This is a genomic window from Alistipes sp. DJF_B185, from assembly GCF_964250025.1.
GTDB lineage: Bacteria > Bacteroidota > Bacteroidia > Bacteroidales > Rikenellaceae > Alistipes > Alistipes finegoldii.
This window is the reverse complement of record NZ_CAXUDY010000001.1, coordinates 115,344-340,742: the sequence shown is the minus strand read 5'-3', so window position 1 is coordinate 340,742 and position 225,399 is coordinate 115,344. Positions and strand designations below refer to the sequence as shown.

At 53.7% G+C, this 225,399-nt stretch carries 245 protein-coding genes, 1 tRNA gene and 1 riboswitch (2 of these 247 running past the window's edge); of the genes, 129 read left to right on the top strand and 117 right to left on the bottom strand.

From position 1 onward, the window contains the following. From ACESTR_RS01700 to ACESTR_RS01405, 60 genes are all read right to left on the bottom strand, one after another. Nucleotides 1–35, bottom strand: the 5' portion of a protein-coding gene (locus tag ACESTR_RS01700; RefSeq protein ID WP_004293517.1) for an AAA family ATPase. It extends 1,090 nt beyond the left edge of the window; the window shows 35 of its 1,125 coding nt (coding positions 1–35); its start codon is at nt 33–35; its stop codon lies beyond the left edge, outside the window. Between the two features lie 330 nt (nt 36–365). Then, the gene (locus tag ACESTR_RS01695) at nt 366–731 is read right to left on the bottom strand and encodes a hypothetical protein (RefSeq protein ID WP_004293518.1); all 366 of its coding nucleotides are present in this window, start codon (nt 729–731) and stop codon (nt 366–368) included. Nucleotides 732–767: 36 nt separating this feature from the next. Then, nucleotides 768–1,928 carry a non-hydrolyzing UDP-N-acetylglucosamine 2-epimerase gene (wecB, locus tag ACESTR_RS01690; RefSeq protein WP_004293519.1) on the bottom strand — a complete coding sequence of 387 codons (1,161 nt, stop codon included), beginning with the start codon at nt 1,926–1,928 and terminating at the stop codon, nt 768–770. 4 nt (nt 1,929–1,932) lie between these two features. Further along, complete coding sequence (locus tag ACESTR_RS01685; protein ID WP_004293520.1) at nt 1,933–2,631, bottom strand: WecB/TagA/CpsF family glycosyltransferase; 699 nt, start codon at nt 2,629–2,631, stop codon at nt 1,933–1,935. A 14-nt stretch (nt 2,632–2,645) separates the two neighbouring features. Further along, complete coding sequence (locus ACESTR_RS01680) at nt 2,646–3,839, bottom strand: glycoside hydrolase family 88 protein (RefSeq protein ID WP_004293521.1); 1,194 nt, start codon at nt 3,837–3,839, stop codon at nt 2,646–2,648. Nucleotides 3,840–3,848: 9 nt separating this feature from the next. Next, complete coding sequence (locus ACESTR_RS01675; protein WP_004293522.1) at nt 3,849–4,337, bottom strand: serine O-acetyltransferase; 489 nt, start codon at nt 4,335–4,337, stop codon at nt 3,849–3,851. Nucleotides 4,338–4,348: 11 nt separating this feature from the next. Further along, a complete protein-coding gene (locus ACESTR_RS01670) occupies nt 4,349–4,777 on the bottom strand; it encodes an acyltransferase (protein WP_004303995.1) in 429 nt (142 codons plus the stop codon). Further along, nucleotides 4,774–5,856: a glycosyltransferase family 4 protein gene (locus ACESTR_RS01665; protein WP_004293524.1), complete on the bottom strand. Its 1,083-nt coding sequence runs from the start codon at nt 5,854–5,856 to the stop codon at nt 4,774–4,776. The genes ACESTR_RS01670 and ACESTR_RS01665 overlap by 4 nt, the downstream gene beginning before the upstream one ends. A gap of 122 nt (nt 5,857–5,978) precedes the next feature. After that, nucleotides 5,979–7,130 carry an EpsG family protein gene (locus ACESTR_RS01660; RefSeq protein WP_227043624.1) on the bottom strand — a complete coding sequence of 384 codons (1,152 nt, stop codon included), beginning with the start codon at nt 7,128–7,130 and terminating at the stop codon, nt 5,979–5,981. 73 nt (nt 7,131–7,203) lie between these two features. Continuing rightward, nucleotides 7,204–8,460: an oligosaccharide flippase family protein gene (locus ACESTR_RS01655; protein ID WP_004303994.1), complete on the bottom strand. Its 1,257-nt coding sequence runs from the start codon at nt 8,458–8,460 to the stop codon at nt 7,204–7,206. A gap of 96 nt (nt 8,461–8,556) precedes the next feature. Beyond that, entirely contained in the window at nt 8,557–9,762 is a 1,206-nt protein-coding gene (wecC, locus tag ACESTR_RS01650) for a UDP-N-acetyl-D-mannosamine dehydrogenase (protein WP_004293527.1), read from the bottom strand. Then, nucleotides 9,759–9,920 carry a hypothetical protein gene (locus tag ACESTR_RS01645; RefSeq protein WP_004293528.1) on the bottom strand — a complete coding sequence of 54 codons (162 nt, stop codon included), beginning with the start codon at nt 9,918–9,920 and terminating at the stop codon, nt 9,759–9,761. Before ACESTR_RS01645 ends, wecC begins: the two co-directional genes overlap by 4 nt. A 63-nt stretch (nt 9,921–9,983) precedes the next feature. Further along, on the bottom strand, nt 9,984–10,679 hold the full coding sequence (locus ACESTR_RS01640) for a tyrosine-protein phosphatase (protein ID WP_004293529.1): 696 nt from the start codon (nt 10,677–10,679) through the stop codon (nt 9,984–9,986). Between the two features lie 89 nt (nt 10,680–10,768). Beyond that, nucleotides 10,769–11,002 (bottom strand): hypothetical protein, encoded by a 234-nt coding sequence (locus ACESTR_RS01635; RefSeq protein WP_004293530.1) that lies wholly within the window; start codon nt 11,000–11,002, stop codon nt 10,769–10,771. A gap of 79 nt (nt 11,003–11,081) precedes the next feature. Further along, entirely contained in the window at nt 11,082–13,499 is a 2,418-nt protein-coding gene (locus tag ACESTR_RS01630; RefSeq protein WP_004293531.1) for a GumC family protein, read from the bottom strand. Nucleotides 13,500–13,513: 14 nt separating this feature from the next. Beyond that, a complete protein-coding gene (locus ACESTR_RS01625) occupies nt 13,514–14,305 on the bottom strand; it encodes a polysaccharide biosynthesis/export family protein (protein ID WP_004293532.1) in 792 nt (263 codons plus the stop codon). A 13-nt stretch (nt 14,306–14,318) separates the two neighbouring features. Then, nucleotides 14,319–15,440 (bottom strand): MraY family glycosyltransferase, encoded by a 1,122-nt coding sequence (locus ACESTR_RS01620; protein WP_004293533.1) that lies wholly within the window; start codon nt 15,438–15,440, stop codon nt 14,319–14,321. A 34-nt stretch (nt 15,441–15,474) separates the two neighbouring features. Continuing rightward, nucleotides 15,475–15,870 carry a hypothetical protein gene (locus ACESTR_RS01615; protein WP_004293534.1) on the bottom strand — a complete coding sequence of 132 codons (396 nt, stop codon included), beginning with the start codon at nt 15,868–15,870 and terminating at the stop codon, nt 15,475–15,477. Nucleotides 15,871–16,142: 272 nt separating this feature from the next. Next, a complete protein-coding gene (locus ACESTR_RS01610) occupies nt 16,143–16,691 on the bottom strand; it encodes a UpxY family transcription antiterminator (protein WP_004293535.1) in 549 nt (182 codons plus the stop codon). A gap of 1,234 nt (nt 16,692–17,925) precedes the next feature. Then, nucleotides 17,926–18,678: a hypothetical protein gene (locus tag ACESTR_RS01605; protein WP_004303991.1), complete on the bottom strand. Its 753-nt coding sequence runs from the start codon at nt 18,676–18,678 to the stop codon at nt 17,926–17,928. Nucleotides 18,679–18,806: 128 nt separating this feature from the next. Next, entirely contained in the window at nt 18,807–19,208 is a 402-nt protein-coding gene (locus ACESTR_RS01600) for a hypothetical protein (protein WP_004293537.1), read from the bottom strand. A gap of 20 nt (nt 19,209–19,228) precedes the next feature. Further along, the gene (locus ACESTR_RS01595) at nt 19,229–20,119 is read right to left on the bottom strand and encodes a DUF5106 domain-containing protein (protein ID WP_004293538.1); all 891 of its coding nucleotides are present in this window, start codon (nt 20,117–20,119) and stop codon (nt 19,229–19,231) included. A gap of 71 nt (nt 20,120–20,190) precedes the next feature. Continuing rightward, nucleotides 20,191–23,379, bottom strand: a complete 3,189-nt coding sequence (locus ACESTR_RS01590; RefSeq protein ID WP_178285253.1) for a hypothetical protein — start codon at nt 23,377–23,379, stop codon at nt 20,191–20,193. Between the two features lie 30 nt (nt 23,380–23,409). Then, complete coding sequence (locus tag ACESTR_RS01585; protein ID WP_004303990.1) at nt 23,410–25,692, bottom strand: fimbrial protein; 2,283 nt, start codon at nt 25,690–25,692, stop codon at nt 23,410–23,412. 6 nt (nt 25,693–25,698) lie between these two features. Beyond that, the gene (locus ACESTR_RS01580) at nt 25,699–27,252 is read right to left on the bottom strand and encodes a fimbrial protein (RefSeq protein WP_004303989.1); all 1,554 of its coding nucleotides are present in this window, start codon (nt 27,250–27,252) and stop codon (nt 25,699–25,701) included. A 17-nt stretch (nt 27,253–27,269) separates the two neighbouring features. Continuing rightward, nucleotides 27,270–28,175: a FimB/Mfa2 family fimbrial subunit gene (locus ACESTR_RS01575; RefSeq protein WP_004293542.1), complete on the bottom strand. Its 906-nt coding sequence runs from the start codon at nt 28,173–28,175 to the stop codon at nt 27,270–27,272. 67 nt (nt 28,176–28,242) lie between these two features. Beyond that, nucleotides 28,243–29,370, bottom strand: coding sequence for a hypothetical protein (locus ACESTR_RS01570; RefSeq protein WP_004293543.1), 1,128 nt, complete (start codon nt 29,368–29,370; stop codon nt 28,243–28,245). A 60-nt stretch (nt 29,371–29,430) separates the two neighbouring features. Beyond that, nucleotides 29,431–30,912: a DUF3868 domain-containing protein gene (locus tag ACESTR_RS01565; protein ID WP_004293544.1), complete on the bottom strand. Its 1,482-nt coding sequence runs from the start codon at nt 30,910–30,912 to the stop codon at nt 29,431–29,433. Nucleotides 30,913–30,925: 13 nt separating this feature from the next. Then, nucleotides 30,926–31,501: a DUF3575 domain-containing protein gene (locus ACESTR_RS01560; RefSeq protein WP_004293545.1), complete on the bottom strand. Its 576-nt coding sequence runs from the start codon at nt 31,499–31,501 to the stop codon at nt 30,926–30,928. A gap of 743 nt (nt 31,502–32,244) precedes the next feature. Then, nucleotides 32,245–33,453 (bottom strand): site-specific integrase, encoded by a 1,209-nt coding sequence (locus tag ACESTR_RS01555; RefSeq protein WP_004303986.1) that lies wholly within the window; start codon nt 33,451–33,453, stop codon nt 32,245–32,247. 630 nt (nt 33,454–34,083) lie between these two features. After that, complete coding sequence (locus ACESTR_RS01550) at nt 34,084–34,683, bottom strand: DUF6549 family protein (RefSeq protein WP_004293548.1); 600 nt, start codon at nt 34,681–34,683, stop codon at nt 34,084–34,086. Further along, complete coding sequence (locus ACESTR_RS01545) at nt 34,676–34,882, bottom strand: hypothetical protein (RefSeq protein ID WP_004293549.1); 207 nt, start codon at nt 34,880–34,882, stop codon at nt 34,676–34,678. The genes ACESTR_RS01550 and ACESTR_RS01545 overlap by 8 nt, the downstream gene beginning before the upstream one ends. Before the next feature lie 22 nt (nt 34,883–34,904). Then, nucleotides 34,905–35,204, bottom strand: coding sequence for a hypothetical protein (locus ACESTR_RS01540; RefSeq protein WP_004293550.1), 300 nt, complete (start codon nt 35,202–35,204; stop codon nt 34,905–34,907). A gap of 4 nt (nt 35,205–35,208) precedes the next feature. Continuing rightward, entirely contained in the window at nt 35,209–35,367 is a 159-nt protein-coding gene (locus tag ACESTR_RS01535; RefSeq protein ID WP_008672755.1) for a hypothetical protein, read from the bottom strand. Next, nucleotides 35,348–35,869, bottom strand: a complete 522-nt coding sequence (locus tag ACESTR_RS01530; protein ID WP_004293551.1) for a hypothetical protein — start codon at nt 35,867–35,869, stop codon at nt 35,348–35,350. Before ACESTR_RS01530 ends, ACESTR_RS01535 begins: the two co-directional genes overlap by 20 nt. After that, the gene (locus tag ACESTR_RS01525) at nt 35,838–36,200 is read right to left on the bottom strand and encodes a hypothetical protein (protein WP_004293552.1); all 363 of its coding nucleotides are present in this window, start codon (nt 36,198–36,200) and stop codon (nt 35,838–35,840) included. The genes ACESTR_RS01530 and ACESTR_RS01525 overlap by 32 nt, the downstream gene beginning before the upstream one ends. Beyond that, nucleotides 36,197–36,964: a PolC-type DNA polymerase III gene (locus tag ACESTR_RS01520; protein ID WP_004293553.1), complete on the bottom strand. Its 768-nt coding sequence runs from the start codon at nt 36,962–36,964 to the stop codon at nt 36,197–36,199. The genes ACESTR_RS01525 and ACESTR_RS01520 overlap by 4 nt, the downstream gene beginning before the upstream one ends. Nucleotides 36,965–36,970: 6 nt before the next feature. Further along, nucleotides 36,971–39,079: a DNA polymerase III subunit alpha gene (locus tag ACESTR_RS01515; protein ID WP_373178704.1), complete on the bottom strand. Its 2,109-nt coding sequence runs from the start codon at nt 39,077–39,079 to the stop codon at nt 36,971–36,973. Nucleotides 39,080–39,151: 72 nt separating this feature from the next. Beyond that, a complete protein-coding gene (locus ACESTR_RS01510) occupies nt 39,152–39,688 on the bottom strand; it encodes an HNH endonuclease (RefSeq protein ID WP_004293555.1) in 537 nt (178 codons plus the stop codon). Continuing rightward, on the bottom strand, nt 39,688–40,230 hold the full coding sequence (locus ACESTR_RS01505) for an HNH endonuclease (protein ID WP_004293556.1): 543 nt from the start codon (nt 40,228–40,230) through the stop codon (nt 39,688–39,690). Before ACESTR_RS01505 ends, ACESTR_RS01510 begins: the two co-directional genes overlap by 1 nt. Then, nucleotides 40,223–40,990: a DNA-methyltransferase gene (locus tag ACESTR_RS01500; protein ID WP_004293557.1), complete on the bottom strand. Its 768-nt coding sequence runs from the start codon at nt 40,988–40,990 to the stop codon at nt 40,223–40,225. Before ACESTR_RS01500 ends, ACESTR_RS01505 begins: the two co-directional genes overlap by 8 nt. Next, nucleotides 40,956–42,713: a PHP domain-containing protein gene (locus ACESTR_RS01495; protein WP_004293558.1), complete on the bottom strand. Its 1,758-nt coding sequence runs from the start codon at nt 42,711–42,713 to the stop codon at nt 40,956–40,958. Before ACESTR_RS01495 ends, ACESTR_RS01500 begins: the two co-directional genes overlap by 35 nt. Continuing rightward, complete coding sequence (locus ACESTR_RS01490) at nt 42,710–43,750, bottom strand: toprim domain-containing protein (RefSeq protein WP_004293559.1); 1,041 nt, start codon at nt 43,748–43,750, stop codon at nt 42,710–42,712. Before ACESTR_RS01490 ends, ACESTR_RS01495 begins: the two co-directional genes overlap by 4 nt. A 634-nt stretch (nt 43,751–44,384) precedes the next feature. Next, a complete protein-coding gene (locus tag ACESTR_RS01485) occupies nt 44,385–45,740 on the bottom strand; it encodes a DnaB-like helicase C-terminal domain-containing protein (RefSeq protein ID WP_004293560.1) in 1,356 nt (451 codons plus the stop codon). Then, nucleotides 45,737–46,354: a hypothetical protein gene (locus tag ACESTR_RS01480; protein ID WP_008672745.1), complete on the bottom strand. Its 618-nt coding sequence runs from the start codon at nt 46,352–46,354 to the stop codon at nt 45,737–45,739. The genes ACESTR_RS01485 and ACESTR_RS01480 overlap by 4 nt, the downstream gene beginning before the upstream one ends. Further along, on the bottom strand, nt 46,332–46,934 hold the full coding sequence (locus ACESTR_RS01475; protein ID WP_004322848.1) for an RNA polymerase sigma factor: 603 nt from the start codon (nt 46,932–46,934) through the stop codon (nt 46,332–46,334). Before ACESTR_RS01475 ends, ACESTR_RS01480 begins: the two co-directional genes overlap by 23 nt. A gap of 144 nt (nt 46,935–47,078) precedes the next feature. Beyond that, nucleotides 47,079–47,564 carry a crossover junction endodeoxyribonuclease RuvC gene (locus ACESTR_RS01470; protein WP_004293563.1) on the bottom strand — a complete coding sequence of 162 codons (486 nt, stop codon included), beginning with the start codon at nt 47,562–47,564 and terminating at the stop codon, nt 47,079–47,081. Continuing rightward, a complete protein-coding gene (locus ACESTR_RS01465; protein WP_373178702.1) occupies nt 47,539–49,863 on the bottom strand; it encodes an SMC family ATPase in 2,325 nt (774 codons plus the stop codon). Before ACESTR_RS01465 ends, ACESTR_RS01470 begins: the two co-directional genes overlap by 26 nt. Then, nucleotides 49,851–50,918, bottom strand: coding sequence for an exonuclease SbcCD subunit D (locus ACESTR_RS01460; RefSeq protein WP_004293565.1), 1,068 nt, complete (start codon nt 50,916–50,918; stop codon nt 49,851–49,853). Before ACESTR_RS01460 ends, ACESTR_RS01465 begins: the two co-directional genes overlap by 13 nt. Nucleotides 50,919–50,992: 74 nt before the next feature. Continuing rightward, nucleotides 50,993–52,252, bottom strand: a complete 1,260-nt coding sequence (locus ACESTR_RS01455) for a hypothetical protein (RefSeq protein ID WP_004293566.1) — start codon at nt 52,250–52,252, stop codon at nt 50,993–50,995. A 281-nt stretch (nt 52,253–52,533) separates the two neighbouring features. Continuing rightward, nucleotides 52,534–52,893 carry a hypothetical protein gene (locus ACESTR_RS01450; protein WP_224241394.1) on the bottom strand — a complete coding sequence of 120 codons (360 nt, stop codon included), beginning with the start codon at nt 52,891–52,893 and terminating at the stop codon, nt 52,534–52,536. Between the two features lie 34 nt (nt 52,894–52,927). Then, on the bottom strand, nt 52,928–53,140 hold the full coding sequence (locus tag ACESTR_RS01445; RefSeq protein ID WP_191835317.1) for a hypothetical protein: 213 nt from the start codon (nt 53,138–53,140) through the stop codon (nt 52,928–52,930). A 2-nt stretch (nt 53,141–53,142) separates the two neighbouring features. Then, the gene (locus tag ACESTR_RS01440) at nt 53,143–55,725 is read right to left on the bottom strand and encodes a hypothetical protein (protein WP_004293569.1); all 2,583 of its coding nucleotides are present in this window, start codon (nt 55,723–55,725) and stop codon (nt 53,143–53,145) included. After that, nucleotides 55,722–56,288 (bottom strand): hypothetical protein, encoded by a 567-nt coding sequence (locus ACESTR_RS01435; RefSeq protein WP_004293571.1) that lies wholly within the window; start codon nt 56,286–56,288, stop codon nt 55,722–55,724. The genes ACESTR_RS01440 and ACESTR_RS01435 overlap by 4 nt, the downstream gene beginning before the upstream one ends. Continuing rightward, the gene (locus ACESTR_RS01430; protein WP_004293574.1) at nt 56,278–57,171 is read right to left on the bottom strand and encodes a hypothetical protein; all 894 of its coding nucleotides are present in this window, start codon (nt 57,169–57,171) and stop codon (nt 56,278–56,280) included. Before ACESTR_RS01430 ends, ACESTR_RS01435 begins: the two co-directional genes overlap by 11 nt. After that, nucleotides 57,168–58,100 carry a hypothetical protein gene (locus ACESTR_RS01425; RefSeq protein ID WP_004293575.1) on the bottom strand — a complete coding sequence of 311 codons (933 nt, stop codon included), beginning with the start codon at nt 58,098–58,100 and terminating at the stop codon, nt 57,168–57,170. Before ACESTR_RS01425 ends, ACESTR_RS01430 begins: the two co-directional genes overlap by 4 nt. After that, nucleotides 58,093–58,770 (bottom strand): hypothetical protein, encoded by a 678-nt coding sequence (locus ACESTR_RS01420; RefSeq protein ID WP_004293576.1) that lies wholly within the window; start codon nt 58,768–58,770, stop codon nt 58,093–58,095. The genes ACESTR_RS01425 and ACESTR_RS01420 overlap by 8 nt, the downstream gene beginning before the upstream one ends. Before the next feature lie 110 nt (nt 58,771–58,880). Further along, complete coding sequence (locus ACESTR_RS01415; protein WP_004293577.1) at nt 58,881–59,204, bottom strand: hypothetical protein; 324 nt, start codon at nt 59,202–59,204, stop codon at nt 58,881–58,883. Between the two features lie 5 nt (nt 59,205–59,209). Then, nucleotides 59,210–59,497 carry a hypothetical protein gene (locus ACESTR_RS01410; RefSeq protein WP_004293578.1) on the bottom strand — a complete coding sequence of 96 codons (288 nt, stop codon included), beginning with the start codon at nt 59,495–59,497 and terminating at the stop codon, nt 59,210–59,212. Nucleotides 59,498–59,548: 51 nt separating this feature from the next. Then, nucleotides 59,549–64,318, bottom strand: a complete 4,770-nt coding sequence (locus ACESTR_RS01405) for a hypothetical protein (RefSeq protein WP_004293579.1) — start codon at nt 64,316–64,318, stop codon at nt 59,549–59,551. A gap of 91 nt (nt 64,319–64,409) precedes the next feature. Then, nucleotides 64,410–64,598, top strand: a riboswitch (cobalamin riboswitch). Between the two features lie 156 nt (nt 64,599–64,754). On the opposite strand from ACESTR_RS01405, the gene ACESTR_RS01400 reads away from it, so the two are divergent. From ACESTR_RS01400 to ACESTR_RS01360, 9 genes are all read left to right on the top strand, one after another. Further along, nucleotides 64,755–65,714 (top strand): DUF4465 domain-containing protein, encoded by a 960-nt coding sequence (locus ACESTR_RS01400; protein ID WP_004293580.1) that lies wholly within the window; start codon nt 64,755–64,757, stop codon nt 65,712–65,714. A 53-nt stretch (nt 65,715–65,767) separates the two neighbouring features. Further along, on the top strand, nt 65,768–67,576 hold the full coding sequence (locus ACESTR_RS01395) for a PKD-like domain-containing protein (protein ID WP_004293581.1): 1,809 nt from the start codon (nt 65,768–65,770) through the stop codon (nt 67,574–67,576). A gap of 1 nt (nt 67,577) precedes the next feature. Beyond that, entirely contained in the window at nt 67,578–69,704 is a 2,127-nt protein-coding gene (locus ACESTR_RS01390; RefSeq protein ID WP_004303979.1) for a hypothetical protein, read from the top strand. Between the two features lie 71 nt (nt 69,705–69,775). Next, nucleotides 69,776–70,846 (top strand): glutaminyl-peptide cyclotransferase, encoded by a 1,071-nt coding sequence (locus tag ACESTR_RS01385; RefSeq protein ID WP_004293583.1) that lies wholly within the window; start codon nt 69,776–69,778, stop codon nt 70,844–70,846. After that, nucleotides 70,846–71,343 carry a transposase gene (locus ACESTR_RS01380; RefSeq protein WP_004303978.1) on the top strand — a complete coding sequence of 166 codons (498 nt, stop codon included), beginning with the start codon at nt 70,846–70,848 and terminating at the stop codon, nt 71,341–71,343. The genes ACESTR_RS01385 and ACESTR_RS01380 overlap by 1 nt, the downstream gene beginning before the upstream one ends. Next, nucleotides 71,340–73,397, top strand: coding sequence for a TonB-dependent receptor (locus ACESTR_RS01375; protein WP_004293585.1), 2,058 nt, complete (start codon nt 71,340–71,342; stop codon nt 73,395–73,397). The genes ACESTR_RS01380 and ACESTR_RS01375 overlap by 4 nt, the downstream gene beginning before the upstream one ends. 24 nt (nt 73,398–73,421) lie before the next feature. Continuing rightward, nucleotides 73,422–74,561: an ABC transporter substrate-binding protein gene (locus ACESTR_RS01370; RefSeq protein ID WP_004293586.1), complete on the top strand. Its 1,140-nt coding sequence runs from the start codon at nt 73,422–73,424 to the stop codon at nt 74,559–74,561. Continuing rightward, the gene (locus tag ACESTR_RS01365; RefSeq protein ID WP_004293587.1) at nt 74,562–75,542 is read left to right on the top strand and encodes a FecCD family ABC transporter permease; all 981 of its coding nucleotides are present in this window, start codon (nt 74,562–74,564) and stop codon (nt 75,540–75,542) included. Beyond that, on the top strand, nt 75,539–76,303 hold the full coding sequence (locus tag ACESTR_RS01360; RefSeq protein ID WP_004293588.1) for an ABC transporter ATP-binding protein: 765 nt from the start codon (nt 75,539–75,541) through the stop codon (nt 76,301–76,303). The genes ACESTR_RS01365 and ACESTR_RS01360 overlap by 4 nt, the downstream gene beginning before the upstream one ends. 85 nt (nt 76,304–76,388) lie before the next feature. Here ACESTR_RS01360 and ACESTR_RS01355 read toward each other — a convergent pair whose 3' ends face one another. The 4 genes from ACESTR_RS01355 to ACESTR_RS01340 are packed head-to-tail and all read right to left on the bottom strand — an operon-like array spanning nt 76,389 to nt 82,552. After that, entirely contained in the window at nt 76,389–77,699 is a 1,311-nt protein-coding gene (locus ACESTR_RS01355; protein ID WP_004293589.1) for a hypothetical protein, read from the bottom strand. A 6-nt stretch (nt 77,700–77,705) separates the two neighbouring features. Next, nucleotides 77,706–79,973: a hypothetical protein gene (locus tag ACESTR_RS01350; protein ID WP_004293590.1), complete on the bottom strand. Its 2,268-nt coding sequence runs from the start codon at nt 79,971–79,973 to the stop codon at nt 77,706–77,708. Nucleotides 79,974–79,976: 3 nt separating this feature from the next. Then, nucleotides 79,977–81,665 (bottom strand): hypothetical protein, encoded by a 1,689-nt coding sequence (locus tag ACESTR_RS01345; RefSeq protein WP_004293591.1) that lies wholly within the window; start codon nt 81,663–81,665, stop codon nt 79,977–79,979. Beyond that, a complete protein-coding gene (locus tag ACESTR_RS01340) occupies nt 81,662–82,552 on the bottom strand; it encodes a hypothetical protein (RefSeq protein ID WP_004293592.1) in 891 nt (296 codons plus the stop codon). The genes ACESTR_RS01345 and ACESTR_RS01340 overlap by 4 nt, the downstream gene beginning before the upstream one ends. A gap of 81 nt (nt 82,553–82,633) precedes the next feature. Between ACESTR_RS01340 and ACESTR_RS01335 the strand changes: the two genes are divergently transcribed. Next, on the top strand, nt 82,634–83,824 hold the full coding sequence (locus ACESTR_RS01335; protein WP_224200102.1) for a toll/interleukin-1 receptor domain-containing protein: 1,191 nt from the start codon (nt 82,634–82,636) through the stop codon (nt 83,822–83,824). Nucleotides 83,825–83,833: 9 nt separating this feature from the next. Here ACESTR_RS01335 and ACESTR_RS01330 read toward each other — a convergent pair whose 3' ends face one another. From ACESTR_RS01330 to ACESTR_RS01310, 5 genes are all read right to left on the bottom strand, one after another. Beyond that, a complete protein-coding gene (locus tag ACESTR_RS01330; protein ID WP_004293594.1) occupies nt 83,834–85,159 on the bottom strand; it encodes a hypothetical protein in 1,326 nt (441 codons plus the stop codon). Then, nucleotides 85,150–86,127 (bottom strand): DUF6046 domain-containing protein, encoded by a 978-nt coding sequence (locus tag ACESTR_RS01325; RefSeq protein WP_004293595.1) that lies wholly within the window; start codon nt 86,125–86,127, stop codon nt 85,150–85,152. The genes ACESTR_RS01330 and ACESTR_RS01325 overlap by 10 nt, the downstream gene beginning before the upstream one ends. Nucleotides 86,128–86,139: 12 nt before the next feature. Next, entirely contained in the window at nt 86,140–89,982 is a 3,843-nt protein-coding gene (locus tag ACESTR_RS01320) for a phage tail tape measure protein (protein WP_004293596.1), read from the bottom strand. A gap of 93 nt (nt 89,983–90,075) precedes the next feature. Next, the gene (locus tag ACESTR_RS01315; protein ID WP_004293597.1) at nt 90,076–90,261 is read right to left on the bottom strand and encodes a hypothetical protein; all 186 of its coding nucleotides are present in this window, start codon (nt 90,259–90,261) and stop codon (nt 90,076–90,078) included. Between the two features lie 11 nt (nt 90,262–90,272). Further along, nucleotides 90,273–90,629, bottom strand: coding sequence for a hypothetical protein (locus ACESTR_RS01310; RefSeq protein ID WP_008860783.1), 357 nt, complete (start codon nt 90,627–90,629; stop codon nt 90,273–90,275). Nucleotides 90,630–90,853: 224 nt separating this feature from the next. Here ACESTR_RS01310 and ACESTR_RS01305 point away from each other — a divergent pair, with 224 nt between their 5' ends. From ACESTR_RS01305 to ACESTR_RS01295, 3 genes are read left to right on the top strand one after another with little or no spacing between them, the layout of a single operon-like run. Then, the gene (locus ACESTR_RS01305; protein ID WP_004303975.1) at nt 90,854–91,831 is read left to right on the top strand and encodes a hypothetical protein; all 978 of its coding nucleotides are present in this window, start codon (nt 90,854–90,856) and stop codon (nt 91,829–91,831) included. Then, on the top strand, nt 91,825–92,607 hold the full coding sequence (locus tag ACESTR_RS01300; protein WP_004303974.1) for a hypothetical protein: 783 nt from the start codon (nt 91,825–91,827) through the stop codon (nt 92,605–92,607). The genes ACESTR_RS01305 and ACESTR_RS01300 overlap by 7 nt, the downstream gene beginning before the upstream one ends. Next, nucleotides 92,604–93,368, top strand: coding sequence for a metallophosphoesterase (locus ACESTR_RS01295; RefSeq protein WP_004293601.1), 765 nt, complete (start codon nt 92,604–92,606; stop codon nt 93,366–93,368). Before ACESTR_RS01300 ends, ACESTR_RS01295 begins: the two co-directional genes overlap by 4 nt. A gap of 84 nt (nt 93,369–93,452) precedes the next feature. Here the strand turns inward: ACESTR_RS01295 and ACESTR_RS01290 are convergent, their stop codons facing one another. From ACESTR_RS01290 to ACESTR_RS01245, 10 genes are all read right to left on the bottom strand, one after another. Continuing rightward, complete coding sequence (locus ACESTR_RS01290; RefSeq protein ID WP_004293602.1) at nt 93,453–93,944, bottom strand: DNA N-6-adenine-methyltransferase; 492 nt, start codon at nt 93,942–93,944, stop codon at nt 93,453–93,455. Between the two features lie 6 nt (nt 93,945–93,950). Next, nucleotides 93,951–94,406: a hypothetical protein gene (locus ACESTR_RS01285; RefSeq protein WP_004293603.1), complete on the bottom strand. Its 456-nt coding sequence runs from the start codon at nt 94,404–94,406 to the stop codon at nt 93,951–93,953. 3 nt (nt 94,407–94,409) lie between these two features. Next, the gene (locus ACESTR_RS01280) at nt 94,410–95,762 is read right to left on the bottom strand and encodes a DUF2586 family protein (protein ID WP_004303973.1); all 1,353 of its coding nucleotides are present in this window, start codon (nt 95,760–95,762) and stop codon (nt 94,410–94,412) included. Next, entirely contained in the window at nt 95,762–96,109 is a 348-nt protein-coding gene (locus tag ACESTR_RS01275) for a hypothetical protein (RefSeq protein WP_004293605.1), read from the bottom strand. The genes ACESTR_RS01280 and ACESTR_RS01275 overlap by 1 nt, the downstream gene beginning before the upstream one ends. Nucleotides 96,110–96,184: 75 nt before the next feature. Then, nucleotides 96,185–97,234: a hypothetical protein gene (locus ACESTR_RS01270; RefSeq protein ID WP_004293606.1), complete on the bottom strand. Its 1,050-nt coding sequence runs from the start codon at nt 97,232–97,234 to the stop codon at nt 96,185–96,187. A 126-nt stretch (nt 97,235–97,360) separates the two neighbouring features. Further along, nucleotides 97,361–98,599 carry a Clp protease ClpP gene (locus tag ACESTR_RS01265; protein ID WP_004293607.1) on the bottom strand — a complete coding sequence of 413 codons (1,239 nt, stop codon included), beginning with the start codon at nt 98,597–98,599 and terminating at the stop codon, nt 97,361–97,363. 283 nt (nt 98,600–98,882) lie between these two features. Further along, complete coding sequence (locus ACESTR_RS01260) at nt 98,883–99,587, bottom strand: hypothetical protein (protein WP_004303972.1); 705 nt, start codon at nt 99,585–99,587, stop codon at nt 98,883–98,885. Next, nucleotides 99,584–100,162, bottom strand: coding sequence for a hypothetical protein (locus ACESTR_RS01255; protein WP_004303971.1), 579 nt, complete (start codon nt 100,160–100,162; stop codon nt 99,584–99,586). The genes ACESTR_RS01260 and ACESTR_RS01255 overlap by 4 nt, the downstream gene beginning before the upstream one ends. Further along, complete coding sequence (locus ACESTR_RS01250) at nt 100,143–100,778, bottom strand: phage minor head protein (protein WP_004303970.1); 636 nt, start codon at nt 100,776–100,778, stop codon at nt 100,143–100,145. Before ACESTR_RS01250 ends, ACESTR_RS01255 begins: the two co-directional genes overlap by 20 nt. Nucleotides 100,779–101,002: 224 nt before the next feature. Next, nucleotides 101,003–102,325: a DUF935 family protein gene (locus ACESTR_RS01245; protein WP_004303969.1), complete on the bottom strand. Its 1,323-nt coding sequence runs from the start codon at nt 102,323–102,325 to the stop codon at nt 101,003–101,005. Nucleotides 102,326–102,613: 288 nt separating this feature from the next. Here ACESTR_RS01245 and ACESTR_RS01240 point away from each other — a divergent pair, with 288 nt between their 5' ends. The 6 genes from ACESTR_RS01240 to ACESTR_RS01215 all read left to right on the top strand — a co-directional run bounded on the left by ACESTR_RS01240 (nt 102,614) and on the right by ACESTR_RS01215 (nt 105,801). Next, nucleotides 102,614–103,066 (top strand): hypothetical protein, encoded by a 453-nt coding sequence (locus ACESTR_RS01240; RefSeq protein WP_004293612.1) that lies wholly within the window; start codon nt 102,614–102,616, stop codon nt 103,064–103,066. Between the two features lie 10 nt (nt 103,067–103,076). Further along, nucleotides 103,077–103,415 (top strand): hypothetical protein, encoded by a 339-nt coding sequence (locus ACESTR_RS01235; RefSeq protein ID WP_004303967.1) that lies wholly within the window; start codon nt 103,077–103,079, stop codon nt 103,413–103,415. After that, a complete protein-coding gene (locus tag ACESTR_RS01230) occupies nt 103,402–104,535 on the top strand; it encodes a phage antirepressor KilAC domain-containing protein (RefSeq protein WP_004303966.1) in 1,134 nt (377 codons plus the stop codon). Before ACESTR_RS01235 ends, ACESTR_RS01230 begins: the two co-directional genes overlap by 14 nt. Before the next feature lie 2 nt (nt 104,536–104,537). Beyond that, on the top strand, nt 104,538–104,975 hold the full coding sequence (locus tag ACESTR_RS01225; RefSeq protein ID WP_004293615.1) for a hypothetical protein: 438 nt from the start codon (nt 104,538–104,540) through the stop codon (nt 104,973–104,975). A gap of 156 nt (nt 104,976–105,131) precedes the next feature. Continuing rightward, nucleotides 105,132–105,371 carry a hypothetical protein gene (locus tag ACESTR_RS01220; RefSeq protein ID WP_004293616.1) on the top strand — a complete coding sequence of 80 codons (240 nt, stop codon included), beginning with the start codon at nt 105,132–105,134 and terminating at the stop codon, nt 105,369–105,371. 28 nt (nt 105,372–105,399) lie between these two features. After that, a complete protein-coding gene (locus ACESTR_RS01215) occupies nt 105,400–105,801 on the top strand; it encodes a hypothetical protein (RefSeq protein ID WP_229034950.1) in 402 nt (133 codons plus the stop codon). Between the two features lie 151 nt (nt 105,802–105,952). Here ACESTR_RS01215 and ACESTR_RS01210 read toward each other — a convergent pair whose 3' ends face one another. The 3 genes from ACESTR_RS01210 to ACESTR_RS01200 form a co-directional block, all read right to left on the bottom strand. After that, nucleotides 105,953–106,585 carry an RloB family protein gene (locus tag ACESTR_RS01210; protein ID WP_004293618.1) on the bottom strand — a complete coding sequence of 211 codons (633 nt, stop codon included), beginning with the start codon at nt 106,583–106,585 and terminating at the stop codon, nt 105,953–105,955. Further along, nucleotides 106,560–107,807 carry an AAA family ATPase gene (locus ACESTR_RS01205; RefSeq protein ID WP_004293619.1) on the bottom strand — a complete coding sequence of 416 codons (1,248 nt, stop codon included), beginning with the start codon at nt 107,805–107,807 and terminating at the stop codon, nt 106,560–106,562. The genes ACESTR_RS01210 and ACESTR_RS01205 overlap by 26 nt, the downstream gene beginning before the upstream one ends. A gap of 534 nt (nt 107,808–108,341) precedes the next feature. Next, nucleotides 108,342–109,133 (bottom strand): hypothetical protein, encoded by a 792-nt coding sequence (locus ACESTR_RS01200; protein ID WP_004303962.1) that lies wholly within the window; start codon nt 109,131–109,133, stop codon nt 108,342–108,344. Between the two features lie 1,923 nt (nt 109,134–111,056). Between ACESTR_RS01200 and ACESTR_RS01195 the strand changes: the two genes are divergently transcribed. From ACESTR_RS01195 to ACESTR_RS00890, 62 genes are all read left to right on the top strand, one after another. Beyond that, nucleotides 111,057–111,629: a hypothetical protein gene (locus ACESTR_RS01195; RefSeq protein ID WP_004293623.1), complete on the top strand. Its 573-nt coding sequence runs from the start codon at nt 111,057–111,059 to the stop codon at nt 111,627–111,629. 167 nt (nt 111,630–111,796) lie between these two features. Next, nucleotides 111,797–112,066 carry a hypothetical protein gene (locus tag ACESTR_RS01190; RefSeq protein ID WP_008143004.1) on the top strand — a complete coding sequence of 90 codons (270 nt, stop codon included), beginning with the start codon at nt 111,797–111,799 and terminating at the stop codon, nt 112,064–112,066. Nucleotides 112,067–112,336: 270 nt separating this feature from the next. Further along, nucleotides 112,337–112,729: a hypothetical protein gene (locus ACESTR_RS01185; protein WP_004303960.1), complete on the top strand. Its 393-nt coding sequence runs from the start codon at nt 112,337–112,339 to the stop codon at nt 112,727–112,729. 16 nt (nt 112,730–112,745) lie between these two features. Continuing rightward, entirely contained in the window at nt 112,746–113,003 is a 258-nt protein-coding gene (locus ACESTR_RS01180) for a hypothetical protein (protein ID WP_004303959.1), read from the top strand. A gap of 149 nt (nt 113,004–113,152) precedes the next feature. Continuing rightward, the gene (locus tag ACESTR_RS01175) at nt 113,153–113,365 is read left to right on the top strand and encodes a hypothetical protein (RefSeq protein ID WP_004293628.1); all 213 of its coding nucleotides are present in this window, start codon (nt 113,153–113,155) and stop codon (nt 113,363–113,365) included. 4 nt (nt 113,366–113,369) lie between these two features. Next, nucleotides 113,370–113,609, top strand: a complete 240-nt coding sequence (locus ACESTR_RS01170; RefSeq protein WP_004293629.1) for a hypothetical protein — start codon at nt 113,370–113,372, stop codon at nt 113,607–113,609. A gap of 5 nt (nt 113,610–113,614) precedes the next feature. Beyond that, on the top strand, nt 113,615–114,142 hold the full coding sequence (locus ACESTR_RS01165; protein WP_004293630.1) for a hypothetical protein: 528 nt from the start codon (nt 113,615–113,617) through the stop codon (nt 114,140–114,142). Nucleotides 114,143–114,182: 40 nt separating this feature from the next. Next, nucleotides 114,183–115,280, top strand: a complete 1,098-nt coding sequence (locus ACESTR_RS01160) for a hypothetical protein (protein WP_004293631.1) — start codon at nt 114,183–114,185, stop codon at nt 115,278–115,280. 10 nt (nt 115,281–115,290) lie between these two features. Beyond that, nucleotides 115,291–116,181 (top strand): hypothetical protein, encoded by an 891-nt coding sequence (locus ACESTR_RS01155; protein WP_004293632.1) that lies wholly within the window; start codon nt 115,291–115,293, stop codon nt 116,179–116,181. Then, nucleotides 116,178–116,636, top strand: a complete 459-nt coding sequence (locus tag ACESTR_RS01150) for a hypothetical protein (RefSeq protein WP_004293633.1) — start codon at nt 116,178–116,180, stop codon at nt 116,634–116,636. Before ACESTR_RS01155 ends, ACESTR_RS01150 begins: the two co-directional genes overlap by 4 nt. A gap of 15 nt (nt 116,637–116,651) precedes the next feature. After that, nucleotides 116,652–116,927 carry a DUF3846 domain-containing protein gene (locus ACESTR_RS01145; protein ID WP_309457115.1) on the top strand — a complete coding sequence of 92 codons (276 nt, stop codon included), beginning with the start codon at nt 116,652–116,654 and terminating at the stop codon, nt 116,925–116,927. A 4-nt stretch (nt 116,928–116,931) separates the two neighbouring features. Next, entirely contained in the window at nt 116,932–117,411 is a 480-nt protein-coding gene (locus ACESTR_RS01140; protein ID WP_004293635.1) for a hypothetical protein, read from the top strand. A gap of 5 nt (nt 117,412–117,416) precedes the next feature. Next, nucleotides 117,417–117,737 carry a hypothetical protein gene (locus ACESTR_RS01135; RefSeq protein WP_004303957.1) on the top strand — a complete coding sequence of 107 codons (321 nt, stop codon included), beginning with the start codon at nt 117,417–117,419 and terminating at the stop codon, nt 117,735–117,737. Between the two features lie 202 nt (nt 117,738–117,939). After that, nucleotides 117,940–118,185, top strand: a complete 246-nt coding sequence (locus tag ACESTR_RS01130; RefSeq protein WP_004293638.1) for a hypothetical protein — start codon at nt 117,940–117,942, stop codon at nt 118,183–118,185. A gap of 28 nt (nt 118,186–118,213) precedes the next feature. Beyond that, complete coding sequence (locus tag ACESTR_RS01125) at nt 118,214–118,861, top strand: hypothetical protein (RefSeq protein WP_004293639.1); 648 nt, start codon at nt 118,214–118,216, stop codon at nt 118,859–118,861. A 13-nt stretch (nt 118,862–118,874) separates the two neighbouring features. After that, nucleotides 118,875–119,543: a hypothetical protein gene (locus ACESTR_RS01120; RefSeq protein ID WP_008143024.1), complete on the top strand. Its 669-nt coding sequence runs from the start codon at nt 118,875–118,877 to the stop codon at nt 119,541–119,543. Continuing rightward, nucleotides 119,536–120,798: an RNA-directed DNA polymerase gene (locus ACESTR_RS01115; RefSeq protein ID WP_298108969.1), complete on the top strand. Its 1,263-nt coding sequence runs from the start codon at nt 119,536–119,538 to the stop codon at nt 120,796–120,798. The genes ACESTR_RS01120 and ACESTR_RS01115 overlap by 8 nt, the downstream gene beginning before the upstream one ends. Before the next feature lie 869 nt (nt 120,799–121,667). Further along, a complete protein-coding gene (locus ACESTR_RS01110) occupies nt 121,668–122,147 on the top strand; it encodes a hypothetical protein (RefSeq protein ID WP_004293642.1) in 480 nt (159 codons plus the stop codon). Continuing rightward, entirely contained in the window at nt 122,144–123,232 is a 1,089-nt protein-coding gene (locus tag ACESTR_RS01105) for a hypothetical protein (RefSeq protein WP_004293643.1), read from the top strand. Before ACESTR_RS01110 ends, ACESTR_RS01105 begins: the two co-directional genes overlap by 4 nt. Before the next feature lie 362 nt (nt 123,233–123,594). Further along, on the top strand, nt 123,595–123,774 hold the full coding sequence (locus ACESTR_RS01100; protein ID WP_004293644.1) for a hypothetical protein: 180 nt from the start codon (nt 123,595–123,597) through the stop codon (nt 123,772–123,774). A gap of 12 nt (nt 123,775–123,786) precedes the next feature. Further along, the gene (locus tag ACESTR_RS01095; protein ID WP_004293645.1) at nt 123,787–124,074 is read left to right on the top strand and encodes a hypothetical protein; all 288 of its coding nucleotides are present in this window, start codon (nt 123,787–123,789) and stop codon (nt 124,072–124,074) included. A 13-nt stretch (nt 124,075–124,087) separates the two neighbouring features. Next, entirely contained in the window at nt 124,088–124,813 is a 726-nt protein-coding gene (locus ACESTR_RS01090) for a hypothetical protein (RefSeq protein WP_004293646.1), read from the top strand. 11 nt (nt 124,814–124,824) lie between these two features. Continuing rightward, the gene (locus ACESTR_RS01085) at nt 124,825–125,409 is read left to right on the top strand and encodes a hypothetical protein (RefSeq protein ID WP_004303947.1); all 585 of its coding nucleotides are present in this window, start codon (nt 124,825–124,827) and stop codon (nt 125,407–125,409) included. Between the two features lie 33 nt (nt 125,410–125,442). Beyond that, nucleotides 125,443–125,679 carry a hypothetical protein gene (locus tag ACESTR_RS01080; protein ID WP_004293648.1) on the top strand — a complete coding sequence of 79 codons (237 nt, stop codon included), beginning with the start codon at nt 125,443–125,445 and terminating at the stop codon, nt 125,677–125,679. Then, entirely contained in the window at nt 125,660–126,592 is a 933-nt protein-coding gene (locus tag ACESTR_RS01075; RefSeq protein ID WP_004293649.1) for a hypothetical protein, read from the top strand. The genes ACESTR_RS01080 and ACESTR_RS01075 overlap by 20 nt, the downstream gene beginning before the upstream one ends. 55 nt (nt 126,593–126,647) lie before the next feature. Continuing rightward, a complete protein-coding gene (locus ACESTR_RS01070) occupies nt 126,648–126,938 on the top strand; it encodes a hypothetical protein (RefSeq protein WP_004293650.1) in 291 nt (96 codons plus the stop codon). A gap of 51 nt (nt 126,939–126,989) precedes the next feature. Next, nucleotides 126,990–127,208: a hypothetical protein gene (locus tag ACESTR_RS01065; protein ID WP_004293651.1), complete on the top strand. Its 219-nt coding sequence runs from the start codon at nt 126,990–126,992 to the stop codon at nt 127,206–127,208. A gap of 1 nt (nt 127,209) precedes the next feature. Next, nucleotides 127,210–127,419, top strand: coding sequence for a hypothetical protein (locus tag ACESTR_RS01060; RefSeq protein ID WP_004293652.1), 210 nt, complete (start codon nt 127,210–127,212; stop codon nt 127,417–127,419). Between the two features lie 59 nt (nt 127,420–127,478). Further along, nucleotides 127,479–128,501: a hypothetical protein gene (locus ACESTR_RS01055; RefSeq protein ID WP_004293653.1), complete on the top strand. Its 1,023-nt coding sequence runs from the start codon at nt 127,479–127,481 to the stop codon at nt 128,499–128,501. A 2-nt stretch (nt 128,502–128,503) separates the two neighbouring features. Then, nucleotides 128,504–129,040, top strand: coding sequence for a hypothetical protein (locus ACESTR_RS01050; RefSeq protein WP_004293654.1), 537 nt, complete (start codon nt 128,504–128,506; stop codon nt 129,038–129,040). 15 nt (nt 129,041–129,055) lie between these two features. Next, entirely contained in the window at nt 129,056–129,271 is a 216-nt protein-coding gene (locus tag ACESTR_RS01045; protein WP_004303944.1) for a hypothetical protein, read from the top strand. Nucleotides 129,272–129,292: 21 nt separating this feature from the next. Further along, nucleotides 129,293–130,105, top strand: a complete 813-nt coding sequence (locus ACESTR_RS01040) for a hypothetical protein (protein ID WP_004293656.1) — start codon at nt 129,293–129,295, stop codon at nt 130,103–130,105. Continuing rightward, a complete protein-coding gene (locus ACESTR_RS01035; protein WP_004293657.1) occupies nt 130,084–130,869 on the top strand; it encodes a hypothetical protein in 786 nt (261 codons plus the stop codon). The genes ACESTR_RS01040 and ACESTR_RS01035 overlap by 22 nt, the downstream gene beginning before the upstream one ends. Nucleotides 130,870–130,938: 69 nt before the next feature. Beyond that, nucleotides 130,939–131,838: a DUF932 domain-containing protein gene (locus ACESTR_RS01030; protein WP_004293658.1), complete on the top strand. Its 900-nt coding sequence runs from the start codon at nt 130,939–130,941 to the stop codon at nt 131,836–131,838. An 11-nt stretch (nt 131,839–131,849) separates the two neighbouring features. Further along, nucleotides 131,850–132,440: a tyrosine-type recombinase/integrase gene (locus ACESTR_RS01025; protein ID WP_004293659.1), complete on the top strand. Its 591-nt coding sequence runs from the start codon at nt 131,850–131,852 to the stop codon at nt 132,438–132,440. An 81-nt stretch (nt 132,441–132,521) separates the two neighbouring features. Then, the gene (locus ACESTR_RS01020) at nt 132,522–133,190 is read left to right on the top strand and encodes a hypothetical protein (protein ID WP_004293660.1); all 669 of its coding nucleotides are present in this window, start codon (nt 132,522–132,524) and stop codon (nt 133,188–133,190) included. A 130-nt stretch (nt 133,191–133,320) separates the two neighbouring features. Then, the gene (locus ACESTR_RS01015) at nt 133,321–133,911 is read left to right on the top strand and encodes a hypothetical protein (RefSeq protein ID WP_004293661.1); all 591 of its coding nucleotides are present in this window, start codon (nt 133,321–133,323) and stop codon (nt 133,909–133,911) included. Beyond that, on the top strand, nt 133,898–135,802 hold the full coding sequence (locus tag ACESTR_RS01010) for a hypothetical protein (RefSeq protein WP_004293662.1): 1,905 nt from the start codon (nt 133,898–133,900) through the stop codon (nt 135,800–135,802). The genes ACESTR_RS01015 and ACESTR_RS01010 overlap by 14 nt, the downstream gene beginning before the upstream one ends. Beyond that, nucleotides 135,799–136,671, top strand: coding sequence for a DpnD/PcfM family protein (locus ACESTR_RS01005; protein WP_004293663.1), 873 nt, complete (start codon nt 135,799–135,801; stop codon nt 136,669–136,671). The genes ACESTR_RS01010 and ACESTR_RS01005 overlap by 4 nt, the downstream gene beginning before the upstream one ends. A gap of 140 nt (nt 136,672–136,811) precedes the next feature. Continuing rightward, complete coding sequence (locus tag ACESTR_RS01000) at nt 136,812–137,483, top strand: hypothetical protein (RefSeq protein WP_004293664.1); 672 nt, start codon at nt 136,812–136,814, stop codon at nt 137,481–137,483. Further along, a complete protein-coding gene (locus ACESTR_RS00995; RefSeq protein WP_004293665.1) occupies nt 137,480–137,830 on the top strand; it encodes a hypothetical protein in 351 nt (116 codons plus the stop codon). The genes ACESTR_RS01000 and ACESTR_RS00995 overlap by 4 nt, the downstream gene beginning before the upstream one ends. Next, entirely contained in the window at nt 137,831–138,151 is a 321-nt protein-coding gene (locus ACESTR_RS00990) for a hypothetical protein (RefSeq protein WP_004293666.1), read from the top strand. 19 nt (nt 138,152–138,170) lie between these two features. Beyond that, nucleotides 138,171–138,590 (top strand): hypothetical protein, encoded by a 420-nt coding sequence (locus ACESTR_RS00985; protein ID WP_004303935.1) that lies wholly within the window; start codon nt 138,171–138,173, stop codon nt 138,588–138,590. Nucleotides 138,591–138,622: 32 nt separating this feature from the next. Further along, nucleotides 138,623–139,141 carry a hypothetical protein gene (locus ACESTR_RS00980; protein ID WP_004293668.1) on the top strand — a complete coding sequence of 173 codons (519 nt, stop codon included), beginning with the start codon at nt 138,623–138,625 and terminating at the stop codon, nt 139,139–139,141. A gap of 34 nt (nt 139,142–139,175) precedes the next feature. Beyond that, complete coding sequence (locus ACESTR_RS00975; protein WP_004293669.1) at nt 139,176–139,355, top strand: hypothetical protein; 180 nt, start codon at nt 139,176–139,178, stop codon at nt 139,353–139,355. Then, nucleotides 139,336–139,599, top strand: coding sequence for a hypothetical protein (locus tag ACESTR_RS00970; RefSeq protein WP_004293670.1), 264 nt, complete (start codon nt 139,336–139,338; stop codon nt 139,597–139,599). The genes ACESTR_RS00975 and ACESTR_RS00970 overlap by 20 nt, the downstream gene beginning before the upstream one ends. An 11-nt stretch (nt 139,600–139,610) precedes the next feature. After that, the gene (locus ACESTR_RS00965) at nt 139,611–140,114 is read left to right on the top strand and encodes a hypothetical protein (RefSeq protein WP_004293671.1); all 504 of its coding nucleotides are present in this window, start codon (nt 139,611–139,613) and stop codon (nt 140,112–140,114) included. A 17-nt stretch (nt 140,115–140,131) separates the two neighbouring features. Then, on the top strand, nt 140,132–140,836 hold the full coding sequence (locus ACESTR_RS00960) for a radical SAM protein (RefSeq protein ID WP_008672671.1): 705 nt from the start codon (nt 140,132–140,134) through the stop codon (nt 140,834–140,836). Between the two features lie 20 nt (nt 140,837–140,856). Further along, nucleotides 140,857–141,759 (top strand): hypothetical protein, encoded by a 903-nt coding sequence (locus ACESTR_RS00955; protein WP_004293673.1) that lies wholly within the window; start codon nt 140,857–140,859, stop codon nt 141,757–141,759. Between the two features lie 101 nt (nt 141,760–141,860). Beyond that, a complete protein-coding gene (locus tag ACESTR_RS00950) occupies nt 141,861–142,337 on the top strand; it encodes a hypothetical protein (protein ID WP_008143055.1) in 477 nt (158 codons plus the stop codon). A 38-nt stretch (nt 142,338–142,375) separates the two neighbouring features. Further along, nucleotides 142,376–142,822, top strand: coding sequence for a hypothetical protein (locus tag ACESTR_RS00945; protein WP_004293675.1), 447 nt, complete (start codon nt 142,376–142,378; stop codon nt 142,820–142,822). A 22-nt stretch (nt 142,823–142,844) separates the two neighbouring features. After that, nucleotides 142,845–143,351, top strand: coding sequence for a hypothetical protein (locus tag ACESTR_RS00940; RefSeq protein WP_004293676.1), 507 nt, complete (start codon nt 142,845–142,847; stop codon nt 143,349–143,351). 15 nt (nt 143,352–143,366) lie between these two features. After that, nucleotides 143,367–143,957 carry a hypothetical protein gene (locus tag ACESTR_RS00935; RefSeq protein WP_229053208.1) on the top strand — a complete coding sequence of 197 codons (591 nt, stop codon included), beginning with the start codon at nt 143,367–143,369 and terminating at the stop codon, nt 143,955–143,957. Beyond that, nucleotides 143,933–144,268 (top strand): hypothetical protein, encoded by a 336-nt coding sequence (locus tag ACESTR_RS00930; RefSeq protein ID WP_004293678.1) that lies wholly within the window; start codon nt 143,933–143,935, stop codon nt 144,266–144,268. Before ACESTR_RS00935 ends, ACESTR_RS00930 begins: the two co-directional genes overlap by 25 nt. Before the next feature lie 3 nt (nt 144,269–144,271). Then, nucleotides 144,272–144,928: a hypothetical protein gene (locus ACESTR_RS00925; RefSeq protein WP_004293679.1), complete on the top strand. Its 657-nt coding sequence runs from the start codon at nt 144,272–144,274 to the stop codon at nt 144,926–144,928. Nucleotides 144,929–144,950: 22 nt separating this feature from the next. Next, nucleotides 144,951–145,259, top strand: a complete 309-nt coding sequence (locus tag ACESTR_RS00920; protein ID WP_004293680.1) for an LPD28 domain-containing protein — start codon at nt 144,951–144,953, stop codon at nt 145,257–145,259. A gap of 13 nt (nt 145,260–145,272) precedes the next feature. Then, complete coding sequence (locus tag ACESTR_RS00915) at nt 145,273–145,683, top strand: hypothetical protein (RefSeq protein WP_004293681.1); 411 nt, start codon at nt 145,273–145,275, stop codon at nt 145,681–145,683. A gap of 154 nt (nt 145,684–145,837) precedes the next feature. Then, the gene (locus ACESTR_RS00910) at nt 145,838–146,161 is read left to right on the top strand and encodes a hypothetical protein (RefSeq protein WP_004293682.1); all 324 of its coding nucleotides are present in this window, start codon (nt 145,838–145,840) and stop codon (nt 146,159–146,161) included. Continuing rightward, a complete protein-coding gene (locus ACESTR_RS00905; protein WP_004303923.1) occupies nt 146,133–146,789 on the top strand; it encodes a hypothetical protein in 657 nt (218 codons plus the stop codon). Before ACESTR_RS00910 ends, ACESTR_RS00905 begins: the two co-directional genes overlap by 29 nt. 162 nt (nt 146,790–146,951) lie before the next feature. After that, a complete protein-coding gene (locus ACESTR_RS00900) occupies nt 146,952–147,482 on the top strand; it encodes a hypothetical protein (protein ID WP_004293684.1) in 531 nt (176 codons plus the stop codon). Then, nucleotides 147,479–147,877: a hypothetical protein gene (locus ACESTR_RS00895; RefSeq protein WP_004293685.1), complete on the top strand. Its 399-nt coding sequence runs from the start codon at nt 147,479–147,481 to the stop codon at nt 147,875–147,877. Before ACESTR_RS00900 ends, ACESTR_RS00895 begins: the two co-directional genes overlap by 4 nt. Before the next feature lie 10 nt (nt 147,878–147,887). Beyond that, entirely contained in the window at nt 147,888–148,091 is a 204-nt protein-coding gene (locus ACESTR_RS00890; protein ID WP_004303920.1) for a hypothetical protein, read from the top strand. Between the two features lie 397 nt (nt 148,092–148,488). Here ACESTR_RS00890 and argH read toward each other — a convergent pair whose 3' ends face one another. The 9 genes from argH to ACESTR_RS00845 form a co-directional block, all read right to left on the bottom strand. Further along, the gene (argH, locus tag ACESTR_RS00885; protein ID WP_373178696.1) at nt 148,489–149,787 is read right to left on the bottom strand and encodes an argininosuccinate lyase; all 1,299 of its coding nucleotides are present in this window, start codon (nt 149,785–149,787) and stop codon (nt 148,489–148,491) included. Between the two features lie 152 nt (nt 149,788–149,939). Continuing rightward, nucleotides 149,940–151,001 (bottom strand): M20 family metallo-hydrolase, encoded by a 1,062-nt coding sequence (locus ACESTR_RS00880; protein WP_022043779.1) that lies wholly within the window; start codon nt 150,999–151,001, stop codon nt 149,940–149,942. 53 nt (nt 151,002–151,054) lie between these two features. Further along, nucleotides 151,055–151,822, bottom strand: coding sequence for an acetylglutamate kinase (gene argB, locus ACESTR_RS00875; protein ID WP_022043778.1), 768 nt, complete (start codon nt 151,820–151,822; stop codon nt 151,055–151,057). After that, nucleotides 151,822–152,778 (bottom strand): acetylornithine carbamoyltransferase, encoded by a 957-nt coding sequence (locus tag ACESTR_RS00870; protein WP_009597650.1) that lies wholly within the window; start codon nt 152,776–152,778, stop codon nt 151,822–151,824. The genes argB and ACESTR_RS00870 overlap by 1 nt, the downstream gene beginning before the upstream one ends. Before the next feature lie 135 nt (nt 152,779–152,913). Continuing rightward, nucleotides 152,914–154,044 (bottom strand): aspartate aminotransferase family protein, encoded by a 1,131-nt coding sequence (locus ACESTR_RS00865; RefSeq protein ID WP_009597639.1) that lies wholly within the window; start codon nt 154,042–154,044, stop codon nt 152,914–152,916. A gap of 159 nt (nt 154,045–154,203) precedes the next feature. Then, nucleotides 154,204–155,166 carry an N-acetyl-gamma-glutamyl-phosphate reductase gene (gene argC, locus ACESTR_RS00860; protein ID WP_009597672.1) on the bottom strand — a complete coding sequence of 321 codons (963 nt, stop codon included), beginning with the start codon at nt 155,164–155,166 and terminating at the stop codon, nt 154,204–154,206. Next, nucleotides 155,163–156,365: an argininosuccinate synthase gene (gene argG, locus ACESTR_RS00855; protein WP_014775479.1), complete on the bottom strand. Its 1,203-nt coding sequence runs from the start codon at nt 156,363–156,365 to the stop codon at nt 155,163–155,165. The genes argC and argG overlap by 4 nt, the downstream gene beginning before the upstream one ends. Nucleotides 156,366–156,381: 16 nt before the next feature. Then, entirely contained in the window at nt 156,382–157,002 is a 621-nt protein-coding gene (locus ACESTR_RS00850) for a GNAT family N-acetyltransferase (RefSeq protein ID WP_009597629.1), read from the bottom strand. Between the two features lie 33 nt (nt 157,003–157,035). Then, nucleotides 157,036–159,234: a RelA/SpoT family protein gene (locus ACESTR_RS00845; protein ID WP_014775480.1), complete on the bottom strand. Its 2,199-nt coding sequence runs from the start codon at nt 159,232–159,234 to the stop codon at nt 157,036–157,038. An 81-nt stretch (nt 159,235–159,315) separates the two neighbouring features. Here ACESTR_RS00845 and trhA point away from each other — a divergent pair, with 81 nt between their 5' ends. Then, a complete protein-coding gene (trhA, locus tag ACESTR_RS00840; RefSeq protein WP_130063160.1) occupies nt 159,316–159,972 on the top strand; it encodes a PAQR family membrane homeostasis protein TrhA in 657 nt (218 codons plus the stop codon). Nucleotides 159,973–160,062: 90 nt separating this feature from the next. On the opposite strand, the gene ACESTR_RS00835 is transcribed toward trhA, so the two are convergent. The 8 genes from ACESTR_RS00835 to ACESTR_RS00800 form a co-directional block, all read right to left on the bottom strand. Continuing rightward, nucleotides 160,063–160,836, bottom strand: a complete 774-nt coding sequence (locus ACESTR_RS00835) for a class I SAM-dependent methyltransferase (RefSeq protein WP_022043775.1) — start codon at nt 160,834–160,836, stop codon at nt 160,063–160,065. Nucleotides 160,837–160,849: 13 nt separating this feature from the next. Further along, the gene (locus ACESTR_RS00830; RefSeq protein ID WP_022043774.1) at nt 160,850–161,404 is read right to left on the bottom strand and encodes a GNAT family N-acetyltransferase; all 555 of its coding nucleotides are present in this window, start codon (nt 161,402–161,404) and stop codon (nt 160,850–160,852) included. Then, complete coding sequence (xseB, locus tag ACESTR_RS00825) at nt 161,404–161,595, bottom strand: exodeoxyribonuclease VII small subunit (protein WP_009597696.1); 192 nt, start codon at nt 161,593–161,595, stop codon at nt 161,404–161,406. The genes ACESTR_RS00830 and xseB overlap by 1 nt, the downstream gene beginning before the upstream one ends. Before the next feature lie 71 nt (nt 161,596–161,666). Continuing rightward, nucleotides 161,667–162,914 (bottom strand): exodeoxyribonuclease VII large subunit, encoded by a 1,248-nt coding sequence (gene xseA, locus ACESTR_RS00820; protein WP_373178691.1) that lies wholly within the window; start codon nt 162,912–162,914, stop codon nt 161,667–161,669. A gap of 3 nt (nt 162,915–162,917) precedes the next feature. Then, on the bottom strand, nt 162,918–163,457 hold the full coding sequence (locus tag ACESTR_RS00815) for an energy transducer TonB (protein WP_014775487.1): 540 nt from the start codon (nt 163,455–163,457) through the stop codon (nt 162,918–162,920). Nucleotides 163,458–164,010: 553 nt separating this feature from the next. Then, nucleotides 164,011–164,313, bottom strand: coding sequence for an MGMT family protein (locus ACESTR_RS00810; protein WP_270390137.1), 303 nt, complete (start codon nt 164,311–164,313; stop codon nt 164,011–164,013). Nucleotides 164,314–164,333: 20 nt separating this feature from the next. Beyond that, on the bottom strand, nt 164,334–165,419 hold the full coding sequence (gene prfA, locus ACESTR_RS00805; protein WP_009597679.1) for a peptide chain release factor 1: 1,086 nt from the start codon (nt 165,417–165,419) through the stop codon (nt 164,334–164,336). Nucleotides 165,420–165,642: 223 nt separating this feature from the next. Further along, nucleotides 165,643–166,527 (bottom strand): AraC family transcriptional regulator, encoded by an 885-nt coding sequence (locus tag ACESTR_RS00800; protein WP_279063052.1) that lies wholly within the window; start codon nt 166,525–166,527, stop codon nt 165,643–165,645. Between the two features lie 125 nt (nt 166,528–166,652). On the opposite strand from ACESTR_RS00800, the gene ACESTR_RS00795 reads away from it, so the two are divergent. After that, nucleotides 166,653–167,282 carry a nitroreductase family protein gene (locus tag ACESTR_RS00795; protein ID WP_195291277.1) on the top strand — a complete coding sequence of 210 codons (630 nt, stop codon included), beginning with the start codon at nt 166,653–166,655 and terminating at the stop codon, nt 167,280–167,282. A gap of 121 nt (nt 167,283–167,403) precedes the next feature. Here the strand turns inward: ACESTR_RS00795 and ACESTR_RS00790 are convergent, their stop codons facing one another. From ACESTR_RS00790 to ACESTR_RS00780, 3 genes are all read right to left on the bottom strand, one after another. Beyond that, the gene (locus tag ACESTR_RS00790; protein WP_014775489.1) at nt 167,404–168,279 is read right to left on the bottom strand and encodes an alpha/beta hydrolase; all 876 of its coding nucleotides are present in this window, start codon (nt 168,277–168,279) and stop codon (nt 167,404–167,406) included. A gap of 22 nt (nt 168,280–168,301) precedes the next feature. Beyond that, a complete protein-coding gene (leuS, locus tag ACESTR_RS00785) occupies nt 168,302–171,058 on the bottom strand; it encodes a leucine--tRNA ligase (protein WP_337764452.1) in 2,757 nt (918 codons plus the stop codon). A gap of 324 nt (nt 171,059–171,382) precedes the next feature. Then, a complete protein-coding gene (locus ACESTR_RS00780) occupies nt 171,383–171,925 on the bottom strand; it encodes a hypothetical protein (RefSeq protein WP_009597638.1) in 543 nt (180 codons plus the stop codon). A 308-nt stretch (nt 171,926–172,233) separates the two neighbouring features. Between ACESTR_RS00780 and rpsL the strand changes: the two genes are divergently transcribed. The 33 genes from rpsL to rplQ all read left to right on the top strand — a co-directional run bounded on the left by rpsL (nt 172,234) and on the right by rplQ (nt 191,261). Continuing rightward, nucleotides 172,234–172,614, top strand: a complete 381-nt coding sequence (gene rpsL, locus ACESTR_RS00775) for a 30S ribosomal protein S12 (RefSeq protein WP_009597595.1) — start codon at nt 172,234–172,236, stop codon at nt 172,612–172,614. A 40-nt stretch (nt 172,615–172,654) separates the two neighbouring features. Next, a complete protein-coding gene (gene rpsG / locus ACESTR_RS00770; RefSeq protein ID WP_009597682.1) occupies nt 172,655–173,131 on the top strand; it encodes a 30S ribosomal protein S7 in 477 nt (158 codons plus the stop codon). A gap of 16 nt (nt 173,132–173,147) precedes the next feature. After that, complete coding sequence (gene fusA, locus ACESTR_RS00765) at nt 173,148–175,262, top strand: elongation factor G (protein ID WP_009597621.1); 2,115 nt, start codon at nt 173,148–173,150, stop codon at nt 175,260–175,262. A gap of 8 nt (nt 175,263–175,270) precedes the next feature. Further along, nucleotides 175,271–175,576, top strand: coding sequence for a 30S ribosomal protein S10 (gene rpsJ / locus ACESTR_RS00760; protein WP_004329464.1), 306 nt, complete (start codon nt 175,271–175,273; stop codon nt 175,574–175,576). A 72-nt stretch (nt 175,577–175,648) separates the two neighbouring features. Further along, nucleotides 175,649–176,263, top strand: coding sequence for a 50S ribosomal protein L3 (rplC, locus tag ACESTR_RS00755; protein WP_009597589.1), 615 nt, complete (start codon nt 175,649–175,651; stop codon nt 176,261–176,263). A 1-nt stretch (nt 176,264) separates the two neighbouring features. After that, complete coding sequence (gene rplD, locus ACESTR_RS00750; RefSeq protein WP_009597617.1) at nt 176,265–176,891, top strand: 50S ribosomal protein L4; 627 nt, start codon at nt 176,265–176,267, stop codon at nt 176,889–176,891. Nucleotides 176,892–176,907: 16 nt separating this feature from the next. After that, on the top strand, nt 176,908–177,198 hold the full coding sequence (rplW, locus tag ACESTR_RS00745) for a 50S ribosomal protein L23 (RefSeq protein WP_009597698.1): 291 nt from the start codon (nt 176,908–176,910) through the stop codon (nt 177,196–177,198). A gap of 5 nt (nt 177,199–177,203) precedes the next feature. Further along, nucleotides 177,204–178,028: a 50S ribosomal protein L2 gene (gene rplB / locus ACESTR_RS00740; protein WP_009597703.1), complete on the top strand. Its 825-nt coding sequence runs from the start codon at nt 177,204–177,206 to the stop codon at nt 178,026–178,028. Between the two features lie 17 nt (nt 178,029–178,045). Next, nucleotides 178,046–178,315 (top strand): 30S ribosomal protein S19, encoded by a 270-nt coding sequence (gene rpsS, locus ACESTR_RS00735; protein WP_009597568.1) that lies wholly within the window; start codon nt 178,046–178,048, stop codon nt 178,313–178,315. A gap of 7 nt (nt 178,316–178,322) precedes the next feature. Continuing rightward, on the top strand, nt 178,323–178,733 hold the full coding sequence (gene rplV, locus ACESTR_RS00730) for a 50S ribosomal protein L22 (RefSeq protein WP_009597606.1): 411 nt from the start codon (nt 178,323–178,325) through the stop codon (nt 178,731–178,733). A gap of 4 nt (nt 178,734–178,737) precedes the next feature. After that, the gene (rpsC, locus tag ACESTR_RS00725; protein WP_009597687.1) at nt 178,738–179,529 is read left to right on the top strand and encodes a 30S ribosomal protein S3; all 792 of its coding nucleotides are present in this window, start codon (nt 178,738–178,740) and stop codon (nt 179,527–179,529) included. 27 nt (nt 179,530–179,556) lie between these two features. Beyond that, nucleotides 179,557–179,985, top strand: a complete 429-nt coding sequence (gene rplP / locus ACESTR_RS00720) for a 50S ribosomal protein L16 (protein WP_009597694.1) — start codon at nt 179,557–179,559, stop codon at nt 179,983–179,985. Nucleotides 179,986–179,997: 12 nt separating this feature from the next. Beyond that, nucleotides 179,998–180,186, top strand: coding sequence for a 50S ribosomal protein L29 (rpmC, locus tag ACESTR_RS00715; protein WP_009597619.1), 189 nt, complete (start codon nt 179,998–180,000; stop codon nt 180,184–180,186). Between the two features lie 12 nt (nt 180,187–180,198). Beyond that, on the top strand, nt 180,199–180,453 hold the full coding sequence (rpsQ, locus tag ACESTR_RS00710; RefSeq protein WP_009597655.1) for a 30S ribosomal protein S17: 255 nt from the start codon (nt 180,199–180,201) through the stop codon (nt 180,451–180,453). A gap of 2 nt (nt 180,454–180,455) precedes the next feature. Continuing rightward, complete coding sequence (gene rplN / locus ACESTR_RS00705; RefSeq protein WP_009597702.1) at nt 180,456–180,821, top strand: 50S ribosomal protein L14; 366 nt, start codon at nt 180,456–180,458, stop codon at nt 180,819–180,821. A 20-nt stretch (nt 180,822–180,841) separates the two neighbouring features. After that, complete coding sequence (rplX, locus tag ACESTR_RS00700; protein WP_009597581.1) at nt 180,842–181,165, top strand: 50S ribosomal protein L24; 324 nt, start codon at nt 180,842–180,844, stop codon at nt 181,163–181,165. Then, nucleotides 181,165–181,725, top strand: coding sequence for a 50S ribosomal protein L5 (rplE, locus tag ACESTR_RS00695; RefSeq protein ID WP_009597608.1), 561 nt, complete (start codon nt 181,165–181,167; stop codon nt 181,723–181,725). Before rplX ends, rplE begins: the two co-directional genes overlap by 1 nt. A 3-nt stretch (nt 181,726–181,728) precedes the next feature. Further along, a complete protein-coding gene (gene rpsN / locus ACESTR_RS00690) occupies nt 181,729–182,025 on the top strand; it encodes a 30S ribosomal protein S14 (RefSeq protein WP_009597626.1) in 297 nt (98 codons plus the stop codon). Between the two features lie 919 nt (nt 182,026–182,944). Next, complete coding sequence (gene rpsH, locus ACESTR_RS00685) at nt 182,945–183,343, top strand: 30S ribosomal protein S8 (protein ID WP_009597633.1); 399 nt, start codon at nt 182,945–182,947, stop codon at nt 183,341–183,343. A 25-nt stretch (nt 183,344–183,368) separates the two neighbouring features. Continuing rightward, a complete protein-coding gene (gene rplF / locus ACESTR_RS00680; protein WP_009597676.1) occupies nt 183,369–183,956 on the top strand; it encodes a 50S ribosomal protein L6 in 588 nt (195 codons plus the stop codon). A 16-nt stretch (nt 183,957–183,972) separates the two neighbouring features. After that, complete coding sequence (rplR, locus tag ACESTR_RS00675; RefSeq protein ID WP_009597644.1) at nt 183,973–184,335, top strand: 50S ribosomal protein L18; 363 nt, start codon at nt 183,973–183,975, stop codon at nt 184,333–184,335. A gap of 6 nt (nt 184,336–184,341) precedes the next feature. Beyond that, a complete protein-coding gene (gene rpsE, locus ACESTR_RS00670) occupies nt 184,342–184,860 on the top strand; it encodes a 30S ribosomal protein S5 (protein WP_009597688.1) in 519 nt (172 codons plus the stop codon). 14 nt (nt 184,861–184,874) lie between these two features. Further along, complete coding sequence (gene rpmD, locus ACESTR_RS00665; protein WP_009597624.1) at nt 184,875–185,117, top strand: 50S ribosomal protein L30; 243 nt, start codon at nt 184,875–184,877, stop codon at nt 185,115–185,117. Nucleotides 185,118–185,144: 27 nt separating this feature from the next. After that, nucleotides 185,145–185,591, top strand: coding sequence for a 50S ribosomal protein L15 (gene rplO / locus ACESTR_RS00660; RefSeq protein WP_009597699.1), 447 nt, complete (start codon nt 185,145–185,147; stop codon nt 185,589–185,591). A 22-nt stretch (nt 185,592–185,613) separates the two neighbouring features. Then, entirely contained in the window at nt 185,614–186,990 is a 1,377-nt protein-coding gene (gene secY / locus ACESTR_RS00655) for a preprotein translocase subunit SecY (RefSeq protein WP_009597575.1), read from the top strand. Between the two features lie 28 nt (nt 186,991–187,018). Next, a complete protein-coding gene (gene map / locus ACESTR_RS00650; protein WP_009597701.1) occupies nt 187,019–187,795 on the top strand; it encodes a type I methionyl aminopeptidase in 777 nt (258 codons plus the stop codon). Nucleotides 187,796–187,801: 6 nt separating this feature from the next. Next, the gene (gene infA / locus ACESTR_RS00645) at nt 187,802–188,020 is read left to right on the top strand and encodes a translation initiation factor IF-1 (RefSeq protein WP_009597667.1); all 219 of its coding nucleotides are present in this window, start codon (nt 187,802–187,804) and stop codon (nt 188,018–188,020) included. Between the two features lie 20 nt (nt 188,021–188,040). Then, nucleotides 188,041–188,157: a type B 50S ribosomal protein L36 gene (ykgO, locus tag ACESTR_RS00640; RefSeq protein ID WP_010262443.1), complete on the top strand. Its 117-nt coding sequence runs from the start codon at nt 188,041–188,043 to the stop codon at nt 188,155–188,157. A 37-nt stretch (nt 188,158–188,194) separates the two neighbouring features. Beyond that, entirely contained in the window at nt 188,195–188,575 is a 381-nt protein-coding gene (rpsM, locus tag ACESTR_RS00635) for a 30S ribosomal protein S13 (protein WP_014775495.1), read from the top strand. Between the two features lie 13 nt (nt 188,576–188,588). Continuing rightward, entirely contained in the window at nt 188,589–188,978 is a 390-nt protein-coding gene (gene rpsK / locus ACESTR_RS00630; RefSeq protein WP_009597689.1) for a 30S ribosomal protein S11, read from the top strand. Between the two features lie 49 nt (nt 188,979–189,027). Then, a complete protein-coding gene (rpsD, locus tag ACESTR_RS00625) occupies nt 189,028–189,636 on the top strand; it encodes a 30S ribosomal protein S4 (protein WP_009597605.1) in 609 nt (202 codons plus the stop codon). A gap of 24 nt (nt 189,637–189,660) precedes the next feature. After that, nucleotides 189,661–190,653 carry a DNA-directed RNA polymerase subunit alpha gene (locus tag ACESTR_RS00620; RefSeq protein ID WP_009597697.1) on the top strand — a complete coding sequence of 331 codons (993 nt, stop codon included), beginning with the start codon at nt 189,661–189,663 and terminating at the stop codon, nt 190,651–190,653. Nucleotides 190,654–190,655: 2 nt separating this feature from the next. After that, complete coding sequence (gene rplQ, locus ACESTR_RS00615; protein WP_009597587.1) at nt 190,656–191,261, top strand: 50S ribosomal protein L17; 606 nt, start codon at nt 190,656–190,658, stop codon at nt 191,259–191,261. 265 nt (nt 191,262–191,526) lie between these two features. On the opposite strand, the gene ACESTR_RS00610 is transcribed toward rplQ, so the two are convergent. The 6 genes from ACESTR_RS00610 to ACESTR_RS00585 form a co-directional block, all read right to left on the bottom strand. Further along, nucleotides 191,527–192,609: a sugar phosphate isomerase/epimerase family protein gene (locus ACESTR_RS00610; protein ID WP_130063020.1), complete on the bottom strand. Its 1,083-nt coding sequence runs from the start codon at nt 192,607–192,609 to the stop codon at nt 191,527–191,529. Nucleotides 192,610–192,687: 78 nt separating this feature from the next. Then, nucleotides 192,688–194,391, bottom strand: a complete 1,704-nt coding sequence (locus ACESTR_RS00605; RefSeq protein ID WP_373178679.1) for a hypothetical protein — start codon at nt 194,389–194,391, stop codon at nt 192,688–192,690. A 24-nt stretch (nt 194,392–194,415) separates the two neighbouring features. Next, on the bottom strand, nt 194,416–195,960 hold the full coding sequence (locus tag ACESTR_RS00600; protein WP_279182937.1) for a calcineurin-like phosphoesterase family protein: 1,545 nt from the start codon (nt 195,958–195,960) through the stop codon (nt 194,416–194,418). A 19-nt stretch (nt 195,961–195,979) separates the two neighbouring features. Beyond that, nucleotides 195,980–197,791, bottom strand: coding sequence for a RagB/SusD family nutrient uptake outer membrane protein (locus ACESTR_RS00595; protein ID WP_302267016.1), 1,812 nt, complete (start codon nt 197,789–197,791; stop codon nt 195,980–195,982). 12 nt (nt 197,792–197,803) lie between these two features. Beyond that, nucleotides 197,804–200,917, bottom strand: a complete 3,114-nt coding sequence (locus tag ACESTR_RS00590) for a SusC/RagA family TonB-linked outer membrane protein (protein WP_039939965.1) — start codon at nt 200,915–200,917, stop codon at nt 197,804–197,806. Nucleotides 200,918–201,190: 273 nt separating this feature from the next. After that, entirely contained in the window at nt 201,191–201,529 is a 339-nt protein-coding gene (locus ACESTR_RS00585; protein WP_281809562.1) for a hypothetical protein, read from the bottom strand. Nucleotides 201,530–201,617: 88 nt separating this feature from the next. Here ACESTR_RS00585 and ACESTR_RS00580 point away from each other — a divergent pair, with 88 nt between their 5' ends. From ACESTR_RS00580 to ACESTR_RS00560, 5 genes are all read left to right on the top strand, one after another. Next, a complete protein-coding gene (locus ACESTR_RS00580; protein ID WP_195559182.1) occupies nt 201,618–203,285 on the top strand; it encodes a ribulokinase in 1,668 nt (555 codons plus the stop codon). Between the two features lie 16 nt (nt 203,286–203,301). Continuing rightward, the gene (locus ACESTR_RS00575) at nt 203,302–204,609 is read left to right on the top strand and encodes an MFS transporter (RefSeq protein WP_278974436.1); all 1,308 of its coding nucleotides are present in this window, start codon (nt 203,302–203,304) and stop codon (nt 204,607–204,609) included. A gap of 18 nt (nt 204,610–204,627) precedes the next feature. Then, nucleotides 204,628–206,001, top strand: coding sequence for an FAD-dependent oxidoreductase (locus ACESTR_RS00570; protein ID WP_014775501.1), 1,374 nt, complete (start codon nt 204,628–204,630; stop codon nt 205,999–206,001). Between the two features lie 90 nt (nt 206,002–206,091). Continuing rightward, on the top strand, nt 206,092–206,997 hold the full coding sequence (locus tag ACESTR_RS00565) for an endonuclease/exonuclease/phosphatase family protein (protein ID WP_227042328.1): 906 nt from the start codon (nt 206,092–206,094) through the stop codon (nt 206,995–206,997). Between the two features lie 15 nt (nt 206,998–207,012). Continuing rightward, a complete protein-coding gene (locus ACESTR_RS00560; protein WP_014775503.1) occupies nt 207,013–208,323 on the top strand; it encodes a histidine phosphatase family protein in 1,311 nt (436 codons plus the stop codon). A gap of 90 nt (nt 208,324–208,413) precedes the next feature. Here the strand turns inward: ACESTR_RS00560 and tpiA are convergent, their stop codons facing one another. From tpiA to ACESTR_RS00525, 7 genes are all read right to left on the bottom strand, one after another. Beyond that, nucleotides 208,414–209,172 (bottom strand): triose-phosphate isomerase, encoded by a 759-nt coding sequence (gene tpiA, locus ACESTR_RS00555; RefSeq protein ID WP_014775504.1) that lies wholly within the window; start codon nt 209,170–209,172, stop codon nt 208,414–208,416. Nucleotides 209,173–209,215: 43 nt separating this feature from the next. Continuing rightward, entirely contained in the window at nt 209,216–210,937 is a 1,722-nt protein-coding gene (lysS, locus tag ACESTR_RS00550; protein WP_014775505.1) for a lysine--tRNA ligase, read from the bottom strand. 212 nt (nt 210,938–211,149) lie between these two features. Beyond that, a complete protein-coding gene (locus ACESTR_RS00545) occupies nt 211,150–211,797 on the bottom strand; it encodes a phosphatase PAP2 family protein (protein WP_302576529.1) in 648 nt (215 codons plus the stop codon). Between the two features lie 145 nt (nt 211,798–211,942). Then, nucleotides 211,943–213,448, bottom strand: a complete 1,506-nt coding sequence (locus ACESTR_RS00540) for an MBOAT family O-acyltransferase (RefSeq protein WP_014775507.1) — start codon at nt 213,446–213,448, stop codon at nt 211,943–211,945. Next, nucleotides 213,445–215,052, bottom strand: a complete 1,608-nt coding sequence (locus ACESTR_RS00535; protein ID WP_373178674.1) for a hypothetical protein — start codon at nt 215,050–215,052, stop codon at nt 213,445–213,447. Before ACESTR_RS00535 ends, ACESTR_RS00540 begins: the two co-directional genes overlap by 4 nt. Before the next feature lie 7 nt (nt 215,053–215,059). Next, the gene (locus ACESTR_RS00530; protein WP_009597197.1) at nt 215,060–215,827 is read right to left on the bottom strand and encodes a zinc metallopeptidase; all 768 of its coding nucleotides are present in this window, start codon (nt 215,825–215,827) and stop codon (nt 215,060–215,062) included. A gap of 3 nt (nt 215,828–215,830) precedes the next feature. After that, nucleotides 215,831–216,580 carry an SDR family NAD(P)-dependent oxidoreductase gene (locus ACESTR_RS00525; RefSeq protein WP_009597204.1) on the bottom strand — a complete coding sequence of 250 codons (750 nt, stop codon included), beginning with the start codon at nt 216,578–216,580 and terminating at the stop codon, nt 215,831–215,833. A 76-nt stretch (nt 216,581–216,656) separates the two neighbouring features. On the opposite strand from ACESTR_RS00525, the gene ACESTR_RS00520 reads away from it, so the two are divergent. The 8 genes from ACESTR_RS00520 (at nt 216,657) to ACESTR_RS00485 (ending at nt 223,125) form a co-directional block, all read left to right on the top strand. Further along, on the top strand, nt 216,657–217,901 hold the full coding sequence (locus ACESTR_RS00520; RefSeq protein WP_014775509.1) for an ABC transporter permease: 1,245 nt from the start codon (nt 216,657–216,659) through the stop codon (nt 217,899–217,901). After that, on the top strand, nt 217,898–218,614 hold the full coding sequence (gene ubiE / locus ACESTR_RS00515; protein ID WP_009597205.1) for a bifunctional demethylmenaquinone methyltransferase/2-methoxy-6-polyprenyl-1,4-benzoquinol methylase UbiE: 717 nt from the start codon (nt 217,898–217,900) through the stop codon (nt 218,612–218,614). Before ACESTR_RS00520 ends, ubiE begins: the two co-directional genes overlap by 4 nt. Nucleotides 218,615–218,616: 2 nt before the next feature. Next, entirely contained in the window at nt 218,617–219,321 is a 705-nt protein-coding gene (locus ACESTR_RS00510) for a hypothetical protein (RefSeq protein WP_130063026.1), read from the top strand. Continuing rightward, complete coding sequence (locus ACESTR_RS00505; RefSeq protein ID WP_022044145.1) at nt 219,321–219,791, top strand: hypothetical protein; 471 nt, start codon at nt 219,321–219,323, stop codon at nt 219,789–219,791. The genes ACESTR_RS00510 and ACESTR_RS00505 overlap by 1 nt, the downstream gene beginning before the upstream one ends. A 105-nt stretch (nt 219,792–219,896) precedes the next feature. Beyond that, nucleotides 219,897–220,136 (top strand): hypothetical protein, encoded by a 240-nt coding sequence (locus ACESTR_RS00500; protein ID WP_009597244.1) that lies wholly within the window; start codon nt 219,897–219,899, stop codon nt 220,134–220,136. A gap of 149 nt (nt 220,137–220,285) precedes the next feature. Further along, nucleotides 220,286–220,897 carry a flavodoxin family protein gene (locus tag ACESTR_RS00495; protein ID WP_195291310.1) on the top strand — a complete coding sequence of 204 codons (612 nt, stop codon included), beginning with the start codon at nt 220,286–220,288 and terminating at the stop codon, nt 220,895–220,897. Between the two features lie 201 nt (nt 220,898–221,098). After that, nucleotides 221,099–222,358, top strand: coding sequence for a putative DNA modification/repair radical SAM protein (locus ACESTR_RS00490; protein WP_022044143.1), 1,260 nt, complete (start codon nt 221,099–221,101; stop codon nt 222,356–222,358). 5 nt (nt 222,359–222,363) lie between these two features. Then, nucleotides 222,364–223,125, top strand: coding sequence for a TIGR03915 family putative DNA repair protein (locus ACESTR_RS00485; protein WP_014775514.1), 762 nt, complete (start codon nt 222,364–222,366; stop codon nt 223,123–223,125). 87 nt (nt 223,126–223,212) lie between these two features. Here the strand turns inward: ACESTR_RS00485 and ACESTR_RS00480 are convergent. Then, nucleotides 223,213–223,303 (bottom strand) — tRNA-Ser (locus tag ACESTR_RS00480). A gap of 157 nt (nt 223,304–223,460) precedes the next feature. Then, nucleotides 223,461–225,399, bottom strand: partial view of a BamA/TamA family outer membrane protein gene (locus tag ACESTR_RS00475; RefSeq protein WP_217729544.1) — the 3' portion only. It continues 365 nt past the right edge of the window; the window shows 1,939 of its 2,304 coding nt (coding positions 366–2,304); its start codon lies beyond the right edge, outside the window; it ends in the stop codon at nt 223,461–223,463.

Genomic DNA, 225,399 nt, shown 5'->3' with positions numbered 1-225,399 from the left:
TCTTGTAATTTAGTCCTTTGGTATGTCTTTGCCATTATCGTCATATTATTGATTGAATTACAAAAATAACCATAAATCCCAATACGAACGAAGGAATGCTCAAAAAACTATAGAGTTAATTTGTCCGGAGTCTGAAGGCATAAATAAGAAATCTGTTTTTCTTTTTAGCTAGGTCGGATTTTCAGTTCTGCTATGTGTTTCTTCTTCTCCAAGCCCTTTGTGGTAAATCCTTCACATCGAAATGGGAAAAAGACGTGCAGAACAAGCGGAACACTCGGTAAATGCCGGGATTCCTGAATGAGGGATAAAAAGTGAAACGCCTGCCAATGATAACAAAACCAGCAGGCGTCATTTATTATATTTTGTCATTTTACGAATGTGACATCTCCTTCCACAACTTCCCAGTCGTCGATTTCAGCTCCTATTCCCGGTGTGCGAAGCCCGTCCGTACCGAGTATAAGCGAGATTTGACATTCCTGTCCCGCTTTGAAATTCGGAATGGACAGGTAATCATAGACCATTTCATTCAAGTGAACTTGGATGAAAGGCTCTACCGGGCTGTAGTCTAACGGCAAGGTGGCAATGTAATGTCCGTCGCCGGTATGGTCTTCCGCAGCCACAGACAAGAAGTTACCGTTGCCGTCCATACAATTGAGCCAAATGTCTGCCTCTGTTATGCTGCCGATGTCTTTGTCCGCCTGCAATACGACATTCACCTTCGGTACTAACATATTTCTTCTGGTGAATGTGTCAAGAAAATACAAAAGTTACAACCGAACATTAAGTGTTTGCGTTATACGCATACACGCTTTTCCGTCACCGTAAGGATTAATGGCTTTACTCATTTGCTCATAAGCAGATGCATCATCCAATAAAATCGATACCTCGGAGACAATTTTGTTATAATCGGTTCCTACCAATTTTACCGTTCCTGCATCCAACGCCTCCGGACGTTCGGTGGTGTCACGCATCACCAGTACCGGTTTGCCTAACCCCGGAGCCTCTTCCTGAATACCACCGCTGTCGGTAAGGACAAGGGTCACTTTTTCCATCAGGAACACGAAACTCAGATATTCCAATGGTTCGATAAAGAACATATTTCCCAAACTATTCAAATTCTCCCCGAATACTTCATGGATAGGTTTGCGGACATTGGGGTTCAAGTGCATCGGATAGACAAAGTCCACATATGGATATTTTGCCGTCAGATCCTTAATGGCTGTGCACATGCTGATGAATCCGTCTCCGAAATTTTCACGTCGGTGTCCGGTTATCAAAACGAGTTTCTTGCCATCAGCAAGCCGTGAGGTATCGTAACCCGCTTTTTCCAGCACCCCGGCAAGTTCTTGTTGTAGAGCTCCGTCAGTCTTTATTTTATCAACAACGATATGAAGGGCATCGATGACCGTATTCCCTGTTACGGTTATCTTGTCCTCCTGCACACCTTCCGTCAACAGATTTTTCTTGCTTAAAGCGGTCGGAGAAAAGTGATAGGTGGCAATGCGCCCTGTTATTTGTCTGTTCATCTCCTCCGGCCAAGGGCTGTATATGTTGTGGGTACGCAGGCCCGCTTCTACATGACCTACAGGGATCTGCTGATAGAAAGCTGCGAGTGCGGCGGCAGTAGAAGTGGTTGTGTCACCGTGCACCAATACCACATCAGGTTTCGCCTTGTTCAACACATCACGCATCCCGGTCAGCACACGGGCGGTTACATCATACAGATCTTGCCCCTGCTTCATGATGTTCAAGTCATAATTCGGCTTGATATCGAATATCTGCAACACCTGATCGAGCATTTCACGATGCTGCCCCGTCACGCAGACGATTGTTTCAAAGTCTGCTGATTTTTTTTGGAACTCCTTCACCAACGGAGCCATCTTAATGGCCTCCGGACGAGTCCCGAAGACCAGCATTACCTTCTTCATTGTTCTATAATTTTTTAGTTATCAGCCACCAGGCATACTTTATCAAGTGAATTTGCCGTTTTATTCTTTTCGGTTCTTTGAGCAACCGATAGGCAAATTCAAGATTGTGGTTCACCCACCATTTAGGAGCCCTTTCCACATGGCCAGTATATACATCGAAGCTGCCGCCTAATCCTTGAAAGATGGCTTTGTGTCTATGCTGTATTTCTTCCATCAGTAATTCCTGTTTAGGAGACCCCATAGCCACAAATACCACATCAGGTCTTTTTTCGGTTATGTCTTTTATAAGTCTTTCCCGTTCCTCGTTTGCCTTGATATATCCATCCCGATAACCGATAATGTGAATCCCTGCATATTCTTTACGCAGTTTAGACACAGTTTCTTCTATGATTTGAGGTTTACCACCTATCAAATAAAAAGTCTTTTCTCTATAAAATTGAGCTACAATTTTGAGCCACAACTCACAACCGGGAATTTTACACGCATTTTCAAAACCTTTTTGTTTGAGAGCCATTTGTGCGCCGGCTCCATCGCAATACCCTATGTTCCGATTGATAATTCCTCGTGTCTGATCTGTAGCATGTAAAATTTTCTCAGCATTTATGGCTACTAATATGCCCTTATTATCGTTTACAAAAGACAACAAAGACTGTTCGGAATCGAACGGATATATTTCGACTCCGTTTAAAGAAACTTTATTCATTTATGTTGGAAATTTTATATTGCGAGTAAATAATGCGACATTGCATTAAACATAAATGCATTACTCCATCGCATATACGAGATTTTAGAACTGATGCCAGGTTTTAATTGGTAGTAGAAATACCCCTTTTTATCTTGCATATTTCGGATTGTCCATTGCAATACTTTTTTGGCAAGTTCCTCATATTTTTTCATCTTATGTAGGCGGGTCAATGTTATCAATAGCTGCCCTGGACAATGGATGTCAATAGGATACATTCGGTTATCATAATATTTAGGAGTTCCGTCCGCTTCGAAAAAATGATTGACATAGTAGTCGAAACCTTTTTCGATGTAACCATTGAAAGCATGATCCTCTGTCAACTCTTGATAAGCGATCAGCGCATCTAAATTATATCCTGTATGAAAGCTGTCTACCCAATTCTGTACGGGGAGCATTCCATATACCCAAGCCCCGTCTTCCCGTTGCCCGGAACAACAGGCTTTAATGGATAGCTCCGCTAGTCTTTTGTATTCCTCCTGTTGTGTATAATAAAAACAATAACTCAACAATCGAGAACCGAGCAGCGAAGCATTGAACACAGTGTCATTACCCTCTAACGGACTATAAGAAAAGAGAAAGCCACCATTATACGGCGTGCGATGCAAATCTTTTATTACAAAATCCGCTGCACTTAATGCAATCTCCAAATAGTGTTTGTTCCTAGTTATTTCATATGCCTGCATCAGTGCCGTGGCACAGAAATTTGTAGCAACTACTGTGGGCGTGAATTTGGGAAAAAGAAACAGACGGCGTGCCTGCCAATCGAAGTTATACCCCCAGCAAGCACCGCTGTAGCCTTTAGATTGTAAGGATATAAGCAACTCTGCCAATTCTTCAATCCGAGCCTTTATCATCTCCAACGTTCCCATTTTTTCGGATAATTGCGGATGATTTTCCACAACTTTATACAGATTGCAATATCCGGACAAGAACAGCCCGATACCTTTTGCGTTATACTCTTTCGGAACGAAAGCCATCCGTCTCATATTGAAAGGGCAACGCTTGAAACCTTGTATGACCATCAATCTGCACAATACAGACTTTTTCAGCAGCGGAATTGCCTGAAAAATTTTAGAGTTGAGACCATCATACGGATCCCAACCCTTGAAATGTTCAGTCTCACAATAAATTTTTAGCTTATAAAAAGCATCTGCAATATCATTCATTGGTGTTATTCATTTTGTCAAGAATGGCATACGGCCATCTTTATACTTTGGGTTTGTCTCAATCGCATAATCAAGATTCTTTCTCCAGCCAATAATCTTTGCCGGACATCCTGCTACAATAGCACCTTTGGGAACACTTCGGTTGACAAATGAATTTCCAGCGATTACCACATCATCTTCTATTACAACAGGGCCAGCAATAATAACATTAGGTCCCACCCAAACATTATTCTTTAGACAAGGAACTTCTTTATATGGAAACTGCCGTACAGTAGAAAATCGCAATCCTAATACGCAATTTTCTCCGATTTCTGTTCCCGGTATTAAGACAGTGCTAATCCCTTTGCACACACAGTATGACCCTTTTCCTATTTTTGAATCAGCGGTTATTTTTGAATTGAAAATGAGAAAAATCAATAGTTGTACGATTTTGGGCAAAACCGGAATATGGCGTTCAAATAGCCAACGTTCTACCCTATAGAATGATATAATGTCCATATGAATTAATCCTACCGTTTTCTTATAAATTTTGCGGGATTTCCTGCCCAAACTTCATTGGCTGGTATATCTTTGGTCACAACAGAACCTGCTCCAATTATAGCTCGCTCTCCAATTGTTACAGGTTTTACCACCAAAGTATTCATTCCGAGATAGGCGCCTTTGCAGATATGAACCTTCCCCCTGTCGTAACTTCCAGTATTAGGATTCATGAAATGTGTTACTATTTTCACCCCCGATGTCAAACGAACACCTTCTTCGATAAAAATATCTTGTGGATAATTTGTGTCAAATATGACGCCCTCACCGATAAACGTTCTTTTGGGGCTGATTATCTGCACTCCACCCCATTTGCAAACTAATGGTCTCCATGCCCTTGATTTCATGGGTAGATGTTGGAGGTGTAAAAATATTAGCTTCTTGATTCTCAGAATATTCATAGCTCAATATATTTCTTTAGTGTATTTTCAAATTTTCGGACAACAACGGATGCAACAAAATGGGTTTTCGCATATTCGGAATTATATATTGATACACTCCTCATTTTAGCAGGATTCTCGATATATGGTTTCATTGCTTCTGCAAAAACTGCCGGATCTAACGAACTTGATATATATCCCATCTTTCCATTTTCAAAGAAATCTATTAGGCCACCCACTTTTCTGGTAAAAATAGGGAGTCCGAAAATCATTGCTTCCAAAACCACAGTTGGCATACCTTCCGTATAACTTAGAAACAAATACATATCGGCGTTAATGTATTCCTTTTTAAAATCTTCCCCACGTAACTCTCCAGTAAAACGGACATCCTTTATTTTCTTATTCTCAACATATTGTTTCAACATAGGAAGTTCTGAGCCATCACCGACAAAGGTCAATGTCAGATCCTTGTATTGTGACTTAAGTATTGAAAATGTATCGACTGTTTCATATACACCCTTGGCCTTTTCTATTCGCCCGCTATACATAATGTTTTCGGCTTTTCCTTGTCTCATCGAAAGGTCAAAACCTGAAATAAAATAATCGGGTACTTTTGTCGAAGTTAGATGTATATCAGATTTTATCCCCCTCCTTATCAATTCATTCTTGAAATCTTGGGATAACACAAAAATACACAAGGCCTTATTCAAATTGGCACTTATCCATTTCCAATCTGCATTTTTAGCATACTCGAAATTGAAACCATGAATAAATACGGATGTTTTCTTTCTGAAAAATCGGCAAATGTTTAAATATATAAAATCTCGTTTTAAGGCTTTATCTCCAAGCGATGGGTTAAGTAGTACTATATCAGGTTTAAAGCAAATCAATCGGATTATAAAACGGATAATTAAAAATGGATAAAATATATTACGCCAAGGCTTACGACCGAAATAAAAATATTCAATATTTTCTTTCCAATACTCTTTAATCCCTAAATAATAATTAGTTACTCCTCCATATCCGGATTTAGTGGGAACAGTTATTAATACCCTCATTGTTAGTGTTTCAATTGATATGATTAAAATAATTAAGAACATTGAACATCAACGGTTAATCTATTTTCGTTTTCTGATGTTATGCCTTTTTGGTTGTTCGTATTGGTAGCTATCCATAGACCATACATCAGCACGATGAGAAATTCAGATTACAAAATTTTTCATCATGAACATAGATTACTAAACCATAAGTTTAGTTGGAACAACATGTGCCTCTGTTCAACTAATGGTGTAACAATGAAATACAATACCGGTATAATTGTAACCATAGTTATTAGTAGCTGGGACTTAAAACTCAATTTGGATTGAATATCCATAACCCACATATATGTAAAAACATATAAGAATAGCACGGCAAGTTTGAAGAATCTATCATAAAAAGTCAAACTGACATATCCGAAATTGGCAAAAGACAATAGGAGAATACAGAACCCCCAGAATTTGACATTCTGCTCCCAAAATTCTTTCCCTATTTTTTTATATAGTATATAGATCACAGCCAAGACACCGAAAACGGCAATTGTTTCACGAAGCAAATAGAACTGATTACCATACTCGCGTATTTCCTCTGCATACTTTCCAACAGACTGTATGATATTTTGATTCCTAACGCTCTCTTTGACGTAGTTTTCAAATATGCCAAATTGTGCGATATTAGTGACAAACGCGATTTTCGCAAAGCGAACGATGAATGATACGATAAGAATTAAATAGTACACTTTAAACCTATATCGCAAGAGTAGGTTTAATACAGCCGCGACACATAAGGCGAGTAGTGAATAGTGAAAACAAATACATAACGCAGATAACCAAAGGTACTTAACGGCTCCTGAATTAAGGTATCTCAAATAGAAGCCAGTAAAAACAAATGCTCCGCTCCAAAAGCGAAAACCGAGAAACCAATAGTATTCTACAGTAAAAATCACTCCCAGGAAGAGTAGCCATGCAGGAATTGACATTTTCTGCATATATAATGGCTGGAGTGGTTTTACGACTCCAAATATAAATAGAGAAGTATATACCACACACGCACAAGCAGAGAAAAAATTCCGGTTATCAGCAATTAAACCAATGAAATATTTAAATAATACAGGATATATTTCTTTGCCATATTTTGATGTTCCAGAGTCCATCCATTGCTCAACCAATGATTTGTCGGCAATACGATGAAAATGCTCATAATGAACCAACAAATCCATTTGTGGCTCATAAAACCAACCAAAATAGAAAGAAAAGATAATAAATAGAATGGGGGCAAACCTTTGTCTGAAAAACATTAATGACAAACACAGTCCTACAAAAGGAATAAATGTCATTATTACAGACAAGATTACAATTAAGGCTAAAGAAATAGCCCAATGTCGAGAATTAGTATCTATATTGTATATCCTATTGTTTATCAACATTACCAACTCTTACTTTATTGGCTAAATATAGGCGCAAAACCAAACATCCCACGTTCGCTATAATCAAAGCCCAAATAACACTTCCTATGCTAATACTGTGAGTAAGAATCAAGACAAGGACAACAATGATGTATATGATTGCAGAATAAATGGTTGTCATATTTACCTCATTGATTTTTCCAAGTACGCCCAAATAAGGGAAACCGAACATGTCAGCTGGCACACTAATCGCCAATAAAAGCAAGAATAGGTTGAAATACGTGGTTATACTTGCTGTTTCAGTCTTAATAAAAATCGGTATAAGATACGGTGATAAGAAATATATACAAGCTAAAGCGATTGTATTGGCAATACATAAAAGCAATACCATCTTAGTCGCTCTACCCATATTTTTTATCCTTGTGAAATATGGGTAAAATATCTGAGATAAAAGCGGAGAAACAAATGATGAATACGCATTATGAAGTTTTTCCGCAGCTGTATATAATCCGACTGCAAAATCTCCAAGAATAAAGCCAAGCACTAAGGTATTCATTGTTTTATAGGCTCTCATCAAAAAAGTTGATGAGAAAAACGGAATACTATCCTTAAGATAAAATTTCACTTCTTGTGCCGAGACTATTTGAAGTTTGATCCCGTATCTTTTTTGGGCAATGAATAAAGCGACAATACCTGAAACAAATGTTTCAAGAGCATAGCACAACATCACCAATGCATAATCATCAGTAGACTTAACGATTAAAAAAATAGGCAATATACATAATAGCTTTATTGGCACGCTGATACGTGTTATATATTTAATGTCCTCCATTGAACGGAAAAGCCAATAGGGAGCAATGACAACCCCTATCAAACGAATAAAGGCTAATATATAAAGCGTGAGTTCATTCCTTAGTGAAGGAATCAACCCTACAACTAAAATATAAACAAATAGAGAACAGAGTATGAGAAAAAACTTACATTGCAGAATAGAAGAAACTATCCTTCCCAATTTTTCTTGATTGTCTCTATTATTGACGACATGCCTGACATTAGATAAATCGAAACCGAACTCATTGAATATCTGAAAGTAAAAGCTAAATATAATGGCAAAATTTACAAGACCGTATTTTTCTACTCCTATAACGTTCAACAAATATGGAATTAGTAGAATTGGTATAATGCTACTGAAACCATAAAGGAGAAACTGATTCCAAATATTTGACAACAATCTTGATTTGAAAACTTGGCTTAATGTCATCTTCTTAAAGCAATAGATTTTCTGTAAATCTGCAATCAGTATATGTGTACGTTTATTGGGAGGGTAAGTCTTGGTAAACTTAATGATTGTCTACCTCTATTGCTTAAATATTCCACAGAAATCAAGTATCACTTTATCATCTTTCCACGGTAGTTCTTTGAAAGGTGTATGGGCTGTAAGGAACACAACAATATCGGCTTTGTCATAAGCCTCTTTATAGTCTGTCAACTTGAACACGTTATGTTCTTTCACATTTGGCTCTACCACTAAAATGTTGGCATTATTACATCCTTGCATTACTTTAGTTGTGATATATTTTGCTGGAGATTCACGCAAATCGTCAATGTCCGGTTTGAATGCCAACCCCATCATTGCTACCACAGGCTTACAGTGATTTTTCAGTTCAAATTCAAACATGGCGTTCTTTACTTTTTCAGCACAATAGAACGATTTATAATTGTTGATTTCGCGTGCTGTAGAAATTATGCGACTTTCAACCGGAAAATCCGCTGTAATGAAATATGGATCGATAGCAATACAATGACCTCCGACTCCACAGCCAGGTTGCAGGATATTTACGCGCGGATGTTTGTTGGCAAGCCTGATAAGTTCCCAAACATTAATCCCTGCCTTGTCGCAAATCAATGAAAGTTCATTGGCAAAAGCTATCTGCACGTCACGACTGCTGTTCTCAGTCAGTTTGCACATTTCAGCGGTCTTGCAATTAGTCCGATGCAGCGTCCCCTGTACGAACTGCGAGTAGAACTCGATTGCTTTTGTTGTACTTTCTTCGTTCATACCGCCAATGACACGGTCGTTATGTACCAACTCATAAATCACATTGCCCGGAAGTACACGCTCGGGGCAATAGGCGATATAAATTTTACCTTCCAATTCAGGACGCTCAGCGAAAATTAAGTCACGCATTTTATCAGTCGTACCAACGGGTGATGTGCTTTCAATTACATATAAGTCACCTTCCTTGAGAAAAGGAAGTACAGCACGAGTTGCCGCCTCTACATACGAAATATCAGGCTCATGATTACCTTTGAACGGGGTGGGAACAACCATAAAGTAAGCGTCACTTGTCTCCGGCTTCGTGCTTGCGTGCAATGTCCCGTTTTTCACAACTTCTTGCAGCATTTCTTCCATCCCCGGTTCAATGATGTGGAGCTTACCTTGATTGGTCAGCTCTACAACTTTGGGGTTGATGTCAACACCCGTTACCTGTACTCCGTGCTTTGCTGCGATAATGGCTGTAGGCAATCCGATATAGCCCAAGCCCATAAAACATGCTTTCATAAAATTGAGTTTAATTGAAATTCTTTTGATTGGTCATTCATACTTTTGAACAGTTCATCCAGCTTTTTCACAAAATTGTCTTTTTGGCTATCGGAAAGTTCCTTATCTTTTAACTGCTCTATAATGGAATGATAAAGAGCCTTTTCTCCGCTTGTCATCTTGTTGTTTATTAATAGGAATTTTTGTTATAGCTTGGCTATCCATAGCCGCAATAATCTTGACTATAAATCAAGCAGTTTTTGTACGTTTCTTGTAACGCTTGTACAAATGAACTTTTGAAATATACTGTAACTGTGAATATCTGTCCCTATATAAGCAATAGCCTGTTCTCTCATAAGAAACATGGCCTTTTTCTTAATCCGGTTGCCATACATACCCGCTATTGATGGAAGATTAATCTGGAATTTCACACCCATGTCTTTTAGCTGTCGGTAATCCGATTCATCCATATAAGCATAACGCTCCGGATGGGCGAGAACAGGGTGGTATCCTTTAGATTTGATGCGAAGCAGGATATTTTTCAAGCCCATCGGAGGACTGAAATAAGAGGTTTCCACCAGCAGGTGGTCGCCATTCTCGCCTAAAGGTAGCAGGTCATTCTTTCCCAGCCGTTCCTCAAAGAGATTGTCAAGCATGTTTTCCGCTGCAAGGTGCAGTTGTACGCCACCTGTGTAAGCAGCCTGCAATTCTGCAAAACGGTCGCGAAGATGGGCAGTCGTATTGGGAATGTCTTCCATGATGTGCGGTGTGAGCCATACGGATTTGATCCCTTGCTCCTCATACAAACGTAGAATTTCCAAAGATTCGTCCATCGTTTGTACACCGTCATCCACGCCCGGAAGAATATGCGAATGATAGTCTGTAAAACCGATTAGCTTTATTATATTTTGTTTTTCCCTTTTTTTAAAAAACCACATATAATGACATAAAACTTTTTAATCATTCCCGATTCCACATGACATATATGCGGAATCCGGGAATGAATTGATTGTCCCGGTGATAAACTTCACCACCAGTTTCGCTTGCCGAAATGATTTATCAACCCGGCCCCAACACAAGCTAAACCGATACAGATAGCCGCAGGAGGACAGATAAATCCACCAGCCAATACTCCGGCTTTTGTTGCGGCAACCACTCCGACTCCTTTGGTAATCAATGCTGTTTTACCAAATACACCTACAGTAACCATACCCGCACCGAATAAGGTCGCTTTGTCTTCTGTAAAATCGTTCTGTGCCATAGTTGTGATTTTTAGTGAAACAATAGGGAAATCAAATTTACATTCTTACTCCGTATTTAATTGCTTGATAATCAACGATTTACTCTATATATTTTTCATCGGAACCATAGTGATATTCCGAACCGTAACCATAGTGATAACCATACCGATAGCCATAACGGTATCCGTAGCGACCACCGCTTCCCTCGGTTCCATTCAGGATCAGGGACATGTTCTTGTATTTTTTCTCCCCGTAGATTTTCTCCAGTTCAGCAAGCATACTCAGTTCAAGCAATCCTGCACGAACCACGAAAATAGTACGGTCAGCCAGCTTCTCGATTATCTGCGTGTCGGCCACCAGTTCGATGGGCGGACAGTCAATCAGCACATATTCGTATTGTTCCCTTACGGTATCTATTACCTGTTTCAGCCGGTCGTCGAACAACAGTTCGGTGGGGTTGGGAGGTATGGTGCCGACAGGAAGGATGTCCAGATATTTCTGTTTCGGATTGGTGACAATTATTTCATTGAGATTGTCAATCCTGCCGCCAAGATAGTCGCTCAACCCCTTGGTAGGAGAGTCGATATAGGATGACGCAGAGCCGTGACGCAGGTCACCGTCGATTACCAACACTTTCTTCCCTTTAATGGCAAAGCTCACGGCGATATTCATGGTCAGGAACGACTTGCCGCTGCCCGGATTGAACGAGGTCACGATGATGACATTCGATGCCTTATCCTTGCCAGTCATGAACTCCAAGTTGGTACGCAATACACGGAATGCCTCGTTGATGATGTCACGGCTGCCCTCCTTGACAACAATGGCCCTGACTTCCTGTGGTTTCTTTCTGAATATTCCTTTCTTCTTTCTTGTGAACAGCGGAATTTCACCGATGAACGGTACGGTTACGCTTTCCAGATCTTTTCTTCCCCGTACACGGGTATTCATGTTCTCACATATAAAGATAATGACTACCGGAATAAGCAGTCCCAAAGCACACGCGACCATTAAGATGTTTTTGCGCACGGGTGACATCGGCAACATGCTACCGTGGGGCGGGGCAACAATACGGGTATTGTAGGCCGTAAATGCCTGTGAGAGTTCGTTCTCCTCACGCTTTTGCAGTAAGAACAAATAAAGAGCCTCCTTTACCTTCTGCTGGCGTTCCACCGAGAGCAGGTATTTGGCTTGTGTAGGGTTAGCTGCTATACGTGATGTTGTCTGTTGCTCCGTCTGCCGCAAACTTTTTATCTGCGAATTCAAGGTTACTATCTGATTGTCGATAGACCTGATTATCGCCCCACGCATGGATGCCAGGGCCTGATCCATATCAACGACCAGCGGATTTTCCGTACTACTGTTCGCAACCAGGCTGTTGCGCTGCAACAGTTGTTTGTTGTATTCGGCAATCTGCGATTCAATATTGGCGCTTTCAATGCCGGAATTGGCCGGAAGCAGTTGGGTACGGTTGGCGTCATTGGACAAATAGTTCCGGATGTAGCGGGTCATGTAGAGCTGGTTGTTCAAAGCCAGAATCTGCGCATTCGTCTGGCTGCTCTGCGCCATATACATGCTCGAAGCCGCCTGCACGTCGGGTAACAGATGTTCGGACTTGTAGGATGAAATGTCCTCGTCCACGTTGCCCAGTTCCTGTTCGATTACGCCCAAACGCTCGTTGATGAACATCGAGGTGCTGATAGCGATCTGGTTCTTGTCCTTCACCCAGTTCTCATTATAAACGGAAATCAACATGCTCAATACATCCTCCGCCCGTTGTACAGAATTATCCCTGAATGACAGGTCGATAACTGACGCTTTCTCATTATTCAATGAAACGGACAGATTGGACGAGCAGGAGTTTACAGCATCATACAAACTGGATTTACCTACATACAATGTGTATGTCTCGCCTTTCACATAATTGGGGGTTGCATGGATAATGATTTTCCCTAATGGCGTAGTGATGGAGTCGAGCAAGCGGCCCTTTATATCCTTTCCGTCGAGCTCCGTCCCGTTACGTGTAAAGTCGGATAAGAGTAATGTGCTGTCTGGCTGTACTTCCAATGTAAACCCAGCCGATTCGTTTTCAGGAAAGTCACTTATCGTTACATCCACTGGTAATGTCAGTCCATAGGCCACCTGACGGTGGAATTTCCCCGGAACGAAGTAATTCATATCCAAACGAAATCGTTTAACTACCTCGGTCATTAAAGCCGGCGACTGAAAGGTGATGAGTTCGTTATTTACATTGGTGCTGGACTGGAACAACCCAAACTCCGAAAAGGATTCCAGATCCGGGGAAACCGACTTGCCTTTGGAATCCTCCTTGATCAACACCGAAGCAGTGCGTGTATATACGGCAGGGGTACACAGCAGATAGACAGCAGCAACACCTGTCGTTATCGCCAAAGACAGGACGAACCACTTCCACCTCGCGAGGCACAGGTACAACAGATCCTGTATCCGCAGGAAATCATCCGGCTGTCCCGGTTTTGTATTCTTTTGATTTACGGCCATATCAGATTCTATATTTATTTCACGATCAACACGGTAATGGTGGTCAGCAGCGAGGCCAACGATAACCAAAAAGAGGTAGACCGCACGTTGTTCCCATTGACTGTCGATTGTCTTGCCCTGACCGAGTTAGGTTCGACATAAACAATATCGTTCTGTTGCAGGTAGTACACGGGAGAAGCATAAAGGTCATATCCCGAATTCAGATTGACCCGGTACAGGGTCTTTTTGCCGTTTTCCTCCCGCTGTACCAGCACGTTCTCCCGTTTCCCGTAGACGGTAAGGTCCCCGGCCATGCTTAAAGCGTCCAGGAGCGTCAGCCTGTCCTTGTCGATATTGAAACGTCCGGGGTTGGCGACCTCACCCAACACGGAAACGGTCAGGTTCATGAATTCCACTGTTACTACCGGATCTTTTACGAGGTTTTTCGAGATCAACTCTTCTTTTATGCACAAGGCAATCTCCTCGCGTGTCATTCCCGCCACATGGATATGCCCCAGCACGGGAAAATCGATATTTCCATCCTTGTTTATCGTGTATCCTGACATTCCTTGATTGTTGGATGCTTCTGATCTTATACCGATTTGTCGGGATATAATCGGAAGGTTGAAAAGGTCCATCAACAAAGGGTCTTTGCTGTTGACCAATATGGAAATCTTGTCTTCGGGACGTACCCTGATTTCCAATGGATTAAGAACCTGCTCTGCCATACCCGGTTTCAGGTCCGTAAAATAAGCGACTTTCGGCGCGGCACATGATCCTAGCAGGGAAGCCACGGTCAATAAGAGTAAAATGTATCTGATTTTCATATTTCATTGATTTTTATTTGTTGGTTGCCTGTCTCGACTGAAGCTGTCCGATACGTTTCGTCAGTCGGATATTGGTGAAAGTCCATATCAGGATATCGACTAGTACGATCCAGTTTACATTCAGATAAAGGGAGAGAAGAATATTAAACAGTATGAATACGGTCGATACGGATATGACGATAATCATGACACTTCGCTGCTGCATTCCGACAGCAAGTAGTTTATGGTGGATATGGTTCTTATCCGGCAAGAACGGGTTCTTTCCGTTGCGTACCCGATGCAGATAAACCCGGACCACATCACAGCAAGGAATCAGCAGCGGGGAGAATGCCAGCACCATCGGATTTATATGTACCGTATTATCATCTGTCCCACACATAGTCAACTTGAGACTGAGAAGACAGAGCATCATGCCAACGGTCAGGCTGCCTGTGTCACCCATGAAAATCTTTTTTCCGTGCTCGGCATTCCCGAAAACATTGTAATAAAAGAACGGCACTAACACCCCTAATGTGGCGAACGCCAGCATGGCATATATATACTGGTGAAACATAAGAAAAGTCAACCCATAAAGCAAACAGGCAATACTGCATAGCCCGGAAGCCAGTCCGTCAATGCCATCGATCAGGTTGATGGCATTGATGATGAAGACCACGAACAGAATGGTCAGAGGATACCCCAGCCATAATGGAACCGAATGAATGCCTAGAATGCCGTACAGGTTATCGATATATATACCACCGGCGATAAGCATCATGCCGCACAGAATCTGGATAACGAACTTGGCTCGATAACGGATGCCGATCAAGTCATCGGCCATGCCAACCAGATACAGAACCATGATGGAGCAGAAGGCGAAAGCCAAGGGCCGAACATCGTTCTCGATTTCGGACAACATCTCCGAATGCCCCATAACCATATTGATCCCCAGCAACAAGGCTACGGTGAAAAACACTACCGGCTTGAATGCGATGCCGCCCAACCGGGGCACGGCACAATGATGAATCTTCCGTTCGTCGGGAAGGTCGAATAACCGCTTGCGGAAAGCGATCAACAAAATCTGGGGAATGATGATACCCGCACAGAACACACAGATCAGGAATGCAATACTGCAATTAACTATCCAAAAAATCATATTATGTCAGAATTTGTTCTTTACTTGTGCAAAGTCATGGAAGAGAAGAGAATTTCATCACCTCTTTTTTGTGCCATTCCTTGTACCGCTTCATCGAGATTCCTATCCCAACAAGTTCCCTGTACCCTGATACTTTCTTTCTGAAGATGTGATTTTTGCCGTAAGCCTGGAGTTCGTCATCCGAGATGCTGACCATTAAAACGGGAAATGGGTAAACTTTATGCCTGAGTACAGTTACATCGTGTGTCACGAACAGCTGACTCAATTGGTAGGCGGATTCTTCGAATGCGTGCCAATAGTCACCTGCTCCATACAGACGAATGAATCGTCCGGTTGTATCTTCTGTGTGAATGATGTCGAACAGGCATGTTTCGATGAGTTCCATCAATGGCATCCAGCAAGGCTCAGTTCCGGAATTGTAACCATTCATTACTTTCAAAAATGTTTCATCCGTTGTCGGGAATTAGCGTATATTCAATTTTACAAAGCCAGAAATGCAGGTTTTATCCTCATTGTAACATGCGCCGGGCTGTTCTGTACAGATGCATTTGTCAAAACAGATAACAGAAACCAGTACTCATCTTGTTCCGGAGCATAACCTTTAATATCCGCAGCTCGTCCGGCAGGTCATAATCAATGCACACCGCTTTAACTTTGGACCATATATCATCCAAAATAGAGTCGGGCTTACATATCATTATTTTATAATAGCCTGATATATTCGGGATTGACTTCCACCCCTACGGAAAAGAACTCGGGCAGCTCCACTAACAGACGTTTCGTTTTCGACCCGCGTACAGTCAGCAATTTTCCTTCATAACCGTCCAAAGGACCGCCTACAATACGGATGTGCCGTCCGCACATAGAGGGTGTCAATTCGCCAGGAAGATAATATTTCGGATTTTTCGACACACTTACAGCATGTATGAACCGCTCCATGTCCGCATCAGCGACAGTCATCGGATTTTTGTAACCACCTCCCTTCTGGAAACGATACTGTATCGTGGGATACTTTTCCACAAACGGATCAATAGCTTCCTGGGTATCATGAACAAAAAGCAAATCCTGGATAAAGGGAACTTCTTCCCGAGTCCGTTTGCCGCCATGAACACTCAACTGCTCTTTCATGGGAGTGAACACCTCGAAATGCTCGTTCAACAGTTGCTTGTATGCGGGCAACTTGGCATTGGCCCGTTTAAGGTCGCGCATCACGTACCAGCATGTCTGTTTTTCACCTTCCGAAGTAGCCATATTTTGGATTTAGGACAATTCTTCTAATCCTGCAAGATTGTAAATTATACTACATATCAAGCAGTTACAAACATTCTTTTCAAAAGCTGGAGAATAACTTCCCATGTCAGTATATCTGTTCATGTTTACACCATAAAAGATTCCGTTATCTCACACATGCACAAAATCTCTGAAGCCGTTTCCGGCTCCATCTTCTGCTACTTCTCTCCATAAGAGAAGTATTTGAATATAAAATTGGTTGTAATCAGCTAGTAAACAATATTTGTTTTATTTGCTTGGAAGACGATTCACTTAACAACTGTTGAGTAAAACCTATAACATCTGTTTGAAATGAGGCACTCGGTTGAAAATTATATCATTTTTATATTGTTATTTTCAGTGAATTGTATAATTTTGTATCCCAAATACTTCTCTTATGGAGAGAACGGAATTTTTGTCGAACAATCTCTCTATAACTTACACTCAGACTTATTTGTAACAAAACCTTTTTTGCTTCATTATTGTTAGTCTGAACTTATCGGTCATACACTTCCCAATAATTAGACGTTTTCATACTATATATTATGTACCACTTTACAGCGCATGACGAGGATACTTGTTTTCATGCCAAATTTTTGTCACTTCATGCTAAGTAAGTCTAAACGGGTTTCAAATGGGCTACGTTCTGTAGATAAGGAGCAAGTTTTCTTTTACCCGCATTTAATTGCTTATTTCCTCTATAAACAGAGAAAAAATTTTTGTTTTCCCCAACAGATAGTAAGTAACTTAACTCTATCTGTTTATAGAGAAAGTATGGCGAAGTTGGAAGAAAGTTGGTTGACAGTAAATTGGTATATAGATTCCTTGTTTTTATAAATCAAGGTATAATGCTGGGTCCCCAATAACAGTATTTTGAGAGAAGATGTAGTATTTATCTGTATTTATCGCAACCGGATATTAAAAAATGTCCATGATGCTTGGGGGTTCCCCAAAAGTTGATAGTCGATTGAATAAGATTGTCAGCTGCGTTGAACCTAAATCGTTATCCGATATTATGCAACACTTAGGATTAAAAGACAGAAAAAAAATGCGATGAATGTCCATCTAACCTTGATGATTATTAGAGAGAGTGTATTGAAAAATGACAGAATCGGATAATCCTGCAAATCATTTTGATAGTAGGTATCCTAATTGAATTTTGTCAGACTGTCTATGACAGCTTATCTTCCGCAACGGAGCGGCATACGAAAGCCGGTTATTTATTTTGTTTTCCTTTTTTCTGGACGATTTCGTTGTGCTTTTCGACCAGTTCGGGGAAATTCCTTCTGATGAACTGCCCGAACGAGCAGTCGTTGAACCCGAACCGCCTGGCCAACGACTTCACGCTTTCGGTTGTCGTGCCGTACAGGTGCATGGCCTCGCTGTATTTCTCCATGCTGCGGCGGGACACCGCGCCGCCCGTATCCGTCCTGACCATTCCCTTCCGGGCATACAGTTCCGGCTCGTGTTCCTTCAGGTAGCTGCGGAACGCTTCGGGTTGCAGCCCGAACTCGGCGGCGACCTGTGCCGTCGGCAGCCCGCTTTCTTTCAGCCGGCGGATGGCTTCGGCATATTTGGCCTTTGTCGCGGGGTTGTATTTCCGGACTTTAGACCAGTCCACTAGCCGCCCTTCCTCGTAGGGGATATTCTTCCGCCTGCATACCAGGTCCAGATGCCACCTTTGCAGGTGCTCGTAGAATCCCTTCTTCGACACTCCCGTCTTCCCGGCTATCCGTGCGGCCGACATGGGTGTCGTGGCATACAGATGCACCGCTTCGGCATACTTCTCCACCAACTCCGGAGAGGGGGCGTGCACGGTACCCCGACCGGTGATTTCCCCTTTCCGCTGCCGTCGGAGAGCCTTCTTGCGTATCCTGATGCGCCGCTTCACCAGATCCTTATGGTAGAACAACAGGTGCTGTTCCAGTCCGGTATAGGAAAGCCCGCAGGAGTCGGCAACCTCCGGCACCGTGACATACGAGTTACCCTGCAAGAGCCTGACGGCCTCAGCATACTATTCCTTGCAGGAGCGGCGCGTGCCGCGCGGCAGCCCGTCACCGATACCCAGCCAATCGCGCACCTTCTCGCGCCATTCGATTATCTCGGGGTAGTGCGTACACGGCTGCCTGCCCAGATTCGTGCCTTCCAACCCGAATTTACGTGCAATCCGATATGCTCCATGCTCCCGCACGCCTCGATGGTATCCTTGTATTTGACACGGGTAGCGGGCAACTGTCCCCGGAGCTGTCCCAACTTAATCTGCCCGGCCTCTTCTTTGCTGCACAGTATAGCGTAACGGGCCAGCACGAGTTCACGGTGGTACTTGGTCAGGTAACACCGGAAACCCGATTCTGTCACTTCGCAGATACGGCATATCTCACAGCCGGAAAGCTCCGTGGAAGCGTACATCTCGATCGCTCGGCGGTATTTCTCCTCCGTCTCCGGCCTGATGCCCCTGAAACGGTTGCTCTCCTTACTGTCTTTTCCGGATGTCTTCATAGGCTTTCATGAGGCATCTTTCAGGACAACCGTTCTTCCACCTGCTCGAACGAAGCGTCCTTGAGTATCACCCGTTTTTCCGCATCGAGCAGGTAAAGGGTGGGCATCGCCTTGAGGTCGTACACCTGTTCGCGGGTAAGCCGCTGATCGGCATCATAACCATCTATCCAACCGGCGGGAAATTCCGCCTTTTCCCACGCGGGGGTCTTGCCCTCCACACACACGGAGAGGAGTTTCAGACGGCCGGACTCCAACAGGTCGTTCACAACCGGGGACAGGGTGAGCAATTCCTTCACCCGGCGGCAGTCCTCGCAATCGGGGTCGTTGAAGTAAACCAGCACGTAGTCGGCCTTTATGCCGGAGAGCTGCCTGCGCCTGCCGTCCCGGCAAGTGACGGTGAAATCCGCCGCCACGTCTCCCGGACGGTTCTTCATGGCTATTTCCAACAGGTAGCGGGGACGTATCTTGTCCGTATCGGACAGGCAGGGGTTGTCCAGCAGTGCCCGCAATACGAGGATATGCAGTTCCTCGTCATGCATGGGCGAATTGGGCTCGTAGAGGTACTTGTCACTCAGCCCGATGAAGTGATACAGCATCTCCTGTCCGGTTGCGGCGCGGCGGAAAAGAGTATCGATGGCAGCCTGTGCCCGGTCGGTATAGGGCAGGATGCCGAGGAAATCGACAAAGGCCTGCTCGGTGATTTCAGGACGGGAGATGAGCGACGTATCGGCAAAATCGAAGTGGTCCCAGTAATGCAGGGACAAGTACGCCGCCCTGTCTTCAGGCGCCGTCAGCGTGACAGGCACGTCGGGCAGACGGAATTCCTTGGTTTTCTGCTGTTGGGCATGTGAACAGGAAACGAGACTCATGCCCAAAAGACAGGCGAAAAAAGTATGATTCAGCATCTTCATATCTTATGTTGTTAAAAAGGCGCCGGATGTGGAAACGTCCGGTGCCGTTGCATATACCGGTTCGGAAAATCTCATTCGCCGGCAGACGGTTCAAGTACGATGTGCGGACTGGCAAACAGGCTGGACAGGCTCGGGTATGTCGCATGATAAACCATGCCTCCGTCACCTGTGTAATGCAGTTCCACCTCGTCCGTGTACCAGTTAAACTCATATTCCTTGCGAAGCCGAAGTTCGTACTGGCCGTCGGCTGTTACGCTTACCGACCCGATACGGCTTCCGTTGCGGGTACGCTCGAAGGATACGAAAGCATCCTTCGGTATGTTTTGCACCACGCCGGCGGTATTTTTATATTGAAGCGTCCCGGCAATCGATTGGTTCGACACACGGAAAGTCTTGGAATAATACACTACCCGGCTTTCATCGGACGAAATCACGATGTCCCCGGCACTTACGACGCTATTCACAAGGAACGGCAGGGTCTTGCGTTCCCCACGCTGACTGGAGGCAATATTGTCCGTGTTAGCAATATCATCCGTACCATATCGCCGTTCCGTCTCCCGCTTGGCATCCACGGTATAGACAAAACGCCCGGGAATCGTGGGATGCGCTTTCAGTTTGGTTCCGTCCAGTCTGTTTTCCGCAAGACGGCCGGCATCGATTTTCAGCATAGGCGCGTCGATATAGATTTCGAACGCTTGGCCGAAAGGATCCACCGACTTGTTGTCAAAACCGGCAAAGCTCGTCACATCGATGCCGATATCCACCCGCTGGTCGGGTTGATATGTCCATTCCAACGGGGTGACTTTTTCCGGTATGTCTGCCGGTATGGCACCGGATGCTACCGTGCGGTCAGGCTCGTCGGCCTCTCCCTGCCAGTCGTTGTTGCCGTACTTCACGCGGGCTCCGAACCGGAACGGGGTGTAGTTGACCAGCTCGAAAGTCGTACTGCGGTATGATCGGCCGCCATATATACCGGGATTATCCTCGTTTGCATCTTCCGGCAATACCGGTCCGAGCCGGTTGTCGTTGGAGGCGATGTGGATCACCTCGGCGCTCCGGGCACGGTTGGTCTTCATGTAGATGGAATATCTTCCGGTACCTTGCGACGGGCTGCTCAAAACTTCAGTTCTCGGTTTGAACATCAGCATACGGCCACCTTGGGGATTGTTGGTCTGCCACCAATTGTTCGATTCATCGGGATAGAATTTGCAATCGAATGCAGTCACTCCGGCATCGGGTTCCTCACCGTCCTCGTAATAATCCAGGTATTGCGAGTAGAGCAGGAATTCGTCTTTGCCTTGCGCATTGGCAGGATTGTCGTTCCCTGTCCCTTGATCATTGTCGGACCTCTCTGCCAGCAGCATGTCAAACTGCACGTTGGCTCCTTTTTTCTGTGGAACCAGACGATAGTATATCACTTCATCTTGTACGCCCGAGCCTACGGCATCGTATTTGTTCAGTCCCTGCACCGTGATGGATACGAGATTGGTGGAGTATTTGAACTTGCGCCGCATCGTTTCGAAATATTCGGCTTCGATATAGAGCGTGCCCTCGTAGCCGTTTTCCTGATTCAATATGTTCTCGAAATAGACACGCTGGACGCCGGGACCATCGGCCGTGTAGACAAATTTGTAATCCGGCTCTTTGCCTTGATAGACGGAAGAGATTTCACCGCTGCTGTACCAGTCATTGTCCGCCTCGCGCACCACGGGCAGTTCCATGCCCGAAGCGTTGCGGATATCCAGATCGCCAACGGAAAGGTACACATTCATCGGGAACAGCTCCTTGGGACAGCTTTCGGGTATGGTGAACATGGCCGTAACATGGGCACGGTTGTTCTTGTTGGCACCGTTCCCTAAATTACCGTATATTTCCGTCCCGACCCATGCAGGCACGAAAGACTGCTTCCTGATCGTGATGACCTTGATTTTGCGTTGCAGCCGTCCCTTCTTGACAAGCAGCGTACCTTCCAGTTTCTCGTTATTTTCCAAACGAAGCAGGTGTATCTGGATATGTCCCTGTCCGACACCGTTCACGACCTCGAATTTCGTCTCGAATGTCTGCGTCGCCACCCCGTTGTCTATCCAGGAGACCGTTGCGGCATCGGCTTCGGTGATGGCTTTGTCATTTTTTCCTTTAATGGTATAATTGAGCGTGTAGCTGCCTCCGTTTTCCGTAAAGCTCTCGTCCAGTACGACAAAAGTCTTCTCTACTGTCAGGATATAGTCCGTATCTTCCACCTCGTTCACTTCATCGGAAATGGAAATCCATACGTTGTTCGTGGCTGCCGCTTCCAACGCCTCGGCAAAGGAGGCCTGACCGAAAGATAGCGCGCCCTCGATGTGAAGCTTGTAATGGTGGTTCCGGCGCACGAGGAGCTGCTCGCCCTTGTCGTCAACCAGCAGGACACGGTAGTATTTCTCTTCGTCCTGATCCGGAAGATGTCCCCGAAGAATTACGCTGACAGGGGCATCGGCACTGTTCTCGCACTCGAAGACATACTGGTTCATGCTGGATGTCACGTCCGTAATATCGCTCATCTTGGCATCGTTCACGGGAAGCGTGACGAAGGGGTCGTCGCTGGAAGGCCACGTGAAATCAAAGCCTTTCTTCGGGTGGTGCGGGGCCACCGTTCCGAAAGCGTTGGTGTTGCAGACCGCAAAGCCCGTAATCACGATATGCCCGTTATTGTCCGGGTTGTCGACGGAGATTCTCGCGTGGTTGCGGATCAGTTTGACGGAATTGCCCGAGGTGGCCATCTGTTCGGCTATATTGCTGTCGTTTCCTGCATCGCAGGCGAAACGGCCCCAATAGATCATGCGTCCGGACGAGCCCTCCAACACTGCCATGACCTCGGACTCCGACTTGTTGCGGAAACTGTCCTCCTTGAATTCATCCATATTCTGGTTGGCCAGGAAATGGATGGTCCGGGTATTTTCGGGCACCTCAGCCTTGAATGTGCCCTCCATCTCCCCCGGGCCGGGCTTCTGCACCGTGACACCGGCCTTGACGGTAGAGATGAAAAGCCCGTAACTGTCAAAGCAGAAAAGTGTCATATCTTGCACTCCGCCACCGTCAGGGTCTACCGCACGGGTGACGACTTCCTGCATCGCAGGAATTTCCGTCTTGAAATTCAGCATGATGTAGCCGTCGCGTGCCTCGGTCTGCGGATTCTGCCACAACTCGCTTTCGCTGCACGAAGCGAGCAGGGCCGATACCGCAAGCAGGGCGACAAGCTTGTCTATTATTTCCTTTATCATATTTCGTTTCTTTTTGACAGGTTTCTACGTTTATTCCTTTTTACCGTAGGCATCGCGTACACAGGCCACTCCGGTACCGCTAACGGTGTATTTCTCATTATAAAATCTTCCGCTTGCGCTGTAATAGTACTGTCCGTTCAAGCGGTAGTCTATGGCGTCTGCATCCTGGTCTTTCGAGCCCTGGAATTTAAAAATGATTTTAAGTTCGGCTTCTGTGGGCAGGCGCCAGTCATCCAAGGTAACCGTCCTATCGGTTTTCGGGTCTTTATACGTTTCTACATAATGCGCGCAGTGCTCGCGTGCAACGCGGACACTGTTGTCACTCCCGTCCAGCTTCAGGTTTCCTCCTCCAACTTGGAATTCGCCTACACAGGAACCTATCATGAATGACGGCGAGACCAATTGGGCATTGTCCTGTCCCGGATCCGTAACCATAAGTTCCGGATGGTATGTATCCTGGACCATACGTGGACGGCCAAGAGTATATTCACTGGATGTCCCTGTCAATACAATGGTGTACATTCTGCCGTTAATTTCGCTATAGCGGGATTCCCGAAGTCTGTTTGAGTTTGATGTGTAATAGTATTCATATAAATCAGACTGTCCGCTTCCATCATTCCTCAATTTTGCTACTTTTGAAACGAAGAATCCGTCCGGAGGACCTCCAAATAAACCATCTGTCCCCGTTAGGTATCTATATTCTCCGTTCCAACTGGAGATATTTCTGGTGGCAAGGGCGATTCCGGTAATTTTATCACCTACATATTCATAGGTAGTCGGGTTAGGATCTGAATTCTTGAAATCATCGCGGTACGAGTACCACCCCTGGATATTCGTGATATATTCCAACGGATACTGCTCAATGGTTACGGTACGTTCGTTGCCGTCCTCATTTGTTACCCGGACTTCGATATAACGTATCGTATTGTTCCTGGGGAGGTCGCTGTGTACATCCAGCTTGCCGTTGAGCCCCTTGTCGGGAGTAATGAGGATGTTGCCATGGCTGCGCCATCTGTATCCGGTACTCACTCCCCATTCGTTATCGTTTGGATTATCGGGGTATCTTTTCTCCAAGTTCTGTTCCCTTCCGAACTTGTCTATATAGTAAACCCGGGTAATCTGTGCCGTCACTTCCGACGAGGAGGTGAAGATCAGGCTGGTGCGGTCGTCCTCCTTGTTGTGCATTTCCAGGTCGTACCGGTTGAGCACAAGGAAAGTCGGGCGGTCCCCGCCTCCGACATTTACCGTCTCGTCTATCCAATTCTCCACGGTATATTTCAAATCCGTCAACTGCACCGGTGTGGAGGGATTTTCCGCTCCGGGGGCATTGACCGTTGCCGTTACCCTGTAGCAGGTGTTGCGGTTCAGGGCCTTGCCGTTACAGACAGGAATCTGGTAGTAGTTATCGGGACGCAGTTGCGGGTCGGTATCCTTCTGGTAAGTCAGGGGAATGTTCATCACCAGGCGCACTTCCTGCTCCATGGAACTTCCATTGTCCCAAGCATGGGCATACATGTAAGCCGTTACGGTAATTTTGTTCGCCGTCCACTCAAGATAGCCGCCGGAGGTCTGGGCGGTATTCCTCAGCTTTGCCGCACCGTCCGCACCCGCCACTACCGATGTGGTATAGGGCATATTGCGCAGGTAGTAACCTATGCCTTTGGAATCAAAAGTCACGTCTTGGCCTTTGTTGATGGTCACCACGACTTTTGCCGCTGCCCTGCGCAGCGTGACCGCCAGCCGCGTGTCATTCCCTTGCGAGCCGTCGTAGAGGACGACCGGAGCAGCAACCGCCGGTTCATCGTTCCCTTCGGGATAGGCTATGCCGTCCATGAGGAATGTTCCCGGGACACCTTCAATGTCTTTCCCTGTCAGGTGAATGTTCTCGTCCTCCTGCGTCATCGCCTTCAAGGCGTTCAGGTTCGCGAGGTTTTCAAAATCCTTTTCCGGGTGGGTGCTGTTGGCGATCAGATACACCCAATACCTCTCATTTTCCGTAAAAGACGACCGTTTTACGGGCAGTGTAATCCGTCCCGTTTCATTGGCTGACGCGTTCACCCGGTCGCTCCACACCTTCGTTTTCTCGTCGGTATCGTTGAAAATCAGCACGTCGATATGGCTCACTGCGACCTCCGCCCCTTCGGCCGGTACGGTAGCACGACTCACCGGCAACGCTCCCGACGAGATGTCGAGGATAATGCTGTTGCCGTTACCTCCTGTCTGCCCGCCGGGGAGATCGTCATCTTTGCTGCAAGCGGCAAGAAGCCATGCCGCCGCACAACAAATCATCATATTGTATATAATCCGTCTCATCGCTTGTTAGTTTGTAGGTATGTCAACCTGTTTGATTACAATCTTCTCGGTGCTCTCGCTTCCTGTCCAGTTCGTGGCTCCGCTCTGCATGTTGATCAGCAGGAGCGAGCTTCCCGAAGGATCCCACTTCGGGGTATAGGCGATGCCCAACGAGAACTGCTTGTCCACGTTCTCGCCTTTCAGTGCCCTTACCCGGATTTCGTACGCTGTATCGGAAGCCACATAAGGCGGTGTCACGAGTGTGTTGACACCATCCACGTTTTGATATACCGTCAGTTCATAGTCTGCGGCTGTGGCATCAAACAGCGTGGGCTGCCATTCCTGTCTCACAGGACCTGTGATGGTGAACCTAAAAGAGTAGGTTCCCGCTGTCGATGATGCGCCGCCATTGTAGTAAACCGTCGGCTGCGCGTAGGGGGCGGTCCCTCCACCGAAAGGTTGCAGCAGTTCATAGGAAGGGTAATCGAACTCCAACTGATAATCTCCACCGTCCTCCCAGTCGGCCACATCGTATGCGACAGTTATCTTGCCGCTGTTGTGCATCAGGCAGCATACCGCATAATACTTGTTCCTTTCAATGCGTGGCATATAGACCAGACCTTCGCGCGGCTCGCTGTCGAACGTGTAGCCGATTTTGAGGATGTTTCCATGCTCATCACCCGGTGTGTTCCACGAATCGCTGCCCCAAGGGTTCTCGAAAGGATAAAAAGGAGCCCCCAGTACAGGCGTGTAGTTTTCGGGGTTCTGCCTCTCTTCGGGCGTGATATTCGTGGCCAGCGTCTTCGTTACCGGTGCTGAAGAGGGGACGAGTGAAAACTCGCCGGTACCAGTGGCGCCTGCCAGTTTCAGCGTTTCGTCGGTCTGTGGCATCAGGTAATTATACGCACGCGTTCCGGCTTCCAGCAAGGTCAGGTCCGTTACACACAGCTCTCCTGCCTCACCTGCTTCTTTGGCCGCGAACACGCCCAACTTGCCTATGGGACGCTTCAGTTGGAACGTCAAGACATCTTCCAGCGGTGTATGCCCCGAATGGCCGGGGTCGATCGGCTGACGGTTAGAAAGTTTCGAGAAGTCGATTGTTTTGGATTCCTTGCCGAACATTGGAAGTCCGTAGGCTTGGACATCTCGTGTCAGCGTGGTAAACGTGAAATCATTTAGTTCCGCTTCCGTAGTATTTTCCGTAAAGGTTTTCTCGGCACCTGGGGTACTCATGGCCTTCTCGTTCGCGATGATGTAGAAGTCTACCGTTTCGGTAGTCAGGGAAGTCATCGTCAGATCCATCCAGAATGTAGCCGGAGTCTCCATGTCTCCGCTCCGGAACTCGTGGCCCGCCAGTTGTCCTTTTACAAAGGCATAGACACGAAGCGAGTGAATGGCCGATTCTTCGCCGGTCGGTGTGCCGTCGGTTTCGCCGACAGCGCATGTCCCTACGTTGAGCCGCACTGCCACATCGTGCCGTTCCCCGAGCGATGCGGCATCTTCCTTGACGCACCCGCACGGCAACAGGCCACAGCACACTGCTGTAACTGCCCAGTATAATATTTTTCTTGTATTCAGCATATTCTTTTCGGTTCGGTCTAAAACTCAGGTTTCACTTGTTCGATGTACCATTCGGGTACGCTTACCGTGATTTCTCCCGACTTGAACTCGATGCGTATCGGGATGAGCACTTCATGTTTGGAACAGTCTATAATAGGATTGTCGGCAAGGAACCTGGCGAGGTTGACTTCGGCCAGCGGTTCCCCGTTCGGGGCGGCGCTCAGGCGGATGTTCACGTTCTCGTGGTTCTTGTGACGCATTATGTTGGTACGGGCCGTGAGCAACGCTTTTCCGGCTTCGTATTCGGTTTCAAGCAAATAGTCGGTTGCCTCCCCACAGGCCCGATTCTCAAAATCGGTACAGGGCGAGACTCCGCATATCTCAAGCACAGGCAGCGAGCCTGCGCGGGTTCCCGGGGCGGGAACTCCGGCCACTTCCACCGACAGATCGTAGTGAGAGCTGGCGAACTCTATGGTTTTGGTCTGGTTTGCCTCTTCATCACCGCTGTAAGGCAGTACGGTATAAGAGGTCGTAGCATAGTAAAGTGAATCGTTGCCGGCAACCTGTTTCTCGTCGAAATAATCCCCGGCGGCAAAGAGCATCCGGCCGAAATCGCCCGTGGCGATGCCATCGACCTTCGTGTGGTGGGTGTTCCCCAGGCAGACAATCCGGTAGTCTCCGGCAGCGAGCGGGGGAAGCGTAGCCGTGCGGTCCTTGACCTGTTCCTCTGGTAAGATACTCGAATTGACGCATCGATTTTCTGCATCGAATACGAACATCTCCACCCGGCAGATCTTGTCGGGGAATATTTCCGTGGTGCCGTCGCCCTTGTAGCTGAGCAACAGCGTGTTCGTGCTCAGACAGTCGTCCAGATCCTCACGGATGCAGGATGTGGCGGCTCCGGCGAGCAACGTCAGGCAGAAAACAATATTCGTCAATTTCATATATATGTGATTGAAGTGTTAAAGGATAGACAGGGCGGAACTTTCGCCCTGCCTATCGGGTTATCAATTAAAATTCAGGTGTGACAGGAACTACATCCCAGCTCATGACGTCAACAGTTACCTCCACACATTTTTGAGGATTATCCAAATCCTCATCGCTAAATGCAAAGTTCATGACGTAAATCTTGGCGAAATCTGCTGTAACAGCAGGAGTGAATGTACTGGTAGCCAAGTAAAGAGGAACCTTAGTTCCTTCATTTGTTGTACCAATCAATTTTACAAGAACTTGAGGATGGTTAGTATTTCCAATATTATTATCTTTAGGAAAGAAGTGGTATGCAGGACGGACATTGCCTTTCTCGTAGGAATGCTTATACTGTGTATTTTCATCCAATGTAACCAAAGGCAAGGTGGTTGCAGGACTCTCTGTTGAGGTAAATTCATCGTTATACCACGCATCAGCAGCTGTCTCGAAAAGGCCGAATATAGAACCGGGGTTAATATCGGAGTTCTGTATGTCACTGGCTGTTCCTCCCTGACGGTCTGCTTTCCCGAAATAGTTGTTCAACATGACCTGCTGAACTTCAATACTCTTGTACTTACGCTGACCTTGAGTAGGAGCTGTATACTCAAATTTACCGATTTCAATTCTGGATACACGCGGTTCAAGCACTACCTTCGCTTTGTAAAGCGGGTGTCCTGCCTCGTCTTGACCGGACACAGAAGTCAACTCGACTTCTTTATAAAGGTCTAGATCAGTCGGATTTTGCTGTTCGGCGATTATCAGGTCTTTTTTCAAATCTACATAAGTAGATGCATTTATTTGACTACCGTTGTTACCTACAACGATTACCTTGTTCACCTCAGCAGGTAAAAAATGGAATACCTTATCTGCGCGGTCGTCAAAATTACTTTTATTGCTGAAGTAGTGGGTTGCCTCAGTTCCTTCGATTGTTTTTCCTTTATACAGGGTAGTTCCGTCTGTAAAGAATACCTGTAAATCTGTCAAAGAAACCTTTGAGTTGTCTTCTACCTCTTGACCGGCGCCTCTGGTTACTGGAATCACATTAGACAGGTCAATGCTTACACTCTTTGGGGTGTTGTCCAACTGTCCCATTTCATCGTCTTTGTTGTCACATGCAACAAACGTCATTGAAGCAGCTAAAGCTGTCAATAAAAAACTCTTGACTTTCATCTTTTTGTTATTTAAAAATTAGTAAAAAGGTTTTTATAACTTCTCGCTTATGGATTTTGTCTACAACTGGTCGATGACCTGCCGCACCTCTTCGAGGTTATGCCGGGCAGTCGCGGAGCCTGCCTCCGAAGCACGGCGGAACACATCCTCCGCCTTGTCGTATTGTCCGGCCCCGGCGTATGCCACACCGAGGGTGGAGAGCAGTTCTGCCGACCGCGCGGTGACTTCCGATTTCTCGAGCAGCTCCACCGCCTTGGCATACTCCTCACGGGAGATGGCGTTCACGGCATTCTCATTGAGTGCGGAGGGCGAAGCGGGGAAATAGCGTAAGGCGGTGGCCATCACCTTGTCGTACCCGGGCGTGCCTTTCCCGTAGGAATCGGCCACCTTGTACATTTCCGACAGGCTCAGGAGGTCGGGACGCTCATCGACCATGCGGCGAGCCTCTTCGAGGTTAAAGTTGCGCACGTTGTACTCGATGCGGTACTCGTTGCGGCGCAACGCGGGGTATATCTCGGTGAGCAGCCTGTGGTAAATGGTCGGCGGCACGAGTTTCTGGAGTTGCAGCTCGCAGAAATCCCGTTCGTCGGGGTAACGTTCGATGATTTCATATACCTCGTCGCGTTTCAGCAGGTTCGGGAAGTCGCCGAGCACACGGACGAAACCTTCCCAGTCCTCACCCTTCCAGTCCACGTGGAGCATCTCGGGAGCGATAGCGTCGTAACGGCGGATATAGTCGGCCAGCGCCTTGGCGCGGTTCTCGGACAAGGCCATATTGTGCGCCATGCTGCCTTCGGGAGAAGCGTAACCGGTGATGTAGATACCGATAATCCTGACGTCGGTATTTTTCTTTACCAGCTCGATGGAGTTGGAAACGGTGTCCAGTTCGGCACGGTTGTTCTTGAATCCGGGCAATATATTATAACTGTCCTGCCGGAACTGCAGCCGGGCGGTGCGGGTTTCGGCACGCACTTTCACGGGTTCAGGTTCAGGGGCTATGCTGTCGAGCTTGTAATCGGGGACATAGGCAGGAAGTATGCCCGCCCACAAGGACTGCTCCGCCTTGCCCTTGTCGCAGTTCACGCAGCCGTGTACCTCTTCGCGGATTTTGATCCGCCCGTCGAGCATCCAACGCTCGTAGGGCACGGTGGCCGCATAATCGTAATGCTGCCCCTTGCTGCTGTGGCGTATGATTACCTGTGCGGAATCATTGTGGAAAGGGGGAAGCTCCACGCTTTCGAGCCGCTGCGCCCGCAAGTAAACCTTGTGGCGGGTCTTGCCATCGATGACTATCGGGGGAAAGGTCACCTCGCGGCTACTGTCCGCCGACATGAGTACGGGTGTCAGTGCTACGGTGTGCTGCGTACGGATTTTCGCCTTGCTCAAATCGACGGACATCGTCAGCTCTACCGTGCGGCCCTGCTTGACGACCCCTCCCTGACGAATCCCGATCAGAGGCAAGTAACTGGTTTCGTTCTCGGCATGCAACATCATGGGACAACATGCCAATATCAGCAATAATAGGATGTATATGCGTCTCATAGTCATTTTCTTGTTATTTGATTATATATATCAGGGAGATGCCCGCCTTGGTCGGGCCGAAATAATGCTTGTCCTTGTTGCCCTTGAACTTGCCGCAAGTGGCACACTCGTACTTATCGTATTGCGTGTAGATGTAACCCAGACCGATCGTGGCTTCGAGGTTCCAGCGTTTGCCTAAAATCCATGAGTAGCCATACGACAATCCGAGACCCGTAGCCCAGCCCTGATAACGGTGATCCTTCGTGGACTTGCTTTGGAACGGGATTCTCACGCCACTGATGTTGTAGAACGCGTAACCGCTGTGCAGGCCGAAGAAATGGCCGTTATAGCGTTCGCAGAGCCAGTAACGGAACTCCGGCATTACCATCCAGTGTTTGATTTTCTTGTTCTTGTCCTTATTCAGCGTCCACGGGTTGTAGGCACCCGTGAGGTCGAGGGTCGTGCGTTTGCCCAGCCCAAATTCCAGACTCAAGTTGGGCGTGGTACTTGACCAATACAATAGATTGGTCTTTACTGCGATATCCTGCGCTTTGACAGTGCCCGTGCACCAACAAACCGCAAGAAAAACACCGAAGATCAATTTTTTCATATTTTCCTTATTCTTGTTATCTCATTCGGGCCGGAAAACCGGCACGTCAACTCCCAAACCAATACTTCTCTCCGAAAGAGAAGTGGTAGCGTATAACATTGATGATAAGTGGCTGAAAAACAGATTATGTTCGGTTCGAGCGACTGGGAATGCTTAACATTCATTGAAGTAGAACCGGTTTAGAACTCGGATTGAGACTTAAAAAACAAGCTGTTTATGCCGTTATAATCAATAAAATACGTATATTTGCACCGTCAAATACTTCTCTTTCGGAGAGAAACGGGCAAATACTCAACAGTTTATCGCCTTGGCGGGATTTTCCCGCACTATTTCAACGACTTGTTTTTTAAACTCCAATGGTTGCTCTCTGAAGTTTGGCAAAACATTTTTTCGGTTGCATGATTCCTGTCAAATCATTCCGTCTCCTGTCTGTCTCTTTTTAAGAAAAATACCGTTCAGGAAAAGACCTGGTTTTCTACTGTTTATTTTTTGAACGGTAATTTTTACTAAACAAATCGCAAATGCCCGCTTAACGGCTCATCTGTTTTTTCATTCTGACGGACAATAAATTTCGTTAATCGTGAAGCGCTTATTTGATTTTTGCGTATCTTTGCACTTGCAAAATACTTCTCTTAAAAAGAGATGTTTTAAATTGCACAACTTTTCAGTTTCTATAGCCATTTTCCGAATGGCTTTTTTGCTGTCCGTACGGTGTGCGGGTATTATGCAAATCTTTCTCCCGATTACAGTGATTTTAGAATAAGGCTGTTGGCCTTGTCCACGACCGATGTGTCTAATGAGGCAAGGTAGATACGCGTGGTATTCTCCGAATCGTGTCCCATCGCTTCGCTGATGGTGGAAATCGGAATGTTCTTGCTCTTTGCGATGGAAGCCCAGGCGTGGCGCGCGACATAGCTTGTCAGCGGTATGGCAAGCCCTAACTGCCGGCCTATTTTTTTCAGTTTGTCATTGACAAGATGGGCGGCGTTCTTGTATTGCTTTCGGGCATCCGTATCCATATCCCGGATGATCGGCAGCAGATAAGGAGTCGCGGACGTATCGTACTTGCCGACAATCTCCTGCATGGGTTTCTCCCACTTGATAAAAAGCTGCTGTCCCGTCTTCTGGCGGCGATAGACCAGAACTCCGTTCTGCAAATCCTTCTTTTTCAGGTAAGCCATATCCACAAATGCCATTCCCCGGGTGTAGAATGAAAACATGAACAGATCTCTCGCATAATCCAGCACAGGACTGAGCGTCAGGTCCAGATCCCGTATCCGGCGGATTACTTTCAGCGGGACGGCACGTTTCACTGTTTTGTCCACGCCCGTATAGACATGTTTGAAGGGATAGCGCTGCACGGTCAGTTCCCTTTCCACCGCACGGTTATAGATGGCGCGCAGGTTGCGCATGTAAAAAGAGGAGGAGTTCGGGCAGACATTGATGCCTTTCAGAAAGGTCTCGTATTCCACCATCAGGTTGGAGTCCACTTCCTCGAACAGCAGGTCCCGTTCGCCCCGGAAACGCAAAAAACTGTTCAAGGCGGTCGTATATGTTTCGGCCGTGCGCCTTTTGCCTATCTTTTTCAGTTCCTGTATGAGTTGTCGTGCAAAGGAAAGGAAACCGCCACAGTCGGCCGGAGAGGAGAACACTTCCACCACCTTGTCGGCGGTATATCCCGTGTCGGAACGTTCGAGCCGTGCGATGACGCTCCGGAGCCGGGACAGGTCGTCTGCTATGGCGGTCTTCATGGAGAGCAGGTAATTCCTGCGTCCCTCTTCTGTGCCGGAAGCCACCACGACCTCGGAAATGCCGGCATCCCATTCCGAAGGAAAAAGCCTGTAGCCGGTATGCAATTGTCTTACCAGACGGTTGTGAATCACTTGATAGTAGAGCGAGCCTTCCTTCATCTCGACGGAAGAGGCCCGGAATTTAACTTTTACTGTTGCCATATTACTTAATTTTCAATGATTGATATTCTGTCATTAAAGAATATGGCAAACAGTCTGGCAAGGATGTAGTCCGGAAAAATATTACTATAATAATGTTTCTCAATCGTAAAATGAGAGAAAATCCACCTTGCTTAACATTTCTTTACTTCGATATGGCGGAGACATGAAAGAATGTCATTATTGCACGGAACGGAAGAGGTGCGCGCACTGCATGCCTCTACCTGTTATGGAATGGAAAGATATAGAAATGGTGCGCTTGATGAAACGGAAAGCCGGTCCCGCCAATCTTCATTTAATATCCGGACATGGCCGGATAAGTCATCGGTAATGCAGAATTGTTGCAATGTTTCCTGTTCGGCGCAGGCTGCCGGAAACAACCGTATAGCTGTACAGATGGCAGGATTTACCGGCACAATGGGTCTGGCGGATGTCAAATCTGTGGATTGGATGGTTTTCCAAACTACTGTTCTGGACCAGGCCCACTCGTGCCCGTTATAAATGGCCATATCAGGCAACGGGCTAAAATATTCCGGACCGGGATGTATCTGAAACCATCATTTGAGATACATCCCGGTCCGGAGTAAATGTCGCTTCAATCAACACACCCTATCCAACGCTTGCAGTCCACCATCATTTTTTGTCTATCTTTATATATTCCGAATACCTGATTTCCACATACGGGTTGTTGCTGGATATGGTCTGACGGATAGCTTTGACCCTCTTCCAGAACCACCATCCCTTGTATTCCACCCATACAGCCTGGTTAAGCGTCACGGGTATCTTTATGTCACCTTTGAGACGGTTCTCTTCAATCAGTCCGCTAAAATGTATATGCGGCGTGACCATCTCCACTTTCTGCCGCAGTAGCGGGACGGTATCACGGACAATGAGCGTGTCGCGGACGGCGGCGTCTATCGGTGCTTTCACCTCGACCTCATGCCGGGCCGCCGCTTCGAGATTCCTGATTTTCACGCCGAGCCGCCTGATGGTTTCGGCATCCTCGGCACGGAACTCCTCATACTCGTCTATGGTCAGCCGCAGTGCCTTGGCATCGAGGGCCATCGTCGCTGAATCGGTCCGCATCCGCTTCACATCGGAAAGCAGGGCTGTGCTGTTCATGCGGAAACGGTCGCGTTCTTCCGTGAGGCGTATTGTCCACCGGTGCTGCAACCAGAGGATGCCGCCGAGCAGCAGCACGGTTATCAGAAGTGTTTTGTCCAGCCTATTCATATGTCACGGATTTTTCGGGAATGAACCAGACAAACTCATCCATGTAGGCCTCTTCCAACAGAACCAGCCCGCCCTTGTTTTTCCTGTCTTCACCGGACAGGTCCTCCACGACCAGCCCTCTCCGGCCGGCCAGTCCGCCAAGCTTCATGCGGGAAAGTTCCGGAGAAGCGATGATTTTCACATAAGTATTCTTTGTCATAACCGGCAGTTTAAAAATCGGGTTATTTATGCAGGTTCTGGCATTTCAGCAGCTCCCGGATGTCGGCCCGGATCTCGTGCAGGTCATTCTGCACCGTGTTGAGCTGCATCATGGTCGCCTCGAACACGGACTTGTCCAGCTTCATGGCGTTGATGCGGTCATACTGGTTCTTGATTTCCACTTCCAAACCGATACATTTGGTCTCCAGTTCTGCAATCTGGGCCGTGTTGTTCACATGCTGTATGTACAGTGTCAGCGAGAACGAAAGTACCACGACGATAATCTTGAAGTACTTCACTACAAATTCCTTGAATTGTTCCATATCATTATTCCATTAAAAGTGAGAATGCCTCCCTGATGGCCCTTATCAGAACCTCAGCCGCCGCGCTGTCCCGGAATCCGTAGATGACCAGCGCGACCATTATCACCAGATATATCCACCAGGCAATTTCTTCCCTGGTGACTTTATGTTTCCTTTTCACCATCTGTCATAGGGTTTTGGGGTACGATCACATTGAAGATGACATTGCCGTCACTGCCCTCGATGCGCAGGCGGTTCTCCTCCTTGTGCCTGATGGGGAAGATATCCATCAGCGCCTTGGCGGCATTGACCGACACGGCCCTGAGCGGCGCAGGGGAAAGCGGCACTCCGAAACGGTCGGTATAGTCCGAAGTGGCCGTCTCGTCCATGACGGCCTTGAGGGTCTCGGCCACCTGCAGCTTCACGGCCATCGTCTCCATCTCGAACCGTTCCGAGGAGAGCAGCGCCTTGATATGCGCCAGCACATGCGGTTTGTTCATCAGGTAATTGGCCGAAGCGTACGGATTCTTCACCGTATCCTCACCGAATACCTCCACAAAGCATTTTTTCGGCCGTCCGGCATACTCCAGCCCGCCGTTCACATAGAGGTTGCAGAATTGCAGCTCCTGCTCCGTGAGCGGTTTCTCTTCCGGCCTATCCTGCGTGTTCGCTATCTTGTCTGACATCGTTTCTTCCTTCCTTTTCTGAAAGAGTAGCGGGTTTGTGTCCCGGAGGTTTTACAAAACCCGCCTTTTCGTTGCATAACAATTGTTCCATTAATGCGTCATAGAATACCTGGGCCAACGCATCGGCACACGCCTCCGCGTCCGCCAGCGAGTTGATGAGCCGCAGGTTGAACTTGATTTCCAGGTCGTAGCCCGATATGAACGCCATCAGTTCGTTCCCGTCATAGCCCAGCGCCCCGTAGGTCATCCGGTCCGCCGTGCGGAATGTGATGGTCTCGGGAATCCGTTCCCGGTCAATGCCTGGGGCTTCCTTATTCGTGTCCATACTCATATCTTGAAATATTTACGGGTTTTCTCTTTCTTCTGCATGGCGGTTGCCGTCCCTTCCGTCTGGCGCAGACGGGAGGTATAGACCCCCAGGATGTCGAGCGTGGCCGTCACGTCGGCAGCCGCATCGTGGGCATCGTCCAGTTCCACGCCCAACCTTGAGGCTACCAGTTCCAGTTTGTACGAGGTGACCTCCGGATCGGCGGCAAAAGCCAGCCGCCCCAAGGCAAGCGTGTCGATGTAGTGCGGCTGGAAGTTGCCGTAATAGTCCCTGCTCCCGGAAAAGGTCTTTTCAAACTCGGCGGCCAGTCCGGCATAGTTCACCAGCTGTTGCAGGAATCCGATGTCGAAGGCGATGTTCTGTCCGACCAGCACGGGCTTGCACTGGTTGCCCTTCGAGAGGGTGGCGCGTTTGGCGAAGGCGATGACTTCTCCGGCCACCTTCTTCATGTCCATACCCTGCGTGCGCAGCATCTCCATGGTAATGGCGGAATAGTCCAATGCCGCCTGTTCGTACTTCATCGGGACATATTCCTGTCCTTTCGCCTGCTCATGGCGGGTACGCAACACCTTGCGCCGGGGAAGTCCCGCGTCCTGTTTCCCGTAGGGGGCGATATACGCCTGGTAGCGGTCGAATACCTGCCATGTGTCGAAACGGACGGCCTGCAGGGCGATCTGCGTGCAGGCGCATTCACGGCAGTCCAGCCCTCCGGTCTCGAAATCCAGCCCGATGCCTACATATATTTTCTGTTCAGTCTGTGGTGCCATATCTTCTCAGGATTGGATGAATAACAATGAGTTCTTATAGGTCTGCAATGTATTGCAGCCGTTGTAGTCGCTGTAACGGATGACGGCCGTGAGGATGACCACCCGGTCCTTAAGCGACTGGATCTCGGTGCGGTGCTCCATGTAATAGTCGTTCCAGCACACGCACTCCGCCAGGCGGTTGTTCTGGGAGAGTGTCAGCCTGGCGAAACGCTTCCGGCTTCCCGTCTCCCTGTCCTTGTAGGTATGCTCGGCTACATCCACCACCGTGGCGCAGACAGCCGCACGCCTGCCGTCATTCTCGTCCCGTGCCACCTCGTCCAGGGTCAGGTAGGAGGCTTTTCCCTTGACCTGCCCGCTGGCTTCCGAATTGTCGAAGATGCGGCGGTAGTCGATGCTGCCGATACCCGACACGGCAATCTGCTGCTGCGACCAGAAGAAATGCCGCCCGCGCATGTCCTGCGGGAAGTCCTTTTCGGAAAGGGAGAATCCCAGTTCACGTGCGGCGCGTTCGAGCAGCGCGCAGCGTTCGGTAACCGCCCCGACTTTTTCGATGCGGTCGAAGCATCCGGCAAGGATCATGTGCTTGACATGCCGGGCGTTCACGGGGACTTTCACGGCCTCTTCCGCGTTGTCGGGATCGTCCCAGTAACTGTATTTCTTGAGCTTGTAACGGAATATGCGGTGGATGAAGTTCTCGATACCCGTATATGCCCCGCCCCGGTCGCGTTCCGTGACGATGTATTCCACTGTCCTGAGGCCGACCTGCTTGATTCGGGTAAGCGACCAGAAGATTTCATCGGTGGCATAGTCGGTGAAGAACTCCGTCCCGGAGCGGTTGATGTCCGGCGGCACGATCTTGGCCGGCGAGCAGCGTTCCATCTCCGCCATCAGCGAAGGAATCTCCTTGTCGTCCGCCCATTGCAATGCCACGGTATAGAACGCCGACGGGTAATTGGCCTTGAGCCATGCCCCGCAATAGGCTGTAAGGGCGTATGCCGCGGCATGGGAGCGGTTGAACGAATATTTCCCGGCCACCTCTATCTTGTGCCAGATTTCCTCCGCCTCATAGTCCGGGCATCCGTTCCCGACGGCTCCGGCAATGAAATCCGCCTTCAGCGTGGACATCAGGTCGGCTTTCTTCTTTCCTATGGCCTTGCGCAGGAGGTCGGTCTTCCCGAGGTCGAATCCCCCGAGCGTATGGGCGACGGACATGAACTGCTCCTGGTAGACCATGATTCCGAAAGTGTTCTTCGTCGCTTCATAACAGCCGTAGTTATAGACCGGGGCCACCTCGCCACGCCTGAAACGGACATAATCATCGGTGGCGCCGATGTCGAGCGTGGCGGGGCGGTACAGGGCATTGACGGCGATCAGGTCCTCGATACACTCCGGCTGTACATCCTGGATAAACCGGGTAATGCCCGGTGAAGAGAACTGGAACACATTCTGCGTGTTACCGTCCGAGAGCAGCCGGTAGGTCTTCCCGTCTTCCAGCATATCCTGCGTGATACGCCCGATGGTGAGTTCCTGCCCGAAATTCCGGTTGACCAACGCGATGACGGCACTCAGTTTGGCAAGTTCCTTTGTCGCCAGCACATCCTCCTTCAACAATCCGATCTCATCGACCGAATAGCCGTCGAACTCCGATACCAGTGCCCCGTCCATCTTGCGGACCGGCAGGAAATCGAAGCATTCGGCGGGCCTGCCGTCCCGCGTGTCCGGTGTGACAACGATGGCCGAGGCGTGTATGGAGGCCGCTTTGGGCTGTCCGAGCAATCCTTGCACGTCCTCGATGACCAGCGGATAGGTCTGGATAAAGTCCCGAAGTTTTCTGTTGGAGGCAGCCTGTCTGAACAGTCCTGTCCAGTCCGTGCCGTCATCTATCATGGCGGTAATATAGTTCACGATGGAGTGAGGCACGCGGTGTACGCGTGCCACGTCCTTCAAGGCGGCTTTCAGTTTCATCGTGGTAAAGGTGCCGGCGGAAAAGACACGCTGGCGGCCGTCCGCGTTGTACCGTTCTTCCAGGTAATCCTTGATCTCCTGCCGCCGGTCGGAGGCATAGTCGACATCTATATCCGCCTTACGGGAGGGCGGAATGTCCGCCCTCCACAAGTCCTTTCCCCACGAACGAATCCATTACGGTGAATGCTTCATTCGCTTTTTTAATTGTTACGTTTGTCACTTTCATTTTTTATACTTTTTATAGTGGACGATATCGCATATCGTCTGTTTGCAAACCTTGAATTGTTCAGCCAGTTCATTTTGCATGACTCCCGACCGGTGTAACCGCCTGATATGATCCGCTTGTTCATTTGTCAGTTTGGCGTTCACACTGTTCTCTCCATAATCATCCCTGAGTTTATGCACCATAGAATGCATGACGTTTTCTTGCCTGGTACACATTTCCAGGTTGTCACTTCGATTATTGTGCTTATTGCCATCCTTATGATTAACCTCCTTTGCCGCATTCCAATCATCAAGAAAATGTTCTGCGACAAGTCTATGGATTAATTTTTTACATATTTTTCCGTCAGAGGCCAAAGAAACATTGTAATACGGGGATGTACCCCCGACCCACGGTTTGATGATTTGTCCGTTCCTCCAATATTGGGATGTGGCATTACGGACATATCTTCCGACACTTCTAATTCTACCGCAGGAGCTTACTTGATAAATTCCCTCGTAATGATGAATATCTTTCCAAATTTCTTCCTCGTCCATTATCGTATATATTTCTTGTATCGTATTATCGCGCTTACCGTCTGGCGGCTGACGCCGTACTGTTTTGCCAGGCTGTTCTGGGAAGCCTGGCCGGAAGAATATCTCACCCGTATCTCTTCCGCCTGCCCGTTGGTCAGTTTGGCATTCACGCTTTTTTCGCCGTAATCCCGTTTGAGGCCACCCGCTATGGCATGTTCCATATTCCGCTGGTGCGTACACATCTCCAGGTTATCCGCACGGTTGTTGTCGCGGTTCCCGTCGATATGGTTCACCTCCAGTCCCGGATTCCAGTCGGGCAGGAAATGCTGTGCTACCAGACGGTGCACGGAGAACTTCTTCCCGACACCGCCCTTGTAGAGCCGGACACAGTCATAGAGCGAAGTCGTCCCGCACCAATGGCACATAATGCGTTCGGGTTGTATCCAGGTAATGCCGTCATGCGAAACCTGCCGTTCCAGACTCTTGACACGCCCGAGGTTGCTGATCCTGTACTTTCCTTCATAGTTCTTGATATCCACCCAGATTTCCCGGGTGTCAGCCATGGGTTATACGGTTTAGTGCTGTCTGAAAAATTTCCCGGTCTATCTCCACGCCGACGAACCGGCGTCCCGTATTCCGGCAGGCCACGGCCGTGCTGCCGCTGCCCATCGCAAAGTCGAGGACGATGTCCCCTTCATCGGTGTAGGTGCGTATCAGGTATTCCAGCAGGGCGACAGGTTTCTGTGTCGCGTGCAGGCAGGAGCGTTGCTTGTCGGTCTTGAACTTCAGCACGCTGCGCGGATAGCGTTCCGTGGATATGTAATCCCGGAAATTGTCGTGCTTCCGGTATATCTCGCCGGCATCGCATTTCCGCTGGTGTTCGGCCATCACGACCTTGCGCCTGTGCCCGTCCGTCTTGATCGGATGATACTTCGGCAACCTGTCGTAGAAGACCAGAATGTCCTCGTGCGCCTTCATCGGCATACGCCCGGCATTCAGGAAGCCTGTCGCCTGCGTCTTCTCCCATACCCAGGCATACCGCAGCCTGCGGAGATTGGAACTGCCCAGCAGGCTCGTAAAAGGATGCTGGCAGAACAGCAGTACGGGAGTGTCGGGCCTGGATATGCCCTGTACGGCATTCCACATCCCGGGGATGTCTATCACGGCATCCCACCGGCAGTGTGTCGTACCGTATGGAGGGTCTGACAATACCATGTCGGCGGTGATGCCTTCTTCAGCCAGCAGGGGCAGCACATCGAGTGCATCGCCCCGGTAAAGGTCGCAACCGTCATAGGGACGGTGGTGTTCGTAGGTCGGATTCATGGGTTTCGAGTTCCTTTAGGTTCCACAAGCAATCTCGGCGGTCAAAAAGGATTTCGTCGCCACACATCAATTCATCTGCGTATATCGTCCGCTCTTCTCCGTTACGGATTACCCGCATCCGGGCATCCGTGCACAGACGGTAAGTCTTGCCTTCAGATTCCATCTCCACATAGCGTTCGCCCTTGCCGAGTGTGATGTCCGGGGCAAGCACCGTCAGTTCGTCTTTCCAGCTGAGCCCGCAGCGTTCCGGCACGAGGAAGCGCGAGAAGATAAGGTCGTATTTCAGCGGGTCGATGGAGGTTATGCCAAGCAAGTAGGAAACCAGCGAGCCCCCGGCGGAACCGCGACCTATACCAGTTGCGATGCCTCTCCGGTGCGCCTCCCGCACCATATCCCACTGCACCAGGAAATAGTCCACATTGTCGGTCGATTCAATGATATAGACTTCCTCGTCCAGCCGTTCCCGATAGCGTTCCCGCTCCGGTTCCGGCACTTTCCGGTCCAGCCCGTCGTCAAGCAGTCGGAGGAACATCGTACGGCGGTCACCATACCGTTCCCGCTCTTCCGGTCGCATACGGTATTCCGGCATGAACATTCGCCCGGTCTCGAATGAGGCGTCCGCACGTCCGGCAATCTCCACCGTGGGACGGCACATGCGCCTAAACAGGGAATCGAAGTCCCATTGCCCGGAGAACAGAGGACGGAGCGTGTCATACAATTCATCCGCTGTCTTGAAATACTGGTCATCGCTCTGTTCATGGGCGGCTCCCGTGGCAATCTTGTTCACCACGATTCTGTACCCTGCATCGTCCTTGTCCATGTAGTAGCAGTCCGGAATCAGGACTGGTTCTACTGTAAATGAATCCGTGTCGGCATCATAACAGTTGCCGAAATAATATTTCAGGGCTTCTAGTTGCTCCCTGTCGATGCGGTCCGCCTTGTATTCGTTGGCGTCGACCTGGTAATAGACCGCTTCGGCACCTTTCCGGATACGCTTCACCTGTTTGGGGTGTCCGGCCATCCAGTAGACGGAACGGATGGCGAAAACCACCACACAACCTGCGGCATACATCAGCAGCTGTTCATAGCGGAGGGTGTTGTCTTCCGAATCGACCATGACGGCCCGTTGGATGCGCAGCAGATTATGCAGCCCCTCGTTATCCAAGGCATAAATCTTCAGCCCGACACGTTCTTCTTCGTGCATCATTGTCAGCGAGTAGCCGAATATATGTTTCAGCCCGGTATTGGCGCACTCCTTCTGAAGGTTCAGCGTGGCGGCCATTGTATTGCGGTCGCAGATGCCGACAGCCGTATGCCCGAGCCATTTCGCCTTGCGGCACAAATCTTCCGGCGAGCAGCAGGCGTTCAGCAGCTCGTAGGAGGTATGGATGCCGAGGTTCACGAAAGGTACATCATGTACCGGAGGCTTGGGCCGGCCGATATATTTCAGCAGGTTGAAACGGAATTCTTCCCGCAGGTCATAGTAGTACCAGTTCCTGCCGAACGGGAAGGCCACATGGAAGATTCCTTCTTCCATCAGCACATCCGGACTTTCCATCAGGTTGAACACGAGCTTGTCCCCGTCGCCGCGGAAGATGGATTCCACTCCCGACAGGTCGGCCGTGAAAAGCCGCCCGAAGCCGGGAATATCCACCACTTCCGTATCGACCGGGATATAGGTTATCCGTTGTGCATCGAGCCATGAGAAAAGTTCCTGTATCATCTTTCCTGTACTTTTTTGAGTTTGTATTCAAGGACGGACAGCAGGCGGCAGGCGAAAATCCCGTAGATTTCCGCTTCCGTGAGTTCGTCCCAGTCTTTGGCGGCATCAGCAATGTCCGCGATGAAAACCTCGAAATAGGGTTTCAGCCGTTCAGCCGTCCGCTTTACCGACTCGACGGCATCACCATCGTAACCGATGACTACGGTTCTGACGCCTTTCGATTGCAGCTTGTAGATCTGTACATCGGATATTTTCTTTCCGAAAGTGGCCACGGCTGCGACATGGGAATTGTCATAGAGTTCGAGTCTGCGGGTCAGGGCGATGACATCGAAAATACCTTCCGCGAGGATGACCGTATCGGTTTCATCCATACGGACGGCATCGTAGTTATAAAGGAGTCTGGAAAAGTCGTTTTCCGTGGAGTTCCGGTAACGCAGGATCTTGTACCCGCCGCTATGTCTGGTCTTGCGGTTGTGGGCGTCTATATCCTCTTTCGGCCAGGTATGGCGGGAGACATAGCCGACAACCGTACAGTCATCGATGACCGGAAAGACGACATAGTCCGCGTAGCGCGGATTGAGCCTGCCGGTTATCCCGACCGGGAAATACTCGTAATCGTCGAAACAGAAGCCGCGCCGCTGCAAATACGGATGCCGGAAAGTGCGCTTGTAAAAGTCCGGCAATTCGACCGGCACCAGTTCGTCGTCTATTTCTTCCGCCTCGTCCTTCTCCAGCAGGTGCAGGTTCAACGGTGCGGCAATGTCAGCTGTCTGCAAAACCATCAGGTCCATGCGACCGATAGCCGCCAGAAGTTGCTCCAATGTACGGGTGGATGCCCCGCAGGAGAAGCAGTGGGCCATGAAAGGCCGGCGGTGGGCAGTCGCCTTGCCGATGTAGATACCGAACTTACCGCCCGACTTTCCGCAGAACGGGCAGCGCGGAACGATAAGGTTCTTACCGCTCCCGTCCCGTTTGGCACCCGTCTCGCGGGTTATCTCCGAAACCAGATATTGATATTCCTGTACCGACAGTTCCATATTAAGGTATAGTCGTGACCGCTACAGGTTGGTTTGAAATGTTTGGAAAAAGAATCCGGATTAGCCCAATAAAAATAGACCGGCAGAATCATGGAAGGTCTTTCCACCCAAAGGAAAAGAGAAATTGTCTTCCCGGCTGGACAAAAAATGACTGCTTTTGTCTAATCGATAAAACAATATATAAATAAGGAGATTGATAATCAGCATTGGCTGATTATCAGGTGTAGAGATGTACTTTTCTAAAATGATCACTCTCTACATAAAAAAAGCGTATTTTTTGTGCAGTACAATAAACATACTGAATGAAAAGTATCGTTTTCCAATTACTACAAATAACGGATTTGTATTTGCGAGGTCATTCGAACTTTCCTCGAACAAAGGTCGTATGATATCTCGAACGCCAAGACCCGTGAGCGGAAACTGAAAGCCTTGGAGGCGGCAGAGGAATTGAAATGTGAAAACCTGCTGTTGATAACATGGGGAACGGACGATATGGCGGAATACAAAGGGCATACAATAAAAATCGTATCTGTCCGGAATTGGTTTTACGCATGTAAGCTGCCATATATTCTCAACATTCCAGTCGTTACAAGTCAAAAAGCCACCGACACGCCGCATCCGGATCGATGGCTTTTTATTCCCTGTTCAGATTCAGTGTCCTCTGCCCGTCATAGAACACCTCATTGTCGTAGTCGGTGGCAATCCTGATAGTGTCTCCTTTCTTGAAGAACCGGCTTTTGGCCACGTGCAGGCGCATAACGTTCTCCTTTCTTTCAGCCGATGACTGGTTGAGCGAAACAAGGTGCGTGCACGGGCGGGCCAGACCTTTGGCCTCCGAACAGTTGTACTCGGTCAGCACGTTCCGCTCGTCATTCAGCCACTCCCGGTCTTCGATGGTAGACTGGTAAGTCACCACCATCCATACCTTTTCGTCCGCCGCCAGGTCCTTCAGGTCATTAGCCACCGCGATACGCTTCGCCCGTTCATGGTCGGCTCCCCATGAACGGCGGTTGGCATCCGTCAGCAAGTCCATCGAATCCACAATCACGATGTCCGGATTATATCCTTTGAGCTTCCTGTATTCCGAAATGCCGTTCTTGATGTCGAGTGTCGAGACCTGGGCATTGAAACGCGGGTAACTGCGCACCGTGATGCTTCCGGCATACGAGGCGACCAGTTTTTCCAGATGTCTCATCTCCGTATCCGAAATCTTTCCCCGCTCGTAATAGTAGGCGTTCCTGGAAATCAGTCCGCCGGAATAGGCGTTCAACGCCTCTTCTTCCGAACCTTCCAGCTGGAAATGCAGCACATGCAGCCCGTCATCGATGTCCGCCCTGACACCGATCCATTTGGCGATGTGCGACTTTCCCACGCCTGTGCTGGCCAGGAAACAGGTCAGCTGACCTCGCAGGTTACGTCCGGCATTGAGCGCATCCAGATACGGGATGTAGAAGCGGGACACACGAGGGGCGGCCGAGCGTTCCTCTTCCTCCTCGCGCCGGCGGTTCCTCTCGAAACGCTCCTTGAAAGTCGCGGCCACATCGACGAACGAGGAACTCTTCAGCGTGAACCCTGCCAGCCACTCGGCATATTCCCGAAGAGTCTTCTCCGCCTTGTCCTGTTTGTTCTCGTTATACAGTTTTCCGACCTCCGCATAGACCGACTGCAACCGGACCCCCTTGATGTAGGACTCCAGCATGTCGGTCATCACCTCGGCACTCTGTCCCTCGTCATACTCCCGGAAAGTGTCTATCAGCTCGATGGCGTCGTAATCCTCATGGAAGGTCTGTGCCAGCACGGCATACGACGGCGGTGTCTTGTATGTCTTGAAGTGTACGGCTATCGCCTCCTGTACCTGCTGGAACGAACGGTCCGGCAGGTATTCCTTACGCATATGCCGGGCTAGGACAGCACACAACGGTTCCTGTCTGAGCGCCGTGGCATAGAGTTCATACAGGAACTCGGCACTGAGCGGATTGACGGCACTCATGGCTTCGCCTCCTTTTTCCGCCACGCCTCACAGCGGATACGGTACAGTTCCGGATAGCGCGCCTGTGTCCTTCTGCGGCATGGCTCCGCTTTCGCACATTTTGAGCATGACGGGGAGAAAGGCGTCCACATCAGCGTGGAGAGCGCACAGACGAGATATCCCGCTTCGGTGGAGAGCAGTCGCCGCTTGGTCGTCTCCTCGTATTCCGGATAAATAAAACGCCCGAACGGATGGCTGCGGCGGTCTTCCACTGCCCGCGCCAAATCATGCCGTGACAGCCCGAAACTCTTCAGCCACCGGTCCTCCCGGTAGCGGCGTTCCTTTCCCGAGCGGAGATAGCGGCCGATGGCTTTCTTTCCGAATGAATGGGAGACGTTCCATTTCCTGCGATACGCGGTATCATATCCGGAAATGGCATATGTCTGGCAGATACAGAAGTCGGACAGGCGTTCCGCACTGACGGAGACGACCTCCCGGCACAAGCCGTCGAAACACATCCCGAGTTGCCTGTCCGACTTGCCGCCGGTAGGGAACACAAAATCCGCCCACACCGTGGTGCGGACCAGCCGTGTAAAGAGCCTCCGGCATCCGTCAATCCATTCTTTTCTCTCCATCGCGTGTCAATAGTTTGCGCAGCTGCGTCTTGGCTAGGAAGATGCGGCTTTTTACCGTTTCTACGTTCCTGGTCTGCAAAGTACCGTTGTTATAGGTGATTTCCATGATTTCCCCGAGTTTGTAACCAGCCTGCTGCAAGAGCAGGGCTTCCCGGTAAATCGGTTTGAGCCGGTCCAGTGCCCAGAGGATGTCATCGTTATAGAACTCGCGGTAGTTGTCCATCCCCATGCTGTTTCCCGACGGTTCGTCCTCATCCGACAGCGAAGAGGATATTTCCGAAATGTCGATATTGTCGTCCGGGGGCATGCGGTTCCTGTTGCGGTTGTTCAGGTCCGCCACAAGCCGTTTGGTCACGGCATAGATCCAGGTCTTTACCGGACGGGCCGGGTCATAACTGTCCATATACTTGAAGAAGTTGGCCAACGCCTCGAGGTAGTTGTCCTCGATGTCCTCCTGGTTATAGGTATATTTGATACAAATGCTGTATATCAGATTCTTGTGCGGCATCACATATTTTCTGAGAAGTTCCGCCCTCTGTCTCGCGGATTCGTCTTCAGGCTGGAGAACCGCAATAAACACATCTTTCTTTTCCACGTTTCCACTGACTGAAAAGGTTGATAATGAATCTCATGTCCTAATCTGTCAGCTACCGTGAGCGTCAATTGAAAAAACGGGCGGCAGCATTACCGCCGCCCGGAAAAAATCCAAACCGTTGTCGGCTTGTCACAGCCTGTGCCTGCGGATGTAATAGTAGAAGAGGTGGCAGGCATCCGCCGCATTGTCATCCACCGGGACAATACCGTATCTGTCCTTGCAGGCCGCGACCATCTGCGTCTTGGTGGCGTGTCCGTCTCCCGTCGCCCATTTCTTGAGGACAGCCGGGTTGACGAACTCCGGTTCCGGGATATCCAGTTCATCGCACACTTCGAGCAGGATACCCCTGAGTTCCGAGAGCCGCCGCATGTCGTAGAAATGGCGGTTCACGCTCACATCCTCGGCCACGACGCGGCGGATGCCGTAACGACGGAGCAGCGAGAGCAGCGTAGTCCTGAAAGCGCCGTGCATCTTGTTGCCGTTGCGCCGTTTGCTTTCGGTGAAGTTCCATGTCCCGGCCTCATGCAGGGAGAAGTATCCGGTATGCGTGGCGATGTCCAGCGCCAGTACCTGCTCCCGGGTCAGTACGCTATTCTCCGAGTCTCGATTCGCCATTCTCTTTCACGATTACCAGTTTATGCGGATAGCCTTCAGCCACATTCCCGTGCGAGACTACCAGCACGGTACCGCCGAGCGAGTTCAGCGCCTCGAACATGGAGGCCAGCCCCGCTTCATCGACCGCCTCGAGTATCTCGTCCAGCACGAGCAGATCCAGTCCCTTGTCCCCGTCGCAGTTGCTGTTCACGAGTTTCTGCATGGCAAGGATGGTCGCCAAATTCACACGGGCGGCTTCGCCTGCCGAAAACTTGCCGAACGAGCCGCAGTCCATGCCGTCGCGCAGCAGTGAGATGGAGATTTTCTCCCTTACCTTACCACTCTTGAGGACGGTATACCCGTCGAAGCGGATACGGATGTCGCTGCCGATGTCTTGCAGGAACTCGTTGGTGATACGGCTGAGCGCCTCGATTTTCGTGTTGGCCAGATAGGTCTTGAACTGCACGAACCGTTCCCGCTGTATCTCCAGGGCACGGACCCGGGCATCGACGGCCGTCTTGCGCCCTGCCGCCTCGTTGGACTTCCCGCGCGTTTCACGGAGAGTGTCCTTGAGCGATTGTATGAGGTCGGGTGAAGCCGCCTCATCCAGCTCCCGGATCGTGGCCTGCAAAGTGTCGATGGCGCAGGCCGCAGCCTGTATATCTTCCTTGCCTACCCGTATGCCGCGGTTCAGTGCGGCATTGCGCTCGTCTATGAATCCGAACACCTCGTCGAATACCTTGCGGCGGACACCTTCGATTTCACTTTGCAGGGCGGTAATTTCGGAAGCGATGCGTTTATGCCCGCTTTCCACCTCTTCCACGTGGCGGGTGGCATTCCTGATGGCCCGTTCGTGCCCGGCCAGCTGCTCCTCCCATCCGGTGCGTCTGCCTTCCAATATCCGGCGCTCATGGTTCAGCCGGTTCTGCTGCAACTCCACGGCATCCGTCTCCTCCTGCTTCTCATCGATACGGCCGTTGATTTCCGTGAGCTGCCGTTGACGGAGCTTCAGTTCCTTCATGCCGGCCTCGATGTCGAACTGTGGTTCTGCCACCAGAAACTCATGCCCGCAGAAAGGACAGGTGATGGAGCCGGCCAGTTTGTTCGAGAGGCCGTCAATACCGGCAGAAACGATACGCCGTTTATGACGCAGTTCCTCGATGCTGCCGGACAGGTCGCGCAGACGGATGTCGATTTCCCGCAGTCTCTCCGCAGTCGTATCGGACTGATCCCTGTATGCCTCACAGAATGCGGCATACTCCTTCTTGAACTGTTCCCAGCCGTCAGTCCTGTTTTTCAGTTCCTGTTCCGCCTGCTTCAAGACGGCATCGCAATCCTTCAGCCGCTCTGTGGCGGTCTGTAACCGTCCTTTCTTTTCGGCAATGACCTTGTCCCAGTCCGTCTGCCGGGCATCGGGAAAGAGGGACATCATTTCCGCTATCTTTTCCAGACATGCTTCCAATGCGGTATCTCCGGCTTCCAGTTCCTGCAAAGCCTCGTCCGCCCGCTGCACTCCGGCAAGCTGTTCCTCAAGCCTGTCCACGTTCTCGTGCCCGGTACGGATCTGCTCCCTCTTGGCCGCTATGGCCGTTTCCAGTCCCATGATACGTTCCACACGGGTACGCCCCCGCTCGGCTCCGGCTTCCTCCTCCTTGCGTATCTGCTCCTGTAACATCCCGATACGCCCGTCCAACCCGGCCAGTTCCAGTTCCACCTGCCGTTTCTTTTCAGAGAGCGGCACGATGTCTTCCTCCACTTTGGCGATGGCTTCATCCACCAGGATACCGTTGGAAAAGCGGTTGATGACCTCTTTCTTCTCCTTGTCCGATGACGAGAGGAAATCCTCATACCGGTATTTGGAAAGGATGAAATTGTTGAGCAGCTCGTCGCGTGTGATACCCAGTTTGTCAAGAATATACCGGTTATAGGCATCCACCGAAGGCTGTGCCGCTTCATCGGTTACCACCTGCTTGCCGCCACGGTAAAGCGTACAGCTGACAGAGGAAGCCCCCTTGCGCGGGATACGGCGGTTGACGAGCAGTTCCTCGGCGGCGGAATCGTTGATGAAACGCAAAGCGATACGGCATTCTTCCGCTGCATCGTTGATAATCTCCTCCGAGCGTATCTTTCTAAGCGGGCTGCCCGTGATACCCACGGCAATGCATTCCAACAGGGCAGACTTGCCGGCCCCGTTCGACTGCTGGGACTCATTGTCCCGGTTATCGCCGAAAATCAATGTCGTCACGCCTTGCCGCAGCATGTAGGACAGCGAACGGAAGGCGCAGAGATTTTCGGCTTCTATCGTCTTTAATTTCCACATGATCTGTTTTCTATTCTAGATAAATACTCCAATCCCATCGACACATCCTCGATCTGTTTCTCCCGGCAGAAGTCCTCGTAGGTTTCCCGGATGCGGCGGCTGTCGAATTTCTCGAAGAGCGAAGAGGATACCGCCTCCGGCAGCTGCTCGTCATCGGCAACCAGTTCTACCTTCGCCGCTCCGGCTTCCAGCAAGGCGGCTTTGTCCACCGATTTCATCGCGGCGGCAGGTGCATGGACACGCACCTTGACCTTGTAGCGACCATCGGCCTCCATTTCACGCAGCTCGTCCATCAGGTGCAACCCGGCACGTTCCGCCGGCATATCCATGACACGGTACCGCATGTTCACGCGGTTCTTGACAAACTCGTACGTGCCGTCCGTATACAGCACCGTGTATCCTTTCTCCTCGTCCTCCCCGAAGTTATGCTGGCGCGAGGAACCGATATATTCGATTCCCGTCCCCGGAATGACGGTACGGTTGTGGTAATGGCCGACAAAGACCTTGTCGAAAGGAGAGAATATCCTGGCAGGCAGTTCCTTTTCCGAAGGCTGTGCCAATGCCCCGTTGATACCCTCATGGATGTAGAGGAAGTGCTCCGGTTCTCCGGAAAGCGCTTCCGCAGCCAATCGTCCGAGCCTTTCGGCAAAAGAGCCGTCTTCCGGAAAATAGCTCATTACATGGAGCGCGAACTTCCATTCCGGGCGGCACAGGGTCAGGTACTCATCCACGACAGTCACATTCGGATGCCGGTCGAAGACATGACAATATCCGCGCAGGGATTCCTGGTTCACCTTGTCGTGGTTCCCTTCCGCCAGCGTGACATGAATGTCATGGTCCGCGGCGGATACAAGCATATCCCTGACGGCCAGCAGGACATCGAGTGTCTGGGCGGCACGGGAAAAGAACAGGTCTCCTCCGACAACCACTTCCCGGATATCCCGTTCCCTGCAAATTCCCATGGCCTCCTGCCAGTTGGCCTGGAATGCAGGGATGTTGTCTTTCGAGATGTGGATGTCATTCAATAACAAAAGGCAGGGTTTGTTCTCTTTCATACTAAGTGATTGTGATTAGGACGGGAGGCCCGGATGCCTCCCGTCGGATTAGAATTCAAGAACTTGTGAAAGGCTTATCTGCGGTGGCGGGGACGCCCGGCACGCTCTTCCGTTTCCTCCGGCTGCTCTTCTTCCTCCCCGGGGACATCCTCCGGTTCGTCACTGGGCTTCGGACCCTCCATCTCGCTTTCGATCAGGTCGAGTAGTTCCCGGTTGCTCGTGGAGCGTGTGACACGCACGGAGAGCCCTTCCTGCTCGATGTAGCCGCGGATCATCGCACGCAGCTCCTGGCCTTCCTCGGTCTTCTCACCGAGTTCCTGCCGCTGAAGCTCGTCATAACGTTCGAAAAGGTCGTCCAGCGAGATGCCTCCGCCTTCACGCCCGTTTTCTCTGTTATCTTTCGTACGGCGGTCGAACGAGAACGCGGATATATCCTCCTTGGGCAGTTCACCGTCCAGCGTGTCGATGACCGTCTTCATTTCATCCGTCTCCATGAGCGACATGCCGTAGATACCGTCGCACTGTTTGAGGAACTCGACGGTGGCTCCCAGATGATAACGGGTGTAGCGGTAGATGATTTCCGGGATACGCGGCGCACCCATCAGGGCGGTCAGCTCCTCCTTGGTCAACGGTACCGGTTCCGATTCGTTGTCAATGGAAATGACATACTCGGTCTTGGCTCCGTTCTTGCGCTTTTCAATCTCCACCGGATAGGCGTCATACACCGAGGAAATCGGGCACGGGTAAGACGGATTCTTGGCCAGTTTCTTGCTCCACAGCTTGAACTTCCTCTCATCCAGATCCTTGAACTGGGCATGGGAAAGGGTCATCATCTGCACGCCTTTGGCTCGTTCACCCAGGTCGAATACATAGAGACAGTGGCCGTAACTGTATTTCAGACCGCCTCCGAACGAGCCCCCGGCAATCTTTTCCGCCAGTTTGTCGTCCCCGTCCTCTTTTGCGGCTTCGACGGCCATGCGGCGGTAAGTCTCGATGGGATCAACGCTATATCCGGCATCGGTAGCGCGGGTGACAGTGACATACATCTTTTGGGGCTTGTTCCCCGTAGCGGGTTTCTCCAGCTCCAGAAGCAGCTGGTGGACGGGATACTCATAGCCCGGACGTGTCGGCGAGCCGTCCGGATTGGGAGCGATGGGCAGGATACGGAGACGGTAAGTCCCGAACTTGTCCATGCGGAAGAACTCCGTACGGGCGAACGCCCTGTTCTCCTCCTGGGCACGCAACTGTGCCTCCTGATAAGATTCCTGAACGCCGAGGAACATTTCCTCGACAGACATGCCTTCCATGCCGTTGTTCTTTTCTTCTTCTTGCATAAACGCTTTGTTTTATGGATTTAAAAATGCCCGAAGAATGCGACACGGTATACCCGCATCGCAAAGAAACTGGTAACAGGACGGACGGGTTCGGTTGCACCGTCCGCGTTCAACTGATAAAATTGGGAGAGGATGTCTCGCTGACCGTATCCCGAAAGAGGATACTCATTTGACAATATGGAAAGGTCTTGCAGCGACCGTGGAATACAAAATTAGGCAAATTACCCGGAACAGCCATACATGTACATGAATGTTTCTCACCGGCATTGTCCTTCAGCGCATTACCGTTTCATTTTAAGAATGCTTTTAATCTCTCCGAGCAGTCTGTCGCCGCCCGGCGCGTTCCGCGCTTCGGCAAGCAGCCTCCTGCGGTTCCGGCGGATATACTCTTCTCTCTTGCGGCGGCATATGCCTTCATAGTAGGCTTTGCGCTCCGGCGTGAGCCGTTTCCCGCGCCGGCAATAGACCCCGTCCCGGCGGTACTCGTCCAGGTAGCGGCGGAACTTCGCCTTGCCGCAGGAAGGGTCTTTCGATGCCTCCGCCACCGACCGTATGACCTGCCAGTCCGGCTCGAAGGGCTGCTGCGTGGCGCATAACCTGCGGAGCAGATGATAGACTACCGGCATCTCATACCGGAGCATGAAGCCTATCCGTGTCTCGTCGAAAGGAAAGCGCTTAAGCGTCCCCTGCGGTCTTCCGTCTTCTCGCTTTCGGGGCTTCTGCTGCCGGGGAGACGGTTTCTTCTGCGGCTGCCGCCTGATTTTCTTCTGTTTCATGATGTTGCGGTTGAATGGTTTGCTGTACGGTTTCACGGACGGGAACGTTCCTGCGCTCCGCAATCCTCCGGCGGCTTTCAATATCGCCGTTTACATTGAGTTTATGTTTCATGACTATACAAAATAGGTGAAGTTGAGTTCTACATTGACATTGTACATACCGCGCTCGTAAAGCTGTATCCTGCGCGAACCGCCGTAGATGGTGAACGAGGAGCCCCGGTTGTACTTGTGGTCATCGTTCCAGTCAGCGGCGCTGCAGCGCACGCTGTATCTCGGGGGCTGTATCTTGTTCGGGATGACGGCAACGATGCCGCCCCAGTTGCTGCCGTCCCTGCGTGCGGTATTGATATACCCCTGTATGGACACGATATTCCCGATCTGGCGGATAAACAGCCCCTGGGTATCTGTTCCCGAGCCGCTGTTCTCCATGTGCATCCATCCCGTATCCGCCAGCAGGGGCTGGTATTCTTCCGCATAGGCGGCTCCGATAGCGCGGCAGGCCTGCCGTTTCGCCTCCGCTGTCGGCAAGGACAGGTCGGAAAGTTTGCCGTCCTTGCGCAGGTAGTCCTTGACGATTTCGTCTTTGGACAGCACGTCCAACTTGTTCCGCAGGAGCTGCCGGGCTTCCATGGGGGATTTTCCTTGCCCGGTCAAAAAGTCGATGTAATCCTGGAACAGGTTTTCAAGCGCGGCGAAGCGGGCGTCCGCCCCGGCCTTGGTATACAGGTTCAGGTTGGTGGCGATGGTATCCTTTTCGGAAGCGTTGTAGCCGCCCATCAGCCGCTCCGCCTTTTTCTTGAGTTCCCTGACAACCTGCGAGGTCATCACGTATCCCTCGACCTGCGCGTGCGAAATGCCGCCTTCATCTATGTAGGCGAACGAACCGGTCTTGATTTCCAGCAGTTTGTCCCTGAGTTCGGGTGTGAAGACAATGCCCTCGTAAGCGGAGTCAGTCCCGAGCTTGCCGTCCATCATCCGGTCTATCTCGGCCGTGGAATAGACTTCGAGGTTCTTGCGTGCCTTGCCCTTGTCCGGAAGGTCGGACAGGTTCGAGGTCTTGGCCAGTTTCAGCTCCCCGGTACCTTTCTTTTCGGCATCGAGGGTATCCCTGACGGCCGCCTGCCGCTTTGCTTTCAGTTCGGCGGCTTCCTCTGCCGTCAGCCCGCTGATCTCGTCCGCCGTCAGGCGCACCAGCTCCTTCAATCCTTCGGAGATTTCCAGAAATACCTCCCCGGCTTCCGCTTTGGAATAGACATCGATATTCTTCCGGGCGGCAGCCTTGTCCATGACATCGGAAAGGTTCCCGTCGGCGGAGAGTTTCATTTTCAAAGCCGCCGCGACGGTTCCCGATGTGACATAACCTTCGCCGCCCTCCGTCAGTTCTCCGGTAGTGATAGCCGCCAGTTTCTTCCTGTATTCGGTCGTGAAGTCTTCGGTAGAGAGCTGTTTGCCTTCTACCACATCCACTTTCTTTCCCATCGCCTCCGTAAAGGCCCTGACGGTCACATAGGTGTCGGACACGGATTTTCCGTTGATTTTAAGCGTACCGAGCACATCCACCGCTCCCAAAGGGGCAAGCACGATGTCGCCCAGAGCGTTCCTCAGCGCAAAACGGAAACTGTCAGCGGTGTCGAAGCCGACGGTGGCGAGCAGCGCGGCGGCACTGTCGCGCCAGGTAATCAGGTTTGTCAGCCTGGCATTGTCTTTCGTATAGGCGGTATTCTGAATATCGATACCCCGTCCGGTGCTTTGCAGGGAGAGCAGTCCGCCGACCTGCAGGGTGGCGGTACGCCCGATGACTTTCAAAACAGGTGTGGTGCAGGCTTTTCCGTCATGCACGGCAAAGTCACGGTATTTTGTTCCGCCGCCCTCCGTGCCGTGGTAATTGATACGGATACAACCCTCATCCGTCACATCCGAGGTGTTATAGATGTCGTATCCCTTGATGCGGACAGCCCCGATCCGGGCGTTTTCATTCAGCGAAGTACCGCAGGATATGCCGTCTTCCGTAACCCTGGCCAGTTCCTTGCCTTGTTTCATGAAACTGAACGTGCCGTCCGTCCGGATGACAATCTCGTTGACAAGCAGACCGTGCAGGTAGGCACCGATGGCGGCATGGCCGTCCGCCTTGACGATGCCTTTGAGCATGTAGCCGTTCCCGCCGCTGACGGAGACGGCGGTCTTGGAGCTGATTTCTTTCTGCCCGGTGAACGTTCCGGCCAGCACCAGATCCTTCTTGACGGTCTGCCGGGCAAAAGGTGTATCGAGCAGGACAGCATAGCGGCCGAAGAACTTGTCGATGAACCGGGGTGCATAGCTCTCCGTCACCTCGATGGCCGCCGGCAGTTTGTCAGTAACCGGATCGACCGTATCCGGGACAGCCTTGGCTCCGGCACAGAGATAACAGGTACGCCCGCGCTTGTTGACCTCATTGGCGTAGACCACCGATTCATGCCGGTTGATTTCGTATATATAATAGGGATAGACAGCATCGGCGCAGCCGTCGAAACGGCGTACCTTTCCGCCGAGCCAGACATAACCCGGGGAGACGCGGGGACCCTCGATCTCGCATCCGGAGATGATGAAGTCCGAGCAGCCGTCAAAAACGGCACTCATGCTGAGAGCCAGTTCCTGCAAGTTCAGGATATCGTCCGAGTAGGTATACCGTCCGCCGGTTTCCGCAATATATTCTTTCATTGTCCTGTATTCTTATTGGGGGTGTATTCGTCTTCGTCGATCTTGATCAGGTAGGTCTTGCCTGCTGTCTTATAGGTGTTCACCACATAGGAAAGCATATAGACCAGTTCCCGCGGAGGTATGGTGACGGGCGGGACGCAGACCATGAAGCTGACCTTGTTGATCAGCTTCTCTTCCGCCAGCAGGTAGAACGGACGGGGGCGTTCCGCCTCATTGTCCGTTGTAACCTGTTCCCCGTTGTACCATACGGTGAAAGGACGCTGGTATTCCGCCCCTTCGTGGTACAGGTCCACACCGACACTCGTGCTGTCCTTGATGAAGATGCGGTCCTTGCCGTCCTTGATGTATTTACCGAACCGGTAGTTCAGGAACCACTCGAAATAGATGACCTGTGAGGTCATGCGCGCCTCGATATGCCGTTCCCGTGCAAACGTACGGAACCGTTCGTTCAGGCTTTGCAAGGGATAGAGGCAGCTCTGCACGAAGAGGATGAACCGCCGTCCCGACAGGTAGTGCGGCACGAGCCGGTTCACCGAACGGTCTATGGGCAGCTTATATCTCATGGTTTTCGACTTTGAGCGTGATGGCTTCCCGGAAGGTCGGCAGTTCCGACTCCTCGTCCTTGCGCGAGGACTCTTTCAGGTAGCCCGAGGCGGTGTATGTCATGCGGCCGACACGTTGCAGGGGCTGGATTTGCCCGTCCGTATCGTGGCAAGCAATAAACACGCCCTGCTCGGGGATTGCCGTCTCGTCGATATAGACGTCTGTAACGTGTTCGGCACGGCGTATGGCATCCGTCAGGCGGGAGACATAGACCGCAGCGTCGAAGTCGATGCCCATAATGTAGTCCCGGATACGGGTCTCGATGCTGTCGTACATCTCCGCCTCGGGAACGGCACCATCGTAGAAGACCGTAAGACGCGGCACCAGCACGTCGCCTTTGGTCGAGATGACCTCGATGCGTGTGCCGGCGAATTTCAGCTTGCCGATATAGGCATTGATGGGCACCAGCTCCTCGGCGGGAATAGCTTCCAGATGTCCTTTCGTGCCGGTAGCGATTTTCAGTACCAGCTTGCTGTCGAGGTTGCTGTCGTCCGTGCTCTCCACATAGGAGACCTGCGTAATGATGCGTTTGGTCTCATCGACCTGGGCATACCCGAAAGCCAGTCCGTCCTCGCGGACGGTCAGCTCGTCGCCCTGCTGGTATTGCAGCAGCGCATTGGCGTAGTAGTCCGGCGTGCCGTTGATCCGGTTGTTGATGGCTTCCGAGATATCCACCGCGAAGACATCAAGCAGCGTCTCGAAACTGTAGATGACAGCGGCTACGGTCCATAGGATACCGTTCATGACAGACAGCTTCGAGTCGCTGGCGAACTCCGTCAGTTCCAGCCGCCGGTTGCGTTCCTGCACGGCTTCATTGTATATCTCCTTAATCGTCCGGCTCATTCCACTGTATAGGTTATATCGTCGATAATGAATTTCCACGCGCCACCCTCATTCCAGGCCTCCTCGTGCAGGATGACCCATACGGCTTCCATGCCCGAGGCGATACGGTAGCGCCCCGTTTCGGTATCCCGGTCCGGCTCCCGATAGGTTCCCGTCGGGGCTGTAGGTAAAATGACCGTGCAATTCCGTCGGTCGCCGTAATGTTCCACAAGGGTTGTCAGGTAATGATCTATGACTGTCGGTTTCAGTCGGGCGGCGGAGAGGTCGAGTGTCATCAGTTCCCGGCATTCGGCAAGCGGTGCAAGATCGGCCAACGCGCAATTCGACAGGTTCAGGCTGTAGGTTCCGGAAAGCAGCCGCAGGCTCTCCAAGGAGAGTGTGGCGTGCGTGAGCGTCAGCTCCTCCACCGGCAGTGTCTGCACCAGTACCAACGACCGCGGTTTGAGCCCGCTCCAGTCGATACTCCGGAAGCAGGCATCGGTAAACCAACGGATACGACGCCTGTCCCTGACTTTGTTGTCGAAGGTATGGGTGAGCAGCTGCGGCGTGTCCGCGAGGAGGACGGTCTCGGTGTCGCTGTTGTCGCCCCAGTCGATTTCCAGCTGTCCCGCACCGGAAACGGCACACTGCACGGTGATGATCCCGGCAGCGAGCGTGAGGACGACAGCAAGCGGCAAGGTGAACGTTTTGGGATAGACATGCCGTTCACCGTTAGCGGGGACGATGCCGTGCAACCCGTTATAGGCGACTACATCGGCGCGGATAACGAAATCGTCCGTGTAGACAAGTTCCCGGCCGGCAGTCAATGTCGTGGCGAAGGAGAGATCGGGGTTGTTGATGAGCAAATCCACGACTCCCTCGATGCTGCCGTACAGGTACAGGGCCACATCGTAGATATTCTGTCCGGCTACGACCCTGTACTTACCCATCGTTCTCCTCCTTTTCCTCGGTTTCTAAAAGCAGCTCTCCCGTGGCAGAATCCATATAGGCATTCTTGATGACGACCTTGTCCGACAGGAATTCCGACTGCAGTTTGGCGGCAAGACCGTTGTTTTCCAGACTCGAATGCAGGTAGTCGACGAGGCCGACACCTGTCGTAGAATGTTGGTAGAGATTTCCGGCTGAAGCTTTCAGCAGAAACGTCTCGTTCTGGGCTTTGGCGGCTCCTATTTCGAAGTCGGTCTCTGAGCCGCTGTACACGGCAAGGTAACCGTCCCGTGACAGCAGGTTGTAGACTCCCTTCTCATTGAGGGAGAAAAATGCGGCCAGGGCGATATCGGCCGTGCCGGCTTCCGTCTCCGCCACGACGGGAAACCAATGTTTGCCCGTCGCAGGATTTCTCAGGTACTCCGTGCCGCCCGAACCGCTTTCCATAACCAGACGGACCGTCAGGCGGCGCATGTCGGGCGTATAGGGAATCCTGACATGGAACCCTTTGCCGTCGTTATACGTGTACACGAAGCCGACGGGGACGGTAATCTCTCCGTAGCGGAAGGTGTCGTTGTCCGCACCCGCGACGGCATCGAGCAGGCGGAAGTCGTAGAAACTCTTGCCGGCGATATTGCCGGAAGTCTCCACCTCACCGTATTCGGCGTCCATTGTTATGTCCTGTCTTGCCATGAACGATACTTCAACAAAAAGCCCGACCATACATCAGAGTACGACCGGGCACTCTTTTCAAAAGAGTAGCGGCAGAAAGAAAGGATGGTTTACTTCTCCTGAATGAAATCGTAGATGCGCGACACGGTAGCCCACATATCGTCCGGAAGCTCCTCGTCCGAGATGCGTTCGCAGGCTTTCCGGAGATACTCCATCTCGTCCCCCGAGAACTCCACGGCAAGCGGTTTCTCCTTCTCCACATCCCATTCGATGCGCTTGTCCTCGGCATTCTCGTGAAGACCGATGGCTTTGCGCTCCTCGTCCGGAATGGCGATCTTGCGCAGAATCTCTTTTTTGAGGTTGAAGTCCTTGAAGTTGCCCCGTGCCGGCAAAAAGGACGGCAGGTAAAGGCGGTCTTTGACTGACAGTTCCATATTATTTATGCATTTTGTACGTTACTCTTTTTTATTTCGTCGATCATGGTATCGAAATCATGAAACAGGGGTGCAAGCGGCTCTCCCATAGGAATGTTGCATGAAATAACGCCTTGTTCCATGTAGATGATACCTATCTGCGGAGCGTTCCCCGAGCCATCCGTATCCTTCTTGCGGATGGAGGCGTGGACGCGGGTCAGCGCGTCATTGACGATGGAATATTCCAACTGGTAGTCGGCATTCTCCGTGCTCTCTTCGGCAACCTTGGTTACCGTTACGTTGGTGATGTTCATAATTCGCTTCTGTTTTTATTAAGTGTAGGGATATTCCCAGCAGAAAAGTTTTTAATAAGAGTGATTTAATATCTGGTAATGGAACGAGGGGTAATTGGCGCACAATACCGTAATGGAGTCTCCCTTGGCTAACGTGTAACTGGCAAGATCCCCGTTGTGGTTACGGATATTGGTGAATACAAGGCTATTCCCCCAGTTGTAGTTGTAAATTAGGGTAAATATGCAGGCGAAGTCCGACGGCAGAGTCGAGTAACCGAACATGGTGGCCACGGACGATGCCGACGGCAGGGTCACGCTGTACTTCTGGTTGGCATAAACGAAAAAGATGTTGAACTGCGAGAAATCGATCGTGTAACCGCTGCCTGTGAAATAGACATTCTTGATCTTGTTGCCGATGCAGGCAGGGGCTATAACAGAGGCATTGGACCATATTCCGTAGTTACGGTTACCGTTTTTGACATCGATATAAAGCCCGTAGTTGTTATTAAAGATGCTGTTCACCTTGTTGTTCACAATACGTCCGGTGGCACATGATCCGCCGGCGGATGCCGGTATGGTGTTGCTGCCGAACAGGACATACGAAATGGTGTCCCCCACGCGGAACAGGTCGTCGTAGATGGCAAGGCCGCCGCCTGAGCCGGTTCCTGTCGCCGTCGAGCCGATGCGCCCCTGACCGATGACGAATCCCCCGATGGTGCCGGCATTGGCGTTGATGGTGCCCGTCATCGTGACATTTCCCGAGGCGTCCCATTTGATATTCTGGTTGGCCAGATAACCCGATCCGTCATTGGCAAAGGAGATTTTCCCGCACCCGAACGTGGCGGAACCGTCCGTGTTCAGCGCCCAATAGTTTACTCCGGTGGAAGGGTTGTCGTGGTAAATATATCCTGAAGCCCCCATAACGATGCGGTGCCCCGAGGCCGGAGCCGAAGCGGTCAGGGCGCTTGTTCCGAGAATCCAGCCGCCGATCTTGCCGCTCACGGCCGTGATACCGTTCCTGTCCAGCGTGACCTTTACGCTATTGTTCGCATCCTTGACGGAGATGCTGCCGTTATAGCTGCTCCCTCCGACAGTCAGGGCGGAATCCACGATAATCTGGTTGGCGCGTACGGTTCCCGTGTAAATGCCGTTGGCATCGATGGTGGTCGTGTATTTCTCCGTGGAGGTAAGGTCGAAGACCGTGGCATAGGCCACATACCAGATGACAGGCGTATCGGAAGTCCCCTGCGTGCCGTCCACGTAGAAGAAATGGGTGCTGGAAAAATCGGCGGTGCCGCACACGACCTTGTAGACGTATTCTTTCCAGTCGCCCGTGCCGGCGTTCGACGTAAGCCACCGGTGCGAACCTCCCGTGCCGACGCTGTTCGTCGCCCAACAGAGATTTCTGCCGGCGGGGATCTTGGCGATAATGCGGGCGACGAGCACCTTGCGGTAACCGCATTTCGCCCCGAAATAGAAGCCTCCGTTGCGAGGGCTGGCACTGCCGCTGGTCTGGATTTTCAGGACATACTTGCTGTCATTGGGTGCCGTGGCATCCTGCTGCCGGGTAACGGTCACCATACCGTTCTGGGAGTTGTTGTAAACCACGACACCGTTGTTTCCGTTCCAGAAAGTCGGGTCGCGGTAGAGCATCTTCCCGAACGCCATGGCCGAAGCGAGTTCCTGCGCCGTCGTGATGCCCGTAGTCCACTGGGCGGATACGGATGCGGCAAAGGTAACCGTGCCGGCGGCATTCCATGAGATATTACCCGAGGCTATGTGCCCAGACCCGTCGTTGTTCAGACTCCATTTCGTGGAGTTGGCGATAGATCCGTCGCTGCCCAGCGAGATGTTGTTTTTCCAGATATGGTTGTGGTCGAAGGCCCACCCCGCGATACGGTTGTATACCTCCTTGCTGCCGCTTTTGGTATAGTTCACCGAGAGGCAGAAGTATTCCAGATTGTCCCATGACATCATCTGAAGACCTATGAATCCGGTCTTGACACTGTTGCCGGATGCCGCCACCTGCCCGAGGACGATATGCCCTGCATTGCTGCTCTGATACCACGTAAGGCATATACCCAGCGGCTTGTAGGCTCCCGTGTACCAGTAACCGCTGCCCGTGGAGGCGGAACGGATTTGCAACGGGATGGCACCCACAGCTCCGACGTTCCCTATGGTCATGTTGTCACTGCCGATGGAGAAACCGCCGATCTTGCCCTTCGTGAACGTGCAGCTGAGACCGTTGATGTAATCGGTATTGATAATGGACGACTTGATACCCACGGCATCGAGTTTCGAGGCGCTGATGCTGCCCGCGGCGATACGGTCTGCCGAAAGTGTTCCCGTCTTGATACTGCCGGCATCGATCGCCACGGCGTTGACCTGCGCCGCGGTAAGGGTGCCCGTGTAAATCCCTGTCGAGCCGATATAGGTCAGCGGGTGCGCCGCAAGCGTGCTGTCCGTGCTTTGCGCCAGAGCAATGAACCGATGGCGGCGGATCTCCTCCTCGACGGCAGCCGTGAGGGTGCGCGGCGCGGGGGCATAGGCTTGTGTGGAACCGCTCTGGAAGATAAGGTCGTTGCCGTAAGCGATTTGCGGAGCTGCCGGAATCGGCGAAGGACTATAACTGCTGCTCTCTATCGGCTGGTCGGAGTAGAGGTGGTACACGGCACCCGTATCGCCGCCGCCACGCAGGAAGACGGCGAACATGCAGTAGTTGCCGCACAGCTGCGCCCCGGCGAACATCCGGCAGTAGGTCTCGGAAAGGTCATAGATATCCCATGAATAGGCAATGCCACCCCAACCGCCGAAGTTGGTTTTGATAAGTACGATCAGACCTCCTTTGTGCGTGGATGTGTTCCACGAGACCGGAGCCTGCTCGGCATATCCCCGACGGACGAGAATGGTACGTTTGATGTTCTGGTCGCCACCTTTGAAAACGACTGGATAATAGGTCGCTTCGTCGCCGTTGATGATGAGTTTCTTGTAATATCGATAGCCGAAGTTCGTAACCTTGGCCGCTTCGATGTCGTTCTTCCATTGCAGCGATACGGAAGCCCCGAACGTAACGTTCCCGGCAGTGTCCCATGCAATGTTGCCCGAGGCGATCTGCCCCGAACCGTCGTTGTTCAGTTTCCATTTCGTGGAGTTGATGATCGAGCCGTCGCTGCCCAGCGACACGTTGCCCTTGCGAATGGAAGTCGTGTCGATCGTCCAGCCGGCTATGCTGTTGCTCGAACCCAGCTGTGCCACGCAGTACCCTGCACTGTCCGTGGTATAGAGCCCGAAGTCCGTGTCGCTGTTGTAGTAGAGCTGCACCCGCTGCCCGCTAGCGACACCCGAATTGGCCCCGTACACCGCGATGCGTCTGTTGCCGCTGTCTATCGAGATATGCGTGGCAGTGAGGGCCGAAGCCCCGATCATCCAGCCGCCGATTTTTCCTTTGGTGAAGGTACAGCTCAGGCCGTTGATATAGTCCGTGTTGATGATGGAGGACCTGATGCTGGCGGCATCGAGCTTCGAGGCCGCTATACTGCCTGCCGCTATGCGGTCGGCGGAGATGGTTCCTGCGGTAATCTGCGAGGCGGTGATACTGCCGGTATAGATTCCGTCGGCCGTGATCTTCGTCAGCTTGGGATAGCCGCTGCCGCCCAAAGCCGTGGTGAGGGAGCCGATAGGTGCCGTCCACAAGGCACTGACCGTCGAGGCGAACGTGACGTTGCCCGAAGCGTCCCACGCGATGTTGCCGCCCGCGACCGCTCCGGCTCCCGAGGCATCCAGCCGCCATTTATAGCCCCGGATACCGTTCGAGCCGAGCGTAATGCTACCTGCGGCAGAGGTGCAGCTCCCCACAGTGTTGTTCTTCGTACCCCGGTAAAGGGAGTCGGCATCCACCGTCCAGCCGCCGATTTTCCCTTTTGTAACGTTCAAGGTCAGAGCTTCGATGTTTCCGGCGGTAATCAAGGAGGCTTTCAACGCCGCCGTGTCGATGCGTGCCGCAGCGATAATCCCCGATGTGATCTGGGAAGCACTGATGGAAATCGTCTTAATCGTATCGGCCGAGAGTGTTCCGGTAAAGACGCCGTCCTTGTCGATGTAGGTCGCACCGACCCAGTTCAGACTCACTCCGCTGCCGAACTCGACCTTGCCTGTCGTGGCGTTATACCTGACATACTGGTCGCCATAACCCAACTGGGCGTTACCGCCGTTATCTACATAGAAGGTTTTGTAGCCATCCCTAAATCCATAGATGCCGTTTACCGCCTCTGCGGCGATCGTTCCCGAGGAGGTCTTCGTATTGAGTGTAAACGAGCCTATGGCTATCCCGGAGACGGTGCCGTCGCTGTTTTTCGTGCCCGCAAAGAGTTTGGGGGTGATGACCGTGTTGCCGTTGATGAGCGTCTTACCCGTATTCCACTCCTTGACCCAGTCGAGCATGTCGGCATCGACCCCGTCCTTGCCCGGGATACCCGCCTTGGCTTTCGACCAGACGAACGACAGATGATAGACAATACCGGAAATTGTCACGGGAATATCTATTGTTCCGTGGTCGGCGAGGGTCGTCGTACCGGCGGTGATAACGTAGGTTAAGGTCTTCGTGCCGTTATTGACGGTAACGGATGAGAATCCCGCCGGCTTACCCACCGCACCGATGGTAAAGGCCGTGAGTTCCTCGTCCCCGCACATCACCCGTACGGTCGAGGTGAGAGTGACGGACGAGAGAATCTTCCCCGTGTCATCCGCGGGGAACACGTATTCACCCAAAGACTGGGTTATGGTATACCCGTCCTTCTGGACATAGATGGTCGCCTGTCCCCGGGCGATGAGAATCTTTGCCATGAAACCTTTTTCTGAAAGTATAGTGCGGAATGATTCCGGCAGGTTGCGGATTTTTTTTCGTGTAAATGATATTATTATAAAAAATATTTGTATTTTTGTAATTGGAAATGGTTCCGGGCGGTTCGCCGCCACGGATGAAAAGGGAATCCGGTGAGAATCCGGGACAGTACCCGCTGCTGTAAGTCCCCTCAAGGTTGCCGCAACCTGCCACTGGTGTAATGCTGGGAAGGCGCGACGACTGGGACGAGTCAGAAGACCTGCCATGACCGGAAAAGGATTTACACCCGCGGGAGAAAATCGGGTTGCGATCAGATACGGAATGCCGTAGGAGTCATTCTCATATTTGAAGACAAACATAATCCCGTTCGTGTAAACCTGCGCGAACGGGATTTTTTGTGTTTGTTAAAAATATGTTTTATTAAAAAACAAGTAAGCTATGAAAAGAAATTTACGCTTTCTGGCGGGAGCTTTCCTGTTGACGGCAACCGCCCTGTTCACCGGCTGTAATTCAGACGATGACTTTTTGATGAATCCTCAAACTGATTCAGTAACTCCCGAAACCCGAGCCAACTTTAATGATGATGGCACTACAACCATTACATTCGATGACTTCGATGAAACATTCATGGCGGTTTCGCCTAAAGCAGAGAACTACTACACGCTTTATGGATATACTGCAGAGAACCAAATCAGGGAAATATACGATCCCGATTTTGTGTTTGTCTCCGACATGAATACTGTAACCAATTCTTATGGAGCGTATACTGAATTTTCCAGTGGTGCCATTGCGTTGTCGAAATACAATTATCGTTCTGATTCTGCTGCCGGCAAGACTTCTGGAACTAATTGGTGGTATACTTGGGAGAATCAATGTAGTGTCTATAATACAGCATCCACAGATGGGGCCAATACAGGGGCAGGTCACAGCGGTTCCAATTTTGCTGTTGTATACGGCTACTCTGATTTCGGAAATACGGAGTGGATGGCCAAACCTGAATTCTATTTTGACTCCCCTCGCAAATTCAAGGGTTTATGGTATTGTAACACAGCATATACCTATGGTGTGATTATAAATGGTAATCAGTTCGGAACATCGGGTGTTGCAACACCGTTGAGTAATCTGAAAGATTCTGACGGCAACAATATAGGATATTTCCAAGTCAACATCGAATGTTATGACGTAGATGGAAATTTGATCACCACTGTATCGAAATTGTTGGCCGACTACCGATATGATAAACCAACAGTGTCCCCCGTAACTACATGGACATATTGGGATATTAATGTAGCGGATGTGCAAAGTGTAAAATTCAATTTTGAAGGATCTGATGTCGATCCTATATATGGACTCAATACTCCGGCGTATCTTTGTATAGACGACGTTACAATAGAATAACAATTTAATATAGTTTGGCATAGAACTGATTTCAGTTCTATGCCTTTTTTATTATGAAGGCTTTCATATTTAGTATTCTTGTACTTTTGTTTTTTATTACAAGCTGTAATAAGAACGATGTAATTACTGAAGAAATAAAACAAGCTCCTATAATTGAACTCGATAGTGAGACTGGCATTTACACTATCAAAGTTGGGCGTGAACTGACAATTGCCCCGACATATAAATATGCGAATAATGCACTTTATGCATGGACAGTAGATGGAAAACTTCTTTCATCTGAATCAATATTGAAGTATACATGGAATCAGGAACAACATCTATATATCAAATTGCGAGTTGATACACCAGAGGGTTATGCGGAAGAAGAGTTAAAAGTAGAAGTATTGGAGTTAACTCCACCTACAATTTCAATCATAATCCCCTCTAAAGGATTAAAAGTGCCTCAAAACACGGATTATATTTTATCTCCAGATATTCAACATGACGATCTTGAAAATTTTAGAATTGAATGGGTACGCGATGGAGAAATCGTCGGAACAGAAAAAGCATATACGTTTCACGAAAAAGAACTCGGTACATATTCGATAACAATCCGGGCATCCAATATAGACGGAGAAACAATCCGTGATTTCGACGTAGAAGTTGTGGAAACAATGCCTTATTCCGTACGGTTTCCGACACCATCCTATACACAAACTTCTACGGATCGTTATACTTTTGCAGGGCGTCCTGTATATTTGCGGCCTTTGCTGGAATATTTCGATTATCCACAGTATCAATGGCAGGTCAATGGAAAAATTATGGAAGCCGCTACCGACAGGGTTTTTAAATTCACGCCGACGACTCCTGGAGAATATTTCGTTGCTGTTACTGTTACAGAAAAAATGCCCAACACACAGCCACTTTCACGTAACATAACACGTAGTAATACTTCAATTACAACGACAGTTAAGGTTATTTGTGAAGAAAAAACGGAACAAGAACGCTATCGGCAAGCGACAGCGACAAGTTCAGGTATTTGGGATAAGGTTTATGAATTCATTCCTGCTCCCGGACAGTTTATTAATGAGTTATCCCAAAATACCGGATTTATAGGAAATGAAACGACGCCCCAACAAGCCATAGAGTATGCAACGAAACGATTGAACAAAAAAGCGCATGTTTCACTGGGATCTTTCGGTGGTTATATCATCATCGGTTTTGACCATAGTATTGCTCCGAGTGGCCGAGAATACGATTTTGCAATACAAGGAAATGCTTTTAACAGTTCGAGCGGTGGCTCAAATGAGCCGGGCATTGTTTGGGTAATGCAAGATATAAATGGCAATGGCCAGCCAGACGATGAATGGTATGAATTAAAAGGATCTGAAACCGGCATCGATGGTACAATACAAGACTACGAAGTAACTTACTATAGACCTGCACCCAGAGCACATACTCCGTGGGTAGATAGTGAAGGTAATTCAGGTTCTGTCGATATGAATGCATACCATGGCCAAGAATATTATTATCCCAATTGGATTAAAGAAGATAGCTATACATTATATGGGACGCGTCTGACTCCTCGCAACAATCAAGATCCCGTTACAGGATATTGGGCGAATAACGCTTATGAGTGGGGGTATGTGGATAATATGGGTTCAGATAATCTGGTAGGAGGAAATGTCATTGATGGTAGCGGTCAGCGCAACGGATTCAAAATAGCCAATGCAATATATCATGACGGGACTCCAGTAAAATTGCAATATATAGACTTTATCAAAGTTCAGTGTGGAGTATTATCGAAAAGTGGTTGGCTTGGAGAGATATCCACAGAAGTATTTTCATTTGAAGACTTATCAATAACTAATAATCAATAATATGAGACAGTTTTGGCTTTTACTATTCATTGCCCCATTTCTTTTTTTATCATGTTCAGAAGATAATCAGACTCCAGAAAGTCCTGCTGATGCCGATGACAATTTTATCACATCAGTCGTGATGACTGTGGCAAGTCAATCCTATACAGCGGAAATAATTGACAATATAATTACCATAACAGTTCCATATACTGTTTCGTTAAATAATGCTCAAGTCGAATTCAAATACACATCCTCGGCAACAATTATTCCCGATCCGGCAAGCATTACTGACTGGGATACGGAACGAACGTTTCGTGTAACCTCTTACAATGGAGAAGCGAATGATTATACATATAAAGTCATTAAAGACGAGATTCGCTATGAAGGGGATGTGGAATTGAAGACAACAGCGGATGTTACGGCTTTCATTGATACGGACGTAACGGTTATCAAAGGTGATTTGATTATCGGGTCGGATGCTGAGGATGCAGAAGAATTGTCGGATATCGCCGCATTAAAAATATTGAAGGAAGTCGAAGGAAACATCATCATTCGGAAAAGTTATGTTGGACAAGATCTTACGGGACTTGATAATATCACTTCAATTGGAGGTTTGCAAATAGGAACTGAAACTGCCTTTGCGACCAACAGTAAATTGCAGATGGTCAGTATGAGATCTTTGCAGCATATTACTGGCGACATCGTTGTCTGCAACAATCAAGTAGCATATGTGCAATTCGACAACCTTGAAACGATTGATGGAAATATAATATTCAGGACTTCATCTCTACAAAGTTTTGAATTCCCTAAATTAACCACTGTCGTAAAGGATTTTGATCTCCAGTGTCTGACAAGTGACGGAGAACCAGGAGGAGAAATCACATCTTTGAGAATTCCTGAATTGACAAAAGTAAACGGTCGCTTAGGGGTTAATAATTTAGGCAAAATGATTTCTTTGGAATTTCCGAAATTACAAGAAGTTGGAAGTGTGGATTTTGCTTCTATACCGATTCCGTTGGAGACCCTTTCATTGCCGGAATTATCGGTAGTAAACGGCGACCTTAATCTCGTTTCCAGTTATATTGCGTCCGATGCTTTTACATCTACGGGAAATAATAAATTACAAGAAATAGATGGACTGTCTAACTTGTCGATTGTTAAAGGCACATTGACAATATCTAAATTCCAAGTCTTGAAAAAATTACCGGATTGGAGTAAATTAGAACAACTCGGAGGACTGACCTTGCTGCGTTTATTGGAGTGTTCTGATCGAATTTTAGATTTGAGCAAAGTAAATTTTGTACCTTTTGAGGATAACGAACCTTTAATTTCTATTACAGACGGGACTATATTCTCAAAAATTATCACAAAAGAGGATATGTCGCAAGTTAGCATGTTTCTAGCTCCGAGCGGTATTACCGGTTCAAGTGTTGGAATAGATCCAGAATTGAATTTTAAGAGTATTAAGAATTTTAAGTATTCTAGCAATATGACAACAGATCCTGTATTCCAATTTGAACGAGTTTACGGGAATATGGAAATTATAAGAGGTTCAAAAAAAGGCGTTTCAGCCCCTAACTTGGTAAGTGTAGATGGATATTTAAGCATCGAAACTACAATGGCAAACAATATCTCGTTCCCGAAATTGGAAATTGTCGGAGGTCAGTTATGTATTATCGGTAATCTGAACGCTGTTTCTAACTATGATTATGATTTTACGAATTTAAAGTCAGTCGGTTGTTCAAGCAATCCTCAATATATCAAAGAAGGGGTGATTAATAATATTTTATATGGTTCTTTAGATTTTATGGCATCAAATAAAGATTTTACATTTCCGTCATTGGAACATGTCGGGGGTGTTGGTATGACTGTTCGTGCCGTAAAAACTATTTCATGCCCCAAATTGCAGGCCATTGATGGAACACTTTGTGCTGCAAATGCAGCATCGCTTACGACTTTCAATATGCCAACTTTAACAAAACTCTCAGGAGTTCGATTTATCCGGTTGACACGGTTTGTTGATTATACGTTCTTCAAATCTTTTGTAGAAGAAGAGCAAATCAAGAAAGAAGACTGGCTTGTAACCAATTGCGGTTATAACCCCACCTACGAGGATATGCAAGCCGGTCGCTATACCCAGCAGTAACACCCATTATTTTACAAGGGAACAGGGTACTGGCCGAAAGACCGGTACTCTTTCCCGTTTATAACAAGCCAATGAAACATCTGATACGACATATCATTCTTCTATGCGGGTTGCCGCTGTTGCTGGCGGGCTGCATGGAGTGGGACTACGGAGATGCGGTGGAAGATTTCAACGCTACCGGAGCCGGGTTGTTCATCACCAACGAGGGCAACTTCCAGTACGGCAATGCCACGTTGTCGTACTACGACCCCGAAACCCAACAGGTGCAGAATGAAGTGTTCTTCCGTGCCAACGGCATGAAGCTGGGCGACGTGGCGCAATCGATGTGCATCCACGACAATAAGGGCTGGGTCGTGGTGAACAATTCCCACGTGATTTTCGCCATCGACCTCAATACGTTCAAAGAGGTGGGCCGTATCACGAACCTGACTTCGCCGCGCTATATCCATTTCCTCAGCGACGAGAAAGCCTATGTCACCCAATTGTGGGACAACCGCATCTTCATCATCAACCCCAAGAAATATGAAATCACCGGTTACATCCAGGTGCCGGACATGACGATGGAAAGCGGCTCCACGGAGCAGATGGTGCAGTATGGCAAATATGTCTATTGCAACTGCTGGTCGTACCAAAACCGCATCATCAAGATCGATACCGAAACGGATCAGGTGGTAGAAGAACTGAAAGTCGGCATCCAGCCCACCTCGCTGGTAATGGACAAGAACCACAAGATGTGGACGATCACCGACGGTGGGTACGAGGGTTCGCCCTACGGCTACGAAGCCCCGTCTCTCTACCGCATCGATGCCGAGACGTTCACCGTAGAGAAGCAGTTCAAGTTCAAGATGGGCGACTGGCCTTCGGAGGTGCAGCTCAACGGTACGGGCGACAAGCTCTACTGGATCAACAAGGACATATGGTCGATGGACGTGGATGCGGAACGTGTTCCCGTGCGCCCGTTCCTCGAATACAGCGGTACGATTTATTACGGCCTGACCGTCGACCCCGTGCGTGGCGATGTCTACGTGGCCGATGCCATCGACTACCAGCAGCAGGGCATTGTCTACCGCTACTCGTCCGAAGGTGAACTGATCGATGAATTCTATGTCGGGATAATCCCCGGCGCATTTTGTTGGAAGTGATGGGCAGGATACGACACCTATACCATCTCATCTTCGTTACCAAAGGACGCAAGATGACGATTCCGACAACGGGAAAAGGATTGATGCTCGAGCGGATGACACGGATTTTTACAGGGAAAGGTTGCCGCGTACATGCCGCCAATGCCTTTCTCAACCACGTGCATGTACTTGTCGAGATTCCGAATTCCGGGGATTTCAGCAAGATCGTGAACAAGGTGAAAGGCGCCACGGGAACGGTATACCAGAAAACCCCGGAATATGCCGACTTCTCCGGTTGGGCTGCCGGATTCGACTCGTTCAGCGTGTCGTTCAGCGACCTTCACCGGCTCAGACGGCACATCGAGGAGCAGCATACAATCCATCAGGAGATCTCGTTCGAGGAAGAATACGGACAACTGCTTGAAGAGAATGGGTTCGACCCGCATCAAACGTCCGTGCCGGCATCCTCCACGGTACATTTTTCCGCGAATACCCACCCTAAAAACGGAATCAAATGATTTATACGAAATACATACTTTTCTCGCTACTGCTCGTCTGTCCGTCCGTATTGTCCGCGCAGGGAATCACACGACGCATCCACCAGATAGACGAGGTCACGGTGTGGGGCAAACGCCCGATGAAAGAAATCGGCGTGCAGAAGACGAAGTTCGACTCGCTCGCACTGAAAGAGAACATTGCCTTATCGATGGCCGACATTCTGACGTTCAATTCGTCCGTGTTCGTCAAGAGTTACGGACGCGCCACGCTCTCCACCGTTGCTTTCCGCGGCACGTCGCCCAGCCACACGCAGGTGACGTGGAACGGCATGCGCATCAACAATCCCATGCTGGGTATGACCGACTTTTCCACCATACCGTCCTACTTCATAGATCAGGCCTCGCTGCTTCATGGCACGTCGTCGGTGAATGAAACGGGCGGCGGACTCGGCGGACTTGTCAAACTCGGTACTACGCCGCAGGTCGGCGAGGGCTTCCATGCCCAATACGTGCAGGGCATCGGGTCGTTCCGCACGTTCGACGAGTTCGCCCGCTTCACCTACGGCAGCGACCGATGGCAGGTCTCGACCCGCGCGGTCTATTCGTCGTCGCCCAACGATTACAAGTACACCAACCACGACAAGAAGATAAATATCTACGACGAGGAGAAGAACATCATCGGACAGTATCATCCCAAGGAACGCAACCGATCGGGTTCGTTCAAGGACCTGCACCTGTTGCAGGAGGTATATTACAACACCCTGAAAGGCGACCGTTTCGGGTTGAACGCATGGTATATCAACTCCAACCGGGAACTGCCGATGCTCACGACCGATTACGGCGATGAGACCGCCTTCGAGAACCGCCAGCGGGAGCAGACGTTTCGTGGTGTCCTGTCATGGGACCATATCAAAGAGAAATGGAAAGTCGGCGTGAAAGGCGGTTATATCCATACGTGGATGGCCTACGACTACCGTCGTGAGGTGGCGCCGGACAACTGGGCCTCCATGACCCGTTCGCGGAGCAAGATAAACACGTTCTACGGACAGGCGGAAGCGGAATACTCGCCCGGCAGGAAATGGTTCTTCACCTCGAACGTATCCGTGTACCAGCATCTCGTGCGCAGCGAAGACAAGAACATCATCCTTCAGGATGGCAACAAAGCCGTCGTCGGATATGACAAGGGGCGTGTCGAGCTCTCCGGTTCTGTATCGGCCAAATGGCAGCCTGTCGAGCCGTTGGGCTTGTCGCTGGTCTTGCGCGAGGAGATGTCGGGCGACAAATGGGCTCCGCTCATCCCGGCATTCTTCATCGACGGACTGATTTCGCGCAAAGGGAACGTGATGGTGAAAGCCTCCGTATCGCGCAACTATCGTTTTCCGACTTTGAACGACCTCTACTTTCTGCCGGGCGGCAACCCCGACCTTAAAAACGAACACGGCTTCAGCTATGACGCCGGAGTGAGTTTCGATGTCGGCAAAAAGGGGGTATATAAACTGGGCGGCAGCGCAAGCTGGTTCGACTCCTACATCGACGACTGGATCATCTGGCTGCCGACGACCAAGGGGTTCTTCTCGCCGCGCAACGTGAAGAAAGTCCATGCCTACGGTGTCGAAGTGAAGGCCAACCTTGCCGTGCAGCCGGCAAAGGACTGGCTGATAGACCTGAACGGTTCCTATTCGTGGACCCCCTCCATCAACGAGGGCGAAAAGATGTCGCCCGCCGACCAGTCGGTGGGAAAACAACTGCCTTACGTGCCGGAGCACTCCGCCTCGCTGACAGGACGGCTGTCATGGCGGACGTGGGCGTTCCTCTACAAGTGGGCTTACTACTCGGAACGTTTCACCATGTCGAGCAACGATTACACGCTGACAGGCCACCTGCCCCGGTATTTCATGAGCAATATCTCACTGGAGAAAATGCTGTCGTTCAAACCGCTGGATGTACAGTTGAAACTTGCCGTCAATAACCTGTTCAACGAGGACTATCTCTCGGTGCTGTCGCGTCCTATGCCCGGCATCAACTTCGAGTTCTTCATCGGCATCACCCCGAAATTCGGGAAAAGCAGAAAATAATGTAAACGTAAATAAGGTAATGATATGAAAGTATTAAAGAATTTGAGCCTGATGGTGCTGCTTGCGCTGGCATTTGCAGGCTGTCGTGGCAAGAGTTCCCAACTTGCCGATTTCAACAAACAGCTTTACGCTCCCGAATATGCCTCGGGATTCAAGATTGAAAGAGCAGACGGCAGACAGAGCGTGCTGGTTTCCGTCATGAATCCGTGGCAGGGCGCGGATAGCGTCACCACCCGGTTGTTCATCTCCCGTAACGGGGAACCCGTTCCCGAGGGTTTCGACGGGCAGGTCCTCGAAGGGGATGCGCAGCGCATCGTGGCGATGTCCTCGACCCATATCGCCATGCTCGACGCCATCGGCGAGACGGCACGTGTGGTCGGCGTTTCGGGACTCGACTATATCTCCAATCCCGACATTCAGGCACGCCGCGACAGCATCGGCGACGTGGGTTACGAGGGAAATATCAATTATGAACTTCTGTTGTCGCTCGACCCTGACCTTGTGCTGCTTTTCGGCGTGAACGGGGCCAGTGCGATGGAGAGCAAACTCAAGGAGCTCGGCATCCCGTTCATGTATGTCGGCGATTATCTCGAAGAATCTCCGCTGGGCAAAGCCGAATGGCTGGTGGCGCTTTCGGAGGTCGTCGGGAAACGCGCGAAGGGCGAAAAGGTATTCGCGGATATTCCGATCCGATACAATGCGCTGAAACAGAAAGTGTCCGGTGCCGTTCTCGATGCCCCGTCGGTCATGCTCAATACGCCCTACGGCGATTCGTGGTTCATGCCCTCGACGGAAAACTATGCCGTGCGGCTGATTACCGACGCCGGAGGCGACTACATCTACAAGAAGAACACGGGCAACTCTTCGACGCCTATCGACTTGGAGGAGGCATACCTGCTCGCTTCGGAGGCCGATATGTGGCTGAACGTCGGCATGGCGAACACACTCGACGAACTGAAAGCCGCCTGCCCGAAGTTCGCCGATACCCGCTGCGTCCGAAACGGCTATGTCTATAACAACAACGCCCGCACCAATGCCGCCGGAGGCAACGACTACTACGAATCGGCCGTCGTGAATCCCGACCTTCTTCTGCGCGACCTCGTGAAGATATTCCACCCCGAGTTGGTCGAAGAAGATTTCGTATACTACAAACAACTGAAATAGATGCGTTCACGCCCCGTCATCCTGTTCACCGCGTTGTCCGTGCTTACGGTCGGCCTCTTCCTGTTGGATTTGGCTGTGGGCGCGGTTCGCATTCCCGTCGGCGACGTATGGGCGGCCCTGACGGGCGGCGACTGCCCGCGGACTACGGCGAAAATCGTACTGAACATACGGCTGATAAAGGCGGTTGTGGCTCTGCTGGCCGGGGCGGCGCTATCGGTCAGCGGCTTGCAGATGCAGACATTGTTCCGCAATCCGCTGGCCGGCCCCTACGTGCTGGGCATCAGCTCGGGTGCAAGCCTCGGCGTGGCGCTCGTGGTGCTGGCAGGCGTCGGCTCGTCGATAGGCATCGCCGGAGCGGCTTGGCTGGGTGCGGCCGTCGTGCTGCTCGTAATCGCTGCCGTCGGACACCGCATAAAGGACATTATGGTGATATTGATTTTGGGTATGATGTTCTCGTCAGGCGTGAGCGCTGTCGTGCAGATATTGCAATATCTGAGCAAAGAGGAGGCGTTAAAGGCGTTCGTCATCTGGACGATGGGGTCGCTCGGCGACGTGACGGTGCCGCAGCTCGCCATCCTCCTTCCGTCGGTCATCGTCGGGTTGCTGCTGGCCGTATGGACGATCAAACCGCTCAACCTCCTGCTCTTCGGCGAGGAATATGCCGTAACGATGGGACTGAATATCCGCCGTTCGCGCGGTCTGCTGTTTCTCTCGACGACGCTGCTGGCCGGCACGGTAACGGCTTTCTGCGGCCCGATCGGCTTCATCGGTCTTGCCATGCCTCACGTCGCGCGGATGCTCTTCCGCGAGGCCGACCACCGCGTGCTCCTGCCGGGAACCCTTCTCTCGGGGGCGGCGGTATTGCTTCTTTGCGATATCGTTTCCAAAATGTTCACTTTGCCCGTAAATGCCATTACCGCACTGCTGGGAATCCCGATAGTCGTATGGGTGGTTTTACGCAATAAATCGATGACGGTATGATAGAACTGTGCGATTTTTCCATAGGCTACGCAGAGAAGAGGCTTCTCGATAAGGTCGATGCCTCTTTCAAAAGAGGACAGCTGACTGCCCTTATTGGCAGGAACGGCACGGGGAAATCTACACTTCTCCGTGCCATAGCCGGACTGAATCATAATTATTGCGGTAAAATCCTGCTCGACGGACATTGTATCGCAAACATGAGAACTCCGGAGAAGGCAAGGCAACTGGCATTTGTCACGACCGAGCGCACACGCATCGCCAACCTGCGGTGCGAGGATGTCGTGGCTATCGGCCGCGCCCCTTACACCAACTGGATCGGCCGCATGCAGCCTCAAGATAGGGAAATCGTCATGCGGTCGCTCTCTTCGGTCGGAATGGAGGCGTATGCCGGCCGCACGATGGATAAGATGTCGGACGGTGAATGCCAGCGCATTATGATAGCCCGTGCTCTGGCTCAGGAAACGCCCGTCATCCTGTTGGACGAGCCGACCTCGTTTCTTGACATGCCCAACCGTTACGAATTGTGTTCCCTGCTCGCACGGTTAGCGCATGCTGAGGGCAAATGCATTCTGTTCTCCACTCACGAACTGGATATAGCCCTCTCGCTGAGTGACAGAATAGCCCTTATCGATACGCCCGTCCTTCACTGTCTGCCGACCTCCGAAATGATCCGCAGCGGGCATATCGAGCGGCTGTTCAACAATGCCGCCGTACAATTCGACCCCGTGAGCGGGATCGTGAAATCCATGCCAAGAGACTGACTTTCCTGTCGGGAAACACGTCAGACGCAATGAGGGTGTCCCAAAAAGTATTTGGCACCCTCGTATTCGTTGTAAGACATGTCGTTTATTTCGATACCTCGCACATCAGCACGCCTTTCCCCGTCACATCGGCTTTCGAGACCGTGATGGATTTTCCCGTGTAGGTCTTCACGACGGAAGTCCCGGCAGAGTTCCACAGTTTCCATGTATAGGTATAAGCTGTCCCGCCCGTGTCGATTTCCTCACCGCCCCTGTATAACACGGCTTTGGCATCCACGTCATTGCCGTTGTTCTTGATGGTGAACCCCTTCTGGCTGACCAGATCAACCGTGATGGGGTCGGACATATCCGTGAAGGAGATGATGTCGCAGACGACCTTGTTCGCCGAGGCGTTGCCCGCCGAGGTGTCCGTATCCTTGATGGCGCACTTGAAGGTCTCGAAGTTGAGAACGGCATCTGCCGTAATCGTGATTTCGTTTGTCGTCCAGCCTGCCGTCACGCCCCGAGGATTGGTCGAGGTAAGGCATGCCCAGCCGGCACCCAGCATGGAGTTGTAGTAGGGACACGAAACGGCGGCTCCCGATGCGGCTGCGGCACTCAGTGCGGAGGTCAGCGTCACGACCTTCGTGGAGGCGTTGACTGCCGAAATGGTGTACTGTGCCGATCCTATGGTTATCCTGCCTCCCGCCTCCATGTTCATTACCGAAGCGACCGTTATGGTCGTGGCTCCGGCTGCCGCGGCAGCTGTCAGTGTCGTGCCCGCGAATACCGCCGAATCCTTGATGCCCCACGCGTAGGTGACGTTCGTCGTGTCGATAGAGGCTCCGCGCCACAGGTCGCAATGCGCCCTGAGCGTCGCCACCTCGTCGTTCTTGAATACGATGCCGTCGGGTGCATACGCCACGGCGGCGATCATCGCTCCGGCGTTCAGGTGCTGCGTGAACTGAATCTCCGCCCGGAACGGAATCTCCAGCCCGTTGGCGTCGATGTAAACCGCCTCGAAAGTATAACGCACTTGCGGAGCGGAAACGGTCATGTGGTTGGCTTTGACGGTAAGGGCATACTTGGCCGATGCCGCGCCGATGGTGCAGCTGTCCTGTCCGGAGACGATCGCCGTACCGTTCTTGTACCACTTGGCCGAGCCGCTCTTCACGCCTGCCGTAAGCGTCGCGGCATTGCCTACCGAGGTGATCTGGTCGGTCGCCGCCTGACCGCTGACGAAGAGCGAAGGGGTAAGTACCAGATAGGGAGAAGCCGCCCACGAAGGGGCATAGGCATTGTTGTCTCTGTTGTACACCTGTGTCAGGGGCTGCGAGGAGCCGATGAATGCCTGCAACGATACCGCGTCGTTCTGGTCGATGATGGTGACCTGCCCGCGGGCTACTTTTACTGCCATAATAGATTATCGGTTATTTGTTATTTCCACTTCGCAATCGAAAACGGCCTTGCGCCACACGTCCCCGCCGGTTATCTCTATCTCCCTGCCGTAACGCGGTGCGGCGTTCCATATCCTGTCACTCTCCGTATCGCGGCTCGTCCGTATCCAGCGGAAATTGCCGTCGGGAATGAGCGATGTAATCTCTTCACCGCCCCTGTACACCCTGGCACGGAGTACCGTCGAGACGATTCCGTTGCGGAATGTCGTGCCGTTTTCAGACTCCACATAAACAGTATAGGAGGGAGATCCGTCGTAAAGTTTGAAAAAGGTATGGGTCGCACTGATTTTTTCATTACGGTATGTTGCCGTGTAGCGGAGGGTCAGCACGTCGCGCCCTTCCCAGCCATGAAACGGGGGTGTCATTTCAAATACGGCGGCATTGCATCCGGCATCTTTCCATATGCCGTCAACGGCAAGGTATTCCCACTGCCGACTTTCCGGCTCGAAATTGTATTCGGTCGCCACAAGCGGGATATTCTCCGGCTCGCATGCGCCTGAAAGCTCGTCCTTGAAATGGAACGCCGTGCCGCCTGTCAGGGAGACGGAACGGGGCTTGAGCAGTTCCTGCGCCTCCTCATCGAGGTCTTCCCAGCGGATGGTCACATCGCGCAGTTCGATGGTATCCTTGCCCCACTTGAACCGTCCCGAGGCGAAATGGCCCGTCCCGTCCGGATGGATGACGAAAGAACCGTCCCGTGAAACGATCGAGCCGTCTTCGTTCAGCCGCAACAGGGGATTCTGTATGGTACCCCCGATACCTCCCTTATTGAACCAGGCACCGTAATCGTCCGTGTAGGACAAGGCTTCATCGGTCGCCTGATAGGGGGTCACGTTCCTTCCGGCCTCCAATTGAGGGGCGGACAACGACAGGGGGACGGAAGCGGCAATGCCGAGACACATGACGGGGGAATCTGACCCGCGTATGAGGAACGGGACATTATAACGGACCCATCCTTTACCGGCAGCCACCGTCCGATCACCGACAAGATGTTCATCCTGATAGAACCGGATGGCTGCCGTATCTTCCGCTTTTATCCAGACTGAGAAACAATAACAGACTCCTGTATGAGCCTCCCGCCAGGCGGCACTTTGCGCACCAAGAAGACTGTCTCCGGCTATCCGTACACACCGCCCGAGTCCGGCGGGAGATGTTTCATCCAGCTCTTCCGAATGGCTGAACCGGCAGGACAGGCTGTCGGGTATGACATTCTTGTGGATTTTGCCCACATAAAACGTGCTTGAAAAACCGTTCTCGTCTCCCGCGGTAAGCGTGCCGGCTATATTGACATTGCGTGTGGCATAGAGATTCTGGAAATAGGCCCCGTAACCATCCAACATGCCGAAGACCGGATCGATGATGCCGCTGACCTTTCCCACACGGGCCTTGCTCGCCTCGCTGAAAGCGGATACGGAGGCAAGACGAACAATGTTCAGGTCGGCGACCTCGCACCAGTCCCCCTCGGAGGCCAGGCTTGATGTCAGGTCAAGAAACAGGCTCCGGCTGTACTGTGCCGGGTAATCCACGGTGATGACCCATAACTTGTACTTCCATTCCCGGCCGATGGAGATTTCATCTTCCGCATCCGTCTTTTCACGGTTCGTATAGCCGAATCGGATCGGTACGGAACCTGATGTTTTGGAAGACCTGACCTTGAACGATACCAGCAGGCGCTCCGGGTATCCGACCGGTTCTTCCAATGTCAGCATCAGCCCGAAGGAAGCGTTTCCTGCCGGTTCCGCGTTGCGGATAATGCGGACAATGCGTGTCGCTTCCGAATCGGCATCCAGATATTCCGTTTGCAGCATGCTGCCATAAACGGCGTACCTGGACTTGTCCGGCACTCCCGCCATGCCTCCGTCCATGACGGGATAGCACAGGGAGCGTTCGGTCGCCATGCCGTCGATGACATCCATATAGGGTGAATCGCTGTCAGAAGCCGTCAGGTACAAGGCGCCGCTACGTGCCGTATCGAACAGGTTGGTAATCCGCACGAAGTCCAGCAGTTCACCGCCCTGCGGTTCGTCCCCGTCCAGCAATGCCCCGATGAAATAAGGGGCGTCCTTGTCTCCGACAAGCTCCGTTCCGGTTTCTGTCACGCACATCAGCGAATAGACGGTACGCTCCCGTTCGGCATATTGCCTGCGGATGATATCCCCGGCTTGCAGTCCCTGTGTCTTCTGCGAGTCGGGGGCAATACGGATCTTGTATGTCGGATAACGGAATACGGACATGGATTATGACAGTTTTTCCACGGTGTCTCCCGAACAGCTGTCGCTGATCCAGAAGGAACCGTTGGTTACCGAAGTCTTTTCGACCTCGAACTCATAGGCGCGGAACTTACGGCGGGCCACCACCTCGTCGAATGTGGCGGAGACGCCTCCTGTCGTCCGGTTCCGGCGGACAGCCCATCCGCTTCCGGAAAGGCCCGGGGAAAAGAACTCCGAAGAGAGCGACCCGGTAAAGACGCTGTTTCCGTAATGCCGGATACCGTCCTCCACCGCTTGCAGGCGTAACGCCTCTGTCAAGTATAGGATTCTGTCAGTAATCCGGGTGGGCGACGCATGGATTCCGATATGCCCGGCTGCTTCCAACGGAACAGCGACCGTAACGAAATCGGCATCGGTGCGGATATGGAACGATTCGCTGTGACGGTTCTGCGGGGCATAACAGCTCACGGACGGACGGTGTGAAAAATCCGTGCTGTGAGGGATAGCCGTCCTTACGTCCTCTTCCTCGTAGATTACCTCGGAAGAAAGCGATACGCGCTCCCTGTCGCCTGTGAACATAAATCCCTCTGCTGTGCCCATCCGCAAGCGCTTGTGGATAACGATACCTTCATCGGAAGTGTCTACCCGGTATGAGGAGAGCAGGTCGGCGCCGTAGTTGTGGCGGACAGTCAGCGAGCCCGGAAAACAAGCCTTTCCGTAAGGGGAAAGCATCAGACACTCGCCGTCCACGTCCGATATGCCGGAGAACAGGCGTATCTTCGGGGTATGGTCGCCGCCTAAAAGAAGGTCACCGCCGATACTCCCGAACTGTATCTTGTCCTTGTCGGTACAGAGCAGTACGGGAACATCTCCGATCCGGATGCCGAATCCGTCCAGGAACGAGAGGAACCCGCCGAGCGCGACATCCTCTTCCGAAAACGAAAGCAGACATTTCCCTTTGTCGCCCAGTTCCACGCCTTGCAAGGCTTTCAGTCCGCCATCCATGACCGTACTCCCTCGCACCGTCAGATTCCGTCTCACCATGCCGTCCCGCATCGTCCAATCCACCGTGTCCGTATTGGCGTTGCCACGATGATAGACATCCTGCCCGCCCACGGCCAGCCGTGTCGGGGAGATGGATATTCCTGTATCCTCGTCCCCGATAATCCATGCCCCTTTGGAATGTACCGTCGCATCCAGAAAGTCTATATGGGAAGCGTTGATTGTAGCGGTGGCCTTGTCCGCGTCGTAACGGAGCAACTGCCTGCCGCCGATATGCAGGCTGTCGCCCCCGACTTTCAGGTTGCCGGTAATCCTGATACCGTACTCGATGGCAGTTACCACACCTTCCGGATCGGTAATGTCCTGCGAATAGGTTTCCAGGATACGGGTGTTTCCAATGCCGGCTTCGAAACCGTAATTGGCACTGAGCTTGCCGGTCATGTCACCGCCCGATTTCTTCAGGTAATCCAACAGCAAGCCACCGCTTCCGGAACCGCCTTCTCCCGTAACGGCTCCGGCAATGGCGGATGCAAAACCGTAAGCGGTATTCTTCAGTCTCAGGCTGGTCTCGTCGCCTTCCTCGATGCCGTAAGGATGCTCGTCGTCCTTTTTCTGCTGGGCATTGAAAAAGTTATGGTACAGCTGTGCATAGATGGAATAGCACAGGCTCTCCTTGTCGAGGGTTTCTATATCGGGATGCAGTTGTACGCTCATTTGGTATAGCTGGTCTTGGAAAGAAATTTCTGGATACGTGATGTCAGCGAGATGAAGTTCGGCATATTGATCGGCGACATCGTGCCCATCAGTGTGGGAGTCATGATTTTCGAACATTCCGTCAGGAAGTCGAGCATCAGCCGGGCAAGCTCATTACCCAGAACCAGCGGCTCGGTGGCATTCTCGTCACCGAGCGTCACCTTGTTGTCGGCAACGGCAACGGTCGTGGAATTGACCTTTTGTACCACTTTATCTGCTGTCTGTCTGACTTCAGACTTGTCCACCGTATGCGTGATGCTTTCCGCATCGATAACGGTTGTCGCTTCCTTGTCCTTGTCATTCCTAACGGTTGTTGTGACGGCCGTCGGCGTATAGTGGGTGGAGGTCTCGTTACCGGTGGTTTCCAGTTCGTCGTAGTCCGGGGAAGAGTCGTTTTCCGGATCCAGTTCCTCCATTTCGGTCACGCCGATGACGGTTTCCGTGCGGGCATTGAGCCGCAGGATATCCACATGGGAGAAGTTAACCACATAGGCATAACGGGTGGCGGCATCCATGAAGATGGTCACGTCGGAAAAAAGTGCGGGGACGATCAGGAAGCCGCCTTCGCTGTTGGTGGCGGCCGAGAGCAACACGCCTTTATGGATAACAGGTTCGGCGGAGGCCGTCTCGTCCGGGTACTCGCCGACATCAATGGTACCGCCGTAGTCGGAAAACTCCTCGTCCGAGGGGTTGTCGTGTATCTTGGCGACATAGCCGTGTATCATGCGGGCCGTACCGATACCGGACATGCCTCCGGGAGCCAGATTGATACGCTCCATACTCCGTCCCAAGGCTATCTTGCGGATAGCCTCACGGATAAGCAACTGGTTGGATTTGTCTGAAGACATGAGTTTTTTGAAAGAATAGGAGGAGCATAGTTTATTGGTTGCCAATTATTTTGTACTTTTGCAAAGACAATGATATTACTTATGAAACAAGAAATTTTAGAATCCTATATTACATATATATTTGATTTCTTTCAAAAATCAAGATGCTTTAAAGCCGGGCAAGGTAACATGCTCAGAAATTTTAGATTTGCAGCTGAAAAGCAATTTACTCGTAATCAATTGGGTATATTGTATTTCCTGGTAAATACCCTCATTGATAATGGCTATCTCTACTTAAAAGATAGAGATTTTATAGCTCTTACGGAGAATGGTGCCGATGTTATAAATGGGGGAGAGTGTGTTATTCCTAAAATTTCCCTTGAGCGGACAATTTATGAAAAAGAGACCAGTAGATCAGATATATATGAACAGCTTTGGAATATTATCGGATCGAACAAAGAAAATGATTATGCGCCGCTGTATGTAGATGGACCATTGTTTTATAATACAATCAGGCCATATTTAACAACATTGTCGTTACCTCATACATATGGGGAATATATGGCAGAATTGCGGGAAAAGGAAGAATTTACATCAAGAATTAAATGGTATAGGACTTTATTTTTAGCTCTTGATGAGAATGATGTACAAAAATTCCTCAAAGATTTGTCTATCAAAATAAACAGGCTGCTGCTAATGAATACTCCAAAAGATGCGATACAAGAAGCTTTGAATCCTTGGGCAGATGTAGACATTCCTACAATCGATAATACGCCTCTGCCTGAAATTCTCAATAAAGTGGCGGAAGAACCAATTGTGAATAAAAACAAGCCGTTTGTGTTGATTTCGTATGCGTGGGAGGTAGAAGACAATGTCTTTATGAATTGGATTCAAACTTTCGCCAAAGATTTGCGAAGACGAGGGATTGATGCTCAAATAGACCAGTATCAACCTCATGGAACTGACTTGCCTAAATTTATGCTTGAAAGCATCCGTAAGGCAACTAAAGTTCTGTGCATTCTGACTCCAAAGTATAAAGAGAAAGCTGAATCCGGTAAAGGAGGTGCCGCTTATGAAGGGGGTATAATATCACATGAAATATATAACAATCAGGGAACCACTAAATTTATACCGGTTGTACGCAAAGGGTCTTTTGAAACTTCGACACCGGATTTCATTAGTGGAAGAAAAGGTTTTGATTGCTCTACTGACGATAAATACAATAGCGAACTTCCGAATATTATCAAGGTAATAAACGAAGAACCATTGATAGAAATTCCTCCTGTTGAATAACGGTAAATCTTATTTCCTAATTTTATACGGAATACTCAGTTGTTGCCTGTATCCACCCACCCCGAAAGTAGTCGTTACCTCTTCCACGAGGTATACGCCGTTCTTGGAAGGATTACGGTAGTCGATCAGTTCCACCTGTACGGCAGGAGACAGTCCGAAATCCCCGAATACTGTCACATTGCCGGTGATTCCGTTCAGATTGTAATTCCGAAAGTATTCCGTCGTCTCTTCTACAAGCCGGTCGGAATTGATTCCGACATGAGGTGACATATATGGTACGATGGTATATGTGGATAAATCCACCTTGGTCCTGGTCTTCGCTCCTGATGCCGTCGTGTTGCCCGTTACTTTGTGCGTCTTTTTTGAAATCTGCGTGGCATTGACCGTCTGAAACTCCTTGCTGCCCGGCGTCGCCGGGTCGTATTCAGGATTCATGCGTACTGTCACCTCAAAGAATTTTTCATCCGTCCCGAGTGCCTTGCCCGTCACCGCCAAAAACTTCGGATCGGTCTTGACCACTTTCAGGTTGCTCTGCGCCACATGCTCGTTGAAGTATATCCTGTACGGTCCTGTCGATTCATCCTCCGGGAATACCGGCTGAGCCTTGCTGGACGAATAAGGACGCCCGACGGCAATGGACGGTATGGCCCCGTCATCATCGGCATCGTATTTTAAAAAACAGTAGACCTTGTACTTCGACCATTCGGAAAGGATATCCGCTACCGTGAAGTTGTCCGTGACCTTTACCTTGCCGATATGTATCTCAAACCGCTTCGTATCCGAGTGTATCCTGAAGCCGGTATCTTTCAGGATATTATACTTGCCTTCCAGCACCTCGTTCACCGTCGTCCCTTTCGCCGGGGTCTCGAAATGAGGTGCCTGTTTCAGTTTGAGTTTGTAGGCCATATTCTCACACTGGATTTCCAGCGTGCTGTCCGAATTGTATCCGGTAATGTATCCGTCGAACATATTTTTCAGCACGCCGTTGTAGCCCAGCTTGATATTGATGCGCTGTCCGACCTTGAATGTCGTCTCGTCAACCAGACGCTGCGCGCTGCGTTTCTCGATGATGACACCGTCCTGCATCACCTCCGTCGTTATCCTCGACACGTCCTTGCCCTCCAATGTCACGTTCCCGATAATCGTGGAGCGGCATACCGACCCTTTCGGGAATATCACTTTGGCCGTTCCGATCAGCTTCTTGTAACTCTCGTTGATTTCGAGCGACTGGACTTCCGTAATCTCCACGCCGTTCTGTATCCTCATCGGATTGGATGGGTCGGCATCCCCGATGGTGATGCGACAGCAGAGGATATCCATTGCAGCTATACCCATAAACGTGTCAGTTTAAGCAACGAGGCGGGGTCGATGACCTCCGTACCGAATTTAACATACTTGATCCACTTGTTCGTGTGCTTGATGGCCGTGTCCACCTTTTCCTGTTCCGCCAGTTTCAGTTCCACGGCTTCCGATGGCTCCACGGCGACACAGTTCAGCGAATACGGCTGCACGTTCCGGCAATCCGTAGGCTGTAAGGTATAGCCCTGTATAATCAACCGTGAAATGTTGAACTGGCGCAATACCGTGTTGTCGCAATCGATGACACCCTTGTATTGTACCAGCCTGATAAACTTGGACACTTCCGCCTCGGGATACACGTCCGGGTATTTGGAGGTGATCTTGCCGTTGATGGTAATCTCGAGGTCACCCCCGGATATATATTCCTTGCGGGTATAGTCCCGCCCCTGTACCCGGGTCAGCAGGATATTGTTCCGGCTGCTGACCTGTACCTGCGGTCCCAGGTCCACGAATGTCACCAGTCCATACCGGCTGTTCGGCAAAACCTTGCACTCGCTGTTGTCATAATACTTCCCCTCCTCTGATATGGACAGTTCCAGAAAATCCGCCACTGTCCGGCCGACGATGGAATCGATATGGTTTTTCTTCTGCGCCACCGCCTGCTGTTCCCTGATGAGCTGGTAGTACTGTCCGGTCTTGTTCGCAAGGCTGGACTGCGACTGTGTCTGAAGATATTTGTCCCGCACCTGCTGTTCCCAGTATTTGAGGTATCGGGGATAGGAACGTAGCAACCCGTAAGCCGTCTGCGAGGCAACCTGTATGGCTGCCCGTTTGAGCAGGTCATGGTGCCTGGAGAAGTAATGTACCTGCCCGTCCTGCAATTCGGCAAGCCCCATGCCCAACGCCAGACGCGTGGCGTTGCTGATGTATCCGCCAAGCGAACCGTGGTTGAGTATGCCTCCGCTCAACAAAGTCGAGGCCGCGATTTGTATCAGTCTTCCCATAATCCTTTCATTTTATGCGTTCCAGGAGGCATCGAAGTCATGCACGACATCGATGAGCGCCTGTGCCAGTTGTTCTTTCAGGTTCTGTATCTCTTCCGTCTGCCCCTCCTTCGACTTCATCAGGTCGATGGTCCTGACACTGAGCAGGCTCTCTATGTTCACGATGACCTGTTTAGGTGCCGCCGAGGACAACCGCCCCGTGCCGGAATAGTTGCCGCCGGCCCCTCCGTCATCCAGATGCGTGTTGGTAATCGGGTTGGCAGCAAACGGACGTGTATCGTTGGAATCCGGTTCGTTGCCGTACTGGTCGGGAGTGAAGCCCGCCACGCGGAGGATGTTCTCGGCTGCCTCCGCCGAACCTCCGAAAGTCTGCCGGAGCGATGAAAAGAACTTCACGAGTGTCGTATGTGCCAGCTTGCGATGCGCGATGTTGTCTATACGCTGCGCATCGGTGGCGTTCTGCCCCAGTGCCCGCTGTTTCCATAGCCCGTTTTCGTCCTGCTCGAATCCCCAGGCCCTGAACTGGTCAAAGTCGAACCCTCCCTTACGCATCAGCTCATGCGCATTGGCGGCACTCGATATGGCATTCCGATAAGCGGTGGCGGCACGCACAATCTCCGGAACGGTCTGCGTGTTCATGTACCGGGCATAGTCGTATGTGCGGGCGGCAACCGCTTCCGACCTGTCCCCGATATCATTCACATAGACGGCCTTGCCATCCTGCATACGCCACAAAGACTTGTCGAGATCCTTCTCCTGTTGCCCGAAACGCTCCTTTACCGTCTTGAGGAAAGCGTCCACTTCCAATACCGTACCCATCTTCCCGAACTCGGCGTACGCGGCATCGATACGTGTCTGGCTGTCGCGTTTGGCAAGGGTGACAAGCGCATCCCTTATGTCATCCTGACGGGCTTTGTCCATGTTATACACATGGTCTCGCGATACCATCCCCTCAGATGAAGCGATGGCAAATTCCCCCAAGAACCCGGCCCACCAGTTGGATGTGAAGGCTCCGATTTTATGTCCCGAAGCCTCTTCGATACTTTTGCCGGCAACGACCTCGTCCACGGCACGCTTTGTCTTGACAGCCATGTTATAGGTCTCGCTCAGGGAGGAGTAAAGTGCCTCTATGGACGGATAACGGTACTTGCGGTTCGATTCGATCTCTTCCAGTACGGCATCCTTCGCCTCCTTTATCTTCCAGGTCTTGTAAGCCACCCATCCCAAAGTCCCGACCAATGCGGCTATACCTGCCGTGGCGGCAACCGCGCCTGTACTGATGGCACTCAACGAGGCGGCAGCACCGGTCAGTCCGCTGCCGGTAGCCACCTGTGTGGCAAACAGCGACTGCAGGACTCCTTTGGCTCCGATGACACCGCCCCCGGCCATCAAGGCGCGGTTCATCGCTCCCCGTCCCGCCACGCCTGCGGACTGCATGGCCGACACGATGGCCCGCTTCTGGGCAAACGAAACCTTACCGATACCACCCGCCCCCAGCAGCCCCTGCACGGCACTGATTGATGTCGTGGCCGCAGACTGTTTGCCGATAAACCCCATGGCGATGCCGATATTCGTCAGGGCTCCCGCCACCTTGAACAGCCGGGTCGCGACAACGCCTGTAAAGACAAGCGGTTCTATCCAATGGAAATTGCGGGTCACCCATGCGCCGATATTGCCGATCACGGTGAAGATGTCCAACAAGGCATTCCCGATGGACACCAGGCCACGGGTAAATTCCGGAGCCTTGAACTTTGCCAGAAAAGTGCGGAGCACAGTGCGGATAGAGGGTTCCAACACCTCGTATGCCTGCATGAACCCTTCGGTCAGCTGGGAGGTCACCTGCGCCCACAATCCCTTGGTCGTATTCTGCTTTACCAATGCCAGTTCTGAGGAAACGCCCTGGGACCCCCGGTTATATGAAGTCAGTTCTCGTAGTTTGTCGTAGTTCTTCAGGAACATCATCGCCGCGTTACCGCCAATTTTCCCGAAGATTGCCTGGACATCCGCCATCGACGCGCCCTTCTTGTTCAATTCCTCGAAAATGTCCGCTATAGGACGGAGTTTCTCGACCTGCACCCCCTCGATGTCGCGCATTTCCGTGAACCGGATGCCCAGGCGGTCCAGAACTTCCTGTGCCTCCTTGGTAGGTTTGGCAAAACGTGTGGAAAGAGCACGCAACGAGGTTCCCGCCAGCGTTCCCTTCAGACCCATATTGCCCAAAAGACCGATGGCGGCACTGCTTTCCGTGAAGTCCACGCCCGCCATACGCAGGTAACCGGCAGCCATCTTGTATGACTCCGCCATCTCCACGATATTCACATTCGAGCGGGAAATGGTGGAGGAGATAATGTCCGCCACGCTGTCCATGCTGTCGTTATGGATATCATAACCGGCCATGATGTTCGTGGCCAGGTCGGCGATATACGACACGTCGTTGTCACCGATAAGTGCCAGGTTCGTGATCGGGCGGATGGACTTGTTGATTGTCTCGATATTCATGCCCGCCATCGACAGGTATTTGACGGCACCGGCAATCTCCACGGCTGTGTATTTCGTGTCGATGCCGATTTTACGGACATGACGGGCCATACTGTCAAAACGGGTCTCGAATGTCTTGAGGTCGCTGTCCGCCACACGGAGGATGGAATGTGCCGATTCCATGATGTTGGAATAGTCGATGGCCTTCGTCAGTTCCGAACGGATCAGGCTGTAACCCATATAGGCATTGAGCATCGAAGCGAACGGGAGGTTCCTGAGTGACGGCGCTTTCGAATACTGGATACGGTTGATGGCGGCACGGCGTTTACTGCGGTAGAGCGTACCGGCTGCAGTATGTTCCCGCTGCATGAGCCTGACGGACTGCATCGCATTGCGCTGTTCCTGCCGTCTTGCAGCCTGCTCGGCCTTTATACGTTCCGTTTCTGCCTTACGGCGTGCCTGTTCTGCCTGCCGGCGTATTTTCTCCGCAGCACGGGCGGCATTCTTGCACTCCCGTTCTTTAGCCCGCGCTTCATCGGCACGCCGCTTTTCCGCCGCGGCGGTTTCTGCCAGAGCCGCCTTACGGCGCTGGTCTGCGGTAAAGAGCTCCTCCGCGTGGACCAGTTTCTGGCGATGCAGCTGCTGTCCTGCATAAAGCCGTTCCATCAGTTTTTGCCGGGCCTTTTCGGGCATTACGAAGGCCTGCGGAGCATATGGCACCGGAACGGAAGGTGTGAGTCCTTCGGATGGTATGCCTCCCTGCATGTTGAAAGAAATGACAGAAGCACTTTTGATACGACCCAATAGGGAAAGTATCTGCTGCAACCTGTTTTCCGCCGTCCCGGTCTTGATTTGCAGTTCCCGGTCACGTTCCATGGAAACCAGGGCGGAGTTGATTTTCCCGATGGCTTTGGTAATGCGTTTCTGCGCGTCTGCCATCGTGCCAACGGACGAGGCGGCATTCTTTTCGATCTCCGCTTTGCGCATCTCGGCAGCCTTTTTCTCGTAAAGGCTTTTGGCGTTGGCCTTGATTTTCTTGCTGTCCAAAGCCTGACCGGCATTGATGGTCAGGCTGATGCCTTTGGAAAGCGTGGAAATATCCGTGAGTAACCCCTTGATACGTTCCAGCTTCTCTTCGCTTTTTTTCGTATCGATGGTCAGGCGGTAATCGAAATTACGTTTCTTGCCGTTCTTGGTGCGGAACACGCGGTCTATCTCGTCCATCATATTCTTGATGTTCGTGACGGCCGGAGTCAGGGACGCTTTCGCCTGTACCAGCTTGCCTACCGCCTCACCGAAGGCGATAACCTGCTTGGTGCCCTGAGAGGCATCCACGTTGATGGAGTAGTTGACCTGATAGTTCTGTTCCTGAGCCATGGTAATGGGTACTGCGTTAAAAGAATAGTCTTTCCGCAAGGGCGGAGATTATGAAACGAAGGCCGCCGCAAACCGGAAGCTTACGGCGGCAGGTCAAGGAGTCCTCTCCGGCAATGACATCGGAACGGGCATACGGCTGATGAGCATCTGCTCGTGCAGCCACAACGCCTCTTCGGAAAGCATCGCGAACTCCTCGTCGGAAATCGTGTCGAGGTTGACGCCGGGAAAGTAGTGGCGGACATAGATCATCCGCTGGCGGATGCGCTGCTCGTCGGTCACTACCCACCGGCTTATAAGTTTACCAGGACACTCTGGCGGGTGGTGATCAGCTCGGAAAGCTGTCCCATCAGACCGAACAGGAAGAGCGACTCGTCGTCCACGAGTTCCTTATCTCCGTCCACGAAGCAGTCGCGGGCCAACGTGCGCATGGCGATTACCTCGTCCTTTTTGGAAGCGGCCATGAATTTGCTGAACTGCGGAAAGCTCGGTTCGGACATGTAGGCCACATAAATCTCTTTCTCGCCGTTTGCGGTGTCTCCGAAAACGACCATCGGACAAATCTTGCGGAGTTTCTTCTCCTCTTTCAGTTTGAGGGCTTTTTCCTTGATCTTGATCTCCTGTTCCAATGAAAGCATTTTTTCGTCCATATCGAATTTGTTTTGATTCACCGAAAGAGTAGGACAAAGAATCGTGGAAAGGTTGAAGACACGGTTCTTATTCACTTGTAATCCATATGTTATACAAAAAACTTCTTTGCTCCTGATATTCCCAGATCAGTCTTTAAAGGAAATTTCGCTGAATATATTTCATATATTTCTTTGATATATAGTATATAATCGTTAATTTTGCATATTCTCAAACATAAATGATTATGTGCAAAATAGATGATTTTATAGATGTGACAAGCCGGTACATCGCTGAATTGCTTGATTTGAGGGCGGACATCAGGCCGGTCGAAAAGGATGTCTTGCATACATTCCCAGCCAATATTACTGCCGGTTATACATTTTGTACGGCTAACTTGTTGGGGCATGACGTAGTTCTTCTGTATAGTGCAGACAGTTCTGCATATACTCCGGGGCAGATGCGGAAACAAAAAGAACTGGTTGAGCGAAAAGCCCAATGCCCGGTAATATTTGTATTGCGTACAGTGGCGGCCTATAATGTACGGCGTCTTGTCAGACATCGTGTAAATTTCATCATACCGCAAAAGCAAATGTTCATACCGGATTTGTTGATAGATTTGAAACCGCATAAAAATAATATCGGGGGCGGTGAAGAAACGCAGATTCCTGCAATTGCCCAATGCATAATCCTTTATCATCTTGAAGTAAAGTCTCTCGAAGGGAAAGGAACTTATGATATTGCAGATCTTTTCAACGTGTCGTATGCCAATGTAAACCGGGCGGTCAGATGGCTGAAAGATAAAGAAGTTATCGCTTTATCCGGCGGCAAGACAAAGAGTATGATATTTCAGTTCAAAAAGCGTGAATTATGGGACAGGATGTTGCCGTTCCTGGCGAACCCCATCGAGCGGATTGTATATACCGATAGTCTGCCTGATGAAGTATTTTGTATTAGTGGAGTAAATGCCTTGTCGGAATATTCAATGCTGAACAAGGAAAAAAATGACACTTATGCCATTGCAAAAGAAGAAGCTCGACGGTTGCAAATCCGGACAGACAAGGAATATGGCGAGACCCGCATAGAGATATGGCGTTACAATCCATGTTTTTTCTCAAAAAACGGCATTGTAGACAAATTGTCTTTATTTCTGGCCATGAAGGATATGGATGATGAACGCATTCAAATAGAATTGGAAACTATGATAAATAATATGATATGGTAAGAGGAATTGATAAATTCAGGGAGTTTTTCACCGGATATGAAGGAAACTATGTCATCATAGGTGGTACTGCCTGTGAAATGCATGAAGAAATATATGCACAAACTCCAAGGGCGACCAAGGACATAGACATTATACTGATTGTGGAGGCGCTGTCTTCGGATTTTGCTGCAAAATTCTGGGAGTTTGTAAAAACCGCAGGGTACAGACAAAGGAATAAGGGAACCGGGAACGGGGAATGCAGGCATGAATATTACAGGTTCAAGGAACCGGGAAATCCGGATTTCCCGTATCAGATAGAACTCTTTTCACGAAATATCGGGGTTGTCAAATTCCCGGACGATGCCCACATTACCCCCATTCCGGTTGATGATGACCTGTCAAGTCTGTCAGCCATTTTGATGGATGATGACTATTATAATTATACCATTGAACACAGCACGTTGGAGGAGGGCGTACATATTGCGAACATTGAAAGTCTTATCTGTCTGAAATGCAGGGCCTATTTAGAAATGACCGAGCGGAAAAACAATGGAGAACAAGTGGACAGCAAACATATCGTCAAGCACAAGAAAGATGTATTCCGGCTGGTTGCCATGCTTGCTCCTGCCGACACCTACGAAGTTCCTGATTCGCTTAAACAAGATGTTGACAGGTTTTGCCTGGCTGTCAAAGAAGAAGTGCCAAACTCTGATTTTTTCAAATCGGCAGGACTTAAAAGCATTTCCGGAGAACAGTTATTGGAACAACTTGAAGCCAATTTCATAACACAACAATGAGAATCCAATACGCATCCGACCTGCATCTCGAGTTTCGGGAGAACAGCAGTTTTTTGAAGCACAACCCGCTGGCTGTTGCCGGAGAAGTGCTTGTCCTTGCCGGAGATATAGGATATATCGGAGATGAGAACTACTCCAGACATCCGTTCTGGGACTGGGCTTCCGGAAATTACAGCCGGGTCATCGTGGTTCCCGGAAACCACGAGTTTTACAAGATGTTCGACATAGACAAGCTGTATAACGGCTGGTCGCTCAAAATCAGGGAAAACATCACCTGCCACTATAATGCCGTTATCCCATTGGGTAACGATATAGAATTGATCGCTACCACACTGTGGTCACATATCCTGTTGCAGGATGCCTATGAAACTGAGGCAGCCATCACAGATTTCCGCAGGATGCGTTACGGCAGCGAACCGCTGGACTGGACAAGGTTCAATGACGAACATTCGCGCTGTTTCCGTTTTCTGGAACAGAGCGTAAAACAAAGTACTGCCAGACATCTCATTGTCGCCACTCATCATGTACCGTCATTCGAACTGATGGCGCCGGAGTTCAAGGGCAGTCCGCTCAATGGGGCATTTACCGTGGAGCTTGGCGGTTTCATTGCAGACAGCCCGATTGAATACTGGATATATGGCCACTCGCACCGCAATATCAATAAGGTCATCGGAAACACCCGGTGCATATGCAACCAGTTGGGCTATGTGTTCAGTAACGAGCATACGTCATTCGATAAGGAAGCGCATATTTCGATTTAAGTCTGCCATACATAAATCCCGTCTGTCAGCCAAGGTCAATATCCGGCAAACAGACGGGTTATTATGTAACAAATTTATGGTTGACTATTGAAGTCGTGGCTTCACCAACTTCCCGTCGATACCGCATGTTTCCAGAACCGCGGTATTTTCTTTGTTGAAGGCGATCAGGCATGACGGCGCTCCGGCCGTACCACCCTGTTCCCCCGTAACATGGTAAAAACTGAGCCGTCCCTTGATAAAGAGTATTGAATCGGCGTTTGGGAATATCAGTTCGTGGAACAGGCGCGTGTCCGTGCGGGCAAAAGTGAGCGCGACGGCATTCCTGTGTTCGACACACCTGCGGATAAACCGGACAATCAGTGCAGTGTCATAGGGAGGATTGCAGAACACACGTCCGAACCAGGGTTGTTGCAGGCCGTCATCCTCAATGGTATAGTGATGTCGCGCCGTATCCCATGGGCGGTTTACGGGCGAACACGGATCCAAATCGAACGGCCCCAGCCTCCGAAGCAGGCAGGGAGGCGTGAGCCATTCGTTCTTTCCGGTAGAAGATTTCCCCTCGAAAGTTACATCCATGACAGCTTAGATTGTATCACCCGAGCCGATTTGGATATCGAACGGGTTGAGATCGAATTCATGGGTGATATTGGTATCATCCTGCTGTGACTCGAGACAATCCTCCGTGAAGATGCAACCTTTGAGCGTTACGGTCGTCGTTGTCCAGTCCTCGCCGGCCATCGGGTTGGCAAAGCTGATAATCAGGTCGAACTCGCCGATTTCGAGCAGCGAGCCGTACACCGAACGCAACAGCTGTTGCGTGGCATAGTCCATCGTGATGCTCGCCGTATAGGTAATGTTCCCGAACCCCCTCGACACCGGCCGTCCTCCCATGCCGTAGTTACTTTCGACCTTGCGCTTCTTCGACCATTTGATGGCCGACACGCCTTCAAGGGTCGTGGAACCTTCATCGATTCCCAGGGCGGTCGATGACAGGGTTATCATCGACCACGAGTATGCTACATTGTTGATTATTGCCATATGCTATGTCTTATTTGCGGTTAATGACAGTCCTTCCTCTACATAAATCTTCACGGCCACGCCCACCGGGACAAGGACATAGGAGATGCGCAGCGTGTCGTCCACCAACACGTTCTGGTTCGGGTCGATAGTGACGGCGTATCCTGAAATTTCCTGCGCCGCCTGCATCTTGGCCAGTATATCCCCGATGAGTGTCTTGAAAGCTGTAATCTTCGACGGGGCGAGGAACCCGGTTGAAGGATTGACCATCAGCGGTGAGTTCACATACGGCAGCAGGGCTGCACGCACGGCACGGCGGCTCTTGTTGATGGTGCGGTTCCGGGCAATGGTACGGAAATCCCCATGTGAGCATGTCTGGTCTTTCGAGATGTAGATCCCGTTCTCGCGGCCGGCATACTTGATGGGAAAAATATACCCCTTATCGTCGAGTTCGTCCAGCAGTGACGGGGAGAGTGACTCGTACCGGTTCAGGCTGAGGAAGTTCTCCTCTGCCTCGTCGAGGTTGATGTCCCCGAACCCCAACTCTATTTCCTGGAAATCGTCCGCGAAGAGATTGAACTGCTTGACCCATGCGATGGATTCGTGCACGTTGGCCTTTGCTATGGCTCCCATAACCGCTCCCAAAAATCCCACGGGCGTATGGTTCCTGTTGCACATCTGCATCGTGGAGATCTTTTCGTGATGCGCCTGGCCGAATATACAGCTGATACGGCTTGATTCACAGATGCATGAAGGTATTTTATTCAGGTCAATCTGACGCCCCTCAGTCGTATCCGCCCCCGTATTGGAAGGATTGGCGGAAAGGATGAGCGAGAGCGGCTGGTTCTGCTCCGCAAGCCCCACGGCCACGTCGTTGAGCCCCTTTACCAGATTGAGGTTGTATTGTTCCGATGCGCCGTTCGCTTTCCACAGCGGCTGTTCCGTCCATATGCCTATCTGGTTGATCATACCCCCGGCAGCACGCTGCATGATTTCCAGCGCATCCCAGTTCGCCGAACAGTCCGCGAACATCACGTAGAGTTTTCCTGAACCGCCCGGATTGCCGGACATGCGGAAAAATTCACGGATATGGTATGCCGGGATGCCGTGCAGGAAATTGACATTCATCTCCTCCTCGTCGGTTGCCTCCACACGTTCGATGATACCGAAGTCGTTCACGGCGGACTTGAACGAGGTGATGTAGCAGACATCGCCAGGCTTGAGCCTGGTCTCATTGGTTTTACCATACCCCTCCGTGAAAAGCGTCGGCTGGAGGGACACGTCGAACAGCAGTCCCGTCACCTTCTCGCCCGACGAGCCGGTATCGTAAGGAATATTGCCGTCCACATCCTTGATAAATACATTACCGAGTGCCATTATGATTTCTTTTTAAGTTCGTTGTAGAAAGGATTCCTGTAGAGTACGGCCTTGCCCCTGATGGCGGCCGCCGTGTCCGGCGCATAGGTTCCTCCGTGCGTGTCGATGTACAGCGACGGATATGCCGGGAACTTTTTCAACAGGGACAGGATGTGAGGCTCTGTCGTCTCCTCCGACCCTGCATTCCCTTTCCCCGCGGTCTTGGCCGGCAGCCTGTCTTCAGTCTCGCCGCCTGTCCCGAGGTTTTCCGATGCCGTTTCCGGAACGGGCACCGCCTGAGCCTCCGGTGCAGGAATATTATTGTTGTCTGTCTGCGGAGTTTCCTCCGTGTTGATTTTCTTTGCCATAACAGTAGAATGAAAATGGGGAACGGGGCCTTGCCTCCGCTCCCCGGGTGGATATTGAGAATGAAGAAAGGTGTGTTATTCGCTCTTCTTGTAGGCGGTATGGACCACGATCTCCGCCGGGCGGACGATGTTCACGTCCATTTTCATGCGCATCTGGAAAAAGAACAGCTCGGAGTTGGCCTGCAGACGGTCGATTTTCAGGATGTCCGTGTCGTTCGCGTAATCCACCCCCATCCACAGGTTGGAGTCCATGCCGGTGGAGAACTCGCCGAGCACCATCGTGTGTTCGGGGATTCCCACGACCGGGACGATGCGCTTGCCCTTGAAGCGATAGCGGTTGACCTCGGTATTCTCGGAATACTTGACCTGCTTGTCCGAGATATATTGGTCATACGCGTCCCAGGCGTCCCATCCGACCACAAAGGTCAGAGATGTCTTCTTTCGGATCTGCTTCGGACATTTCCTCCACATCGCATAGAGCGCCGCCTCCACCGCGGCCCCGTCCGTCAGCTCGGTCGTTCCCGAAATGATGCACTGCCCTCCGGCAACCACCTCGGCATCGGAGGAGTTCACATTGTCGAGGATCCGTTTGATGACCCCGTCAAAATATTTCTCCTTGTTGGCTCCGATTTTCGTGCAGCCTTCCGGTGCGGTAATCTTGGCCACCGTCTCTCCTCCGCGGGCGGAAGTCCAGATGGCGTTTCCGATATACTCGTTTTTCTTGTCCATAAGGAGACGGAGCATCGTCGCCTGGATTTTCGGGTCGAGCTCGCGGAACACGAGATTGCCTTCCGGCTGCGCGAAACGCCAGTACTTCTCGTAGTCCCTCGGGTTAAACTCGAGATAGACCATAAAATCGGACGGCTCAAGATGGCGTTCGGTGAACTGGTACTCGTTCGTGCCGTCATCGCCCTTGGCTCCGTGGATGGGTTGTGGGGTCGGCACGTTGTCCTGGATAATGTTGCCCAGCTTGATGGCAGGAAGCGTATAGCGGTGCTGGATGCCCGTCTTGATATGAATCAGTCCCTCGCGGACTGTATCATTGCCCTGCACGGTATAGGTCAGCAAGTCCTCAAGTACTTCGCCGCTATACCCGTTTTGAAGAAAGTTTACTGTATCAGCCATTGTCGTTTTAAGTTTTCCGTTGAAGAATGAAACTCGGCCGACTGGCGGATACCTGCTGTTTCCGCGCGAGACACTGCGGTCTCCGGCATGTCAGTTAAAATCGGGCGGACGCCCGCGGATAGTCTGTCAGAGCTTTCGGAACTTGAAATCCGCACCGACCACTTCCGCCACCTTCTCGGCCATCAGCTGTTCGGCGGTCTTTGTCGCTTCCGCCGTGGCCTGGATGTTGGCAGGGTCATCGGCGATTTCCTTCGAGATTTTCTCCCGCGCGGGAATGGAAGCCAGCGTGCTTTCCGCCAACTCGAAGTTGGAACCGGCCATCTCCACCCACTGCGTTTTCGCCTCACGGTCAATCTTGCCTTCTGCAATGGCATTCTCCACCAATGTCTCGATACGGGAAGCCTGCTCGTCCTTCTCTTTCTGCTCGTAGGCGGAAAGGCGTGCCGTCGCTGCGGCCAGGTCTGTCTGCAAGTTCCGGATGGAGGCGTCTTTTCCGGCGATGACGGTCTGCGCGTCGCTCAGTGATTTCTGTATTTCTCTGTATTTGGGTTCCATCGCGGCCAGTTCAGAGATACGTGCCATCACGTCCTTGACCTCACCGTCCTTCATGCCCAGCGAGGCTGCAATCGCCCCGTACTCAAAGCCTTGTGTCTTGTTTTCGTTTGCCATATCGTTTTCCGTTTCTGTAAGAGTAGGTTCAATGCCTTTGAAAGGTTTATTTCCCGCGCTGACACGGCTCATCAGTTCCTGGATGGCGGCCGTATCGGTCAATCCTTCTATCTCGTCATGCACTTTACGGCAAAGCTGCTTCGAGGTATGGATGACATGCTCCGCAGGTATGATGCCGGCCTTGACGGCAGCCTGTGCGTCGAAATAGGTCCCGTCCTTTCCTGCCTGTCCGTCCATGATGGCCCGCACATGCTCCGCTTTCAGGCCGAACCGTTTCCGGTAAATCGTCTCGATCTGTTTGGTAAAAGCCGTTACCATGTCCGACGGTTCCCCTCCGTCATCGTCCGGCAACATCGGGTTATGAATCATCAGTATGGCATAATCACGCATGAGAGAACGCTTGCCCGCCGCCCAGATGATGGAGGCCATCGATGCCGCGACCCCTTCGATGATACATTCCGTATCCACCGTGGCATTGGCGATGGTGGAATAGGTGGACATGCCGTAAAGGACACTGCCGCCCTCCGAGTTGATCAACACACGGATACAGGAGGGACGGATGATATTTTCCAAAAAGTCGAACTCGTCATTGAAACGTGAGGTCGTCTCTTCCGTCACGCGACCGAAGAAACGGATAACAGCCGGCTGGCCTGCCTTCGCCTCTCCGACGACATATTGAAGTGTGTTCATATCCATATGCAAGGGTTATTTGAACAAGAGTAGGCGGTGGGAAAAGAAAAGGTTTTGCACTGCTATTTATGGAAGTGGAAATATGAGAATCCATCCATTTATGGAAATGCGATTATCTTTACAGTATAATAGATTGTTCAAATTACAGACCGGTTGCAACTATTTGTATCAAGACCGGCATGCTGAACATTCTAAATTCAGCAAGTACAGAAAATGTATCATGAGTCTTGTATTATCTGCTGATTCATGTCTGTTTATACGCAGTGCGGATAAATCTCCTGCATGGATTTCAATTTTTCGATCCGGTATCCGAAAAACCAGATACTTCGTCATGTTCCGGACGCGGATGGAAGCCGTGTCCGCCGCTGTCATGTTGCGGCGCATCGCTGTGTTGGGTGAACGGGGGCATGACCACATACCTTTTTACCCAGTCCCTGTATTTCCACGCGGAAGATTCCCTGAACCATACCTCGTAGTCTATCCAGTACGCCTGCAACATATTGGTTGAAAGCGGCATGTCGAAATAGGTCAGGTTGCACCGCTCGCTCAGCGCCGGCTCATGGTTCTTGGCATCCTGTATGGCTACATTGAGCCGCTGGAAGACCAGAAACGCCTCGCATTCCTTGTCTTCGTCCGCATTGTTGAGCGTATTCAGGATAAACCGCACGCGCATGGTGGCGCGTCCCTCACCGATACGCTGTTGCTGTACCAGGTACCTCACGTTGATAAAGTGGATGAACACGGCAGGGAACACAGTCTCATACTCCGTGTTATCGTCACGAACAATGCGGGCGAACTGGCCGTTGTCGATAGCGACGGTTTTGAACAGGGGCGGCGACAACGGGTCGTCCGGATTCTCCCGCAGGGTCAGGACAGCCCGCTTAACGGCCCGGTATATCTCCACGAAAGGGTTCGCGGAAACTTCTTCAGGCAGGCTCTCCGCCGGTGCCGACGGTTGTGCGGGCTGTGGTGCGGGGTGTTTGTCTTTTATCATAGCGGCTGGTGTGGAAATCCTTTAAAAATCATATCTATGAAATGGACGGCGATATAGTCGTCCGTTTTCGGTGAGAATCCGATGAACTGCCGGTGTACGGGACGGCGCGTGGAATACTGGTTTACCGTGTACAGCCCGAACTTCGGATCGGTATTGTGTATGGCGGCATAATGCCCGTAACGCTCCTTGCTGCGTCCCCGCTTGCCCTTGACTGGAAAGCTCTTTTCCGTAGTCCACATGCAATACCTGGCGCCTTTCCGGAAGATGCGCGTACGGTCCGAACGCCGTCCCACTATGTCTGTCCGGCCGGCTTCCGACTGTATGCTCCGGGCCAGAGTCCCCGTATCGTTCATGAGAGGATGGGTGAACCTCTTTCCCCATTTGGAGGTACGAGGCGCCCATTTGCTACCGTTGAATCCCCCCGAAGCGAATGAGGACAGGAACTGCTGCCTGGTATAGTCACCGGCAGCAGTTGCGAAGTCGAATACGTTGAACTCTAGCCGGCTGGCCATGACGCGCGTACTGGTCCTGCTTACCCAGTGGCTGCAAAACTCATCAAGCGTTATCTTGGGCATAGGCGAACTTTCCTTTAATGCGTTTCACAATATCATTCATGTAACCCGGAAGCGGGACGGAGAAATAGCGGTGCGCATCGGAAAAGATACGCCCGCCGGTTGCCAGGCTCTCCCGGAAGACCGGATCCACCTTTTCCAGATAGTCTCCCTTATCCGGCAAAGCCGCCCGGACAGCGGCGAACCCCTCCGCGACCAGAAAGCAGCGGCATCCCCATTCGATCGGCGGTATCAGTTCCGGAGGAAACTCGGATTTGCGGAAGGAAATCCCTTCCAATGAAAGATGCCAGGCACGTACCCGTTCATCGCCTTGTGTCATGTAGGTAAGCACGGTATCCATATCCACCGCCATCCACCATGCGGCCATCGAGGCCGCGAAGAATACCTGGTTGTTCTCTTCCTCCGCATGGACGAGGTTATACCTGCGGCATATCTTTTCGTGTGCTTCCATGTCCTGTTCATCCGCTGTCTCGGGCAGTTCCCCGAGCATGGAATACTCCTCTGCCGCGGCAAAATCCACCAGGTTGTCTATGGCTGCAATCAGGATGTCACGCTGCTGCCGTTCCCTCTCTGTTGTAAAGGAGTTGTGATTTTTCAGTATCTCCAATGCCCGGTCCATGTCGATTCGCAGACCTGTCAGCGCACGGTCTATGAGGAAAGAGGCACGCAGGGTGATGATGTCCTCTATAATGTCGAGACGTTCCGCGCTGTTCTCCCAATAGAGGATCAGCCTGCGGAATGCATCGAAAATGACACGATACTCCTTTTCCGTATCGGATTCCGTGGTTGCAGATGCCCTGACAGCTCTGAACGGAGCGTTGTCCGGGAGCGGAAGACGGGCTTCTATTCCGCTCCCCGCAGAAAATTTCCGACCTTCGCCCCCCGGGGGCGTCCGTAACGCCGGAAATACTCCTCGTCCGACATGATGCCCCGGTCGTTGTGGCTGAGACCGGATGAGCCGCCTTCGGCTCCGAAACCTAATCCCGGGATAACATTGAGCTGCCGGCCCACATTGATACCGAACTCTTTCTCGATCTCATCGGCCGCCACTTCATATTTGTCCGTGATCAGCGAATAGAGCTTGATGCGGTCCTCGTTGCTCATCTCTATCCGGTTCGAATACCGGAACTCCAATCCTCCGGGGATATACCCGATAGCCACCAGGCGGGGGATTATCTCCTCGTTCATGATGTTTTCGATATACCGACGGTAGACTTCGATACGGTCGCGGAAAATGTCCTGGTGTGCTTTCGTGGAACCCACGTACGACTGCATCCCTCCGGCCATCGACTCGGAGCCGAGCACGAGGTTGGCAACTTCCTTGTTCACAAACTCGATAAGCCCGGTATATATCTTTTCCGAGTTGGACATGGTGAATGTCTTGATATCGACCTCGTCCTCAATGCCGGTAACCACCACCTTGTTCTGTGCCGCGTTGGCTATCTCGTTAGCCAGCCTCTTGCGGTCGGCGTTGCTCTCGCTGACCGTCTTTCCGTGGATAATCGGCTGTCCGTAAGTATGGGAAAAGTTCACATAGTTGGCCACCGTGAATTTCTTGGCCAGTATCAAAGGGGTCGTGGCGGAAAAAAGTCCCAAGTCGCCGGAGTTTACCAGTACATAACAACGGTAATATGCCGGGTCATGTAAATCCCAATGCGGCTCCCACAGTCCCTGCCGCTTCAGTACCGTTTTCTGGTCCGGTAACACATTACGCCGTTCGATGATGTTGACTTCCGCCAGCCTGCCCGTTCTGGGGTCAGTATGCGGCATGATTTCAAGCAGGGTGTACCCGTAGAGTTTGGATTCCACTATGCCCTTGATTATCTTGTCGAACTGCGAACCCTGTATCTTCAGGGAGTTCGCCACGTCCTTGATGTATTTTCCCTTTTCGTTTACACGGGCAAGCATATAGCGGTCGCCGAGAATCTGGCTTTCCAGTGTCTCGACAACGGAACGTATATGAGCGTCCTGTTGCAGGCAGGCTTCATACAGGTCAATGAGCCGGGCGCGGTCATCGAGAATATATCCCGAACCGGTATCCTGACGACATGAACGGTAGCGGTTGTTGCGCTCGATTTCGCGAACATACTCCTGAATTGTCTTTTTGGAGGTCTTAAAAATACTCTCCAAGAGTTCCCCGTTAAATGATTTGTCCGATGTAGCCATAATTTTTTTGTTTCTTGTTCAAAGAGTAGAGACAATCCTCAAGAGAGGTTTTTACGGCTAAAAGAATATATGGAGAACGGGACTCTTAATGCTTGATTTACAAACCGAAATATGCAACTTAAATATATAGATATTTCGGTTTTATTTGCGTTGTAAATATCTTATTATCAGTAATTAACAATTTATTAAAAGTGTAATTTATGTATATATTTATAGTGTATTTCATATTAAAAAGATATATCTTTGCACCACGTTAGATACAAATCCAAGAACAATGAAAAAGAGAACATGAAAGAAGAAAAGATTCCCTGCCGGATAATCCGGTACAGGGAGTTCCCCGATCTGCTTTTCGGAACGTTACGGGAAGACGGACCGGTCTATTTCGACGCGACACGCTTCATCCAGGCCAAAGGAGATGCACGCCGGCATAATGTCCGTGATTTCCGTGTCGCTTTCCATCACTGGGCAACGGCGTTGGCAGACGCCTACGGAATAGACAGGGAAAAGATGATCATCCGTGACGAGGCGTCGGGACACCTGTTAATTGATGAATGTCTGGCTCTATTATTTGTCGTTTACATCGATCCCGCGTTCGGTGTCTACCTTCTGGAGCGCGTGGACGAACTGCTGTCCGGTGGATTTACGGTTTCAGACACTTGGCTGGTACAGGCTGCCGGTCTTAGATTTACAAAGGAGGAATTAACGCAAATTTTAGAACAACATGAGACGCAGCACATTTAAACGACCCAAGATGGTGCTCATCTTCAACGGGGCACAGGTTCTTGTAGCGGTCACGCGCTCGCTGCACAGCGCGGCGGAATTGACAAAAGGCAACTTGCAGGCTATCTCATTCTGTTGCACGGGCAAGTATGTATGCAGCGGCGGACTCTATTTCAGGCATCTGCATCCGGATGTGGAAATCGAGCTGGCCGACCTCGGCACACTGATGCTGAAAGATTATGACGCCCTTTGCGGCGAGAAACGCACGTACTATCCGGTGCGCAAGATGGCACATAAGAGAGCCTTGCTTGAAAACAAACGTAAGTCTGATAACCAAAAGAAAGGAGGAAATACCTATGAGGGAAAATAGGAATGTTCCGTTCCGGGACTGGAACATAAGGGTTTCCCGGAACCATAACGGCCAGCTCCATATCTGCGCCGTGGATATATGCGATATACTCAAGCGGGACGAACTGCTTGAAAACGGCGCCATCGCCCGTGTTTGCCCGACGGCATTGAAAATCAGTTTCCGGAAAAACGGCAGGGAACAGTGGGGTTTCCGTCCCATCGATATGCGTCGGCTTTTACAACTGGTACGCAAGGAGACTATTATACCCCGTGACCTGCTTGATGAATTGGAAGTGTGGGGCAACAAGCTTCTGGAACTGGAAGCCGGGGAGCTGCACGCCGTCCCGCAGGACGACATCGTCATGCACTTCGAGGAAGGGTTCCCCGTCACGTTCCGGCGTGTCGGCGACAAGCTGATGGTCAACGCCACGCAGATCACGATGCACTTCGGGAAAATCCCGTCTGAATGGCTACGCATCGCTTCCACGGATATGCTCCGCAGGGAAATGGCCGGCAACGGACATACCGGGAAATACGAGTCGCAAGTCTTCACCACACGGGGGCGGGGGCACGGTGCGACCTGGTTGGAATCACCGCTTGTCATACCGTTGGCCAGATGGATCGCCCCTGACCTGTCTTTGGCGGAATGGTTGGGCGAGGCTATCGGCAAACTCTCCGTGAAACGAGGGAAGACAATCGTACGCGAACGCCCCAGGGTGGCGGCACCCGGTCTGCCCTGTATGGATTGTCCCATGCCGCAGGATATGGAATCGGCGACGAGACTGATTCTGGAACTGCGGAAGGTGGTGAGTGAATCCCTGCCGAAAATCGTATTCTACGAGGAGTTTATCGAGAACAGGGACTGGTTCAAGAGCACGCGCATCGCTGACGAACTCGGCATATCGCCGCGACAGTTGCACCAGTTCCTTGCCGAAGAGGGCATCTGCAAGTACGAGAAGCGGCAATGGGTGGTCTTTCCTTCCTGCCGGGCCTGGCAATGCGATGTGCCTTACACGTGGGAGAACAGCCGGGGCAAGGTATATACTTTCGGATCCACCAAACGATGGACACAGGCCGGACGGGAGTGTATCATAGAACTGTGGCGCAAGAGGAACCCTGAATACTGCCCACCGGGTGCATAGCGATGGAAACGGCATTACAGCGGATCATCCGCAAGACAGGAAGACGGCCGGTAGAGTGCCGTTGCCGTCTGTGCAGGCAGCAATGCCGGATACCGTGCCTCGGTACGCCGGAAGACATCCTCCGGTTGCTGAAAGCCGGATACAGGGAGCGTCTTGCACCCACTCGGTGGGCGGTAGGCCTGCTGTTGGGAAAAATCCCGTATATCGTGCCGATGGTACAGGCGAAACAGGAAGCAGGCGGGTGCACGTTCTTTCAGGACGGACTGTGTGAACTGCACGCGGCAGGGCTCAAGCCCACTGAAGGCAGGTTGTCGCACCATACCATCACCATGGAGAACCTGAAGTTCGGAATGTCGCTCTCGTGGAACGTGGCCAAAGAATGGCTGGACGAGCGGAACTTCGACACGATACGGGAGATTGTCCGGATAATGGGAAAATAGATGAGGGACGGTTTCATGAATGAAGTATCAGTATAACCGGTTGATTCCTCCTTTGCCGATTTCATGGAACCGCCTCTTATTAATTCATACCATTTGCAAACAGTTCGTATTAGTCGCGGCTATCCTTTATCAGGAAAACATTTAAACGCGAATGATATGAAACTGAAAAGCAGAATGACCGTCGGGGAGATGTCGGAACACCTGACGGAACATACCGGCAAGTTCGCCAACCGCGTATCCGTGGGGCGTTACGCCAAAAAACTGGGATACGCCGTGTATAAACCGATGATAAACGGCAGGATATGCCAGTTCTATGTCAATCCGTCGATTAAGGATGACGGGGAAGCGGAAACATTACGGACGAACGAACGCGAAAACGGACATGAAAGGGAATGACGACAAAAGGCAACACGTGATACCGTTTATGAAATGCTTCACCGGGCTGGTCGGCGCGTTCACCCCGGAAGAGGTCATCTTCATGCTGTACATGGCAGACCGTACACGCCTGCGTGAAAAAGGTTACGACACCTTGCGCAGCAAGCGGTACTACATGGAGAACATGGAGATGGGTTCGCGGATTTTCGACAAGTGCGTGGAAAAGACAACGCGTATGGGATTGCTTGAACGGGTGCCGGTCAGCGGGATGTACGATTACCTGTGGCACATGGATTCCTACAACCGGCTTGTAGGGATATTGGCGGAACTTGGAAATCCTTTTTCTACCAGGGCATTCTGTCATCGGATGTTCGATGTGGAAAAAAGGACCGTGGCATCCGTCTCTGACGAAGAGGTCAGCCAATGGAAAGAGAGACACCGAAAAGTTTGAGCGTATCTGTCCACGGAACGTAAATGAATAAAAACAGACGGCATCGTTGTGATTTGCCGTCTGTTTTTGTGTTTTTGCGACATAAAATCCGATAAAACCGGAAGGAGGTGGTAGCCGGGTACAATATTATCCGGGCAAACGACAGAATATGCTAAATATACTTATTCAGTTCTTCCACAAGAAGATGCACCGTTGTCGAAGATTCCGCTTGTGCCGGCGGTATTCCCTCCATTCGGCGCAATACGGCTTTTGCGTTCGTGATGGCCTGAGCCTGTTTACCGCCCAGCTCCCTGAAAACACGACCGCCTGTACCGGCTTCCTTGTTGTAGGAGAAGCCCAACAAGCCGGATAGCTTTGTTTCATATTGATTTCTGTGCATCGGGCCTTGTACCAGGTTATAGTGCAGCAAGAACCAATACTCGAAAGCCTGGTTGCTGTATGCCACCCTCATGCCACCGGCTTCCGCCATACCGATAGCCCGGTTGAAATCCCGATCGGGAAAGTCATCCTTGTCAAATACCACCCAGCACTGGTCATACTCGCGTCCTTTCTTCCGCTCTTCTTCTTTCATCCGTAAAGCCTTTTGGACAAGACCTACCGTATTGAGTCCCTGGCCTACCGCTTTAATATTGGCGGAGGTCAGGCGAAACGCATTGAAATAATCCGGTTCCGTATTTACCCCCTCGCAGATGATCAGGAAGGATTGTTTGACCTCACGGACAAAACTGATACGCCTGAGTGTCCGTGCCGCGCGTGGATCACGCTTGTTCGTCCGTGCTGCCATATTCTTCCTCCCTCAGGTCAAATAACCGTTCAAACTGGCCGATGACAGGGATACCGCCATATTTCCCCATCAGGTACTCCTTTTCGAAAGGTGCACTGTTGCGAACCTTGTATTCCGCCAACGAATAGAGTTCCGAGGCTCCAAACGAATCTTTCTGTGTAAACCAGATCTGATCCCTGCGGAACAGGCTTGCATTAAGCAGGTTGGTGTCATGTGTCGTGAAAATCAACTGTGCATTCCTGGGATTTGTCACTCTGGAATTGAACAGCCCGATGATGCGACTGGTCAACAGAGGGTGCATTTTCGAGTCGAACTCGTCGACAACCAGCCTTTTGCCATGATCCAACGCGTCGATTATAGGATAAGCCAGCGAGAAGTATTTGATCGTACCCTCCGACTCGTTTACGCGGAACGGGAAAGTGACCGTCTTCGTGGCGTTGCCCTCCTCGTCATATTGCTGGTGTGAACTGATGACTGTATTGTCAACCTTGCGTATGTCGTCGATTCCGAAGTCTGCAAACCGGGCAAACTCCACAATACGCCTTTTCATGGACGGATCATCGATCTGGGCTATCGCCATTTCCCAAATCCGCTCGTCGCTGCTGCCAAGAACAATCGTGGTGTTGGCCAACCATCCCATGATTTCCACCGAGACGCTTTCGTTGAACTGTGCTGCCACGGAAAGAAGCAGCGCATTGTCGCGCACCATTTTTTTGGCGACAACCTCTTTGCCGACCGAAAATTTGGGATGCAGTTCATACTCATCGCCGTCACGCAGGAACAGTTCCACCTCCTTTGCCTTGCGCTTGTTGCCCTTTTGATAAAGCCACTCCCGGTGTACACGTTTTTCATCGACTTCAAACCCATAGCGGTATTGGACCGTTTCGTCGGCAAAGACCGCCTCAAAATAACTGGGCTCCTGTTCCGTCCTCCGGTTGAGACGGAAACTTTCCACCCGTATGCTTTCGCCGGACTGCACGCCTTTGGAGGAATTGATGACAAACCATTTGAAGAAATCGAGCGCTTTGACTAGATTCGATTTCCCGCTGGCATTGGCCCCGTAGATGACCGCACTCTTCAGCAAAGAGAGGTTCGTACCTTCAAGCTCAAAAACAATCTCATCGGACCGGGTCTGTTTTTCTTTCAGCGCGGAAGCAGCCAAAGACAAGGTCGCCGGCTCCTTGAACGAAAGGAAATTTTCGACTGTGAACTGAATAATCATATTATATCGCAGTTATATGTAAATTTTATGCAAATATAGGGGATATTTTTCATATATAGATGTTTTATCGGATCTCTTTTTGCGGTTATTTTCCTGCACGTGAAAATCAGACCGTTTTCGTTCTTGCAATGCTGCCCTGCAAAAGGCGACTGCAATTTTCCGAAGCGGCAACATCGGCTTGCGATTCATGCTCCCGATAGTGGAATTTGGGTGGAAAGACGCGAAATTCGCCACATCTTTCCCCTCAATGTGGTACAAATGTACCGTGTATCTGACAGGAGGGGTGTTACAAATGTAGCAACAATACTATAAGTAGTATTATACAAGAAGAAAGAAGAAAGATGTACTTTTTTCTTTGACGCAAAGAAAAAAGATACCAAAAAAGAAACAAATCATGACAGACGGCACGCCGTCTGTTTTTTTGTTTTTTTGAATCGGAAAGTGTTGAAAACGGATAAGATGAGGATTAAAGGACCACTTCCTCCCCAGATACAAGAGAGAGAAACAGAACGAATACCTTATACCGTCACCCTCTTACCGTCTGGCATCCTTGTCGCGGTTCAGCCTTACGACAGAGCGCACGCAGTCACGTACCAGTTCGGCATCCCTCCGCTCCATGAAATAGTTCCCGCATTCCAACCGTTTCCTGTCCGCCGGCCTGTTGTTGTCCCTGCATTCACGGATTTCCAGTATGTCATTCAGGTAATAGTACTTGTCACCGCGTCTGACACGTGTTGCCAGCCGTTCGAGTTCCTTCAGCCGTCCGTTCCATGCAAGCCCTTTCTGGCGTAGAGCATCGGAAAGCCTGCTACGGCCACTGGTTCCGATAGGCAGTATCTGGAGATTCACCGCGTACCCGACTGTTTCATGCAGGGAATAGCGCAGGCTCCCGTCTTCGTCCAGCAGGCAATACAGCACAACACGTCCTTTTGCGTCGATTTCCTTGAAAGCCCCCAGTATTACATGCTCATCCAGGATACTGAGTTTTACCAACTGTCCGTCTTTGGGAGCATAGAGAGATTCCGAACATACACCCCGGCGCTTGTCCCATGCAAGATGGCCTTCGTTCAGCAGGCGTTGGAGGGCAATCTTTTGCTCTGCGCTCGCTTCCCGGCAATCATTCAGAAACATGACCGCGTCATCGGTAACGAGTTCTTTGCCCGCAGTCATCCTTACCGGAACCGACACGCAATTACCCGTGACATCTCCCACAAGTCCGGTTTCCGATGTCCCACCGTTGAAGACGACCATTCCCTTGCGAATGGACGACCCACCCGTGCTGTCTTTCGGAATACTCCCGATTTTCTTCTTATGATATGATTCCATTCTTTCGATTCTTTATCCAGATATTTCCTGTAACAGCAAAATGCCATACTTCATACATAAGTGGATACAATACGGCAAATATACGTATAATTCACCAAAAAGGCAGGTAACTGAACCCCATTTCTTCTGCATTTCCACGGTTTCCTGTATAAAGTCACAAAAACCGTACAAATAAGTCGGAATCCATGTGGATAGCTTCGTTCTGTATATTCTATATGATTAAGGAACAAAACATTACAAGATTGTCCGATTGTGAAAAGCATATCCGAACATACTGAATGACAGGAATACACATCCTCCTTTTCCGTCGTCCAATCCGGTTAAGAACAGTCAATATACCGACGTGTCTCTATATATTTTTTGATACGTTTTCAGCGTATCTAAAAAACAGCTTCAAGCCGGAACCCGGAAATCGTGCAGAAAGTCTGTACACCCGTGAAAATTGAAAGGACAGGCATCCACAAATGAGAATATTTCAAAAATATGGGACATGGTGAACACCAGCACCTTAAGCAACCATGATAAATACAAGTACTTTACTGTATATTTTTTGATACCTGCTTACAGTTTCAATCCGAAAGCCGCATTTTGAGCCGTTTTGGAAAACCGGACTTGAAAAAACGGCCCGAGGACAGAGACCGAATCCGCACCCGAGGGTACACCCTCCCCAATCTTTTTATTTTTATTACACCATTGAATATCAATAATTTATTAGGTTTACTTTTGTATAAAGTAAGCCTAAAAACGTCTTTTACATTATCTTTGCTTACAAATTGAAAGTAAAAAAATCTTTTCAGTCCTATTTTATCCATTTTAAGCAGCTAATAATCTGATAATCAATAGACAAAACTGATTTTGATTTTATACATACGTTGAAACGGGGCTTTTTTGATTTTTGCAAAGGAAAAATTTTTTTCAAAGAAAATCATTTTTTCTATTTTATTAATATTCAACTATTTACAAATTCACTTCGCGCGCGTGCGTTCCATATTCGCAAAAAGGCTGTTTTTGGAACGTTCCAAATTTTTTTTCTCAAAAAGTTTTGCAGTTCTGAAAAACGGTTTTATAATAGTCATGTACTCGAAAGCCAAACAAACGGCAAACAAGTACGGAGAAAAACGAATAAAAAAATAGATAGTAAAAAACAGAATTAAAAAACAGAAAAGCAAAGACCGCCGAGAGCGAGAAACAAAAACGGCGTTTACACGAAAGTGAGTTGTTGAGCCGTCAAAGGGTAACACCCGAAACAACACCGTGTGCGTTTAGGTACGCTTAAAGAGTGCGTTAAATAACCACGCTTCGCACGGGGCAATAATACCAGTATTGCCAACCTACGAAAGTAGGGAAATTTATGGAACGGGATAAATCGTATTTATTCCGAGTGCCGGAAATACGTCAAGACTTTTGCAAGTCGCTGGGAGTATTGAGAATACCGCCACTGAAAAGGACGTGCAAGAATAATGCCATAATTGCGCCCTTGTGCGCACGGAGATAAAATGCACGGTAGCGGAAAAACAGTCCGCACGGAGCTTGAGAAAAGAGCATTGCCAATGTTATGCCCATAATCACCAGCCGCCCACCGCCTTACTGTTAGCTGCCGGATTGGAAAAGATCCGGAACGTGCCAGAGAAGCGTCTTGCCGAAATTGGAGTAAAGCAGCGCAGAGCCACGACACGATGAGTAGAACTCGTGCAAAGATACGATATGCCGAAAATGCGCTCATTTGGATAGCTCTGCTATGGGGTACGTTTTAAGTGCGACAAAGTTACGAAAAATTTTGCCGTGCAGGGTGAAATGCACGGCAAATTTTTGGGCGCGTGGCAGGAAATGCCACACTTTGCGCTATGGTGCAAAGTTCGGGGTTCGACTCCCCGAGTGCCCGCAATGCGTGATTTTGCGCAGTGTTTCTAAAATTTTATCATTATGGCAACTTCTAAATTGAACAAGGAACAGTATGCAAACATCGGTTCGTTTGCAGGTATCATGTTGGTTTACAACTCTACCAACAAGGACGGTGAACTCGTGCAGACGGCACAGCACTTTTTCGGTGCGGACTTTGAGCCTGCCGACAAGTCGGACAACGAGATTTTCCGTGTGATTAAAAACATGGTCGCAACTATGTGGCACACCATTGCGGAGGAAAAGAAACTGCGTGCCGATGCCGACGGCATACGCTCGAAATTCCGTGCCACAACCCCTGCGGAAATCATCATCTGCGAGAAGTCGGGAAATCGTATCAAGAAGTACGACCTTACCGACAGCGTTTGGGCGCGTATCGGTCTTGTGCCGACCAAAGTAGACCTCGAGAAGTCAAACCGTGATTTCCAAAAGACAATCCATGCCGCTGCAAAGGCTATCCGCAACGCCATGGATTTCGCCCCGAACCTCGCCAGCCTCGAAAAGCCAACCGAGAAAACGACCAAGACCGGCAAGGCTGAAAAGGTGGCGGAACAGCCTGCCGGAACGGTTGCCGACGAAAGCAAAAAGGCGGCATAAGGGCAACGGAGTAACTGAAACCTGCCCGAAAAAGGCAAAAGGACGGCAGGCAGCCCGCTGAACGTGTGGGACTGCCTGCCCTTTTCGTATCTGCCGTCGTAAGCGCGTGTTCTTGTGACGTATGCCACGGATACGCGCTTTTCATTTCGGGCGAAAGCAACTGTAACGTGATAGGCGAAAAGAATTTCCCGGCAAAAAACGGTGCCGGGACTGTACCTCCGCCGCAGGACGGGGAGTACACCGTGGACGACCTGAAGACCGCTCTGGAAGAGTCCGAGCGGTCGCTGCATGATGCCGTCTTCATAGCCCGCCAAGTGTGGGAGAAGGACTGCGATGCCGTGAAGTTCGACATCGACGACCTTGTGCAGATAGAATCGGCATTGCAGGAGATATGCAACATCACCGCAGGAATTGACAGCGGGGACGATGGCGAGTGACATGACGCGCACACGTGCTGCGGAAACTGCGGGGCGTGCGCGCTTTTTCGGGCATTGATATACACTGTGTCAGGATTGCACCCTGAAATGCCCGCACTTTTCTAAAATTCCCTCCGATATGACTTCCTTGCGCCGTGAGGCGTTGTGCCTACCTTGTATATAACACGGTTAAGCACGGTCTGGCGTTCTGCGGAACCGCCTGCCGTGCTTCCGCTGTTATCCTGTGCGGGGAAGCGGAGAACGGATGTGCCAATAATAAAACGAATAAATATGATAGAAGTGTTTGACGCAAAGCGCACCCGCAGTTACGGGTGCTTTGCCAGTTTCAAGGCTGCCACCGATACGCTTGACAGCCTTGCCGCGACGGGACAGCTCGGAAGTGTGCCCGCTGTCAGCGTGGCGGCGTATTGCAGCGGCGTGTTACAACGGGAATATGAAGCGGTGTTTGTCGGTGGGAAATGGCGTGTGCCGAAATCTCCGAAAAGGCGGATGCCGGAAACGAGACCTGCCCGTGGGAGACGTCGGCGGAAATGGTGCAAGGAGTACGCTACGGCGGAGCTGATGTTCCGAGAAGGGTTTCCCGACCATTTGAACCGCAGTTATCCGCTCTCGGCGGACAGCCTGAGACGGTGCAACCGGAAATGCAGAATTTATATGCAATAATAAAAACGCAATGAGTATGAAAACATTAGCAGACGTGAAACGGAAAATGACGCTTGGCTCGAAGTGGCGGTGTGTCCGGCTGTTCGAGGGCGGAAAAGACCTCGGCGTGCGTGAGGTCGGGAAAGTGCAGGGTAATGCCGTGGCATTCCTCAAACCCGACGGGAAACTCTCGTGGCTATGGTGGCCAAAGGCAAAGGACGTGCAGGTGGAAGAAAACGCCTTCACCGTGCTCCAGAACGGAGTGCCCAAGCTCAAGTACATCTATGCCGGATAGGTGTTCCGGAAAAAATCATGCAAAATAATATGAATTAATAACAACTATGGGGGCGGAATGCCCCTATGCTTTTATAAACGGATAAAGAAAATGACAGAAATAACGAGAAAGCAGATATCTGGTCTGCGGGTAAAGATGTATTAACGGCTATGGGAGAGGAACATAGAATCAACGAGATAAAAGGTGTCATCATCAGCCGTGCCCTGCTCAAGGAATACGGGTATGATGGCGATATGCCCACCGACAAACAGATGCAGGTCATCGGCAACGGGTTACTTGAATACTGGGGCGTAAGCGACGGTTTCAAGGAAGCCCTCGCCAGTACAATGGAGAACATGTTCGGTGTAAAAGCAAAAGATTAGGTCTATGGAAACGAAAGAACTTACTACCCACCAGCGTGGTGTTATTCTACGCGGCATCTGCGGCGGGGCTGCATTGAAAGACAAGTCGCCGCAAATATCTGAAAACAATACCGTCATAACCTGCGCCGGAGGGTTGGAGATTTGGGACATCTGCTGCATCAGCAGTGATGCCGAAGCCTTCGGCCTGAAACCGTCCTTCGGTTATGACGGGCACACGAGAATCACTTTCACCCCCAAAGAATAAGCGGAATGAAATCATATTACTACTTGGACTACCTGCACCGTGAAATCTTCCTTGAAGAGGAGGATATTCAGACCGTTCCGGAATCAGGCAGGGCGGACGATGCCTGTTCCGCCATTGCCGAAAAGCCGTATGTCGTGGAGCAGTTCATGGCGGACTCTTTCCGGACACTCAAAGATGTGGCCAGCCGCCTGTGCGATTCCCCTGATATTAAAAGCCGCCACGATGCGCTGATGTATATCGTGTGGAGGGTGGCACTGGACATCAAGGAGTGGCGGACTCTGAGCCATAGCGAAGCCGCCGTCAAGGTAACCCGTGAGGACGGTTTCGTGTGGCTGCTTGTATCGGCGGAAAATGCCCGGAAGCTATGGGAGGCAGACGTATTCTCCCTGTACAGGCTTTATGCCGATGATTCGGAATCCCTGATCGAAAGCGAGGCGGAGCTGGAATCGACCATCAAGGGCGGATACCAGATAGGTATCGAGGTGGGGTTCGCCTCTGTAATGGACCATGCCGCCCGGATGAAGCAACAATAAAAATCGGAAACAATCAAATAACGAAATCAAGAAGAAAGGTATGGAAACAACATTATTGACAAAGGAAAATGCCCATCGTGTGACCATGGTGCGGCGTGTGGATGCCCCGGAAAGCGAACCGGTAGCGTTTCTTTTCAGGGGAAAGAGACACGGGTATTGCAGCTATTCCCATCTTGTAGGGAATCCGGGCAAGGAAGAAATCCTCGCCCCGGCGGACTTCAAGGACTGGGAAGTTGTGGAAGTGGCGCACCCGGGCTATCTGGAAGAATATTTCAAGCAGGCGTGCAGCTCCTACAACCTCACCTCCTTCTCACCCGACGAGCGGGGTGAGTCAGACATCGCCTCGCACGAAAAGGAACTGCACGAGGATTTGCAGTCGATGCCCGAGCAGCAGCGGGAACGTTACATGGAAAACTACAAACGCTATTTCTCTGCCATGATCGCCGCCAACAGCCGTTGTGCCAGCGCGATGATTACGGGACCTGCACGCTTCAACACGGGCCGCAACGAAAAGGCCTGCAACAGCCACGCCAAGAGCGTCACGGCGTTCCGGGAATGGCGAGAACGTGCACTCGAAGCGATTCGCAAGGCTACCGAAGCGGCCAAGCCCGAAGAACAGCGTCTCGAGGAGGAGTGGCAGAAGGTCAAAGCCTTTATCGACGATGCCGCCTCGACCATTCACGGTATCGATACGGGTACGGCACGAGGCTATAGCCGGGCTCTCTTCGTCAGCAACCTCGCCGGGCGACTCTCCACCTATGTCAACCATGGCAACGTGGAAATCATCGACCGTGCCGTCGCTCGTCTGCGAGAGTGGAACGACAAAGTCAAGAAACCTGTCGTCACGGCACGCCATTCAATCTTCAAGTATCCCGAACTCGTCCGCAAGGTGCGGGAAAAGCAGCAGGAACGGGCAAGCCGTGAAAATCGTGAGATTCCGTTCGATGGCGGCAAGGTGGTCTACAACTTCGAAGAAGACCGCCTGCAAATCCTCTTCGACAAAATACCCGATACCGATATGCGTACGACCTTGAAGCGTAACGCTTTCAAGTGGGCGCCACGCAACCAGGCATGGCAGCGCCAGCTCACCCGCAATGCCGAATATGCCGCCGGTCAGGTGTTGAAAATAACCATTTAATCCAGTGCCCATGAGATACATCATCGATTCACGTTATTTCGACGGGACATGCCTCACGTCGATGTCGGATGACATGCACAGCGACTACGGCGGCGAGACGCTGGAAGCACTGCGCGAAAGGGAGAAGAACCCGTACCTGGTCGCTGTATCACCGGTACGCATGACACTGCTTGTGAAGCGTTATACCCGGGCACTTTGCAAGCCCTTCCATGAAATTACGGAGGAACGTTATTACGAACTGCTGGAATGCCTGCCTCCGGCCCGCATGCAGAGCGACTGGTTCTTTGTCGGGGAACCGTATTACCGAAACCTGTACGCGCTCTGTTTCGAGTCGGACGGCAGGTATTTCCGGGCGGAACGTCCCGTACGTCTTTCCAATGTGGAAATCTACCGCCAGATTCGGGAACACATGGAGAAAGTAAACCTGCATCCCGCCATCGTCAAGAAGGCTTCCTTTGTCAAATATGTCAATTGGTACAAAAAGACGGTCACCTACATACCGTACTATTTCGAGTATGGAGGTAAAATATATTTCCTGAAGAACCTCGCCACTCGGACGGGATCCGAATTTGGCGACCGCCGGGAACGGAACGAGATGGCGGCATTGCTGAGGAACCTGCGCGGAAACCGCTACGAATACTGTACTTTCTACTCCCAAAAGAAGGACATCTTCGAGTTTTTTGACTGGCTACGGAAGAACAAATACACGCTGGAAATCCAGGGCGACTTGTTCGACTTTGCGGATGACCGCTCCCACGTGGACTTTCACGGCAATGTATGCGAGTATTCGGCTGTGTTCCATTACCGCATCTATTCACGCAAGCTTTTTGGCCATATCATTAACCAGCTACGCACCGTGAAACGGTATCACGCGTGGCATAAAAGGAGGGAAATACGATGAAAATCTCAAATGAACCTACCCCATACCTCCTGCTCAAGGCAGGAACTGACAGTGCATGGGATTGCTGCGACTTTGCAATCGTGTACCTGTCAAAAGAGTGGAGACAGACACAGTCCGGCAGGCTGGAAGCCGTCAAGCCATTCAAGGATGACATCAGTTTCCAGTCTTTGAACTTTTATGACATATCGGTTGGTTTTTACCAGCCGGACGAGGACGGGATACTGGGCAGCGAGGACTTGCCGGAAGACAATAACTGGTGCTTCGTGGAACTGACCGAAACGGAACTGGAAAGGTTGGTTCCGCCGGACAATGTGCTGGTCAGCCATATCTTGGCGGTATTTGCAAACGGGGAAGCCAGATACCGGGCGTACGGCAAACATACCGACGAGCGATTCTGGACTGAAAAATTCCCTTTGCAACAGATTTTGGATATACTGGCGAGTCATGAATCTTAAAATTTCAAAGCAACTATGACAGAAATCATCAAAACGGACGGAACACGCCAACCCGTGCAGCCAGCCAATGGCTCAGACTTCACGCTGGAGGAGATGCAGGCGATTGTCGGCGGCTACATCGAACTGGTGGAACTGGACGGGAGCACGACAATGGTCGTCAACGAGGAAGGCAAATTTATCCCTCTGTCCCTCAATCTTGAAGCGAGCAGGATATTCCGTGCTCATCACCCGGCGTCGAAAGACTTCATCGTTGGGGACGTACTTGTGTGCAATAACAATCAAATCAGATAAAATTATGGATAAAGAGAAAGCAAAAGCGCTCAGCAAGACCCTCGCATGCTACAAAGAATTACAAGAGAATAACAGTGTAAACCTGATCGAGTTCCATACCGCTGACGGGCAGAAACACGGTATCGGCAACCCGGAAGCCATCAAGCTGTTGCTTTCGGTGGCCGTCATCGAACTGGAACGCCAGCTCCGGACCGCACAGTTCGGTGATATTCCGGAAAGCCTGGAGAACAGCCGCGAGTACAAGGCGGCCAAACAGCTGGAATACGCCATGAACGATTTGGGATTCAAGTCCGAACGTTTCGCCCAGGCTCTTCCTTATTTCCACAAGACACTGGAACAGACATTCTTCAGAACGGTAAAGGCTTCCATTACCGCTATGGCAGGGCGTGATTCACGCTGCATTGACGACCGCAACCGTGCTTCATACGAGATGTGTCAAATGCTGGCCTCCATGCTGGAAGATACCCGTCTGCCCTTTATCTAAATGCCATGTTCATAGACGAGAGGACACAAAACCGCCTCCATGCCGTGCCGGGAGAGAGTATCTCCCACGGCACGATGCGCACGCAGGACCTGATTCCGGCGTTCTTGGACGTTATCCGTGACACACCGGAGTACGTGCAGGTGATGAATGCCATCCCCGCCCATGCCATGGAGGACAAAGAAGCAGACTGGTGGAACAGCGATGACGCGGCGGGATTGCTGGAATCGCTGTTCGACACGCTCGATAGTTACTCACCGGAGGGGTACTATTTCGGTGCTCATCTCGGTGACGGGTCCGATTACGGATTTTGGAAAATGGACAAGTGAATGTCGGAACATGGTACGGATTACAAAAGACAAGCGGCATGACATTCTCAAAGACGGGATTTGTATCGGGCAAATCTATCTTGCCCGTGCCGAAAGCAGGAAATTAAGATACTGGGCAATCTCTTGCATGAGTGGAATCGGCTTCAACACTTTCAATGAAGCCCGCAGTTATGCCAAGGATTTCCTTTAATAAAAGAATCGCATGAAAAATTGGATACAACAGATGCTTTTGTGGCGTAAAAAGACGGACAAGGGCAGAATGACACTCGGAAAGGTGCAGAAAGAGTATCGCGAGAATGACGTATGCATGGGAGAACTCCTTGATGCCCTTCCCGCCGACGGCCTTTCCATAGAGGAAGCTTTCGAGCTGGCTATCACCGCCAAGAAGTGGGCGGACGGAGACCGTTTCTACCGGAGTATCAACGATGGAGAACCGGAAGAATTGTAAGGTAAATAACAATAAACAATAATGACAAATGAGCAGATATGATTTTATAAGATTCGGCGGCTTTGTCAACTGGGCGGACGAGGACACGGACACGTTCCGGAAAATGAAAGTCTGCCTGCCGGTAAAGGAGCCTGTCGAAGATGACACGAAAATAGGACTGATTTCCACGGACGAGGACAATCCGGAAGAAATCGCGGTTTCCTATTCCGTCAGGGCAGCCGAACTCATCCCTTGGACGGACTCATTCCAGGAAGGATACTGGAAAGCCCTGATAGTGGCAGAGGCAAACGGAGCAGGCACGGACGTATTGCTGCCCATGCTCAAAGATGCCGGACTATGCCTGATGGAATGTGTCTTCCTGATGCTCCGGAGCGATGCCTGCAAACTGTTTCCGGTCCTGTGCCGGCTGTTCCCGGAAGTGGAGGAAATGTTTGAGATTATCACATGGAATGACAGGGAATATTTTGTCAGGGAACTGACGCTGTTCCGTGGAACGGGCGGGGAATACAAAACCCTAGTCTCTGTAACGGGTCTGCAAGACGTGCTGGTCGGCAAAGACGGCGCACCCATATCGGACGAGGCGGAGGCCGTGGACCGGAAAATCTGCTATTACTTCACGGACGAGGAGTTCCTGCTGCCGGAAGAGCGGCTTGTAGCCCTTGCGGAGGATGCGTGAGAAATCATAATGTATGTACAAAGACCAGAAAATGAATAAAAGAATGAACAAACAGCAAACCACTCCCGTTACCGACACTTTTAAGGGGATGCTACTTATGTCAATGGGTGTCCCTGTAGGAAACATCCGTCCCTACCGTTTGAAGTCGGCACCTTCCTGCCTCGGCGGTTTCGAGCGCATGAGCGTAGCGGCAGCACGAGCCTCGGGAATGGATATCCCGGAGACGGAGAAAGAGAACGATGAAGTTTACATATGCCGCTTGGGACCCGCCGTCTTCCATAAATGGATGCCTGTCTGGATGTTCGAAACCGCTTTCGAACCGGTTCCCGAGCAGAGACGCGGTGACCGCATCCGAACACTTACGGAAGAGATGAACAACCATCACGTGGCGGAGAAAGCCCTGAATGAAAAATGTTACGCCCTGTCCGTGGAGCTGCTTTCCGAGTGTGGCGGCAGCCTTGATGACAACGGTGAACAATCCTCGACCTATCTCCATGTTGTGGACCGTGACCCCGTGGAACTGGTCATCACGAACGCGTCGCTCCGGAAAGACGGGAAAATCTTCATCATGGGTTACAGTTACTACACGGGCGAGGAGTACGAGCAGGAATGTGACGTAGAATCCGGCATGGACATACTGAATTTTATCCTTTCCCAAAAAAGTTTTGAGTGCTATGAATGAAGACAAGATATTGCAAATGTTCTTCGACATAGGCCAGTGGACGAAGGCCATTGAGAAAGGCGTGCTGAAAGACATTAGGAAAGACCAACTTATTCGGCTGACCGACGAGCATACCCGTATGGCGATGGCCTATGCCATGCGCCGGGGAAAGTACGAGATTTCCCCTCCCCACACGGCGCAGATACCCAAGGACAACGGTGAGTTCCGCACAGTGTACGTAAACGAGCCGATGGACCGCGTAGTACTGGGTATCGCCAACGACCTGCTCTTCGAGTTGATGCCGGAGATGCTGCACTCTTCGTGCAAGTCCTACCAGACCGGTATAGGGTGCGGCAAGGTAGTTACGGAAGTCAGCCACCGGATGACAGAAACCGGCAATAGCGGCTGTCTGGGCTGGAAGTCCGACCTTTCCAAATACTTCGACAGTGTTCCGATACGGTTCATCGACGAGGCGTTCGACAAGGTGGAGGCCAAACACGGCCAGTCTGCCCTGATAGACGTACTTAGGAAATATTACCACTCGGACCTCTATTTCGATGAAGATAACCGGTTGCAAAGCAAGTATCAATCCTTGAAACAGGGTTGTGCTGTGGCTAGCTGGCTGGCGGATGTACTGCTCTACGACCTAGACAGGGAACTGTCACAAATGAACGGCTACTACGTCCGGTATTCCGACGATATGCTTTTTATCGGCAAGGATTATGAAAAAGCGATGGACACACTCCAAAAACGCCTGGAAGATAAATCCATGAAGCTAAATCCCAAGAAAGTGGAATACCTGGCAGCCGATGTCTGGTTCAAGTTCTTAGGATTCAGTATCAAGGGCGGCATGGTCTCGCTCTCGTCATCACGCATCAAGACCTTCCAGCACGAGATCGAGCGGCGGACAATCCGCTGCCGGGACACGACACTGGCAAAAGCCGTGGACGCCGTGAACCGTTACCTGTACAAGGGCGAGTTCAGCTGGGCGATACAGGTATTGCCGGTCTGTAATGTGAAGAGTGACCTCAACGAGCTGAACAAGTTCGTGATGGACTGCTTTAGAGCCGTTCAGACGGGCAGGTGCAAGATCGGCGGTCTGGGATATGTCCGAACCAAACCGGATGGCTGCATCGTCCGGGGACGGGGACGCAACGTGAAGGCCAACCGCGATAAAACAGACCGGGACATACCGGGTTACCTGACTGTCGGCTGCATGCGTAACGCCCTTCTGACCAGCCGGGCGGTGTACAACACGCTGGTGGCATCGCTATAAGTTACGCCGGGCACACGGCAGAACGGGTGGACGGGCAGGCTATTCAACGTTACAGGCTTATAACCAGAATCCATATCGAGATTAACCGGTCTAACACCCGGTTAATCCCATCTCGATTCTGGCTGCGCCTGTAATGTATCGGGAAATTAAAGTCATGTGCCGTCTGTCCCGTACCCGTTACCGGAGCACACCGGGAAAGTTCAAGGAATAGGTTTGGGCATCCCGCGTACCAACGTCTTCTTTCCGAGTCTGAAGGCGGCTGACCGTCGCCTTCGGACTCCGCAGAAGACCCATACGCGGGATACATCGGAAGCATAAAGCCATGTGCCGGTATTATGAGAACTTTCAGTCTTTTCCAGCACGGGAACGTGCGGTTCGGGGGAATGGATTCAGCCTGCTGTCCCCGATAAGCCCGTCTCGCGCCGTCGTATCCCTAACGTTATACGACGGCGCCATTCCGGCTTCCGCCACAGCAGACATCGGACCTGTAAAGGAACGTGCCGGCATTCCGGGAACCGCAAAAAGAACAGCACAGGGCAAAGGGGGCAAGGCCGGGATTTCAACAGAGCCGCAATTCACACGGCTGGAGCCTGTGTTATCTCCTGCTAACACGACAGATGACACAGGTTCCAGCTGTACTCGCGGCCCGTATCAGGTTTTTAAAGGGATGTGCCGTCCGGATGAGTCCCCTGAACAGAAGGTAGCGCGACCGCATATGCACGAGGGACCCAAATTCAAGATACAGTATTCAAGCTTGGTCCTGAGCCAGGCAACTACCTGGTTCAGGACCGAAGTCCTACTGTATTTATCAGGACTATAAAGATACGCGCCAGGGGTTTGAGTGCCATTAATTGTAAACAGGTGAGAAAATGGAAGATATTTACCGAGAAACCGTCACCGCCATAGAGAACGGCGCAAATTTCCGGATTGATTTCCAGTCCAGAAGTTTAAAAGTAAACGGGAGACACATGATACGGAACGGCAGGTATGATGGCGCTCCGTGGTTGCCGGAGTACGGCTGCGGGGATTTTTTCACGGATGTGGAGGAGCTGTACCGCCGCTATAAACATTCGATACCATCGGAGCGCAGCCAGAGCAAGTCCCGCCGGTATTTCATGGCATTGCCCGAAAGTGACCTCGAGGACGGGGACATGCTGTACGGGCAACACCGGGATACCGCGCAATTCGAGCTGGAATTCTATATCCTCTGCCGGATTATAGGCGGGTTCACATGGAATCCCGAAACGATGGGCAAATGGTTCTGGCAAAGCGAAAAAGACAAGGACCTGGTGATACTCAGAAAATGGGTGGAACCCGGAAGTAATCAATTATTAACAAATTCACAATGAGTAGAAAGAAACAAGAAACAAAAGTCCTGTGCCCCGGATGCGGCACGGAATTCGCCATCGCGGACAAGGAATTTGCCGCCACGGGCACCGTTATCGGCAAGAATTCGGATTTGGGCACCGTCTATCCGGTGGTGGCCGGCCATAATTCTCCTGCCGGACTTCCCAAAGGGGCGCGGGAGCGTATCGAGGCACTCCGCGGTGCCGGTGTGGACGTGAGCTGCCTGTTCGCCATGCAGGGAGCCGAGGGCGGCGAGTATATCGCCTCCAACAAAGACGGGAAACTTACCATCCTGGATGACAACGACCCGATATTCGGCAGCATCATGGCACAGGGTACCGTTCCCAACAACCGACTCTTCCGCCGGTGGGTCATGGCACAAATGTTCCATATGATGTCATACACGCATTACCGTGAAAAAGAGCCGGCAGGGGTGACCGAGATGATTCACCGGAAAGGCTATGATTACCAGTGGAAAATGCTCTTGAACGAGCTGCACGCCCAGATGAAGATGGAACACAAGGACATCACGGGTTTTGCCGAGAGAAACCGCTGGTTCAACCGTGATGTGGTTTTGGCCATCGCGAGCGACTATGTCAACGCGCTGAAAAAACACGTGGGCAACCTGGAAACAAGAAAATGCAAGGGAGTTCCCTACAAGCGTATACACGGCCGTAATATTTTCGTGGAGGACCTGCAATCCAAACTGTACTACCCGCTTTCCATCGCGATAACCCACATCAGGCACGCGTTGGACGCCACACAGCTTTACAACGCGGTCAGACAGTTCAATGACCGTCGTATCCGGCTGCCATGGGGCACTCCTCAAAGCAAGGCATGGATGGATGCCTATAAGGGAGCCGGGGCGTTCTTTACCATGCAGAACCTGATTCGTTTCCACGGTTGCACGGCTGTCAATGACCGGGGTCGGCGTCTGGACAAGTACCAGTCACTGACGTTCCTGTCAGCCAAGGCGGAAGAGTATAAAAACGGAGAAGGCTGGCGGTTGCTGGCAGTCCTGAAAAAAATGCTGGCGGACAACAATATCAACATCAAAAAGAAGATGGCGGCATGGCGTAAGAAATAGGCCGTCATCACCATCCGCCCGGTAGGCGGCGCGGTGTGGCGGGTCAGAATAAATTAGTACTCCCTCCATTGAAATGATGCTCATCCCTGTTAACACAAGATGAGCATCTTTCAATGGAGGCATTACATCGAAAACGTAAAGAGATGCCCCTGTTTGACGACCACACCGCTATTCTAATCAAAACGACATAATCCTTTATACGATGAGCAAGAAACAACTACGACGCAGGGCCTACCTGCTGTACCGGTTACGAAAACAGGGTATCCGATGCCTGACACGTTGCCGGACCATCTTCTACCTTTACGGGGAGGATCCTAAATCAGTACCGCAGATTTGCAGCCTGATAAGCGAATTCCATTTCCATGTCCAGTTTGAAATACCCGCCTGACATGAAACCGGGAGACATTGCAACGCTGAAAGTGCCCTACAAGGGCTATCGCCGTATAGAACTGTTGGAACGGCTCCAATACACCTGGCTGGTACGCATCTGCGAGAGCAGGAAGGAGATCGAGGTCTATGAAGACGAGTTCGAAACGGATTAAAGGCACGGAACAATGAAAGGAGAACAACAGGAAGAACGCGTACCGAACTTCATCGGCAATGCCGTCATTATCCTCACGGCCAGCCATCTGGGCTGCGAGGTGGAGATGCTCGCCACCGCACAGGAGGTGTGGCGGACGAAACGCCTGCCCGAGGCGGTACTGCTGGGCATGTACGAAAAGGCCGCACGCGATGCCGTGTCGGCTGTCCGGAAGAGAGGTCTGGCGGAACAGGCTGACCGTCTCGGAGAGATATTTTACAGGACGGGGGAATTTCCCCCGCCGGAAGAAGACAATACATAAAAAGGAGTAACAAATGAAAACAAGGACTTTTCAGGAAATATATGATTTCTGCCGTACGGACGATACCTACCGGAGCTATTTCGAGGCATCGGACGAGTCCCGCATTACCGGAGCAAGGGCAAGAAAGTACTATTACGGCGACATCCGCCGAGGCCAGTGCCGCGTGGGGACATTCATCTACCGCCAGTCGATGCGGCAGCTTGAAAGGTTCCTCGGGGGCGCAAGGCAGGACCACTACATCCATGTTGACCCGCCGGCCTGCCGGGGAGTGAGCCTCAAGGACGATATGTTCCCCGGCCAGACCGCCTATATCGTGGTACATGTCAGGAGGCAGGGTGTGCAGATTGAAATCGAACACCCGTTGCATGGTGGATGGGTGCATTTCACGGCACGCTCCCACCGTCCCTTCACCAGGGAGGGAATCATAGCCGAGGCGAAGTCCTACATTGACAGCCACATCCTGCTGGCACCGGGAAGATACCGGGACTTGCAGCTGGAAAATATGGTTTCCAAGGAACAGTTCCCCGCATGGTACAGGCTGTATAAAATGAGGCTGCACGACCGGGCGGAAGCCGAACATCGGGACATGGTGGACAGATACAGGCACAGGAACGACCTTACCTACGGGGAAGCCCGTGACATGCTCGCGGCTTCGGGTATATTCTTCGACCTGAACTGCGACGAGTTCGAGCGGGACGAGATTACGGAACAATTTGTAAGACTTTGTAACAAGACATAATACCCAGGCAAATGAATCTATATAATCAAATCAAATATAACGGGTACCGCATCAACATCTATTATGATGATGACGCCCGAAGCCCGCGTGAAGCATATGACAATCTCGGTACGCTTTATACGGCACATCGTCGCTACCGCCCGGAGAAGGAGTTTGATGACCACTTCGATATCGACAAGGTTTTTGAAGGGCATATCGGAAATTTCCGGGAATCGTTCCTGAAGGAATATATCGCCCTGCCGGTCTACCTCTACGACCATGGCGGCATTACAATATCCACCTCGCCGTTCAGCTGCCCGTGGGATTCCGGATTTTTCGGAATCATCGCGGTACCGTTGGACAAGGTGCGCCGGGAATACGGGTGGAAGAACATCACCGCGAAACGCAGGAAGCGGATCGAGGGATACCTGCAAGACGAAATCAGTACCCTTGACAACTACTATACCGGGGAAGTTTTCGGGTATCGCATCATGCCGGAAAGTGACGATGACAATGAACTGGACAGTTGTTGGGGATTCTATGGTACGGAATGTATGAAAGAACTGGAAGCCGAATGCAGGCATATTATCGACGGGCAGAACAAAGCGGTAGCATAAAATAGAAAAATACGCATAATAACTGGAAATACAATGAAGACATCATACGGACTTGAATTTGACACGGTAACAGAAATCAATCCTGAATGGAGCGGCTATGACAAGACGATAGCAGGATGTCACCTGGCCAATGCCAGGGTGGTCATCGTGGATACGGAATACGGGCAACCGATAGACAATGAGCATGACCTTGAAGAAATCTACCGGATTCTCGAAAAGAAAAAGACAGGCCATACTAAAAATGAACGACATGGAAGAAAAACGAGATAACAAGGAAATCAGGGTACGCCTGCACCATATCGACCGTGGAAACTGCACGGAAGTGTGGGAGGTGCAGACAGAGAAGGGTAAGCCCAAACGCTATCTGGGACGTGACGACGGTTATGGACCGAAGGAGTGGTACACGCTCTGCGATGCTCCCTACGGCTATTGCGAACGCGACTGCCATGTGAGGGAGGACCTCACCCTCATTGTCTGCGACAAAGATTGGAACGAGGTGTTGCGAGACGGAACGGACAGGGAACGCTTTCCTGAAAGTTTCCCTTCACTGGATGAAGCCTGCAACGAGGCATGGAGCAAGGTCGTGAAAGTGCTTCCGCATGTCACGCACAAAGGTTTCGGGCAGTGGATCACCAAACAGTCATTCCTCCCGCTCAGCCAGACCGAAGAATTGAATTGGCGGGATAGCTACTATGAGGAAGAAGCGAGTGAGATACTCTCACGTTTTACATGGATCGGTGAAGAGTATGCCATATTCAAGGTTACCCAGAGGCACACCAAGTGCGACGCCCAATGGTACGAGTATTACGCGGGGAAGACAAACCGGCAGGAACACGAGTGGTATACCCGTTTCTTCGGTTACGAGTACCATGACCGGCATATCAGCGACGTACTCCGGACACTCGGAAGGCGGTGCGACGACATCATCCGTACTGCGGTGGAAACCCGCACGGACCACTATTACGGGCGTACGGTTTCCTGTTTCATGGACGAGTTCATCGGTTACGACCTGTCCCATGAACAGGTCCGTGACGCCAAGGAATGCAGATTGCGCAAGGCACGGGAAGACTACGACGAAGCGAACGCCTACTATTACAAACTGAAAGAGAATGAGGAAAGCATCCGTGGTATCGAATTGATGCTGCACTGCATAAGACAACAAATCCGAAAAATGAAAAGATAATGGCCAGAAACTACATGTAGCCAGAGTTTGGCAAATCGAATACAAATATCCGGGTATGTATGGCGGGGGCGGTCAGGATATCTTTTATGATATCCTGACAATGTTCGAAGTTGATAACTCCGCAGAAGACGCCTATACCGATGACTTCGAAATAGCCCGTTCGGGTCTGCAGCAGCTAAGAAAACATATCTCAGAACAGGATGAAACCTTCCGGCAGAATGCCGAAGAATTTTATTCCTGCCTGGCAAAGGCCGGGATGGACCGGGAAAAGTTTATCGAAGTACTTGATTGTCTAATCAACGGCAGTGACCAAAGCGATGCCTATGTGCATGTCTCATGGTTTTAATGATATGCCATGAAGGCGTTTCGAGCAAACCTGCCGTAACATCAAACCTGTATGAAACCTAAAGATAACGGGCTGGCCAACCTTCATGACCGGAAACGTGAGGAACGCGGTTTCTGCTGCATGCAACTGATCATATTCCTTACAGACAATGGAGTGAAGAGCTGGGATGAATGGCACCGGGCGCATACCGACGCGGCCCGGGGCGAATGCAGATACCGCAAGCGGTGCCCGGTTTATGGACGTAGCAAACATTTAATGAACAATAAATAATATGGTACTTAATATTGTAAAAAACGACCTGCCTGCCTCATGCATTGCAGAATATGTAAGATGCGTGTTTGACAATGCCAAAGTAAACATCAAAGATGAAAATGCAGTATCCGTCGACATCGAAGTGACCGGAAAGAACGAGCTGCACTCTTTGGAAGGATTAAAAGAGTTGGAATACTATTTTAAAGATTATGACATAAGAATATGGTGACCGCCATGCAACGGGCGGCAAACCGGAAATTGTTCAACTACAGATAAAAAACAAGCAACATGGAACAGGAAAAACCTACAAAGCCGGAAACAGACAGAACCTTTCCGGAAGACGATGACACACTTTACCGTGAAATGACAGTGCACATGCCCCGCTGCTATTTTCCGACTTCGCTAGGCGAGAACAGTATCCTCAAATTTGCCGGAGAGGAATTCCGCCGCGTCAAGAATATTGTCTGCCGGCGCTACAACTTTAACGAGGACAAATATATCCGGGAGAACGCCGGCGTATCCCCTTTCGACTCTGTTCGAGGCAACTTCGAGCAGGAAGTGTACAGACGTCTCCGTAAGGATTATGCGCACCTCAGTATCATCTCCATCAGAAGATCACTTATGGAGAAAATCCGCGACGCCGTGAAGAAGGAGAACAACATCATCGGCACGTTCTACCGCAACTGCGGCGTACATTACCGGGAGGCGGAATCAGCGGAGTATGAAACCTCCCCGATAGTGGTGGTCCACAATTCCGCTTTTTACGGATACGGCGGTTATGAAAGTGCGACCGTTTATGAACTTTTCATCGACGGGAACGGCAAACTGCTCTGCACGCTCAACGGCGAAGCCGGCGAGGATTTCGATGAGCCCATCGGACAGGTACAGACCGAGGGATTGCTTGAGATTGCCCACTGGCTGGAAGAACACGGGTTCATCTCCGCTGATGTCAATGACGACGAGATTGTCGTATGCGAGGGGTGCGGTTCAGACAATATACAGACCCAGGCATGGGTGGATCCGAATGCCCGTACATTCATCGGTACCACGGGTATAGACCGCTATGATAACTGGTGCGACGAATGCGAGGACCATCAGCCATTCTGTACTTTAAAAGAGTTCAAAGAACGCATGGAGGAATGGTGGAACTCGTTGGACGCAAATCAAATGGAACAGATCACGGGTTGCCGTCAGGACAAGTGTCCGGCCGGAGACAACCATCAGGGGTTTGCCGAAACCTGCAATGAATGGTGGGAAAACAAGGGCTATGACGAGAAACGTAAAATCTGGAAAGAACATAATGACTGCTGATTATGATTTACAATCTTCTTAAACGCATACAGAACCTGTTGGCTTCCAAGCCGTCCGGGACAAAGGAGGAACAGGAAATCCTGAGTCTGGTCAGCCAGGCGCTTCCTGCAATGCTCAATGGGCATGATACGGAAACACTTGCCGCCAATGAGCTGCTGGTACGGATATGCCCCGACACCAAACGGCCGGTCCTCGTATGCCATAACGGCAACGGGCAGTGCCTGTGCCTGCACAATGGGACGACGGAAGAGGATGCCGTCGACGTGGACTTATGGCTGCGTTCCAACGGTAGAGAGTGTAACGGCTACAACAAGTTGCAGGAGGCTGTCGTGGACCTTGCCTACAATGCCGGGGCGGACAACCTGTGGGAGGACAGGGACTCCCGTGCCGTCAATGCCGAGATCGTCCAGTGGGCGGAAGAATTCGAGACTGAGCATGCGGGCACTGATTGGGATGCGGAGGACTACTTCCTTGCCATCGACAGGTTTTACAAGGAAAAGACAAAACAAATGAATCCGGTTACAATACCGGCGAACTGAAAAAATGGCAACCGAATGGACAAGGAAATTGCAGAAGAAATCATCCGGGAAAACCGTTATCCGTCCGGATATGACATACAAGACTATCTGTTTGACAATGAGGATACTGTGCTTTCTCTGGAGGACGGAACGGAGCTGCTTGATGACTTCGACCTCTGGAAAGAACGTTCCGACCTCGAACTTGAAAAAATCATGGACCGGAACTACTGGTCCTCGACTGGTGGATATTAGATTAAAAACAGGAATATAATTATGGTAAGAGAACTTTATCAACGGCTCAGGGAATATTTCAACAACTTACCCGAACCGACAGAAGAGGAAAGACAATTTATCCGGGAGCTGAACGCCGGGTATTTCCCTATCACGTCCGTCCACCGCGATGACCTGGAAGGACAAGGTTTCGATGTGGAAAAGATCAGCGATGACGACATGCAGAATCTGGCGGAAAAGATGGCCGACGATTACTGCGAACAGTTGTTCTGGCCCAGCATGGAAATCATTGCCGGAGAAATCCTGAGTTTCCCGAAAGTAAAAACAAAAGACATTATCTGTCCGAAATGCAATTCGGAAAATATCCGTTATGATATTCACGAAAGTCGGTTCCACTGCGGCGAGTGTTCCCTGGCATGGGATGACAAGTTATATGCACTCGTGGAATTTCCCGAGGAAAGTGCTCCTTTCGAGGAAGAAGGAACCGGTTATCCGGCATGGGGAAGCGGGGAGAACGGGGCGCTTTACGTGCCCGAGGAAGACTATATACGCCATACCGGCAAATCTCCCGAACGGGACAAGTGTTACCGTGCCGTGTGTTGGCCGGACTCCCAGAAATACATGGGAACGAAAGGTTGTGAACCCATACAGGATGAAAACGGGATACGGGATTTCGGCACATCGGCATACTGGGTGCCGCTGCTTCTGACGGAAGAAGCGGCAGAGCGACGAATGGACAAGAAAAAGGTACCGGTATGCCCCGAATGTGGGGGCACAGATATTGACATTCTGAGTGACGAGGGCGTGGCCGTATGCAATGACTGCTGCCTTGAATGGCCTTACGCGGAGGATTGAGAATGGAAACGGTAGATGTTTATACGGAACGAGGCGACCTGGTCACCTGTTCCGATTGCGGCAAGGTGATGCTCCTGCCGTATGGAGCGGATAAATGTCCCGCCTGCAAGAAAGAAGGTTGCCTGGTATGGACGGACGAAAGCTTGCGGGAAGCCGACATCGACTCCCTGCTCGAGAGGCACTGTAACCTGCACCAGAAGAGCGAACTGCAACCGGAGGAGTATCTTTCACTTTCCATACTGGTGACCGAGTATATTCCATATCTGGCCGATAAACCGCAGACAGCGCGTGAAACCCTGTTCCTACTCCTTGAAACCGGCTCTCTTTTCGAGAAATACTGGCGGGATACAAGATGCTTCCAATCCGAAAATATCTACACGCCCGCCATCAAGACACTGCTTGACAAACTGGACGTGAAACTGCGAGAGGGCGACACGATTCCGGTAGAATACCAGGATTGCCGCTCCCTGGAGGACTTCTTCAGGGTCGTTGCCGGCGAGCGTCCGGCAAAGGAAGAGGTATCGTTTTCTTCAGATAAGGAGGGAAACTATTATTTCAACGGACGCAAGGTCAAGGTGGAAAATTCTGACGAGTACGCCTACCGCCTGCTGAAAACCAAAATACAGACGAGCTACCGGCGTCCGGTAGATTTTTACTTCCGCTTCCTTGCCCGTTTCGGACCATACGGAACTTATGGCAACGTGTATTACCCGAGTATCACGGACCTGATATGCAGGCGTTACCTGCCTGAAACCGCAAAATGAATTCCGGAAAGGCGATGGACAACGGTTCACCGCCTTTCTTATTGTATAACTTTTTTAATATCAATCATTATGGCAACAGCATTAGCAACAACGGCCGCCCCCGTGCAGTTCGATTTCCAGAACAACAACGTCGAGGTGATGACGCTCGACACGCTCCGGCGCACACACAAGGAAAATGACATCTATGGCAACCCGCTCAAGGGAATCTACCATTACGAGGTGATAGAGCGCATGGCGGACATCTGCCAGAAACACAACCTGAATTACGAGGTGGAGGAAATCTTCGCCGCCCAGAACAAGAACAAGGCACAGCCCGGCGTGGTCGTCCTGCCCCAGGTGGAACAAAAGTACGGGGCGATGGCCGTCGAGGCGCATATCCTGCGCCGCGTTTATACGACCATCCGCATTAAGGAATGGGAAACGGACGAGCTGACCACGACGCTTGTCATCGCCTTCCATCAGGACGGCATCCAGGCGGCCATCGGCCCGTGCGTCAGGGTGTGCCACAACCAGTGCATCCTCTCCCCCGAACGCAGTGTGTCGAACTACGGGAAAGACAAAGTCACCACCGAAGAGCTTTTCGGTCGTGTAGACGAGTGGCTCTCGAACTTCGAGGTACAGATGAACGAGGACAGGGAACGCATCCGCCGCCTGAAAGCGAAAGTAATTACCCCGGTGGAGATGTACGCCTACATCGGATTGCTGACAGCATTGCGCGTATCGCATGACAGTTCCGACAAGCGTCTTTCGTCCAAGGTGGAGACCTATCCCCTGAACCAGTCCCAGATTTCCATCTTCACCGAGGACCTGCTCAAACTCACCGAAGAGAAGAAGACGCTCACGGCGTGGGATATCTATAACGTGGCAACCGAAATCTACAAGCCCGGACGTACGGACATTCCGGCCATGATTCCCCAGAACGGGGCGCTGGCCGAGCTGATGCTCTCGGAAGGGTTGCCGGAATCTTAAAAGGCTGCCACGTGACAAGAATCAAGGGACAACTGACGACAGCCGACTACCTGCCCATAGCGGAATATAACAGGCTGGTCCGCGGGCTTGAGAAGGACGGCGAGTACCTGTGGGAGACCTACTGCTGGCTGTCGTTCTGCACGGCATGCAGGGCCTCCGACGTGAGGACCCTGCGCTGGAAAGACATCTTAGGAAAAAGCACCATGACCCGCATCGAGCAGAAAACAAAGAAAAACCGCCTGATCAAGTTCAACAGGGACGTGCAGGAGAAGAACCGTTTCCTGTACGAGATGCTCGGACAACCCGCCCCCGAACAGTACATCTTTCTCAGCCCGCGTACCGGGAAACCTTACTCGCTGGAATACATCAACAGGCTGCTCAAGGTATTCAAGGTAAGGTACAGGCTGCCGATCAGGGCATTCTCCACACATACCTTCCGCAAGACTTTCGGGCGCTATGTCTACGAGCTGATGGGACGCTCGGCCGAGGGCCTGATCCTGCTCAACCAGATATTCCGCCATTCCAACCTGGAAACCACCCGGCGCTACATCGGGCTGGCGCAGGAGGACATCGACAAAGTGTTCGATTCCATACGTCTATGAGAATATTTTCAACGATGCCCGGAACCCGAGCGGGAGGTTCCGGGCTATGCTTTATATAACATATCAAAATCAGAACTGTAAATGGACACACCGATATATATCGACACATACTTCCGCGTCGAGTCCGGCTATGACGGCGGTCGCATGCCGGAAGAGAAAGCCGGACGCTTCTTCGACGAGGTAAAGCGCCTTTTCACGGAAACAGGGTTCAGCATCAAGGAAAACAAATACAAAGACGGTTGTCCCGAGGTGTATCTCGGAAAGACATGCCTGTACTGTCATCCCCAATCGTTATCGGGCCCTGTTCTTAAAGAGCACATGGAGCTTATCGAGAAGATTCTGGCACAAGGAACGACCTTCCGGTACCTACGTACTGACACTTACGGCGAGATTCTCGACCTGACGGAGGAGGAAGAACTCGCGTATTACCACAAGACTCATGACATGACTATCGGGGGTGTCTTTCTCGACGCCTTCCGCACCAAGCGCCGGAACCTGTACAAGAGCCGGGAGCAGGTGCTGGAAATACTCGTCGAAAAGCTGCGTGTCAAGACACTCCGTGGGAAGTCCGTTTATTCGAACACCTCCCCGGCATACCGTTATATCAGGGAAATGTACGGGAAAATGGTGTCTGAAGGACGGCTCGTCGAGGGATGCAAGCAAACCGCTTCCGGGAAACTGCCGCTCTGCCGCACGGCAACCGGCAGGGAACTGAAAATGAAAAGACGGGAAGACGACAGGACGGAATGACACGCGGTTCCGTACCGGACATGGCCGGATACCAGTCCGAAGACTTCTGTAAATCATAATTTTCAAGCCGGACTGTCAATCGAAAGAAGGACGACCCGGCTATACTTCAACAACAAGAGATAGCACTATTATGAGCATACAAATCGGAAAACTGTTGCCGGACGGCAGTGTCCGGCACATCAAGGCGCTCCATGAGACGCTTTCAAAAGACCTTGTGAGGAAACTCCGGGTGTTCTATCCCAATGACAGACGGGTAGATGCCCTGCTGTCGCTGGGCGACATACAAAAACTGGGACCGTCACCCTATGGAAAATGGACAGGAACCGGCGATACCGTCCACTGTTTTTCAAAGATCCGTGACGGACGGGAAACACCGCGGCAATCCGCATCACGCATCGCGGACAACGCAGACATTTTCGGCCGCATGGAGGACACGTGCCTCCTGTTCGATAACGGCAGATGGCATGTCATGGACAAGGGAGAATACTGTGAACAGCCGCTCTTCGTCGAAGATACGCCCTCCCATGACAGCATGAAACCGATCACGGTATATGTGAACAACCATGTCCGACTCGAAAAGATAAATACACCGCAGCACTGGCAGGGACTTGAGGAACTCGCCGAACGGGAATCCAGGATACTCTATGTCTACCGGGGGTGCCGCCTTGTGAGAATCGTCCGTTCGTCCAACCTTAAAAAGAAACTGTATGCGGCACAATAACATCGTATCGGCCATAGAATGGCTGCCGGAACACCTGTTCACGGAAGAGATCGTGGAAGCAGCCGTCGAAAGCAAGGAAATAGAGGTGCTGAGCCATATTCCGGGACGTTTCCTCACACCCGGACGTATAGAACGAATCATCGCGGGCAGCACGGAGAGCTGGCACAGCTTCGAGCTGCGCAATATTCCGGAGGCGTACCGTTCGGGAGCAGTCTGTGACTACGCCATGCGCAAAAAACCGAAGAATATCACGGCCGTTCCCGAAGCAATGGTTACCCGAGAAATGGCAGAAGCGGTCATCCGAAACGGACGCGGGGATTTCGACATTCTCGCCTTCATACCTGAACGCCTTTGGGATGCGCAACTGGCATACCTGGCCTTGCGCAGCTATATTTACGACCCGTATTACACGGACAGCAGGACAGACGCCGTCATGAAAACGGGGCTTATCCTCGGATATGTCCCCGTTGAGGTAAAGACTCAAGAGTTCTATTACGGGATGCTCGACGGGATGAAAATATTGAGCACGGTTACCGATGCCGTCGTGCCGTCCCGTTTCAAGACTGCGGCATACTACCGCAAGATGGCGGAACATGACCTCTCGCTTGTTCCCGCCCGGTTCTATTCCTATGAGATTCTCCATGCGGCTGTCTGTTCGACCGAAGGAAAAAACTTCATCACAGACCCCCAGTTTTTCAAGCCGTTGTCGGTATATCTGGACGACATGCTGGCGGACCGGCTGATGGAGAAACACCCTTACATGTTCGGGGAGTTGCCGAAGCGGTTCAAGACACCGGAAAGACTGGTCATTGCCATCGATAACAGCAAACGGGAGACGAACTGCTATATCGACGAGGAAACTGAACAATCCCTGCTCACGGTGGAAGTGTGCAAGGCATTCATCCGAAGAAACGGCAACTGTCCCGAATTTCCTGAAAATGTATGGACGCGGGAATTTGTCGACTACTGCATGGAGCACGGGACGAGTTTCCGCTGGTTCCGCCAGATGCCCAAAAAGTTCCAGAGCTCCGCGAACACGCAGGCGGCGTATGATTACGGTCATTACCATATCTGTGACTTTGCCAAACGGTTCATCACTCCGCAAATGGCGAAGGAGTGCTACCAGGAGCGCAGTTATGCACATGCCATCCCCGGACATTTCCTCACGGAGTTCTGCCGACAGACCGGACTGCCCGAGAAGTTCTACGGCGGGGAAACCACGATGCTGTCGCTGAAAAACAGCCGTGACGACTATACTTACTGCAAAGTCGGCAATACCTGTCTGGCCTTTTACCTGAAAGAACAATACGAGCCGTCCTCGGCACATCTGATGATGACGCGGTCGGATTCAAAATACTGCACGCCGGAGAAGGTGTTCGACGTGCCTGTCGGAACCTTCCACCGCACGTGGCTGGAAAAGATCGTGGCGGAAAACGACCCCCGCTTTGTCAAACCCCGTGTGGACAAAGCGTTGAAAGCCGTACAGGCGGTCTGCTATTACGGTGTCGAGAAGTTGAAGGACCTGAACCGTACGGAAATCTTCCGCAACACCTTCATGGGTGAGACCATCGGTTACTGCGCCCGCCGCAGGGACCTGACCTACCACAGCGACAACTGCGGGACCCTTATCGAGGGCTTGAAGTTCAAGATCCGGGGAATGGCTGTCCCCGTAACCTTGGCGGAAGACATGACTCCTTATACGGCCGACATGCTGCACCGGAAGTTCGGCTTCTGCTATATCGGAATGACGGCATTCGCCACGGACTACGGCCTGGACATGGAGAAGGCATACACCTTTGCACAGATGCGCCAGATCGTAAGGGAGAAAGGGCACAAGCCGTCATTGAGAAACTACAAACGTGAACTGAAACAAATAAACATCATACAATGAAAAAATACCGGATAGCTATCGAAGAGACGCTCCGTAAGGTCGTGGAGATCGAGGCAGAAACGCCCGGTCTGGCCGTCTGCAGGGCGGAAGACGAATACAATGAAGAGAAACACGTGCTGTCAGCCGACAATTTCGCAGGAGCTGACATCGCGCTCTCGACTGATGACAGCACGGTCATGGAGACTCTGGAAGACGTGGATTTCATCGGATACGTGCAACGCCGTTTCGAGGAATGCCGGGAGTCCATATCCGTCGAAGACAAAGTCCGGCTGGCATTCGGAAGTTTCGACAACGCCCTGTATGAGTTCGGCGAATACCGTAAGGAGGCGGCTCGGAACCGCCCGCAGGTCTACCTGCTGTACCGGAGCGATGCCTGGCACAACCGTTCTTCCATGGAGCTCATAGCCCCGTTCTCCTCCCTCGAAAACATGATGGAGTACCTGCGGCGTAAGAAGAAGGAATTCCGCCTGACGGAAAGTGATCTGGAAGAGTTCAAGAACAACCGGCAGACGAAGGGGCGCGACGAAAACTACCTGTACGAGTCGGATTATTTGGATGTGCTGCCGGAACAGGAACCCGAACTGCCGCCGAAAGATGACGCTTTCTATGACAAGGTTTTCACCTGCGGGCAATCCGAGCTGTCACGCAGGGAGTTGGAATCTCTGCCGGAGCCGTTCGATACCTACCATGTTACGGACGAAGAAATGGAACAGATTGTGTACGAAACGGAAATGGAGACACGGGACCGGCTGCGGCTCGGTAAAAGAAAGCCCATAGATTTTGACAATGACCGCCATAGTGAAATCTGGTGGGAAGAAATGGAAAAAGCAGTGGTAAGGCACGGCGTACCGTACTACGAGGCCGAATAACGAAAATAGAACCTGTTCATCACATGCCATAATGATGACGGGCCGTCGCGGCTACGGCTGCGGCGGTCTTTTTTTTCAAAACGAGGTGAGTATTCCACCCCTTATACAAAACGATTACCTACTCTTAAAAAAACGGATTTATGAAACAGACAAGACAGGATTTCTTCACGGCGAACGGGGAAGGAATCAAAATCATGACATTTACGGAGTTCGCCCGGCATATCCTGCGTATGGAATGCGGGGAAAGTCTGGAACTGTATGCCGTTGTGAACCGGCAGACACGGGAATGCTCCCGGCCGCTCTCTGTCAGAAAGGAACAATGGAACGGTACGCCCTTTTACCTGCTCGGCGGGCACGGGCAGGAAGTCCGTACCATCAATTTTGCGGGTCGTCCGAAAGAGGAGTTTGAAACGACCTGCCATGATGTCTTGGACAGCTACGATGCCGTGGAAAGTATCGGGGCGGTCGTGTCAAGACTGCGTGAATTATCTCCTGAAGAACTGCATAAGCGGATTGCGGAAGAGATGAAGACCGGCTGTAAATACCTGTTGGTCTACCGCAGCGAGGAGGAGATGACGGCCGCACTCGACGGCAAGATATACGCCATCAGCGATACGGACGGCAAATTCCTTTGCGACCTGTATCAGCCGGATTATCTCCATCTGGAAAACGGGGGCGATATTGTGGACACCGCATCCATTCCGGACATGCATTTCCATTCCGATTGGGCAATCGCCAACCCCACGGTACGCGACAAGGTGCTCTCCTCCCGGATGGTGATTATATATACCCACGAAACGGTAACGCTATGATAGAGATTGGCAACAGGATAGAAACGCCGGAAGGTGTGTTCTATGAACTGGAATACGGAGGGGAAGGAAACATCTACAAGAACGAGGATGCCTTTCTCAACCGCCCCGATGAAGTGTGCTATGTACCTGAATACGCGGCAGAAGACCGTGAGGACTGGCGTGTGTCGGAGAGCAGTGACGGCTGTTTCACGCATAACTCACTGCTCGCCCTGTGCAAGGGTAATGAAGAGGTGTGCCAGGATCTGTTTTACAGCCTTGAATGGACGTACCCGACCACCTTGCTGGAAGAATGGGACTCGAACGGCTATTTCGATGAGATCGAGGGCTGGTATGACAGTAACGATTAAATGGAACGGCATATCATGGACAGGAAATACAAAATCACATACTCGGGAAAAATCACGGGCAAGACCCCGAACTACATATTGAGCCTGCGGGCGCATCTGAAAGGCATCTTCCCTGAAATGGAACGGTATGGTAAGGAAGAATTCGACCACGTGCTTCATTGCATCAGCTCGTTCATTGATGATTTTACCTTCAAGGTACGCAATTCCCGATACCGGGGAGACATCCTGAAAAGGACTATCAGTAACGACTGCCTGAAAGTGTTCAACCTGGGTGACGAGAAAGTGATACTGACCGTCTCCTTCACCCCGCTGGAAACATGAAACCAACAATATGACAGATATGGATAAAATACAGAAAGACAATGCGGAGCCGGGCAAAGCCCCGGACAAAATGAGCGCCGACAAGCTGCATCTGTTCGCCACCCAGTACGCCTTTATCGACGGACGGCTGCACGAGGCCGAGCAAGCCATGCTGAAATTCATGCTGGAGTTCCTGGCACAATATGGCCGCGTATCACTCGGCCTTACAGAAGAGGAGGAACTCGATGACAACAACTTCCCCGTCACGACAACCTTGTACGGGAAGCACGACACGCCCCGTATCAAGCTTACCGATGTCTACCTGACGGATGACGGGGAATATCTCCTTGCTGACGGAATAGATGCGGAGACCGGGGAAAAACGGGACGGATTCTATATCTACAGCGAACAATACGCCGATATCTTCCAGTTCGTCGGCCACGCTTCGGAGATGAACTGACGAATGAGGAACAACCATAAAACGAAATATCAATGGACTGTATCAAAGATTTACAAGACGCCATCCGCAACATTCTCGTGAACAACGGCCTTACGGAACTCTGTCTGGGAGAGCCTGACGAACTGGACGATCCCACCTATATCATCTGGTATGACAGGCACTGTGAGCCTCACGAAGACCCGGTATTGAAGGTTTACCTTGAAAATGAGGGCATTGCCGTTGAGGTCGAAGCCCGCAGTTTCGGGAACACGATAACCGTCTACGATTATGACATAGACCGTATTGAATGGTGGAAAGGCATTCATGCCAATATTCTGGAAGTGCTGGAGCGTGACGGCAAGCGCCGGTGTCCGGCCTGTGGCAGGACGGTCAAGGGGAAGCAGCGGTATTGCGGTGCCGGATGCCGTGATTTCATGACTCCCGGACCGACAGTGGAGCAGGTCGCGGAAAAAGCCAACCGGAATATCCGCAAACTGGCAAGCCTTGCCGCCGGAAAAGACAAGGCGTACCGGAAGCGGCTGATAGAGAAATATACCGTCGGTCCGTCATAAGCCGGCTTTGTTACACTAAAAAATGTATGATATTATGGCAACAAGAACCATTTACCTGACCGTACGGCTCGATATCGACAACCCGAAGGCTGATGAAATAACGGACGAAGAGGTTGACGAAATTATCAGCGAAGTGGACTATGAATTCAAAAATTACGGGGACTATGAAATCGACACGGAAATCTGCGGGAAAAATGACGAAGGTGGTCTTTAGACGCTATCCCGACGGACAGGTCATCGCCCTGTTCCCGGACATACCGTGGAGCGGACGGCGGGGTGAAATAACCTCCTACATGCATGTCGGCCAGCATGGCGCAGCCGACTATGCGGGCGTGATCGCCATGACACGGCCAGCCCATGAAAAGGAGTACCGCAACCCGCTTTCCGAACTGAGAGCCATCGGTTACGATGACCTACACATCATGCGGCGTGCAAGACCGAAATTCATAAACAGCTAAAAACAAATCTTATGTCTCATAAACCGAATGCCGTTCCTGTCTTGCAGGAGGGAACGGTCTATACAATTATACTTGACAACGGACGAAAGGTCCACGACGTAATCTATCATGCCTGTGTCGCCTCCGGCAAGTCGTATTTCGCCAAAGGCGATAAGACCTATCCCGCCGAAAAGGTGCGGAACCATTCAATCACCGGACATGCCGCATCGGACGGCTCTAGAAGGAACGGCACACCCAATCCCGACCGCTTCGCCATCACGGATGAAGTGTGCGAGGTCGTTGATGTAGTTACCACGCCGGAAACCAATCCGGAAATGTTCCGGTGTCGTGTCAAATGCCTGATGTATTCAGGCCTGTCACAAGCCGAGGCTGAGAAAGTCATCGCTTCAACGCCACTAAAGCTGGAACTCTTCTACGACGTAGGCCGTGGCAGTTTCGCTATTGACGCCGAGGCAGTTGGCAACACACCGCTGTATAATCCTTACACGGGAAAGGAAATCCCGGATGAAACCTAAGCCGAACTACATCGAATATGAGAGAACTATATATCAAGAATCTCTGCATCGAGATTACCCGACGTTGCAACATGCGCTGTACCCATTGCATGCGGGGAGATGCCGAATCCGTGGATATCCCTTTGAAACATATAAGCAACCTGCTGCGGCATGTCAGGCATATTCACCATTTCAACATCACGGGCGGCGAGCCGTCGCTTAACGTCCGGGCCATCCGCCATATCCTCGAACGGGTACGCGCCTACGGTATTACTGTCAATGACTTTTATATCGTAACCAACGGCTCTGCCACATCCCGTTCGGAGGAATTCATAGAAGCCTGCGCCGCACTGTACGAGTACCAGGAGGAAAAGGAACAGGACTCCGGCCACATGCTCGAAATGAGCGACGACCGCTTCCATGATCCGGCAGAGCATGCCGCCACGCTCGCGGCACTTTCCCCGTATCCCTTTTTCGGAGTCCGGGGACAGGCCGAGCGTATCTTCCTTTTCCGGGAAGGCCGCAGCACGGAGGGGTTTCCGAACCCTGTTCATGGGATTTATCTTACGGAGGAGAACTACGTTTACGGCGACCTCTGTCTCAATGCTGAAGGCATGGTTCTCTCCAACGGGGACCTGAGTTATGCCCGCCAACGGGAACATGCCCTGTGTCCCTGCGGGAAACTGATGCAATATCTCCGGATGACCTTGAAAAAGCGTCAAAAAGAAAGATTGTACGAATAAATACACAAATCAAAAAACTTATGTCAATCGTATGCAGTATCTGCGGCGGCACTGGAGTGAAATGTACCGCCGTCATCGACCCGAACACCAGACAGTTCCTCGAATTTACCCGCAACGCCTTGTCGGACGGCCGGTGCAGCCAGTGCGGCAACGTTGCCCTGACCGACCCTGACGAAGTAAAAGCCGGGCTGGACAAGCTTTGGACGGAATATACGGCGCGGCATCGTGCCGCCCCCAACTACACCTGCTGCGACATTGTCCGGCATGGTGATTACGACGGGTGTGAAAAGGCGTATATCCGCATCGGAGGCCCGTCAGACGTGGTCGAGAAGTATCCGGTCGTGGCCGTGTGCCGCGACCTCGAAGAGCTCAAATCACTTGCGCTCCCTGACCCGACGCGAGAATTTACCCTCATGGGAATTCAAGGGTTCGAGTTCCACGACGTGTTGGAAAACAAGACCTACGAGATCGGGGTGGACGACCTGAAAATTCCCGTCACGACGAAAGAGGTGCTGGACTTTTACCCGGCGGAACATCGGCTGAAAGAAACGGACATCGAACAATATGCCGCGGCTTACACGGCCCGTATCAAGGCGTACAGGGAGTATACCCGTCAGCTCGACGCCACACTCGTGCGGCGGCTTCTCGACAAAGAGCGGCTGATGAAAGTCGGCGAGAGCGACGGTTTCCGCTTGAAACTCCATTTCGACTGGTTTGTCATTTTAAAGCGGGAGAACGAAAGGATGTACGCGCCTTTCAAATACGCTGTAAATGCTTATTGTCTGGATAATATCCAAACTTTCGACCGTCGTTATGTCACGCTCGAAGATGCCTTGCTCCACTGCCTGAACGGTTTCAACGAGAACGCGAACATTCCTAACCGTTACAAGTCCATCGGGCATTACCTGTCGGGGAAATCCTGACGACGGGCAGTGTATCGACGGGTTACCGGAGGCCACGGGTGCTTTCCCCTTGACCGGAATACCGTCGGAACAAGTAACAATGTAACCAAAGAATAAAAAATATGATGAATGATTATAAAATCAAGAACATTCTCGAATCCCTGAAAGAGGAGGTCGAGAACGGGAAGGTATCCCTGCGGGAAGCTGCTGTCGAACTTCATAAAGCCGGCTGGACGAATTTCATCGACATCGACGCCACGAGGAACCTACTGAAGACCCGGAATGTAACGGGGAACGGAAATGTCCCGGGAGTTTCCGACATGATGGGAAAATACCGCGAGATGAAAGCGGCGCACCCGGATGCCCTGTACATTTTCCGAAACGGGGAATCTTGTGAATTGTATGAGGATGATGCCATCGCCGCTTCCGGCATTTTGGGCATTGCCACCGCCGAACGCGTCGACGGGCAAGGGAAAGGCGTCAAGGAACTGCGGTTTTCTTTTCGTGACCTGGACGTGTATCTCCCCAAACTGATACGCGCCGGAAACCGGGTGGCTGTCTGCGAACCGAATCAAACCGGTTCGGGCAAACGAGTTTGATAACCATTAAATAACAAATATTCAAAACCCAAAGACACATGATAAAGATAACAACGATTTTCGGCGAGGACGCCGTACGGGAATATGAAGAGAACAATGAACTGCCTTCTGAAGAATGGCTGGCGGATAACGGGGGCGTCGTGGACGAGAAAGAGTTCGAGACTGAGGCGGAGTACAATGCCTACATCGCCGGGGTAAACGATGCCGACGGATGGAGTGATTATCATATCATACGCCACCGGTCGGAAGAGGCGGACACCTCGAGAGAGGAAAATCTCTGGCTACGTCTCGGAATTAGCGTCCGGGGCAGCCGGGAGGACATCGAAAGGATTCTAAACGGGGACACCGAAACCCTTCGGAAACTGCTCGATGCCGGACGTTATGGGATTGGCGGAGAGACCTATGTCCCTGGTTCGACCGTCGAGGGGTACAACGAGGACCACGACACGGAGTTCGAGGAGGAAGACGTGGAGTTCCATTTATAATAAAACCACACCATCTGCAATAATGATAACAGTAAAAGTTCTACTCGGTAAGGATACTGTAAGCATATACAGGAAAACCGGGGATATCTCGTCGGTGGAGAGCACGGCCGAATCCGGGGGATATGTGATAACCCGACATTTCGAGACCGAAGCTGAATACAAAGCCTACGCAATGGCTGTGGAAGACCTGGACGGACATGAAGACTGGCAGATGCTGACTCCTGCCGTTACGCCGGAAGCTCCGTTCCGCAAAGGGGAATTTGTCCGGCTGACAGACGATGCAATTAAGCGGATACGTGAAAGTTTCGGGGACGGACCGGCTGACTACAGAAAGGAAATGATTTTGGAGGTGATTGCCTGGTGCCGCTATGAAGGCACATGGATCATTGAAGTCCGAGATATCCGTGAAGACGATACTCAGGAGTTCGATGCCGTTTTTCTGCGCCCCTTGACGGCACGGGATCTCGTGGCTATTTCCGCACCCCGACACCCGCTATCCACTGCGATATATCCTATTCACATCCGATAACTTAAATGATGCATGATGGAAAATATATTCATACTGCCCGGAAACGAACAGGAACTGTTTAACCGGTATTTAGATAACAACGAATACGGCCCTCTGAAAGAACGGCTGGAACTGGTCAGGAAAGCCTTGAGCAACAAGCTTTCCCCGGATGAACGCAATAAGCACGGGCTGAACGTGGGTGTGCATGAACTGTCCATGGAACGTAAGGAACTGGAAAGAAAGATATTCCAAATGGCACTCAAATCCTTTGCAGAACGGGTTTGTGACGAGCAACGCGCTCTTTGCGAACAGGGGTTCTGGCAGGCACCGTGCGGCAAAGAGGCGGAATATATCTCCTCCGCTCCGGTTCCGGACCTTGTAACGGACGTGAAGCAGTACAAGACCATTTGCCGCTGGTGGGAGAAGCTGTCCGATACCAGGAGGCTGAAGGTAGCGGCGATGTTTGCAAACGAACTGGGACCGATATACGGGCACGACACCGAAACGCTGGAACGGATTTATAGCCGCTGGTTTCTACTCTCCTTAGATGGCAAACAACGCATCTACCATTCATGGACCACAAACGAAAAACAGACTTCACCATGCCATACAAAAGCTCGGGAATAATCATCAGCGGGACACAATATGACCGCAGGCAGAAGCTCACTCCTTTTCAGAAGGCTGAAATTTTCCACCGTTACATGACAGAAGCTGTCAGCCAGCGCCAGCTTGCCCGGGAATACGGTGTCAGCCGCAGGCTGATAACCTTCATTGTGAACCCAGAAAGCGAAGAGCGGAACAAGGAACTGCTGAGAGAGAACAAGGCAAAAGGCTTGTATAAATATGACCGGAAGAAACATACCGAAAATATACGCAACCACCGTCGTTACAAACAGAGATTATTTCAAGAAGGTAAAATCATACTAAAAGATGGATAGACAATGAGAATACAGGAGAAACAAAAAGCGTTGGAACAGGAAGTTATAGCCAACCTGTGTGCGATACCGAAAATGCCGGAAAATATGTTGCCCCATACGGTATATGTCGAGGAGGAAGGGGAAGACGGGTATGGCCACGGGATACCGGTATACACCATGTACCGGTTGGAGGAGATACGCACGGACGGAAGCTGCACGCTTTACAACGCGGAAAGCCGGGAGCGTTTCACCTGCCGCCACCTGCATGAGATTAACATGGACTGGCTGGTGACAGTCTGGGAACGTTATCTGGAACTCTGTGTCGAGCAGGATATCTGGAAAGGGAATGCCGTTGCATTCCTGAAAGACCGTACCGGCAAACCGGAAGAGGAAATCATTTCATTCGTGGAAACCTCGTGGGACAAATGCCAGGCTTATACAGACAACCTCAAGGCGTTTCTTGGGGAAGATAAAGACCGGGAAATATGGATATTCTCTTTCCCGCTGGACGAATTTGAACGTGACGTTCCGGCCGGGAAAATCATCGTTGATTACGAAAATAACCCCGCAACGCGGGTTGAGAAGATGACACCGCTGGAATTTACGGCCAACATCAATGATGAATGTTTTGATGACCGGAACAATTGGGTAAGAGCCATTGAACTTCCCAAGCAGGAATAATAAACTATTTGAATCAATAAATATGATTACAAAAGAAAACATTGGCAACGAGACCTTTGAGTCTATGACCATCAATGACACGCCTGCATTGTTTACGGATATGCGGATTGACCGGAATGCCGTTCCGGAGGGACTGTACGCATACGATATCCGGGAGTCGGATGACGGGGACCGTCTGGCGACCATCGAACCGACGGTGATGGTAAATCATGGCGGAACCATCCTGACCAGGAAAGAGTTTATCACGGAAAAGGACGGCTATGTACAGATTGACGAATACGGTTTCGAGGCCTCCATGACACTGGAAGAGTGGCTTGAGGAAAACAATTAAATGTATAAAGGATATGGATATTAAGGAACTGACAGAAAGGTATCAGGATCGTTTCGATGCCCATTACCTGCAAGACGATAACGGAACCGGCAGAAAAGGTCGGAAACGGAAAAAGGAAGTTGAGACCCCGAATTTTCTCAAGGATGTTATCCGGCCGATCCTGGACACTTTGCCGGACTTGTTGCCGGAGTACGGGTTCACCAAAACTACGGATGATTACGCCATGTACGGCGAGTATTACCGTATCAAGGCGGGTATCGTCCTCGTGGGAGGTTTTTCCATCGATGAGGATTTTAACCTGTACTTCACGCCATTGTTCCATGGCAAAGCCTGCGGTAAGAGTCACAAAATCGACAGCATCGGACAACTCGTTGAAATCATCCGCGAACAATTTGAAAGAAGGGAGGTGAAGATGAAAGGATAGTTTCATGCAATAGACATGGGTCGTTCCGTAATTTATTGTATATTTGTCAGATGAAGAAAGTCTGTATATGTATTTCGGACGAAAGCCCGGCAGTTGAACGGATTACAGGCACTTTCATGTTTGGCTGACATCAAACCTAATATATCTATTTGATATGAAAAAGGAAGAGATTATTCGCCGCTGTTACGGCGGCATGAAGGAAAGGCATGGCGTGGAAACCATCATCCTTTTCCATGTCGGAGATTCATTCGAGGCGTATTTTGATGATGCCGAAACGATTACCCGGATCACGGAAGTGCCCCGGTTCAAGATGACGGCGGCAGGTATACCTGCCATCAGGATTTCCGACGCCGCCTTGGAAGAATGTAGAAACCGGTTGCTGGATGCAGGATGCAAGGTATGCGTGTCCGAGGTCCGGGGGGTATCCGGCCGCCACATTCTCAAAATCAATGAAACAAATACGGAAACGGGCCGATGAATTGATATTGATAGCGGCAGCAATAGGTCCTTGGACACTGTTGGTGGTAGCGGTATTAATCATCGGAACGCTGAAATGCTGTCTGACCACGGACTCGGACAGCATTGACGAAAGTATCAACAAATCACCGGGGATAGTCGCGCATGTCATGGTACTGGACAGTACGGATAATGGTTTTCGGGTGGTTTATGCGACGGCTGCGCCGGTAACGGATGAAAGGTTTGCCGAGATATGCGACAGGCCGGGTATTTTGGAGGGGTTCGAGAACCTGAAACGGAAAGCTCCCGAACACTTTGGCGGCAACCTGCTGGAAACCGACATCTGTGACTTCGCGTTGTACGCCTACCGGTTTCCTATCGATAAGGACGTACGGATACACAATATCTTTGTCGCCGGTAAAGAGAAAATGGACTTCTATGTCCGGAACAACCCGGACCTGCCCGGGTGCGCTACATGGATGCACCACGGTACGGAACAAGGGAACCAATATCTGAATGCTGACGATATAAATCACTGTATACCCAACGGAAGGCGGATTTACCGTTATTGGAAATGCCGTTATCTACTGCAAACTTCTGATACTGACGAGCGTTTCAGTCATTTTACAGAGGAGGAAAGGCTGTACTGAATGCAGCCTTTTCTCTATATATATTACACATAACCATCTGAAAATTAATAACTAAAACGTTTTGTTGGCGTGAAAAATTGGCATATATTTGTATGGAAAAGTGACCCATTGAAAACAGATTGTCAATTGAAAGCAATAGATTGAATATGAAAGAACAGTAATATGACATCGGAAAAATCGCAACTGAAGTTTGCGAGATCGGAAGAGACGGGCGAACTGATAGGGTTCGTTTCGCGCCATTCCAAGACACGTAAATTGATGGGAGTCCGTGAAGACTCAAGATTCGGCAAGCAGATTTGTGTCCTTTCGGAAGACCTGAAAGGAACTCTCGAGCCAAACATACTATACTCGGTAGAGTTGAAACCCATGCACAAAGCCAACGGGTATGTAGTCGTTGCCGCTACCCCCGTGTTATTTCAGGCGCATGTGGAAACAGTGATCGTCCCGAAGACATTGTATCAAGTAACTGTGACGTTCGGCAACAAAAAGATTTTCTTCGACCCGAAAGACGGCAAGAGCGTAATGAGCCGCACAATAGACGGTGTGCTGGAAATCCTCAAGGGACGCAAGGATATCAAGTACAAGGAAGGTGTCATCACCGACTATCTGAATCAGGCGCGTGCTCTGGTACGACGTATGGAATCCGACGGGTTCATCTATACGGGAGACAGACATCAGGGAGGAATTCAATGAAAGAAAAACCGGTCGTGGGTATTGCGACCGACGGTGCCCATTCTGCAAAAGAGAGGTTGACACGCTTCCGGGCTGTCGACCTCTCTTCAGGAAAAGAACTCTTTTCCAAAGCTATCGGTAACTGGACGAACAATATCGGGGAGTTTCTCGGCATTGTCGAGGCGGTCAGATATGTCATGGAACATCCGGAAAGTCCGCGAACAATCTACTCGGACAGCATTACAGCCATCACGTGGTATCGTAACAAACAGACAGCCTCTTCACGCAGATGCCCGGCATTGCAGAAAGCGGAGATATTCCTCAAAGTGATGGAGGCAAGAATCAAGGACATCGAAGTGCTGCACTGGGACAACCGCCTGTGGGGTGAGATTCCTGCCGACTTCGGAAACAAATAACAACATCAATATGGCAAAATTAAAATCACAGTCACAGAAATATGTTGAGCTGAAGGAGGAAGACTACCTGTTGCTCATCGAGAATACCATCAAGATGGAAGCCCTGAAGATTGCCGGTATCGAAAAGATGCCCATATACAAGGCTATGGAACATATCCTTGAACACGAGCACATCGACCTGCTCGTCAAACCCGTTTCAAGGAGATATTCTTGATTTTTTTAGGTGGACAATAATACACCCCACAAGCAAAATCAATGCTTATCAGTACCAAATGATAGTATATAATAACAATTAATGTAAATCAATGCAAATCAGATGATTAAGAAAGTGGCGCATGTACGGAATTATCTATACCATACATGCGCCACTTTGCTCTATACACTTTTTGATTTCCTTGATTGATAAAAGAAGGTTCTTTTCCAGTGTTTTACAATCCGACTTTTTTATATACTTTTGTCTTCAGTATCAGTTGGTTATTGAAACCCTCTATGTATGCTTATAAGTAGAGATTAGCTTTTTTAAGCGAAACTAACTACTGGTTATCAATCAATTATCAAACAAAAAAAGTTTGCCTTTTCGGGGCATCCTTTTTTTGTTGCGGCGGTTCCGGTTATTCGAATTCGGCCATCACGCGCTCCATTTTCCGGCGGATTTCGGAGGTGCAGAGATTGCCGATGCTGCCTTCGTGGGTGTGGCGCACCTCGCGCGTGGGGCGGTACTGGCCGTGCTGTACGGCCATGCCGACCTGTTTGTAGGCTTCGCGGAAGGGAACGCCTTCGAGCACGAGCCGGTTCACGTCTTCGACCGTGAAGAGGTAGTCGTATTTCGGGTCGTCGAGGATGCCGGCGTTGACTTTCAGGTGCGCGAGCATGAAGTCGCACATCGAGAGGGTGCGTTTGATTTCGGTCGTCGCCGGGAAGAGGATATCCTTCAGCAGCTGCATGTCGCGGTGGTAGCCGATCGGAAGGTTGGCCGTGAGCAGGGCGATTTCGTTCGGCACCGACTGCAGGCGGTTGCAGCGGCCGCGCATGATCTCGAAGACATCGGGGTTTTTCTTGTGGGGCATGATGCTCGATCCCGTGGTGAGGTTGTCGGGCAGCGACACGAAGCCGAAATTCTGGCTCATGAAGAGACATACGTCCATCGCAAGGCGGCCTACGGTGGCGGCGATGGCCGCGATGGCGCTGGCCGCGGCGCGTTCGCTCTTGCCGCGGCTCATCTGCGCCGCCACGACGTTGTAGTGGAGCGTTTCGAAGCCCATCAGACGGGTGGTCATCGTGCGGTCGAGCGGGAACGACGAGCCGTATCCGGCGGCCGAGCCGAGCGGGTTCTGGTTGGCGATATGCCATGCGGCGGCAACCAGCCGCATGTCGTCTACGAGCGTCTCGGCATAGGCGCCGAACCAGAGTCCGAACGACGAGGGCATGGCGATCTGCAGGTGGGTGTACCCCGGCATCAGCACCTCCTTGTATTGTTCGCTCAGGCCTTGCAGCCGGTCGAACAGCGTTTTTACGGCGTCGGCTGTCTGGCGCAGTTCGTCGCGCAGGAAAAGTTTGAGGTCCACCAGCACCTGATCGTTGCGCGAGCGGCCCGAATGGATCTTCTTGCCCGCGTCGCCCAGCCGCCGCGTGAGCATCAGCTCCACCTGCGAGTGGACGTCCTCGGTGTCCGGCTCGATCGCGAAGCGTCCGGCTTCGATCTCGGCGGCGATCTCTTTCAGTCCGGCGGTCAGCTCCTCCAGTTCGGCGGAGGTCAACAGCCCGATCTTTTCGAGCATGGCGATGTGGGCCAGCGACCCTTCGACGTCGTATTTCGCCAGCCGCATGTCCAGTTCGCGGTCGTCGCCGACGGTATATTCCTCGATCATCTTGTCGGGCTCGAAGCCCTTGTCCCAAAGTTTGGTTGCCATAGCGTGTGTGTATTCGTTTCTCATTTCGTGCCGGCTCCGTATTGCCGGCGGCCGGTGGTTTGCGGCGGTGCGCCGCGTTTGCAAATCTGTCTTCCGCACGGGGCGGGTGTCTTTCGCGGCGGGGATTCGGCCGCCTGCCGCGCGGGGCGGCGTCAGAGGATTCCGGCGAGTTGCCGGATGAATTCTTCGTAAATCCCGATTCCCTCCCCGATCTCCGACATAAGAACGTATTCGTCGGCCGTGTGGGAGCGCGACGACTCTCCCGGACCCATTTTGAGCGACGGAAAGGGCATCAGGGCCATGTCCGACGTGGTGGGGGAGACGTAGCTCCGGCGTCTGGCGGCCTGCGCAGCGCGTGCGAGCGGGTGTGCGGCGTCGAGCGCCGAGGCGCGGATGCGTGTCGAGCGGGGCACGGCTTGGGAGCGCAGTGTCCCGCGCAGGATTTCGACCGTCTCCTCGTTGGTGTAGGCGTCGGTCGTGCGCAGATCGACGACGAAGCGGCACGAGTCGGGCACGACGTTGTGCTGGGTGCCGGCCGCGATCTGCGTGACGGCGATGCCGATCGGTCCCAGCAGTTCGGATACGCGGTCGAAGCGGAAGCTGCGGAGCCGCGCGATGTCGTCGAGTGCGATATAGAGCGCATTTATACCCTCGTTGCGCGCCGCATGGCCGCTTTTGCCGCGGGCTTCGCAGTCGAGGACTACCAGCCCCCGCTCGCCGACGGCGGCCTGCATGCCCGTCGGTTCGCCGACGAGCGCCATGTCGATCGTTCCCAGCTGCGGCAGCAGGGCGCGCATGCCGTGTTCGCCCATGCACTCCTCCTCGGCCGAAAGGGCCAGCAGGAGGTTGAAGGGCAGAGACTGTTCACGGAAGGTCAGGAACGTCCGGGCGAGCGACACGACCGAAGCTCCGGCGTCGTTGCTGCCAAGACCGTACAAACGGTCGCCTTCGGCGGTCGGTGCGAACGGGTCGCGCGTATAGGAGGCCGCCGGGCGCACCGTGTCGTGGTGCGAGTTCAGCAGGAGGGTGGGGCGCGCCGGGTCGAAGTCCGCGGAGCGGGCGAAGACGTTGTTGTGCAGCCGTTCGGGCGCCGCGCCGCGCTCCTCAAGAAAGGCGAACAGCAGGTCGGCCGTGCGGCTTTCGTCGCGCGAAGTCGAAGGCGTTGCGATGAGTCTCCTGAGCAGTTCGACCGCTTCCGTCGTTTTTGCATCCATGCTCTTCCTGTTTTTTGGCTCCGGCGGTCCGGGCGGACTGCCGAAACCGGGGGTTATCTGATGACTGTTCCCGTGTCGTTCGACAGGTTGTCGGAATGTTTGATCGTGACGCTCCGAACGCCGTTTGCGACGGCCTTGAGGGCGTTCTCGATCTTGGGGATCATGCCTTTGCTGACGACGCCTTCGGCTTTGAGCGCGGCGTACGATTCGGCCGTGATCTCGCGGATGAGGGTCGTCTCGTCGTCGGGGTCGCGCAGCACGCCGCTCTTCTCGAAACAGAAGACCAGCTCCGCGGGGGCTATCTGCGCCGCGCCGAGGGCTATGGCCGAAGCCACGCTGTCGGCGTTGCAGTTGAGCAGCGTGCCCTGTCCGTCGTGCATGATGGCGCAGAAGACCGGGGTGACGCCCGCTTCGAGCAGGCGTCCGAGCAGCCGGGAATCGACCTTCTCGATGTCGCCCACGAAGCCGTAGTCGATCGGCTGGGGGGCGCGGCGGCGGGCCGTGACGGCGTTGCCGTCGGCACCCGACATGCCGAGCGCGTTGCACCCTTCGGCCTGCAGTGAGGCCACGAGCTGTTTGTTGACCAGACCCGCGTAGACCATCGTCACCACGTCCAAGGTGCCCTTGTCGGTGATGCGGCGGCCGTCGACCATCTGCACCTTCAGTTCGAGCCGTTCGGCGAGCCGCGTGGCGACCTTGCCGCCACCGTGGACCAGTATTTTCGGGCCGGGCATCGCGGCGAAGTCCGCGATGAAGCGTTTCAGGACGGCGGGGTCGTCGATGACGTTGCCGCCGATTTTTACTACCGTGATTTTCTCCATTATCCGAGTCCCTCCAGCAATCTTTTGAGTACGACCTGCGCCGAGATTTCGCGGTTGGCGGCTTCGGGGATCACCAGACTGCGCGGCGACTCGATCACCTCGTCGGTGACGATCATGTTGCGCCGCACGGGCAGGCAGTGCATGAAGAATGCGTTGTCCGTAAGCGCCATCTTTTCGGCGTCGACGGTCCATGCGCGGTCGCGGCAGAGGACCTTGCCGTAGTTGGGATCGGCGTAGGCCGCCCAGTTCTTGGCATAGACGAAGTCGGCTCCTTCGAGCGCCTTGCGCTGGTCGTATTCGACGCGCGCGCGGCCGACGAACTGCGGCGCAAGCTCGTATCCTTCGGGGTGGGTGATGACGAAGTCGTAATCCGCGGCGTTCATCCACTCGGCGAACGAGTTGGGCACGGCCTGCGGCAGTGCATTGGGGTGCGGGGCCCACGTCATGACCACCTTGGGACGCTCCTTGGTCTTGTACTCTTCGATCGTGATCAGGTCGGCGAAGCTTTGCAGCGGGTGGCGCGTGGCGGCCTCCATCGAGAAGACGGGGCGGCCCGAATGGCGGATGAACTGCTCCAGCACCCGCTCCTCGTAGTCTTCGGCCTTGTTGTTGAACTTGGCGAACGACCGCACGCCGATCACGTCGCAGTAGGACCCCATGACGGGAATGGCTTCGAGCAGGTGTTCGGCCTTGTCGCCGTCCATCACCACGCCGCGTTCGGTTTCGAGTTTCCATGCTCCCTGATTGACGTCGAGCACCATGACGTTCATGCCGAGGTTCATCGCGGCCTTCTGCGTCGAGAGGCGCGTGCGGAGACTCGAATTGAAAAAGAGCATCAGCAGGGTCTTGTTGCGGCCCAGTCCGGTGAACTGGTAACGGTCGCGCTTGATTTCGAGCGCTTCGGCGACGGCGATGTGCAGGTCGCCGATATCTGCCGCACAGGTGAATTTATGCATATCGTTTTCGTTTTATCTTGTTTTGTCTGTCGCTTGCTTCCGGAGGGCTTTTGTTCGCGGCGGTGCGCTGCGTTGGAGTCTGCCCTCTCCTGACTTTCCTCCGCAGAGAGGACTTGTCGTATCGCGTCCGGGATTTTATTTCCCGCGGAGCGTTGCGTCGAATGCGTCGAGGAAGCGGTCGGCCAATTCGCGCGTCAGGCAGAGCGCGGGCAGCAGCCGCACGGTCGAAGCGCCTGCGCCGCCCGTGAAGACGTGTTTTCCGAAAAGGAGTTTTTTGCGGAATTCCGCGCCCGAACCGTCGATCTCGATGCCGATCATCAGGCCGCGGCCGCGGATCTCTTTCGGTCCGTCGGCCTTACGCAGTTCGCCGAGCAGGTATTCGCCCGTGTCGGCGGCGTTCTCGACCAGCTTCTCGCGCTCCATGACATCCAGCACGGCGATGGCCGCCGCGCAGGCGAGGTGGCTGCCGCCGAAGGTGGTGCCGAGCAGTCCGGGGCGCGCCTCGAAGTGGGGCGCGATCAGCACGCCGCCGATCGGGAAGCCGTTGCCCATGCCCTTGGCCATGGTGATCAGGTCGGGACGGATGCCGGCCCACTGGTGGGCGAAGAAGCGTCCCGTGCGGCCGTAGCCCGACTGGATTTCGTCCAGCACGAGCTGGGTGCCCGTTTCGGTAGCGGCTGCGCGCAGGCCGCGCAGGAATTCGTCCGTGGGGCAGTGGATGCCCGAAACGCCCTGAATGCCCTCGATGATGACGGCGGCGAATTCGCGCGTCGCGAGCTTGGCGCGGGCCGCTTCGAGGTCGTTCAGCGGGGTGAATTCCACGTTGGGCGTCCCGTTGAACGGCGAACGGATGGAGGGGTTGTCCGTCGCGGCGACGGCGCCCGACGTGCGGCCGTGGAAGGCTTTGGAGAAGGCCAGCACTTTGGCGCGGCCCGTCTGGAACGACGCCAGCTTGAGTGCGTTTTCGTTGGCCTCGGCGCCCGAATTGCAGAGGAAAAGGCTGTAGTCGCCGTAACCCGATGCGCGGCCAAGTTTTTCGGCCAGCGCGGTCTGAAGCGAGTTTTCGACCGAATTGGAGTAGAATCCCAGCCGGGCGGCCTGCTCCGAGATCGCCTTCACGTAGTCGGGCTGGGCGTGGCCGATCGAGATGACGGCGTGTCCGCCGTAAAGGTCGAGGTACTCGGTGCCTGCGGCGTTGTAGACGAAGCAGCCTTTGCCGCGCACCGGCTCGACGGGGTAGAGGGAGTATACGTTGAATAGTGTCATGGCAAAAATTGTTTGGCATCTTGCTTCCGATTGCGGTAATCACGGCGTGCCGCCGTGTATGCAAGTCTGATCCACCCCCCCCCAAACCCCCGCCTCAGGCAGGGGCTTGGTCCGCCGCATGCGGCGGAAAGCGAATCCCGGAAAGCGATTTCGTTGTTTCTAAAAAGCGGACGCTTTGAGCCGAAGTCCTTCGCCCTCGTCCAGTCCGAACATAAGGTTCATGTTCTGCACGGCCTGTCCCGACGCGCCTTTCAGCAGGTTGTCGATGACCGACACGACGTGCAGTTTGCCGTCGTATTTGGCCACGCTCAGCAGGGCCTTGTCGGTATTGACGACCTGTTTGAGATCGACGCTGCCGGCGGCGACGTGCGTGAAGAGGGCCGGGGCGTAGAAATCCTCGTACAGCCTGCGGGCCGCCGTCTCGTCGAGCGGGCAGTCGGTGTAGACGCTGGCGAGGATGCCGCGGGCGAAATCGCCGCGCATCGGCACGAAATTGACGGCTTTGCCGAAGCCGGGCTGCAGGCGTCGCAGGTTGCGTCCGATTTCGATCAGGTGCTGGTGCGTGAAGGCTTTGTAGACCGAAATGTTGTCCGTCCGCCAGCTGAAGTGGGTCGTGGCCGAGGGTTTGACGCCCGCGCCCGTCGAACCCGTGACGGCCGTCACGTGCACCTCGCCCGTCAGCAGGCCCGCCGCCGCGAGGGGCAGCAGCGCCAGCTGGATCGCCGTGGCGAAACAACCCGGATTGGCGACGCGCTCCGCCGTGCGGATGCGGTCGCGGTTCAGCTCCGGAAGTCCGTAGACGAAGCCGTCGCTCTCGTCGCGGAAGTCCTGTGCGAGGTCGATGATCTTCACGCCGGCGGGAACGTCGTTCGCTTCGAGCCATTTGCGGCTCTCGCCGTGCGCCGAACAGAGGAACAGGACGTCGATCGACGCGAGGTCGCAGGTGTCGGCGAAGCGCAGTTCGGTGTCGCCCTCCAGTCCGCCGTGCACGTCGGCGATGCGGTTGCCCGCATTGCTGGTGCTGTGGACGAAGGCGAGCCGGACCTGCGGATGGTTTACCAAGAGGCGGATCAGTTCGCCGGCGGTGTAGCCGGCGCCTCCGATGATGCCTGCGCGTATCATTTCTCGTTGCGTTTCTGGACGTTATGGTAGATTTTGATCTGGTTGCCGAGGATCTTCGTGAAGCCCTTCACGTCGTCGGCCGTCCACGCCTTGTTCACCTCGCCGTATTCGCCGAAGTCGGTCTTCATCAGGTCGTAGGTCGAATCGACGCCCACGAGCGTGTAGCTGTAGGGGCGCAGGATCAGTTCGACGGTGCCCGTGACGTTGCGCTGCGACGAGACGAGCATGGCTTCGATGTCGCGCATCACCGGTTCGAGGTACTGCGCCTCGTGGAGGAACATGCCGTACCAGTTGGCGACCTGCTCCTTCCAGTAGATCTGCCACTTGGTCTGGGTGTGCTTTTCGAGCATCCTGTGCGCGGCGATGATGAGGATCGGGGCGGCGGCTTCGAAGCCTACGCGGCCCTTGATGCCGATGATCGTGTCGCCGATGTGCATGTCGCGGCCGATGCCGAACTTCGAGCCGACGGCCTCCACGGCGCGGATGGCCTCGACCTTGTCGGCGTAGGGCCTGCCGTTCACGGCGGCGATTTCGCCCTGCTCGAAGGTGATTTTCAGCCGCTCCTCGCCCGATGCGGTGATCTGGCTCGGATAGGCCTCTTCGGGCAGCGTCTGCTCGGAATGGAGCGTCTCCTTGCCGCCGATCGACGTGCCCCAAAGCCCCTTGTTGATCGAGTACTCCATCTTCTTGAAGTCGGCTTCGAAGCCGTGCTTCTTGAGGTAGTCGATTTCGTATTCGCGCGTCAGGGTCATGTCGCGCGTCGGGGTGATGATTTCGATTTCGGGGGCGAGCACCTGAAACGTCAGGTCGAAGCGCACCTGATCGTTGCCGGCGCCGGTCGAGCCGTGGGCCACGCAGTCGGCGCCGATCGACTTGGCGTATTCGATGATGGCGATGGCTTGGAAGATGCGCTCCGAGCTGACCGAAATCGGGTAGGTGCCGTTGCGCAGGATGTCGCCGAAGACCATGTATTTGATGCTCTTTTCGTAGTACTCCTGCTCGATGTCGAGCGTGGCGTGCCGCACGGCGCCCAGCTCCACGGCGCGTTTCTCGATGTTCGCAAGCTCCTCCTTGGAGAAGCCGCCCGTGTTGGCGATGGCCGTGTAAACGTCGTAGCCTTTCTCCTCCGAAAGGTATTTTACGCAAAACGAGGTGTCCAGACCGCCGCTGAACGCCAGAACTACTTTCTTCTTTTCCATTTTATATCGGTTTTATTTACTTCAGGTGAAACAGTTTCTTGAATTTGTTCTTGAAGAACATGACGTAGGGCGCCCAGCGCGACTGCGACTGCGGAGGCTCCTTCGCCGGATCGTACAGCATGCCCGTACAGAGACACATGCGCCGGTTGTTGCGCTGCAGGATGTCGTAATTGCAGCATCCCTGACAACCCCGCCAGAACTCTTCGTCCTCGGTAAGCTCCGAGAAGGTCACCGGCACGTAGCCCATGCGCGAATTGAGCTTCATCACGGGCAGCGACGTAGTAATACTGAATAACTTGGCGTACGGAAATCGTCGTCGGGCCAGCTCGAAGGTTCGTCGTTTGATACGCTCCGCGAGTCCCATATGGCGGTACTCCGGATCGACGATAAGTCCTGAGGTGGCGACGAAATCGCCGTGACCCCAGCACTCGATGTAGCTGAAACCGATTAGTTTCTCACCGTCCAGCGCCACGACGGCCTTGCCACCGGTCATTTTTGCGGCGATGTATTCGGGCGAACGTTTGGCGATGCCCGTGCCACGCTGCAATGCCGACTCGTAGATCAGGTCGCAGATACGCTGGGCGTAGTGGGCGTGCGACGAGTCGGCAAATAAGACGCTGATAGAGTTGTTATCCATTTACTTAGTTATGTGGGTAAAATTGTGTGTGAATCAGTTGTTGATGCGGAAGGCGCGCTGAACGCCCTTGATGCGCATGATCGAATGGATGAGCGTATCGACCACGCCCGCGCCGGGCACCTCGACGCTCACCGTGCCCGCGATGCAGCCGTTGGCCAGCGAGGCGAAGTTGATCGAGCGGATGTTGAGTTTCAGGTCGCGGCTGATGACTTCGGTGATGTGGTTGGCCATGCCGGTCGTGTCGGCGGCGACGATGCGCAGCGAGACGCGGAACGCGCCTTCGGCCGTCGAACGCCAGCGGGCGTCGATGACGCGGTAGGGGTAATTCTCGCGCATGCGCTTGGCGTTGGGGCAGTCGCAGCGGTGGATCGTGATGCCCGAATTGATCGTCACGAAGCCGAACACCTCGTCGCCCTTGATCGGGTTGCAGCATTTGGCCAGCTTGTACTGGATTTTCGAGATGTCGTCGTCGATGACCAGCGCGTCCTGCGCCGCGGGACTCTCCTTGGCGGTGTGGACCTTGTTGCGTTCGGCTTCGGCCGCAGCGGCGCGCCGCTGCTCGTCGGCTTCGCCCGAAATATGGCGCGTGAGGATCTCCTTGATGGTCCCCAGATCGACCTTCTGCGTGGCGATCAGGGCGTAGATTTCGGTGCCTGTGCGGACTTTGAAGTATTTGACCAGATAGGCTACAGCCTCGTCGATCGTGAGCGGGAATTTCCAGTTCTTGAGCTTGCGTTCCAGCTCCTCGCGCCCCATGCGGGTATGCTTGGCCTGCTCCTCGCGCAGGAACGATTTGATCTTGTTGCGGGCCTTCGACGTGACCACGAAGTTGAGCCAGTCGGATTTGGGCGTCTGGTTCTTCTGGGTGAGGATCTCGACGATGTCGCCGTTGCGCAGCTGCTCGCGGATCGACACGGCCCGGTTGTTGACCTTGCCGCCGACGCACGTCGAACCCAGACTGGTGTGGATGTCGAATGCGAAGTCCAAGAGCGAGGCCCCTTCGGGCAGCTTGCGCAGGTCGCCGTTGGGCGTGAAGACGAAGATCTCGCCCGAAGCGGGTTTGGCATCGAAACGCTGCGCCAGCGAGTGGGTGGTGTCTTCGAGCAGTTCGCGCAGGCGACCCAGCCAGACTTCGCTGGTCTGCGCGCCCTGATTCACCCCCTTGTAGCGCCAGTGCGCCGCGATGCCGCGTTCGGCCACGGCGTCCATGCGCTCGGTGCGGATCTGCACCTCGACCCAGCGGCCTTCGGCCGATACGGTGGTGTGCAGCGATTCGTAGCCGTTGGACTTCGGGATCGAAATCCAGTCGCGCATGCGGTTGGGGTTGGGCGTATAGAAGTCCGTCACGACCGAATAGGCCGTCCAGCACTGCGGCTTCTCCTGCTCTTTCGGGCAGTCGATGATGATGCGGATGGCGAAGATGTCGTAAACGCCCTCGAACGGCACGTGCTGTTTGTGCATCTTGGTCCAGATCGAGAAGATCGACTTCGTGCGGCTCTTGATGTGGTATTTGATGCCGAGTTTGTGCAGACGCTCCTCGATGGGGACCAGAAACCGTGCGATGAAGGCTTTGCGTTCGTCGGCGCTCTCTTCGAGCTTGGTGACGATGTGTTCGTAGTCCTTCGGTTCGAGGTATTTCAGCGCGATGTCCTCCAGCTCGCTTTTGAGACTGTAGAGACCCAGCTTGTGGGCGATCTGGGCGTAGAGGTTCATGCTTTCCCAGCTCTTCTTGCGCCACTTCTCGTGCGGGAAGATCTCCAGCGAGCGCATCACTTCGAGCCGGTCGGCCAGCTTGATGAGGATGACGCGGGGGTCTTCGGAGTAGGAGACGAGCAGGTCGCGGAAATTCTCGGCCTGCTCCTTGGCGACCTTCAGTTTCAGTTCTGAGATGTTGCACATCCCGATCGTGATGCCGACGACCTGCTCGCCGAAGCGGCTGCGGATGTCGGCGGTCAGGGCGAGGAACTCTTCGGCCGGGAGCTGTTTGTGGGCCAGACGCACCACGTCGTGCAGGATGGCCGAGATGGTGGAGTTGCGTCCGAGTCCCACTTCGGAGATCACGATTCCGGCCACGGCCGCGGCATGCGTCAGCAGGGGGCTGCCGTCATAGCGGGTCAGGGACGCAAGCTTCCCGTCGGCGTAGACCAGCGCCTCGTCCACGAGTGCCTGAGTCTGCTCCGAGAAGTTCGCGCGCACGAGCGTGCGGAGTTTTTCGTAACGTGAAAAGTCCATTTTTCCCTAACCGCATAACCTTGACGACAAAGATATGAAAAAAATTCATAAATTTGGCACATCGGACCAATACACCCGATTATGACGAAGAAAAAGGATGCTTATGTCCCGACCGTGGGGGAGGAGGTCGCCAATACGGTCACGCACGGCGTGATGTCGCTGCTGGCGCTCGTGGCGCTTCCCTTTGCGGCCGTGTGGGCCTACGCGCACGACCCCGACCGCATTCTGGCGTCGGTGTCGGTGAGCATTTTCGTGATCTCGATCTTCCTGATGTTTCTCGCTTCGACGCTCTACCATTCGATGAATCCGGCCTCGAAACACAAGGCCGTGTTCCATATCCTCGACCATATTTTCATCTACGTCGCCATCGCCGGAAGCTACACGCCGATCGCGCTGTCGGTGATCGGAGGGTGGCAGGGCGTCTTCATCACGATCCTGCAGTGGGTGATGGTGCTGTTCGGCATCTTCTACAAGTCGCTTTCGCGCAAGACGATTCCCGCCCTCAGCCTGACGATCTATCTGGTCATGGGGTGGACGATCGTATTTTTCATGCCGCTTTTCGTGCGGCAGGCGTCGACGCCGCTGCTGGCGCTGATCGCCGCGGGCGGCGTGCTCTATACGCTCGGCGCGTGGTTTTATGCCCGGCAGGGATTCCGCTACCACCACATGGTCTGGCACCTGCTGATCAATCTGGCCGTGGCGGCCCATTTTACGGGAATCGTGTTTTTTCTGTACTGAGTTGATACGGGCAGTAGGGGGAAAACGCCCCGAAACCTGAGTTACGGGGCGTTTTTGTGCTGACTCGGAGGGAGCGCATGCCGGTTTGCCTCAATGCTTGTAGACGACGTAAATATGGTCTTTCGGCAGGGCGTAAAGCCGGCGTTCGGCCTCGGAGAAGGTCGCGGCGTAGTCGATGTCCGCGGCCTCGAAGCCCGCTTCGCGCAGCCGGTCTGTGTAGTCCGCGCCGTAGATGCGGCGGTGGTCGTATTGTCCGAAGATGCGTGTCCGCTCTTCGGGATCGGTGATCGAGTCGTCCTCGTAGGTCTGTTCGTAGTTCGGTTCCACGGGCGAGAGCAGGATGCCCCAGCCGCCGGGTTTGAGGATGCGGTAGAGTTCGTGCAGCGCCCTGCGGTCGTCGGCGACGTGTTCGAGCAGGTGGTTGCAGAGGATCACGTCGACCGAATCGTCGGCCAGCGGAATCTGTTGCACGTCGAAGTGCAGGTCGGCCAGCGGGCTTTCGAGGTCGGCGGTGACGTACTGTCCCGGATGCCCCTTGAAATGGGGTTTCAGGTGGCGCATGATGCAGACTTCGGGCGCGATGTGGAGCGTGCGGGGAAAACTCGTCAGCAGGTCGGTCTCACGCGTGAGGTAGAGCCACAGCAGGCGGTGGCGTTCCAGCGACAGGCATTTGGGACAGAGCGCGTTGGCCCGTGATTGGACATAGCCGTAGGGCATGAATCTGCGGTATCTGGACCCGCAGACCGGACATTCGACACCCCGGCCTTTGTAGAACAGGCCCGCGGCGGGAACGGCCCAGCCGGCGACGCGCTGAAGGAGCGGCCGCGGCACGTGGTTGAGCATCCATTTGATAAGTTTTTTCATTGCAGGTGAGGTTTTATTCCCGCCAGTGTTCGGGGCGGTTCAGGGCGTCGGCGCATACGACCCGGCCTTTGGGACCTGAAAATCCGTCGTCGGTCAACGCCTGCGCCATCCAGTAGTCCGCATGTTTTTCCAGAATCGGATAAGGGGCCGGAAATCCCAGTTTTTCCGCTCCGGGAATGAAGCCGTGGCGCGGGTAGTACTCCTTGTGTCCGAGTACGAAGACGAGTTTCGCGCCCCGCTCCCGCAGCAGCTGCAGCCCCTCGGCGATCAGCAGTCCGCCGACGCCCTGCTTCTGGCAGGAGGGAACGACGGCGAGCGGTGCGAGGATGTAGAACAACGGCTGCTGCACTTCCGCTCCGGCGATGCGGCATCGGGTGAACAGGATGTGGCCGACGGCTTCCCCGTCGCGCAGCGCGAGCAGCGAGACGGTCGGTTCGGCAGTCGGATCGGACAGCAGCTCGGCGGTCAGCCCGGCCTCCTTGTCGTAGCCGAAGCCCTTTTTATGCACTTCGACGATCGCCGCGAGGTCGGCGGGGACGGTTTCCCGGATGACGATTTTTCCGGTCATCACGATTCCAGTATTTTGGAAACCTCCTCTTCGGCCTTGCGCAACCGCGATTTGCAGCCGGCGATCAGCTCCGTGGCGCGTTTGACCTCGGCGGCGAGGCTGTCCACGTCCATCTCTTCGTTGCGGAAGCGGGCGAGGATCTTCTCGATCTGGGCCATCGCTTCGGCGTATGTCATCTCTTTTTTTGCCATATCTGTTTTTTGTCGTTGCGTGTTTACTGCCGCCGTTTTGGGGTTCCGGAACGGGGCGGGCTGGTGCGGTTTTATTTCGGCTCGCTGCGTTGCACGGCGCCGTGGATCGTGCCGTCGGCGACTTCGATTTCGAGGGCGTCGCCTTTGCGGACGTCGCGGGCCGACACCACGGCTTTGCCGCCCGTGCGGACGACGGCGAAGCCCAGCCGGAGGATACGTTCCGGAGAGCGGCCGGCGATCAGTTCCGCGGCGTTGCCGAGCCGTGTGGCCTGCCGTGCGAGGAAATTGCGCACCGCTTCCGGCAGCAGGGCCGAAAGGTGTTCCGCGCGGAGCCGCTGCCGCGTGAGCAGGTCGCCGCTCATCTGGCGCAGGTCGCCCGTGAGCCGTTCCAGCCGCACCTCGGAGGCATGCATGGCGGCTTTCGTGGCATCGTGCAGTTGCAGGGCCGCGTAGTCGAGCCACCCCTCGGCCTGCGTCATCCGTTCGACGAGCCATCCGGCTACGGCTGTCGGGGTTTTGAGCGCCGTGTGGGCCACCATGTCGGCGACGCTGGTGTCCTTGTCGTGGCCGATGCCGGTCAGGATCGGCAGCGGGAACTGCGCCACGTGGGCGCAGAGCCGGTAGGCGTTGAAACAGTTGAGGTCGCTGGCCGAGCCGCCGCCGCGGATGAGGACCACGGCGTCGAATTCGTCCATCCGCTCTGCGACGGCGCATAACGCCGCGACGATCGACTCTTCGGCCGCCGCGCCCTGCATGAAGGCGTCGAACAGCGTTACGTCGAAACGGTAGGGACTTTTGGCCAGCTCCTTGCGGAAGTCCTGATAACCTGCGGCGTTGGCGCTCGATACGACCGCCACGCGCTGCACCACGACGGGCATCGGCGCTTCGCGGTTCATGTCCCAGACGCCCTCTTGCTGAAGCTGGGCGATGGTTATCTGCCGCTGCCGTTCCATGTCGCCCAGCGTGTAGGTGGGGTCGATGTCGGTGATCTGGAGCGAAAATCCGTAGAGTTCGTGGTAATTGACGGCGACTTTGGCCAGAATCTTGATTCCGGCGGCGAGCCGCTGGCCGGTTTCGGCTTCGAAGTATCCTGCGATGCGGGGATAGGCCGTGCGCCAGATCACGGCGCGCGACTGGGCCAGCGGAACGCCGTTGTCGCCCCCTTTTTCGACCAGTTCTAGGTAGCAGTGGCCTGAGTAATTGACCTTTATTTCGGAGATTTCGGCGCTGACCCATACGGGCAGGGCGAAACGCTCGTGGAGGGTCTCCTTCACGAGCCGCTGCAATTGGGAAAGGGTGATATGTGAGTGCGTCTGCATGGGTTAGCGCCAGACCAGTTCTACCTGACGCGGCATCAGCTTGCCTTCGGGAAGCTGGATGTGCAGGATGCCTTCGCTCTCGACGGGCGTGCCGTTTTTGCGGGCCGGCGTCCAGCGGGGCGCTTCGGCGACGGCTTTGAGCACGCGGCGTTTGAGACGGCTGTCGGTCGATTCGAGTTCCTGAGCCACGACCGTGTCGCCTTCGGGCGTTACGGTGTAACGCAGGACGATGCGGGCGGCCGGTTCGTCGTCGCCCCACTTCACCTGCCGGGCGATGTAGCCGCTGAAGGTGGAGTCGGCGGTGAAAACGGCGGACTGGTCGTAGCGGAGCGTGACGAGCATCACCCCGTTTGCGGCTTTGTCGCCGTAGCGGGCGATGGTCTCCTCGTCGGCCGGGAGCATCTCGACGTTCTCGATGTCGTCGGGCGGGATCGACGCGATCTGCTCGGTTTCGACGCCGTTGACTATATATAAAGGCTGCTGCGCCGCAACGGGAAGCGTTGCGGCGAGGAGTGCCGATATAAACAGAAAGTATCTTTTCATGCGGTGCTTTTCCCGATAAACGGTCGCTGGGGCGGGAATATTGCCCGGCCGCAGGCGTCGTTCGGTATGTGCGAAGATAACGGTTTTGCTGCGGAACGCCAAATTTTCCCGCGATTTTCGGTCCGCAGGACGGTTTGCAGGGCGGTCTTTCCGGGTGTTGCGTGCGGAGCGGGTCTTTCGGGCCGGTTTTCGCGGGTCGGTTTTCGCGGGCCGGTCTTTGCCGGCGCATTTGTCGGGTGTCTTTTGCCGGGCCGGGTGCCTTTTCGGGCTGTCCTTGACAGCGCGTCTTGCCGGGCTGACTTTAATTGTGCGTCTTGCGGAGGGGACTTCGCAGAGCCGCTCTTGCCGGGCGTCTTTGGGACTGGCTGATGGTTCCGAACCCAGCGGCAGGGGCGGAACAACGATGCGGCTTTTTGTCCGGCGTGGTTTTGGGCCGGGGGCGGCTTTTGACCGGGTGTTTTTTGTCCGGCGTGGCTTTGGTTCGGGGCGGCGTTGAACCGACACGGCTTTGGGACCGGGCGTTTGCGGATTCCGCGGCAGCTGCAGAGCGGCGTTACCGGATCTCCTCCCATCCGCAGCGGGCGAGGTCGGCGCAGCCGTTGGCCTTGAAGCGTACGCCCTCGGCTTCGAGCAGTTCCCGCTGCCGCGTCCATCCGGGGACGGTGCAGCCTGCGCTGTTGACGACCCGGTGGCAGGGCAGACCCGCCGGAGCTTCGGCGAGCGCGCGACCCACGCGGCGGGCATGATCGGGCATGCCGATCAGCCGGGCGATCTGCTTGTAGCTGACGACTCTGCCGGCGGGAATTTCCGCCACGACGGCGTAAACCTCCGCGTCGAAGTTTTCGGGCATGCGCATGGGGGCGTGCCTTGGGCGGATTAGAGTTCGCTCTCCTTCAGACGCTCGGCGTTCTCGGCTACGATCAGGTGGTCGATCACGTCCTGAATGTCGCCGTCCATGAAGGCGGAGAGGTTGTAGATCGTGTAGTTGATGCGGTGGTCGGTGATGCGGCCCTGCGGATAGTTGTAGGTGCGGATTTTGGCCGAACGGTCGCCCGTCGAGACCATCGTCTTGCGCTTCGAGGCGATTTCGTCGAGGTACTTCGAGTATTCGAGGTTGAAGACGCGCGTACGCAGCTCCTCGAACGCCTTGTCGAAGTTCTTCAGCTGGGATTTCTGGTCCTGACACTGCACGACGATGCCCGTCGGGATGTGCGTCAGGCGGATGGCCGAATAGGTCGTATTGACCGACTGGCCGCCGGGGCCGGACGCGCAGAAGATGTCCTTGCGGATGTCGTTCATCGAAATCTCGACGTCGAACTCCTCGGCTTCGGGCAGCACGGCCACCGACGCCGCCGAGGTATGGACGCGGCCCTGCGTCTCGGTTTGGGGCACGCGTTGCACGCGGTGCACGCCCGATTCGTATTTGAGCGTGCCGTAGACGTTCTGACCCGTAACTTTGAGCACGACCTCCTTGTAGCCGCCCGCGGCGCCGTCCGAGAACGAGGTCATTTCGTAGCGCCAGCCCTTCGACTCGATGTATTTGGTATACATGCGCAGCAGGTCGCCGGCGAAAATGGCCGCTTCGTCGCCGCCCGTGCCGCCGCGGATCTCCATGATGGCGTTCTTCGAGTCCTGCGGGTCCTTGGGGATCAGCAGCAGCTTGATCTGCTCCTCCATCTGCTCGATGGCGGGTTCCAGCTCGGTGATCTCTCCGCGCGCCATTTCGCGCATCTCCTCGTCCTTGTCGTTGGCGAGGATGTCCTTGGCTTCGGCGAGGTTAGCCAGAGCCGTGCGGTAACGTTCCGAGGTCTCGATGATCGGTTCCAGCTCCTTGTACTCCTTGTTGAGCTGTACGAACTGCTTGACGTCGGCGATGACTTCGGGGTCGGTGAGTTTCTGTCCCGTCTCCTCGTATTTCAGTTTCAGGCCGTCGAGACGGCTCAAAATGGTGTTGTCTGCCATATATTGCTTTATTTTGACTGTAAAAGAACAGCACCGGCCGAGCGCGTAGTGTCAAATCCGTTTGAATTCTGCGGGGCGCAGTCTGTCCGGGCAGGAGTTTTATTTCCGGCAAAGGTAAGAAATAAAACTGAAAGAAAGAGCAGGTGAGTGCAAGAAGGTTTTAACGGGGCCGTCAGCGAAAAACAAAGGGCGGGAAGAAGCCGGATGAGGTTGGGGCGGAATGTCATCCCTGGAGTTTATTGAAGGCAGGTTCGGAGAATCGTGCTCTGTACGCTCTCGGAGACAATTGTTTTGCCTTTTTGAAAAGGCGGTTGAAATGCGGAATGTCGTTGAATCCGACGGCATAACAGATCTCGGCGATTGACAGCGGTGTGGTCTTGAGCATCTCGCATGCCGTGTCGATGCGGTATGCGGTCAAATATGCCAGAAAGGTTATGCCTTTGCAGCGTTTGAAAAAGGAGCAGAATGCCGAGCGGTTCATGCACACTTCTGCGGCGATGTCGTTTAAGGAGATCGTGTGGGTGTAATGGCGCATTACGTAGGTGCAGATATGCTGCATGCGCCTTACGTCGTGTTCGATGCGTATGGGCCTGCCTGCAAAGGTCGTGTCGGACGAAGTGAATACAACAGAAAGCAGTCGGAGCATTTCGCAAAGGCGTCCCAATTCGTTCGTTCCATTCATCTGTATAAGCATTTGGCGGATGATGCGGGAGCTTTCCGGGCCGAAGTTCAGGGCATTGACGGGAAATTCTATTCCGTCAAGGCTGTTTCGCATTTCGGGGAATGTCTCCATGCACCGTTCCACGAAAGTGTGGCTGAAGGCGACCATCAGGTAACGGATATGTCCGTCCTTGTCTGTCGAGTCGGGTGCGAATTCCCAGCGATGAAGCATGGAGGGCGGTATTAACGCCACGTCGCCTGCCGAAAATGGCTGCAGAGTGTCGCCCGTCATCCGCTGTCCGCATCCTTGGATGACGTAATATAACTCCCATGCGTCGTGGCGGTGCAGTTTGGCTTCGATGTCGGGATTGATGCGGGCATCTACGAAGAAGAAGGAGTGGTTCTTCACGTCGGGCAACTCATAAGGAGTGATTGTTTTTTCCTGCATGGATTTTTTAATGGCTCGAATGCAAATATACGACAATTATTCGATACAATTGCGCAAATATATAACAATGTCAGGACCTAACTTTGCAACGGTTAAATAAATTAAACATTATTGATTATATCACGATGGAATTTTATCAGGTACTGGAGAAAAGAAGAACCGTCCGCGATTTTTCGGACAGGAAGGTCGATGATGAAGTGTTGAAAAGGATATTGGGGGCCGCGTTTAAGGCGCCGACCAACGATCACCTGCGACAGTTCGAGTTTGTGGTGGTGCGGGGGCAAGAAAGGATCGGGCGGATTATCTCGCCGGTTTCAGAGAATACGCGGAATATTCAGCAGACGGGACTCGAAGTTGCCGGGAATACGATGGATCGGGACGAGTATGCCATGTTCGTTGATGCGTTGCCCAAGCAACAGCGGATGCTTATGCAGAGCGGTTGCCTTGTTTTGCCGTTTTTCCGTCAGAAAGATTGTCCGCTGTGCCGCCCTGCAGATCAAAGTTCGCTCAACTATTTCGCTTCAGCGTGGGCGGCTGTGGAAAATATTCTGCTGGCAGCGACGGCGGAAGGACTGGCCTGCGCGTTTCGTATACCGATCGGTAATGAGCCGGAATATGTCAAGCGGATGGTCGGCGCTCCTGACGGATATGAGTTCACCTGCTTTCTTGCCATCGGCTATGCTGCGGAAGATGCGCATATATGCAAGCAGAAAGTCATCAGTGTAGAGAGTAGAATTCACTGTAATATCTGGTGATTGCAGTGAAGGATGGGCATGGAATTGTGGATTCCGTATAGCGGCCGGCTGTCGAAAACAGCAAAGGGCGGGACTTGTTATTTACAAGTCCCGCCCTTTGCTGTTGCCGGTCGTGCAGCGGCTATTTGTCGATTCCCTGCAGCCAGTCGAGCACGGTCTGCTGCCACTGCTCCCGGTATTTGAAATTCTTGCGGATGCCCCAGCCGTGGCCGCCCGTCGGGTAGATGTGCATAGAGGCCTTGACGCCGTTGTCTTTGAGTGCGTTGTAGTAGAGCGTGCTGTTTACGGGCGGGACGACGCGGTCGTCGTCCGAAAGCAGCAGCAGGGTGGGCGGGGTTTCGCTGCTCACGCGGTTCTGGAGCGAGTACCATGTGTCGGTCTCCGCACTGCGCTTGTCGCCCAGCAGGGCGTTGAACGACCCTTGGTGCGCCTTGCCTTTTTCGGCCGTGATGACCGGGTAGAAGAGGATCGAGAAGGCGGGTTTGGTGCGGGCGAGCGTCGAAGCCGAGGCGGCGAGATGACCGCCTGCCGAGCTGCCCACGATGCCGACCTTGTCCGCCGTGAAGCCCGTGGCTCCCGCTTCGAGTCCCATCATGATGCGAAGGGCCTGCTCGACGTCCTCCAGCGGCACTTCGGGGTGGCCGTTGGGCATGCGGTATTTGAGCACGGCGGCCGTGATGCCGTGTTCGGCGAACCACTGGGCCATTTCATAGCCTTCGTAATCTATGCACAGCTTTACGTAACCGCCGCCGGGGCAGATTACGACGGCCTGCCCCGTGGCTTTCTCCGGAGCGGCCGGGAAGATGTAGAGCACCGCTTCCGAAACGTCGGTGAGGCGGTTCTTTTCGGGTTCGCGTTCGGGCGTGGCGATGCCGTTGCCGTGGGGTGCGGTCTTGTTGTCCCAGATTTTCAGCGTGCGGGCCTGTCCGTAGTCTTGTGCCGTTGCGGTGCCTGCCATAAGCAGAAGTGCTGTCAAAGTCGTTGCGATTCGTTTCATGGACGTGTCGTTTTGGTGCGGATCAGATGACGATATTGATGATCTTGCCCGGCACGACGATGACCTTTTTCGGGGTTTTGCCTTCGAGCCATTTCTGCGCTTCGGGCAGCGTCACGACGTCGGTCTGCATCTGGGCGGGCGTCAGCGACGTGGCGTACTCTTTCTTGAAGCGGAGTTTGCCGTTGATCGAAACCGGGTATTCGAATGCGCTCTGCGCGAGGTGCTTCTCGTCGTAGACCGGATAGTCGGCCGTGCAGACCGAGGTGGTGTGTCCCAGCGCCGCCCAAAGCTCCTCGGCGATATGGGGCGCGAAGGGGGCGAGCAGCACGGTCAGCGGCTCGATGATCTCGCGCTTGTTGCACTCGCCCAGTTCGTTGAGACAGATCATGAATGCCGAGACCGAAGTGTTGAACGAGAAGTTCTCGATGTCCTCGCTGACCTTCTTGATCGTCTTGTGCAGCGTGCGCAGCTCCTTTTCGTCGGCTTTCTCGTCGGTGACGATCAGCCTGCCGTCGCGGTCGTAGAACAGCCGCCAGAAACGGCGCAGGAACTTGTAGACGCCGTCGATGCCGTTGGTGTCCCACGGCTTGGACTGTTCGAGCGGGCCGAGGAACATCTCGTACATGCGCAGCGTGTCCGCGCCGTAGTTTTCGACGATGTAGTCGGGGTTCACGACGTTGTAGAACGATTTGGACATTTTCTCGATGGCCCAGCCGCAGACGTATTTGCCGTCTTCGAGGATGAATTCGGCGTCCTTGTATTCGGGCATCCACGCGCGGAAAGCGTCGATGTCGAGGATGTCGTTGCGGACGATGTTCACGTCCACGTAGAGCGCCTGCGTCCGGTACTGCTCCTTGAGACCCAGCGAGACGAACTTGTTGGTGCCGACGATGCGGTACACGAAGTTCGAACGGCCCTGAATCATGCCCTGATTGACGAGTTTACGGAACGGCTCCTCCTCGCATACCACGCCGAGGTCGTAGAGGAACATGTTCCAGAAGCGCGAGTACATGAGGTGTCCCGTGGCGTGCTCGATGCCGCCGACGTAGAGGTCCACGCTGCGCCAGTATTCGTCGGCTTCCCGGCCGACGAGCGCCTGATCGTTGTGCGGGTCCATGTAGCGGAGGTAGTAGGCCGACGATCCGGCGAATCCGGGCATGGTCGAAAGTTCGTAGGGCCAGCCTTCCGGCGTCGCCCACTCCTTGACGCGGGCCAGCGGCGGTTCGCCCTGCTCCGTGGGGCCGAAGTCGGCGACGGGAGGCAGTTCGAGCGGCAGTTTGTCCTCGGCGAGCGGGCAGGCGATGTCGTTCTTGTAGTAGATCGGGAACGGCTCGCCCCAATAGCGCTGGCGCGAGAAGATGGCGTCGCGCAGGCGGTAGTTGATGCGCTTGCGGCCCAATCCGCGCCGCTCGATTTCGTCGAACATGAGACCGATCGCCTCTTTTACATCCTTGCCGTTGAGGAAATCCGAGTTGATTACTTTGCCCGATTTGGCGTCGTACGACTCCTGTGAAATGTCGCCGCCCTCGACTACCGGAACGATCTCCAGCCCGAAGTGGCGGGCGAAGGCGTAGTCGCGCGAGTCGTGCGCCGGAACGGCCATGATGGCGCCCGTGCCGTAGCCTGCCAGCACGTAGTCCGAAATGTAGATCGGAATGGCTTTGCCGGTGAAGGGATTGACGGCGTAAGAGCCTGTAGACACGCCGCTTACACGTTTCGTCTCGGCGATGCGTTCGCGTTCCGAACGCTTCTTGGCCTGACAGATGTACTCCTCGACGGCGGCCCGGTTTTTGGGCGTCGTCAGGCTGTCGACCCACTCGTGTTCGGGGGCGATGACCATGAAGGTGACGCCGAAGATCGTGTCGGGGCGGGTGGTGAATATTTCGAGTTTCCGGTCCGAATCCTTGATGTCGAAGAAGACCTGAGCGCCTTCGGAGCGGCCGATCCAGTTGCGCTGGATCTCCTTCAGGGAGTCGCTCCATGCGAGTTTGTCCAGTCCGTCGAGCATGCGCTGGGCATAGGCCGTCACGCGCAGAAGCCACTGCTTCATGCGCTTCTGCTCGACCGGATAGCCGCCGCGGACCGAAAGTCCGTCGTGCACTTCGTCGTTGGCCAGCACGGTTCCCAGTTTCGCACACCAGTTTACCATCGTGTCCGCGCGGAACGCAAGGCGGTAGTTCTGCAGTGTCTGCTCCTTCTCTGCCTCCGACATGGCGCGCCACTCTTCGGCCGTGAAGTGCAGTTCCTGCGTGCAGGCGACGTTCAGCCCTTCGGTGCCGTTCCGCTCGAAGGCCGCGGTCAGCTCCTCGATCGGGCGGGCCTGCTGCCTGTCGTTGCAGTAGTAGGAGCCGAACATTTTGAGGAACGCCCACTGCGTCCATTTGTAGTAGCCCGGATCGCAGGTGCGGACTTCGCGGTCCCAGTCGAACGAGAAGCCGATTTTGTCCAATTGCTCGCGGTAGCGGGCGATGTTCTGCTCGGTGGTGACGGCCGGATGCTGGCCCGTCTGGATGGCGTACTGTTCGGCCGGAAGGCCGAAGGCGTCGTAGCCCATCGGATGCAGGACGTTGAAGCCCTTCTGGCGCTTGTAGCGCGAGTAGATGTCCGAGGCGATGTAGCCCAGCGGATGGCCCACATGCAGGCCGGCGCCCGACGGATAGGGGAACATGTCCAGCACATAGAATTTGGGCCGCGACGGATCGGTCTCGACCTTGTAGGTTTTATCCTCCTGCCAGCGGCGCTGCCACTTGGACTCGATCTCCTTGAAATTGTACTCCATGATATAGCTCGGTTCTGATTTGTCGCTTTGTTGCGGATTTCCCGCAAAGATAGGAAAAAATGTTTTACAGGGTGCAAAAGGGTGTGAAAAAAGGCGCTCCTGCGGGGAGCGTCTCCGGGTGCGGCGGCGGATGCGGATTTCCGCAGCCGTTTTGCCGGACGCGGACGGGCGTTGCCGTGTCGCGGCGGTGTCGTGCTGTACCGCTGTCGCGCTGCTCTGCTGCTCTTCCGCAGCGTGGAGCTGGGGTGGGCTGCTGTCTTGCTGCGCCGGCGTCGTGCCGGCGCAGAGTGTCGCCGACGCGCCGCGGCGGTCTCTTGCGGGCGGTTAATTGATCAGGATGCTCGTCACTTTGGCGCCGGGGTCGAAATCCTGCGGCGAGATGCGCGGGGTGACGCCGTCGGCGTGTGCTTTTCCGAGCTTTTTCCGGCCTTCTTCGCCGAGTCCCGAAACTCTGTATGTCATGCCGTTGAGGGTGATGACGAGCCGTCCGTCGTTGTCGGTCTGGGAGATGCCGCCGTTTTCGAAAAGGTGTTTTACGTCCGTTCCCGGCGCGATGCCGTCCGTTGATCCGACTCCCGGTCCGAAAATTTCGATCGATTCGATTTCGTCGCCGTACGCCCGCGCCTCCATGACCGGCTCCCCGGCCAGCGTGAAGCGCAGCACGGTCTCTCCTGCGGGAGTCCGGTCGGTTGTGAATGTGTCGTAAAGCCCCGGATGCGACGCCGGGATCTGCGCGGCGGACACGGTGAGCAGGACCGGTCCCGCGCCGAGCGGATTGGCCGTGAAAAGGGGCTGGCGGCGGCTGTCGCAGGCCGAAATGCAGAGCGCCGCCAGTGCGAACGCAAAAGTCGTGAGGAGTCGTTTCATGCTTCGTTCGGAATTTTTGCAAATATAGCGAAATCGGCCGGATGGCCGCGATGCCCCGGTCGGTGCATGCCTACGCCCGGAACGGATGTAAGCCGATGATAAATAGCCGGTTGTTGATTTGTGTATAAGTAAAAAGTTATATGCTTTATATTTATATCAGCAAAAAGAATTGCAAAACGGCTGAAATGCAGGAAAACAGCGAAAAAAGATGCTCATATATATTGTAATTCCGAAAAAATGCGTACCTTTGCAGTCCATTTTGGACAATGGAGATAGATTTTTTAACAATTAAAAGGACAGTTTAAGAAATGCCAACTATTCAACAGTTAGTGAGAAACGGTCGAGTTCGCATGGAGGATAAGAGCAAATCTCCGGCACTCGCCGCGTGTCCCCAGCGCCGAGGCGTATGTACCCGCGTGTACACCACGACCCCGAAAAAGCCTAACTCGGCTATGCGTAAGGTAGCACGTGTAAGATTGACCAACGGCAAGGAGGTCAACGCCTATATCCCCGGAGAAGGCCACAACTTGCAGGAGCACTCCATCGTGCTTGTCCGCGGCGGTCGTGTGAAGGACCTCCCCGGTGTACGTTATCACCTCGTGCGCGGCGCGCTCGACTCGGCAGGCGTGGACGGCCGTCGTCAGCGTCGCTCGAAGTACGGTGCAAAACGCCCCAAGGCCGGTAAATAATCACAAGAAACATTAATTTTAGACAATTTTCGAATAAACAATGAGAAAAGCTAAGCCAAAAAAGCGAATTCTACTTCCGGATCCGAAGTTCGGAGACGTGTCCGTGACCCGTTTCGTGAACAACCTTATGCTGGATGGTAAGAAGAGTATTGCCTACACCATTTTCTACGATGCGTTGGAGCTGGTGGGCAAGAAGATGAAGGATGCTGATAAATCTCCGTTGGAAATCTGGAAACAGGCCCTTGAGAACATCACACCCCAAGTCGAAGTGAAATCGAAGCGTATCGGCGGTGCGACGTTCCAAGTTCCGATGGAGGTTCGTCCGGAGCGCAAGATTTCTATTTCCATGAAAAACCTTGTCCTCTATTCCCGCAAGCGCGCCGGCAAGACGATGGCAGATCGACTCTCAGCAGAGATAATGGATGCCTTCAACCAGCAGGGCGCCGCCTTCAAACGCAAGGAGGAGATGCACCGCATGGCCGAGGCCAACAAGGCATTCGCACACTTTAGATTCTAAAAAAGGAGACTGACAGATGGCAACCAGAGATTTAAATTACACTCGCAATATCGGCATCATGGCTCACATCGATGCCGGTAAGACCACCACGTCGGAGCGTATCCTTTTTTACACGGGCAAAACCCACAAGATCGGCGAGACGCACGAAGGCGCTGCCGTTATGGACTGGATGGTTCAGGAGCAGGAGCGCGGTATCACGATCACCTCGGCCGCAACGACCGCATTCTGGAACTACAAGGGCAATCAGTATCAGATCAACCTGATCGACACTCCGGGACACGTGGACTTCACCGTCGAGGTGGAGCGTTCGCTGCGCGTGCTGGACGGCGCCGTTGCGACGTTCTGCGCCGTGGGCGGCGTCGAGCCCCAGTCGGAGACCGTATGGCGTCAGGCCGACAAGTACAACGTCCCCCGTCTGGGTTATGTCAACAAGATGGACCGCACGGGCGCCGACTTCTTGGCCGTGTGCGCGCAGATCAAAGAGCACTTCGGTGCGACGGCCCTGCCGGTCGTTCTTCCCATCGGCGCCGAGGACAAGTTCGAGGGTCTGGTAGACCTTATATATAATAATGCGATCTACTACTACGACGACAAGACCGTGCGCGACAACTTCGAGCTGAAGGAGATTCCCGAATCGATGAAGGCCGAGGCTGCCGAATGGCGCGCCAAGCTCATCGAAGAGGTTGCGGCGACCGACGACGCCCTGATGGAGAAATTCTTCGAGGATCCGGATTCGATCACGGCCGAGGAGCTGCTCGCAGCTATCCGCAAGGCCACGATCTCGATGCAGGTCGTGCCGATGCTCTGCGGTTCGTCGTTCCACAACAAGGGCGTTCAGAAACTGCTCGACTACGTGATGGCTTTCCTGCCTTCGCCGCTCGACGTGCCCGCAGTGACGGGTATCAACCCCAAAACCGAGAAGGAAGAGACGCGTAACGCCTCCGAGGACGATCCGTTCTGCGGTCTGGCGTTCAAGATCGCTACCGACCCGTTCGTAGGCCGTCTGGCTTTCGTGCGCGTTTACTCCGGTAAACTGGACGCAGGTTCCTATGTGCTGGATACCCGCAGCGGCAAGCGCGAGCGTATCAGCCGTATCTACCAGATGCACGCCAACAAGCAGAATCCGATGGAGACCGTCGGCGCCGGCGATATCTGCGCTGCCGTAGGTTTCAAGGAGATTCGCACGGGCGACACGCTCTGCGCCGAGAACGCACCGATCGTTCTGGAGCAGATGACCTTCCCCGAACCGGTGATCGGTCTGGCGGTCGAGCCTAAGACCCAGAAGGACCTCGACAAACTCGGCATCGCGCTGGGTAAGCTGGCCGAGGAAGACCCCACCTTCACGGTGCATACCGACGAGGATTCGGGACAGACCGTCATTAGCGGTATGGGCGAGCTGCACCTCGATATCATCGTAGACCGTCTGCGCCGCGAGTTCGGTGTGGAGATCAACCAAGGCGCTCCTCAGGTCAACTACAAGGAGGCGCTCACCAAGACGGTTCAGCACCGCGAGGTCTTCAAGAAGCAGACCGGCGGTCGCGGTAAGTTCGCCGACATCATCTTCGAGATCGGTCCCGCCGACGAAGGTCAGATCGGACTCACGTTCGTGGATGAGGTCAAGGGCGGTAATATTCCCAAGGAGTTCATTCCTTCTGTTCAGAAAGGTTTTGCTTCGGCGATGGACAACGGCGCTCTGGCCGGCTACAAGATGGACTCGATGAAGGTTACCCTCAAGGACGGTTCGTTCCACCCGGTAGACTCCGACCAGCTCTCGTTCGAGATCGCTGCCCGTAACGGTTACCGCGCAGCTGCTCCCAAGGCCGGGTCGGTGATTCTGGAGCCCATCATGTCCGTGGAGGTCGTGACCCCTGAGGAGAGCATGGGGGATATCATCGGCGACCTGAACAAGCGCCGCGGACAGATCACCGGCATGGAGTCCAAGGGCACGGCTCGCGTCGTGAAGGCCAAGGTTCCCCTGTCGGAAATGTTCGGCTATGTGACCGTGCTCCGTACCATTTCGTCGGGCCGCGCCACTTCGTCCATGGAGTTCTCGCACTTCGAGGAGGTTCCTGCCAACTTGGCCAAGGAGATCATCGAGAAAGCGAGTGGTAAACGTAAGGATATAGAATAAGAAAACATATGAACCAGAAGATTAGAATCAAGTTAAAGTCATTCGATCACAATCTCGTGGACAAATCGGCCGAGAAGATTGTGAAGACTGTGAAGAGCACGGGCGCCGTTGTGAGCGGTCCTGTGCCCCTTCCCACGCACAAGCAGATTTTCACGGTGAACCGCTCGACTTTCGTCAACAAGAAAGCCCGCGAGCAGTTCCAGCTCTGCACCTTCAAGCGCATCCTCGACATCTATTCGTCGACGCCCAAAACGATCGACGCGCTGATGAAACTGGAGCTTCCCTCAGGTGTGGAGGTCGAAATCAAGGTGTGATAACGGAAGGCTTGTACCTGTTGAGTATAGCAACGAAAGATCACTTTATTTATAACAAACAATCGACAACAAATGTCAGGACTTATTGGAAAGAAAATCGGAATGACTTCCGTTTACAGTGCCGAGGGTAAGAATATACCATGCACTGTCATTGAGGCTGGTCCGTGCGTTGTTACGCAAATCAAGACCGTGGAGAAGGACACCTACGAAGCGGTACAGATTGCCTATGACGAGAAAAGTGAAAAGCACACCAGCAGCAGTTTGTTAGGACACTTCAAGAAAGCCGGCACTACCCCTAAGCGCAAAATGGCTGAATTCAAGGGTATGCCCGAAGTGAATCTCGGCGACACGCTTACCGTGGAACTCTTCTCGGAAGAGGACTGGGTGGACGTGACCGGGATATCGAAAGGTAAAGGCTTCCAAGGCGTTGTGAAGCGTCACGGTTTCGGCGGCGTGGGCGGACAGACCCACGGTCAGCACAACCGTCAGCGCAAACCCGGTTCGCTGGGCGCATCGTCCTATCCCTCGCGCGTCTTCAAGGGCAAGCGCTTGCCCGGCCAGATGGGCGGTGAGCAGGTCAAGGTTTTGAACCTGCGCGTATTGAAAGTTATTCCTGAGAGCAACCTTATTCTCGTGAAAGGTTCGATTCCGGGAGCAAAGGGTGCTTATTTAACAATTGAGAAGTAGTATGGAATTAGCTGTTTTAAACACACAAGGAAAAGAAACGGGTCGTAAGGTAGTTCTTTCGGACGCCGTCTTCGGCGTGGAGGCTAATGACCACGCTATCTACCTCGACGTGAAGCAGTATCTTGCTGATCAGCGTCAGGGCACGCACAAGTCGAAGCAGCGCAACGAAGTCGCCGGCTCGACGCGCAAGCTCAAGCGTCAGAAAGGCACCGGCGGCGCCCGTTGCGGCAGCATCAAGTCTCCGCTGTTTCCGGGCGGCGGCCGTATCTTCGGTCCCCAGCCCCGCGATTACAGCTTCAAGCTCAACAAGAAGCTCAAGCAGCTCGCTCGTCGCAGCGCTTTGACCTACAAGGCTCAGGCAGGTGCGATCAGCGTTGTGGAAACCCTCTCGCTGGATGCTCCCAAGACCAAGGCTGTCGTGGCTTTGGCCGACGCACTGAAAGTTGCAGACAAGAAAGTGCTGCTGGTTCTCCCGGAGTCCAACGCCAATCTTCAGCTTTCGTGCCGCAACCTGCCTTACGTACAGCCCGTGCTGGCTCAGAACGTCTGCACCTACGACGTGATGAACGCATCGGCGATCGTGATGGTGGAAGGTGCCGAGAATGTTTTGAATACGATGTTAGCTTAAAAACGCAAGACACACAATGGAAATTATTATTAAGCCGGTTTTGACCGAAAAAATGACGATTCAGGGCGAAAAGTTGAATCGCTACGGTTTTATCGTTGACGTGAGGGCTAACAAGCTGCAGATTCGCAATGCCGTAGAGCAGATGTACAACGTCGTCGTGACAAATGTGAACACCGTGAACTACATGGGCAAACTCAAGAGCCGCTTTACCAAAGCCGGGCTTCTGGAGGGTCGCGCTAACAACTTCAAGAAGGCTATCGTCACCTTGAAGGACGGAGATAAGATAGATTTTTACAGTAATATCTAACGAAGATGGCAGTAAAAAAATTCAAACCCGTTACTCCGGGTACAAGACATAAGATCATCGGTACGTTCGACGAAATCACGACGAATAAGCCTGAGAAATCGTTGCTCAGCCCCCAGAAGAATTCGGGCGGACGCAACAATTCCGGTAAGATGACGGTCCGCTATATCGGCGGCGGTAACAAGCAGATGTATCGTAACATCGACTTCAAACGCACCAAGGACGGCATCGCTGCGACTGTAAAAACTATCGAGTACGATCCCAATCGTACCGCACGTATTGCACTTCTGGTATATGCCGACGGTGAGAAGAGCTACATCATCGCACCGAACGGACTCCAAGTGGGGCAGACCGTGGTAAGCGGCGCAGGCGTCGCTCCCGAAGTCGGAAACACGCTCTTCCTGAGCGAGATTCCGCTGGGTACGGTCATCCACAATATCGAACTCTACCCCGGTCAGGGAGCCGCGATGGCTCGCTCCGCCGGTTCTTACGCCCAGCTGCTGGCTCGTGAGGGCAAATTCGCCATCATCAAGCTGCCTTCGGGCGAGACTCGTATGGTACTCGTAACTTGCCGCGCTACCGTGGGTGTCGTGTCGAACATCGACCACAGCCTCGAAAGCTCCGGTAAGGCTGGTCGTGAGCGTTGGCTCGGCCGTCGTCCGCGCAACCGCGGCGTGGTGATGAACCCCGTCGATCACCCGATGGGTGGTGGCGAAGGCCGTGCGTCGGGTGGTCACCCCCGTTCGCGCAAGGGTCTCTTGGCCAAGGGTTACAAGACGCGTAATCCCAAGAAGACGACCTCGAAGTTTATTATTTCCAAGAAGAAAAAATAATTAAATAAGAGTACATAATGAGCCGTTCATTAAAAAAAGGACCGTTTATCGACCCCAAGCTCGAAGCGAAAGTCGTCGCTCAGGCCGAAGGTAACAAAAAGTCGGTCATCAAAACTTGGTCGCGTGCAAGTATGATCTCGCCTGACTTCGTAGGTCAGACGATCGCTGTCCACAACGGAAACAAGTTTATTCCGGTGTATGTAACAGAGAATATGGTAGGACACAAGCTCGGTGAGTTTGCTCCCACCCGTAACTTCCGCGGTCACGCAGGTAACAAGAAAAAATAGGTAGAAAATGGGTGCAAGAAAAGCAATAAAAGCCGAGAAAATCAAGGCTGAGAAGAAGCAGAAAGCAATCGCTGTTCTGCGTGATTGCCCGACCTCTCCCCGCAAGATGCGCCTCGTGGCCGACATCATCCGCGGCGTCGAGATCAACAAGGCATTGGGCATCCTTCGTTTTTCGAAGAAGGAGGCGTCGATCCGTATGGAGAAACTGCTCAAGTCGGCTATCGCCAACTGGGAAGCCAAGAACGAAAACGAACGTCTGGAAGACACCAAGCTGTGCGTGAAAGAGGTATTCGTAGACGGAGGCCGCATGCTGAAGCGTATTCAGGCAGCGCCTCAGGGCCGCGCTCACCGCATTCGCAAACGTTCGAATCACGTGACGATCGTAGTTGATAAAATGGTAACCGTAGAAAACAAGTAATCAGATGGGACAGAAAGTTAATCCGATAGCAAATCGTCTTGGTATCATCCGCGGTTGGGATTCCAACTGGTTCGGCGGCAAAGACTTCTCCGAGAAGCTGGTCGAGGACGCCAAGATCCGCAAATACCTGAATGTCCGTCTGGCCAAGGCAAGCATCTCGAAGATCATCATCGAGCGCACGCTGAAACTGGTTACGGTAACCATTTCCACCGCCCGTCCGGGCATCATCATCGGCAAGGGCGGTCAGGAGGTCGACAAGCTCAAGGAAGAGCTGAAGAAGCTCACCGGCAAGGAGATTCAGATCAATATCTTCGAGGTAAAGCGTCCTGAGGTGGATGCCGTCATCGTAGGCCAGAACATCGCCCGCCAGCTGGAGGGCCGCGTATCGTTCCGCCGCGCCGTGAAGACGGCCGTGGCATCGACCATGCGCATGGGCGCCGAGGGTATCAAGATTCAGGTTTCCGGCCGTGTAGGCGGTGCCGAGATGGCCCGCAGCGAAACCATCAAGGAGGGGCGTATTCCGCTGCATACGTTCCGTGCCGACGTGGATTTCTGCCTGACCGAGGCGCTCACGAAAGTGGGTATTCTGGGTGTGAAGGTTTGGATCTGCCAAGGCATCGTGTACGGCAAGCGTGACCTGTTCGAGATTGCAGGCGCATCGGCGCAGGCTCCTTCGGGGGACCGTGGCGAGCGCGGTGATCGCGGAGACCGTCGCGGCCGCGGAGACCGTCGCGGAGGACGCGGCGACCGTGGCGACCGCGGTGGTGACCGTCGTCGCAACAACAACAATAAGTAAGTCGGACCTTTTTAAAGCAAAACAACAATGTTACAGCCGAAAAAGACCAAATTTAGAAGAATGCAGAAGGGTCGTATGAAAGGTATCGCTCAGAGAGGTAACCAACTTGCATACGGATCGTTCGCAATCAAGGCACTTGAATCGACTTGGATCACAGGTCGTCAGATAGAGGCGGCCCGTCAGGCCATCACCCGTTACATGAAGCGTGAAGGTCAGCTCTGGATCCGCATCTTCCCCGATAAACCCATCACGAAGAAACCCGCCGAGGTGCGTATGGGTAAGGGTAAGGGTAATCCCGAAGGATTCGTGGCGCCCGTTACTCCCGGACGTATTCTCTTCGAGGCGGAAGGCGTGCCCTTGGAAATCGCGCAGGAGGCCCTGCGTCTGGGTGCCCAGAAACTGCCTATTACCACCAAGTTTATCGTACGGCGTGACTACGTCGAAACCACAATCTAACGAGACGACAAGATGAAAAGTGCAGAAATCAAGGATATTTCGATCAAGGACCTGCAGGAGCGCATCGAGACCGAAAAGGCGCAGCTGGCGAAGCTGAAGGTGCAGCACGCGGTGTCTCCCGTCGAGAACCCTTCTATCATTAAGAAAAATCGCAGAGATATAGCTCGCATGCTGACAATCCTGCGTCAAAAGAACGCCTAATAAGGAATAACTATGGAAAGAAATCTTAGAAAAGAGCGTATTGGGGTGGTTGTCAGCAACAAAATGGAAAAGACCATTGTGGTTGCGGTCGCACGCAAAGTGAAGCATCCCATTTACGGTAAGTTCGTCAACAAGACGACGAAGTTCGTCGCTGAGAGCCTCGACGAGACCTGCAAGGAGGGCGATACCGTGCGCATCATGGAAACCCGCCCGCTGAGCAAGACGAAGCGTTGGAGATTAGTACAAATCATTGAAAGAGCTAAGTAATTATGGTACAGCAGGAAAGTAGACTCATAGTAGCTGATAACAGCGGTGCGAAGGAAGTCCTCTGCATCCGGGTGCTCGGCGGCACCAAGCGCCGCTACGCATCTATCGGTGATAAGATTGTGGTGGCTGTCAAGAGCGCGACTCCTTCGGGCGACGTCAAGAAGGGCGCCGTGTCGAAAGCGGTTGTCGTAAGAACGACCAAGGAAATCAGACGCGCCAACGGTTCGTACATTCGTTTCGACGACAACGCCGTGGTGCTGCTTAACAACCAGGGTGAAATGCGCGGTACTCGTATATTCGGCCCCGTAGCTCGTGAGCTGCGCGACCAGTATATGAAGATTATCTCCCTCGCACCCGAAGTATTGTAATCATAAAAACAATTTCGGATATGTCAGTGAAATTACATATTAAGAAAGGGGATATGGTCCAAGTCATTGCCGGTGACAACAAAGGCCAGCAGGGCAAAGTCCTGAAGGTCGAGGTTACGAAGCAGCGTGCCATCGTCGAAGGCGTGAACCTCTGCAAGAAGGCTACCAAACCCAACGCGCAGAATCCCCAAGGCGGCATCGTCGAGAAAGAAGCGGCGATCCACATCTCGAACTTGCAGGTGCTCGACCCCAAAAGCGGTAAACCCACGAAGGTCGGTCGTAAGCTCAATGCAAAAGGTAAATTAGTCCGTTACGCTAAAAAGTCAGGGGAGGAGATCAAATAATGGCATACGTACCTACACTCAAGACACAATATAAGGAGCGGATCGAACCCGCCCTTATGAAGGAGTTCGGTTATTCGAGCGTCATGCAGTGCCCGAAGCTCACGAAGATCGTTATCAATCAGGGTATGGGACAGGCTGTAGCCGATAAGAAGCTTATCGACGTGGCCGAGGCCGAGCTGACGCAGATCACGGGCCAGAAAGCCGTGCAGACGCGTTCGCGCAAGGACATCTCCAACTTCAAGCTGCGTAAGGGCATGCCCATCGGCGTGCGCGTGACGCTGCGCGATACGAAGATGTACGAGTTCTTGGAGCGTCTGATCGCCGTGGCTCTGCCCCGCATCCGCGACTTCAAGGGTATCAACGAGAAGTTCGACGGTCAGGGCAACTACACCCTCGGCATCACCGAGCAGATTATCTTCCCGGAGATCGACATCGACAAGATCACCAAGATCTTCGGTATGGAGATTACGTTCGTTACCACGGCCAAGACCGACGAGGAGGCTTACGCGCTGCTCCGCGAATTCGGCCTTCCTTTCAAAAACGCTAAAAAGAATCAATAAGCTATGGCAAAAGAGTCAATGAAGGCACGCGAGGTAAAACGCGTGAAACTCGCAAACCGCTATGCACACAAGCGCGAGGAGATTGCTGCCAAGTTGAAGAGCGGTGAGATCGACCACGAGGAGGCTTGGGTTGCGCTTTCGAAGCTGCCCCGCAACTCGAATCCGATCCGCCAGCACAACCGCTGCAAGATCACGGGCCGTCCCAAGGGCTATATCCGCCTGTTCGGCATCAGCCGTATCCAGTTCCGCGAGATGGCTTCGAAGGGTCTGATCCCCGGCGTTACGAAAGCAAGCTGGTAATATTTTCGGATGCCGGATCATATCCGGTATCCGAAAATTCATTTTCTGCCGGGAGGCAATCCGAAGGGGGAGGGGAGTAGGGCTATGAAGGCTCTAAGGTAGGCTAAGTTCGTCCGAAGGGAGGGACAAGGTTTGCCGGTTAAGCTCATCTGAAGGAGAAATCCCGGATACGAGTCCGGATTTTGAGGGCGCAAGCCCGTGGACGGACGGCTGTCGCTGAGACGGCCCGGCGTCGGAGAGGGGCTTTGCAGGAGGGGGAAACCCGGAATGCGGAGCGTGAACCCGGCGATTGTGCGCAGGCCGATGAAGCGTGCCGCAGTCCGATACCGCAGAGATCGGGGCTTATATGGGTGCAGAACCCGAGTAGTTACGTCGCAATGTCGAGGAAAGTGCCGCCGCAAGCGGTAACTTCTCGGCGGCGGGGCGGAAATCGAGGGGTTAGGCATTTGGTTACAAATTTCTCGGACCGAGGGGCCGGAGAGAGACCGCGCAAAATGCGTACGGCACGGCGTAACCCGTTGAATGACGGGGTGGCGCGTGTGGACGCGGATGTGGCGTGACGGGCGGGCGGAAAGCCGCCGCAGCGTCGTCGGACGGAATCTTCTCCTGAAAGGCGGACGGTTGTCGATGGGAATTTTTGTACGGGTCATGTTAGCAACACCTCAGTGCTAACATTGTCCGTATTCCGGCATCGGCACTTAAAACGCTGAAAATAGGCTCGTAACTTGGTTTTTTGAGAAATAATATGTATATTTGCGCGCTTTATCCCCATGCCGAAAGGCCTGTCGGAGAGCGCAAAAGCGCTGAACGTGAGGCGCAAAACGAAAAACATCCGAAGCGGCGGCGAGTCTGTTGAAAGATTCAAGGCGCTGAGGACCAAATAATTAACTAATTCATTAATTTTTAACTTCTATTCGTTATGACTGATCCTATTGCGGACTTTCTGACCAGAATTAGAAACGCAGTGAAAGCCAACCACAAGGTGGTTGAAGCTCCTGGCTCAAAAATTAAGCAGGAAATCACTAAGATTCTTTACGAGCAGGGCTACATCCTCGCTTACAAATTCGACACCGACGAGAAAGGTCATCCGTCGATCAAAATCGCCCTTAAATGGGACGCTGCCACCAAGGGCAACGCCATCAAGGACCTCAAGCGCGTGAGCCGTCCGGGTCTGCGCCAGTATGTGTCGGTGGCCGACATGCCCCGCGTGCTGAACGGTCTGGGCATCGCCGTGCTCTCGACTTCGAAAGGCATCATGACCGACGCCAAGGCCCGTAAGGAAAACGTGGGCGGCGAGGTGCTGTGCTACATCTACTAACGGAAATTTTTAAACAAGAACAACAATGTCAAGAATTGGTAAATTACCTGTAAACCTGCCCGCCGGCGTTACCGTAGAGGTTTCGGCCGACAATGTGGTAAGCGTGAAAGGGCCACTCGGGACGCTGAGTCAGAAAGTGGACTCGGACATCAAGGTAGAGGTCGGCACGCACAAGGACATCCACACCGGAAACGAAGTTCCCGCCGTGCTCGTATCGCGTCCTACCAACCAGCCCCGCCACCGTTCGCTGCACGGTCTCTACCGCGCGCTGATCAACAACATGGTCGTCGGCGTATCGAAGGGCTACGAAATCAAACAGGAACTCGTGGGCGTCGGTTTCAAAGCCGAAGTCAAGGGCCAGATTCTCGAAATGAGTCTCGGTTACTCGCACGACACGCATTTCATGCTTCCCAAGGAGGTGACCGCTACCGCCGTGACGGAGAAGAAGGGCAACCCGATCGTAACGCTGAAGAGCATGGACAAGCAGCTCATCGGCCAAGTCGCCGCCAAGATCCGTTCGCTGCGCAAGCCGGAGCCGTACAAGGGCAAGGGTATCAAGTTCGTCGGCGAGCAGTTGCGTCGCAAGGCCGGCAAATCAGCAGGTGCTAAATAGTAAATAGTCTAGAGTTATGTCATTGAACAAGATAGAAAGAAGAGAGAGGATCAAGATGCGTATCCGCAAGATCGTGAGCGGAACCGCCGAACAGCCTCGCATGACTGTATATCGTAGCAACAAGCAGATCTACGTGCAGTTTATTGATGACCTTGCAGGTGTGACCATGGCTGCGGCATCCTCGCTGGACAAAGAGGTGGCGGAAGCCGCCGCCGGCAAGAACAAGTGCGAAGTAGCCGCCCTCGTGGGCAAACTGGCTGCCGAGCGCGCTGCCGCCAAAGGCATTTCGTCCGTAGCGTTCGACCGCAACGGCTACCTGTATCACGGAAGAGTTAAACAGCTGGCCGAAGCAGCACGCGAAGGCGGTCTTAAATTCTAAGCGATTATGTCAAATACCAACATAAAGAAAGTACGCACTAGCGATCTCGAGCTTAAGGACAGACTCGTAAGCATTCAGCGTGTTACCAAGGTAACCAAGGGAGGTCGTACATTCAGTTTCTCGGCCATTGTCGTCGTCGGTAACGAGGACGGCGTCGTAGGCTACGGTCTGGGCAAGGCTTCGGAGGTTCAGTCGGCCATCGCCAAAGGCGTGGAGGACGCAAAGAAGAATCTTGTGAAGATCCCCGTTATCAACGGTACGATTCCCCACAAGCAGGAGCTCCGTTTCGGCGGTTCGCTCGTCATGATCCGCCCGGCCGCTCCCGGTACGGGTATCATCGCCGGCGGCGCCATGCGTGCCGTGCTGGAGTCGGTGGGCGTGAAGAACGTGCTCGCCAAGAGTAAAGGTTCGTCGAACCCCCACAACTTGGTGAAGGCTACCATCGGCGCTCTCTGCGAGCTGCGCGATGCGCACAGCATCGCCCGCCTGCGCGGTATCTCGATGGACAAGGTGTTTAACGGTTAATTTCGTAGAGACAAATGGCAAGATTGAAAATCACCCAAGTCAAAAGCCGCATCGGCGCAACCGAGCGTCAGTGCAAAAACCTCGACGCGCTGGGACTGAAGAGGATCAACGCGAGCGTCGAGCACGACGACTCGGCGATCATCAAAGGCATGATCGAGCGTGTGAAGCACCTCGTCAAAGTGGAAGAGGTAGCCGTCAAGAAGGCTGCAGCGCCCAAGGCTAAGAAAGCCGAGGCTACGGAGGCAGCAGCAGAATAAGTTTAACAGCTAAGAAGTAATTTTACGATGGAACTCAATAATCTCAAACCTGCAAAGGGTTCAACGCACCACGACAAACGTATCGGTCGCGGTGCCGGTTCGGGTCACGGTGGCACGGCCACGCGTGGTCACAAGGGTGCGCAGTCGCGTTCGGGTTACTCGCGTAAGCTGGGCTTCGAAGGCGGTCAGATGCCGCTCCAGCGTCGTCTCCCCAAGTTCGGTTTCACCAACCTGAAGCGCGTTGAATTCAAGGCGATCAACCTCTCGACCATCGAGGAGCTGGCCGCCAAGAAGTCGCTCGCCGAGATCACGGTAGACACGCTTATCGCCGCAGGTTTCATCTCGTCGAAGGACAAGGTGAAGATCCTCGGTAACGGCGCTGTTACCAAGGCGCTGAGCGTAAAGGCTCACGCATTCTCGAAGAGCGCCGAAGCGGCCATCACGGCCGCGGGCGGCAGCGTCGAAAAACTCTAGGAACCCTTAGAAACCGAAAATTATGAATCAGTATCTCGTTGTTGGCGTCGTCTTTTTAGTGGTAATCGCTCTTTTGGCGACCAACAAGAAATTGGTTGAAACGCTCAAGAATATCTACAAGATCGAGGAGCTGCGCAAACGTGTGATCTACACGATCGGGCTGCTGCTGGTCTACCGCTTGGGTAGTTTCGTAGTGATTCCGGGCATCAACCCCAACGCCTTGGGCGAGGGGTCGGCTTACGCCAGCCAGCTGGAGGGCAACGGACTGCTGGGTCTGTTGAACGTATTCTCCGGCGGCGCATTCGGCAACGCCGCGATTCTTGCGCTCGGAGTCATGCCGTACATCACCGCCTCCATCATCATCCAGCTCATGGGTATGATGATCCCGTATTTCCAGAAAATGCAGAAGGAAGGTGAGAGCGGCCGCCGCAAGATGAACCAGTGGACGCGCTTTCTGACGATCGGCGTGCTGATCCTGCAGGGTCCGGCGTATATCGCCAACCTGTATCATCAGGTCCCCACTGCATTCGTTTACGGCAACTCGTTCGGCTTCGTTGCCTATGCGACGACGATCCTGATCGCGGGTACCATGTTCATCATGTGGCTCGGCGAGAAGATCACGGACAAGGGTATCGGTAACGGTATCTCGCTGATAATCATGATCGGCATCGTGGCACGTCTGCCCCATGCGCTGTTGGCCGAGGTCAATGCGCGCTTCCAGACCGCCAGCGGCAGCGCCATCATGCTTATCCTCGAACTGGTGCTCCTGTTCCTCGTCTTCATGGCGACGATCGCCCTCGTGCAGGCTGTCCGCAAGGTCCCTGTACAGTATGCAAAGCGTATCGTCGGTAACAAACAGTACGGCGGCGTACGTCAGTACATTCCGCTGAAGATGAATGCCGCGAATGTGATGCCTATCATCTTCGCGCAGGCTCTGATGTTTATTCCGGCGCTGTTCTCCGGGACGGCTTTCGCGGCTGCTTTCAGCTCGATGACCGGCTTCTGGTACAACTTCACGCTTGCAGTGCTGGTAATCGCGTTCACCTACTTCTACACCGCGATTATCATCAATCCTCAAATGATGGCCGATGACATGAAGCGAAACGGCGGCTTTATTCCGGGTGTGAAACCGGGTAAGCAGACCGTGAACTACATCGACACCATCATGACGCGTATCACGCTCCCCGGTTCGTTCTTCCTTGCCATCGTGGCGATTCTGCCCGCTCTGGCGATGAAGTTCTTGGGCATACAGCAGGCGTTCGCCTACTTCTACGGAGGTACGTCGCTGCTGATTATGGTCGGCGTGGTGCTCGACACTCTGAAGCAGATCGAGAGCTACCTGCTGATGCGCCACTACGATGGTCTGATGAAGACCGGACGTATTCAGGGTCGTCATTAGGAGTTTTCCGAAGAGTTCTTAGCGAAGAATGATATATATAAAGACAGACGAGGAGATAGAGCTGCTCCGCGAGAACAATATACTGGTGTCGAAGACACTGGCGGAGGTGGGACGCCACATCCGTCCGGGTGTCACCACCAAGTTTTTGGACTCGATTGCCGAGGATTTCATCCGCGCGCACGGAGCAGTTCCCGCCTTCCTCGGATATCAGGGATTTCCCGCTTCGTTGTGTGTATCGGTAAACGAACAGGTAGTTCACGGTATCCCATCCTCGAAATGCGTCCTCAAGGAGGGCGACATCGTTTCGGTCGATTGCGGTACGTTTATGAAGGGGTTTGTTGGTGATTCGGCGTATACGTTCGCCGTCGGAGAGGTTGCCGAGGAAGTACGGCAGCTTATGGAGGTCACCAAAGAGGCTCTTTATAAAGGTACGGCGCAGGCTAAAGCCGGCAACCGCGTAGGCGACGTGTCGGCAGCCGTGCAGGAGTATGCCGAAAGCTTCGGTTACGGCGTGGTGCGGGAGTTGGAGGGACACGGTTTGGGTCGCAAGATGCACGAAGACCCCGGTGTTCCGAACTACGGCGCCCGCGGCAGAGGACCGCTCCTCAAGGAGGGAATGGTCATCTGTATCGAACCCATGATAAACATGGGGACCAAAGCGGTGGTTTTCGAAAGGGATGGCTGGACAGTCCGCACGCGCGACCACAAACCCGCGGCGCACTACGAGTTCGCCGTCGCGGTCCGTAAAGACGGTCCCGACGTGCTGACGGACTTTAGTATCATCGAACAGGCAATTAACAAGTAAGACTCTATGGCTAAACAGGCTGCTATTGAAAGGGACGGCACGATCATCGAGGCCCTGTCCAACGCGATGTTCCGCGTCGAGCTGGACAACGGACACGTGCTCACCGCCCATATCTCAGGGAAGATGCGTATGCACTACATCAAAATCCTTCCCGGAGATAAAGTTAAAGTGGAGATGACGCCCTACGATTTGACGAAGGGACGTATATCTTTCCGGTACAAATAACATTAGATTGCTTGAAAATCATGAAAGTAAAAGCATCCATCAAGAAGAGAAGCGAGGATTGCAAGATTGTGAAGCGTAAGGGGAAACTCTACGTCATTTGCAAGAAGAATCCCAAGTTTAAAATGCGCCAAGGGTAATGTTTAAACGGTTTATTAAAGAAGAAAAAGAATTTATATGGCACGTATAGTCGGTGTAGATTTACCAAAAAATAAGAGAGGCGAGATCGGCTTGACCTATATCTACGGTATCGGTCGTTCGACGGCTCGCAAGATTCTCGAAGTCGCTGGCATCAGCTACGACCTCAAAGTACAGGACTGGTCGGACGACCAGGTCGGCGCAATCCGTTCGACGATTGCCGACATGGGCATCAAAGTCGAAGGCGAATGCCGCTCGGCCGTCCAGCTCAACATCAAGCGTCTGATGGATATCGGCTGCTACCGCGGCATCCGTCACCGTCTGGGTCTTCCCGTTCGCGGTCAGTCGACCAAGAACAACGCCCGCACCCGCAAGGGACGCAAGAAGACTGTCGCAAACAAGAAAAAGGCAACAAAGTAATCTTTAGAGAATTATGGCAAAGAAAACTGGAACAGTTAAGAAAAAGGTTGTTAAGGTCGGTGCCGTGGGTAACGCTTACGTACACTCCACTTTCAACAACGTGATCATCACCATCACCAACGAGGTGGGTGACGTCATCAGTTGGTCTTCGGCCGGTAAGATGGGTTTCCGTGGTTCGAAGAAGAATACTCCGTATGCCGCACAGACCGCTTCGGCCGACTGCGCGAAGGTCGCTTACGACATGGGCCTGCGCAAGGTGAAAGTGTATGTCAAGGGACCGGGTGCCGGTCGTGAGTCGGCCGTGCGCACCATTCACGGCGCAGGTATCGAGGTGATGGAGATCATCGACGTAACTCCGCTGCCGCACAACGGTTGCCGTGCTCCTAACCGCCGCCGCGTATAATCTGCGTCGGGGTAAGGAATATTTCTAAGGTTTTAAAAAAGTCAAAACAATGGGAAAATACATAGGACCAAAATCGAAGATCGCCAGAAAGTTCGGCGAAGCTATTTACGGTGCGGACAAGGTGCTCGAAAAGCGCAACTTTCCTCCCGGACAGCACGGTCTGGCGCGTAAGCGCAAGAAAGTGTCGGAGTACGGCACGCAGTTGAGCGAAAAACAGAAAGCCAAGTATACGTACGGTCTGCTGGAGAAGCAGTTCGCACGCACGTACGATCAGGCGGCCCGTATGGGCGGCATCACGGGCGAGAACCTGCTGAAGCTGCTCGAATGCCGTCTGGACAACGTTGTTTACCGCTTGGGTATCGCCCCGACGCGTGCAGCTGCCCGCCAGCTCGTTTCGCACTGCCATATTTGTGTGAACGGCAACGTCGTGAACATTCCTTCGTACTCGCTGCGTGCGGGTGACGTCGTGTCGGTTCGCGAGAAGTCGAAGAGTCTGGAAGTGATTTCGGCATCTCTGGCCGGCGGTTCGAAGAGCCGCTACGCTTGGCTTGAGTGGGATAACGCCTCGATGAGCGGCAAGTTCCTGCAGAAGCCTGAGCGCGAGGAGATCCCTGAAAACATCAAGGAGCAGCTCATCGTCGAGTTGTACTCGAAGTAGTAATCAAACAAATTCAAATATATTATGGCAATATTAGCATTCCAGAAACCTGAAAAGGTTATTATGCTTGAATCCACTTCATCGTTCGGAAAGTTCGAGTTCCGGCCGCTGGAGCCCGGATTCGGTATGACTGTCGGTAACGCTTTGCGTCGTATTCTGCTCTCTTCGCTGGAGGGTTACGCAATCACGACTGTCAAGGTAGCCGGTGTCGACCACGAGTTTGCCGCTATCCCCGGCGTGATGGAGGATATGTTGAAAATCATCCTCAATCTGAAGCAGGTTCGTTTTATCCGCACAGTCGATAATCAGGATGCCGAGAAGGTCTCCATTAACGTTGCGGGTGTGACGGAGCTGACTGCCGGATATATCTCGAATTACCTCTCGTTCTTCAAGGTGTTGAACCCCGATCTGGTGATCTGCCACCTCGCGCCCGGCACGAAGATGCAGATGACGCTGACCATCGGCAAGGGCCGCGGCTACGTACCCGCCGAGGAGAATACTCCCGCCGAGTGCGAGTTCGGAACGCTTCCGATCGACTCGATCTTCACCCCGATCAAGAACGTGAAGTATTCCATCGAAAACTATCGTGTCGAGCAGAAGACCGACTACGAGAAATTGAATTTGGAAATTACTACCGACGGGTCGATTCACCCCAAGGAGGCTCTGAAAGAGGCCGCGAAGATTCTCATCCAGCACTTCATGCTCTTCTCCGACGAGAAGATCACCGTCAACATGGAAGACACGAACGGTGCCGAAGAGTTCGATGAGGACGTACTCCACATGCGCCAGCTGCTGAAGACCAAGCTCTCGGATCAGGACCTGAGCGTCCGCGCCCTGAACTGTCTGAAAGCCGCCGACGTGGACACCGTGGGGGACCTCGTGAAGCTCAACCGCAACGACCTGCTGAAGTTCCGCAACTTCGGCAAGAAGTCTTTGACGGAGCTTGACGAGTTGCTGACCTCGCTCAACCTTAAGTTCGGTATGGACGTATCAATCTACAAACTTGACAAAGATTAATTATGAGACACAATAAGAATTTTAACCACCTTGGCCGTCAGGCGGGACACCGTAAAGCGTTGATGTCGAATATGGCTTCGTCGCTCATCCTGCACAAGCGTATCGAGACCACCGTTGCCAAAGCCAAGGCCGTTCGCCAGTTCATCGAACCGCTGGTGACCAAGTCGAAGGACGACACGACGCACTCGCGCCGTATCGTTTTCTCGTACCTCAAGCAGAAAGAGGCCGTAACCGAGTTGTTCCGCACCATCGCGCCGAAGATCGCCGATCGTCCGGGCGGTTACACCCGCATCCTGAAGACCGGTTTCCGTCTGGGCGACGCTGCCGACATGTGCATCATCGAGTTCGTCGATTTCAACGATGCTTACACGCTGGGCATCGCTCCCGCAGCCGCAGCCGAGGCTAAACCCAAGACGCGTCGTTCGCGCAAACCCGCAGCGAAGAAGACCGATGCCGTCGAGGAGGCTACCGTTGTCGAGGGCGAAGCCAAGAAAGCCGCACCCAAGAAGGCCGCAGCTCCGAAGGCTGCGAAACCGGCCGCTCCCAAAGCTGCCAAGGTTGCCGCTCCGAAGGTTGCTAAGAAGACCAACGTGGGCAAGAAAATGTAGTTTTCCGTTTAATCGGAAAACGATCGGAAAATCCGGATACCCCGATGGGTGTCCGGATTTTTGTCGTTTGTGCGGGTGAATCTGTCGTTTATGCGAAGGATTTGTCGTTTGTGTGAAAGGATTTGTCGTTCGGCGGAAAGATTCGTTGTCGTGCGGGAGGAGTGCGGCGGATGGTTTGTCCGTTACTCCTGCCGGCGGGCGGAAACTTTGCCGGTTCGGAGACATTCTCTTGTCCCTTGTCCGTCCGTCGTCCGGCTGCCGGGGCCTATTGGCGGTTCAGCCTATGGGTGAAGGCCGGATAGACGAGGCCCGTGTAATTCGCTTTGGCGGATTCGATCGTGGCCGTCGTACCGTCGTAGGTGTCCGTGAAGGAGACTTCGTAGAGGAAACAGCCGCGGTAACGGTTGTTTTTCAGCAGTTCGTAATAGAACTCTCCCCAGTCGATCAGTCCTCCGTCGTAAGGCTGCAGGTGCTTGTCCAGCGTGCCGGATTGCCCTTCGGCGCCGCGATTCTGCTGGATGTGCAGCGTGCCGAGGCGTGTGCCGAGCTTTCGGAGTATGGCGACGGCGTCGCCGTTTCTGGTCGGATTGATATACGACCCGTTCAGCGGAATCAGGGCGTGGCCCGTATCGAGGCAGACGCGCACCTGCTCCAGCCCCTCGCCGCTGAGCAGGGCGAGCATCGTTTCGGCATCGTAGGCGACGCTTCGGGGACAGTTTTCCACGCAGAGAATCGTGTGCAGGCCGTACGTCGAATTGCAGGACGCGATGTGGGTCTGTAATTCCCTGAGCGATTTCCGGCTCTGGACCTTGCGTGCCGCGAAGTCGCTTCCGGTGGTGAGTATCGTGCCGGTGGAGGGGTGAATTACGAAATGCTTGGGTGACATGTGTTTCATGGCGCTGGTTATCACTGCTTTGAGTTTCGCTACGGCCGTGGTGCGGGCCGTTTCGTCGGTTGCCGAGATGTCGTATGTCCGGTAGGGCAGATGGACGCCCCACAGGTTTGCGGCGGCGGAGCCGATTGCCGCTCCCGCCTCGGAAAACAGTGCGTCGAGTTTCGCGTCGGTCATTCCTTCGGCGAAGACGGTGGCGTCCTGTGCCATGATGTCGATGCACATGCCGGCCGCTGCGGCGCGTTTGCAGTTGGTCGTGTTGACCTGTTTGAGTGTAATCAGTTTGCCCGGTTTGAGCTGCAGCCGGGAGATGTCGTCGTTCGGGGCGCCCAACGCCGTCATCGGTTCGACGACGGTGATTTTGCCGTCGCCCGTTTCCGGACCCTTGTCGTCGGAGCCTCCGCAGTTGCAGAGGAGCGCGGCGGCCAGCAGCGGAAGTATCCGCGTTTTTTTCATTTTGCAGGAGGTTGATTGTAAACGATCGGCGGGCGGGGGATTGTCCCTCCGCCCGCCGGATCGTGTGAAAGTGTTCGTTTAGTTTTTCCTGACAACGATGTTGTCCAGACAGATACGGCCGTTGGCGCTGGTAGATCCTGCACCTGTCGTATCCCAGCATATCTGGGTTTCCGCCGTCGCGCCTTCGATGGTTATCGAGAAATTGGACCATTTCTTCAAGGCCTCGTTTCCGTGTTTGGGGCAGTGCGCCGATGTGATATTGATCGACTTGCCGCCGCTTTCCGGAGCGATCGACGCGGCCGAACCGCTGCCTTCGACGACCACTTGTGCCGAAGCGATTGTTCCGGCATTCAGTACTTTGACGGGAATGTCGTGTTCCGATGCAAACCGGACGGCGTCGAATGTGACGGTGACGGTCGATGCCGCGGTCAGTTTTGACAGTTTGGGCGTGGTCAGCACTCCGTAATACATATTCGAACCCGAAGCCGAATTGGAGAGACGGACATATCCCGGAAACTCATAACAGTATTTGATGCCCCAATCCGTCAGTCCCCGGTTTGCGAGATAGGCCGGTGCCGCATCCTTGTCGGAACTGATGTTTATGCCGAACGTCGTGTAACTTGCAGTAGCCGTGGCAGGTTCGGTGCCGTTGATGGCCGCAGGACTCGTGGATGCCAGTTTTCTGCCGCTGCTTGCCACTTTCCCCGTCTGGATCCAGTCGCCTCCGTATACCATCAGATCGAAATACTGTTCCAGAACGATCGACGGATCTTCGTTCTCGACGAGTTTCAGACGATAGCGCGGAGTCTTGTCGGCGTTGGTGCAGTCGATCTCGACGTCTATTTTGCAGGTCGATCCCGAAACATTGACCCAGAATTTATTTATATCAGCATCTTCGGTCTTGGCCGTCATTTGTCCGAGACTTTCCCGCACGTAGTATACGGCTGCCGGGTAGGTGTAGAACGGGACGGTCGCATAAACGCTGTTTACGGTTCCGATGCCGCCGTTGCCGCTGTAAGCGGTGAACCCGTAAGGCGTGTTCTCAATCAGGATGGTGATGTCGTCCGAGGCCTTGCAGGTGATCGCAGCGGTATAGATGCCGGATTCCGACTCTTTGAGTTCGTACAGGCTTCCGTCGGAAGTCCTTGCCCATACGCCCTCCGAAGTGTCGATCAGCTGGAACGGAAGCGTAAGCTCCTCCGAATCCTCCGAATCGGGCAGTTGGCCCTTGGCGTATATGGTAAAGGTGTTTTTCGCTTCCGGATCGAATCCGCTCTTGGTGATTTTCAATACGTCGGCTCCGACTTCGGTCCATTGCGTCTCGTCGTTGAATTTGTAGGCATAGCCGATGGCGCCTTTGACGGCTTGCCATGTGACGACGACCTCGTCTGCGGCTTCGCCTCTGGTGCATGACGGCGCCGGAGTCGGAAGCATCGGGTCGATGTCGAAATCGATGGTCCGTTCGGCCGAGTCGGTCGTGTGTCCCTGATTGCCGACGGCATAGATGCGGAACGTATGCGAACCGCGCGAAAGTCGGGTCAGTTTCAGTGTCGTAGTCGCAGCGTCGACGGTCGTGTATTCGGTGGAGTTGTCCAAAGCATAGGCATAGCCTTCCGCTTTTGTGACGGCATCCCATTTGAAAGAGGCGGTCGCCAACTCGGTCGTAACCGCAAGTTTTTTGGGGCTGACCAGTTCGATGCTCATGATTTCGTCGTCCGACGATTCGCACGAACTCAGGCCGAGCGCCAGAAGCAGGCAGGGGAATAATAATAACTTTTTCATATAGGTTCGGTTCTTAGTCTGTTTTTAATAATCCAGATGATATATGCCGGGATGCGAATCGGGGTCGGTGAAGACCGTCTGTTCGTATTTGTTGCCGAAGCGGTCGATCGCCTCGACCTTTACGTCCGCAGCGGGATTCGTCAGCGTGTAATAGAACATGTGATCCGTGGACTTGTTGTAGCTGCTGCTGTTGTTCAGGATGCCGATGTGGTAGGCCACCGTCCATGCGTCCTTGTCCGAATACTGGGTCATGGTGCCGGTTTTCGCGCCGTTTTCATAGACATTGACGGTCCAAGCGGGGTCCCAGTTCCAGATGTTCGCGACGATCTGGCCGGCGTTTTTCTTCGAGAAGTAGTACGAAGCGTCGCCGCCGCCGGTGAATTTGTCGGAACCGCGGTAGAGCCGGATCTGGAACTCTTCGTCGTGCTGCACCGATTTGTAGGTCCACTCCTTCATCGCGGCCCCGTCGATGCGGTAGATGCCGAAGCCGATGGGCGTGCCTTCGGTGCAGACGGTCGAGCGCCACCATGCGCCGCAGGAGGTGCCCGTGATGTGCTCGAAGATCTCCTTGCCGTTCTTGGTGTGGATGTGGTTGATGTTCGAGTGGGTGTGGGCCGACATGATCGTTGCGTATTTGTACTGCGAGAGCAGCTCCAGCACTTCGTCGTAGTTGGCGTAATTGCTGTTGCGGAAGGGAATGTGAACGCACAGGATCACCATTTTATCCTTCGGAACATAGCTCAGGTCCTGCTTCAGCCATTCGTATTGCTCGGCGCTGAAACCGCCGGTGTAACCCGCGCTCTCCTGACATTCGTGGATGATGTTGTCCATCGATACGATATGCACGTCGCCGCGATTGAACGAATAGTCCACCGGACCGAAGAAGCTTTCGTATTTCGCGCGGGCCTCCTTCTCGTTGGCCGTCGGGAATTCGTGGTCGTGGTTGCCGATGGTCGAGAATACGGGGATTCCCGTCTGTTCGGGCTGCAGGGCCACCACCATGTTGCTGTAGAGCGCCCATTTGTTGTTCACCAAGTCGCCGAGGTGGATGGCGTAGCACGGAATGTCGGCCGAGGCGGAATACTCCCGGATGTCCTTGGCCGCTTCGCGCTTGAACCGGACGGCGTGCGCCGCCTCGTTGATCTGGGGGTCGCCGATGCAGATCAGGTCGAACCGGGTTTCGGGAGCGTCCAGCGCCGTCAGCGTGAAGTCGTAGCGGGCGGTTTCCGGTTTGAGTTTGGTGAAGAACTTGGGCAGTTTGTAGGTCTTGTGCATGTTGACCTTGTAGCCCGAAGGCAGGGAGTAGAAGACGAAGCCCGATTCCGCGTTGCGGGTCAGCACATACTGGCCCTCGGCGTCGGTCTGCGTGCAGGTGAAGCCGTCGCTGACGACAACCCCCGGAACGGGGTTGCCGTTTGCGTCCGTGACATATCCGTAGGTGTCGCCGCCGTCGGGAACGATCTCTCCGCCGTTTCCGCCGTTATTGTCATTGCCGTCGCTGTCCGAGCAGGCCGCGAAAACCGCGATCGAGCAGAAGAGAAGCAGCAGTCTGTATAGCCGTTGTATCATGGTGTGTTTGTTTTTATTGTTATTCCTCGATTGAATGACCGGCATAACCGGGGTTCTGGGTTATCAGCGGATTGGCGATGCGCTCGTCCTCCGGAATGGGCCACAGGGCGTCTTTCATCGGGTCGTAGGACATCGTGATGAATCTGCGCAGGTTCATATCCTTGCCGTCGAACGTCTGGCCGTTGTAGGTTACGTGCCAGTCGGAGTCGATCGTCGGTACGGCGTTCGATACCGAACCGTCGAGAGCCGGTGCGTAGAGCGTCCCGGAGATGACCGATTCGGCCATATCCCAGCGGCGGATGTCGAACCAGCGGAAACCCTCGTTGCAGAGTTCGACCATACGCTCGTAGCGCAGCGCCGAACGCAGGCCGTCGCGGCTGAGATTTTCACCGAGACCGGGCATGTGTGCGCGGCTGCGGATCGTTTCGATGTCGGCTTTGGCGACGCTGAGGTCACCGCCGTTCCACTCGATGTTGGCTTCGGCGCGGATCAGATAAAGCTCGGCCAGACGCATCAGCGGATAGCTCAGCACGCATACCGAACTGGTGCCGAATGCATTGTTGTATTTGTACTCCTGAATGTCGAGGTATTTGCGCCACAAATAACCGCACGGGCCTTTCGAACCGTTGGCGCCGTATTCCGATTTGCTGCCGTAGGCTTCCGAGTTTGCGACGTCTACGCCTTCTTCTTTGTCATTGTAGTTCTTGATGGTCTGGGCGGAAGGATTGGTCTCGAACTGCATGCCCAGTACGCGGGAACCCGGACGTACGCAGAAGAGATCGAGACGCGGGTCGCGGTTCTTCCACGGATTCTGGTAATCGAACAGGGGCGATTCCACGATCGACTTGCCGTCCGTGCACTGGATGGCGTCGAGGAAAGCCTGCGTCGGGCTGAAGTAGGAGCAGCCGCCTGCGATACGCGGCGCCGCATAATAGCCGGCATTGTGCTGGTTGCTGGAGATTGCCGTATTGTACTGCAAGGCCCAAATCCATTCGTCGCTGTTCTTGTGACCGTTGATGCCGAACAGGTTGGAGGGAGTGGGTTCGCCCTTCGTGTGGTCTTCGCCGCAGTAGCGGATGTCGTATGCCTGAAGGGAATATCCGCCCTCTTCGGCCAGCTTCAGCGCTTTGTCGGCATAATAGGCCGCCTCTTCGTAATATTTCCAGTTCAGACAGATGCGGGCTTTGAGTCCGTAGGCGCCTGCGCGTCCCAGACGTGCCGATCCGTAGCTGTTCTTGTTGTGGCGGATCGGCAGAAAGTCGAGCATTTCGTCCGCAAGATCTTCGTTGAGAATCCGTGAAATCACCTCCTCTTTCGGCGTGCGCGTGTAGGTGTCGCCCAATTTCAGGGTGTGGTCGATGTAGGGGATGTCGCCGTAAAGCTGGCAGCCCCAGTCGTAGAGGAAGGAGCGGACGAGCAGCAGCTCGGCTTTATACATATTGTACTCCTGCTCGCTCATCAGCTCGCGGACGTTGTCGATGCCGTCCAGTACGAGATTGGCGCGGGCTGCGGTTTTGTAGATTTGGGTGTAGACCTTAGTCACCCATGCGTTCGAAGGCGGGAGTTTCGACTGCTGCTGGTAGTTGTAGTTGGCGGCGTTGATACGCGATGCGCCGATGTCGGAAGCATTGTCCTGAATGCCGGGGAACGGCGTCGAGGATGCGTCGATCAGGGTAAGGCCCTTGTAGGTCGCGAAGACGCCCGCTTCCACCTCCGATTTCGTAGCCGGGAACGTGGACGCATTCGGACCGTTGAGATATGCTTTGTCGAGCGAGCAGCCCGTGATGAAGAGACTGCAGAGCGCTATGGCGGTGATTATTTTGTTTTTCATGGTTGTAATGCGTTAAAATTTGAGTTCGAGTCCGACCGTAACGATCTTTACCTGCGGATAGTTGTTCGCCGAGCCGAGTTTCACGACGTCGAAGTCGCCGCTCGAATCGCCTCCGTAACCCACCTCAGGGTCGTAGCCGTCCCAGAAGTTGGTGACCGTGAAGAGGTTCTGCGCATTGACGTAAAGATAGGCCGAATTGAGACCGATCCGGTGCATCCACGACTTGGGCAGTTCGTAGCCCAGCTGGATGTTCTTCAGACGGAGGTAAGCGGCGCTTTTCATCCAGAACGACGAGTCGTACCAGTTGTTTTTGTTCGCACTCGTCAGACGCGGAGTCTTGCCGTTGGGATTCTCTGCGCTCGCCCAGTCGAGGTGCTCCTTGCGGAACGTACCGCCTTGGTTGCTGGGCATTACGTAATAGGTGTTCAGATAACCGTCCGTTTTGCCGACGCCTTGGAACAGCAGACCCAGACGCAGCCCTTTCCAGCCGAAGTTCAGGTTCAGGCTGTAGGTGTAGCGGGGGATCGTGCTGCCGACGATGTCTTTGTCGTTCTCGTCGATCGAGTTGTTGCCGTCGATGTCGGCATAGCGGATGTCGCCGATCTGGACGGTTTCCTTGAACTGCGGACAGTTGGCGTTGACCCAGTCGGCCTCCTCCTGCGTGCGGATGATGCCGAGGCTTTTCAGCGCATAGATGCTGCCGATGGAATAACCCTCCTGATTGCGCAGCACGCCGCTGGTCGAGGTCTTGCCGCGCATGTCGAGGATTTCGTTCTTGACGTCGGACAGGTTGGCCTGCACGCCGAACGAGAAGTCGCGCCACTGGTTGTTGTAACCTACGCTTACCTCCCAGCCTGTGTTGCGGACCTTACCCGCATTCTGGTAGGGAGCGTTGAGACCGATGCCGAGGGGCATGTCGAGTTTCATCAGAATGTCCTTGGTCTCCTTGCGGTACCAGTCGGCCGTGATGTTGAGCTTGTTGAAAAGCGAGAAATCCACGCCGACGTCGAGCATCGTGGTGGTTTCCCATTTAATGTCGGGGTTGGCCAGCGTGTTGAGGGTGACGAGCGAGTAGATATTGTCGTTCATCGAGATTTGTCCCATCGCGAGGTTCTGCGTGGTGGGATAGTAGCTGGCTGCGTCGCCGCCGGCAAGGTTCTGGTTGCCGAGCGTACCGTACGATGCGCGGAGTTTCAATCCGTCGATTATGTGTTTGACATCCTGCATGAACGGCTCCTCGGAGATACGCCATGCACCCGATACCGAGGGGAAGTAACCCCAGCGGTTCGATTTGTTGAAGCGCGACGATCCGTCGATACGCAGGTTGGCCTCCAGCAGGTAGCGCTCCTTGTAGTTGTAGTTCAGACGGCCGAAGTAGGACTGTATGGCCCACTCGTAACGGCGGCCGGAGTTGTCCATGTTGTCGATTTCGCCTACGTCGATCTGGTCGTAGTTGTAATTGAAGACTTGACGGTAGGCCATCAGGTATTTATAGTCGTACGTGTTGCGCTCGGCGCCGAGAATCAGTTTCAGGTCGTGGCCGCTGAAGTTGTGCTTGAGCGTTGCCAGAAAGTTGTAGTTGCCGTAGAAAGCGCGCGAACCCGATTCGGTGAGGGTGGCATAGGACGCGGAGGTCAGCGTGGAGGTGCCTTTGTAGTCCTGATAGGTCGTAACGGGCTTCTTCCAGTTGTGGCGGTTGGTGGTCGTGTAGCGCGGCGCCAGCATGCCCTGCAGGGAGAGCCATTTTGCAGGCTCGTAGGTCAGCGTGATGGCTCCCGAAAGCCGTATGGTGTTGGTGTTGTTGCTGCCGCCGTAAAGCATCAGGGCTACGGGGTTCATGCCCTGCATTCCCAGACCGTTGTAAAGACCGGTCGAAAATTGGTTGGGAATGTCGGCCGGACGGGTGTTCATGTAGTTGAAGATCGTGCTCTGATAGGGCGAGGCCTTGCGGTCGTCGTTCGAGAACGAAAGGTCGAGTTTCATCGACATTTTGTCGTTGAACTTGACGTCGGCGTTGTTGCGGAACGTGTAACGCTGGAAGTCCGCATTTTTGATGATGCCTTCCTGATCCACGTATCCCAGCGTGGTGAGCATGCGTACGCGCTCGCTGCCCACGCTGAGCGAAACATTGTGGCTGTGGGTGAAGCCCGAACCGGTCAGCACGGCGTCCTGCCAGTCCGTATTGGGATAAAGATCCGGGTCCTTGCCCCAGTTTTTGCGGTATAGCGCCATATCCTCGTCGTTGTAATCGGGAATGGGGGTGCTGCCCGGCTTTTCGCCGTTGAGGTCCACGCCGTCGTTGAGGTACATGGCGCGTGTCAGCTCGCGGAATTCGAGCGCATTGACCATGTCGGGCAGGTCGGTCGGCGACTGCCAGCCCACATAGCCCTTGTAGGTGATGGAGAACCGCTCCTTCGAACCGCGCTTGGTGGTTACGAGGATCACGCCGTTGGCGGCGCGCGAACCGTAGATGGAGGAGGACGCGGCGTCCTTGAGGATGGAGATGGATTCGATCAGGTTGGGATCGACGCTGTCCAGACTGCCTTCGATGCCGTCGATGAGCACCAGCGGCGAGGTCGAGCTGCCGCCGAAGGAGTTGATGCCGCGGATGCGGATCGCGCCGCCGTCATCGCCCGGTGCGCCCGACTGCGTGGTGACGGTGACGCCCGGAGCCATGCCCTGCAGGGCGGCCGAGGTCGAGACGATCGGGCGTTTGTCGAACGCCTTCGAGTCGATGGTGGCCACCGAACCCGTCACGTTCACCTTTTTCTGGGTGCCGTAGCCCACGACGATGACTTCGTCGATCTGCGCATTGTCGCTTTCGAGCCGGATGTCGTAATCGGTCTTGGTGGTTACTTCGACCGAAGTCTCCTTGTAGCCGATGTAGGAAACGGAGAGCCGCTGGCCGGGAGCCGCCGCAATAGCGAACTTGCCGTTTGCGTCGGTCGTGGTACCCCCCCCCGGCTGAGTGCCTGTAATGACGATCACGGTAGCTCCTACGAGAGGCATGCCGTCCGCGTCGGTGACTGTTCCGCGGACTGTCGTCTGGGCGTGCACGGCCACACTCAGGCAGCATGCGATGACCGCTGCCAACAGTTTTGTTAAGGTGCGTAGCTGTTTTTTCATAGTTGGTAAAATTAGTAAAATTTTAAGGTCTTTGGTCTTGGGATAAAACACCGCGGGGCAGACGCGGGTCGGTGCGCCTGTCCGTCGGAAGGAATCCGGGTTTATTGGCCCGAAAAGGCCGGAAATTCAGGTTTCATAATGTGAGGTCGTTTGTCTTGGTTGTGTATGCGGGTGTTTTCTCTTTGTTGTCTGAATTATGGATGAAGTTTCTTTTCGTTGTTGTAAGATGCTCTTTCGAAAAAAGAAAAGTCCGAAAGAAAATCCGGCGCCGGATCATGCGGAAATTCCGGGGCCGATACTTATTCGGACCGATTTCCGTTCTTTATATAAAATATAGGTATATGAAGAGTACGTCGGGAAAGGGATAACGGAGGATTCTGCCGTGCCGGAGTCGGAGAAACTGCCCGGATTACAGCGAAATACCCGGTCCGCCGGATATGCCGCCCGGAAAACGGAACGCCCGTTTTTCCGGTGAGCCGGCGAGAAGGTCTGCGCTGTAAAGTTAGTCATTATTTGCTTTTGTTTGTTTTTCTTATCTTTTTCAGGGGTGAATTTATATTTATTTTTTTGTATTTGCAAAATTTCTTGTTGAAAATTTTCTTTTTGTAGCAATATTTTAATATATTCGCAAAGTCAAGTAAGGGATTTTGCTCTCTTTTACCTTTCGTTTAGCGACGATTTGCACTGAAAATAAGCTATAATGGAACACCTGTACGTTATTGGAATAGACTACGGCACCGACTCGGTGCGGGCGCTGCTGGCCGATGCAGAGTCCGGCGAAGAGATCGCCGTCGCCGTTTGTAATTACTCCCGCTGGGGCCGGGGATTGTACTGCGATACTGCGAAGTCGCAGTTCCGCCAGCACCCGCTGGATTATCTGGAGGGGCTGGAGCAGGTGCTGCGGCAGGTCATTGCGCAGTGTCCTGCGCCGGAGGCGATACGCGCCATCGCCGTGGATACGACCGCCAGCACGCCGTGTCTGGTCGATCGCACCTGCACGCCGCTATCGCTGACGGTGGGTTATGAGGAGAATCCCGATGCGATGTTCGTTTTGTGGAAGGACCACACGGCGCAGCGGGAGTCGGAGGAGATCACCGCCCTCTGCGCCCGCGGTGAAATCAATTACGCCCGCCGTTCGGGCAACCACTATTCGTCGGAGTGTTTCTGGTCGAAGGTCCTGCACCTGCTGCGGGGTTCCGAACGGCTGCGCCGCGATGCGTGGGCCGTCGTCGAGCTGTGCGACTGGATTCCGGCCGTGCTGACCGGCTGCCGCGCTATGGAGGATTTGCGGTCGGGGCTTTGCGTCGCCGGGTCGAAGGTGATGTGGGCCGAAGAGTGGGGCGGCTATCCGCCCGAAGAGTTCTTCGCCGGACTCGACCCCGTCCTGCTGCCCATCCTGCGGCGTCTGCCCGTCAGGACGTACGGCTGTGACACTCCTGCAGGTACGCTCAGCCCCGAATGGGCGGCGAAACTGGGGCTGTCGGAGCAGGTGGTCATCGGAGTGGGGAATGTCGATTGCCATTCGGGCGCCGTCGGCGCGGGCATCTGTCACGGGACCGTGGTGCTGAATCTGGGCACGTCGGCCTGCTACATGGCCGTCATGCCGCCCGAAAAGATGGGCGACCGGATGGTCGAAGGCATTTTCGGTCAGGTGGACGGCTCGATACTTCCCGGCATGGTCGGATTCGAAGCGGGCATGTCGGCCTTCGGCGACGTGTACGCGTGGTTCAAGCGCCTGCTCTGCTGGCCGTTGCGCGAAGTGCTGCTGCCGGCCGACCCTGAGAACGAGACGCTCCGCGCGCTGGCCGCGCAGACCGAAGAGCGGTTGCTGGCCAAACTGGCCGAAGCCGCCGCGCAGCTGCCCCTGCGGGCCGATGCGCCGCTGGCGACCGATTATCTGAACGGCCGCCGTTCGCCCTATCCCTGCAACCGGCTGACCGGTTCGGTCGTGGGGCTGAACCTCTCGGCGACCGCACCGGAGCTTTATTACGCCTTTGCCGAGGCGACGGTTTTCGCGACGAAGGCCATACTCGACCATCTGGCGGAGAACGGTGTGGAGATCGGACGGCTGGTGGGCATCGGCGGCATTTCGCAGAAATCCCCCTTTGTCATGCAGCTGCTCGCCGATGTGACGGGCATGGCGATCGAAGTCTCCGGCAGCGCGCACTCCTGCGCGCTCGGCGCCGTGGTCCATGCGGCTGCCGCCGCGGGACTCTACCCGTCGGTCGGTGCGGCGCAGCGGGCGCTCTGTCCGTCCGTCGCCCGTGTTTACACGCCCGACGCCGCGAAGTCCGGCATATTGGCGCTCCGCTATGAGCGTTACCGCGCCTTGGGCGCTTTCACCGAGAACCTTTTTATAAACCGATAAGACAAAAGAAACCCGAATGAATTTACTTCAAAACCCGAACAAGCGTCGTTGGTATATTGTGGCGACGATTTTCGTCGCAATCATCTGCAACTACCTCGACCGCCAGCTGCTGTCGATCCTCAAACCCGAAATCCTGACCCATTTCGGCATCGAAGACCTCCAGTACGCGTGGATCGTCAACGTATTCCTGATCTGTTACGCCATCATGTATCCCATATCGGGCATTCTGGTGGACCGCTTCGGGTCGAAGAAGGTGATGCTGGGTGGTATCGTCGCATGGTCGTTGGCCTGCATCGGCGGCGGCCTTTCGACCAACGTCGTCGAATTCACCATCTGCCGCGGCATCCTCGGACTGGCCGAGCCGACGATCTTCGCCGGACAGATCGTGGCCGTCACGCTCTGGTTCGAGAAACGCCACCGCGCCACGGCCAACAGTCTCTGTACGGCGGGCGGTTCGCTGGGAACGGTCATCGCGCCGCTGGTCATCGCGTGGATGGCCCGGTTCCTGCCGTGGCACGACGTCTTCATCGTGGCCGGTCTGGTAGGTCTGGTGATCGCCGTGGCATGGGCGTTGATCTATAAGAATCCGCCGCAGGAGGTGCTGGCCGTCACGATGGCCCCCGACAAGGACGAAGTCGCGCGGAACAACGGCGAACAGCAGCGGGCCTTCACGTGGGGCGAGCTGTGGACGACGCGCTCGCTCTGGGGCGTGCTGCTGATCCGTCTGATCAGCGACCCCGTCTGGTATTTCTGCTGCTTCTGGCTGCCGGGATACCTGCGCAGCATGGGCGAAGCGCAGGGGCTCTCGCAGCAGGCTACGCTCGACATGATTCAGTATATCGGCGGACTGCCGTTCCTGTTCGGCGCCGTCGGCGGCATCCTCACCTCGGTCTGGTCCGACTGGCTCGTGCGCCGCGGCATGCCGGTGCTGAAGGCCCGCAAGACGATGATGATCCTCATGGCCTTCGTGGCGCCGCTGTGCATCCTCACGCCCTATGTGAGCGAGTGGCAGGCCGTGTCGTTCGATGCGCGCATCGGACTTGTGGTGGCGATCTTCAGCCTGATCGCGATCATGTGCCTGAGCTGGCTCTACACGATCTGCGTGGTCATCGCCGAGGCATTCCCCGTGAAGAACGTCGCCAGCGTGGTCGGCATCACGGCCGGCGCGGGAGCCGTGGGCGGCGCGGTGTTCAACATTTTCATCGGTTCGCTGCTGGTGACGATGGGCAACGTGCTGTTCGCCGTCATGGGCGTGATGCACCTCGTAACGGCCGTTATCCTGTGGCGCATGGTACGCCACGAAACTCCGAAAACCGTAAAATAAACCTAAAACATTGCAAATATGGCAAATCAGAAAACAACGATTACGGAACCCCAGCGGGAGATTCCGGTTCGCGCCGAGGTGGACGTGCTCGTCGTGGGCGGCGGCCCTGCGGGCATCATGGCCGCACGTGCGGCGGCAGGCAAGGGCCTGCGCGTCATGCTGATCGAAAGCCGCGGCTATCTGGGCGGCAACCTGACCATCGGTCTGCCGATTCTGGGCTACCTCGGACGCAAGGGCAACCAGATTATCAAAGGACTGCCCCAGCTCTTCATCGACCGCCTGCGTGCGCGGGGCGCCGCCGGCGAACACCGTCCCTGCAAGCTCCATGTGAGCCTGACGATCATCGACCCCGAAGAGGCGAAGACCGTGGCGCTGGAGATGCTGCAGGAGGTCGGCGTCGAAGTGCTGTTGTACGTATTCTGCGCGGACGTCGTTAAAAACGGCGATGCCGTCGAAGGCGTCGTCATCGAGAGCAAGGCGGGACGCGAGGCGATCCTCGCCAAGACGGTCATCGACTGTACGGGCGACGGCGACGTGGCCTGCCGTGCGGGCGTCGAGTGCCGCAAGGGCGATGCCGACGGCGGCATGCAGCCTCCGACGCTGATGTTCTGCATGAAGGGCGTCGATGTGCAGAAGCTGCGCGATGCGCTGGTCAGCCAGCCCGATGTCTTCGACATGGACACCATGCCCGCCGAGCAGTTCCGGACCGGAAAATTCATCACCGTCGGCCTGCGCAACCAGATCCGCAAGGCCGAAGAGGCGGGGTATAAGATTCCCGTGGCGCGTACGATCCTCATTACCGGCATCAAGGACGACGAAATCTGGGTGAACATGTCGCGCGTGAGCGGCGTCGATTCGACCAAGCCGGAAAGCTATACGCACGGCGAGGTGGAGGGCCGCAAGCAGATTTATGAACTGGAACGCTACCTGAAGAACTTCGTTCCCGGCTTCGAGAACGCATGGCGCGAGAAGGTGGCTCCCTTCATGGGCATCCGCGAAAGCCGCGTGATCGTCGGAAAATACATCCTGACGGCCGAAGATATCCTCGCCTGCCGCCGCTTCGACGACGCGGTCGCCGTGGCCAGCTATCCGGTGGATATCCACCACGCCACGGGCGGCGACTGCACGCTCCACTGGTGCGAGGACTGCTACGACATTCCCTACCGTTCGCTCGTGCCGGCCGCGGTCGAGAACCTGCTGGTTGCGGGCCGCTGCTCGTCGATGAACCACGAAGCGATGGCTTCGACGCGCGTGATGTCCACCTGCATGGCGCTGGGCGAAGCCGCCGGACGTGCGGCGCGCATCGCGCTCGAAGAGGGCGTACGCCCCTCGGCGGTCGATGTGGAGAAGGTGCGGGAAGAACTGCGCCAGACCGGTGCATACCTTCGTTGATACGGTTTGGTTAGATAATGTTTAAACCGGGTAAGCCTGCGGCGGGCCGGATTCCGCCCGCTGCAGCGCTTGCTTTTAAGACTTGAACCGATGAAGAAGAGCTTTATGCTGTGTCTGGCAGGCTGTCTTGCGGCCTGCGTTACGGCGGTCTCCGCAATTGCGGCGCGTCCGGCGTCCGGGCAGCGGACCACACGCGTCATGACCTGCAACGTCCGCATCACGGGACTGCCCGAAGATGATACCGCAGGACGCCGCTGGGAGGACCGCCGCGACGCCTGCCTGAAGGCGATCCGCATGTACAGACCCGATGTGATCTGCATGCAGGAGGTGATTTACGATTCGTATAACTATTTCAAGGAGAAATTCTCGGATTATGTCGCTTACGGATTCGCAGGTCCGGAGATGGACCCCTATACCGAGGGTTATCACTTTATCGGCAAGAACGTGATTTTCTTCAGCAAAAAGCGCTACGAGTTCGTCTCGTCGGGCTGCTACTGGCTGTCGGAAACTCCGCTTGCCGCGGGCAGCTGTTCGTGGAACACGATGCGCGCCCGTCACTGCAACTGGGTGCGCCTGCGCGACCGGAAGAGCGGTGCGGAGTTCCGCGTGCTGGACATCCACCTCGACCACAAGTCGGACGATGCGCGGCGCGAGCAGATGAAGATGATCGTCGGGGAGTGCGCGCAGTATGCCGACGGCTTCCCGCAGATCATCTGCGGCGATTTCAATTCGGGAATCGAAAATGCACCCGTCGCGTGCCTGCGCGACGCCGGGTGGCAGGAGGCGTACGAGGCCGTACACGGTCCCGGCGAAGCGGGCTTCACCTATCATGGGTTCAAAGGCCCGGATTACCGAAAAAAGAACGCGCGCCGCATCGACTTTATCTTCGTGCGCGGCAACCTGCAACCCGTTGCGGCGGAGATTCTCCGCGACAAGGTCGATGGTCTGTACCCCAGCGACCACTACTTTCTGATGTCCGATTTTATCATTCAGTAACCGAACGAAAAACAGATGAGATTTACAAAACTATTCGCGGCCGTTCTCTGCTCCCTCGCGGCGCTGGCCGCTTCGGGACAGAACCTCCGGGACGAAATAGCTGCAAATCCCGGCAAGTCCGGCGGCGTATATTATGTCTACACCTACGACAATCCCGTGCTGACGCCTGCGCCGAAGGGTTATAAGCCGTTTTATATCAGTCACTACGGCCGGCACGGTTCGCGCTGGCTGCTGCACGACAGCGAATACGACGAGGTGATGGCCGTTTTCCGGGCCGCCGACGCCGCGAATGCGTTTACCGAGCGGGGACGCGAGGTCTACGGCCGGGTGAAGCGCGTCTACGACGACGGCATCGACCGGGGCGGCGATCTTTCGCCCCTCGGCGCCGAGCAGCACCGGGAGATCGCCGCGCGCATGTACCGCAATTTCCCCGAAGTATTCCGCTCCGGCGCGGTCGTCGATGCGCAGGCGACCCTCGTGGTGCGGTGCGTGCTGAGCATGGCGGCTTTCTGCGAGCGGCTCAAGGAGCTTAATCCCCGTCTGGAGGTGTCGCGCACGGCGGGCCGCAGGACGACGCGCTACCTCAATTTCTACAGCAAGCCGACCAATCCGACGCTCAGCCGGGAGTACCTCGACTTCATCGACAAGGGCGGTTGGCAGGAGGAGTACGAGCGGATCGGGGATCGGTTCGTGCGTCCCGGCCGGCTGATGTCGGAGCTGTTCGCCGACGGGGAGTTCGTGCGGACGATCGACGCGCAGAAGCTGATGAAGGGCCTTTTCTATTTCGCCGCCGACATGCAGAACGTCGGTCTGGGGATTTCGTTTTACGACCTCTTTACCACCGACGAGCTTTACGGGCTGAACGTGTACGACAACTATAAGTATTACGTGATCCGCGGCCCTTCGCCGCTCAACAGGCGTTTTCCGCAGTATTATGCCAAGGCGCTGCTGGAGGATTTCCTCACGCGCGCCGACCGGGCCGTGGAGGGCGGCGCGGTTTCGGCCGACCTGCGGTTCGGCCACGACGGCAACCTGATGACGTTCGTGTCGCTGCTGCAGTTCGAGGGGTGCGACGTCGTGGAGAGCGATCCCGAAAAGATCGCCCAAGCGTGGCCCTTGTACAGGATTACGCCGATGGCGGCCAATATCCAGCTGGTTTTCTACCGTAAGAAAGCTGCGGACGACGTGCTGGTGAAATTCCTCTACAACGAACGCGAGGTGCGGATTCCCGTCGCAAGCGATCTGGCGCCTTACTACCGCTGGAACGACGTGCGCGACTTCTACCGGAACGTGATGGAGAACCTGCCCGATCCGGCCGCGAAATAGCCTGCGCCGTTTCGGGGCGGGACGCTCCGGGACGATATGAAAAAAGCTCTTCCATTACTGGAAGAGCTTTTTGTTTGCGGTCGGGGCCGCTTATTTCGCAAAGCCTTTGCCGATGCCGAGGAAGTCCTCCGCCTTGAGGGCTGCGCCGCCGATCAGACCGCCGTCCACGTCCTCCTTTGCGAAGATTTCCGCCGCGTTCGAGGGCTTGCACGAACCGCCGTACAGGATCGCCGTCTCTTCGGCTGCTGCGCCGAACTTCTCGGCCAGCACCTTGCGGATGTAGGCGTGGATCTCCTGCGCCTGCTCGGCCGTTGCGGTCTTGCCCGTGCCGATGGCCCAAACGGGTTCGTATGCGATCACGAGCTCCTTGTACTGCTCGGCGGTGAGGTTGTAGACGACCTCTTCGATCTGCGCCTTCACCACGTCGAAGTGCTTGCCGGCTTCACGCTCTTCGAGGTTCTCGCCCACGCAGTAGATCGGCGTCAGGCCGTTTGCGTAAGCCTGCGCCATCTTCTTGTTGAGCGTCTCGGAAGTCTCGCCGTAGTACTGGCGGCGCTCCGAGTGGCCGAGGATCACGTACTTGCAGCCCAGCGCCGCGATCATCGAAGCGGCGATCTCGCCCGTGTAGGCGCCTTTGGCTTCGGCTGCGCAGTTCTGCGCGCCGAGTGCGACGTCCGAACCCTTGAGCGCTTCGGCAACCGTCGAGAGGTGCGTAAACGGAGGGCATACGATGAAATTAACGCACGAGCATACTTCGCCGCGGCCTGCGACGATGTTCTTGGCCAGTTCTACACCTTCGGCGGGAAGCGTGTTCATCTTCCAGTTGCCGGCAACAATTTTCTTTCTCATATTCGGTTTGTTTTTATAAGTAAAATAAATTTTCCAAGCGGAATTATTCCTCGCACCATTTTTTGACCTCTTCGATCGAGGGAGCCTTCAGGCCGAGTTTGTTTTTCTTGTTGAAGCCGCACAAGTCGTTGAAAAACTTGCCCGGAGCGAGCTTTTTCAGCGCTTCGACCGTGATGTAGCCCATTTTCTGGATCACGGGCACCCACTCTTCGGGAACGCCGATCTCGGTGTATTTCTCCACCGGATCGCTCACGGCTTTCTTTTCGGGGCGCATCTGCGGGAAGAACAGCACGTCCTGAATCGAAGCCTGATCGGTCATGAACATCGTCAGACGGTCGATGCCGATGCCCATGCCCGAACACGACGGCATGCCGTATTCCAGTGCGCGCACGAAGTCCATGTCGATGAACATCGCTTCGTCGTCGCCCTTTTCGCTCAGCTGGAGTTGCTCTTGGAAGCGCTCCAGCTGGTCGATCGGGTCGTTCAGCTCGGAGTAGGCGTTGCAAAGCTCCTTGCCGTTAACGAACAGCTCGAAACGCTCCGTCAGTTCGGGGTTCGAGCGGTGACGCTTGCACAGGGGCGACATTTCGATCGGGTAGTCCGTGACGAAGGTCGGCTGGACAAGCTCCTCCTCGCAGTACTGGCCGAAGATGGCGTCGATCAGCTTGCCCTTGCCCATCGTCGCGTCGGTCTCGACGTTCAGACGCTTGCAGGCTTCGCGCAGCTGCTCCTCGCTCTGGCCGGTGATGTCGTAGCCGGTCTTTTCGCGGATGGCGTCGGTCATCGACAAGCGGCGGAACGGCGCTTTGAACGAAATCTGCTTGCCGTCGAGCGTCAGCTCCGTCGTGCCGTTTACGGCCACGGCGACTTTTTCGAGCATCTGCTCGGTGAATTCCATCATCCAGAGGTAGTCCTTGTAGGCCACGTAAATCTCCATGACGGTGAATTCGGGGTTGTGCGTGCGGTCCATGCCTTCGTTGCGGAAGTTCTTGCCGAACTCGTAGACGCCGTCGAATCCGCCGACGATCAGTTTCTTGAGGTACAGCTCGCTGGCGATGCGCAGGTACTGGTCGATGTCGAGCGCATTGTGGTGCGTGATGAACGGACGCGCCGCGGCGCCGCCCGGAATAGGCTGGAGAATCGGGGTTTCGACCTCGACGTAGCCTTTCGAGTTGAAGAACTCGCGCATGGTCGAGATGATTTTGGCGCGCTTGACAAAGACCTCGCGTACCTGCGGATTGACCGCCAGATCGACGTAACGCTGGCGGTAGCGGACTTCGGGATCGGTGAAGGCGTCGAACGTCTGGCCGTCCTTCTCCTTGACCACGGGCAGCGGGCGGATCGACTTCGAGAGCACCGTGAACTTGCGGCAGTGCACCGACAGCTCGCCCGTATTGGTATGGAACGCGAAGCCTTCGACGCCGATGAAGTCGCCGATGTCGAGCAGTTTCTTGAACACCGTGTTATACAGCGTGGGATCGCCTTCGGGGCAGATGTCGTCGCGGCGGATGTAGACCTGAATGCGGCCCGTATGGTCCTGCAATTCGAAGAACGAAGCGCTGCCCATGATGCGGCGCGTCATGATGCGGCCTGCGATGCGGACGTCCCCGTAGTTGCCCTTGGTCTCGTCGAAGTTTTCGGCGATCTCCCGCGCCGTGGCCGTCACTTCGTAACGGGCGGCGGGGTAGGGGTCGATGCCCAGCTCGCGCAGGGCTGCGAGCGACTGTCTCCGGAGCTGTTCCTGTTCACTGAGTTCGATGCTCATATCGTATGTTTTTGAATGTTTTGACTGTTAACCGTGCAAAGTTAATAAATTCTGCCGAAATACGAACCGGGCGCGGTATGGAATAAAAAGGAGCCGTATTTTTTTGCGGCTCTCCGTATTGTCCGGGGATGTGTCGTCCGGGCGAGTTGTCCGGGGGCATTGGGAAGCGTCGTCCGGGACCTGTCTTCCGGAGGGTTGTCGTCCGGGATGCGTCAGCCGGCGGCGGAATCCCGGCGGATCAGGCGGCGGTAGGCCCGCAGTGCGGCGTATCCGAGCGCGGCGCCGACCAGCGTGCCCCATACGAGGTCCATCGGGAAGTGTTTGCCGAGGTAGATGCGCGAGTAGCAGATCACCACCGAGCAGACGACCATCAGCCCCGTGAACCAGCGGCGGCGGATCGCCCCGCAGGCGAGTACGGCCAGCGCGACGATGGTCGCGGCGTGCGCCGAGACGGTGCCGTACATGCCGCTGACGGCTTCGGGCGGGACGTGGACCACCCAGTGGCGGAGGACTGCTTCGCGGCGCATGACGCGCAGCGAATCGGGCGTGATGTCCAGCCCTTCGAGCGAGGGGGTGAACATCGGGCGCGGGCGCGGTTCGAAATCAGGGAGCAGACCGCCCAGCACTCCGTTGCTCTTGAAGATGCCCGACACCATGTCCGCGAGTCCGATCGCCGCCAGCATCAGCGCCGTGAAGATCAGCATGCCGCGCCAGCCGCTGCGCCGCCATACCAGCCAGAGGATCAGGGCGTAGAGCGGGAGCCACATGGCGGTGCCCGAAACGGTGAGCATCACGCGGTCCATAGCGGTGCCGCCGTCGAAATTGAGGGCCGAGAAAAGGTCGTGGTCGAAGGTATACATGGGTCAATGGATTTGTCGTAAATGGTCGCAAGCCGTTTTGGGCGCATTGCCGGAAGCCTCTCCGGGGAGCGGGGCCGGACTTGCAGACACGGCCGGCGGCCGTGGGAGGAACATGCCGGGATGCAAGGCGGCCGTCATACGCAGTTTAAAACTGAAAGTAGATGAACGGTTGTATGTCGCTCGACTTGACCTGCATCACGCACCAGATCATCGCCGCCGCCATGACGATCTGCAGGACCAGCGGCGCGTGCGACACCAGCCGCTGCGCGAAGCGGTCCGCGCGTCCGGGCATCAGGTGGAGCAGGAAGCCTGCGGCGATCAGGGCGAAGGCGCCCGCATAGCCGGAGACGACCTGCGGGATCATCGCGGCGTTGAAGTTGTAGAAAATCTGGTGAAGCATCAGCTCGACGGTCTGCATCGACTCGGCGCGGAACATCAGCCACCCCAGACAGACGAGGTTGAACGTGAAGAAGATGCCGGCCGCGCGGCTCCACCAGTGCATCCGGTCGCCCGTGGCCTTGGCGCCCGGCACGACCGCCATCCAGAGCTTGTGCAGCGCCAGCGCCGCGCCGTGCAGCGCGCCCCAGAGGATGAAGCGGACGGCGGCGCCGTGCCACAGTCCGCCCAGCAGCATCGTGATGAGCAGGTTGCCGTAGGTGCGCAGTTTGCCTTTGCGGTTGCCGCCCAGCGAAATGTAGAGGTAGTCGCGCAGCCATGTGGAGAGCGAGATATGCCACCGCCGCCAGAATTCGGTGATGGTGGCCGACTTGTAGGGGGCGTCGAAGTTCTTGGGGAACCGGAATCCCAGCAGCAGGGCGATGCCGATGGCCATGTCCGAATAGCCTGAGAAGTCGCAGTAGATTTGCAGGGCGTAGCCGTAGATGCCCGCCAGACATTCGAAGCCCGAATAGAGCAGCGGCTCGTCGAAGATGCGGTCGACGAAGTTGAGCGAGATGTAGTCCGAAATGATCGCCTTCTTGAACAGACCCGTCAGGATCAGGAAGACGCCCGTGCCGAACATTTCGCGCGTCACGACGATGGGGTTCTGCCGGATTTGCGGGATGAAGTCCCTTGCGCGGACGATCGGCCCGGCCACCAGCTGCGGGAAGAACGAGAGGTAGAACAGGTAGTCGCACCAGTTGTCGAGCGGCTTGAGCTGACCGCGGTAAATGTCTATGGTATAGCTCATCGACTGGAAGACGAAGAACGAGATGCCGACGGGCAGGAAGATGTTCTGGAACTGCATGAATCCCTGCCCGAACATCTGGTTGGCGATGTCGATCAGGAAGTTGGTGTACTTGAAGTAGGCCAGCATGCCGAGGTTGACCGCCACGCTCAGCACCACGAGCCACCGCTTTGCCCGCGTCGAGCGGGCGGCATGGATGCCCTTGGCGATCCAGTAGTCGCTCGTCGCGGCGAAGATCAGCAGCAGGAAGTAGATGCCGCTCGACTTGTAGTAGAAGTAGAGCGAAAAGAGGATGACGTAGACGATCCGGGCCATCGGGGCGCGGCGGAACATGCTGTAGACGAGCATGAATCCGGCGAACAGAAACAGGAACAGCCCGCTGCTGAAGATCAGCGGCGACGAGGCGTCGTAGGTGAGCAGCGCCTGCAGCTTTTCCGGGATGCCGTCCAATGCGGGGAGTGTCATTTCAGCGGTGCGTTGAGGGTTTCCGGCGGAATGCCGGGGATCAGGTCGCGTTCGATCCGCCGGCGCCGCAGGCTGTCGAGCACGGCCTGCTCGGCCTGCCGGCGGATGCGTGCGGCTTCCGCTTCCGTATAGGCCCGGAACGCCCCGGCGTTGAGGGCGTCGAAGAGCGACCACGCCACGCGCCGGCCGCCGGCGTAGTTGATGTGCGTGAAGTCCTTGCCGGCCCAGCCGTTGGCGACGAACTGCTCCATGCCGCCCAGCGAACGCATGGCGTCGCAGGTGGGCCAGAAGGCCGCTCCGGTGTTTTCGGCGGCGCCCCGCTGGTAGCCGAGCATGTGGGGAATGGCGTCCATCGGTTCGAAACCGGCGTCGGTCTTCACCGAACGGTCGCTGACGCCCAGCACCAGCACGGCGGCGGTCGGGAAGCACTGGCGGACGTAAGCCACCATCTTCTCGATCTGGCCGGCGTAGTTGGTGTAGTTGCTCACGCCCGTCTGCATGATGTTGAGTCCGTATTGCAGGATCACGAGGTCGTACCCCAGCAGGTCGTTCATCTGCGCATTGACCGACGGGTTGGTCCAGAACATCGCCTGCCCGTTGTTGCTGCGCACCGAGTAGTTGTCCACCACCACGCCGTCGGCTTCGAACACTGCGCCGTAGCCGATGAATCCCTCGTTGCCGGAGAGCACCTTGAACGAGAGCGAGCGGACGTGGGGAGCCGTGACGGCGATCTGGCGTATGTTCGGGGCGCCTTCGACCGTGAATTCACGGCGCAGCGAGTCGTTGAGCGTCAGCTCCACGCGGCTTTCGCCGGGGCTGATGAAGAAGACCCGCGCCGCGGTGCAGCTGTCGAGCCGCTTGCGGTAGTCGCTGTTTTCCCAGCGGGTCGAAGCTCCGGCCGCAGGCTGGCAGACCCAGCCCGAAACGTAGAAGTTCTCGCGCAGGTTCTGCGGCGCGGCCTTGCGCTGCATGATGTTGTAGGAGGTCCAGCCTTTCGACTGGGTTTTGATCGTGCGGCGGAACGCCGTCAGGGGCGAGGCCATCGGCGCGAAGCCCGCGCCTCCGCCGCCGTAAGCCTGCTGGAGCCTTTCACGCAGGTCGGCCGTGAGGATGTCGCCTTCGATGAACGAGTCGCCCAGCACGGCGATGCGCACCGGACGCCGGGCGCAGAGCAGCGTGTCGTAGAAAGCCCGCAGACGGCTCGAATCGGGCGTGCCGAAATCCTCGATCTCCACCAGCGTCGGGTTCAGCCGGGCGCTGTCGGGAACGACCGGCATGCGCCGGACGCTGTCCGGGGCGAGCGTCCATTCGAAGGTGATCTGTACGGGGCGCGGTGCGGAATCGGCTTCGATCCGCTCCGCTTCGATCCGTTCGGCGACCTGCTCCATATCGACGTGGAAATCCTCCTCGTCGAAGAGCGCAGGCTCCTCGGCCGCGGCGACCGCGTCATCGAACGCCACGAGGTCCGAGAGAATATTGGCCCGGCGGAGTTTTACGCCGCCCAGACTCTGAGGGGGGATGAAACTGACGGCCGTCAGCACTGCGATCAGCGCCAGCGCCGCGATCCATCCCCGGTGGATGCAGTCTTTTTCGGGGGTGTTCATCCGGGAATCAGTCGCGCCGTCCGAGGATTACGAAGACCCAGTAGAGAACCGACGCGACGGCGCTCAGTGCGGCTACGAGATAGGTGCGTGCGGCCCAGCCCAGCGCCTCTTTCGCCTGAGCGAGCTGCGCTCCCTGCATCGTGCGGCTGACCTGCAGCCACTCCAGCGCGCGGGCCGAGGCGTTGTACTCCACGGGAAGCGTGACCAGCGAGAAGATCGCCGACATGGCGATCATGCCTACGCCGATCCAGCACAGCAGGGCGTTCTGTGTGGTGGTCATGAGCACCAGTCCGAGGATGATGACCCATGTGGCGGCCGTCGAGGAGAACTGCACGACGGGCACCAGCTGCGAGCGGAGCGTCAGCGGCGCGTAGCCTTGTGCGTGCTGCACGGCGTGCCCGCACTCGTGGGCGGCGACGGCGGCCGCGGCGACGCTGGTCGAAGAGTAGACGCTGTCGCTCAGGTTGACGGTCATCGTCTGCGGGTTGAAGTGGTCGGTCAGGTGTCCGCTGACATGCGTCACCTTGACGTTGTGGATGTGGTTGTCGCGCAGCATCTTTTCGGCCACCTCGGCGCCCGTCAGCCCGCCGGGGAACTGGACTTTGGAGTATTTGCGGAACACCGACTGCAGGCGCGCCTGCACGGCGTAACCGGCGATGCCGATCACGATGATCAGTATGTACATTCCGATCATGGCTGCGGAGTAGTGGATTCCCTGAGAACCCGAATCCGCGTAATATCCCGACTGAAGCAGGGTCAAAAGCATGTGTGTCATAGTCTAACGGTTTTTTCTGTATGTGTAGTAAGCGCCCGCCTGCTGGGAGGGCATCAGTACCATTTCATTAACGTTCATATGGGCCGGTAATTGTGCGGCCCATGCGATCGCTTCGGCGATGTCGTCGCCCGTAAGCGGGGTGACGCCGTCGTAAACCCGGTCGGCGCGCTCCTTGTCGCCGTGGAAGCGCACCTCGGAAAATTCGGTCTCGACCATGCCGGGGCGGATCTCCGTCACCTTGATTCCGCTTGACAGCAGGTCGGCGCGCATGGACTGCGAAATGGCGTGCACGGCGTGTTTTGAGGCGCAGTAGACCGCGCCGTTTTCGTAGGCTTCGGTGCCGGCGATCGAGCCGATGTTGAACACGTGGCCGCCGCCCGCGGCGACCATTTTGGGCGTGACGACCCGCGTGACGTAGAGCAGTCCCTTGACGTTGGTGTCGATCATGGCGTCCCAGTCGGCCGTGTCGCCTTGGTCGATGTGTTCCAGCCCGGCCGCCAGTCCGGCGTTGTTGATGAGCAGGTCCACCCGTTCGAGGGGGCTCAGGAATTTGCGGACCTCCGCTTCGCTGCGCACGTCGAAGACGAGCGCGGTGCAACGACCGCCCGCCGCTTCGATTTCGCGGCGGAGCGTTTCGAGCCGTTCGGCGCGGCGTCCCGTCGCCGTTATGTCGTATCCTTCGGCCGCGAGCCGGAGCGCCGTGGCGCGTCCGATGCCCGATGTGGCTCCCGTGATCAGTGCCTGTTTTTTCATAAAGTGGGTTTATGATGGGCAAAAATACGAAATTATTGTGTTACTTTGCATAAATTTTCCAGCAAATTAAGCAGCCGTGAATCTCGCCTTTTTCATCGCCCGCCGGACGGCGCAGCGCACCCCGGAGAACAAACCCGGTGTGATGGAGCGTATCGCCGTGATTTCCGTGGCGTTGAGCGTCGCGGTGATGCTGCTGGCGATGGCCGTGATCATGGGCTTCAAGCAGGAGGTGTCCCGCAAGGTGGCCGCCTTTTCGGGACATGCCGTGGTGAACGGCGTGCGGGGCGTGGGGACGCTCGATTCGGACCCCGTGCGCCGCAGTGCCCGCGCCGAGGAGCTGATCCGCACCACCGAAGGATTCGTGTCGCTGGCCCCCTATGCCGTCAAGGGCGGTATCGTCCGTACGGCGGATGCCGTGCAGGGGGTGATGCTCAAGGGCGTGGACGGGGATTACGACTGGTCGTCGTTCGGCCAGTGGCTGGTGGAGGGCGAGCTGCCCCGTGTGGGCGATTCGGTGCGTACGAAAGATATACTGCTGTCGCGCGGCATGGCCGAGAAACTGATGCTCGGCGTGGGCGACAAGGTCGAAATGCTCTTCGTCGAGACCGGAGACAGGCCCCGGCGCGACCGTTTCAAGGTGGCGGGAATCTACTCGTCGGGAATGGACGAAATGGACGACGCGGTGATCATGACCGACCTGCGCAACGTGCAGCGGCTGGCGGACTGGTCGGACGGCGAGATATCGGGCTACGAGATTTTCACCTCGGACTTGGCCGGAGCCGACGATTTCGCCCGCAGGCTCGGACGGACCCTGCTCTACGACGATGCCGACGATACGGCGAACCTCGCCGTGAGTAGCGTGACGGAGCTTTATCCCAATATTTTCGACTGGCTGAAGGCCCATGACGTGAATGCCGCGGTGATTATCGGCATCATGCTCGTGGTGGCGTTTTTCAACATGACTTCGGCGCTGCTGATCCTCGTGCTGGAACGTACGCGGATGATCGGCCTGCTGAAGGCGTTCGGCATGCGCAACGCTACGCTGCGGGAGGTGTTTCTTTGGCGGGCGGCGTTCGTCACGCTGCGCGGACTGGCATGGGGCAACGCCGCGGGGCTGGCCGTGTGTCTCGTGCAGAAATATTTCCATGTCGTGAAACTCAGCTCCGAGGGCTACCTGCTCTCCGAAGTGCCCGTCGCGCTGGGGTGGGGCTGGTGGCTGGCGCTCAACGCCGGCGTCGTGGCGGCGATCGTCGCGCTGCTCGTGGTGCCGGCCTGCATAGTATCTACCGTAAAACCCGACGAATCGATCCGATACGAATGAAACCGTACAATACCGAACAGACCAAGAAAGAGGAGGTCCGCGAGATGTTCGACAACATCGCGCCGAAGTACGACCTGCTGAACCATACGCTCTCGATGAGCATCGACCGCATCTGGCGCCGCCGTGTGGTGCGCATCGTGCGCCGCTGCCGTCCGCACCGGATACTTGACGTAGCGACCGGCACGGGCGATCTGGCGATCGAGATGGCGCGCCGCATCCGCGGCGTGCAGGTGCTGGGCGTGGATCTTTCGGAGGGGATGCTCGACGTGGCGCGCCGCAAGGTGACGGCGCGGGGGCTCGACGGGCGCGTCGTGCTCGACGCGGGGGACGCCGAACACCTGCATGTGGCCGACGCATCGGTGGATGTGGCGACGGTGGCTTTCGGCGTGCGCAACTTCGGGGATCTGGATGCGGGGCTGCGCGAAATGGCCCGCACGATAAAGCCGGGCGGCAAGGTCGTTGTACTGGAGTTCTCGCGGCCCCGCAACCGGCTGTTCAGGGCGTTGTACGAATTCTATACCTATAAGATACTGCCCCGCATCGGCGGCATGGTGTCGAAGGACAAGCGGGCTTACGAATACCTCCCGGCGTCGGTCGGGGAGTTTCCGGCGCCGAAGGAGTTCATGGCGATGATGGAGCGCGCGGGGTTCAGGGAGTGCCGCGCCCGGAGCCAGAGTTTCGGGATCGCGCAGATTTACACCGGACAAAAGTGACGATGAACGCAAAACGCATACGACCGGGCAGTGCGCCCTCGGATAACCGCTTCTGCCGCCGGATTCGCTCTTCGGAAGAGGACGCTTCGGCGGGTCAGGCCCGTTCCTGTTCCGCTGCGGCGGGCGGGGGCGCGTCGGGGAGTCCGCTTTGTCGCCGGTCCGGGGCTGCGGGTGGCGTTTCGGGCTGCGGCCGGACTTTGGGGCGCATGCTGTTCTGCATACTGCTGCTGGGGGTCGTATTGCCGTTGGGCTCCTGCCGCCGGATGGCCGAGAAGGCGCAGCGAAACATCCGGCTCGAAGCGGTCGAGAAGGCCCGGCGGCAGGGGTTGTCGGGGGCCGAGATCGTATTGCGCGTAAAGAACGGCACGGGGCACAAGTTGAAACTGGAGAAGGCGTCGCTCACCGTTTACTATGCGGGAGGAGTCGTGACGAAGGTCGCTCTGCGCGAGCCGGCCGAGGCGCCCCGTCGTGCGACGGCGAGCGTCACGACGCTGTGGCGGATCCGGACTTCCGACCCGATGGCGCTCCATGTGATGACCAAGAAGATCCGGGAGGACGATATTTCGAAGATCGGCGTCTCGTTCGCCGTCGAGGGGCGCGGCGGTCCCGCGCGCGTAAAAATTTCGCGGGAGATGATGCCGTTGTCGGAATTTTTGAATATCTTTGGGCTGTCGTTGAACGACGTGAAAAACTATCTGGAAGAGTAATGCGCAGATCGCTGACCATCCTGCTGATTCTTTTTGCCGCCGCGGCTTACACGCCCCTGCGCGCGCAGTCGTTGGATGCGTTCAAGGAACGGCTGGCCGCTCCCGTGGCGTCGGACGCCGCATTCGGCACGGCAAAGGTCGCCGTCACGGAGTGCGGGGATGCGGCGCGGGCCGTGAATGAAGCTTCGCGGGCGGGCGCCCGCCTGCGTTTCCCCGGTTACCGGGTCTGCATCTTCTTCGACAACGGTCAGGACGCCCGTGCCGGGGCCATCGCCGCCAAGCAGCTTTTCGAAGAGAACTATCCGGGAATCAAGGTTTACATGGTCTATGAGAATCCCTACTTCAAGGTCGCGGTCGGGGACTGCCTCACCACGGAAGAGGCCATCATTCTCAAGGGCAGGGTGTCGTCTGCTTTCCCCAAGGCTTTCGTCAAGAACGAAACCCTCTCCATTGCCGACCTTTTGAACTGAAAAACTTCCCTTTTCGAAAATTTTTTAGTTTTTTATTTGCATTTATCCTGCTAATATCTAACTTTGCGGCGTTACAGAAAAACTAATAATTAAACATTTGACGTTATGAAAAAGATTTTCTCTTTTGTCGTCGTTATGGCTGCCGTCGCAATGGTAAGCTGCTGCGGTAATTCGAACAAAAAGGCTGCCGAAGGCGAAGCTGCCGCCGCTGCCGCTACGACCGAAGCCGCTGCCTGCACGGAGTGCACCGAGAAGTGCGACTCGACGGAGGCTTGCTGCGCCGAGAAGTGCGATTCGACCAAAGACTGCGCCGAGAAAGCCGAGGGCGAGTGCTGCAACAAATAGTTCTTGTCAGGCATGAGAGTGAAGGAGATTCGAAAGAATCCCCTTTTTTTGTGTCCGTATTTCCGGTCGCGGGGGCGGTGCGGAGTTCTCCGGCGCGGAATGTGCGGCGTATCGCTAAAAAAATATATCTTTGCGAAAACTCTTTTACGATGAAAGTACTGCTGATAAACGGAAGCCCCCATCGCGAGGGAAACACTTTTATAGCCCTTTCCGAGGTCGCACGGACCTTGGAGTCGGAGGGCGTGCAGGCCGAGATCGTCCATATCGGGACCAAGGCCGTGCAGGGATGTATCGCCTGCGGAAAATGCGCCGAGCTGGGGCATTGCGTCTTTTCGGACGCGCTCTATACGACGGTGCGGGAGAAACTCGCCGATGCCGACGGAATCGTCGTCGGCTCGCCGGTCTACTATGCCGGTCCCAACGGGTCGCTCTGCGCCCTGCTCGACCGTGTGTTCTATTCCTGCGGGAAATATCTCGCCTACAAGCCCGGCGCAGCAGTCGCCGTATGCCGCCGGGGCGGGGCGAGCGCGACGTTCGACCGGCTGAACAAATACTTTACGATTATGAACATGCCGGTCGTTCCGTCGCAGTATTGGAACAGCGTTCACGGACGTCTGCCGGGCGAAGCCCGCGAGGACGCCGAAGGGCTGCAGACGATGCGCGTGCTGGCCCGCAACATGGCCCGCCTGCTGAAGGCGGGCGTCGGTCCGGCGCTGGCGCCCGAAGCCGAGGAGCGGCAGTGGACGCATTTTATCCGGTAGCGGAGCGCGGCCGGACGCGGTGCGCCGGATTGAGTGCGGCGCGGATATGTACGAAGGGAGCTTGGCTCCTTTTTTTGTCGCACGGACTTCGTCCGGGGTGCTTCCGCTCTATTGTCCACGCATACAGCGGGGTGCGGAAAAGCCCGAAAAAATATCGGCCGGAGGAAGCGGTTTTATGGAAAAAAACGATAACTTGCCGCCATGAAAGAGACCGTGCTCGAAAAACTCAAGGTGCTGGCCGAATCGGCCAAATACGACGTCTCGTGCGCGTCGAGCGGCGTTACGCGCCGGCATCGCGCGGGCGGTGTCGGCAGCACGGCGGGGTGGGGCATATGCCACTCTTTCACGGCCGACGGCCGCTGCGTCTCGCTGCTGAAAATCATGCTCACCAACGTCTGCATTTACGACTGCGCCTACTGCATCAACCGGCGCAGCAACGACATCCGGCGGGCCGCCTTCACGCCGGACGAGCTGACCGAGCTGACCATCGAGTTCTACCGGCGCAACTACATCGAAGGACTGTTTCTCTCGTCGGGCGTCGTCCGCAACCCCGACTATACCATGGAAAGGATGGTCCGCGTGGCGCGCGACCTGCGTACGGTGCACCGTTTCAACGGCTACATCCACCTGAAAAGTATTCCCGGTGCCAGTCCCGAACTGGTGGCCGAGGCGGGGCGTTACGCCGACCGCATGAGCGTCAATATCGAAATTCCGACCGAACGCAACCTGTTGCTGCTGGCTCCCGACAAGAACTATGAAAGCATCTACCGCCCGATGAGTTACATCCAGCAGGGGGTGCTGCAGAGTGCCGAGGAGCGCGGCCGTTTCCGCCATGCGCCCCGCTTCGCTCCTGCGGGGCAGAGCACGCAGATGATCGTCGGTGCCACCGACGAGAGCGACCGCGACATTCTGCTGCTTTCGTCGTCGCTTTATGACCGTCCCACGATGAAGCGCGTCTACTATTCGGGTTTTATTCCGGTGAATCCCTACGACAAGCGGCTGCCTGCGCTGGACAAAGCCCCGCTCGTGCGCGAAAATCGGCTTTATCAGGCCGATTGGCTGATGCGGTTCTACGGATTCCGTGCCGAGGAGATCGCCGACGAGAAGACGCCCCGGCTCGATCTGGATATCGACCCCAAACTGGCGTGGGCGCTGCGGCATCCCGAATTTTTTCCGGTCGATGTGAACCGCGCGGACTACGAGGCGCTGCTGCGCGTGCCGGGCGTCGGGGTCAAGTCGGCGCGGCTGATCGTCAGCTCGCGCCGTTACCGCACGCTGACCATGCAGTCGCTGCGGCAGATCGGCGTGGTGATGAAGAAGGCGCAGTATTTCGTCCGCTGCCGCGAGCTGACCACGGGGCAGGGGGTGAACGAACTGCGGCCGGAGCAGGTGCGCCGTCTGCTGACTGCGCCTAAACGGCAGAAACCGGATAAAAATGAAGGTCAGCTGACCCTTTTCTGAATGCGATGTTGGTTTTTCGTTACGATAAATCTTTCGACGGGCTGCTCTCGGCGCTGTTCGACGCCTATGCGATGCGGGCGTTCCCGGAGCAGCTGATCGGTCCCGGAGAGCCGGAACCGCTTTTTACGGAGCGCGTGCACGAGGTCGCGACCGATCCGGCGCACGCCGCCCGTGTCTGGCGCGGACTGGAACGCAGGCTTGTCGTCCGGGCGCGTTCGATGCTTGTCTACGCATGGCACGGGGAGCAGGAGCGGAGCGATCTGCTGATGCTGCGCTGCATGCGCCGGGTTTTCGACGAGGGCGGAGGCGTGCTGGCCGATCAGGCCGATCCCGACATGAAGGCGCTGCACCGGCTGGCGCTCAAAGTTTCGCACGAGTGCGAGCGGCTCAGGCAGTTCGTCCGGCTTCAGAAGGCTGCCGACGGCACCTATTTTGCCGCCGCCACTCCCGAACACGACGCCCTGCCGCTGTCGCTGGATTACTTTACGGACCGTTTCGCCGACCAGCGGTGGCTTATCTACGACCGGCGGCGCGATTACGGATATTATTACGACGGGCGGACGGCGCGCCGGGTGACGCTCGAAGACGACCGCGGCATGATCGCCGACAAGCTCGCCGACCGTTGGCTGGCCGAGGACGAACGGCAGTTTCAGCTGCTCTGGAAGAATTATTTCCGGGCGCTGGCGATTCCCCAGCGGATCAACGAGCGTCAGCAGCGGCGCATGATGCCCCGCCGTTACTGGAAGCATCTGACCGAAATGGAGTGAACGGGAGGTGTTGGCGCCGGGAATGAAAAAGTCCGCAGAAATAATCTGCGGACTTCGGTTTTGCGGGGCTTGCGTGTTTCACGCCTCTGGCGGAGAGGAGGGGATTCGAACCCCTGAAACCCTTTAGGGGTTTACTCGCTTTCCAGGCGGGCCAGTTCAACCACTCCTGCACCTCTCCTTGCGGTTCGCAAAGGTAATAATTATTTTCAGAATTTACCAATGATCGGCGATTTTCCGCTGCCGAAAAGATAAATTCGGCCCCTCCGGCGGCCCGGCCGTTTTGCCGGGCGCCGATCCGCAGCCGTTTTCGGAGGGGAATCCTCCCCGTCGCCGATTTAGAACGGATAGCCGATGGCCAAATGGAAACCGAGTCCGTCCTTGAAGCTGGAGATGTTGTAATAGCCCGTTTTGTCCGGATTCGGATAGGGCGTGTGCAGGCCGATTCCGAGATCGGCGCGGATGACCAGATAGCTGATGTCGTATCGCAGTCCGAAGCCCGTTCCCAGAGCGATTTCGTTGAGCAGCCCTTTCCATTTGAGTTCGGCGCCGGGACGCTTGGGGTCCTTTTTCAACAGCCAGATGTTGCCCGCGTCGAGGAAAACCGCCCCGTTCAGCCGTCCCATGATGCCGAAACGGTATTCGACGTTGGCCTCCAGCTTGAAGTCGCCGGTCTGGTCCAGATAGCCGTTGCGGTCGTCTGCGGGCGGGCGGTAGCTGCCCGGACCCAACGACCGGATCGTGAAGGCCCGGATGCTGTTGGCTCCGCCGATATAGAACTGTTCGCTGTAGGGCATCACTTCGGAGTTGCCGTAGGCGTATCCCACTCCGACGAGAAAACGGGTGGCCAGCCAGTTGTTGCGGCGTCCGATGCGGTGGTAGAACTTCACTTCGCTCACCTCCTTGACGAACTGCGAAAAGCGGTTGCCGAACAAATGCTGCGGCTGTTTGCTGCCGAACAGGCTCAGGACGCCCGAAAGGATGTTGCCGGCCGAGGTGACGCTGTTCTGCCAGTAGAAACGGCGGTTGCCGGTGCGGCCGTAGGTTTTGTCGAAGGTGTAGGTGTAGTTGATCGACGGAACGAACTGGTTGCGGAAACTCATGGCGATCGCCGGATTCTCGTCCATCGTCTTGTCGAAAGCTTCGGTCGTGTGCAGCAGTTTGTTGTAGGTCAGCTTGAATACGGTCAGCGAATGGCGGCTGTAGGGCGAAGTCTGGAAATTGTAGCCCGCCGAGCCGCTGAAGGCGATCAGCCGGAAGAAGCTGGGGCGGTTCATCAGGTCCACGCCCAGCTGGAACGTCGTGCTGCCGGGGTATCTCAGCCTGCGCGTTACGAACGACGGCAGCAGCAGCCGCGGAATGTTGAGGTTGGCGTTCAGCCCCAGTTCGTAGGAGTTGAGCCGCGACGAACGGCCCCCGGAGTTCTTGTTGCCCGTCTGCCATTCGTACGAGCCGTTCAGCTTCACGGCGAGCACCTCGCCGCCCCGGAAGAGGTTGTTGTTGCTGACCTTGAAGGTGATGCCCGGACCGATGAAGCTGTTCGACTTGGAGGTTACGTCGGTCTCCAGCGCCGCTTCCAGCGGATAGTCGAACTGGGCGTCGATGACCACGTCCAGCGTGTCGGCGCCCCGCAGCGAGTCGAGCGGCGTGACGCCCAGATTGACCGAGCGGAAAATGCCCAGTTTGTTGAGGGCGGTCTGCGTGCGGTTCTGAGCGTCCACGGTGAAGAGCTGGCCGGGTTCGAGCGAGAGCGTCCGGGAGAGTATCTTCGGGCGTATTTTCATCGGCCTTTGGGCGATGACCCGCACGTTCTGCAGGCGGAACGTATCGGCCGGACCGGGTTTGATGTTGGTGAGGCGGACCGTGATGTCGCCCACGCGGTAGGGTTTGAGGGCCACCTCCGGGACGTTCGGTTTGAGGTTCAGCCGCAGATCGACCCGTCGCCGTTCGACGGTCGTGTCGGCGAGGTATTCCATGTATTCCGGCCGGAAATAATAATAGCCCCTGTTGCGCAGCAGCTGCGATATGCGCTTGCGTTCGAGCGTCAGCGAGTCCATGTTGTACTGCGCCCCGACCCGCAGCAGGGAGGTCGCCCGCATGCTGTCGATCAGGGGCTGCAGGCTGCCCCCGGCCTGCGGGTAGGAGATGTTCGAGTAGTACCACGGCGGCGCGATGCGGAGCGTATAATAGACCTTGGCCTTTCTGCCGTGCTTGCGGTAGAGCAGGGAGTCTTCGGCTTGGGAGCCGAAATAACCGTAGTTTTCGAGCACCTGCTCG

Bases quoted from the DNA above. Each gene is read 5' to 3' on its own strand.
- ACESTR_RS00535 (WP_373178674.1), bottom strand. From the start codon at position 215,052: ATGAACACCCCCGAAAAAGACTGCATCCACCGGGGATGGATCGCGGCG.
- ACESTR_RS01380 (WP_004303978.1), top strand. From the start codon at position 70,846: ATGGGCAGGATACGACACCTATACCATCTCATCTTCGTTACCAAAGGA.
- ACESTR_RS01460 (WP_004293565.1), bottom strand. From the start codon at position 50,918: ATGAAAGAGAACAAACCCTGCCTTTTGTTATTGAATGACATCCACATC.
- ACESTR_RS01635 (WP_004293530.1), bottom strand. From the start codon at position 11,002: ATGGCACAGAACGATTTTACAGAAGACAAAGCGACCTTATTCGGTGCG.
- ACESTR_RS00910 (WP_004293682.1), top strand. From the start codon at position 145,838: ATGAAAAAGGAAGAGATTATTCGCCGCTGTTACGGCGGCATGAAGGAA.
- ACESTR_RS01015 (WP_004293661.1), top strand. From the start codon at position 133,321: ATGAGCATACAAATCGGAAAACTGTTGCCGGACGGCAGTGTCCGGCAC.
- ykgO (WP_010262443.1), top strand. From the start codon at position 188,041: ATGAAAGTAAAAGCATCCATCAAGAAGAGAAGCGAGGATTGCAAGATT.
- rplB (WP_009597703.1), top strand. From the start codon at position 177,204: ATGGCAGTAAAAAAATTCAAACCCGTTACTCCGGGTACAAGACATAAG.
- ACESTR_RS01060 (WP_004293652.1), top strand. From the start codon at position 127,210: ATGGTACTTAATATTGTAAAAAACGACCTGCCTGCCTCATGCATTGCA.
- rplE (WP_009597608.1), top strand. From the start codon at position 181,165: ATGGCATACGTACCTACACTCAAGACACAATATAAGGAGCGGATCGAA.
- ACESTR_RS00835 (WP_022043775.1), bottom strand. From the start codon at position 160,836: ATGAAAAAACTTATCAAATGGATGCTCAACCACGTGCCGCGGCCGCTC.
- ACESTR_RS01170 (WP_004293629.1), top strand. From the start codon at position 113,370: ATGGAAACGAAAGAACTTACTACCCACCAGCGTGGTGTTATTCTACGC.
- ACESTR_RS00600 (WP_279182937.1), bottom strand. From the start codon at position 195,960: ATGATACAACGGCTATACAGACTGCTGCTTCTCTTCTGCTCGATCGCG.
- map (WP_009597701.1), top strand. From the start codon at position 187,019: ATGATATATATAAAGACAGACGAGGAGATAGAGCTGCTCCGCGAGAAC.
- ACESTR_RS00560 (WP_014775503.1), top strand. From the start codon at position 207,013: ATGAGATTTACAAAACTATTCGCGGCCGTTCTCTGCTCCCTCGCGGCG.
- ACESTR_RS00915 (WP_004293681.1), top strand. From the start codon at position 145,273: ATGGATATTAAGGAACTGACAGAAAGGTATCAGGATCGTTTCGATGCC.
- ACESTR_RS01230 (WP_004303966.1), top strand. From the start codon at position 103,402: ATGAGGGAAAATAGGAATGTTCCGTTCCGGGACTGGAACATAAGGGTT.
- ACESTR_RS00980 (WP_004293668.1), top strand. From the start codon at position 138,623: ATGGACTGTATCAAAGATTTACAAGACGCCATCCGCAACATTCTCGTG.
- ACESTR_RS00500 (WP_009597244.1), top strand. From the start codon at position 219,897: ATGAAAAAGATTTTCTCTTTTGTCGTCGTTATGGCTGCCGTCGCAATG.
- ACESTR_RS00970 (WP_004293670.1), top strand. From the start codon at position 139,336: ATGACGAAGGTGGTCTTTAGACGCTATCCCGACGGACAGGTCATCGCC.
- ACESTR_RS01065 (WP_004293651.1), top strand. From the start codon at position 126,990: ATGAAACCTAAAGATAACGGGCTGGCCAACCTTCATGACCGGAAACGT.
- ACESTR_RS01495 (WP_004293558.1), bottom strand. From the start codon at position 42,713: ATGATACAGGAACTTTTCTCATGGCTCGATGCACAACGGATAACCTAT.
- ACESTR_RS01565 (WP_004293544.1), bottom strand. From the start codon at position 30,912: ATGAGACGCATATACATCCTATTATTGCTGATATTGGCATGTTGTCCC.
- ACESTR_RS00575 (WP_278974436.1), top strand. From the start codon at position 203,302: ATGAATTTACTTCAAAACCCGAACAAGCGTCGTTGGTATATTGTGGCG.
- ACESTR_RS01405 (WP_004293579.1), bottom strand. From the start codon at position 64,318: ATGGCAAAGATTCTCATCGCCCGGGGACAGGCGACCATCTATGTCCAG.
- infA (WP_009597667.1), top strand. From the start codon at position 187,802: ATGGCTAAACAGGCTGCTATTGAAAGGGACGGCACGATCATCGAGGCC.
- ACESTR_RS01180 (WP_004303959.1), top strand. From the start codon at position 112,746: ATGAAAACATTAGCAGACGTGAAACGGAAAATGACGCTTGGCTCGAAG.
- rpsN (WP_009597626.1), top strand. From the start codon at position 181,729: ATGGCAAAAGAGTCAATGAAGGCACGCGAGGTAAAACGCGTGAAACTC.
- ACESTR_RS01545 (WP_004293549.1), bottom strand. From the start codon at position 34,882: ATGACAAAGAATACTTATGTGAAAATCATCGCTTCTCCGGAACTTTCC.
- ACESTR_RS01625 (WP_004293532.1), bottom strand. From the start codon at position 14,305: ATGAAAATCAGATACATTTTACTCTTATTGACCGTGGCTTCCCTGCTA.
- ACESTR_RS01200 (WP_004303962.1), bottom strand. From the start codon at position 109,133: ATGGAATCATATCATAAGAAGAAAATCGGGAGTATTCCGAAAGACAGC.
- ACESTR_RS01480 (WP_008672745.1), bottom strand. From the start codon at position 46,354: ATGGAGAGAAAAGAATGGATTGACGGATGCCGGAGGCTCTTTACACGG.
- ACESTR_RS01330 (WP_004293594.1), bottom strand. From the start codon at position 85,159: ATGGGTATAGCTGCAATGGATATCCTCTGCTGTCGCATCACCATCGGG.
- ACESTR_RS01100 (WP_004293644.1), top strand. From the start codon at position 123,595: ATGTCCAGTTTGAAATACCCGCCTGACATGAAACCGGGAGACATTGCA.
- wecC (WP_004293527.1), bottom strand. From the start codon at position 9,762: ATGAAAGCATGTTTTATGGGCTTGGGCTATATCGGATTGCCTACAGCC.
- ACESTR_RS01265 (WP_004293607.1), bottom strand. From the start codon at position 98,599: ATGGATATGAACACACTTCAATATGTCGTCGGAGAGGCGAAGGCAGGC.
- ACESTR_RS01670 (WP_004303995.1), bottom strand. From the start codon at position 4,777: ATGAATATTCTGAGAATCAAGAAGCTAATATTTTTACACCTCCAACAT.
- ACESTR_RS01285 (WP_004293603.1), bottom strand. From the start codon at position 94,406: ATGGCAATAATCAACAATGTAGCATACTCGTGGTCGATGATAACCCTG.
- ACESTR_RS01490 (WP_004293559.1), bottom strand. From the start codon at position 43,750: ATGGAACTGTCGGTACAGGAATATCAATATCTGGTTTCGGAGATAACC.
- ACESTR_RS01665 (WP_004293524.1), bottom strand. From the start codon at position 5,856: ATGTTCTTAATTATTTTAATCATATCAATTGAAACACTAACAATGAGG.
- ACESTR_RS01685 (WP_004293520.1), bottom strand. From the start codon at position 2,631: ATGAATAAAGTTTCTTTAAACGGAGTCGAAATATATCCGTTCGATTCC.
- ACESTR_RS01620 (WP_004293533.1), bottom strand. From the start codon at position 15,440: ATGATTTTTTGGATAGTTAATTGCAGTATTGCATTCCTGATCTGTGTG.
- lysS (WP_014775505.1), bottom strand. From the start codon at position 210,937: ATGAGCATCGAACTCAGTGAACAGGAACAGCTCCGGAGACAGTCGCTC.
- ACESTR_RS01610 (WP_004293535.1), bottom strand. From the start codon at position 16,691: ATGGCTACTTCGGAAGGTGAAAAACAGACATGCTGGTACGTGATGCGC.
- ACESTR_RS01030 (WP_004293658.1), top strand. From the start codon at position 130,939: ATGGCAACAGCATTAGCAACAACGGCCGCCCCCGTGCAGTTCGATTTC.
- rplF (WP_009597676.1), top strand. From the start codon at position 183,369: ATGTCAAGAATTGGTAAATTACCTGTAAACCTGCCCGCCGGCGTTACC.
- ACESTR_RS01045 (WP_004303944.1), top strand. From the start codon at position 129,056: ATGGACAAGGAAATTGCAGAAGAAATCATCCGGGAAAACCGTTATCCG.
- ACESTR_RS01135 (WP_004303957.1), top strand. From the start codon at position 117,417: ATGTTCATAGACGAGAGGACACAAAACCGCCTCCATGCCGTGCCGGGA.
- ACESTR_RS01600 (WP_004293537.1), bottom strand. From the start codon at position 19,208: ATGAAGACATCCGGAAAAGACAGTAAGGAGAGCAACCGTTTCAGGGGC.
- argG (WP_014775479.1), bottom strand. From the start codon at position 156,365: ATGGAAAAGAAGAAAGTAGTTCTGGCGTTCAGCGGCGGTCTGGACACC.
- ACESTR_RS01450 (WP_224241394.1), bottom strand. From the start codon at position 52,893: ATGCTCCGGTATGAGATGCCGGTAGTCTATCATCTGCTCCGCAGGTTA.
- ACESTR_RS01115 (WP_298108969.1), top strand. From the start codon at position 119,536: ATGAATGAAGACAAGATATTGCAAATGTTCTTCGACATAGGCCAGTGG.
- ACESTR_RS00490 (WP_022044143.1), top strand. From the start codon at position 221,099: ATGAAAGAGACCGTGCTCGAAAAACTCAAGGTGCTGGCCGAATCGGCC.
- prfA (WP_009597679.1), bottom strand. From the start codon at position 165,419: ATGGCAGACAACACCATTTTGAGCCGTCTCGACGGCCTGAAACTGAAA.
- ACESTR_RS01355 (WP_004293589.1), bottom strand. From the start codon at position 77,699: ATGGCAGTAAAAGTAGCCCGCGGGCAGGTCACCATCATCGACCAGAAC.
- ACESTR_RS00580 (WP_195559182.1), top strand. From the start codon at position 201,618: ATGGAACACCTGTACGTTATTGGAATAGACTACGGCACCGACTCGGTG.
- ACESTR_RS01655 (WP_004303994.1), bottom strand. From the start codon at position 8,460: ATGACATTAAGCCAAGTTTTCAAATCAAGATTGTTGTCAAATATTTGG.
- ACESTR_RS01640 (WP_004293529.1), bottom strand. From the start codon at position 10,679: ATGTGGTTTTTTAAAAAAAGGGAAAAACAAAATATAATAAAGCTAATC.
- ACESTR_RS01660 (WP_227043624.1), bottom strand. From the start codon at position 7,130: ATGACATTTATTCCTTTTGTAGGACTGTGTTTGTCATTAATGTTTTTC.
- ACESTR_RS01120 (WP_008143024.1), top strand. From the start codon at position 118,875: ATGTACAAAGACCAGAAAATGAATAAAAGAATGAACAAACAGCAAACC.
- ACESTR_RS00510 (WP_130063026.1), top strand. From the start codon at position 218,617: ATGAACGCAAAACGCATACGACCGGGCAGTGCGCCCTCGGATAACCGC.
- ACESTR_RS01695 (WP_004293518.1), bottom strand. From the start codon at position 731: ATGTTAGTACCGAAGGTGAATGTCGTATTGCAGGCGGACAAAGACATC.
- ACESTR_RS01645 (WP_004293528.1), bottom strand. From the start codon at position 9,920: ATGACAAGCGGAGAAAAGGCTCTTTATCATTCCATTATAGAGCAGTTA.
- fusA (WP_009597621.1), top strand. From the start codon at position 173,148: ATGGCAACCAGAGATTTAAATTACACTCGCAATATCGGCATCATGGCT.
- ACESTR_RS00790 (WP_014775489.1), bottom strand. From the start codon at position 168,279: ATGAAACGAATCGCAACGACTTTGACAGCACTTCTGCTTATGGCAGGC.
- ACESTR_RS01590 (WP_178285253.1), bottom strand. From the start codon at position 23,379: ATGATAAAGGAAATAATAGACAAGCTTGTCGCCCTGCTTGCGGTATCG.
- ACESTR_RS01020 (WP_004293660.1), top strand. From the start codon at position 132,522: ATGGACACACCGATATATATCGACACATACTTCCGCGTCGAGTCCGGC.
- ACESTR_RS00965 (WP_004293671.1), top strand. From the start codon at position 139,611: ATGTCTCATAAACCGAATGCCGTTCCTGTCTTGCAGGAGGGAACGGTC.
- ACESTR_RS00595 (WP_302267016.1), bottom strand. From the start codon at position 197,791: ATGAAAAACAAAATAATCACCGCCATAGCGCTCTGCAGTCTCTTCATC.
- ACESTR_RS01675 (WP_004293522.1), bottom strand. From the start codon at position 4,337: ATGGACATTATATCATTCTATAGGGTAGAACGTTGGCTATTTGAACGC.
- ACESTR_RS01130 (WP_004293638.1), top strand. From the start codon at position 117,940: ATGAAAAATTGGATACAACAGATGCTTTTGTGGCGTAAAAAGACGGAC.
- ACESTR_RS01365 (WP_004293587.1), top strand. From the start codon at position 74,562: ATGCGTTCACGCCCCGTCATCCTGTTCACCGCGTTGTCCGTGCTTACG.
- ACESTR_RS01070 (WP_004293650.1), top strand. From the start codon at position 126,648: ATGTATGGCGGGGGCGGTCAGGATATCTTTTATGATATCCTGACAATG.
- ACESTR_RS01510 (WP_004293555.1), bottom strand. From the start codon at position 39,688: ATGGACGAGGAAGAAATTTGGAAAGATATTCATCATTACGAGGGAATT.
- ACESTR_RS00905 (WP_004303923.1), top strand. From the start codon at position 146,133: ATGAAACAAATACGGAAACGGGCCGATGAATTGATATTGATAGCGGCA.
- rplP (WP_009597694.1), top strand. From the start codon at position 179,557: ATGTTACAGCCGAAAAAGACCAAATTTAGAAGAATGCAGAAGGGTCGT.
- ACESTR_RS00895 (WP_004293685.1), top strand. From the start codon at position 147,479: ATGAAAGAAAAACCGGTCGTGGGTATTGCGACCGACGGTGCCCATTCT.
- ACESTR_RS01535 (WP_008672755.1), bottom strand. From the start codon at position 35,367: ATGGTGAAAAGGAAACATAAAGTCACCAGGGAAGAAATTGCCTGGTGG.
- ACESTR_RS01040 (WP_004293656.1), top strand. From the start codon at position 129,293: ATGGTAAGAGAACTTTATCAACGGCTCAGGGAATATTTCAACAACTTA.
- ACESTR_RS01145 (WP_309457115.1), top strand. From the start codon at position 116,652: ATGACAGAAATCATCAAAACGGACGGAACACGCCAACCCGTGCAGCCA.
- ACESTR_RS00850 (WP_009597629.1), bottom strand. From the start codon at position 157,002: ATGGATAACAACTCTATCAGCGTCTTATTTGCCGACTCGTCGCACGCC.
- ACESTR_RS01090 (WP_004293646.1), top strand. From the start codon at position 124,088: ATGAAAACAAGGACTTTTCAGGAAATATATGATTTCTGCCGTACGGAC.
- ACESTR_RS01080 (WP_004293648.1), top strand. From the start codon at position 125,443: ATGAAGACATCATACGGACTTGAATTTGACACGGTAACAGAAATCAAT.
- ACESTR_RS01260 (WP_004303972.1), bottom strand. From the start codon at position 99,587: ATGATAAAAGACAAACACCCCGCACCACAGCCCGCACAACCGTCGGCA.
- ACESTR_RS01615 (WP_004293534.1), bottom strand. From the start codon at position 15,870: ATGAATGGTTACAATTCCGGAACTGAGCCTTGCTGGATGCCATTGATG.
- ACESTR_RS00920 (WP_004293680.1), top strand. From the start codon at position 144,951: ATGATTACAAAAGAAAACATTGGCAACGAGACCTTTGAGTCTATGACC.
- ACESTR_RS00530 (WP_009597197.1), bottom strand. From the start codon at position 215,827: ATGACACACATGCTTTTGACCCTGCTTCAGTCGGGATATTACGCGGAT.
- ACESTR_RS01680 (WP_004293521.1), bottom strand. From the start codon at position 3,839: ATGAATGATATTGCAGATGCTTTTTATAAGCTAAAAATTTATTGTGAG.
- ACESTR_RS01275 (WP_004293605.1), bottom strand. From the start codon at position 96,109: ATGGCAAAGAAAATCAACACGGAGGAAACTCCGCAGACAGACAACAAT.
- ACESTR_RS01295 (WP_004293601.1), top strand. From the start codon at position 92,604: ATGAGAATCCAATACGCATCCGACCTGCATCTCGAGTTTCGGGAGAAC.
- ACESTR_RS01390 (WP_004303979.1), top strand. From the start codon at position 67,578: ATGAGACAGTTTTGGCTTTTACTATTCATTGCCCCATTTCTTTTTTTA.
- ACESTR_RS00865 (WP_009597639.1), bottom strand. From the start codon at position 154,044: ATGACACTATTCAACGTATACTCCCTCTACCCCGTCGAGCCGGTGCGC.
- ACESTR_RS01425 (WP_004293575.1), bottom strand. From the start codon at position 58,100: ATGGGTAAGTACAGGGTCGTAGCCGGACAGAATATCTACGATGTGGCC.
- wecB (WP_004293519.1), bottom strand. From the start codon at position 1,928: ATGAAGAAGGTAATGCTGGTCTTCGGGACTCGTCCGGAGGCCATTAAG.
- ACESTR_RS01110 (WP_004293642.1), top strand. From the start codon at position 121,668: ATGGAAGATATTTACCGAGAAACCGTCACCGCCATAGAGAACGGCGCA.
- ACESTR_RS00525 (WP_009597204.1), bottom strand. From the start codon at position 216,580: ATGAAAAAACAGGCACTGATCACGGGAGCCACATCGGGCATCGGACGC.
- ACESTR_RS00810 (WP_270390137.1), bottom strand. From the start codon at position 164,313: ATGCGCATGCCCGAAAACTTCGACGCGGAGGTTTACGCCGTCGTGGCG.
- ACESTR_RS00870 (WP_009597650.1), bottom strand. From the start codon at position 152,778: ATGCATAAATTCACCTGTGCGGCAGATATCGGCGACCTGCACATCGCC.
- rpsS (WP_009597568.1), top strand. From the start codon at position 178,046: ATGAGCCGTTCATTAAAAAAAGGACCGTTTATCGACCCCAAGCTCGAA.
- ACESTR_RS01105 (WP_004293643.1), top strand. From the start codon at position 122,144: ATGAGTAGAAAGAAACAAGAAACAAAAGTCCTGTGCCCCGGATGCGGC.
- ACESTR_RS01270 (WP_004293606.1), bottom strand. From the start codon at position 97,234: ATGGCTGATACAGTAAACTTTCTTCAAAACGGGTATAGCGGCGAAGTA.
- ACESTR_RS01205 (WP_004293619.1), bottom strand. From the start codon at position 107,807: ATGATTATTCAGTTCACAGTCGAAAATTTCCTTTCGTTCAAGGAGCCG.
- ACESTR_RS01375 (WP_004293585.1), top strand. From the start codon at position 71,340: ATGATTTATACGAAATACATACTTTTCTCGCTACTGCTCGTCTGTCCG.
- ACESTR_RS01435 (WP_004293571.1), bottom strand. From the start codon at position 56,288: ATGAGATATAAGCTGCCCATAGACCGTTCGGTGAACCGGCTCGTGCCG.
- argC (WP_009597672.1), bottom strand. From the start codon at position 155,166: ATGATACGCGCAGGCATCATCGGAGGCGCCGGCTACACCGCCGGCGAA.
- ACESTR_RS01240 (WP_004293612.1), top strand. From the start codon at position 102,614: ATGAAAGAAGAAAAGATTCCCTGCCGGATAATCCGGTACAGGGAGTTC.
- ACESTR_RS01345 (WP_004293591.1), bottom strand. From the start codon at position 81,665: ATGAGCGTACAACTGCATCCCGATATAGAAACCCTCGACAAGGAGAGC.
- ACESTR_RS01470 (WP_004293563.1), bottom strand. From the start codon at position 47,564: ATGGCGAATCGAGACTCGGAGAATAGCGTACTGACCCGGGAGCAGGTA.
- ACESTR_RS00900 (WP_004293684.1), top strand. From the start codon at position 146,952: ATGACATCGGAAAAATCGCAACTGAAGTTTGCGAGATCGGAAGAGACG.
- ACESTR_RS01505 (WP_004293556.1), bottom strand. From the start codon at position 40,230: ATGGCTGACACCCGGGAAATCTGGGTGGATATCAAGAACTATGAAGGA.
- ACESTR_RS00845 (WP_014775480.1), bottom strand. From the start codon at position 159,234: ATGGACTTTTCACGTTACGAAAAACTCCGCACGCTCGTGCGCGCGAAC.
- ACESTR_RS01340 (WP_004293592.1), bottom strand. From the start codon at position 82,552: ATGTCTTCAGACAAATCCAACCAGTTGCTTATCCGTGAGGCTATCCGC.
- ACESTR_RS01555 (WP_004303986.1), bottom strand. From the start codon at position 33,453: ATGGCAACAGTAAAAGTTAAATTCCGGGCCTCTTCCGTCGAGATGAAG.
- ACESTR_RS01575 (WP_004293542.1), bottom strand. From the start codon at position 28,175: ATGAAATTGACGAATATTGTTTTCTGCCTGACGTTGCTCGCCGGAGCC.
- rplR (WP_009597644.1), top strand. From the start codon at position 183,973: ATGTCATTGAACAAGATAGAAAGAAGAGAGAGGATCAAGATGCGTATC.
- ACESTR_RS01005 (WP_004293663.1), top strand. From the start codon at position 135,799: ATGAAAAAATACCGGATAGCTATCGAAGAGACGCTCCGTAAGGTCGTG.
- ACESTR_RS01000 (WP_004293664.1), top strand. From the start codon at position 136,812: ATGAAACAGACAAGACAGGATTTCTTCACGGCGAACGGGGAAGGAATC.
- ACESTR_RS00830 (WP_022043774.1), bottom strand. From the start codon at position 161,404: ATGACCGGAAAAATCGTCATCCGGGAAACCGTCCCCGCCGACCTCGCG.
- ACESTR_RS01055 (WP_004293653.1), top strand. From the start codon at position 127,479: ATGGAACAGGAAAAACCTACAAAGCCGGAAACAGACAGAACCTTTCCG.
- ACESTR_RS01250 (WP_004303970.1), bottom strand. From the start codon at position 100,778: ATGGACCGGGCATTGGAGATACTGAAAAATCACAACTCCTTTACAACA.
- ACESTR_RS01235 (WP_004303967.1), top strand. From the start codon at position 103,077: ATGGTGCTCATCTTCAACGGGGCACAGGTTCTTGTAGCGGTCACGCGC.
- ACESTR_RS00995 (WP_004293665.1), top strand. From the start codon at position 137,480: ATGATAGAGATTGGCAACAGGATAGAAACGCCGGAAGGTGTGTTCTAT.
- ACESTR_RS00930 (WP_004293678.1), top strand. From the start codon at position 143,933: ATGCCATACAAAAGCTCGGGAATAATCATCAGCGGGACACAATATGAC.
- ACESTR_RS01280 (WP_004303973.1), bottom strand. From the start codon at position 95,762: ATGGCACTCGGTAATGTATTTATCAAGGATGTGGACGGCAATATTCCT.
- ACESTR_RS00590 (WP_039939965.1), bottom strand. From the start codon at position 200,917: ATGAAAAAACAGCTACGCACCTTAACAAAACTGTTGGCAGCGGTCATC.
- ACESTR_RS00565 (WP_227042328.1), top strand. From the start codon at position 206,092: ATGAAGAAGAGCTTTATGCTGTGTCTGGCAGGCTGTCTTGCGGCCTGC.
- ACESTR_RS00945 (WP_004293675.1), top strand. From the start codon at position 142,376: ATGATAAAGATAACAACGATTTTCGGCGAGGACGCCGTACGGGAATAT.
- ACESTR_RS00940 (WP_004293676.1), top strand. From the start codon at position 142,845: ATGATAACAGTAAAAGTTCTACTCGGTAAGGATACTGTAAGCATATAC.
- ACESTR_RS01440 (WP_004293569.1), bottom strand. From the start codon at position 55,725: ATGAAAGAATATATTGCGGAAACCGGCGGACGGTATACCTACTCGGAC.
- ACESTR_RS00880 (WP_022043779.1), bottom strand. From the start codon at position 151,001: ATGGATGCAAAAACGACGGAAGCGGTCGAACTGCTCAGGAGACTCATC.
- rpsE (WP_009597688.1), top strand. From the start codon at position 184,342: ATGTCAAATACCAACATAAAGAAAGTACGCACTAGCGATCTCGAGCTT.
- ACESTR_RS01195 (WP_004293623.1), top strand. From the start codon at position 111,057: ATGGCAACTTCTAAATTGAACAAGGAACAGTATGCAAACATCGGTTCG.
- rplN (WP_009597702.1), top strand. From the start codon at position 180,456: ATGGTACAGCAGGAAAGTAGACTCATAGTAGCTGATAACAGCGGTGCG.
- ACESTR_RS01210 (WP_004293618.1), bottom strand. From the start codon at position 106,585: ATGGCAGCACGGACGAACAAGCGTGATCCACGCGCGGCACGGACACTC.
- rpsL (WP_009597595.1), top strand. From the start codon at position 172,234: ATGCCAACTATTCAACAGTTAGTGAGAAACGGTCGAGTTCGCATGGAG.
- ACESTR_RS01550 (WP_004293548.1), bottom strand. From the start codon at position 34,683: ATGAATAGGCTGGACAAAACACTTCTGATAACCGTGCTGCTGCTCGGC.
- rpsQ (WP_009597655.1), top strand. From the start codon at position 180,199: ATGGAAAGAAATCTTAGAAAAGAGCGTATTGGGGTGGTTGTCAGCAAC.
- ACESTR_RS01165 (WP_004293630.1), top strand. From the start codon at position 113,615: ATGAAATCATATTACTACTTGGACTACCTGCACCGTGAAATCTTCCTT.
- ACESTR_RS01465 (WP_373178702.1), bottom strand. From the start codon at position 49,863: ATGTGGAAATTAAAGACGATAGAAGCCGAAAATCTCTGCGCCTTCCGT.
- ACESTR_RS01385 (WP_004293583.1), top strand. From the start codon at position 69,776: ATGAAACATCTGATACGACATATCATTCTTCTATGCGGGTTGCCGCTG.
- ACESTR_RS01630 (WP_004293531.1), bottom strand. From the start codon at position 13,499: ATGGCCGTAAATCAAAAGAATACAAAACCGGGACAGCCGGATGATTTC.
- ACESTR_RS01570 (WP_004293543.1), bottom strand. From the start codon at position 29,370: ATGAAAGTCAAGAGTTTTTTATTGACAGCTTTAGCTGCTTCAATGACG.
- argB (WP_022043778.1), bottom strand. From the start codon at position 151,822: ATGGAGAAAATCACGGTAGTAAAAATCGGCGGCAACGTCATCGACGAC.
- rpsC (WP_009597687.1), top strand. From the start codon at position 178,738: ATGGGACAGAAAGTTAATCCGATAGCAAATCGTCTTGGTATCATCCGC.
- ACESTR_RS01580 (WP_004303989.1), bottom strand. From the start codon at position 27,252: ATGCTGAATACAAGAAAAATATTATACTGGGCAGTTACAGCAGTGTGC.
- ACESTR_RS01255 (WP_004303971.1), bottom strand. From the start codon at position 100,162: ATGCCCAAGATAACGCTTGATGAGTTTTGCAGCCACTGGGTAAGCAGG.
- ACESTR_RS00610 (WP_130063020.1), bottom strand. From the start codon at position 192,609: ATGAAAAAAACGCGGATACTTCCGCTGCTGGCCGCCGCGCTCCTCTGC.
- tpiA (WP_014775504.1), bottom strand. From the start codon at position 209,172: ATGAGAAAGAAAATTGTTGCCGGCAACTGGAAGATGAACACGCTTCCC.
- ACESTR_RS01430 (WP_004293574.1), bottom strand. From the start codon at position 57,171: ATGAGCCGGACGATTAAGGAGATATACAATGAAGCCGTGCAGGAACGC.
- ACESTR_RS01395 (WP_004293581.1), top strand. From the start codon at position 65,768: ATGAAGGCTTTCATATTTAGTATTCTTGTACTTTTGTTTTTTATTACA.
- ACESTR_RS01220 (WP_004293616.1), top strand. From the start codon at position 105,132: ATGAAACTGAAAAGCAGAATGACCGTCGGGGAGATGTCGGAACACCTG.
- ACESTR_RS01410 (WP_004293578.1), bottom strand. From the start codon at position 59,497: ATGAACATCACCAACGTAACGGTAACCAAGGTTGCCGAAGAGAGCACG.
- rplC (WP_009597589.1), top strand. From the start codon at position 175,649: ATGTCAGGACTTATTGGAAAGAAAATCGGAATGACTTCCGTTTACAGT.
- ACESTR_RS01500 (WP_004293557.1), bottom strand. From the start codon at position 40,990: ATGAATCCGACCTACGAACACCACCGTCCCTATGACGGTTGCGACCTT.
- ACESTR_RS00495 (WP_195291310.1), top strand. From the start codon at position 220,286: ATGAAAGTACTGCTGATAAACGGAAGCCCCCATCGCGAGGGAAACACT.
- ACESTR_RS01525 (WP_004293552.1), bottom strand. From the start codon at position 36,200: ATGAGTATGGACACGAATAAGGAAGCCCCAGGCATTGACCGGGAACGG.
- ACESTR_RS01370 (WP_004293586.1), top strand. From the start codon at position 73,422: ATGAAAGTATTAAAGAATTTGAGCCTGATGGTGCTGCTTGCGCTGGCA.
- ACESTR_RS00780 (WP_009597638.1), bottom strand. From the start codon at position 171,925: ATGAAACGACTCCTCACGACTTTTGCGTTCGCACTGGCGGCGCTCTGC.
- ACESTR_RS01150 (WP_004293633.1), top strand. From the start codon at position 116,178: ATGAAAATCTCAAATGAACCTACCCCATACCTCCTGCTCAAGGCAGGA.
- secY (WP_009597575.1), top strand. From the start codon at position 185,614: ATGAATCAGTATCTCGTTGTTGGCGTCGTCTTTTTAGTGGTAATCGCT.
- rpsK (WP_009597689.1), top strand. From the start codon at position 188,589: ATGGCAAAGAAAACTGGAACAGTTAAGAAAAAGGTTGTTAAGGTCGGT.
- ACESTR_RS01160 (WP_004293631.1), top strand. From the start codon at position 114,183: ATGGAAACAACATTATTGACAAAGGAAAATGCCCATCGTGTGACCATG.
- ACESTR_RS01095 (WP_004293645.1), top strand. From the start codon at position 123,787: ATGAAAGGAGAACAACAGGAAGAACGCGTACCGAACTTCATCGGCAAT.
- ACESTR_RS00545 (WP_302576529.1), bottom strand. From the start codon at position 211,797: ATGTATACCTTCGACCACGACCTTTTCTCGGCCCTCAATTTCGACGGC.
- ACESTR_RS01400 (WP_004293580.1), top strand. From the start codon at position 64,755: ATGAAAAGAAATTTACGCTTTCTGGCGGGAGCTTTCCTGTTGACGGCA.
- ACESTR_RS01595 (WP_004293538.1), bottom strand. From the start codon at position 20,119: ATGAAGATGCTGAATCATACTTTTTTCGCCTGTCTTTTGGGCATGAGT.
- ACESTR_RS01560 (WP_004293545.1), bottom strand. From the start codon at position 31,501: ATGAAAAAATTGATCTTCGGTGTTTTTCTTGCGGTTTGTTGGTGCACG.
- rplX (WP_009597581.1), top strand. From the start codon at position 180,842: ATGTCAGTGAAATTACATATTAAGAAAGGGGATATGGTCCAAGTCATT.
- ACESTR_RS01225 (WP_004293615.1), top strand. From the start codon at position 104,538: ATGGAAACGGCATTACAGCGGATCATCCGCAAGACAGGAAGACGGCCG.
- ACESTR_RS01245 (WP_004303969.1), bottom strand. From the start codon at position 102,325: ATGGCTACATCGGACAAATCATTTAACGGGGAACTCTTGGAGAGTATT.
- ACESTR_RS00485 (WP_014775514.1), top strand. From the start codon at position 222,364: ATGTTGGTTTTTCGTTACGATAAATCTTTCGACGGGCTGCTCTCGGCG.
- ACESTR_RS00935 (WP_229053208.1), top strand. From the start codon at position 143,367: ATGGAAAATATATTCATACTGCCCGGAAACGAACAGGAACTGTTTAAC.
- ACESTR_RS01325 (WP_004293595.1), bottom strand. From the start codon at position 86,127: ATGGGAAGACTGATACAAATCGCGGCCTCGACTTTGTTGAGCGGAGGC.
- rplV (WP_009597606.1), top strand. From the start codon at position 178,323: ATGGGTGCAAGAAAAGCAATAAAAGCCGAGAAAATCAAGGCTGAGAAG.
- ACESTR_RS01075 (WP_004293649.1), top strand. From the start codon at position 125,660: ATGGAAGAAAAACGAGATAACAAGGAAATCAGGGTACGCCTGCACCAT.
- ACESTR_RS00975 (WP_004293669.1), top strand. From the start codon at position 139,176: ATGGCAACAAGAACCATTTACCTGACCGTACGGCTCGATATCGACAAC.
- ACESTR_RS01415 (WP_004293577.1), bottom strand. From the start codon at position 59,204: ATGGAACTGTCAGTCAAAGACCGCCTTTACCTGCCGTCCTTTTTGCCG.
- ACESTR_RS00925 (WP_004293679.1), top strand. From the start codon at position 144,272: ATGAGAATACAGGAGAAACAAAAAGCGTTGGAACAGGAAGTTATAGCC.
- ACESTR_RS00815 (WP_014775487.1), bottom strand. From the start codon at position 163,457: ATGAAAAGATACTTTCTGTTTATATCGGCACTCCTCGCCGCAACGCTT.
- ACESTR_RS01010 (WP_004293662.1), top strand. From the start codon at position 133,898: ATGCGGCACAATAACATCGTATCGGCCATAGAATGGCTGCCGGAACAC.
- ACESTR_RS01520 (WP_004293553.1), bottom strand. From the start codon at position 36,964: ATGGCACCACAGACTGAACAGAAAATATATGTAGGCATCGGGCTGGAT.
- ACESTR_RS01445 (WP_191835317.1), bottom strand. From the start codon at position 53,140: ATGAAACATAAACTCAATGTAAACGGCGATATTGAAAGCCGCCGGAGG.
- ACESTR_RS01530 (WP_004293551.1), bottom strand. From the start codon at position 35,869: ATGTCAGACAAGATAGCGAACACGCAGGATAGGCCGGAAGAGAAACCG.
- ACESTR_RS00890 (WP_004303920.1), top strand. From the start codon at position 147,888: ATGGCAAAATTAAAATCACAGTCACAGAAATATGTTGAGCTGAAGGAG.
- xseA (WP_373178691.1), bottom strand. From the start codon at position 162,914: ATGCAGACGCACTCACATATCACCCTTTCCCAATTGCAGCGGCTCGTG.
- ACESTR_RS01335 (WP_224200102.1), top strand. From the start codon at position 82,634: ATGAAACAAGAAATTTTAGAATCCTATATTACATATATATTTGATTTC.
- ACESTR_RS01540 (WP_004293550.1), bottom strand. From the start codon at position 35,204: ATGGAACAATTCAAGGAATTTGTAGTGAAGTACTTCAAGATTATCGTC.
- ACESTR_RS00570 (WP_014775501.1), top strand. From the start codon at position 204,628: ATGGCAAATCAGAAAACAACGATTACGGAACCCCAGCGGGAGATTCCG.
- ACESTR_RS00800 (WP_279063052.1), bottom strand. From the start codon at position 166,527: ATGCAGGAAAAAACAATCACTCCTTATGAGTTGCCCGACGTGAAGAAC.
- ACESTR_RS01290 (WP_004293602.1), bottom strand. From the start codon at position 93,944: ATGGATGTAACTTTCGAGGGGAAATCTTCTACCGGAAAGAACGAATGG.
- rpsM (WP_014775495.1), top strand. From the start codon at position 188,195: ATGGCACGTATAGTCGGTGTAGATTTACCAAAAAATAAGAGAGGCGAG.
- ACESTR_RS01155 (WP_004293632.1), top strand. From the start codon at position 115,291: ATGAGATACATCATCGATTCACGTTATTTCGACGGGACATGCCTCACG.
- argH (WP_373178696.1), bottom strand. From the start codon at position 149,787: ATGGCAACCAAACTTTGGGACAAGGGCTTCGAGCCCGACAAGATGATC.
- ACESTR_RS00505 (WP_022044145.1), top strand. From the start codon at position 219,321: ATGCGCAGATCGCTGACCATCCTGCTGATTCTTTTTGCCGCCGCGGCT.
- ACESTR_RS00950 (WP_008143055.1), top strand. From the start codon at position 141,861: ATGATGAATGATTATAAAATCAAGAACATTCTCGAATCCCTGAAAGAG.
- xseB (WP_009597696.1), bottom strand. From the start codon at position 161,595: ATGGCAAAAAAAGAGATGACATACGCCGAAGCGATGGCCCAGATCGAG.
- ACESTR_RS01215 (WP_229034950.1), top strand. From the start codon at position 105,400: ATGAAATGCTTCACCGGGCTGGTCGGCGCGTTCACCCCGGAAGAGGTC.
- ACESTR_RS00955 (WP_004293673.1), top strand. From the start codon at position 140,857: ATGTCAATCGTATGCAGTATCTGCGGCGGCACTGGAGTGAAATGTACC.
- rplO (WP_009597699.1), top strand. From the start codon at position 185,145: ATGGAACTCAATAATCTCAAACCTGCAAAGGGTTCAACGCACCACGAC.
- ubiE (WP_009597205.1), top strand. From the start codon at position 217,898: ATGAAACCGTACAATACCGAACAGACCAAGAAAGAGGAGGTCCGCGAG.
- ACESTR_RS01485 (WP_004293560.1), bottom strand. From the start codon at position 45,740: ATGAGTGCCGTCAATCCGCTCAGTGCCGAGTTCCTGTATGAACTCTAT.
- ACESTR_RS01585 (WP_004303990.1), bottom strand. From the start codon at position 25,692: ATGAGACGGATTATATACAATATGATGATTTGTTGTGCGGCGGCATGG.
- ACESTR_RS01310 (WP_008860783.1), bottom strand. From the start codon at position 90,629: ATGGACGAAAAAATGCTTTCATTGGAACAGGAGATCAAGATCAAGGAA.
- ACESTR_RS00540 (WP_014775507.1), bottom strand. From the start codon at position 213,448: ATGACACTCCCCGCATTGGACGGCATCCCGGAAAAGCTGCAGGCGCTG.
- rpsJ (WP_004329464.1), top strand. From the start codon at position 175,271: ATGAACCAGAAGATTAGAATCAAGTTAAAGTCATTCGATCACAATCTC.
- rpmC (WP_009597619.1), top strand. From the start codon at position 179,998: ATGAAAAGTGCAGAAATCAAGGATATTTCGATCAAGGACCTGCAGGAG.
- ACESTR_RS00605 (WP_373178679.1), bottom strand. From the start codon at position 194,391: ATGAAAAAGTTATTATTATTCCCCTGCCTGCTTCTGGCGCTCGGCCTG.
- ACESTR_RS01125 (WP_004293639.1), top strand. From the start codon at position 118,214: ATGAGCAGATATGATTTTATAAGATTCGGCGGCTTTGTCAACTGGGCG.
- ACESTR_RS01420 (WP_004293576.1), bottom strand. From the start codon at position 58,770: ATGGACGCCGAATACGGTGAGGTGGAGACTTCCGGCAATATCGCCGGC.
- ACESTR_RS01300 (WP_004303974.1), top strand. From the start codon at position 91,825: ATGGTAAGAGGAATTGATAAATTCAGGGAGTTTTTCACCGGATATGAA.
- leuS (WP_337764452.1), bottom strand. From the start codon at position 171,058: ATGGAGTACAATTTCAAGGAGATCGAGTCCAAGTGGCAGCGCCGCTGG.
- ACESTR_RS01050 (WP_004293654.1), top strand. From the start codon at position 128,504: ATGATTTACAATCTTCTTAAACGCATACAGAACCTGTTGGCTTCCAAG.
- ACESTR_RS01305 (WP_004303975.1), top strand. From the start codon at position 90,854: ATGTGCAAAATAGATGATTTTATAGATGTGACAAGCCGGTACATCGCT.
- rpsG (WP_009597682.1), top strand. From the start codon at position 172,655: ATGAGAAAAGCTAAGCCAAAAAAGCGAATTCTACTTCCGGATCCGAAG.
- rpmD (WP_009597624.1), top strand. From the start codon at position 184,875: ATGGCAAGATTGAAAATCACCCAAGTCAAAAGCCGCATCGGCGCAACC.
- ACESTR_RS01185 (WP_004303960.1), top strand. From the start codon at position 112,337: ATGATAGAAGTGTTTGACGCAAAGCGCACCCGCAGTTACGGGTGCTTT.
- ACESTR_RS01360 (WP_004293588.1), top strand. From the start codon at position 75,539: ATGATAGAACTGTGCGATTTTTCCATAGGCTACGCAGAGAAGAGGCTT.
- rpsH (WP_009597633.1), top strand. From the start codon at position 182,945: ATGACTGATCCTATTGCGGACTTTCTGACCAGAATTAGAAACGCAGTG.
- ACESTR_RS01350 (WP_004293590.1), bottom strand. From the start codon at position 79,973: ATGTCCGTATTCCGTTATCCGACATACAAGATCCGTATTGCCCCCGAC.
- rplW (WP_009597698.1), top strand. From the start codon at position 176,908: ATGGAAATTATTATTAAGCCGGTTTTGACCGAAAAAATGACGATTCAG.
- ACESTR_RS00620 (WP_009597697.1), top strand. From the start codon at position 189,661: ATGGCAATATTAGCATTCCAGAAACCTGAAAAGGTTATTATGCTTGAA.
- ACESTR_RS01320 (WP_004293596.1), bottom strand. From the start codon at position 89,982: ATGGCTCAGGAACAGAACTATCAGGTCAACTACTCCATCAACGTGGAT.
- rplD (WP_009597617.1), top strand. From the start codon at position 176,265: ATGGAATTAGCTGTTTTAAACACACAAGGAAAAGAAACGGGTCGTAAG.
- rpsD (WP_009597605.1), top strand. From the start codon at position 189,028: ATGGGAAAATACATAGGACCAAAATCGAAGATCGCCAGAAAGTTCGGC.
- ACESTR_RS00990 (WP_004293666.1), top strand. From the start codon at position 137,831: ATGGAACGGCATATCATGGACAGGAAATACAAAATCACATACTCGGGA.
- ACESTR_RS01035 (WP_004293657.1), top strand. From the start codon at position 130,084: ATGGCCTTACGCGGAGGATTGAGAATGGAAACGGTAGATGTTTATACG.
- ACESTR_RS01140 (WP_004293635.1), top strand. From the start codon at position 116,932: ATGGATAAAGAGAAAGCAAAAGCGCTCAGCAAGACCCTCGCATGCTAC.
- ACESTR_RS01175 (WP_004293628.1), top strand. From the start codon at position 113,153: ATGGGAGAGGAACATAGAATCAACGAGATAAAAGGTGTCATCATCAGC.
- trhA (WP_130063160.1), top strand. From the start codon at position 159,316: ATGACGAAGAAAAAGGATGCTTATGTCCCGACCGTGGGGGAGGAGGTC.
- ACESTR_RS01085 (WP_004303947.1), top strand. From the start codon at position 124,825: ATGAATCTATATAATCAAATCAAATATAACGGGTACCGCATCAACATC.
- rplQ (WP_009597587.1), top strand. From the start codon at position 190,656: ATGAGACACAATAAGAATTTTAACCACCTTGGCCGTCAGGCGGGACAC.
- ACESTR_RS01455 (WP_004293566.1), bottom strand. From the start codon at position 52,252: ATGCAAGAAGAAGAAAAGAACAACGGCATGGAAGGCATGTCTGTCGAG.
- ACESTR_RS00985 (WP_004303935.1), top strand. From the start codon at position 138,171: ATGGATAAAATACAGAAAGACAATGCGGAGCCGGGCAAAGCCCCGGAC.
- ACESTR_RS00960 (WP_008672671.1), top strand. From the start codon at position 140,132: ATGAGAGAACTATATATCAAGAATCTCTGCATCGAGATTACCCGACGT.
- ACESTR_RS00795 (WP_195291277.1), top strand. From the start codon at position 166,653: ATGGAATTTTATCAGGTACTGGAGAAAAGAAGAACCGTCCGCGATTTT.